Origin of the sequence: Enterococcus massiliensis (genome assembly GCF_001050095.1) — a bacterium.
In the GTDB taxonomy this organism is placed as follows: Bacteria; Bacillota; Bacilli; order Lactobacillales; family Enterococcaceae; genus Enterococcus_C; species Enterococcus_C songbeiensis.
The window spans coordinates 230,686-461,371 of sequence record NZ_CVRN01000006.1 but is presented as its reverse complement, the minus strand read 5'-3'; the positions used below and the strand labels follow the sequence as shown (position 1 = coordinate 461,371).

Annotated in this window: 239 protein-coding genes, 1 tRNA gene, 4 pseudogenes and 2 other annotated features (2 of these 246 running past the window's edge); of the genes and pseudogenes, 61 read left to right on the top strand and 183 right to left on the bottom strand. The window is 39.7% G+C overall.

All coding sequences use genetic code 11. The features are described 5' to 3' along the window. From BN1875_RS13830 to BN1875_RS06890, 33 genes and pseudogenes are all read right to left on the bottom strand, one after another. A protein-coding gene (locus BN1875_RS13830) for a peptidoglycan recognition protein family protein (protein WP_231586075.1) crosses the window boundary here: on the bottom strand, positions 1-874 show its 5' portion. Its footprint begins 41 nt before the window's first position; only the first 874 of its 915 coding nucleotides appear in the window; its start codon is at positions 872-874; its stop codon lies beyond the left edge, outside the window. A gap of 2 nt (positions 875-876) precedes the next feature. Beyond that, positions 877-1,182, bottom strand: coding sequence for a phage holin (locus BN1875_RS07045; protein WP_048604138.1), 306 nt, complete (start codon positions 1,180-1,182; stop codon positions 877-879). Positions 1,183-1,193: 11 nt separating this feature from the next. Next, positions 1,194-1,439, bottom strand: a complete 246-nt coding sequence (locus BN1875_RS07040) for a hypothetical protein (protein WP_048604137.1) — start codon at positions 1,437-1,439, stop codon at positions 1,194-1,196. A 181-nt stretch (positions 1,440-1,620) separates the two neighbouring features. Next, the gene (locus tag BN1875_RS07035; protein ID WP_048604136.1) at positions 1,621-1,869 is read right to left on the bottom strand and encodes a hypothetical protein; all 249 of its coding nucleotides are present in this window, start codon (positions 1,867-1,869) and stop codon (positions 1,621-1,623) included. A gap of 11 nt (positions 1,870-1,880) precedes the next feature. Next, positions 1,881-4,100, bottom strand: coding sequence for a BppU family phage baseplate upper protein (locus tag BN1875_RS07030; RefSeq protein WP_048604135.1), 2,220 nt, complete (start codon positions 4,098-4,100; stop codon positions 1,881-1,883). Positions 4,101-4,116: 16 nt separating this feature from the next. Further along, positions 4,117-6,843, bottom strand: a complete 2,727-nt coding sequence (locus BN1875_RS07025; protein ID WP_048604134.1) for a phage tail spike protein — start codon at positions 6,841-6,843, stop codon at positions 4,117-4,119. Then, positions 6,840-7,580: a tail protein gene (locus BN1875_RS07020; RefSeq protein WP_048604133.1), complete on the bottom strand. Its 741-nt coding sequence runs from the start codon at positions 7,578-7,580 to the stop codon at positions 6,840-6,842. Before BN1875_RS07020 ends, BN1875_RS07025 begins: the two co-directional genes overlap by 4 nt. Beyond that, the gene (locus BN1875_RS07015; protein ID WP_048604132.1) at positions 7,580-10,219 is read right to left on the bottom strand and encodes a phage tail protein; all 2,640 of its coding nucleotides are present in this window, start codon (positions 10,217-10,219) and stop codon (positions 7,580-7,582) included. The genes BN1875_RS07020 and BN1875_RS07015 overlap by 1 nt, the downstream gene beginning before the upstream one ends. A gap of 218 nt (positions 10,220-10,437) precedes the next feature. After that, a complete protein-coding gene (gene gpG, locus BN1875_RS07010; RefSeq protein WP_048604131.1) occupies positions 10,438-10,782 on the bottom strand; it encodes a phage tail assembly chaperone G in 345 nt (114 codons plus the stop codon). Next, positions 10,782-11,393, bottom strand: coding sequence for a major tail protein (locus BN1875_RS07005; RefSeq protein ID WP_048604130.1), 612 nt, complete (start codon positions 11,391-11,393; stop codon positions 10,782-10,784). The genes gpG and BN1875_RS07005 overlap by 1 nt, the downstream gene beginning before the upstream one ends. Beyond that, the gene (locus tag BN1875_RS07000) at positions 11,393-11,770 is read right to left on the bottom strand and encodes a phage tail terminator family protein (RefSeq protein ID WP_048604129.1); all 378 of its coding nucleotides are present in this window, start codon (positions 11,768-11,770) and stop codon (positions 11,393-11,395) included. The genes BN1875_RS07005 and BN1875_RS07000 overlap by 1 nt, the downstream gene beginning before the upstream one ends. Then, complete coding sequence (locus tag BN1875_RS06995) at positions 11,767-12,165, bottom strand: HK97 gp10 family phage protein (RefSeq protein WP_048604128.1); 399 nt, start codon at positions 12,163-12,165, stop codon at positions 11,767-11,769. Before BN1875_RS06995 ends, BN1875_RS07000 begins: the two co-directional genes overlap by 4 nt. Further along, entirely contained in the window at positions 12,158-12,529 is a 372-nt protein-coding gene (locus BN1875_RS06990; protein ID WP_048604127.1) for a hypothetical protein, read from the bottom strand. The genes BN1875_RS06995 and BN1875_RS06990 overlap by 8 nt, the downstream gene beginning before the upstream one ends. After that, the gene (locus BN1875_RS06985; protein WP_048604126.1) at positions 12,529-12,873 is read right to left on the bottom strand and encodes a hypothetical protein; all 345 of its coding nucleotides are present in this window, start codon (positions 12,871-12,873) and stop codon (positions 12,529-12,531) included. Before BN1875_RS06985 ends, BN1875_RS06990 begins: the two co-directional genes overlap by 1 nt. An 8-nt stretch (positions 12,874-12,881) precedes the next feature. Beyond that, positions 12,882-13,082, bottom strand: a complete 201-nt coding sequence (locus tag BN1875_RS06980) for a hypothetical protein (RefSeq protein WP_048604125.1) — start codon at positions 13,080-13,082, stop codon at positions 12,882-12,884. A gap of 1 nt (position 13,083) precedes the next feature. Next, a complete protein-coding gene (locus BN1875_RS06975) occupies positions 13,084-13,977 on the bottom strand; it encodes an SU10 major capsid protein (RefSeq protein WP_048604124.1) in 894 nt (297 codons plus the stop codon). 17 nt (positions 13,978-13,994) lie between these two features. Beyond that, the gene (locus tag BN1875_RS06970; RefSeq protein WP_048604123.1) at positions 13,995-14,621 is read right to left on the bottom strand and encodes a capsid assembly scaffolding protein Gp46 family protein; all 627 of its coding nucleotides are present in this window, start codon (positions 14,619-14,621) and stop codon (positions 13,995-13,997) included. Between the two features lie 140 nt (positions 14,622-14,761). Then, positions 14,762-15,025, bottom strand: coding sequence for a hypothetical protein (locus BN1875_RS06965; RefSeq protein WP_231586074.1), 264 nt, complete (start codon positions 15,023-15,025; stop codon positions 14,762-14,764). A 119-nt stretch (positions 15,026-15,144) separates the two neighbouring features. Continuing rightward, complete coding sequence (locus BN1875_RS06960; protein ID WP_048604121.1) at positions 15,145-15,510, bottom strand: hypothetical protein; 366 nt, start codon at positions 15,508-15,510, stop codon at positions 15,145-15,147. 3 nt (positions 15,511-15,513) lie between these two features. Further along, positions 15,514-15,708, bottom strand: a complete 195-nt coding sequence (locus BN1875_RS06955; protein ID WP_048604120.1) for a hypothetical protein — start codon at positions 15,706-15,708, stop codon at positions 15,514-15,516. A gap of 124 nt (positions 15,709-15,832) precedes the next feature. Continuing rightward, positions 15,833-16,873: pseudogene (locus BN1875_RS06950) on the bottom strand (minor capsid protein); the annotation flags it as partial. After that, positions 16,869-18,323: pseudogene (locus BN1875_RS06945) on the bottom strand (phage portal protein); the annotation flags it as partial. The pseudogenes BN1875_RS06950 and BN1875_RS06945, both read right to left, overlap by 5 nt. Positions 18,324-18,334: 11 nt before the next feature. Beyond that, a complete protein-coding gene (locus BN1875_RS06940; protein ID WP_048604117.1) occupies positions 18,335-19,657 on the bottom strand; it encodes a PBSX family phage terminase large subunit in 1,323 nt (440 codons plus the stop codon). Further along, positions 19,629-20,135, bottom strand: coding sequence for a terminase small subunit (locus tag BN1875_RS06935; RefSeq protein ID WP_048604116.1), 507 nt, complete (start codon positions 20,133-20,135; stop codon positions 19,629-19,631). Before BN1875_RS06935 ends, BN1875_RS06940 begins: the two co-directional genes overlap by 29 nt. Before the next feature lie 271 nt (positions 20,136-20,406). Continuing rightward, on the bottom strand, positions 20,407-20,916 hold the full coding sequence (locus BN1875_RS06930; protein ID WP_048604115.1) for a helix-turn-helix domain-containing protein: 510 nt from the start codon (positions 20,914-20,916) through the stop codon (positions 20,407-20,409). A gap of 5 nt (positions 20,917-20,921) precedes the next feature. Continuing rightward, on the bottom strand, positions 20,922-21,143 hold the full coding sequence (locus BN1875_RS06925) for a hypothetical protein (protein WP_048604114.1): 222 nt from the start codon (positions 21,141-21,143) through the stop codon (positions 20,922-20,924). Further along, positions 21,144-21,536 carry a RusA family crossover junction endodeoxyribonuclease gene (locus tag BN1875_RS06920; protein WP_048604113.1) on the bottom strand — a complete coding sequence of 131 codons (393 nt, stop codon included), beginning with the start codon at positions 21,534-21,536 and terminating at the stop codon, positions 21,144-21,146. Further along, a complete protein-coding gene (locus tag BN1875_RS06915) occupies positions 21,529-21,720 on the bottom strand; it encodes a hypothetical protein (RefSeq protein WP_048604112.1) in 192 nt (63 codons plus the stop codon). Before BN1875_RS06915 ends, BN1875_RS06920 begins: the two co-directional genes overlap by 8 nt. After that, a complete protein-coding gene (locus tag BN1875_RS06910; RefSeq protein WP_048604111.1) occupies positions 21,713-21,955 on the bottom strand; it encodes a hypothetical protein in 243 nt (80 codons plus the stop codon). Before BN1875_RS06910 ends, BN1875_RS06915 begins: the two co-directional genes overlap by 8 nt. 382 nt (positions 21,956-22,337) lie before the next feature. Continuing rightward, complete coding sequence (locus BN1875_RS06905; RefSeq protein WP_048604110.1) at positions 22,338-24,566, bottom strand: AAA family ATPase; 2,229 nt, start codon at positions 24,564-24,566, stop codon at positions 22,338-22,340. Positions 24,567-24,721: 155 nt separating this feature from the next. Continuing rightward, complete coding sequence (locus BN1875_RS06900; protein ID WP_048604109.1) at positions 24,722-24,943, bottom strand: hypothetical protein; 222 nt, start codon at positions 24,941-24,943, stop codon at positions 24,722-24,724. 46 nt (positions 24,944-24,989) lie between these two features. Continuing rightward, positions 24,990-25,442, bottom strand: coding sequence for a class I SAM-dependent methyltransferase (locus tag BN1875_RS06895; protein WP_048604108.1), 453 nt, complete (start codon positions 25,440-25,442; stop codon positions 24,990-24,992). A gap of 24 nt (positions 25,443-25,466) precedes the next feature. Next, positions 25,467-27,053, bottom strand: coding sequence for a DEAD/DEAH box helicase (locus tag BN1875_RS06890; protein WP_048604107.1), 1,587 nt, complete (start codon positions 27,051-27,053; stop codon positions 25,467-25,469). 54 nt (positions 27,054-27,107) lie between these two features. Between BN1875_RS06890 and BN1875_RS06885 the strand changes: the two genes are divergently transcribed. Next, positions 27,108-27,866, top strand: a complete 759-nt coding sequence (locus BN1875_RS06885; RefSeq protein ID WP_048604106.1) for a DUF4145 domain-containing protein — start codon at positions 27,108-27,110, stop codon at positions 27,864-27,866. Here BN1875_RS06885 and BN1875_RS06880 read toward each other — a convergent pair. Genes BN1875_RS06880 through BN1875_RS06830 form a run of 11 tightly spaced genes read right to left on the bottom strand, consistent with a single transcriptional unit; the run spans position 27,844 to position 34,077 of the window. Then, the gene (locus tag BN1875_RS06880; protein WP_048604105.1) at positions 27,844-28,074 is read right to left on the bottom strand and encodes a hypothetical protein; all 231 of its coding nucleotides are present in this window, start codon (positions 28,072-28,074) and stop codon (positions 27,844-27,846) included. The two genes, BN1875_RS06885 and BN1875_RS06880, sit on opposite strands and share 23 nt — an antisense overlap. 11 nt (positions 28,075-28,085) lie before the next feature. Beyond that, on the bottom strand, positions 28,086-28,850 hold the full coding sequence (locus BN1875_RS06875) for a hypothetical protein (protein ID WP_048604104.1): 765 nt from the start codon (positions 28,848-28,850) through the stop codon (positions 28,086-28,088). Between the two features lie 4 nt (positions 28,851-28,854). Further along, the gene (locus BN1875_RS06870; protein WP_048604103.1) at positions 28,855-29,283 is read right to left on the bottom strand and encodes a hypothetical protein; all 429 of its coding nucleotides are present in this window, start codon (positions 29,281-29,283) and stop codon (positions 28,855-28,857) included. Positions 29,284-29,295: 12 nt separating this feature from the next. Beyond that, positions 29,296-29,910: a hypothetical protein gene (locus BN1875_RS06865; RefSeq protein ID WP_048604102.1), complete on the bottom strand. Its 615-nt coding sequence runs from the start codon at positions 29,908-29,910 to the stop codon at positions 29,296-29,298. A 12-nt stretch (positions 29,911-29,922) separates the two neighbouring features. Next, positions 29,923-30,990, bottom strand: a complete 1,068-nt coding sequence (locus tag BN1875_RS06860) for an ATP-binding protein (RefSeq protein WP_048604101.1) — start codon at positions 30,988-30,990, stop codon at positions 29,923-29,925. Further along, positions 30,990-32,324 carry an AAA family ATPase gene (locus BN1875_RS06855; protein WP_048604100.1) on the bottom strand — a complete coding sequence of 445 codons (1,335 nt, stop codon included), beginning with the start codon at positions 32,322-32,324 and terminating at the stop codon, positions 30,990-30,992. Before BN1875_RS06855 ends, BN1875_RS06860 begins: the two co-directional genes overlap by 1 nt. Positions 32,325-32,327: 3 nt before the next feature. Next, entirely contained in the window at positions 32,328-32,546 is a 219-nt protein-coding gene (locus tag BN1875_RS06850; protein WP_048604099.1) for a hypothetical protein, read from the bottom strand. Between the two features lie 31 nt (positions 32,547-32,577). Continuing rightward, positions 32,578-33,402, bottom strand: a complete 825-nt coding sequence (locus tag BN1875_RS06845; RefSeq protein WP_048604098.1) for a helix-turn-helix domain-containing protein — start codon at positions 33,400-33,402, stop codon at positions 32,578-32,580. Positions 33,403-33,408: 6 nt separating this feature from the next. Continuing rightward, positions 33,409-33,591, bottom strand: coding sequence for a hypothetical protein (locus BN1875_RS06840; RefSeq protein WP_048604097.1), 183 nt, complete (start codon positions 33,589-33,591; stop codon positions 33,409-33,411). Between the two features lie 15 nt (positions 33,592-33,606). Further along, positions 33,607-33,855, bottom strand: a complete 249-nt coding sequence (locus BN1875_RS06835; RefSeq protein WP_048604096.1) for a helix-turn-helix transcriptional regulator — start codon at positions 33,853-33,855, stop codon at positions 33,607-33,609. 18 nt (positions 33,856-33,873) lie between these two features. Continuing rightward, the gene (locus BN1875_RS06830) at positions 33,874-34,077 is read right to left on the bottom strand and encodes a helix-turn-helix protein (RefSeq protein WP_048604095.1); all 204 of its coding nucleotides are present in this window, start codon (positions 34,075-34,077) and stop codon (positions 33,874-33,876) included. 295 nt (positions 34,078-34,372) lie between these two features. Between BN1875_RS06830 and BN1875_RS13900 the strand changes: the two genes are divergently transcribed. The 8 genes from BN1875_RS13900 to BN1875_RS06795 all read left to right on the top strand — a co-directional run bounded on the left by BN1875_RS13900 (position 34,373) and on the right by BN1875_RS06795 (position 39,749). Then, positions 34,373-34,741: a helix-turn-helix domain-containing protein gene (locus BN1875_RS13900; RefSeq protein ID WP_082147255.1), complete on the top strand. Its 369-nt coding sequence runs from the start codon at positions 34,373-34,375 to the stop codon at positions 34,739-34,741. A gap of 40 nt (positions 34,742-34,781) precedes the next feature. Then, complete coding sequence (locus tag BN1875_RS06820) at positions 34,782-35,432, top strand: ImmA/IrrE family metallo-endopeptidase (RefSeq protein WP_187115918.1); 651 nt, start codon at positions 34,782-34,784, stop codon at positions 35,430-35,432. 91 nt (positions 35,433-35,523) lie between these two features. Continuing rightward, positions 35,524-36,243 carry an ion transporter gene (locus tag BN1875_RS06815; RefSeq protein WP_048604093.1) on the top strand — a complete coding sequence of 240 codons (720 nt, stop codon included), beginning with the start codon at positions 35,524-35,526 and terminating at the stop codon, positions 36,241-36,243. 81 nt (positions 36,244-36,324) lie between these two features. Then, a complete protein-coding gene (locus tag BN1875_RS13535; RefSeq protein ID WP_048604092.1) occupies positions 36,325-37,548 on the top strand; it encodes a DNA/RNA non-specific endonuclease in 1,224 nt (407 codons plus the stop codon). A gap of 83 nt (positions 37,549-37,631) precedes the next feature. Next, complete coding sequence (locus BN1875_RS06805; protein WP_048604091.1) at positions 37,632-37,838, top strand: hypothetical protein; 207 nt, start codon at positions 37,632-37,634, stop codon at positions 37,836-37,838. Positions 37,839-37,940: 102 nt separating this feature from the next. Further along, a complete protein-coding gene (locus BN1875_RS06800; protein WP_048604090.1) occupies positions 37,941-39,071 on the top strand; it encodes a site-specific integrase in 1,131 nt (376 codons plus the stop codon). A 317-nt stretch (positions 39,072-39,388) separates the two neighbouring features. Next, positions 39,389-39,553, top strand: coding sequence for a hypothetical protein (locus BN1875_RS13640; RefSeq protein ID WP_156171205.1), 165 nt, complete (start codon positions 39,389-39,391; stop codon positions 39,551-39,553). Then, positions 39,543-39,749 carry a hypothetical protein gene (locus tag BN1875_RS06795; RefSeq protein WP_048604089.1) on the top strand — a complete coding sequence of 69 codons (207 nt, stop codon included), beginning with the start codon at positions 39,543-39,545 and terminating at the stop codon, positions 39,747-39,749. Before BN1875_RS13640 ends, BN1875_RS06795 begins: the two co-directional genes overlap by 11 nt. A gap of 325 nt (positions 39,750-40,074) precedes the next feature. Here the strand turns inward: BN1875_RS06795 and BN1875_RS06790 are convergent, their stop codons facing one another. Beyond that, on the bottom strand, positions 40,075-42,417 hold the full coding sequence (locus BN1875_RS06790) for an ABC transporter ATP-binding protein/permease (RefSeq protein WP_048604088.1): 2,343 nt from the start codon (positions 42,415-42,417) through the stop codon (positions 40,075-40,077). A gap of 130 nt (positions 42,418-42,547) precedes the next feature. Here BN1875_RS06790 and BN1875_RS06785 point away from each other — a divergent pair, with 130 nt between their 5' ends. From BN1875_RS06785 to BN1875_RS06775, 3 genes are all read left to right on the top strand, one after another. Then, entirely contained in the window at positions 42,548-43,219 is a 672-nt protein-coding gene (locus BN1875_RS06785; RefSeq protein WP_048604087.1) for a response regulator transcription factor, read from the top strand. Beyond that, positions 43,216-44,268, top strand: coding sequence for a sensor histidine kinase (locus BN1875_RS06780; protein ID WP_048604086.1), 1,053 nt, complete (start codon positions 43,216-43,218; stop codon positions 44,266-44,268). Before BN1875_RS06785 ends, BN1875_RS06780 begins: the two co-directional genes overlap by 4 nt. 108 nt (positions 44,269-44,376) lie before the next feature. Then, positions 44,377-45,816 carry a global transcriptional activator MafR gene (locus BN1875_RS06775; protein ID WP_187115921.1) on the top strand — a complete coding sequence of 480 codons (1,440 nt, stop codon included), beginning with the start codon at positions 44,377-44,379 and terminating at the stop codon, positions 45,814-45,816. Here the strand turns inward: BN1875_RS06775 and BN1875_RS06770 are convergent, their stop codons facing one another. Then, on the bottom strand, positions 45,817-48,369 hold the full coding sequence (locus BN1875_RS06770; protein ID WP_048604084.1) for an HAD-IC family P-type ATPase: 2,553 nt from the start codon (positions 48,367-48,369) through the stop codon (positions 45,817-45,819). Between the two features lie 187 nt (positions 48,370-48,556). On the opposite strand from BN1875_RS06770, the gene BN1875_RS06765 reads away from it, so the two are divergent. Continuing rightward, positions 48,557-49,135: an HD domain-containing protein gene (locus BN1875_RS06765; protein ID WP_048604083.1), complete on the top strand. Its 579-nt coding sequence runs from the start codon at positions 48,557-48,559 to the stop codon at positions 49,133-49,135. Between the two features lie 29 nt (positions 49,136-49,164). Further along, positions 49,165-49,977: a Cof-type HAD-IIB family hydrolase gene (locus tag BN1875_RS06760; protein ID WP_048604082.1), complete on the top strand. Its 813-nt coding sequence runs from the start codon at positions 49,165-49,167 to the stop codon at positions 49,975-49,977. A gap of 102 nt (positions 49,978-50,079) precedes the next feature. On the opposite strand, the gene BN1875_RS06755 is transcribed toward BN1875_RS06760, so the two are convergent. From BN1875_RS06755 to BN1875_RS06715, 9 genes are all read right to left on the bottom strand, one after another. After that, positions 50,080-50,307 (bottom strand): Hcp family type VI secretion system effector, encoded by a 228-nt coding sequence (locus BN1875_RS06755; protein WP_048604081.1) that lies wholly within the window; start codon positions 50,305-50,307, stop codon positions 50,080-50,082. 356 nt (positions 50,308-50,663) lie between these two features. After that, on the bottom strand, positions 50,664-51,533 hold the full coding sequence (locus BN1875_RS06750) for a helix-turn-helix domain-containing protein (protein ID WP_048604080.1): 870 nt from the start codon (positions 51,531-51,533) through the stop codon (positions 50,664-50,666). A gap of 44 nt (positions 51,534-51,577) precedes the next feature. Further along, positions 51,578-52,546 (bottom strand): electron transfer flavoprotein subunit alpha/FixB family protein, encoded by a 969-nt coding sequence (locus tag BN1875_RS06745; RefSeq protein ID WP_048604079.1) that lies wholly within the window; start codon positions 52,544-52,546, stop codon positions 51,578-51,580. Positions 52,547-52,560: 14 nt separating this feature from the next. Next, positions 52,561-53,349 (bottom strand): electron transfer flavoprotein subunit beta/FixA family protein, encoded by a 789-nt coding sequence (locus BN1875_RS06740; RefSeq protein ID WP_048604078.1) that lies wholly within the window; start codon positions 53,347-53,349, stop codon positions 52,561-52,563. A gap of 61 nt (positions 53,350-53,410) precedes the next feature. Beyond that, a complete protein-coding gene (locus tag BN1875_RS06735) occupies positions 53,411-54,535 on the bottom strand; it encodes an acyl-CoA dehydrogenase family protein (RefSeq protein WP_048604077.1) in 1,125 nt (374 codons plus the stop codon). 424 nt (positions 54,536-54,959) lie between these two features. After that, on the bottom strand, positions 54,960-55,427 hold the full coding sequence (locus BN1875_RS06730; RefSeq protein ID WP_390622586.1) for a GAF domain-containing protein: 468 nt from the start codon (positions 55,425-55,427) through the stop codon (positions 54,960-54,962). Between the two features lie 63 nt (positions 55,428-55,490). Further along, a complete protein-coding gene (locus tag BN1875_RS06725) occupies positions 55,491-56,237 on the bottom strand; it encodes an alpha/beta fold hydrolase (protein WP_048604076.1) in 747 nt (248 codons plus the stop codon). A 219-nt stretch (positions 56,238-56,456) separates the two neighbouring features. Further along, the gene (locus tag BN1875_RS06720; protein ID WP_048604075.1) at positions 56,457-57,635 is read right to left on the bottom strand and encodes a site-specific integrase; all 1,179 of its coding nucleotides are present in this window, start codon (positions 57,633-57,635) and stop codon (positions 56,457-56,459) included. 103 nt (positions 57,636-57,738) lie between these two features. Continuing rightward, the gene (locus BN1875_RS06715; protein WP_048604074.1) at positions 57,739-58,053 is read right to left on the bottom strand and encodes a helix-turn-helix domain-containing protein; all 315 of its coding nucleotides are present in this window, start codon (positions 58,051-58,053) and stop codon (positions 57,739-57,741) included. A 107-nt stretch (positions 58,054-58,160) separates the two neighbouring features. Here BN1875_RS06715 and BN1875_RS06710 point away from each other — a divergent pair, with 107 nt between their 5' ends. After that, positions 58,161-58,376, top strand: coding sequence for a hypothetical protein (locus BN1875_RS06710; RefSeq protein WP_048604073.1), 216 nt, complete (start codon positions 58,161-58,163; stop codon positions 58,374-58,376). 299 nt (positions 58,377-58,675) lie between these two features. Here BN1875_RS06710 and BN1875_RS06705 read toward each other — a convergent pair whose 3' ends face one another. The 9 genes and pseudogenes from BN1875_RS06705 to BN1875_RS06665 all read right to left on the bottom strand — a co-directional run bounded on the left by BN1875_RS06705 (position 58,676) and on the right by BN1875_RS06665 (position 65,758). Next, entirely contained in the window at positions 58,676-58,897 is a 222-nt protein-coding gene (locus BN1875_RS06705) for a helix-turn-helix domain-containing protein (RefSeq protein WP_048604072.1), read from the bottom strand. A 7-nt stretch (positions 58,898-58,904) separates the two neighbouring features. Continuing rightward, a complete protein-coding gene (locus BN1875_RS06700; protein WP_048604071.1) occupies positions 58,905-59,333 on the bottom strand; it encodes an RNA polymerase sigma factor in 429 nt (142 codons plus the stop codon). Positions 59,334-59,545: 212 nt separating this feature from the next. Next, positions 59,546-60,124, bottom strand: coding sequence for a hypothetical protein (locus BN1875_RS06695; RefSeq protein ID WP_048604070.1), 579 nt, complete (start codon positions 60,122-60,124; stop codon positions 59,546-59,548). Positions 60,125-60,138: 14 nt separating this feature from the next. Next, entirely contained in the window at positions 60,139-60,693 is a 555-nt protein-coding gene (locus tag BN1875_RS13820) for a hypothetical protein (RefSeq protein WP_048604069.1), read from the bottom strand. Positions 60,694-60,767: 74 nt separating this feature from the next. After that, the gene (locus BN1875_RS06685) at positions 60,768-61,532 is read right to left on the bottom strand and encodes an ABC transporter permease (RefSeq protein ID WP_002311027.1); all 765 of its coding nucleotides are present in this window, start codon (positions 61,530-61,532) and stop codon (positions 60,768-60,770) included. Then, on the bottom strand, positions 61,529-62,182 hold the full coding sequence (locus tag BN1875_RS06680) for an ABC transporter ATP-binding protein (RefSeq protein WP_002307505.1): 654 nt from the start codon (positions 62,180-62,182) through the stop codon (positions 61,529-61,531). Before BN1875_RS06680 ends, BN1875_RS06685 begins: the two co-directional genes overlap by 4 nt. An 83-nt stretch (positions 62,183-62,265) precedes the next feature. Further along, positions 62,266-62,688: pseudogene (locus tag BN1875_RS06675) on the bottom strand (cupin domain-containing protein). 723 nt (positions 62,689-63,411) lie between these two features. Beyond that, a complete protein-coding gene (locus BN1875_RS06670) occupies positions 63,412-63,600 on the bottom strand; it encodes a hypothetical protein (protein WP_002311028.1) in 189 nt (62 codons plus the stop codon). Positions 63,601-64,156: 556 nt separating this feature from the next. Next, positions 64,157-65,758: a type IA DNA topoisomerase gene (locus BN1875_RS06665; RefSeq protein WP_082147254.1), complete on the bottom strand. Its 1,602-nt coding sequence runs from the start codon at positions 65,756-65,758 to the stop codon at positions 64,157-64,159. Between the two features lie 169 nt (positions 65,759-65,927). Between BN1875_RS06665 and BN1875_RS06660 the strand changes: the two genes are divergently transcribed. After that, a complete protein-coding gene (locus BN1875_RS06660; RefSeq protein ID WP_048604068.1) occupies positions 65,928-66,758 on the top strand; it encodes an AraC family transcriptional regulator in 831 nt (276 codons plus the stop codon). A gap of 44 nt (positions 66,759-66,802) precedes the next feature. On the opposite strand, the gene BN1875_RS06655 is transcribed toward BN1875_RS06660, so the two are convergent. The 19 genes from BN1875_RS06655 to BN1875_RS06565 all read right to left on the bottom strand — a co-directional run bounded on the left by BN1875_RS06655 (position 66,803) and on the right by BN1875_RS06565 (position 85,512). Next, positions 66,803-68,563: a glycoside hydrolase family 43 protein gene (locus BN1875_RS06655; RefSeq protein ID WP_048604067.1), complete on the bottom strand. Its 1,761-nt coding sequence runs from the start codon at positions 68,561-68,563 to the stop codon at positions 66,803-66,805. 327 nt (positions 68,564-68,890) lie between these two features. Then, positions 68,891-70,615 (bottom strand): ABC transporter permease/substrate binding protein, encoded by a 1,725-nt coding sequence (locus BN1875_RS06650; protein WP_005228611.1) that lies wholly within the window; start codon positions 70,613-70,615, stop codon positions 68,891-68,893. Next, positions 70,608-71,822 carry a quaternary amine ABC transporter ATP-binding protein gene (locus BN1875_RS06645; RefSeq protein WP_005228609.1) on the bottom strand — a complete coding sequence of 405 codons (1,215 nt, stop codon included), beginning with the start codon at positions 71,820-71,822 and terminating at the stop codon, positions 70,608-70,610. The genes BN1875_RS06650 and BN1875_RS06645 overlap by 8 nt, the downstream gene beginning before the upstream one ends. Before the next feature lie 134 nt (positions 71,823-71,956). Next, entirely contained in the window at positions 71,957-72,610 is a 654-nt protein-coding gene (locus tag BN1875_RS06640; protein WP_048604066.1) for a GntR family transcriptional regulator, read from the bottom strand. Between the two features lie 54 nt (positions 72,611-72,664). Then, positions 72,665-73,297 carry an NAD(P)-dependent oxidoreductase gene (locus tag BN1875_RS06635; protein ID WP_261795776.1) on the bottom strand — a complete coding sequence of 211 codons (633 nt, stop codon included), beginning with the start codon at positions 73,295-73,297 and terminating at the stop codon, positions 72,665-72,667. A gap of 70 nt (positions 73,298-73,367) precedes the next feature. Beyond that, entirely contained in the window at positions 73,368-74,048 is a 681-nt protein-coding gene (locus tag BN1875_RS06630; RefSeq protein WP_048604065.1) for an IS6-like element IS1216 family transposase, read from the bottom strand. 398 nt (positions 74,049-74,446) lie between these two features. After that, on the bottom strand, positions 74,447-74,794 hold the full coding sequence (gene rplS / locus BN1875_RS06625) for a 50S ribosomal protein L19 (RefSeq protein ID WP_048604064.1): 348 nt from the start codon (positions 74,792-74,794) through the stop codon (positions 74,447-74,449). Between the two features lie 133 nt (positions 74,795-74,927). Further along, the gene (trmD, locus tag BN1875_RS06620; protein WP_048604063.1) at positions 74,928-75,674 is read right to left on the bottom strand and encodes a tRNA (guanosine(37)-N1)-methyltransferase TrmD; all 747 of its coding nucleotides are present in this window, start codon (positions 75,672-75,674) and stop codon (positions 74,928-74,930) included. Next, positions 75,664-76,188, bottom strand: a complete 525-nt coding sequence (gene rimM, locus BN1875_RS06615; protein ID WP_048604062.1) for a ribosome maturation factor RimM — start codon at positions 76,186-76,188, stop codon at positions 75,664-75,666. The genes trmD and rimM overlap by 11 nt, the downstream gene beginning before the upstream one ends. 152 nt (positions 76,189-76,340) lie before the next feature. Then, on the bottom strand, positions 76,341-77,150 hold the full coding sequence (locus BN1875_RS06610) for a hypothetical protein (RefSeq protein ID WP_048604061.1): 810 nt from the start codon (positions 77,148-77,150) through the stop codon (positions 76,341-76,343). A gap of 223 nt (positions 77,151-77,373) precedes the next feature. Further along, complete coding sequence (locus tag BN1875_RS06605) at positions 77,374-77,889, bottom strand: GNAT family N-acetyltransferase (protein ID WP_048604060.1); 516 nt, start codon at positions 77,887-77,889, stop codon at positions 77,374-77,376. A gap of 245 nt (positions 77,890-78,134) precedes the next feature. Then, positions 78,135-78,452 carry a DUF1292 domain-containing protein gene (locus tag BN1875_RS06600; RefSeq protein WP_048604059.1) on the bottom strand — a complete coding sequence of 106 codons (318 nt, stop codon included), beginning with the start codon at positions 78,450-78,452 and terminating at the stop codon, positions 78,135-78,137. Positions 78,453-78,477: 25 nt separating this feature from the next. Beyond that, on the bottom strand, positions 78,478-78,909 hold the full coding sequence (ruvX, locus tag BN1875_RS06595; protein ID WP_048604058.1) for a Holliday junction resolvase RuvX: 432 nt from the start codon (positions 78,907-78,909) through the stop codon (positions 78,478-78,480). After that, positions 78,909-79,175, bottom strand: a complete 267-nt coding sequence (locus tag BN1875_RS06590; protein WP_048604057.1) for an IreB family regulatory phosphoprotein — start codon at positions 79,173-79,175, stop codon at positions 78,909-78,911. The genes ruvX and BN1875_RS06590 overlap by 1 nt, the downstream gene beginning before the upstream one ends. 136 nt (positions 79,176-79,311) lie before the next feature. Further along, positions 79,312-80,445 (bottom strand): acetylornithine transaminase, encoded by a 1,134-nt coding sequence (locus tag BN1875_RS06585; protein WP_048604056.1) that lies wholly within the window; start codon positions 80,443-80,445, stop codon positions 79,312-79,314. Between the two features lie 15 nt (positions 80,446-80,460). Then, complete coding sequence (argJ, locus tag BN1875_RS06580; RefSeq protein WP_048604055.1) at positions 80,461-81,636, bottom strand: bifunctional glutamate N-acetyltransferase/amino-acid acetyltransferase ArgJ; 1,176 nt, start codon at positions 81,634-81,636, stop codon at positions 80,461-80,463. An 88-nt stretch (positions 81,637-81,724) separates the two neighbouring features. Then, positions 81,725-83,608: an asparagine synthase (glutamine-hydrolyzing) gene (gene asnB, locus BN1875_RS06575; protein WP_048604054.1), complete on the bottom strand. Its 1,884-nt coding sequence runs from the start codon at positions 83,606-83,608 to the stop codon at positions 81,725-81,727. A 96-nt stretch (positions 83,609-83,704) separates the two neighbouring features. After that, entirely contained in the window at positions 83,705-84,550 is an 846-nt protein-coding gene (locus tag BN1875_RS06570; protein ID WP_048604053.1) for a TIGR03943 family putative permease subunit, read from the bottom strand. 65 nt (positions 84,551-84,615) lie between these two features. Beyond that, positions 84,616-85,512 (bottom strand): permease, encoded by an 897-nt coding sequence (locus BN1875_RS06565; RefSeq protein WP_048604052.1) that lies wholly within the window; start codon positions 85,510-85,512, stop codon positions 84,616-84,618. 308 nt (positions 85,513-85,820) lie between these two features. On the opposite strand from BN1875_RS06565, the gene BN1875_RS06555 reads away from it, so the two are divergent. After that, positions 85,821-86,165, top strand: coding sequence for a thioredoxin family protein (locus BN1875_RS06555; RefSeq protein ID WP_048604050.1), 345 nt, complete (start codon positions 85,821-85,823; stop codon positions 86,163-86,165). A 47-nt stretch (positions 86,166-86,212) separates the two neighbouring features. Here the strand turns inward: BN1875_RS06555 and BN1875_RS06550 are convergent, their stop codons facing one another. Continuing rightward, complete coding sequence (locus BN1875_RS06550) at positions 86,213-86,860, bottom strand: redox-sensing transcriptional repressor Rex (protein WP_048604049.1); 648 nt, start codon at positions 86,858-86,860, stop codon at positions 86,213-86,215. A gap of 264 nt (positions 86,861-87,124) precedes the next feature. On the opposite strand from BN1875_RS06550, the gene BN1875_RS06545 reads away from it, so the two are divergent. From BN1875_RS06545 to ald, 3 genes are all read left to right on the top strand, one after another. Continuing rightward, positions 87,125-89,059: an ABC-F family ATP-binding cassette domain-containing protein gene (locus tag BN1875_RS06545; protein WP_048604048.1), complete on the top strand. Its 1,935-nt coding sequence runs from the start codon at positions 87,125-87,127 to the stop codon at positions 89,057-89,059. A gap of 158 nt (positions 89,060-89,217) precedes the next feature. Then, complete coding sequence (locus BN1875_RS06540) at positions 89,218-89,889, top strand: C39 family peptidase (protein WP_048604047.1); 672 nt, start codon at positions 89,218-89,220, stop codon at positions 89,887-89,889. Between the two features lie 130 nt (positions 89,890-90,019). After that, positions 90,020-91,129 (top strand): alanine dehydrogenase, encoded by a 1,110-nt coding sequence (gene ald, locus BN1875_RS06535; protein ID WP_048604046.1) that lies wholly within the window; start codon positions 90,020-90,022, stop codon positions 91,127-91,129. Between the two features lie 72 nt (positions 91,130-91,201). Here the strand turns inward: ald and BN1875_RS06530 are convergent. Next, a pseudogene (locus BN1875_RS06530) lies at positions 91,202-91,669 on the bottom strand (YbaK/EbsC family protein). A gap of 145 nt (positions 91,670-91,814) precedes the next feature. Then, entirely contained in the window at positions 91,815-92,633 is an 819-nt protein-coding gene (locus BN1875_RS06525; RefSeq protein ID WP_048604045.1) for an HAD-IIB family hydrolase, read from the bottom strand. A 180-nt stretch (positions 92,634-92,813) separates the two neighbouring features. Between BN1875_RS06525 and BN1875_RS06520 the strand changes: the two genes are divergently transcribed. Beyond that, a complete protein-coding gene (locus BN1875_RS06520; RefSeq protein WP_048604044.1) occupies positions 92,814-93,815 on the top strand; it encodes an ROK family protein in 1,002 nt (333 codons plus the stop codon). Between the two features lie 120 nt (positions 93,816-93,935). On the opposite strand, the gene BN1875_RS06515 is transcribed toward BN1875_RS06520, so the two are convergent. From BN1875_RS06515 to BN1875_RS06495, 5 genes are read right to left on the bottom strand one after another with little or no spacing between them, the layout of a single operon-like run. Continuing rightward, positions 93,936-95,009 (bottom strand): ABC transporter substrate-binding protein, encoded by a 1,074-nt coding sequence (locus tag BN1875_RS06515; protein WP_048604043.1) that lies wholly within the window; start codon positions 95,007-95,009, stop codon positions 93,936-93,938. Next, positions 95,006-95,842 carry an ABC transporter permease gene (locus BN1875_RS06510; protein WP_048604042.1) on the bottom strand — a complete coding sequence of 279 codons (837 nt, stop codon included), beginning with the start codon at positions 95,840-95,842 and terminating at the stop codon, positions 95,006-95,008. The genes BN1875_RS06515 and BN1875_RS06510 overlap by 4 nt, the downstream gene beginning before the upstream one ends. Further along, entirely contained in the window at positions 95,839-96,654 is an 816-nt protein-coding gene (locus BN1875_RS06505) for an ABC transporter permease (protein WP_048604041.1), read from the bottom strand. The genes BN1875_RS06510 and BN1875_RS06505 overlap by 4 nt, the downstream gene beginning before the upstream one ends. 12 nt (positions 96,655-96,666) lie before the next feature. Beyond that, a complete protein-coding gene (locus BN1875_RS06500; RefSeq protein WP_048604040.1) occupies positions 96,667-97,749 on the bottom strand; it encodes an ABC transporter ATP-binding protein in 1,083 nt (360 codons plus the stop codon). A gap of 16 nt (positions 97,750-97,765) precedes the next feature. Then, a complete protein-coding gene (locus BN1875_RS06495) occupies positions 97,766-98,308 on the bottom strand; it encodes a helix-turn-helix domain-containing protein (RefSeq protein ID WP_048604039.1) in 543 nt (180 codons plus the stop codon). A 262-nt stretch (positions 98,309-98,570) separates the two neighbouring features. Here BN1875_RS06495 and BN1875_RS06490 point away from each other — a divergent pair, with 262 nt between their 5' ends. From BN1875_RS06490 to BN1875_RS06475, 4 genes are read left to right on the top strand one after another with little or no spacing between them, the layout of a single operon-like run. Beyond that, positions 98,571-99,551 (top strand): acrylyl-CoA reductase family protein, encoded by a 981-nt coding sequence (locus tag BN1875_RS06490; RefSeq protein WP_048604038.1) that lies wholly within the window; start codon positions 98,571-98,573, stop codon positions 99,549-99,551. Positions 99,552-99,559: 8 nt separating this feature from the next. Beyond that, a complete protein-coding gene (coaB, locus tag BN1875_RS06485) occupies positions 99,560-100,318 on the top strand; it encodes a phosphopantothenate--cysteine ligase (protein ID WP_048604037.1) in 759 nt (252 codons plus the stop codon). Next, entirely contained in the window at positions 100,315-100,869 is a 555-nt protein-coding gene (coaC, locus tag BN1875_RS06480) for a phosphopantothenoylcysteine decarboxylase (protein WP_048604036.1), read from the top strand. The genes coaB and coaC overlap by 4 nt, the downstream gene beginning before the upstream one ends. Before the next feature lie 4 nt (positions 100,870-100,873). Then, positions 100,874-101,518 carry an ECF transporter S component gene (locus BN1875_RS06475; protein ID WP_048604035.1) on the top strand — a complete coding sequence of 215 codons (645 nt, stop codon included), beginning with the start codon at positions 100,874-100,876 and terminating at the stop codon, positions 101,516-101,518. A 66-nt stretch (positions 101,519-101,584) separates the two neighbouring features. Here BN1875_RS06475 and murB read toward each other — a convergent pair whose 3' ends face one another. Together murB and BN1875_RS06465 are read right to left on the bottom strand one after the other, a co-directional pair. Then, complete coding sequence (gene murB, locus BN1875_RS06470) at positions 101,585-102,484, bottom strand: UDP-N-acetylmuramate dehydrogenase (RefSeq protein WP_048604034.1); 900 nt, start codon at positions 102,482-102,484, stop codon at positions 101,585-101,587. A gap of 65 nt (positions 102,485-102,549) precedes the next feature. Further along, on the bottom strand, positions 102,550-103,461 hold the full coding sequence (locus tag BN1875_RS06465; protein ID WP_048604033.1) for a Gfo/Idh/MocA family protein: 912 nt from the start codon (positions 103,459-103,461) through the stop codon (positions 102,550-102,552). A gap of 84 nt (positions 103,462-103,545) precedes the next feature. Between BN1875_RS06465 and BN1875_RS06460 the strand changes: the two genes are divergently transcribed. Both BN1875_RS06460 and BN1875_RS06455 read left to right on the top strand, forming a co-directional pair. Further along, complete coding sequence (locus BN1875_RS06460; protein WP_048604188.1) at positions 103,546-104,304, top strand: exodeoxyribonuclease III; 759 nt, start codon at positions 103,546-103,548, stop codon at positions 104,302-104,304. Between the two features lie 72 nt (positions 104,305-104,376). After that, a complete protein-coding gene (locus tag BN1875_RS06455; RefSeq protein ID WP_048604032.1) occupies positions 104,377-104,910 on the top strand; it encodes a 3'-5' exonuclease in 534 nt (177 codons plus the stop codon). A 58-nt stretch (positions 104,911-104,968) separates the two neighbouring features. Here BN1875_RS06455 and BN1875_RS06450 read toward each other — a convergent pair whose 3' ends face one another. The 4 genes from BN1875_RS06450 to BN1875_RS06435 form a co-directional block, all read right to left on the bottom strand. Next, positions 104,969-105,493 (bottom strand): GNAT family N-acetyltransferase, encoded by a 525-nt coding sequence (locus BN1875_RS06450; protein WP_048604031.1) that lies wholly within the window; start codon positions 105,491-105,493, stop codon positions 104,969-104,971. Beyond that, positions 105,486-105,959: a tRNA (adenosine(37)-N6)-threonylcarbamoyltransferase complex ATPase subunit type 1 TsaE gene (gene tsaE / locus BN1875_RS06445; RefSeq protein ID WP_048604030.1), complete on the bottom strand. Its 474-nt coding sequence runs from the start codon at positions 105,957-105,959 to the stop codon at positions 105,486-105,488. Before tsaE ends, BN1875_RS06450 begins: the two co-directional genes overlap by 8 nt. 111 nt (positions 105,960-106,070) lie before the next feature. Continuing rightward, a complete protein-coding gene (pta, locus tag BN1875_RS06440; protein WP_048604029.1) occupies positions 106,071-107,054 on the bottom strand; it encodes a phosphate acetyltransferase in 984 nt (327 codons plus the stop codon). 155 nt (positions 107,055-107,209) lie between these two features. Then, the gene (locus tag BN1875_RS06435; protein WP_048604028.1) at positions 107,210-107,890 is read right to left on the bottom strand and encodes a uracil-DNA glycosylase; all 681 of its coding nucleotides are present in this window, start codon (positions 107,888-107,890) and stop codon (positions 107,210-107,212) included. A gap of 133 nt (positions 107,891-108,023) precedes the next feature. Between BN1875_RS06435 and BN1875_RS06430 the strand changes: the two genes are divergently transcribed. Further along, positions 108,024-108,893 (top strand): Cof-type HAD-IIB family hydrolase, encoded by an 870-nt coding sequence (locus BN1875_RS06430; protein ID WP_048604027.1) that lies wholly within the window; start codon positions 108,024-108,026, stop codon positions 108,891-108,893. Positions 108,894-108,917: 24 nt separating this feature from the next. Then, the gene (locus BN1875_RS06425; RefSeq protein WP_048604026.1) at positions 108,918-109,436 is read left to right on the top strand and encodes an LURP-one-related/scramblase family protein; all 519 of its coding nucleotides are present in this window, start codon (positions 108,918-108,920) and stop codon (positions 109,434-109,436) included. Positions 109,437-109,472: 36 nt separating this feature from the next. Here BN1875_RS06425 and BN1875_RS06420 read toward each other — a convergent pair whose 3' ends face one another. Together BN1875_RS06420 and BN1875_RS06415 are read right to left on the bottom strand one after the other, a co-directional pair. After that, a complete protein-coding gene (locus BN1875_RS06420) occupies positions 109,473-110,045 on the bottom strand; it encodes a GNAT family N-acetyltransferase (protein ID WP_048604025.1) in 573 nt (190 codons plus the stop codon). A 98-nt stretch (positions 110,046-110,143) separates the two neighbouring features. Next, positions 110,144-111,577: a basic amino acid/polyamine antiporter gene (locus BN1875_RS06415; RefSeq protein WP_048604024.1), complete on the bottom strand. Its 1,434-nt coding sequence runs from the start codon at positions 111,575-111,577 to the stop codon at positions 110,144-110,146. 172 nt (positions 111,578-111,749) lie between these two features. Here BN1875_RS06415 and nrdI point away from each other — a divergent pair, with 172 nt between their 5' ends. From nrdI to BN1875_RS06400, 3 genes are read left to right on the top strand one after another with little or no spacing between them, the layout of a single operon-like run. Further along, positions 111,750-112,220, top strand: a complete 471-nt coding sequence (gene nrdI, locus BN1875_RS06410; protein ID WP_048604023.1) for a class Ib ribonucleoside-diphosphate reductase assembly flavoprotein NrdI — start codon at positions 111,750-111,752, stop codon at positions 112,218-112,220. Positions 112,221-112,271: 51 nt separating this feature from the next. Continuing rightward, positions 112,272-113,108: a LysR family transcriptional regulator gene (locus BN1875_RS06405; protein WP_048604022.1), complete on the top strand. Its 837-nt coding sequence runs from the start codon at positions 112,272-112,274 to the stop codon at positions 113,106-113,108. Position 113,109: 1 nt separating this feature from the next. After that, positions 113,110-114,756, top strand: coding sequence for a MutS-related protein (locus BN1875_RS06400; protein ID WP_048604021.1), 1,647 nt, complete (start codon positions 113,110-113,112; stop codon positions 114,754-114,756). A 49-nt stretch (positions 114,757-114,805) separates the two neighbouring features. Here the strand turns inward: BN1875_RS06400 and BN1875_RS06395 are convergent, their stop codons facing one another. The 4 genes from BN1875_RS06395 to BN1875_RS06380 form a co-directional block, all read right to left on the bottom strand. After that, a complete protein-coding gene (locus tag BN1875_RS06395; protein WP_048604020.1) occupies positions 114,806-116,617 on the bottom strand; it encodes an LTA synthase family protein in 1,812 nt (603 codons plus the stop codon). Positions 116,618-116,841: 224 nt separating this feature from the next. Beyond that, positions 116,842-117,669, bottom strand: a complete 828-nt coding sequence (gene nadE, locus BN1875_RS06390) for an ammonia-dependent NAD(+) synthetase (RefSeq protein WP_048604019.1) — start codon at positions 117,667-117,669, stop codon at positions 116,842-116,844. After that, on the bottom strand, positions 117,666-119,150 hold the full coding sequence (locus BN1875_RS06385; RefSeq protein ID WP_048604018.1) for a nicotinate phosphoribosyltransferase: 1,485 nt from the start codon (positions 119,148-119,150) through the stop codon (positions 117,666-117,668). Before BN1875_RS06385 ends, nadE begins: the two co-directional genes overlap by 4 nt. Positions 119,151-119,323: 173 nt before the next feature. Further along, positions 119,324-119,689, bottom strand: a complete 366-nt coding sequence (locus tag BN1875_RS06380; RefSeq protein WP_048604017.1) for a DUF1827 family protein — start codon at positions 119,687-119,689, stop codon at positions 119,324-119,326. Positions 119,690-119,842: 153 nt separating this feature from the next. Here BN1875_RS06380 and BN1875_RS06375 point away from each other — a divergent pair, with 153 nt between their 5' ends. After that, positions 119,843-120,610 carry a MerR family transcriptional regulator gene (locus tag BN1875_RS06375; protein ID WP_048604016.1) on the top strand — a complete coding sequence of 256 codons (768 nt, stop codon included), beginning with the start codon at positions 119,843-119,845 and terminating at the stop codon, positions 120,608-120,610. A gap of 85 nt (positions 120,611-120,695) precedes the next feature. On the opposite strand, the gene BN1875_RS06370 is transcribed toward BN1875_RS06375, so the two are convergent. From BN1875_RS06370 to groES, 5 genes are all read right to left on the bottom strand, one after another. After that, positions 120,696-121,616, bottom strand: a complete 921-nt coding sequence (locus BN1875_RS06370) for a LacI family DNA-binding transcriptional regulator (RefSeq protein ID WP_048604015.1) — start codon at positions 121,614-121,616, stop codon at positions 120,696-120,698. Positions 121,617-121,626: 10 nt separating this feature from the next. Then, a complete protein-coding gene (locus tag BN1875_RS06365) occupies positions 121,627-121,899 on the bottom strand; it encodes a hypothetical protein (protein ID WP_048604014.1) in 273 nt (90 codons plus the stop codon). A 140-nt stretch (positions 121,900-122,039) separates the two neighbouring features. After that, positions 122,040-122,387 carry a DUF6176 family protein gene (locus BN1875_RS06360; RefSeq protein ID WP_048604013.1) on the bottom strand — a complete coding sequence of 116 codons (348 nt, stop codon included), beginning with the start codon at positions 122,385-122,387 and terminating at the stop codon, positions 122,040-122,042. Positions 122,388-122,506: 119 nt separating this feature from the next. Further along, entirely contained in the window at positions 122,507-124,132 is a 1,626-nt protein-coding gene (gene groL, locus BN1875_RS06355) for a chaperonin GroEL (RefSeq protein WP_048604012.1), read from the bottom strand. A 22-nt stretch (positions 124,133-124,154) separates the two neighbouring features. Continuing rightward, positions 124,155-124,439 (bottom strand): co-chaperone GroES, encoded by a 285-nt coding sequence (groES, locus tag BN1875_RS06350; protein WP_048604011.1) that lies wholly within the window; start codon positions 124,437-124,439, stop codon positions 124,155-124,157. Positions 124,440-124,671: 232 nt separating this feature from the next. Between groES and BN1875_RS06345 the strand changes: the two genes are divergently transcribed. After that, the gene (locus tag BN1875_RS06345; RefSeq protein ID WP_048604010.1) at positions 124,672-125,304 is read left to right on the top strand and encodes a CPBP family intramembrane glutamic endopeptidase; all 633 of its coding nucleotides are present in this window, start codon (positions 124,672-124,674) and stop codon (positions 125,302-125,304) included. A gap of 93 nt (positions 125,305-125,397) precedes the next feature. Here the strand turns inward: BN1875_RS06345 and BN1875_RS06340 are convergent, their stop codons facing one another. From BN1875_RS06340 to BN1875_RS06330, 3 genes are all read right to left on the bottom strand, one after another. Beyond that, a complete protein-coding gene (locus BN1875_RS06340; RefSeq protein ID WP_048604009.1) occupies positions 125,398-126,828 on the bottom strand; it encodes a 6-phospho-beta-glucosidase in 1,431 nt (476 codons plus the stop codon). A 21-nt stretch (positions 126,829-126,849) separates the two neighbouring features. Beyond that, a complete protein-coding gene (locus tag BN1875_RS06335) occupies positions 126,850-128,196 on the bottom strand; it encodes a PTS sugar transporter subunit IIC (protein WP_048604008.1) in 1,347 nt (448 codons plus the stop codon). A 157-nt stretch (positions 128,197-128,353) separates the two neighbouring features. Then, on the bottom strand, positions 128,354-129,109 hold the full coding sequence (locus BN1875_RS06330) for a MurR/RpiR family transcriptional regulator (protein ID WP_048604007.1): 756 nt from the start codon (positions 129,107-129,109) through the stop codon (positions 128,354-128,356). A gap of 99 nt (positions 129,110-129,208) precedes the next feature. Here BN1875_RS06330 and BN1875_RS06325 point away from each other — a divergent pair, with 99 nt between their 5' ends. Then, positions 129,209-129,838, top strand: coding sequence for an NAD(P)-dependent oxidoreductase (locus BN1875_RS06325; RefSeq protein WP_048604006.1), 630 nt, complete (start codon positions 129,209-129,211; stop codon positions 129,836-129,838). Between the two features lie 45 nt (positions 129,839-129,883). On the opposite strand, the gene BN1875_RS06320 is transcribed toward BN1875_RS06325, so the two are convergent. From BN1875_RS06320 to yycF, 5 genes are read right to left on the bottom strand one after another with little or no spacing between them, the layout of a single operon-like run. Continuing rightward, the gene (locus tag BN1875_RS06320) at positions 129,884-130,690 is read right to left on the bottom strand and encodes an MBL fold metallo-hydrolase (protein WP_048604005.1); all 807 of its coding nucleotides are present in this window, start codon (positions 130,688-130,690) and stop codon (positions 129,884-129,886) included. Positions 130,691-130,738: 48 nt separating this feature from the next. Further along, on the bottom strand, positions 130,739-131,590 hold the full coding sequence (locus BN1875_RS06315; protein ID WP_048604004.1) for a two-component system regulatory protein YycI: 852 nt from the start codon (positions 131,588-131,590) through the stop codon (positions 130,739-130,741). Continuing rightward, positions 131,591-132,889: a YycH family regulatory protein gene (locus tag BN1875_RS06310; RefSeq protein ID WP_048604003.1), complete on the bottom strand. Its 1,299-nt coding sequence runs from the start codon at positions 132,887-132,889 to the stop codon at positions 131,591-131,593. Further along, positions 132,886-134,712 carry a cell wall metabolism sensor histidine kinase WalK gene (walK, locus tag BN1875_RS06305; protein ID WP_048604002.1) on the bottom strand — a complete coding sequence of 609 codons (1,827 nt, stop codon included), beginning with the start codon at positions 134,710-134,712 and terminating at the stop codon, positions 132,886-132,888. Before walK ends, BN1875_RS06310 begins: the two co-directional genes overlap by 4 nt. A gap of 7 nt (positions 134,713-134,719) precedes the next feature. Beyond that, the gene (gene yycF / locus BN1875_RS06300; RefSeq protein WP_048604001.1) at positions 134,720-135,424 is read right to left on the bottom strand and encodes a response regulator YycF; all 705 of its coding nucleotides are present in this window, start codon (positions 135,422-135,424) and stop codon (positions 134,720-134,722) included. A 362-nt stretch (positions 135,425-135,786) separates the two neighbouring features. Between yycF and BN1875_RS06295 the strand changes: the two genes are divergently transcribed. Next, a tRNA-Lys gene (locus BN1875_RS06295) sits at positions 135,787-135,859 on the top strand. A gap of 139 nt (positions 135,860-135,998) precedes the next feature. Here BN1875_RS06295 and BN1875_RS06290 read toward each other — a convergent pair. Beyond that, on the bottom strand, positions 135,999-136,592 hold the full coding sequence (locus BN1875_RS06290; protein WP_048604000.1) for a hypothetical protein: 594 nt from the start codon (positions 136,590-136,592) through the stop codon (positions 135,999-136,001). Between the two features lie 317 nt (positions 136,593-136,909). Here BN1875_RS06290 and BN1875_RS06285 point away from each other — a divergent pair, with 317 nt between their 5' ends. From BN1875_RS06285 to BN1875_RS06270, 4 genes are all read left to right on the top strand, one after another. After that, positions 136,910-137,212, top strand: coding sequence for a MazG-like protein (locus BN1875_RS06285; protein ID WP_048603999.1), 303 nt, complete (start codon positions 136,910-136,912; stop codon positions 137,210-137,212). A 75-nt stretch (positions 137,213-137,287) separates the two neighbouring features. After that, entirely contained in the window at positions 137,288-137,620 is a 333-nt protein-coding gene (locus BN1875_RS06280) for an inorganic diphosphatase (RefSeq protein WP_048603998.1), read from the top strand. A 361-nt stretch (positions 137,621-137,981) separates the two neighbouring features. Continuing rightward, on the top strand, positions 137,982-138,536 hold the full coding sequence (locus BN1875_RS06275; protein ID WP_048603997.1) for a DUF1836 domain-containing protein: 555 nt from the start codon (positions 137,982-137,984) through the stop codon (positions 138,534-138,536). After that, complete coding sequence (locus BN1875_RS06270) at positions 138,529-139,386, top strand: DegV family protein (RefSeq protein WP_048603996.1); 858 nt, start codon at positions 138,529-138,531, stop codon at positions 139,384-139,386. The genes BN1875_RS06275 and BN1875_RS06270 overlap by 8 nt, the downstream gene beginning before the upstream one ends. Positions 139,387-139,438: 52 nt before the next feature. Here the strand turns inward: BN1875_RS06270 and BN1875_RS13630 are convergent, their stop codons facing one another. Genes BN1875_RS13630 through BN1875_RS06260 form a run of 3 tightly spaced genes read right to left on the bottom strand, consistent with a single transcriptional unit; the run spans position 139,439 to position 142,190 of the window. Next, positions 139,439-139,570 carry a FeoB-associated Cys-rich membrane protein gene (locus BN1875_RS13630; protein ID WP_137605692.1) on the bottom strand — a complete coding sequence of 44 codons (132 nt, stop codon included), beginning with the start codon at positions 139,568-139,570 and terminating at the stop codon, positions 139,439-139,441. Continuing rightward, positions 139,570-141,723 (bottom strand): ferrous iron transport protein B, encoded by a 2,154-nt coding sequence (gene feoB, locus BN1875_RS06265; RefSeq protein ID WP_048603995.1) that lies wholly within the window; start codon positions 141,721-141,723, stop codon positions 139,570-139,572. The genes BN1875_RS13630 and feoB overlap by 1 nt, the downstream gene beginning before the upstream one ends. A gap of 2 nt (positions 141,724-141,725) precedes the next feature. After that, the gene (locus tag BN1875_RS06260) at positions 141,726-142,190 is read right to left on the bottom strand and encodes a FeoA family protein (protein ID WP_048603994.1); all 465 of its coding nucleotides are present in this window, start codon (positions 142,188-142,190) and stop codon (positions 141,726-141,728) included. 361 nt (positions 142,191-142,551) lie between these two features. Here BN1875_RS06260 and nrdH point away from each other — a divergent pair, with 361 nt between their 5' ends. The 4 genes from nrdH (at position 142,552) to BN1875_RS06240 (ending at position 147,204) form a co-directional block, all read left to right on the top strand. Continuing rightward, a complete protein-coding gene (gene nrdH, locus BN1875_RS06255) occupies positions 142,552-142,776 on the top strand; it encodes a glutaredoxin-like protein NrdH (protein WP_048603993.1) in 225 nt (74 codons plus the stop codon). Positions 142,777-142,878: 102 nt separating this feature from the next. Beyond that, positions 142,879-145,038 carry a class 1b ribonucleoside-diphosphate reductase subunit alpha gene (nrdE, locus tag BN1875_RS06250; RefSeq protein WP_048603992.1) on the top strand — a complete coding sequence of 720 codons (2,160 nt, stop codon included), beginning with the start codon at positions 142,879-142,881 and terminating at the stop codon, positions 145,036-145,038. A 278-nt stretch (positions 145,039-145,316) separates the two neighbouring features. Beyond that, entirely contained in the window at positions 145,317-146,285 is a 969-nt protein-coding gene (gene nrdF, locus BN1875_RS06245; protein WP_048603991.1) for a class 1b ribonucleoside-diphosphate reductase subunit beta, read from the top strand. Positions 146,286-146,394: 109 nt separating this feature from the next. Next, entirely contained in the window at positions 146,395-147,204 is an 810-nt protein-coding gene (locus tag BN1875_RS06240; RefSeq protein WP_048603990.1) for a DUF92 domain-containing protein, read from the top strand. A 5-nt stretch (positions 147,205-147,209) separates the two neighbouring features. Here BN1875_RS06240 and BN1875_RS06235 read toward each other — a convergent pair whose 3' ends face one another. From BN1875_RS06235 to rplK, 10 genes are all read right to left on the bottom strand, one after another. Continuing rightward, positions 147,210-147,926 carry an MgtC/SapB family protein gene (locus BN1875_RS06235; RefSeq protein WP_048603989.1) on the bottom strand — a complete coding sequence of 239 codons (717 nt, stop codon included), beginning with the start codon at positions 147,924-147,926 and terminating at the stop codon, positions 147,210-147,212. A 174-nt stretch (positions 147,927-148,100) separates the two neighbouring features. Beyond that, positions 148,101-148,802 (bottom strand): glucosamine-6-phosphate deaminase, encoded by a 702-nt coding sequence (gene nagB, locus BN1875_RS06230; protein WP_048603988.1) that lies wholly within the window; start codon positions 148,800-148,802, stop codon positions 148,101-148,103. A gap of 155 nt (positions 148,803-148,957) precedes the next feature. Next, positions 148,958-149,146 carry a CsbD family protein gene (locus BN1875_RS06225; RefSeq protein ID WP_048603987.1) on the bottom strand — a complete coding sequence of 63 codons (189 nt, stop codon included), beginning with the start codon at positions 149,144-149,146 and terminating at the stop codon, positions 148,958-148,960. A gap of 94 nt (positions 149,147-149,240) precedes the next feature. After that, entirely contained in the window at positions 149,241-150,335 is a 1,095-nt protein-coding gene (locus tag BN1875_RS06220) for a PLP-dependent transferase (RefSeq protein ID WP_048603986.1), read from the bottom strand. Next, the gene (locus BN1875_RS06215; RefSeq protein ID WP_048603985.1) at positions 150,336-151,529 is read right to left on the bottom strand and encodes a MalY/PatB family protein; all 1,194 of its coding nucleotides are present in this window, start codon (positions 151,527-151,529) and stop codon (positions 150,336-150,338) included. A 9-nt stretch (positions 151,530-151,538) separates the two neighbouring features. After that, on the bottom strand, positions 151,539-152,462 hold the full coding sequence (locus tag BN1875_RS06210) for a homoserine O-succinyltransferase (protein ID WP_048603984.1): 924 nt from the start codon (positions 152,460-152,462) through the stop codon (positions 151,539-151,541). A gap of 54 nt (positions 152,463-152,516) precedes the next feature. Further along, positions 152,517-152,762 (bottom strand) — a binding site (T-box leader). A 132-nt stretch (positions 152,763-152,894) separates the two neighbouring features. Further along, on the bottom strand, positions 152,895-153,260 hold the full coding sequence (gene rplL / locus BN1875_RS06205) for a 50S ribosomal protein L7/L12 (RefSeq protein ID WP_048603983.1): 366 nt from the start codon (positions 153,258-153,260) through the stop codon (positions 152,895-152,897). Between the two features lie 60 nt (positions 153,261-153,320). Beyond that, complete coding sequence (gene rplJ / locus BN1875_RS06200) at positions 153,321-153,824, bottom strand: 50S ribosomal protein L10 (protein WP_048603982.1); 504 nt, start codon at positions 153,822-153,824, stop codon at positions 153,321-153,323. Between the two features lie 66 nt (positions 153,825-153,890). Beyond that, positions 153,891-154,017 (bottom strand) — a sequence feature (ribosomal protein L10 leader region). Between the two features lie 63 nt (positions 154,018-154,080). Then, positions 154,081-154,770 (bottom strand): 50S ribosomal protein L1, encoded by a 690-nt coding sequence (gene rplA / locus BN1875_RS06195; protein ID WP_048603981.1) that lies wholly within the window; start codon positions 154,768-154,770, stop codon positions 154,081-154,083. Between the two features lie 103 nt (positions 154,771-154,873). Further along, positions 154,874-155,296 carry a 50S ribosomal protein L11 gene (gene rplK, locus BN1875_RS06190; protein WP_048603980.1) on the bottom strand — a complete coding sequence of 141 codons (423 nt, stop codon included), beginning with the start codon at positions 155,294-155,296 and terminating at the stop codon, positions 154,874-154,876. Between the two features lie 283 nt (positions 155,297-155,579). Here rplK and sdaAB point away from each other — a divergent pair, with 283 nt between their 5' ends. Then, on the top strand, positions 155,580-156,245 hold the full coding sequence (gene sdaAB, locus BN1875_RS06185; protein WP_048603979.1) for an L-serine ammonia-lyase, iron-sulfur-dependent subunit beta: 666 nt from the start codon (positions 155,580-155,582) through the stop codon (positions 156,243-156,245). Positions 156,246-156,255: 10 nt separating this feature from the next. After that, on the top strand, positions 156,256-157,131 hold the full coding sequence (gene sdaAA, locus BN1875_RS06180; RefSeq protein WP_048603978.1) for an L-serine ammonia-lyase, iron-sulfur-dependent, subunit alpha: 876 nt from the start codon (positions 156,256-156,258) through the stop codon (positions 157,129-157,131). Between the two features lie 97 nt (positions 157,132-157,228). Here the strand turns inward: sdaAA and BN1875_RS06175 are convergent, their stop codons facing one another. The 5 genes from BN1875_RS06175 to rpmG all read right to left on the bottom strand — a co-directional run bounded on the left by BN1875_RS06175 (position 157,229) and on the right by rpmG (position 160,337). After that, the gene (locus tag BN1875_RS06175) at positions 157,229-158,332 is read right to left on the bottom strand and encodes a lactate oxidase (protein WP_048603977.1); all 1,104 of its coding nucleotides are present in this window, start codon (positions 158,330-158,332) and stop codon (positions 157,229-157,231) included. Between the two features lie 67 nt (positions 158,333-158,399). After that, positions 158,400-159,275, bottom strand: a complete 876-nt coding sequence (locus BN1875_RS06170; protein WP_048603976.1) for an alpha/beta fold hydrolase — start codon at positions 159,273-159,275, stop codon at positions 158,400-158,402. Between the two features lie 83 nt (positions 159,276-159,358). Further along, on the bottom strand, positions 159,359-159,901 hold the full coding sequence (gene nusG / locus BN1875_RS06165; RefSeq protein WP_048603975.1) for a transcription termination/antitermination protein NusG: 543 nt from the start codon (positions 159,899-159,901) through the stop codon (positions 159,359-159,361). Between the two features lie 101 nt (positions 159,902-160,002). Next, a complete protein-coding gene (secE, locus tag BN1875_RS06160; protein WP_048603974.1) occupies positions 160,003-160,173 on the bottom strand; it encodes a preprotein translocase subunit SecE in 171 nt (56 codons plus the stop codon). Positions 160,174-160,184: 11 nt separating this feature from the next. Next, the gene (rpmG, locus tag BN1875_RS06155) at positions 160,185-160,337 is read right to left on the bottom strand and encodes a 50S ribosomal protein L33 (protein WP_048603973.1); all 153 of its coding nucleotides are present in this window, start codon (positions 160,335-160,337) and stop codon (positions 160,185-160,187) included. Between the two features lie 143 nt (positions 160,338-160,480). Here rpmG and cbpA point away from each other — a divergent pair, with 143 nt between their 5' ends. Continuing rightward, positions 160,481-161,122, top strand: coding sequence for a cyclic di-AMP binding protein CbpA (cbpA, locus tag BN1875_RS06150; RefSeq protein ID WP_048603972.1), 642 nt, complete (start codon positions 160,481-160,483; stop codon positions 161,120-161,122). Positions 161,123-161,171: 49 nt separating this feature from the next. Here the strand turns inward: cbpA and BN1875_RS06145 are convergent, their stop codons facing one another. Then, complete coding sequence (locus BN1875_RS06145) at positions 161,172-161,681, bottom strand: QueT transporter family protein (protein WP_048603971.1); 510 nt, start codon at positions 161,679-161,681, stop codon at positions 161,172-161,174. 74 nt (positions 161,682-161,755) lie between these two features. Further along, complete coding sequence (locus tag BN1875_RS06140; RefSeq protein WP_048603970.1) at positions 161,756-162,016, bottom strand: hypothetical protein; 261 nt, start codon at positions 162,014-162,016, stop codon at positions 161,756-161,758. 492 nt (positions 162,017-162,508) lie between these two features. On the opposite strand from BN1875_RS06140, the gene BN1875_RS06135 reads away from it, so the two are divergent. Then, positions 162,509-163,477, top strand: coding sequence for a diacylglycerol/lipid kinase family protein (locus BN1875_RS06135; protein WP_048603969.1), 969 nt, complete (start codon positions 162,509-162,511; stop codon positions 163,475-163,477). Between the two features lie 95 nt (positions 163,478-163,572). Here the strand turns inward: BN1875_RS06135 and recD2 are convergent, their stop codons facing one another. From recD2 to BN1875_RS06115, 4 genes are all read right to left on the bottom strand, one after another. Further along, the gene (recD2, locus tag BN1875_RS06130; RefSeq protein WP_048603968.1) at positions 163,573-166,104 is read right to left on the bottom strand and encodes an SF1B family DNA helicase RecD2; all 2,532 of its coding nucleotides are present in this window, start codon (positions 166,102-166,104) and stop codon (positions 163,573-163,575) included. 14 nt (positions 166,105-166,118) lie between these two features. Next, on the bottom strand, positions 166,119-166,775 hold the full coding sequence (locus BN1875_RS06125) for a histidine phosphatase family protein (protein WP_048603967.1): 657 nt from the start codon (positions 166,773-166,775) through the stop codon (positions 166,119-166,121). A 13-nt stretch (positions 166,776-166,788) separates the two neighbouring features. Next, positions 166,789-167,292 (bottom strand): tRNA (uridine(34)/cytosine(34)/5-carboxymethylaminomethyluridine(34)-2'-O)-methyltransferase TrmL, encoded by a 504-nt coding sequence (trmL, locus tag BN1875_RS06120; protein ID WP_048603966.1) that lies wholly within the window; start codon positions 167,290-167,292, stop codon positions 166,789-166,791. Positions 167,293-167,539: 247 nt separating this feature from the next. After that, positions 167,540-168,379: a methyltransferase domain-containing protein gene (locus BN1875_RS06115; protein WP_048603965.1), complete on the bottom strand. Its 840-nt coding sequence runs from the start codon at positions 168,377-168,379 to the stop codon at positions 167,540-167,542. A gap of 74 nt (positions 168,380-168,453) precedes the next feature. Between BN1875_RS06115 and BN1875_RS06110 the strand changes: the two genes are divergently transcribed. Continuing rightward, complete coding sequence (locus BN1875_RS06110; RefSeq protein WP_048603964.1) at positions 168,454-169,095, top strand: copper homeostasis protein CutC; 642 nt, start codon at positions 168,454-168,456, stop codon at positions 169,093-169,095. Between the two features lie 56 nt (positions 169,096-169,151). Here BN1875_RS06110 and BN1875_RS06105 read toward each other — a convergent pair whose 3' ends face one another. Both BN1875_RS06105 and BN1875_RS06100 read right to left on the bottom strand, forming a co-directional pair. Then, positions 169,152-170,933, bottom strand: a complete 1,782-nt coding sequence (locus BN1875_RS06105) for an ABC transporter ATP-binding protein (protein ID WP_048603963.1) — start codon at positions 170,931-170,933, stop codon at positions 169,152-169,154. Next, on the bottom strand, positions 170,920-172,671 hold the full coding sequence (locus tag BN1875_RS06100) for an ABC transporter ATP-binding protein (RefSeq protein ID WP_048603962.1): 1,752 nt from the start codon (positions 172,669-172,671) through the stop codon (positions 170,920-170,922). The genes BN1875_RS06105 and BN1875_RS06100 overlap by 14 nt, the downstream gene beginning before the upstream one ends. 112 nt (positions 172,672-172,783) lie before the next feature. Here BN1875_RS06100 and BN1875_RS06095 point away from each other — a divergent pair, with 112 nt between their 5' ends. After that, positions 172,784-173,632, top strand: a complete 849-nt coding sequence (locus tag BN1875_RS06095) for an AraC family transcriptional regulator (protein WP_048603961.1) — start codon at positions 172,784-172,786, stop codon at positions 173,630-173,632. Between the two features lie 33 nt (positions 173,633-173,665). Here the strand turns inward: BN1875_RS06095 and mgtE are convergent, their stop codons facing one another. The 4 genes from mgtE to BN1875_RS06075 are packed head-to-tail and all read right to left on the bottom strand — an operon-like array spanning position 173,666 to position 177,419. Next, positions 173,666-175,033 (bottom strand): magnesium transporter, encoded by a 1,368-nt coding sequence (gene mgtE, locus BN1875_RS06090; RefSeq protein WP_048603960.1) that lies wholly within the window; start codon positions 175,031-175,033, stop codon positions 173,666-173,668. 15 nt (positions 175,034-175,048) lie between these two features. Beyond that, complete coding sequence (locus tag BN1875_RS06085) at positions 175,049-175,948, bottom strand: RluA family pseudouridine synthase (protein WP_048603959.1); 900 nt, start codon at positions 175,946-175,948, stop codon at positions 175,049-175,051. Beyond that, entirely contained in the window at positions 175,945-176,745 is an 801-nt protein-coding gene (locus BN1875_RS06080; protein WP_147570587.1) for an NAD kinase, read from the bottom strand. Before BN1875_RS06080 ends, BN1875_RS06085 begins: the two co-directional genes overlap by 4 nt. A 5-nt stretch (positions 176,746-176,750) precedes the next feature. Continuing rightward, positions 176,751-177,419 (bottom strand): GTP diphosphokinase, encoded by a 669-nt coding sequence (locus tag BN1875_RS06075; protein WP_048603957.1) that lies wholly within the window; start codon positions 177,417-177,419, stop codon positions 176,751-176,753. 225 nt (positions 177,420-177,644) lie between these two features. On the opposite strand from BN1875_RS06075, the gene BN1875_RS06070 reads away from it, so the two are divergent. Both BN1875_RS06070 and BN1875_RS06065 read left to right on the top strand, forming a co-directional pair. Continuing rightward, positions 177,645-178,214: a CYTH domain-containing protein gene (locus BN1875_RS06070; protein WP_048603956.1), complete on the top strand. Its 570-nt coding sequence runs from the start codon at positions 177,645-177,647 to the stop codon at positions 178,212-178,214. Between the two features lie 89 nt (positions 178,215-178,303). Next, positions 178,304-178,948: a DsbA family protein gene (locus BN1875_RS06065; protein ID WP_048603955.1), complete on the top strand. Its 645-nt coding sequence runs from the start codon at positions 178,304-178,306 to the stop codon at positions 178,946-178,948. Positions 178,949-178,998: 50 nt separating this feature from the next. On the opposite strand, the gene pepF is transcribed toward BN1875_RS06065, so the two are convergent. From pepF to BN1875_RS06040, 5 genes are all read right to left on the bottom strand, one after another. Next, positions 178,999-180,813, bottom strand: coding sequence for an oligoendopeptidase F (gene pepF / locus BN1875_RS06060; protein WP_048603954.1), 1,815 nt, complete (start codon positions 180,811-180,813; stop codon positions 178,999-179,001). Between the two features lie 499 nt (positions 180,814-181,312). Further along, positions 181,313-182,257: a competence protein CoiA gene (locus BN1875_RS06055; RefSeq protein WP_048603953.1), complete on the bottom strand. Its 945-nt coding sequence runs from the start codon at positions 182,255-182,257 to the stop codon at positions 181,313-181,315. 83 nt (positions 182,258-182,340) lie between these two features. Next, positions 182,341-182,985 carry an adaptor protein MecA gene (locus tag BN1875_RS06050; RefSeq protein WP_048603952.1) on the bottom strand — a complete coding sequence of 215 codons (645 nt, stop codon included), beginning with the start codon at positions 182,983-182,985 and terminating at the stop codon, positions 182,341-182,343. A 214-nt stretch (positions 182,986-183,199) separates the two neighbouring features. Further along, the gene (spxA, locus tag BN1875_RS06045; RefSeq protein ID WP_048603951.1) at positions 183,200-183,598 is read right to left on the bottom strand and encodes a transcriptional regulator SpxA; all 399 of its coding nucleotides are present in this window, start codon (positions 183,596-183,598) and stop codon (positions 183,200-183,202) included. A 652-nt stretch (positions 183,599-184,250) separates the two neighbouring features. After that, the gene (locus BN1875_RS06040; RefSeq protein ID WP_048603950.1) at positions 184,251-185,966 is read right to left on the bottom strand and encodes an ABC transporter ATP-binding protein; all 1,716 of its coding nucleotides are present in this window, start codon (positions 185,964-185,966) and stop codon (positions 184,251-184,253) included. 319 nt (positions 185,967-186,285) lie between these two features. On the opposite strand from BN1875_RS06040, the gene BN1875_RS06035 reads away from it, so the two are divergent. Continuing rightward, positions 186,286-186,999: an HAD family hydrolase gene (locus tag BN1875_RS06035; RefSeq protein ID WP_048604187.1), complete on the top strand. Its 714-nt coding sequence runs from the start codon at positions 186,286-186,288 to the stop codon at positions 186,997-186,999. 227 nt (positions 187,000-187,226) lie between these two features. Here the strand turns inward: BN1875_RS06035 and BN1875_RS06030 are convergent, their stop codons facing one another. The 5 genes from BN1875_RS06030 to BN1875_RS06010 all read right to left on the bottom strand — a co-directional run bounded on the left by BN1875_RS06030 (position 187,227) and on the right by BN1875_RS06010 (position 196,042). Next, complete coding sequence (locus BN1875_RS06030) at positions 187,227-187,709, bottom strand: DUF7000 family protein (RefSeq protein WP_048603949.1); 483 nt, start codon at positions 187,707-187,709, stop codon at positions 187,227-187,229. A gap of 134 nt (positions 187,710-187,843) precedes the next feature. Continuing rightward, entirely contained in the window at positions 187,844-191,023 is a 3,180-nt protein-coding gene (locus BN1875_RS06025; RefSeq protein ID WP_048603948.1) for a DEAD/DEAH box helicase, read from the bottom strand. 55 nt (positions 191,024-191,078) lie between these two features. After that, positions 191,079-194,189 carry an AAA family ATPase gene (locus BN1875_RS06020; RefSeq protein WP_048603947.1) on the bottom strand — a complete coding sequence of 1,037 codons (3,111 nt, stop codon included), beginning with the start codon at positions 194,187-194,189 and terminating at the stop codon, positions 191,079-191,081. After that, positions 194,171-195,313, bottom strand: coding sequence for an exonuclease SbcCD subunit D (locus BN1875_RS06015; protein WP_048603946.1), 1,143 nt, complete (start codon positions 195,311-195,313; stop codon positions 194,171-194,173). The genes BN1875_RS06020 and BN1875_RS06015 overlap by 19 nt, the downstream gene beginning before the upstream one ends. A gap of 102 nt (positions 195,314-195,415) precedes the next feature. Then, complete coding sequence (locus BN1875_RS06010; protein WP_048603945.1) at positions 195,416-196,042, bottom strand: lysophospholipid acyltransferase family protein; 627 nt, start codon at positions 196,040-196,042, stop codon at positions 195,416-195,418. Positions 196,043-196,175: 133 nt separating this feature from the next. On the opposite strand from BN1875_RS06010, the gene BN1875_RS06005 reads away from it, so the two are divergent. Together BN1875_RS06005 and BN1875_RS06000 are read left to right on the top strand one after the other, a co-directional pair. Then, complete coding sequence (locus tag BN1875_RS06005) at positions 196,176-196,910, top strand: tRNA1(Val) (adenine(37)-N6)-methyltransferase (RefSeq protein ID WP_048603944.1); 735 nt, start codon at positions 196,176-196,178, stop codon at positions 196,908-196,910. Beyond that, positions 196,900-197,214 carry a GIY-YIG nuclease family protein gene (locus BN1875_RS06000; protein ID WP_048603943.1) on the top strand — a complete coding sequence of 105 codons (315 nt, stop codon included), beginning with the start codon at positions 196,900-196,902 and terminating at the stop codon, positions 197,212-197,214. Before BN1875_RS06005 ends, BN1875_RS06000 begins: the two co-directional genes overlap by 11 nt. Before the next feature lie 14 nt (positions 197,215-197,228). Here BN1875_RS06000 and efp read toward each other — a convergent pair whose 3' ends face one another. Together efp and BN1875_RS05990 are read right to left on the bottom strand one after the other, a co-directional pair. Then, positions 197,229-197,792 (bottom strand): elongation factor P, encoded by a 564-nt coding sequence (efp, locus tag BN1875_RS05995; protein WP_048603942.1) that lies wholly within the window; start codon positions 197,790-197,792, stop codon positions 197,229-197,231. A gap of 74 nt (positions 197,793-197,866) precedes the next feature. After that, positions 197,867-198,820, bottom strand: coding sequence for a helix-turn-helix transcriptional regulator (locus BN1875_RS05990; protein WP_048603941.1), 954 nt, complete (start codon positions 198,818-198,820; stop codon positions 197,867-197,869). Between the two features lie 85 nt (positions 198,821-198,905). On the opposite strand from BN1875_RS05990, the gene BN1875_RS05985 reads away from it, so the two are divergent. Then, positions 198,906-199,562, top strand: coding sequence for an FMN-dependent NADH-azoreductase (locus tag BN1875_RS05985; RefSeq protein ID WP_048603940.1), 657 nt, complete (start codon positions 198,906-198,908; stop codon positions 199,560-199,562). Between the two features lie 54 nt (positions 199,563-199,616). Here the strand turns inward: BN1875_RS05985 and BN1875_RS05980 are convergent, their stop codons facing one another. Both BN1875_RS05980 and BN1875_RS05975 read right to left on the bottom strand, forming a co-directional pair. Beyond that, on the bottom strand, positions 199,617-200,504 hold the full coding sequence (locus BN1875_RS05980; protein ID WP_048603939.1) for a hypothetical protein: 888 nt from the start codon (positions 200,502-200,504) through the stop codon (positions 199,617-199,619). 84 nt (positions 200,505-200,588) lie between these two features. Next, positions 200,589-201,476, bottom strand: a complete 888-nt coding sequence (locus tag BN1875_RS05975; protein WP_048603938.1) for an LPXTG cell wall anchor domain-containing protein — start codon at positions 201,474-201,476, stop codon at positions 200,589-200,591. Between the two features lie 181 nt (positions 201,477-201,657). Between BN1875_RS05975 and BN1875_RS05970 the strand changes: the two genes are divergently transcribed. Beyond that, entirely contained in the window at positions 201,658-202,779 is a 1,122-nt protein-coding gene (locus tag BN1875_RS05970; RefSeq protein ID WP_048603023.1) for an IS4 family transposase, read from the top strand. Between the two features lie 357 nt (positions 202,780-203,136). Here the strand turns inward: BN1875_RS05970 and BN1875_RS05965 are convergent, their stop codons facing one another. The 7 genes from BN1875_RS05965 to BN1875_RS05935 all read right to left on the bottom strand — a co-directional run bounded on the left by BN1875_RS05965 (position 203,137) and on the right by BN1875_RS05935 (position 212,242). Then, positions 203,137-204,768 (bottom strand): glycoside hydrolase family 13 protein, encoded by a 1,632-nt coding sequence (locus BN1875_RS05965; RefSeq protein ID WP_048603937.1) that lies wholly within the window; start codon positions 204,766-204,768, stop codon positions 203,137-203,139. Beyond that, positions 204,768-206,387 carry a glycoside hydrolase family 13 protein gene (locus BN1875_RS05960; protein ID WP_048603936.1) on the bottom strand — a complete coding sequence of 540 codons (1,620 nt, stop codon included), beginning with the start codon at positions 206,385-206,387 and terminating at the stop codon, positions 204,768-204,770. The genes BN1875_RS05965 and BN1875_RS05960 overlap by 1 nt, the downstream gene beginning before the upstream one ends. Before the next feature lie 30 nt (positions 206,388-206,417). Beyond that, entirely contained in the window at positions 206,418-208,172 is a 1,755-nt protein-coding gene (locus tag BN1875_RS05955; RefSeq protein WP_048603935.1) for a glycoside hydrolase family 13 protein, read from the bottom strand. Further along, positions 208,169-209,137: a LacI family DNA-binding transcriptional regulator gene (locus BN1875_RS05950; RefSeq protein WP_048603934.1), complete on the bottom strand. Its 969-nt coding sequence runs from the start codon at positions 209,135-209,137 to the stop codon at positions 208,169-208,171. Before BN1875_RS05950 ends, BN1875_RS05955 begins: the two co-directional genes overlap by 4 nt. Before the next feature lie 41 nt (positions 209,138-209,178). Continuing rightward, positions 209,179-210,003 carry a carbohydrate ABC transporter permease gene (locus BN1875_RS05945; RefSeq protein ID WP_048603933.1) on the bottom strand — a complete coding sequence of 275 codons (825 nt, stop codon included), beginning with the start codon at positions 210,001-210,003 and terminating at the stop codon, positions 209,179-209,181. Beyond that, positions 210,003-210,866, bottom strand: a complete 864-nt coding sequence (locus tag BN1875_RS05940) for a carbohydrate ABC transporter permease (RefSeq protein WP_048603932.1) — start codon at positions 210,864-210,866, stop codon at positions 210,003-210,005. The genes BN1875_RS05945 and BN1875_RS05940 overlap by 1 nt, the downstream gene beginning before the upstream one ends. A gap of 65 nt (positions 210,867-210,931) precedes the next feature. Next, complete coding sequence (locus tag BN1875_RS05935) at positions 210,932-212,242, bottom strand: ABC transporter substrate-binding protein (protein ID WP_231586072.1); 1,311 nt, start codon at positions 212,240-212,242, stop codon at positions 210,932-210,934. A 659-nt stretch (positions 212,243-212,901) separates the two neighbouring features. On the opposite strand from BN1875_RS05935, the gene brnQ reads away from it, so the two are divergent. Further along, positions 212,902-214,284: a branched-chain amino acid transport system II carrier protein gene (brnQ, locus tag BN1875_RS05930; protein WP_048603931.1), complete on the top strand. Its 1,383-nt coding sequence runs from the start codon at positions 212,902-212,904 to the stop codon at positions 214,282-214,284. 77 nt (positions 214,285-214,361) lie between these two features. Here brnQ and BN1875_RS05925 read toward each other — a convergent pair whose 3' ends face one another. The 7 genes from BN1875_RS05925 to BN1875_RS05895 form a co-directional block, all read right to left on the bottom strand. Then, positions 214,362-215,285, bottom strand: coding sequence for an alpha/beta fold hydrolase (locus BN1875_RS05925; protein ID WP_048603930.1), 924 nt, complete (start codon positions 215,283-215,285; stop codon positions 214,362-214,364). 27 nt (positions 215,286-215,312) lie between these two features. Continuing rightward, on the bottom strand, positions 215,313-216,251 hold the full coding sequence (locus tag BN1875_RS05920) for a 2-dehydropantoate 2-reductase (RefSeq protein ID WP_048603929.1): 939 nt from the start codon (positions 216,249-216,251) through the stop codon (positions 215,313-215,315). 149 nt (positions 216,252-216,400) lie between these two features. Further along, positions 216,401-216,697 carry a hypothetical protein gene (locus BN1875_RS05915; RefSeq protein ID WP_048603928.1) on the bottom strand — a complete coding sequence of 99 codons (297 nt, stop codon included), beginning with the start codon at positions 216,695-216,697 and terminating at the stop codon, positions 216,401-216,403. Between the two features lie 188 nt (positions 216,698-216,885). Then, positions 216,886-217,164: a hypothetical protein gene (locus BN1875_RS05910; protein WP_048603927.1), complete on the bottom strand. Its 279-nt coding sequence runs from the start codon at positions 217,162-217,164 to the stop codon at positions 216,886-216,888. Between the two features lie 333 nt (positions 217,165-217,497). Next, entirely contained in the window at positions 217,498-217,779 is a 282-nt protein-coding gene (locus tag BN1875_RS13815) for a hypothetical protein (RefSeq protein WP_048603926.1), read from the bottom strand. Next, positions 217,772-218,071 (bottom strand): helix-turn-helix domain-containing protein, encoded by a 300-nt coding sequence (locus BN1875_RS13810; RefSeq protein ID WP_082147252.1) that lies wholly within the window; start codon positions 218,069-218,071, stop codon positions 217,772-217,774. The genes BN1875_RS13815 and BN1875_RS13810 overlap by 8 nt, the downstream gene beginning before the upstream one ends. Before the next feature lie 217 nt (positions 218,072-218,288). After that, positions 218,289-219,695, bottom strand: coding sequence for a C69 family dipeptidase (locus BN1875_RS05895; RefSeq protein WP_048603925.1), 1,407 nt, complete (start codon positions 219,693-219,695; stop codon positions 218,289-218,291). A gap of 179 nt (positions 219,696-219,874) precedes the next feature. Here BN1875_RS05895 and BN1875_RS05890 point away from each other — a divergent pair, with 179 nt between their 5' ends. After that, positions 219,875-220,612, top strand: a complete 738-nt coding sequence (locus BN1875_RS05890) for an NADPH-dependent oxidoreductase (protein ID WP_048603924.1) — start codon at positions 219,875-219,877, stop codon at positions 220,610-220,612. Positions 220,613-220,647: 35 nt separating this feature from the next. Here the strand turns inward: BN1875_RS05890 and BN1875_RS05885 are convergent, their stop codons facing one another. Then, positions 220,648-221,973 carry an FAD-dependent oxidoreductase gene (locus BN1875_RS05885; RefSeq protein WP_048603923.1) on the bottom strand — a complete coding sequence of 442 codons (1,326 nt, stop codon included), beginning with the start codon at positions 221,971-221,973 and terminating at the stop codon, positions 220,648-220,650. 162 nt (positions 221,974-222,135) lie between these two features. On the opposite strand from BN1875_RS05885, the gene BN1875_RS05880 reads away from it, so the two are divergent. Continuing rightward, complete coding sequence (locus tag BN1875_RS05880; RefSeq protein ID WP_048603922.1) at positions 222,136-222,486, top strand: hypothetical protein; 351 nt, start codon at positions 222,136-222,138, stop codon at positions 222,484-222,486. A 57-nt stretch (positions 222,487-222,543) separates the two neighbouring features. Here BN1875_RS05880 and BN1875_RS05875 read toward each other — a convergent pair whose 3' ends face one another. The 7 genes from BN1875_RS05875 to BN1875_RS05845 form a co-directional block, all read right to left on the bottom strand. Then, complete coding sequence (locus BN1875_RS05875; RefSeq protein ID WP_048603921.1) at positions 222,544-223,440, bottom strand: sensor histidine kinase; 897 nt, start codon at positions 223,438-223,440, stop codon at positions 222,544-222,546. A 12-nt stretch (positions 223,441-223,452) separates the two neighbouring features. Further along, positions 223,453-224,112, bottom strand: a complete 660-nt coding sequence (locus tag BN1875_RS05870) for a response regulator transcription factor (protein WP_048603920.1) — start codon at positions 224,110-224,112, stop codon at positions 223,453-223,455. Between the two features lie 8 nt (positions 224,113-224,120). Next, positions 224,121-224,900 carry an ABC transporter permease gene (locus BN1875_RS05865; protein WP_048603919.1) on the bottom strand — a complete coding sequence of 260 codons (780 nt, stop codon included), beginning with the start codon at positions 224,898-224,900 and terminating at the stop codon, positions 224,121-224,123. After that, positions 224,875-225,810, bottom strand: a complete 936-nt coding sequence (locus BN1875_RS05860; protein WP_048603918.1) for an ATP-binding cassette domain-containing protein — start codon at positions 225,808-225,810, stop codon at positions 224,875-224,877. Before BN1875_RS05860 ends, BN1875_RS05865 begins: the two co-directional genes overlap by 26 nt. Before the next feature lie 126 nt (positions 225,811-225,936). Continuing rightward, positions 225,937-226,785 carry an aldo/keto reductase gene (locus BN1875_RS05855; protein ID WP_048603917.1) on the bottom strand — a complete coding sequence of 283 codons (849 nt, stop codon included), beginning with the start codon at positions 226,783-226,785 and terminating at the stop codon, positions 225,937-225,939. A gap of 111 nt (positions 226,786-226,896) precedes the next feature. Further along, positions 226,897-228,330: a 6-phospho-beta-glucosidase gene (locus BN1875_RS05850; protein WP_048603916.1), complete on the bottom strand. Its 1,434-nt coding sequence runs from the start codon at positions 228,328-228,330 to the stop codon at positions 226,897-226,899. Between the two features lie 21 nt (positions 228,331-228,351). Then, a complete protein-coding gene (locus BN1875_RS05845; protein ID WP_048603915.1) occupies positions 228,352-229,758 on the bottom strand; it encodes a 6-phospho-beta-glucosidase in 1,407 nt (468 codons plus the stop codon). 223 nt (positions 229,759-229,981) lie between these two features. On the opposite strand from BN1875_RS05845, the gene BN1875_RS05840 reads away from it, so the two are divergent. Further along, positions 229,982-230,686 carry the 5' portion of a MurR/RpiR family transcriptional regulator gene (locus tag BN1875_RS05840; RefSeq protein ID WP_048603914.1) on the top strand. 210 nt of this gene lie beyond the right edge of the window, so the window shows 705 of its 915 coding nt (coding positions 1-705); its start codon is at positions 229,982-229,984; its stop codon lies beyond the right edge, outside the window.

Here is a 230,686-nt window from a genome sequence, read left to right as displayed (position 1 = left end):
TGCAATCTGATACGGGACTAATGACACCATCCGCAGTTGTTCCCAAGCGTTTTTGTAAAGCAATAACTGTCGCCTTTCCAAACAAACCATCAACTTCCACTTTGAGCCATTTTTGTAAAGCTACAATCACATTCGAACCAATCAGTGTCTTGTCAAACTGTGCCGCATAGATATTTTGATTGTATTTTTGCTTGTATTGATGGCTAATGATGCCGTCCGCTGTCGTCTTAAGATACTGTTGCAGGCGTTTAGCGGTCGCATTGCCAAATTGTCCGTCAACCTTCAACTGGGCTACTGTTGGTTTGACGGGAGCAGGTTTAGGCTTAGTTACTGGTTTACTGACAACAGTCCCACCAACCTTGCCACTCTCTACGTCCTTTTTAAACTGTGCTTTGCTGATTCCCCATTTTGCAAGATATGGGTATGGGTCAACGTGATCACTACCATTATTCGGCTGATGAGCTGTGCAGTAAGCGTGACTTAAAATACCAACATTACCACTATCCACTTTGATCGGTATTTTTGCGGCTTTTGCCAAATCACGCAACAGCTCGACGTAAATTTTGTAGTCTTTCAAAAATTCCGCTTTCGTTTTGTGGCTTTCAATCAGCTCTACTTGTGCATAGCCCCAAGCGTTCCATCCGCCACCAACATCATAAGCGCCACGATTAACGGGAGCGGTTTGAATCACTCGACCATTTCCGACCACATGACTAAAAAAGCCGCTGTTGATTGGTCTGCGCATGTGGTAGTCTGCTTCATTTTGGGCAGTCGAGGACGGATTTCCAGTGCTATGTGCGTGGACTTGTCCGTAAGGTAGCACACCAACTTGTGGCAAGCCTTGGCGGATTTGTTTCTCAACTTTGTAAGTCATATTTACACCCCTAAATTATTTTCTTGGTCGTCTTTGTCCACCACAGGATCTTTTCGCGGCTCTGTATACGTTAAAGCCTGCTGACTGTCTGATACACCGCTAGTTGTTGGATCATTAACAATCCCGATGATGACTAAAACTGCAAATACTGTATTTACCACAACAATCAGCTTATTCACCAAAATGCCAAAATCATATTCAAACCCAAATACCGACATAATTGCCTGTACTGCTAGAGCAACCGCTGGAATCACTGCCAGCCAAAACGTCTTGCTTTTAATACGTACTTCCCAATTAATATTTTTCATCGCATTTTCTCCTATTTCAAAATATAATTCATAACCACATAGCCAATCACTGTTGCCAGTAGGCCCATCAACCAGTTCTTATTAGCTTTCTGCGCTTCCTTCAGCTCCTTGATATCCTCCTTGTTGGTAACGGACATCGCATGAGCTTCATTTGCTTTTTTAGAAAGCTCGTCTAATCCTTTAGTGTTACTCTCAATCTTAGTAAGTCGTTGAAGTACCTCCCGCCACAATTTTTCCTCTCCACTTCCGTTTGCCATAACTCACCAACTTTCCAAAAAGAAAGAACCCGCATTATACGGATTCTTTCTCGCTTAAAATCAATCCTGCAATCGTCGCAAACCAACCCGCCCACGTTGCTAACTCCCCAACGTTTAACATATGCCACCTACTTTCCAAAATAAAAAGACAATCGATTTGTTTATCGACTGCCTTTACTAGCTATTCTTTTTGATCGCTTAATGCACTGTCAATCAAATCCCAGATAGATTTCTCTATTTTGTTAAAGTAATCTTCGAACGGTATGACTAACATTTCCTGCTTTTCACCCTCACTTGAAATGTTTATATACCGAATAGTTACGTTATCATTTTCTGTAATAACAATATCTCGTAACTCTCGACGATTGAATATAACACTTTTCTTTACTTGAGTTGAGATTTCTCCTGCTTGATTAATATCTTGACCCATGTTTTCCCTCCTTATACCGTTGCTCCAGAAGCATCAACCCAAATTTTTGATGCAGGATATCTGCACCAAATAGGCTTTCCTATCGTGGTATCAAAATATTGTTGGCCTGCATATAAATTCGACGTTGGTCTATTCGCAGTAGAACCAGCTGAAACGATTGGTATTGTAGCAAACTCATTATTTCCCACGTAAGTGCCAGTCTTTTCTGTAACAACATAGCCTAACGCATTTTTTCCTTTAGGATCATTCTCCAACAATAAATCACCAACATTATAGGCTAATTCATTCTGTGTAGAAGTGCCATCACCTAATGTTCTTGGTCCGGCTGAATCAAAATAGATTGCTTTATCAGGTGCTGCAATCCCCAAATCGCTAAGAGCGGTTCTTGTCCCAATAAACGGCATAAATTGGTTTCTTCTCATTGAAACACTTTGCCCATTTTGATCTATGCGTGAACTTGGAATAGGTGAAGTTGTCTTAGATTTAGAGTATTTCATATTAGCGTTTGAGAACCCTTGCCGTGTATACTTTACAATACCCAGTTTTACTGAATTCTCAGTTGAACTCCCTGTATTATCAATAAGATATCCAGTTTTTCCACTTGGCAATGTAGCCGTTTCTAAAATGTGTAACTGCTCAATGATTGTAGGACCGTTTACCCGAATCACATACGTGTCATCAATATCTAGACCAGTATCACCTTGCTGTCTATGCATCGATAAAGAAGTAATATTCACACCAAATAGATCTGTTTGAACAATATGCTTCGCCTTTGGTGATTCTGTACCAATATTAGCAACCATACCCCGACCGCCAATATTGAAAATTGTTCCGGTCCCTTTATCGCAACAAACTGTGTCTAGCGTACTATACGCGCAATGGATATTGTACGGGTCCTGACAAGATGGTGCATAGATAAATCCAAAGGTATTTGATGTCCCGCTGTTAACGTTCAAAGCGTTTTTCTTACATCTGATAACAAGATTTATAAAAGAACTTGAATAGCAAACGTCAAAGATTAATCCTCGACCAACGAGGTTTATCCCATTGATATGTTCGATATTCATTCGCTCGCATGCTTCGCCGGTAACCAACATCGATTCTGGATTGGTCGATTGATTCTCAATCCATAAATTACTCAGCTGAATTCCCGTCGATTCAGTTCCTGGGCTGAGTGCATTTTCTCGTTCTTGTGTATGCAAAATCAGAACGCTATCGATACCGTTTATATTGGGACTATCAGAAACTATTGTGCTATTACCTATTTTAATTAACCTTGATTCGTGCATGTGAGTTCCACGAATATTTATTCCTTGACCAAACCACCAATGATCATTATTCTCAACCCTCGTTTTCAAAATCAGAGGTTTCGAAAAGACAAATCGCCCTTTAGGAAGTACAACATTATGCAATCTATTTTCAAAAGCAAAATCCAACCAATCTTGTAACGCTTGATAATCGTCTGTGGTTCCATCTCCTTTTGCCCCAAACCAATAAGGATTAGCGCCACGTTCCAAAAATTCGTTGTGCGTCCTAAGAACAAATGATTTATCGTTTTCAAACGGACGGAACTCAGAGCTTAAGCCGATTTGTTGGTCGAGCCTAGTGGGCAAGTCGGGATAAGGGGCTTCAGCATCCGCAGGTTTTCTCGAACGAATCAATTCACTTAACACAACTCCACCTGGATCAACTGATTCGATTATTTCTTTATTTTGCTCTACAAATTCTTCCCAATCCGTTTTTCCACTAGCGATATATTCCTGATAAAGCCGCTTTAAATCTTCAATGGTCCATACATAGGTAGAGCCATCTTTTTTAACTTCTGTCACACCATCAGAAAAAACATTTCGTGTAACATTAAAGTAAAAATCTTTCGTAGAAAACTGCTCTATGAATTCATAATCATCTTTCATTTTTCGAAAGCTGAAATACCCGACTTGCTGACCTAATGTTTGCCAGTCCTCTTTTCGTATGGTGTATTCTAGCTGACCCGTTTTTGGATTGGTTAATTCACTAGCATTCAGCTTTTGCTCAATGATTCCTAGTCCGGCAGATTGACCAAGCTTTGCACAGAAGAACGGCTGCAAGCCTTCGTATGATCTCGGCACACCATTTTCCGTGATTTGAACGATTAGCGTTTGTGTTTGTTCATCTGCTTGTCGAATTTTGATCAAGCCGACATCGTTATTCGGTTCAGTCGTCGATAGCGTGATTGGATATTTAATTGCCAATTTTCATCACCTCATTTTAAAATTTCATTTTCGTGCGTGGATTAATAAAATCAGTCGTTGTTGGCCATGGACCATTCGTGAAAAATTGAAAATGTAAATGTTCCCCCGTTGACGGTCCAGTGGTTCCCATGTTTCCGATTTGCTGACCTTTCGTAACAGTTTGACCGACTGAAACTTTCAGGCTGCTTTGGTGAGCATATCCGGTATAAAGTCCACCAGCATGTTTGATTACCACATAATTCCCATACCATGCCTCGTACATACCCGCAATCACAACTTCCCCAGCATCAGCAGCATATATCGGCGTATTTGGATTGCCATTCACGAGATCAATACCGTTGTGCAGCTCTTGCTCACCAGTGATAGGTGACGTGCGCCAGCCAAATTCAGACGTTACTGTAATCGGTTTGGCGATTGGCATAAAGTAATCACCCGAACCACCTTCTGTCACTTTGACATATTGGCGAATCATAGCTGCATAGTGGAAATTACCACCATTGAGATACAAGTATGTGCGCCCATCCGCTTGTGATACAGCATTGACATACGAATAGGTAGCGCCTGTTGTATTTCCGAGTGATGGAGCGACTACATCACGTGAGTATTGCTCTGCAAGATCAGTTGTGTTTTTCCCACCCTTGCCTGCTAACCAACCAACGTATGCCGTACCGAAATTATAAGACTGCATAGCACCCCAGACATCTACACCTTTTGCAAATGATGATTTTAGAACATCCGCAAGGTGTTTACATCCCTGCTTAACAGAAGCCTCACCAGTCAAGTAGCCTGGTCCCGGATAACCAGCCGATTCCGACGATTGCATGATGTCGTCGGTGCCGTCCGTGCTGCCGTTTTCGACCATAATCAAGGCGTAAGCTAGACCGATGTATTCGCTAATACCGTACTCAGCTGTGTATTTTTTGAGCCATGCGACGATATTTGCGTTGCCGGTGATATTTGATGATATGTTGATTGGCGAATAAGTGCTGCCATCGCCACCAGTACCACCGCCAGATCCGCCACCGTTTGTATCAATTTTTACGCCAGCAACATAAAGCTCATCTACTGACAAGGTATTTCTGATTTGTGTCTTAGCCATAATATTCAAAATTGGTTTACCATCTTGACCTGACGGAACAATAAACACAACACGTTCATTGCTACCGTTGTCTCTCTGAACTATGAAATTAAGCGGATATGGTTCATTTTGAATGATATTCAATCCAGCCTCTGTACCATCCTCATTTGCAATGCGTAGGGCATTTGCTTGGACTGAACCAATCTTTTTATTTTTCACTTCATCAATGAAATCCATTACTCCATTATGTTGATAAATATCATAATTTTCATTCTTAGAATGGATATCAATTCCTTCTAAGACACCAGTTTTTATAAAGTTTGCGTTAAACACACTATCAATTGTCCATGCACTGTTAAAAGGTCCATTCCATCCAGATTTAGAAAAGGCAATTCCATTCTTGTTCAGACGAATGACATGCTGCGCCGTATTCACATCATCCGTATCCATAATCAAAATATTGGAAGGCTGCACTTTTGGCCAAAGCACCACATGACCGCCTGCCTGACCATTGCCCGTAATCATGGATGATACATAATCAGTAAAGCCGCTCATGTAAGTATTTGTAGCATACTCTTTCAATTTTTCTTGAAAACTATTGGCTTGTTGCTGATAAAAAGCAACTTGCGTATCACCGGCTTCTAAGGACTCTGTTTTTTCAGCTAAAGAATCATAAACAACACTGCTGACTTTTGACTCTAAATAAATATCGTATTTACGATGGTAGACTTGAAAAGTATCAAAAAGTCCATAGTTCCTAATTTTTGCGAACTCTTTTGCCTCTTCGCTGTCGGTTAGTTTATCAAACTCAATTGTGATTGATATTTTAGGCTTGTCGCATCCGGGATTGAAAAGCTTGAAATAATTTTTTGCAACATTATTCAAGCTTTTCAAATCCTTTGCCCCCTGGTCTTCTGTAAATTGAATGTGTTCAGTATAAACGTCAGGATAGTTATTGATAAATTCACTGTCAACTGAAGTACCATAAATACGATTCGTCGTTCCATCTGCCGACTGCGCATCCACATAAGGAATAATTCGAGTTTTCATCCCTGACCAATCTAATTTCATTTTCAGCCCTGCTAAATCTTTACCATACCGAATAGTTCCAACATGATCGCGACCACGGCGTTTTAGAAGAGATAGCTTAAATGGTTCACGCTTAATCTCGCCACCCCAATATTGAAGCAAAGAGCCCTGTTCGCCAGCGACACAATTCAAAACATTCCGAGCTTCGAAGGTGGTACTAGAAACTGTGGTAATATCAGAATACAATTCGATATCAGATTTTTTATCTATGCCATTTTCAATCAAGCGCATCGCTTCTTGAGCCGTTTTTGAATCGACACCTACAGTAGTAACAACACGTCTCCCAAGTCGATAGGTTCGTGATTTGGCATAAATTGTCACAGAATCCATAAAGGTATCTACTGCCTTATCGTCAATATAGAAAATATGATATTCTTCTTGATCGTTCGATTTAATTTTAATTTGGTAATCATTCTCAAAATATTCATCAAATCTAGTACCTAATGGATAATCTAACTCCAATTCATATTTACCATTTGAAACTTCCGATACTTTACAACGAGCACAATCAACGAGTACGCCCAATCCGTTACTGGAGAAATCTGTTTCATCGGGTTTGTAAATTCGAGGCTTCATACTTTTCTCCACCACCTAGGCGTTATTTCGAAACTTTTAATATTAGTTGACCAGCGAAAATCGTTTTGACCTGGTAATAATTCAGGAAAATCTAAGAACAGCGTTACCTGGTCTTGATGCTCTAATACCCCATCAAGAGATCGATAGGATTCTTCCAATTTAGAATCGATAACCAATTCTCGATCGAGTCCTTTCAGTTTGAATTCTTTATCGTTGATATAAAAAGAAGCATCCCCAGATCCCGATAATTTTATTAGGGGCTTCGAAGGATACTTCTCAGTGTTTATTAAAGAAAATGAACCGCTGCGATTGACTGCTATTTTACCAGTACGCCTTTCTTTGAACGGTCTCAAACTCACTGTGAATTCAAAGGGGACAATCGTTCCTGTTTTTCGCGTCCCTTTGAATTCTGGAGCTTCTGTAACAATCACTTGATAGATATACTGCAGATCATAATACGCGATAAAATCACTATATGATCCCATATCAAGCCAAGCCGTTATTCTGTCCTCGTATTCTTGCACGTCGTCAATTGTTGGCGCTTTGTAATAGCACTCAATTTTCCGTGTAGTATTTTTGTAATACGCCTTATCAATAACTATAGAATCATTGCCTTCACGTTCTCTCAGTTCAACTACGCGAGGGGCAGAAGTTGAAATGGGACGACTTCGCATAAAAACATTAAACTCCTCAGAATGTTGTCCGTTGATCACAAATTGTCCTCGCTTAAATTGCATTACATCGCTCCTCCCACTGCATCAGCATCACCCTGCATCTGTTTTGTTAATTCAACTTTCAATTTTTTAGCCATTTGACGAATAACAGAATCTGGCATTTCACCATAAACAGTTAAATGGACATGAACCTCAGAATTACCGGTGCCAATCGGTGCCGTTTTGTTCTTTAAATTGTCGGCTTTTTCATTAATTTCTGTCGTGCGTTTTAGATTTATTGATGGCAACTCAGGACTATCAAAAGGAAGGTTCTGCATTGATTTTTCAAGCTTAGGGCTTGTTTGTTCAATCCCATCTACAATTCCAAGAACAACATTCTTACCAATCAGATCACGCATAATTCTTGATGGGGAATTGATGTCAAGTAAGCCTTTTAAACCATTGGTAATCGTTCCAGCAATATCGGTGATTTTCCCCTTTAAATCGTTCCATTTTTCCTGAATACCGTTTAACAAACCATCAATGATATTTTTCCCAATTTCAAACAAATTGATATCTTTCAATTTATCAAAAGTATCTCTGACTTTTTGTATCGCATCAGAAACGCCCTTTTTCAAATTGCCCCAAGCGTTCTGAGCACCACTTACAATATTATCTACTGTATTTTTAAAAGTTTGCTTGATACTGTTCCAAACATTTGCTGTAGTCGTTTTAATGTTATTCCACGCATTTGAAAAACCATTTTTAATTGCCGTCCATGTGTTTGAAGCGACTGTCTTGATATTATTCCACGTATTCGAGAAAAAGATTTTGATACTGTTCCAGATATTCGAAGCAGTATTTTTGATACCATTCCAGGTATTCGTAAAAAACATTTTAAGATTACTCCAAATATTTTCTGCTGTACCTTTAATCCCGTTCCAAATTGCAAGGAAGTTATCTTTAATCATCGTTAAATAATTAAAGAAGATATCTTTAATAGCACCCCAGATTGTAGAAGCAGCTTCGGTTATGTTGTTCCATACCGCGATCATGTTGTTTTTCGCCTCTTCCCAACCGCCAGAGATTAAGGACGTAACAAACAATATTGGTGCCAAAATGACATTCTTAATTATTTCCCATGCTGCCCCCGCAATTTCTTGGATAGATGTCCAAGTTTCGCTAAAAAATGTTTTTAGGTTGGTAAAAACTTCTTTTATTGCTTCAATAAATGGGGAATACGTTTCTGTGATTCGATTAAATACCGCACTTACTTTTTCTGTAACGGTATCCCAAACGCTTTTTACTTTTTCGACTGCACCAGTTACGCCTTCAACGATACCATCCCAAGCGCCTGCGGAAGTTTCTTTGACACCTGACCAAAGATTTAAAAACCATTCTTTAATGCCATTCCATGCGTTTCTAACACCTTCTACTGCATTTGAAGCGGTTTCCTTGATGGATTCCCAAAGATCGCCAAACCATTCCTTTGCCCCGCTCCAAGCATCTTGAATTGCCTTCCACGCATTAACAAATGTCTTTTTAATTGACTCCCAAATACCAATCACGGCATCTCGAAAATCTTCATTTGTAGCCCATAAATAAGCAATTACACCAATCAACGCTCCAATTGCTGCAACGATGATCGTCACTGGACCACCTGCTGCCGCAACAGCAAATTTTAGCACTCCAAAAGCGGTTTTTAATCCTTTTACTACAGTGATGGCTTTTTTGACACTTGTAACAATCACAGTAATTGTTTTCAACGCTTTCAATGCGAGAAGTGCCCCCGCAATTCCAGAAATGGCTGGTGCAAATTCTTTTACTGTTTTAATTACTGATTCGACTTTTCCAATGATCGCGTCCATATCCATTTTGCCAACTGCATCAACAAGCTTATTAATACCATCAATAGCTTTCTGGGTTACTTTGTCATAAGCAGGCTGTAATTTACCTACCAATGTTTCTTTAAGCCCGTCCATAGCTTGATCGACTGTTTTGTATTCAGTCGCCATTTTGGTAAAAGTGTCATTCGTGCCAGTTTCAGTGATTGCATCAAAAAAGTCTTGTGTTTTGATGGTGCCATCTTGCACGTTTTTTACCATATCAGCCGTGGACATGCCCATAGTCTTCGCTACTGCGGCAACACCAGCCGGAGTTTGTTCAAGCATCAACTTAAAATCTTGCCATTGAACCATTGGCTTAGCTGCCATTTGAGTCGCTTGTTGGCTGAGTGTGGTCATAGCTTGTGCTGGATCAGAAGCCGCAGCGGCTAGTCCACCAAACCCCTTCACTAATTGATTTGAGCTCTTTATACCAACGGCTTCTAATTGGCTATAAGTGGTGGCCATGTCGGATGCTGAGTAAATTGTCTGTGTGGCAAAGTCTTGCAGTTCTTTCTTAACTGAAGCAATTTCCCCACTGCCTTTACCGAGATTTTCCATATTGCCATTGAAAGTTTTCCACGTAGCAGATCCCGCTGACAGCTCCCTGCCTAAATCGGCAATTCCACCAGTAACTGCACTGACCACTTTCATGGCACCACTTGCCGCAAAGTTACCGACAAAAGATGTCCATATACTGCCCATTTTGCTGCTACCTTTGCTGCTTGAGTTGGTAATATTACCATCAAAATCGCCAAGTTTTCGTGTTGCTTTATTCAAACCCGCTGAAAATCCGGACTCGTCGAGGATCATTTTTAACAGATATGCATCTTCGTTCAAAAATACCCCCTCCTCTTAAAACATCGTATAATCATCGTAGTATTTCAAATCTTCTCGCTCTTTGACCGCATCACGGAACGCAAAAAGCTTCATCAACTCATCAAGATCAGTCCGCTCTATTTCATAAAGGGACCACCCATTTTCGAGCAGTTGAAGCTTTAAACTCATTTCACGATATTTAGGCGTTCGTTCAAAGTTTGAATTTCCGAGGAGTTCTGTTACTTTTTTTTCGTATCTACATAAGTGTTGTCATACCCTTGTGTTACCGATCGCAAGAACTTACCTGTCAGCGGTGCAATTTCGCGAGCATCGATACCATCACGATACTGTTCAGCAGTAAACTGACCTTCAAAAATCACATTTGCGACAAAAGTGTAGCACTCTTGTAGAGCTGCTTTAACTTCTTTTCTGTCTTCAGCATCCTCAAGCGTTGACATGATATCAAGAGCATCATCCATGGCGTCTGCTTCTAACCATTCCGCTGATTTAAAACGCTGTGGTTTACGTTTTCCTTCGTCGTCTTTTAGCATTAGGGTAATTTGTACTTGTAATTTAGACGCCATTATTCATTTCCTCCAGTTTCTGGTTCTGTCTCTGCAAGTGGGTTTGCTGGTGTTGTAAACCAATTTTCAATCATGGTTGTATCTACACCCTCATCATCTTCATCTACGGAATACATATATCCCACGCCTGGAACATCAACGAAAGTCCCTTTCCATGTTGGGTGCGTAAAAGTAACTTTGTTTCCTTCTAATGTAGATGTTTCATCAGAATCCAAGATAAATTGACCTTTATAAAAAATGGTGTAGCGATATTTACCATTTGATTTTTTTCGACGATAAGCAAATGCGCCATCTTGAGCAATATCTTCACCAGAACGCAAAGCGCCACCTTTTAAAATCTTACCGCCTGTAATTGTCGTCAAAACTTTATGTGTATAGCCGTTAGCTTCCAACTCAACTTCTGCTCCGCCAAAAGCAGTAAACTGATCCTGAACGACTGAATCACCAAAATCTTGAGCCGTTTCATAGTTTGCAGAAGGTTTAACGCTTACTGCCGTTCCCATAACCACCGCTTTATCGTAGGTTGGAAAATCCGTTGATTCATCCATTAATGGGAACCATGTTGGTTTTTCTACGGAGATAATTCCTGTTTTACTTTTCTTTTCCGCCATTAAATTTCACTCCATTCTATATATTGTGGAAATGCAACTGTAAATTGAATGTGTTGCACGCCGTCTACCTTATCCGGTAAATAATCTTCCGGAAAAATCTGATTGCCATCAATTTCGAGAACATTAAAAAAAGCCTCACATTGAGAGACTAGATTTTGAACTAAATTTTTATCGCTTTTATTGTCAACTAAAGCTATATCGACATAAAAGGCTTTATTTTGAATATTGATACCTACGTTTTCAGCACCAGCGTGCACCACTGAAAGGACAAAATAAAAATCTTTTTTTGATTGCATAACTGAATCTCCATAGACAGTCGCTCCGGGATAAACCTGTTTTAAGATTTTAGTTATTGTGCTGACAATCTTAGATCTCATTTTTTCGCTCCCTTCAGCACTTTAATGGCCATGGATTTCCAACGTCGAGGAATGTAGGTCATATTAGCTAAATTAGTAGCACGTTGCAGCATGAAACGACCTTTGACGAAGCCGCCGTTTCTAGTTCTATGACCATCATTCACATACTTAAAGTATTTTTCGTTATTAATTAATACACCGACAATTCGACCGGTTGAAAGTTTTCGGGCGTTCATAACCCGATACCCGCGCCTTAAATCACCAGATTTTATTGGCGTAATCGGCACGATTGTTTCCCAAACTTTATTGAGAGAATCGTTAACAAATGCTACCCCTTCACGTTCAGTCAGCTTAGTCATTTGTTTGAATTGGTTCATTACTTCTTTCGCATTGCTTTCAAATCGTGTGTCACCCATTCGGTTCACGCCCTGTCAATCCAACTTCACAATGGCTTGGATAATAAAAAGGTTTGTTCGCATATAAATCTAACTCGATGTGGCTAATCGCTTGTGTCACTCGAATTAAGTCACCTTTCAGTATTTCGACAGTAGGACGAACAAAAAGTTTGTATTCATCTTTAGTGACGTTTAGCATATCCCCATTTTCGATCACAGCAAGTCCATCCATATTGCCTTGGGACAAAGCACAAGATATCGGTTTTTCCGTAGTTGGAGCATAATCCTGTTTGGTTAATCCTGTTTCTAGATCCTCAACGTCCTGCATTCGCATAATTTGGCAAGTATCTAGATAGGTTGCAGCTAAAATATTTGCTTCATCCATCAGAAAAACTCCAATCCGTCAGAACATCCAAGAATACGATTGATTAAGTCATGGTAACCAGCGATTAACGATTGAGAGCTAGCTGTGGTAGATTGATAAGAAATGCTGGTGTCACCACGTTTGACAGCAGTAATACCAGCATCCATTTCACCATTAACCTTTTGATATAAAATCTCAGATACTATATCGCCTAGCTTTTCCCAATCAATTTCAGCAGCACACGAATTTGATGCATCAATTTCAATCAAAATCAGATTAAGTAAAACTTCAATCCTGCTTTCCTCGGATTCTGGTAATTGATATTTTATCGTTTCGATGATTTTTTCCTTTTGATCGTCGGTCATATTATCACCTATTTCAAAGCGCTAGTGATATCTGTTACATCAGCAGCAGAGTTCAGAATTGCAATTGCTTTAGTATCATTTACATCTATTTTGATTACACCATTTTTTTGAGTAATGAATTTTCGAGTTTCAGGATGTAAAAAGCCATTGAAGTTTTTCCCCTCAATGACCTTAAATGTTTTATATTCTTTTGCAGCTTCTTTGACCATATTATTCACCAGCCTTCAAAGTTAAAATAGCCCCTGAGTTAGAAGCGTTGTACTCGATAGAATATTCACCGGCTAAACCAATGCGGCGAGAATCAGTAGTTTTCGCTAACTCCTCAGCTCTCCATTCGCGCAGTGGACGTAACCGAACATAATTAGTATCTAAAGCAGCAACAGTTCCGGCTGGCAAAGCAGGTTCAATTAACGCGATACCAGTTCCGTAATTTGAAACGATTTTACCAAGTTGTAATCCAAACGCCACCGTTTCACCAAATTGAGCAATTTTAGTAGATTTGTTATCCACTTCATCAGTCATCAAATCTTGCATGTCAGGAGAGATCAGGCAAAGCTTTTCGCCCATAAATCCTTTGTCATACATCAAGCGGAACATTGCATCAATATCTTTACGAACGACTGCGCCGGCTGTAGTAGTCTCTACCTTATTAGCCGCATTGATCAGATTCAAAATACCGTTCATTTTACGACCGATTTCTCCGACTTCATCTGCTTTGACACCAGTGATCAATTTGCGGTTCAAATCGATTTTCATTTCCATACCACGCAACGCGACTTGATTAGTTAATTCGTTCCCCACTCCGTCCACATTAATGGCATCCAAAGTTCCAGAAACAGAAGTAGACTTACGGAAAATTTCTTCATAGTTATTGAACCACGTACGACCAGATTCAGCTTCTTTATATTCGCCACCTTCTAATTGTTCAGAAGAGTCGTCGCCATTAATATCATACTCACGCCATTTGATCTCTGTCGAATTGGCTGGTGCAGTTTTACCAGCACCTAACAAGTAACTCAAGAAAGGTGTATTTGGCACTTGCATCGCATTAATTGCTGGTGAAATATCTAAATACTCAAGATTATTTAATGTTGTTTTTTTCATAATAATTATTCCTCCGTTTAGTTAAAATTTTGCATCATTTGGGCTAATAAAGCATTCGGATCTTTCGGCTGTTCGTTTTGTTGACCGTTGTCTTTTGATCGTTGCTGATTGCCATAAGCTTTGTCCATTTGAAGATTTTTAATTGTCTCCTGATGATTTTCATTGACCTTCGCCAAAACACCTGTGAAGGCTTCTACTGCTTGTTTGGTGAAATCAGTATTATCGGTTACTAGATTGTTCAACATGAACTGAGAAACGGTGTCCTTTACCTCACCTTCAAGATTCAATCCGGTGATTTGTTCAGCAACAAACGCTTTATTGTCACTGGTAACCCGCAAAGCTTTTTCCGCTTCAAACTCAGCTTGCAGTTTTTCAAGTTGCTGTTGCTCCGGTGATTTATTTTTCTTTGAATCCTCGTATTGCTTGATGGTATCCTGTTTAATCTTGTCTAAATTATTTTGTTTCCAAGACTCTAGCTGCTTGTCAGCAGCAGACTGTGATTGCGATTGAAGAAACTTCTGTGCATCCTCATTTGATTCAGCAAAAGATTTAAAGTCGTCCATCGTGAATTGAGGCGTCTGTTCTCCACCGCCCTCGCCAGGATCAGCAAAAAATTGTAACTTCATCGGCATAAATGGTTTCATTGTTTTCTCCTTCCGCCCCACGATTCGTTTTTAAACGCCCCGTATTGCTTTGAGTAGTATTTTTTTGCGCCCCACCATTCAATTAAGCCCAGCATTGCGCTAGTTTAGTGTCGTTGCGGACAAAATAAAAAGCCCTATTGCTAGGACTGTACTTCCAGTTTTTCAAAAATATTAATTAGCTTAGGTGTTTGAATCGCAATCCAATCAACTATTTCTTCGTTCCTTGCCCATTTTGTGTTGTGATCTAATCCAGACTCAAAAAGAATTGCATGAACGATTTCGTGACGAATAGTTCTATCCTCGTAGACACGCATGTTTTGCATGTTCATAGGGTCGCCATCATCTAAAACAGCGATGAAAATCTCTTTGGTTGTAAAGTCTGTCACCCCATCGTTGTCTTTCATAAACGGCTTTTCATGCTCGCTGACATTGGTAAAGATTGTGTATTCTGTACCTAGAATATTGATTTTTGCTTTCTCTTCCGTAATAATCCCTCCTATCTTTTAAACAGCCTTCACCCCGGCTAGGACTTATTTTCTTTATAATCTGTTCTAACCACAGTACAGCCAACTCGCTCATACCAATCGACAACCTGTTTTAAGCTCTTGGCGGTGTGGGATAAAAGCTGGATAGTAAGTTCCACATCTTCAACTTCAACAACAGCATCGCCATAGCTGTAAACAGTCGTTCCCGGACTGATAGTCACGCTTGCATACACGCCGTTCCAAACAGGTTCCAATCCATTTGATACGATATTGCCCTTGCTATCTGTGACAGTATTTCTGCGCCAACTGGTGTCCGAATTTTCAGCTTCAATCGCTTTTTTATAAACATCGGCCACGTTGGACTTTACTTTGAGTGTTAAAACAGCTTCGCAAAAGTCTTTCATTGTCTACTTCCCTACCTTTCGTTTTCCCATCCGACTTTCCAAGGCCACAGTGATGATGATTTTTTCATTGGCTAGTTCCGGTAAGTCGATTTCTTCCAAGGCCTTCTGAATGGCTTCGCGTTTGTTTCTGCACGTGACGAAGGTAAAGTCATGCCATCTATCCCACGCATGGCTGAAACTCACTTTAAATACGTTCATGGGTTTTCTCCTTTCTGTCTGGAGGTTTCTTTAAGGGTAACGCAAAAAGACCGACAACTTCGCATAGAGTCATCGGCTGCCAACGGCTACTCTGTTTTTTCATTAAGATTCCTCCTTACCTTTTCCGTGGATGGGAAAGCTTAACTCCCCAATCGCTTTTTGCAAATTCATCCAATAGATTTCCAAACAATGCTTCGTATTCGGCGTCAATAGCTTCATCCAATTCAGGCATCTTCGGCATTAATGTACAACGACAACGCCCATGATAAGGCGGTCCTGATTCGTTTTCCTTGACTACCTTGCCATGCATGCCACCGCCTGTTCCGCAAATAGAACAGACCCGCTCATCTTCTGCAGACCAACTAACTAACTGGGGAACACCGGCAGCGGCTGCAGATTTTCTAATTCCTTCTGTGGCAAAATGGGAATACTCGGTGCGCACTAAGTTTTCAATTGCATTATTAAATTTGCTAGCTTCAAGCTTAAACATATCTGATATTTCAGAATTACCACGCATAGAATTTAAAGCTTCTAAGATACCTTCGCCACTTGCAATTGATGTTGAAATGGCACTAGAGAGGCGTTGCTCTAATTTCGATACATTACCCCACAGACGACTAGAAAAAGTTTTTCCGGACCAGGGATAATTCATGATTGAATTTATTTCAGATTTGGGCAGCGGTGAAACTTCTCCACCGAGTAAAAAACCTAGAGCATTAACATTTGAATTGTATGTCCGATTCAAAATATCATCCAAGCGATCATTAAATTTTTGATTGGCATCTTTCTTGATCATTGTTGAAGCTAACTCGCTAAAAATATCCGCACGAATCTGTAGCAGACGATTAACTTTTGCATAATCGTAAGACGGAAAATATTCATCAACAAACTCTTGATACTTTTCATCAGAATTCATTAACTCATTGTAATTCTTGTCGATATATTTCCGATACTTCTGCTGATCCTGCTTACTAAAATCAGCCAAAAGTTCGGCTTGGGTCATTTTGTGCAAATCTGATTGGGATAAAAGTTTCTTTTGGATCTTTTTTAGTGCCTCCGGAAAAATATCTTGTAGCATTTTAGTTGTATCATTTTCCATTTTGAGACGGGCTAAATCTTCCAACTGTCGACGTTTTTCCCAATACCTCACAGACCATTTACTCATCCTCACCACCTACTTTTTTAGTAAGATACTCACTATCGGAATAAGTTTGGTTTGATTCAACGTCCATCATCTCGTTTTCGTAGTCAACATCTGACACAAATGGGATTTGACTTTGAATCGTTCGTTTGGATACATACGGAGCCAATTTAGGTAATGCCTCGGCCAGATACCCTAAATCAGTTGGTAGTGAACGGGAGAATGTAAAAATAATTTTCTCAGGATCAATATCTGTTTTATCCGCAAACTTCATGAATGCCGCTATCGTGTCCGCACATTCTTTCAACCCCTCCCGGAAATATTGCTCCTTTGTGTTGGTTTTGGCTTCTAAACTAATAATTTGCCATTTACGCGCTTCACCGGAACTATTTGACTTAAACACTTCATCGTTAAAATCAATTGCCTTACAAATTGTATAGAATTGTTTTTTCAGAAGGTTCAAATGATACTCATTGAAATCCTTCAGCAATTCTTTGGTGACATATCCCGCTTTCGCGCTAGGGTCCCGCAGATTAATGATACCCAACTGTTCCATCATATGTTTAGCTTTGTCCTCGTTCAAATCAGTACCAGTAATAAGCATATAGGCAAGTTTGAACTGCTCAATTTCATTTTGCTGATCGGATAATACACGATCAATGGCATCACTAATTTCTTCGGCTACTTCAAAATCACAATAACGATTCGTATTATTTTTGAATTCAGTAAGATTGATCGTTCCAAGCGGGTTAGAAACCTCACCTAAATATTTAAATCTACCAAAATTTTGAGTCACACCATCAATATATCTTGCATAGGTGTAAATGTTTTTTTGGGTGATGACTTTCATTTCTTCATAGTATTTTTTCTGGTAACTATCATATTTCTCACGGATATAGATTGCGCCATTTTCATATTTTTCGGCTTTCCACGGCTCGATATTCGATGCCCAAAGTTCCCAGCCATTTGCTGTCTGTTTGGGTTCCAACAAACGAAAGGCGACGCCACAAGCTCCTTGGAACGTAGCTGTATCCGGATCAAGCATCGAGAAACGCATCTGACTGATTTGGCTAACCAACTTATCAAACTCCTTGGGAACTGCAGGAGCAGATACTTGGTTACCTGTGAATTTATCACGCATCTTTTGTATCAGGGTTCTTTTTTGCTCCGACACGTCATAATCCCATTTAATTGGAATGCCAACAAAATGGTTAACCGCTTGATCTACTACGATGTTATACATCCCACCATGAATTTTATTATTAACTTTAATAATTTTCGTATCAGGCTTTTGACGATCATCAATTTCATTTTTTTCGCTGGTGTAAGCCAAATATTTTCGTTCGCGATCATCAAAAAATGGTCTCATATCTTCCATAAAAGAATTCGAATCAAACATATCGTCTGCAATCTGTGTCGCATATTTAGTTCTTAATCGTTTATATTTTTTTAACGATATTTCTGTATTAATCAAAAACTCACCTCCTAGTATTGAATGAATTCAAAGCTGCTACTTTCCATATCCTCCGCAAATGCGTACCGTGAAGCATCGATTGTATGATTATCTTTATCCTCCAAACGGGCTTTAGGATTTCCATCTTTGTCAGTTTGATAATCAATACTCTCAAACTCTCGTGCTATATTCGGTGTACGTTCTGGATTAATACAAATAAAATCAAGGTCATCCAGCCATTTTTCACCATATTCCACAGAATCAGGACCTTTCTTCACTCCGTAAATGCCCTGCATATATTGTTCATCACGTAATTCTGCGATAGATTTAGGTTCTGCGGAATCCGCAGCAATTCTTTCTGACTGGTAACCTTTCGCTTTTGTAGCTTTAGCAAACTCACGGTTACTGATTTTCACGCCGTATATTTCATCTATGGCGTAAATGCCATTTTTCTTTTTGTCGTAGTGCCAACGAACAAATGCCAGCGGATCAGTAGCATAACCGAAGTCCAAACCGTTTCGAATATTGTCAAAATTTGCTACCATTTCATCCGTGATTGAGCCGGGTTCAATTTGTAAATTATTGAACGGAACGACACCAGAACCGATTGCTTCACCGAGATATTCCCAGCGATATTTCAAGGGCTTATTTTTTTTGACGTTTTCAGCTTCTTCAACAAATTTCTTTGATAGATATGGATTACCAAGATATGTTGAGTGATGAACAAAAGTATTTGAATCGACAAAACTAGATTCATATTTTTTATTCACCCAAGACTGGCGCCGTTTGGGCGGGTTGTATGAATAATAAAAGCTATAATCAAACGGATATACTTTTTTACGTTGACTATCAGAAGTAAATTTACCTTCCAACTCCTCACGAAGAATAGAGTTTTCAATCGTGGTGACCTCTTCTTCCGTTTTGAATTCTGCCAATTCTTCCCACCAGCCAATAGCTAGAGGAAAGTCTGCATCTTTGATTGATTTTATTTTTTCAGGATCATCTGCACCAGCAAAGTAAATCTTGTTTCCCCTTGGTTTGTAGGTGATTTCCAGTTTTGAATCAACAAAACGAAAAAGATGCCGAACGCCCAAAACGTTCGCAGCACCTTTAAAGTTTGCATATGATGATTTAAGAATTGTATTTTGCACTTTACGAATACCGATAGCGGAAACAGGATATTCCATGATATCCATCAAAATACGCATTGGGATATGAAACGACTTGCCAGAGCCGCGCCCACCTTTTAGAACATACCGCAGATGGCATTTTTTCTTTGATGCAATCCAAAAAGGTACAAACTGTTCTAAGACGATTTCAGAAAGTTTAACTGTCGTCTGTGTCGTCGATATCATCAACAATCACCACTTTCTGTGCTGCATTAATATCTAACTTATCGTTAAACATACCTAGATGTCGGCCTAACATTTCTAAAGCCCGTGTTTTATCTGCGAGTTTTATTTCTCTTTCAACACTTGCTCCTTTATCAGACCACGACTCTTTTACCTTGATTGATTGAATTACAGCTAAATCATCATCAGTAGCGCCTTCCAAAACGGAGGCATCCTTTGGGTCAATAAGATCAGAAGCTATGATAAAACCAATTTTTGCTAATTCTTGTAGCACACGATCCTGACTAATTCCTGTTCGCCGGGACCGTTCTGCCATTTTTTTATCTATATACGCGCGAACCTTGACATTTTTCAACATTCTAGACCCTTGCTGATCAGCCGTCTTATTGCTATAACCAGCACGAATTGCAGCTTGTGTGGCATTCAAGTCAATGAGATATTCATCAGCAAATAGTTGTTGCTTAGGACTAAGTTTGGCCATGAAATGCCACACTCCTTTCAAAAAATAAAAAGACCTCACACTAGAGGTCAGGTCAAATAGTCATTTATAGGCGGCTTGAACAATCGTTTTAAAAGAGTGATCTCACACTCCTGTTCTAGATTACCGCCTAATAAAATCGATAAGCAGCTAGCAAATAAGAAGGAAGAATGAAAAGGTGTTTTGTTGGTTGCTGCTTATCGGTCTCATTTCACGCTATCATAATACCACATAAAGTATGGCATATTTGTGCAGATTTTTCGCACGGACTACATCATTGAAAATCTATCGCATCTATTCCAAAAAGTAGAATGGACATATCTTTTACCGCCTGCTTTGTATCACGATAAACAGTACTTTGATCAATATTGTGAAGTTCGACAATTTCTTTTACCGTCAAATGATCCTCAGACAGATACCGTATTTTCAAAACTTTATAGCGTCTCTGCTCCTCAATTGATCCTTTGCGACAATTCCACTCATATGCAACAAGCATTTTATCAACGTGATTCATCATTAAGAATGTCTTTTTCCGATAAATACTAAGACTTTCCAGGGTCAATGACTCCAAACTAAACTCTGGATAATCAGCCGGAATTGATTCCTGAATAGTTTCATCACATAATTCTTTTAGCTTGATATAATTTTTCAGCAGCAGTTCAGTATTTCGTAAATTTCTAGATTTTTCCTCTTTTTTCTTTTTCCCGTCCTGTTTACGATATTCTTTTAGAACAGTTTCCGTAATAATTTCTAGCTGATGCTTCGTTAATTCCGCTTTTCCCAAATGTGTTACCTCCCCGCAATACGCTTGTAATTCTCATCTTGATACTCAATCACCGCACATAAGATTCCGACTGCTAATGGATGATTGTCATATTTATTACCTAACTCACCAATTGAACGGATTAACCATGTCCAATATTCATCTGAAAGAATCGAATGACTTCTTAAAAGCACATTTGCTTGCCCCATCCATTCCTGCAAATCGGCAAAAAATAAATCCCATCTCAATCAAATCGCCTCGATTCTGATATAGATACCTGGTATCTTTGCCCAAAATTTTTCGGTAATTAAACTGACCACGTAAGAATCATCTTTCCAAAATCCTAATTTTGTCATGCAATCTTGCAGTAGCTTATTGCTATTATCCAAATCCGGCTTCGTATACTTATACTCTCCATCAGTATGATCTGCTGTGATCGGAAAACACCATTTCACCAACAAACGGACATTGCCGGAAAACTTTTCTTCCGGAGCATGTTTTGCTAAGTGAGCCATCAATTTTTCTCGTGCCGCTTTCAAATCATCCGGCTCGTAAAAATGCGGTTTTCCCTTTACGACATGGACCTGTTTCTGTTGATGGGTAGTTTCAGGCGGGATGATGTTCATGAAAAATTCAACCATCTAGTGGCACCTCTATTTCATACTTAACAGTTCTTTTGCCGTTGATTGTTTGACTTTTGCTCTTAGTAACTTCAACACCTGTTTTATTTTTGGATTCGAAAGCAATAAAGATGTAAATCAATATTTCGGCGAAGATTTTATTCTTGGATCCTAATTTTCGATACTTTTCTAAAATTTCATCCATCGAAATCCTCCTCGTAATCTACACCTTGCCAAGTCCTAGATACGGAATCATAGATAATCATTCCACGTTGGGCGGCATTTTGTCTGATCCAGTTTAATATTTCTGGTTGTCTTGAAATGAATTGTAATACTTCGCTACTATCATCAGTGTATTCTTTATCTGGCAATTTATGATAAAGTGGAGGCATAAATCTTAAAGAGTCCCACGTTTTACTTCTTAGCTGTTTTCTCTTCATCGTAATTTCTCCTGTGTGTTTTTTATTTTTATTTTTCGCGCTAAGTCTTGGTAGTAGGTGACAGGGTTACAGGGGGCAGAGCTCAAGCCCCCCTGTTCCTGTTCCTACAGACCAACCCAGGGACACCGCTTATTTATCCCTTAAAAAGGGTAATAGATGTCCGTCCCTAGAGACACAACATTTTTTCACAAGCAAGGTTCAACCCTTGCTACCATTGAATCAGGACAGGGACGTTTAATGTTTTTGTCCCTTGTCTTGTGAATTATTTTGAGGGACAGACAAAAACATATAAATGTCTTTTTGTCCCTGAGAGACAGACAGACAAAAACATGTTATTGTCCCTAGAGACATTTATTTTTGTCCCTGTTTTTGTCTCTGTCCCTCATTCTTCTTTTTTATCTATATAACCATCATTTATTGAGTAGCCGCCATGTTCTTTTATTCGACGTCTTACCGTTTTTTCAGTAATCCCCATATACTCAGCTAAATCTGTCAAAGTAACTTTTGAGCCCTCATCGAAAGAACTAAAAGCTGTATCTACAGCATCGACTCTCTCTTTCTTCTTTTCTTCAGGAGTTTTTCTTCCTTTGATTGCCTTTTTCCAAGGTGCCTGCTGATCCTCAGGTTGAATATCTTTGAGAATGCCGGTCTTATCGATATCGTGTGTGGGATAATTGAACCACATATTAACTGGCGAAAACTTAGGAAACTCCCGTAATGTCCCCTCTACACGCCAAGCAGTCTTGTTTCGAACAGCTAGACCAGCTTCTTTACACTGACGAAAGACTTCATCATTGACACGCTTTGGCATGCCGTATTTTGCATGGCTTTCCATTTGAAAACGACTCAACAAGTCATCATCAGAAATATTTTCATCTAGATAATTAGGATTATATTTTCTAAATGCTTCCAGTAATACTTTGCAAATCGCTTCGTTCTCTTGCTGCATATAAACATCTTCAGTTAATTCAAGCTCAACTAAATCGAGTAATGCATCGGGATCTCGGGCAAATACTCCGGAACCACTAGCACGGTCCATTGACTTCTTGCCACCTTGCGACCCTTTCGAATGGTGGTGACAATAAACGACGGCACAACCTAATTCGGTAGCCACCTTATCAAACTGATTGGTAAAATGCGCCATTTGGTCTGCACTGTTTTCGTCACCAGTCAAGACTTTATAAATCGGGTCAATGATGACTGCAATGTATTCTTTCTTCTGTGCTCTGCGGATTAGCTTCGGTGCCAATTTATCCATAGGAACAGATTTTCCACGCAAATTCCAGATATCAATATTAATGAGATTTTCTGGTTGCCATCCTAAAGCGGTATAAACGTCCTTGAATCGATGAAGCGCACTTGATCGGTCGAGTTCCAAGTTGACGTACAAAACTTTACCTTTTGTACAATTCCAGCCTAGCCACGTTTTGCCTTCAGCAATCCCGATAGATAGCTCAATTAGTGCAAAGGATTTACCAGCTTTTGAGGGACCCGCCATCAACATTTTATGTCCCTGACGTAAAACGCCATCGATTAAAGTTGGAGCCAATGGAGGCAAATTATCCCAGTAATCAGCTAACCCTTCTGGATCTGGTAAATCATCATTGACTCCCTCAATCCATTCGTGCCATTCTTCCCAGCTGGCTTTTCCGATGTTGGTATCGATAATAAACTGCTTTTTGTCACCACGAACGACGCCAGGCATTCGACTTAAACGGGAAGGATTTCTGTTTTGGTTATCATTAGTCAATCCATTTTTCTTACAGACATCGTAAAGGTAATCTACCCGCTTCCGATATTCCGCGTAGTTATCGGCATCGACTCGTACGATAGCATGAATAGATTTCTTACCACTATAAAGCAATGCGGCAATCGGCAATTCTAATTCCCGCATAATCGCATTTTGTTTTTCAAGACTCATGTTGTCCGATTCAACTAATGCATAGCGAAACTCTGTGACATTATCATTTTTTACACCTTTGCCATCCATGGGATTGAAACGAATCCATGCACCAGCTTCTGGATTATAATCGCCCAAAACGGCACCGATATCGTCTCCACAATTTGTTAATTCTTGAATCAATTGCCCAGCGGTTCGGTCAAAAGATCCTTTGTTTGATGGTTTCCATTTCCCATCCTCGTCCTGCCAAGCGCTCACATTGTAGGCAACTGTTTCTGATGGCTCAAATAATGTTTCCAAATAACGGACAATCTGTTTTGCCGGGTCCCACTTTACCGGTTCATCGATTTCTTTCCCCTCAATCCAGTTGCGGTCAATAATCACTAAATCATCACGTTGCAAAGTATCGTTCCAATCCAACTCATGTCCACCCTCCCCATCCTTAAATGGAGAAGTCCAACCGTTATCTTTTGCCAGTTGGGTAATAGTTGCACCAGTCACCGGCTGATTATTTCCTTCGAAGCTATCCCATTTTTTAAAGCATTCACCAGAATGGTATCGATTAGAATCAACTTGACTCCAACGATCCCAATCAACGGCAGTATAACCTTCATGCTTTAGAGCCATGCCTACGTTAATCCATTCTTGATAGGAAAGCATCGCTGGATCAACGTAAGCAAGTAGCTCTACTAAATCTAATTTATTTTCCACATGCCTTTGTTCCTTTCATTATTTATGTCTATTTCTTATAGCCTCAATTTTACTTGCAGACAATAATGCACAAATAGAAAATCCGAGGATAACACCAACTACGATACTAATAAATTCACTCATTCAATCACTCCTTTATTTTTGTGGTTAGTGGACTAGCATTGCGACATTACAATCTCCTTAAAATTCCAAATTGCGAAATTGAGAGTATCGACCTTTATACGCCAAACATTCGCCAAACTGTAATACAGCTCTTGATTTTCATCATCTTCATAAGACATAGCTTCTTGTTCTAGCTCTTTTATTTTTGTTATGCATTCTGACTTTCTGTTTTTTAACACTTCTAAATACTCCTGATAGTATTTTTCAATTTCCAATGTCAAAACCTCCTAAGTTAATAATTTCTGTCGTTACCTGACTAATTTACTTCATAAAAACAGTCCGACGTGTTTTAGCCCTTTTATCTCCAAATAGTGGCTTGTAATCAATGCTATTTAACACTTTTCGGAAGCTGATCTGTTCTTCATTCCATTTAAATACGAGAGTGCCGTTAGGTTTTAGAACTCTCATACATTCCTCAAAACCATCATGAATCAACGTTGGCCAATATTGATTTAATTTCCCGTACTTTTTGACCAGCCATGAGTTGTCACCAGCATGGATTAAATGCGGAGGATCAAAAACCACTAAATCAAATTCGCCGTCAGGAAATGGCATGTCAGTGAAATCAGCTACAACATCAGGATTCACATTTATTATGTGCCCAGTTTTCAATTCTTCATAATGCTGCCTAATATCCATGAAAGTTACATCAGGATTTGATTTGTCATACCAAAACATTCTGCTGCCACAGCAGGCGTCTAAAATTTTAGGCATTAGCTTCCTCCTTTATTTCTTCCGTTAGTGGACTACAACATTGTAATTTTGAACATCGATAGCAGTTGGAACCCGCCAGCCATTTGCTGCAATTCGATTGATTAACCCTTTGGCAGTATCAAACTCCCATGTCCCGACTTTTTGAAATCCATACCGTTCAAGCAAACGAATTTGTTTCGGTGTAGTGAGTCCCTCCTCACGGCGTTTTCCTAACCGATCAAGGAGTTTAGCTGCTTTACCTGCGTTATCGATTTCATCGGGCATAATACCCAATTTCTCTAAAGCGGACACTTGATTTTCAGATGGCGGACTCATTTCCCAACCAAAAGCAGGAACATAACTTGATAGGTCCTCTGCTTGGATAGACATTTCAAATTGTAATGGATCAACAAGTTTCCTTTTTCGTCGACGCATTTCTGCTAATTTTTTCGCAAGAGCCTCTTCACGTTCTGCAACGACATCTTCGGAAGCTTTTTGTTCGGCTGTCTCAAGATCAATAGCTACTCCGGCTTGTTCAATATTTTCGGTCATCTTTTTGGCCACTGCTTCATTTTCGGCAATCAAGTGGGCTGGATGACAAAGCTCATGACGTTCCGTATGCCAAAGAAAATCTAACAACAGCAACTCCTCTTTCCCTGGATATAAACGGGTGCCTCGCCCGACCATTTGGCTATAAAGACTTCGTACCTTAGTTGGGCGAAGAACCACGATGCAATCCACGGCCGGACTGTCCCAACCCTCTGTTAACAGCATCGAATTACATAGCACATTGTATTTATTATTTTCAAAGTCTTCCAAAATTTCCGTACGATCTTTTGATTCGCCGTTTACTTCGGCAGCATGGAAGCCTTTTTCGTTCAAAATATCTCTGAATTTTTTTGATGTTTTGACTAATGGTAGAAATACCACTGTTTTTCTATTTGCACAGTGCTTGACCATTTCATCAGCGATTTGATAAAGATAGGGATCCAGTGCGGTGCCTAAATCTCTTGAAGAAAAATCACCGGCTTGTTGTTTCACTGCAGTCAAATCTAATTTCAAGGGAATAGTTAATGCTTTGATTGGTGACAAAAACCCTTCTTTGATTGCTGCTGGTAATGTGTATTCATAAGCCAAAGATTCGAAATATGTACCGAGGTTTCGCATATCGCCACGATCCGGCGTAGCTGTAACCCCTAGTACATTTGAATCCTCGAAATGGCTCAGTACTCTTTGATAACCATCACTAATACAATGATGGGCTTCATCGATGATAATCGTATCAAAGTAATTAGGCGGAAACTGACTTAGTCGCTTCTCACGTTGCATACTCTGAATGGATCCCACCACGACCCGGAAAAAACTTCCGAGGCTTGTTTTTTCTGCTTTTTCAACTGCTGTTTTTAGTCCAGTGGACTTTTCTAATTTATCAGAAGCTTGATCCAGTAATTCTCCCCGATGGGCAAGGACGAGCACACGCTCGCCCATTCTTACCCTATCTTCGATGACCTTACTGAATACAATTGTTTTTCCGCAGCCAGTAGGCAGAACTAGCAACGTACGTTTCTTACCTTCCTGCCATTCTTTTTGGATAGAACTGCGTGCTTCTTGCTGGTAAGGTCTTAATTTCATAGTACTTTCCTTTCTTTGTTGGTATAATTTAAAATAAAAAGGAGGTAAATATATATGAACAAAAAGATTTCTATTTCTTTTCCTGCTAGTCAAAACAATACTGTTGACGGTGTTTTCGACCTAAACGAATATTGTCCCCATTGTGCTTATCCTATAGAACCTATTATCCGTGGATGTTACGCTCAAGAATTATTCAATAAACTTCAAAACACTGCAGCGGTTGTATTACAGTGTCCTCGAAACGAGTGCAGAAGATTTCATATCCAAGCTTTCAATTTCACAAAAACAGGATCAGAGCACCATTCAATTGATAAGGTTGGAGGTTTAATTGCTTATTCTTACAAACCTCTTTTAAAAAATGATCTTCCAACAGAAATTAGGGAGACATTTCCAGATTTTGATACAATATATAACCAAGCTCTCGAAGCTGAATCTGTCGGATTAGATCAAATAGCTGGATTGGGATTTCGGAAATCATTAGAATTTCTTATAAAGTCATTCGCAATAAAAAGAGATGCTGAATCTGAAGAAAAAATCAAAACGGAAACACTGAACAACACCATCCGAAATCGATATAATGATTTACCTCGAATTCAAAATTTACTTGAACTTTCAGCATGGATTGGAAATGATGAAGCTCATTTTGTCAGGAAACATAGTTCTCTTGATATTCAGACAATGAAACGTTTTATTCGATCAGCCTCAATGTTCATATCTGGTGAACTTGATTACGAATTTTCTGATGCGTACGTGGCCGCAGAAAAAGAACGAGTCAAGCAAGAAAAGTTAGCTAAACAAAATCAAGATCAATAATTTTATAAAACTCATTCTCTTTATTGCCGTTGGTAGTAAATCCTTTTTGAATTAGGATTTTCTTTCCTTCGGCTTTTGTTGTTTCATCAGAAGCAATAATTTTTCCTATGACACGAATTTTCCATTTCCCAAACTCGTATGCGGGGGGCTGTGGAACAAAAAGTTCCACATAGCCACCGTTAAAATTAATTTTTTTCGATTTATCCATAATTAGTTCTCCTATGCTAAAATCGTGATCCGCTGAGATTCGACTTCTTCTGAAAGCTGTTCTTTCAAGTATTCACGGATATTTACAATTGCTTGGTTACGCCAAGCGCCTCCATCTGCTTCGAAAATTGCTGCACGTGGACCATCTTTCATCCGGAATACGAACTGACTAACTGGCTGTTCTACTTCAAGGAATGTCCGATAAGGTGCCAGGTTGACCGGATTCGGTACTTTCACATCCGCTTTACTAGCAAGCCCTTGTTTGATCGCGACTGCTTGGCTTACACCATCGTCGCCAGTCGTTTTTACGTTGTCTTCGGTCACATTGCCAACTACTTGCAATAAAATCGCACGATCATCAAGATCCGTTTTCGTTTTTAGATCCACAAATTTAGACTGAAGCGCAATGTTGAAAGATTCCATATCATAGAATTGTCCAAAGTCGAATCGAGGAACAATTGCTCCCACAGTAGCCAATACTTCCCGTCGGCCATCAACTTCTAGCGTCCCCATCAATTGAATGCTTGATTCATCTTCAATGTGCAAAATTAATTTTTCTCCTTCACGCTCGATGTTCGATTTCACATAATTCACTAATCCACTAAGTGTATTGATATGGATGTGATTTTTAGCCAATACTGCACGAGGAAAAATTTCTTCCACAGTACCTGCAGTATTTACAGAAAATAAACGTCCATCATCCATTTCAACAATTCTTTCATGCGGTTTTGTTTCTAATTCACTAATAAATTTGATCGCATCTTTTGTTAAGTCCATCTATTTATCCTCTTTTCTTTTGTAGGTCGATTACTTGCTGGCGTTTGGCCTCTTCTTTTTCAATGACATCAATCGGCTCACCAATATCGGTTTTGGGTTGGCCGTCTTCTGGATCCAAATACGTTTGACCAGGAACTGCCGATCGCAACTCATGTGCTTCTACTTTTCCAGTCGAGAGATCCTTTCCTGTGAGAACTGTTGTCGATACACCTTCCACTGGTGCCAATCTCGTTGTGAAGTCACTGCTCACTGCAATTACTTGCCGTGTGCCGTCTGGTTTAAATTCAAGCTTGATCGTGACAACTCGTTTGGCTTCTGCTGGTGTATTCGGATCATGGATATTTTGAAAAACTTTTTGAAGTTCACCATCCAATTTTTCTTGGATGGCGCCTTCCGCTAATTCTGACAGCTGCAAATCAATTTCTTTTGACATAGGTGATTCCTCCTAAAATGCCCCTGGTTGGTAGCTTTGTTGTGGTTGTTGATTAAATCCTTGTTGCGGTTGGTTCTTTACGGGTGATTGAGTATAGTTTTGTGCTGGTTGTTGATAGTTGTTCGCTGCTAGTTGACCTTGATAATTTGATTGTGGCTGTTGTAACTGCTGAACGATTGCAGGCATTTCTTTGGTCGTGTAGTAACTTGCGTCACTTGGATAGAACCGATCGACATCATTGTAGGTGTTATCTTTGTAAGTCCGATTCTTGATTTTTACCGTACCTTTAGCCCCAGATACGAGGTTCCAATTCATTTGCAATGGGGCATCTTTTTTCTTTTGACCGATTGCTGCAAAAAATGCTGAAAGCAATCCTTCAGTAGAGCTATGCAAATACAAATTATTGAAAACAATCGCTGTACCTTGATCGGATACAATTTTCAACTCTAATTTTGCCATGTTGCATGCGGGAATTTTAGATGTTGGCCCCGGTGTATAACGTGCCCGTTCGAACTTCTGAACTTCAAAAAGGTAGTCACCTGGTGTAAGAATGATTCCACCTTCACTATCTTTCGTGATTGTGTCATCCCATCCTAATTCGTGATCTTGTTGATAATTTTGTGCCATTATTTTTTCCTCCTAAAATTTTTGTTGTGTTCGTAATTCTTGAATCATGACAAAGACTTGTTCCCAAGCACCAACTAAAACGCCATTAATGTAGCCAGGATCATAATTTGCGATTGGTGTACCTTCTGGATAGTATCCCTTGCTTGATGTAGCCATCATGATTTCTTGTGGCAAAACATTATTTGCCTTCATCAAATCAACTAGATTTTGAGGAATTCCAGAATAATCCACCGTATCACGCTCAAAAGTCGGCTCGGCTGGTGACTGGGTCGGTTGATTTAGTTCTACCGGTATAGTTGGTTGAGTCGGTTCGTTGACTGGCAATGATTGTGATGTGGCTTTTTGAATAACTGGTGACGATACGAAAATGTGTGCAATGCTAGCGAAATTCATATCCAATTCATCTGGTAAGCCAAAACGATTCTTGGCATCCCAAGCTGGATGATGGGTGGTGTACATCACACGTTTTCCACCCTGCCCCTTGAATTTTTTCCCTTTGTCATCGGTAGCCACTGACAAAGTTTTATAGTTGCAGAAAAGTACCATGTCTGCCCATTCTTTTGTGAGTGGAGCTGTTTTTGCTGTAGTCTTATTTCCAAGCTTCAACTCCCAGCGATCATAAGCACCCATTTCATCAGGTTGCTCAAATTTGGTGATTTTGGCATGAGCGGTTAATACAACATTGATGCCAATCTCTACCAAATCAGACAGCTTATTTAGGAATCGTCCGTATTCTTCCTCTAATTTGATAAAGCCTTCACCGTAGCCGAATTCCGTAATACTTTTTTTATTCGCATTACTGGTGATGAATTCTATGCATAAACGTTCTGCCCAATCCACCGTGTCAATAATGAGTGTTTTGCATGGCATAGTTTGTTTTACATATTCAATTTGGCTCAAAAGCATTGTCCAACTTGACGGTTTGTCCATTCGTATTACATCCATGTTGCTGGTACTACCTTCTGTATCGATAAATAATGGTTCCGGAAATTGCGAAGCCAATGAAGTTTTACCAATACCTTCTGGACCATAAACGACCGCTTTTTGAGCTTTGGCGATAACGCCTTTGGTAATATTCATTAAAATGTCCCTTCCTTCCATTTAGGTTGCTGAGGTTGTGGTCCGCCCTCAGTTGCTGCTTGCGGCAATCTATTTTCGACGACATAACCATCCTCGATAATTATTTCGCATTCGTCACCAGTACTTACTCGTGTTGCAATAGCTTGTAGTCCTTCTTGTTCAAGCCATTCCCCGAATTCTTCCAATGATTTCATATCCATTTGTTCCAATTTATCTAACAAAATGAAACCGCAATCTGGTTTCAGCTTTCGAACGATTGCCGTAGAAACTTTGAGTTGATCTGATCCAGACATGTTGTCCCATTTTTGTCCGTTGTAAATTAAATCACCTTCCTCAACAGATAATCCTGGTAACGGCAAAGGAGCATTGTTTAGCAGAGAAGCTTTCGATTCACGAACGTTATCTAATTCTTTTGTCAAATTGTCATATTGATTCTTGTACTCTTTCGCATCATCTTCAGCTTTATCTTTATCAAGATTAGTGCGTACCTTGCGATTGATTTCATCAACTTCGGCAATATTTCGTTGCAATTCTTCTGTTGATTCATCCTGTAATATCGCTGCAGTTTTTTGCGCTGTTGCTAAATCTTGCGATAACTGGTTAAATGAAACTTGCTCTTTTTGAAGTTGTGCTTGCAGTTCTTCCATCCGAAGTGTGAGAGTTTTAATAGATTCTTCGGATTGCGATAGCTGAAAACTAATCTGCTTGACTTGGTCACGCTTCCGTTGATTTTCACCGTTTCTAGCTAAGATTACTTGTTGCTGATTCACTAAATCAGAAACAGAAATCAATTCTTTTGGAGCATCTGGAAAATAGATTTGTTCATCAGCAAATTTCTTCTTTTGATCAGCAATTTGACCAATCGTGCGCCGACGATTATAAATCTCCTGTTCTGCACGTTCTAATTCAAATAGCTGATCGCCTACGCCGATAATTTGCAAAAGAATATCTGCTTTTTCTTTAGATGAGGATTCGATAAATTTCGGTAAATTAATGGCCAACTCTTCCACAAAACTATTTAACAGCGTTTGCCCACCCTTTTCGCCATTTGGATCAATAACTTTTAGATCAGAATTTTTCCCGTCACGTTTTACGACGAGACCATTGTTCATGGTGATATTCAGATTAGGTGGTGTCATAGAGCCTTCTCGGTATGCCTGACTAGGCTTAAATTTATTACCACCTAACCCCCAAGCAATAGCATCCAATACGCTAGTCTTACCTTGATTATTATTGCCGCCTACAATCGTTAAGCCATTTTGTGTAGGTTCGATTTTTACCGCTTTGACCCGTTTTACATTTTCAATTTCAAGCTTATTGATTTTTACTGACATTTCTTAACCTCCTACTTTTTGATAAAACTGAATCAAATCGTTTCTTAGTGGCATGCCGATTTTGATATAGCAGCTAGTGCAACAAAATAAATCGTGTGTTGGACTGTAAGTCCCTTCCTCATAACGGACGGCTTCCACTGCTGATCCATATTCATTCGCAACAGCTACCTCGTTATATTCTTGAATTTCTTCTGGTTTACGACTACAAATTGCACATTTCATGTGTTACACTCTCCTTATACAAATCATTTTTTTATCGGCTTACTTCGTTGGCAGACGAGGTAGGCTCTTTTTTTACTGCAATTAATTGACCATTTGGCAGAAAATATTGATCTGTCCGTTTTCCATCGATGATGATAGAAGTCAAAATTACAGTCACTTGCTTCGATTGGATATCTACGCTCTTTTCCCTTTCTAACGTGGTCCCCGTTATAACTGGTGTCACATTCATAATCGGTTCCTCCTTCCTTGGATATGCTGCAAATCTAGCATCGTTAAAACGGTTCATAGACTTTTTAGCATTTATACTTGTTGTTCCAGTTTTAGGCGAAGTGCTAATCGTTCTATCTCTTCTTAACCGATTAATTTTTCCAGCTACCTGTTTATAAGTTCTATTGCACAACCGCCCCAACTCTGTGTGGTTGCAACAATATCCATTTTCATCAAATTGAATATTCGATAGTAAAATATCAACTTCATTTTGAGTCCAATTTTTCTGAACAGCAGTTTGTTTCAACTTTCCTATTTTTTTGAGGCGTGTAATTCGACCGGCTATTGATTGCCTCGACCTATCAAGACTGTTACCAATGTCTTCGTAGCTTTCACCTTTTTTGTACATAGAAATGATTCTCTTATCTTCACTATCAGTAAATTTTCTTCCTTTAGGATCAAAGGCCTTACTAAAATCAGTCTGTGGAAATTGATTATCTCTTCGTAGTTTGTAGATTTTTGCATCTATTGACTTTGGGGACCGGCCTAGCTTCTTTGCTAACTCTTCAGCATTAAGAACAACGTTTGTCTCTGCAAGCAACGCATTTTTCTTCAGATATTGAATTTCTTTAGTTGTCCAGTTTTTCATCTATTCTCACCTTCTTCTCACGTCATTTTTGTGTGCAAAAAAGCCAATCGTGTATGCTATGCAGATAGCTGCCATGAAACCTATGATTAGCAATGCCAGCCCCAGATTGTAGTTGCCAATAAAAGCGAATGTGACTGCCAGAACTACAACCGTCATAATTAGTGCTACCGTGGAAAATGAATCGCTCATTTTTTAACCTCCCATCTAAATTTTATGTTTTTCCATCCATTCGTCTAAATCTTTAACGTCATATTTCCATCTGCCTTCATCCGTTAATTGAACGACTTTAAGGCCTTCTTTCACCCAGCTATTGATCGTCGTTGGTGATGTTCCGGTATATCGGACGGCTTGCTTCTGAGTCAGATAGCGCCGCGGAACGAAAGTAGCCAAAATGGAAGTCAATTTTTGATCGAGATATTCGTTGACAATATTTCTTACTGCAGCAATGTTCATTTCGCTTCCCTCCTTCAATTACAAGCCGTACATGGTAATAATCGAATCAATAATTTTGTTAGCATCTGCTGTCGTCTTTTTCCCATTAATGATTAAAGACAACTCACTTTTGCTGATGCCAAATCTGTCTGCGAGCATTTTGTAAGTCAAAAACTTCGAGCTTTCAACATAATTTTTGATTTTTTCTCTATCTCGTAGTGTGATTTCAGCGACTTCTGTCATCTTGTCTCCCCCTTCCCATTTAATGCAAACAAATTTAACAACTATTTTCTAGACTTATTGACAAAATTAGATTAATAATCTATACTGAATCCATAGTTAAATAAGACGTTAAAACTGTGATTTAAAAGCTTTCTTGGCGGTTGGCATTTAATAATCAGTCGTGTTTTTTGTTGTCTTTTTAGTTGTTAAATTTGTTTACAAAACATAGTATAGATTATTAATGTATATATGTCAAACGTTTTTACATTATTTATCTAAACTTTTTTTGTAAGTAATCAGAAAGGTTGCTATATCAATGAATACTTATGAAATAATAAAAGACCTAGCAAAGGAAAAGGGACTATCAATTAGGCAATTAGAAATGAATTTTGGTTATTCCAATGGTTATATAGGAAGTTGGAAGAGACAGACTCCTAATTCAAAAGAACTTGCACGGTTAGCCGATTATTTTGGAGTAACTGTTGATTATCTTTTAGGAAGAACCGAGAATTCCGCTTCTCAACCTAATAATTTAACTGACATGGAAAAAGAATTACTTATGCGGTTTCGCAAAGGAGAAAAAGAGGTACCAGAGGATAAAAAGGCCTTATATCAAAAGCAAACAATGGATTTAATGGATTTTATTACAAAAACTATGAATGAGTTAGACGAAAAGAACAAATAAGTGGGTGATGTTGGTGGATCAGTTGGTACGGGATCGTATTATGTTGACAAATTTAATCGTTAATCAATTTATGTTAAAAAAAGGTATTGATCCAGAAGAATATACGCATGAAATATTTTTTGAGGATTATGTAACGAGAAATAGTATTGCGGTGGTGGATCGCATTCCTATGATAGAAGCTGAATTTTTTTTAGGGGTTACGGTTCGCAGTCAACGAAGCACCGCTATATTTTTAAATCAAAATGCAACAATTAACCGAATACGTTTCAGCAAATGCCATGAATTGAGTCATTGCCTATTTGACATGAATTACAGATTACCTACACAGCAATTTTTTAATGCAGGGCGAAAAGACAATTTCTATACTGAGGACGAAAAAGTTACAGAATCATTAGCTAATGCAGCAGCTGGTATCATAATGACTCCTGATATCAAGATAGTGAAATTTTTACATACAGAAATTTCCTTTTATCGATTCGCCGAAATGTGCAGAATGAGTCAAGCTGCTCTATACTATCGACTTATTGAGTTTTGTGTTTACAGTGCAGATATGGATGAAATTTCAGCAGTACGATGTGTTAAAAAATTACAAGACACGAAGGACCGTTACCACATTAGGTCTTACCTATCTGGTTGGGGATCAACTAAAGAAAAAGAAATCGTATCTGATTTTGAAAATGCTTTAGGCTAGTGACATATCAAAAAAAGCCGATGCTGTGAACATCGACTATCTACCTATATTTCTCAGGCAAATATATTATATCAGAAGTAGGTAGAATTTGATGAAAAATAAATCATTAATCTATGAAACCAGCATCATCGTATTAGCAGTTATTTCCATCACTTTGGTTGTTTTAGATTTCGCATCAATTATAAGAATTTCTGAGGCACCCTATTTTTATATTGATAATGTGATTTTAATCATATTTGCTGCGGATTATTTCTATCGTTTTTATAAAGCTGATAAGAAATCCAGTTTTTTCTTCAGAAATATTTTTGATTTAATAGCCATCATTCCGTTTGATTCAGTATTCTCTTTTTTCAGAATAGCTCGGATATTTCGTATTGCTCGTATTAGTCGATTAGCAAGATTGAGCCGTTTAGTAGGAATTACAGGAAAATTAACCAAATATTTGAAGAAATTTCTTTCTACAAATGGATTTATAAATGTTCTTTATGCAAGTGTGGTATTAATTTTGTTGTCATCAGCAATTTATTCTTACTCGGAAAATGTGCCATTCACGGATGCTCTGTGGTGGGCATTGGTCACAACGACAACCGTTGGATACGGAGATATTTCACCGTCCACACCATTTGGGAGAATATCAGCAGTTATTTTGATGTTCGTGGGAATCGGATTCATTGGATTTCTAACTTCGACATTGACAGAATTCTTTAATAAGAAAAATGAAGCAGAAGAAACAACCATCGAGAATAAGATTGACTTACTACTTAGAAAAATTGATGATTTAGAAAATGAAATAAAAGAGTTGAAAAAATAAAAAAAGCCCATGCGGTAACATGGACTCCCTACCTCATAATTCTAGGCAAAAAAATTATAACATAGAATTGGGGTTATAAAAATGGATATTTTTTTGTTGTTGGTTGGTATGTTTGGTTTTGTTGGTTTCTTCATTAATTTAATCATCAGATTATTTAAGAGACGACCAAAGAAAATTGCTTTATACGGAATGCTTGCTACTTTTATCTTGTTTGTTGCCGGTGGCATGATGTTGCCTCCTTCTGAGAATTCTACGACTGCTGAAAGTAGTAGCGCGGTTACTGAAAATTCAGACAGTGCTGACAAAGAAAAAGCCGAGAAAGAAAAAGCTAAGAAAAAAAAGTTGGCTAAGGAAAAGGCAGATAAAGAGAAAAAAGAAGCTGAACAAAAAGCAGCTGCTGAAAAGGAAGCTAAGGAAGCTGAAGCTAAAAAGAAAGCTGAAGCGGAGAAAGCCAAAGTTGTTGCTGCTGAAAAAGAGAGAGCTCAAGAAAAAGCACAAACAAATAAAGAACTTGCTTCTACAGAATTCTCCGGTACCCAGACGATAGATGTTAACGATGGCAATCCGACTTTTACCGAAAGTGATTTATCTACCAAAGAGGGTGCTTGGGAAGAATACAGTAATCTCGATAATCTAAATAGAGCTACGGATGCTGAGGCATTATTAAATCTTGATATGCAACCAACTGAAAAAAGAGAATCATTAACATTCGATCCTACCGGCTGGCATAATAAAAAATTAAAAAGCGGCTATTTGTATAACCGGTCTCATCTCATTGGCTTCCAGCTAAGTGGTGAAAATAATAATCCGAAGAACTTAATTACCGGGACCCGACAATTAAACTCTCCCGAGATGTTGCGTTTTGAATCTGATATCAATTACTACCTAGAACAAAATCCTAGTGCCTTTGTACGCTACTCGGTAGTTCCCGTTTTCAATGGTAATGAATTAGTTGCGAGAGGTGTACATCTACAAGCACAATCCATCGGGAGCGATGCGATAAAATTTAATGTATATATCCATAATATTCAAGATGGGGTAACTATCAATTATGCTGACGGAACCAGTCAAGTAAGTGCAGCAGCTCAACCTGTCGAGGAAAAAGAGCAAGCTCAAGCTGAAGAAAAATCTACACCCGAATCTGAATCACAACAAGCGGCGGCTCCTGAAACTGGAGAAATGGTTTATATTACGCCTACAGGTAAGAGATACCATAGCCATCCCCACGGTAACGGAAACTTTACTGAATCTACTCTTGATGCAGCAAAGGCACAAGGTCTTACTCCGTGTGAAGTTTGTTATTAAATTTATGACCAAAAAAGTTCATCCTACCAGCTAAAGTCTGGTGTTGGCTGAAAAATATATTAAAAGGGAAAGAGGAATATACCATGCCAAAATATGTCGTGTTACAAGTTGTTTTGAAGGAAAAATTCATTGGAAAAGACTCGAAAAATCTTTCAGAGCTTGAAGATACAATCAACAAGCAATGTGCTAAAGGTTTCAGATTACACACCATTTCCACAACAAATGGCGGAAGTAAAGGCTTCGGTGGTGGAGACAGAATACAGGCAACTTTGGTGTTTGAAAGCCTATAAACAAAAATAGCACATCCCCCACCTTCGAAAGTTAAGGATGTGCTAATAAATCAACCTGCAATAGGTCTTGCCTATTGTATCAAAAACATGGAGATGATTCAAATGGCTACTTTCAAAGAATACACACTAAAAGATGGCACAAAGAAATGGATGTTTAAAACATATTTAGGTATTGATCCCCTAACGGGAAAACAGATACAAACGACTGGACGCGGTTTTAAAACACAACGTCTAGCCAGATTAGCAGCAGCACGTGTACAAACAGAATTCGAAACAGATATCAAGAAAAAAGAAGTACCAAAAACGTATCGTGATGTTTATCATTCTTGGATGAAAGAATATGAAAAAACAGTTGTCGGCTCTACTCTGCTAAAGACTGAACGGATTTTCAAAAATCACATTCTTGATGAATTTGGTGATATTTATATCAGCGAGATTACACCGATTAAAATACAAGAGGTTATGGATGCCTGGTCAAAGAAATATTCAACCGCTTCAAAAATGATTAACTATACCGGTCTAGTTTTTAAATACGCGATTCGGTTTGGCTATATCGATCGTAATCCAGTTGATGCTATCATTAAGCCTAAAGCAAAAAAACATAAGCGAGACACAGAATTATTTTATGATAAAAAAGAATTAAAGCTATTTTTTTCCGAATTAGAAAAATCACCTAATCTGAGAGCTAAAACATTTTTCCGGTTATTAGCTATGACTGGAATGCGTAAACAAGAAGCTGCTGCTCTCCAGTGGAATGATATCAATTTCAGAGCTAAGACGATCAACATTGACAAAGCCATCACACGAACGGCAGCCGGCCTGGAAGTTGGAAAAACTAAAACAGTTGGGTCTAATCGAATTATTTCAATCGATAATAAAACACTTGTTGCCTTAATTTTATGGATTGTCGAACAAAATCCTACTAATGACAGTGATCTAATTTTTGGTACCGAATCAAACTCCATCATGGGATTAGATACCCCTCGCAAATGGCTGTTAGCTATTCAAAACAGAATGGATGAAACTGCTGGTAAAAAGTTACCACGGATCACCACGCATGGTTTTCGTCACACACATGTTAGTTTGCTAGTTGAAATGGGTGCAACCTTGAAACAGGTCCAAGATAGATTGGGGCATGATGATGCTCAAACGACCATGAACATCTATGCTCACGTCTCCAAATCGTCACGAGAACAGCTTGCTGATACGTTCAACAAATTCATTGATTTTTGACACGTTCAAGGTCACTCTCAAGGTCAAATTAAAAACTGTATTTGTATATCAGCGTTCTTGCAACTCCCGCCAGCTCCATTTGTACCTTCCAGTACTTTTCACTAAGAGTAGAAATCCTTTGATTTAAAAGGATTTCTACTCTTTTTGTTTTCAGTAGATTTCGGGAAATAGATAAAGATGGCATTCAAAAGGGCATTCATTTTCGTTGGAAATTTAGCTTACTTTTTCGGTGGGTTATTTTTTTGCAAAAACAAAAAAAGCAATCGATTTTATACAATTTGGAATATATAATAAAAACATTGAGGAGCATGAATATTATGAAAATGAAATATATTTACATTGTCGCTTTAGTATTAGTTATCGCTACCATGGTTTTAACATTGATGGATATTCATATGCCGCTGCTTTCTTCCATTGTCAACTTATTTATTGTCGCTTTACTTATTAATGACATATCAAAGGAGAATAAAAATGACGAGTAATAAGACACCTGAATCACAATTAAGAGCAAACAGAGAATATCGTAAACGAGTAGGTTCTGATGAAGAAAAGCGAGAACATCGTAACTATATGACCGGACGACGGAGTGCTCGGTCTTTTATCAACAATAGAGCTACAATCGATGATTTAGAAGAATTGGAGCAACTAATCGCAGAACGTAAAAAAGCCCTCCGCTAAAAATCAGGGCATTCTACCATAGGACTCTTTCACATTTTTAATTATATAAAATAAACGTTGAAGAGGTAAAAAATGAAAAAAAGAAATTGAGTTGTTGGGCGTCCTGCACAAATAAAAAATTGATATGGCAGATGCGATATTTGTCGTAAACATTAATGGTTACATCGGTCCGAGCACACAACGTGAAATAGAATATGCCAAGCAAAATCAGAAACAAATACTCTATTTAGAATCATAAAAAATCTGTTCCCCATTTGCTTCCCCACAAAAAAACAGAACTGAAAATCGGTTTACTCACCGATCTCAGTTCTGTTTTTTCATAATTCTATTCTGCTCGTAATGCGATGGCTGCATCTTTTTTTGCTGCCATTCTAGCTGGGAGATGTCCGCCAAGCATGGTTAAAACGGTTGATACAATAATTAGAATGAGCCCATGGACGGGATTTAATTGTGCCACATTTTTTAAATCTGTCATATTGTACAAGAGTGCATTAATTGGGAACGTCGTCAACCAAGCAATCACCACACCCAATGTACCAGAACCGATTCCCAAGATAAAGGTCTCTGCATCAAATACCCGTGTGATATCCTTCTTGCGGGCACCTAACGCTTTTAGCACGCCGATTTCTTTCGTCCGTTCGATAACGGAGGTATAGGTGATGATTCCGATCATAATCATACTTGTCACCAACGAAATACCAGCAAAAGCAACCAATACATAGGTGATGGCATCCATCAATCCACCGGTCAAATCCGTCATAGTGCCAGCTAAATCAGAATAAATAATCTTATCTTCTTTGCTTTTTCCTTTGTTGTAATCATCCAGATATTCCAAAACCTGATCTTTGTCTTTATAGTTATTAGGATAGATCATAATACTATTTGGAATACTGCTGCCGCCAAGATACGCAATCGTGCTTTCTTTGGTGCTGTTATCTAGTTTTTCATTGGACATAACATTGACATCACTTTGTTTTTGCGCTTCAACGATTGCTGAGCTTTCGTTTTCTTCAACGATTTGAGAAGTCAATTCATTGCTATAGGCGATTCCCGGTGCCAATAGATTCATCGTCGAGGAAGATTTCACCCGCAGGATGCCGGAAATTTTTAAAGTGTCATTGTTTTCACTGTCATACATTGTTTCGTAGTCTGTATTAGGAATGAAATTTCCTGTTGGCAACTCTTGGTAGTAATCATTGTTGTCGACTAATTTAAATTCGGTTCCCACAATCGCATCAAAATCTAATTTTTCACCGTCTTTAACATCAAAGCCCAGATTTTTCAAGGAATTGATATTGGTGTTATTGTTGCCATCCACAATCAATACTACATCAGTTGCTGATTTAGGGTAAGCTCCTGAAAGTAATTTATAGTTTTCTTCTAAAAAGCTGCCGGAATTTTCATCGAGCTGTGTTGGAAAAGAAGATACTCCGACACCGGTCATGCTAGCCATTGCGTTTGTCATGCTAAGTCCAGTTCCTTCAGAAGCATCATTGGATAGTTTCACCGGTTGGATTTTTCCATCAACTTCCCGCAATAAATTCATTCCTACCAATCGCGTGTAGCCAATATTATTACTCAGTTCTGGATTAATTGCTTCGATATAATCCACGTAGTCCTGATCAATTTTGTTGGTGTGCTGTGCCCGATCTTCGTCACTGATTTTTACCGTAATCGTATCAGAATCAGGAAAACTTCCTTTATCTGTTCCTAGTGCTTCGTCACGATTTGTTGTTTGATCTGTTGTCACCTTTGAAATCGTAATTGGAAATTTTGACAGCGTTTCTGACTGGGTTTTATCAATTTGATTTTGGAAACCGCTGGATAATGCCAAAACAATCCCAATACTGATAATCCCGATACTAGAAGCAAAAGCAGTCAAAAAGGTTCGACCCTTTTTGGTTCGCAAGTTGTTAAAGGATAATTTCAATGCTGTAACAAAACGCATTTTGGTCCGTTTTAGTTGAAATTCTTCTCCCTTCTTGCCTTCTTTATGGGGGTGAGAATCAGCCAAAATTTTCCCGTCAGAAAATTCAATGATTCGATCTGCGTACTGATGTGCCAATTCAGGATTGTGGGTCACCATAATAACTAATTTTTCTTTTGAAAGTTCTTGGATCAAATTCATGATTTGCAAACTTGTCTCGGTGTCCAAAGCCCCAGTTGGTTCGTCACACAGTAAAATATCCGGATCATTTGCCAATGCCCGCGCAATGGCTACCCGCTGCATTTGTCCCCCGGAAAGTTGATTGGGTTTTTTATGCATGTGGTCTTCCAAACCGACTCTGCGCAACGCATTTTCTGCTCGTTTCGTTTTTTCTTCTTTAGATACACCGCTCAACGTCATGCCCAACTCAACATTGGCAATGATTCCTAAATGACTGATCAAATTATAGCTTTGAAAAACAAAGCCGATGGAATTGTTCCGATAGGCATCCCAATCTGCATCTTTAAAGGTTTTCGTCGATTTTCCATCAATCACCATATCTCCGGAATCGTAATTGTCCAGTCCACCGATTACGTTTAGCATGGTTGTTTTCCCAGAGCCGCTTGCTCCTAAAATCGCCACGAATTCTTGCCGACGAAAAGCAACGGAAACACCGTCCAACGCTTTTGTTGTCGTGTCACCAACGTGGTAATATTTTTTTATCTCTTTTAATTCTAGCATCGTTTCATCCCTTTTTTCGCTTATTTACTTTGTGAGGATAGCATGGCATTATTAACTCAAAATGAACAAAATTCATACTTGGTTCACAAGAATCTGGTACTATTATCATGCAAAAAGGAGGGTAAAGCAAATGAGTCGGATTTTAATCGTGGAAGACGATGAAAACTTAGCATTACTTTATCAAGTGGCGTTAAAAAACGCACAATTTGAGGTCTTCAGTGCCAATAACGGACTGACAGCACTAGATATTATGGACAAACAATACATCGATTTGATCATCAGCGATATTATGATGCCGGATATGGACGGCTATGAATTGGCAAAAAGTTTGCGGGAAGCCGGTTATGAATTGCCGATTCTACTGATTACCGCTAAAGACACTTTTGAAGACAAGAAAAAAGGCTTTAAGCTCGGTGCAGATGATTATATGGTTAAGCCAATCGATGTCAACGAAATGCTTTTACGAGTCGATGCTTTGCTGCGACGGGCACAGATTGTTCATACAAAAGAATTGACCGTCGGAACGACAACTTTAAGCCAAGAAACCTATCAAATAAAAACGCCGGAACAGACAGAAACGCTCCCGCAAAAAGAATTTCTATTATTGTATAAATTACTAGCTTACCCTAATAAAATTTTTACCCGTCAGCAATTGATGGATGAAATCTGGGGCTTAGATTCAGATACCGATGAACGAACCATTGATGTACACATTAAGCGTCTGCGGACCAGATTGATTGATAACCAGGACTTTTCAATTGAAACGATTCGCGGGCTTGGCTACAAGGCGGTGATTTTGTGAGAAAGAAACTCCATTCCCAACTGTGGATCTATTTTGCCACCATCATTTTTTTGATGATGATTCTGGTATTGGCAATTTTTGTTTCTCTGCTGTTTTTAATCAATCATTTCGAACTGCTAGCGCCGGAAAAAGAAAATCATATTCTTCCATTTGCCTTTATTATTTTTTTAAGCTCCGTGATTGGTCTAGTGATTTCCTTTTTTGTGGGAAAACGTATTTTACAGCCGATTGGGGATTTGCGCCAAGCAATGAGTGAAGTAGCTAAGGGAGATTTTTCGATTCAACTAAAAGATACTGAGCCTAAACTAGAGGACGTGGCCCAGCTCTATCATGATTTTAACGTGATGGTTGAGGAGCTTAACAGCATTGAGACCTTGCGAAATGATTTTGTTTCTACTGTTTCTCATGAATTCAAAACACCGATTGCAACCATCAAAGGCTATGTACAGCTTTTACAAAACGAGGGGATTTCCTCCACCGATCGACAAATATATCTCGAACGAATGTCAGAAGGCACGCAACAACTCACTCAATTGACAGACAATATTTTAAAACTGACAAAATTGGAAAATCAAGGCTTGGGCTTGGATCTGCAACTTTTCCGGTTAGACGAGCAGATTCGCGAGGTCATTTTATTTTTACAACCAAAATGGGAACAACTGAACTTGGCTCTTGATCTAGATTTGCCCCGCACCAATTATTTTGGCAACGAAGAATTCCTCTACCAAGTGTGGTTGAATCTTATGGACAATGCCATCAAATATAGTCAACAAGGTGGAAAAATCAAAATTTCACTGAAAAAGGAAGCTCGAGGTCAACGAATTACCATTACCGATGAGGGAATCGGTATCCCAGTAGATGCCGCTCCACGAATTTTTGACAAATTTTATCAGACAGACTCCAGCCGCAAAGCAAAAGGTAATGGACTTGGGTTGGCACTAGTCAAACAAATCATCGCCTTGCATCATGGCAGTATTGAAGTCGACAGCAAGCCAAATCACGGCAGCAGCTTTCGTATTTTTTTGCCAAATAAAGCAGTCCCCCGTTGAAAGAAAGATTTCAGCGGGATTTTTTTTCAACAGAGTAGTGCTTTTGTTTCTTGACCTCCCTCTTTTTTCTTCGTATTCTTAAAAGTGAGGTGACCGCTTATGTATTCCATGCTGAAAAAAATCATCACGGAAAAAGATATCTATCGTCAAGTCCTGCTTCTGGAAAATTTAGTGAATCATCCACAACTGACAGCAAAAGAATTAGCTGCAGAAATCAAAACTACTGAACGAACGGTTTTTTCTGATCTTCAGTTGATTCGTGAACAACTGCCTCAAGATTGGCAGATTGAAACCGATAGTTCAGGCATTCGCTTGATTAATAAGCAAAATTTATTAGCCAATGAATTATGGGAATTATTTTTGCCCCAATCAATCAGCGTTCGCTTAATCAAAGAACTCTTTTTTGCAAAAGAGCTCCCTACGCCCGATTTTTTGCAAACGACAGGAATCTCCTATGAAACGTTGAGACGACACACCAGCAAAATCAATCAGCAGTTAACCGCCTATCACATCCGGATCAAACTGAGCCCCACCACGATTCATCTGTCGGGCACAGAAAGTGGCATTCGGATTTTTTATCATCGTCTGTTGGTGCCCTTCACCCATAATAATTATTTTTTTGATGACTATGCCATTCATGAAAGTCATTATTTTCACTTTCTAAAAAAACTCAATCAATCCAATTTAGCGGTTGAAACCGAGCAGATTTTTGGTGCTTGCTGGTTTTTCATCAATACGATTCGCATCAAAGCCAACTGTCGAATCGACTCGTTTCCTTTTGACGAAAAAAATCCCTTGTTTCAATTGTATCGTCCTGCCTTAAAAAAACTTTACCGTCAGGAAGGTATTTATTTAAAAGGAGAAGAAGTTTTCTTTGCCTTCTTTTGCTTCTTAGAGAGCTGGAACTACAACAACCCTTATGGAACAAAACTAATGGAAATTTTGCAGCAAGACTACTCCTCTTTACTACAGGAAATACAAAAATTCATCGTAACATTTGCCGATGAAATCAAGCGTCCGGCATTAACTGAGACATCTTTAGCAATCAATTTGCTGGTACTTTTACTGAAATATGTGGAATCACCGGTTCTTTCAGAACAATTTCAATTGGAGTATCAGGAATTACTCAGCGAACGGTATGATCGTTATATGAATTTGCAGGAGAAAAATATGCTGCTGCTGAAAAATTTACACCCATTGATTGAGATCACTCCTTCTACCTACCTGCTAAATATGGTTGCACTGCTGATGCAGCAAGCCATTTTTTCGATTGCGCCGCAAGTGATGACCGTTTACTTTGTCTTCCAAGGAGAACCGGCTTGGAAAGCTTTTTTACAGCAGGAACTTGCTGATCTTTTAGGAAAACGGGTACTTTTGAAGCCGGTGGAAGTAACCGAACTGGAGGAGCTGACTTTTTCTCCAACCGATATCCTCGTCTCCAATTTTCCATTAGAAAAATTACCGATCCCGATTATTTATATTTCCACCAATCCCACAAAAAATGAGCTTGATCAATTGACCAAGCTCACCTTAAAACCTTATCTTTGACTAGCGGGTAAAATCGCTGGTCGTTTTTTCTCTTCTGCGAAATACTTGTTTACTGATTCCTTTTTCGACCTCAACCGCTAAGAATAGTAGCAAGGCATTGCCAAGAATTACTAGCTGTTGGGATAAGGACAAGCTCGTAGTTCCAATCAGTTGCTGACCGAGGGGAAGGAAAATCACAGCTGCCTGTAGGAAAAATAAAATTCCCAAAGAGCCAAACAAGACTTTATTTTGAAATAATCCGCGATTTAAGGATGGATTCATTAATTCCCGACAGTTGATCATGTAAACGGCTTGCGCGACAACAATATTTTGTAATAAAATCGTCTGTTGCAATGCTTGTCCATCAAATTGTGAAGCTAGGAAATAGGCAGGAACCATAATCAATAAAGAGACATAGCCGATTCGAAACACACTGTATCCTGATAAAATGCCCTCGTTTGGTTTCCTCGGTGGTCGCTTCATGGTGTCTTCGCTGGCTTTTTCAAATCCCAATGCATAAGACAACGTAATTGTCGTCACCATATTGACCCACAAAATTTGAATCGGTGTCAACGGCAGCGGTCGATTGATTAATAGTGCCCAAATGACAATCAGACCTTGCGCTAAGGCTGTTGGTAAAAAGAAGTTGATGGTTTTTTTCAAGTTATCAAAAATCCGACGTCCTTCTTTGACTGCTTTAGCAATTGTATGGAAATTATCGTCTGCCAAAACCATATCAGCTGCTTGTTTGCTGACCTCGCTGCCTTTGATGCCCATTGCAATGCCAATATCCGCTTTTTTTAATGCTGGAGCATCATTGACGCCATCTCCGGTCATTCCGACGATTTCCCCGTTTGTCTGCAAAGCAGTGACGATCCGTAATTTATGCTCAGGCGTCGTTCGTGCATAAACATCTACTTTACTGACTTGCGATGCCAGTTCTTGATCAGAGAGCTGATCAATTTCCTTTCCTTCCAAAACCTTGGCTGTATGCCTCAAACCGATTTCGATACCGATGGCTTTTGCAGTTTCTTTGTGGTCGCCTGTAATCATTTTCACCGCAATTCCAGCTTGTTGCGCCTCTGCTACTGCTTGAATGGCACTTTCTTTTGGCGGATCAATAATCCCTGCCAACCCGGCAAAGGTTAAATCCGTTAACATTTCATGGGTAACGGTTTGAGCATTTGTTCCTTTTTTATAGGCAAAGCCCAATACGCGCTGCCCTTTTTTTGCCAATCGTGAGGCTTCCTCTTGCCATTTTTTCCGTTCGTCCATGGTCAGTGCAGTTTTTGTCATCACTACTTCCGGTGCACCTTTGACAAAAATCACTTGCCCGCCATTTTCTTCATGCATGGTCGCCATATATTTATAGCTGGAGCTGAAAGGAATTTTATCGATTACTTTTTTTAGCGGCAAATCCGCTGATTCAGTATATTGAAGCAACGCCAACTCAGTCGGATTGCCTCGCAAATCAGCAACAGACTGATTTTCCTGCAATTTCAACTCCTGACAGTTGTTCATGATTTCCATGATTCGATCAGATTCTTTTGTCACAACATCCATTACAGTCATTTCATTTTTAGTCAAGGTACCGGTTTTATCTGAACAAATCACCGTCATTGCCCCCAAAGTTTCGACGGAAGGCATTCCTTTGATGATTGCATTTTCTTGCGCCATTTCCTTTACGCCCATCGAAAGAATCATGGTTAACACTGCCGGTAACCCTTCTGGAATCATGGCAACGATCAGGGCGATCATCGCCGAAAACAGAATATTCATCTCTAGACCATAACGAAATGTTGTAAAGAAAAGTAGAAACAAAATCAGTAACAAAATTCCACGAAAGATTTGCTTGTTTAATTGATGCATTTTCCGAACCAAGGGTGTTGTTTGTTTTTGAACGGATTGTAGTGCTTGATTGATTTTACCTATTTCTGTGGTGTCACCCGTTTCAACTACGATTCCAACAGCAGTTCCCGCTTGAACCAACGTCCCGGAAAAACCCATGTTGCTTTGATCTCCCGGTGAAGCATCTGTTTTGATTCTTTCCGTATTTTTTTCTACCGCTTCGGACTCACCGGTCAAAATTGATTCTTCGATTACCAGATCATGGACCTCCACTAAACGAAGATCTGCCGGAACAACATCCCCCGCCTGTAAAACAACCAGATCTCCCGCGACTACTTCTTCAACCTCAATACTTTTTTTCATTCCGTCTGACAAAATAACGGCTTCTTGTCCCATCATTTGTTTCAATCCGTCTAATGATTCCTCTGCCTTACGTTCCTGCCAATAGCTGACAAAGCCGTTGACGATCACTACTAGAAAAATAATGCCGCCTTCTACAAATTCCCCTGTCGCAAATTTCAGTAGCGCAGCAAACAACAAAACAATCATCAGCAAATCAGTAAAATGCTTTAAGAATTTTTGCCACGGTTTTAATTGCTGCTTTTCTTCTATTTTATTCTCGCCATTTTCTCTCACCCTTCTTGTCCGCTCACTTTGCGGCAAGCCGTCGAATGATGTGCGTAGTTTTTTCATCACTTGTTTTTCTGAAAGCTGGTACCATTTCATTCGCAATTCCTCCTGTTTCTTTGATACTTTAAGTATACGTAGAAAAATTGGGAACAACGGTCGATAATTTCAGGGAAAGCTGAAAAAAATGTGGCTTCTCTGTTCTTTAGTGCATATAATCCATTCATTGGTTTTCCGATAGTCTTCTTATATAATAGAACCAGCAAGTACTAGATGGAGGAATATTATGGAAAATGAATTGACAGCGATTCTGACCTTTTTAGAAAAAAGCGAGAAATTGAAGGGAACCTTGCGAACAGCGTGGGATAGTGAGGGAAAACAGGAATCCACTGCCGAGCACTCTTGGCGCTTAGCATTGATGACCGCTTGTCTCTTGCCCTATTTTTCAGAAATAAATGCTGCGGAAGCACTGGAGATGGCGCTACTGCATGATCTTGCAGAAAGTGTGACCGGTGATATTTCTGCTTTTTTAACTCCTGATGCAACTGCAAAATCTCAGCAAGAAACAGCGGTCTTTTTCCAGTTGACCGAAGATTTACCGTTGAACCAAAAAAATCACTTTCAAGAATTATTTATCGCGTATGAACAAAATACGACAACTACTGCTCATTTTATTAAAGCATTGGATAAGGCAGAGACAATCTTGCAGCATAACCAAGGAAAAAATCCCGCAGATTTCCATTACGAATTTAATTTGGATTATGGAAAAAAATACTTCACAGGTGAGGTATTAACAACTTTGAGAGCATTGCTAGATGCTGAAACAAAGAAAAATCTCCAAAAAAATACCGGTGAGAAACACTAACTGTGCATTCTCCTAGAAGGAGTAACGATATGTCGAATGAAATCAAACTAATTATTAGTGATATTGACGGAACTTTACTGACCTCGCAACATCTTCTTACAAAAAATTTAGTGCAAACTCTGCAAGAAATCCAAGCCCTTTCGATTCCGTTTATCGCCGCTTCTGCCCGTTCACCTCGTGGTATTCTGCCGATTGCACAGAAACTGGGTATTCAAAATAATCCCCTTGCTGCTTACAACGGTGCTTTGATAACGACTGATGGAAATCTGCCACTTTTTAGTCATCCTTTGCCTGCTGCTGGCAAAAAACTGCTGAAGCTTATCAAAAAATTTTTTCCGACCATTTCATTGAATGTTTATTCCAATGCAGACTGGTATACCGATTCTCATAACAAATGGATCGAAATCGAAGCAACTATCACAAAAATGCAACCGATTTTTCTTTCATTTGCGGATCTTTTGCGGCAAGACCCCATCCATAAATTATTATTGATTGGCGATGCAGTAGAAATTACAACATTAATGAATTTTTTAAACACCCAGGAACTGACAGACTGTGCCTTTTATCTTTCTAAAGAAAATTACCTTGAAATCACCCACAAACAGGTTTCCAAAGAAACTGTCCTTCACGAAATAGCAAATTTTTATGCTGTTCCATTACAAAACGTCTTAACAATAGGAGACAACTATAATGATCTTCCAATGTTAAAAGCCGCCGGTCTGGGAATTGCCATGGGAAATGCCCCCGCACCGGTAAAAGAAAGTGCCGATAAAGTTACTGCCACAAACGACCAAGACGGTGTCGCCAAAGCCTTGAAGAAATATGTTCTTGATTCCCCGTGAAGAAATCAAACAAAAAAAATCCGCACTCTCCAATCGAAAGCAGCTGCCTTCAAGAGAGTGCGGATTTTTTTACCAAAGTTCCTGTTTTTCTCTGGTAATTTATTATCGGAAAAAGCTATCGGCCATTGTTTTACCATATACTTCGGAGTATTTCACGACTACTTTACCAAATCGATCCTCAACTTCTTCATGATCGACCATGTCATAGTGTTCCACGCTTAGTACAAGGCAATTTTCTAATTTTTTTACTGCTTCACCAATCACCCGACGCTGTAATCCTACTGGCTGGCACTCATAGGTGTGTCCCAGCAAAATATTCTCTTTGTCCATACTAACTCCTTTGTAATCGTATTTTAACTTTTCGATCTAAAAGTAATATAGCATTAATTCTCCACAAAGAAAAGAGAAAAGTTCTAATAAATATAAAAAAATAAAAACAAAAATTGTTTATAACACCTATTAAATGGATATAAAGAGATGATAAAATTATGTGAATATTATGGATTTACCAATAAAAAAATAAGAATGCCTTTTGGAATAAATGGGTGAAGGTGTTTCCAATCCTATTTAAAATCAACACTCACACATTATATATCATTGTTTTTTCATCTTATTTCATTTAAAAAAACATTTTTTTTATCAGAATAAAGACAAAAAAGGAACGGTTATCAACCGTTCCTTCCTATCTATTCTTTTCTTTTGTCTAATCGAGCTTGTAGTACCTTTAATTCCCGAAGCTCCACCAAATTTCGATTGATCTTAGCAAAAGCTCGCGCATCTGCAATATGCTCCTGGACGACTTCTATTTCTTTATTCTGAGCCAATGCATTTTTTGCCAGTTGAAACATTAGTCGCGCAAGATAATAGGTTACGTGATTGTCGGAACAAATCGTTACCCCATGTTCCAATAAGGCATCACTGACACTATAATCTTTGATGCTCGCATAAAAGGTTCCGCAATAGAATAAGATATTCAAGACTCGCCAAATATCTGAAGAAGTCTCAATTGGGTAGTGATAAACATCACTGACCGCCTTATCAAAAAAGTATTCTGCTTTTTCTTTGTCGGCTTCATTCGCATAAGCCAAACCCAAACCCGTATACGCTAGTAAAACAAAAATATACGATTTTTCTTTGGGATTTTCTGATAAAATCTGGTTCAAATAAAAGAAACTCTCAGTGATTGGGCCATTTTGCAAGGCGCTCAAATATCCCTTTAAATATAAATAGTGCCATTTTTGTGCGGGATTCTGCAATTCTTCTTGGGGAATTTGATCCAAAATTTTTGATGCGTCGCTATATTCGCTGGTGACTAGATAAAATTCCGATTGTTCCAATTGCTTGTTGACTTTCGAATCCTGAATCCCAACATTTGGAAACAAGTCTCCCAGATTCAGTTGCAGACGATTGCACAATTGAATCAAAATCTTGATGGTTGGGATTTGTCCATTGTTTTCAAAGCGACTCAAAGTTGCTTGAGTACAAATTCCTTCACTTAATTCTTTTTGAGAAAAGCCCAATGCTTTGCGGGTAGTGATAAATCGTTGTATGTCCATTGTCTGATGGCTCCTAGCATGTAATCTGCTATTATTGTATCACATCATTTTACTGCATGGCTAAGTTCTGTTAAAAAGGTTTTTGCATCGCCGACAAAACAATAATCCGATACCTTAAAAATCGGTGCCTGCTTGTCAGTATTGACTGAAACGATGACTTCTGTATTTTCGATTCCCGTAACATACTGAACAGCACCGGAAATTCCTAAATTGATCAAAAAGCTTGGTGCAATCGTATTGCCGCTTTGCCCGATTTGATCGTCTACATTAAATTGCGGCTTATCCGTCAAAGGACGAGAAACCCCCACTTTTGCTCCTAGTTTCCCAGCAAGCGTCTCTGCTAATTGAATACTTTGATCGTCAGCAGCACCACGACCTAAAGCAATCACCCGTTTGGCATTGGCAATATTGTCGCTGTTTGATAAGATTACATGCTCTGCTTCAATTGTAATTCCCGTCGAAGCATGAAATTCCAAATCTTCTACTACTTCAACTTCAACATTTCCTGTGACTTTTTTTGCAGTAAAAGTATTAGGACGAACCGTTGCCATTTGTGGACGACGATCCGGACAAAGAATTTCACACATGATGTTATCTCCATAAGATGGCTTTACTTGTACCAGTTGTTCTTCCTCAAAATATAAATCCAAACAATCTGCGGTCAATCCCGTTTGAAGTTTTGCCTGCAAACGAGGGGCAATGGAACGACCTGTGATCGTTGCGCCAAATAAGAAACTGTTTGGTTGCTCCCGTCGTGCAAGTTGCGCCAATAAATCTGCCTGTTCAGAATCTGCTGGCTGATTTAAACGAGCATCCTTAATAACCAGAATCTTATCCGGACCATATTCCTTTAAGCTTTCTTCTAAGTTTTCTTCCGGTGTCTCCAACAAAACTGCGACAGTTTTAAAATTCGGCGCAATTTCTTTCGCTTTGGTAATCAATTGAAACGTCGTTGGTTCGATTGCAGCTAAACGTTTTTCTGCAAAAATCCAGATTTCAGGTGTTTTTTCCATTTTTTTCGTCCCCACTAGATTAAATTTTTGGCTTTCAAAGCGGTCAGTAATTCATTGACAGCTTCTTTAGGCTGCTCTGACAAATAAACGGTTTCTTTGGCTTTCCGTTCAGGCGTGGTAATACTTTTAACAATCGTTGGTGAGCCACTGATACCAATACGGGCCTCCTCCAATTCAAGATCCGCTTCCGTCCAAACATCGATTTCCTTTTTGAAACTTTGTTGGATATTTCTTGGTGTTTCATACCGTGGTTGATTCAGTTCACTACGCGCAGTCACGATGGCCGGTAATTGAACACGAACGACTTGCTCAGTATTTTCTAATTGGCGGGTACCAACGATGCTGCCGTCACCAGCAAGTTCCAATTCACTGGCAAAAGTAATTTGTGGCCAATTCAAAAATTCTGCCACGATTGGTCCCACTTGCCCTGTGTCCGCATCGACTGCCTGACGACCAAAGAATACCAAATCAACATCTCCCAGCTTCTTGATTGCCTGACTTAAAACATAACCCGTTGCTAAAGTGTCCGAGCCGGCAAATTTGCGAGAACTCAATAAAATGCCACGGTCTGCGCCCATTGCCATTCCTTCACGTAAGGAAACCTCATTGTCTTGTGGTCCCATCGACATCAAAATGACTTCTGCATTGATTTGATCTTTTAGATGCAAGGCGGCTTCGATAGCATTTTTATCATAAGGATTGATGATTCCTGCAATTCCTGATCGTACTAAATTATGAGTGATTGGATCAATTTGTACGTTATTGCTTTCAGGTACTTGTTTCACACATACTAAAATTTTCATTTTCTGCTCCTCTTTAGATTGAAATTTTTCCGTTCTATTTTTAAAACATAAAATAGAATTTTTATCGTGCGGCGGCTTCAGCCAATGCGATTTCTGTTCTCATTTTCTCAACGGTACCTTCAGCGATTTCCAATGCTCGGGCATCACGGATCAAATGCTCGATTGGGTATTCCAAACTATACCCGTATCCGCCCAGAACTTGCAACGCATCATCTCCAGCAGCAACGGCACTACGACTGCCATAAGCTTTTGCCATTGCAGCAACTTTTCCATAAGGTTTGCACTCAAATTTCAATCGTGCCGCTTCTTGGTAAAGCAGAGTCGTATTTTCTTTGGCGATTGCAATATCAGCGATTTTTCGTTGAATAGCTTGTAGTTGAATGATTGGCTTGTCAATTGCAAGGCGTTGTTTCGCATAAGTTGTTGCAATTTCCAGCTCATGTTCCAAAATTCCAGCAAGAACTGCTCCCATTAAAATTCGGGCATCATCATGGGCACGTTCTCCAATCAAATGACCCTCCCCTAGTTTCCCCAACAAATGATCCTCAGAAACGACAATATTTTCCATAAAAATTTCTGCCACTGGTGTTCCTCTCAAGCCAAGAAAACTTTCTTGTTTGCCAAATTTAAAGCCGGGCATATCTTTATCAACAACGAATACAGATAGTTCCTCTGGTGCTGTTTTTACCAACACTGCGTAAACTTCGGCTAATCCTCCGTTTGTAATCATGATTTTATTTCCGTTCAAAATCCAATGATCGTCGTGTTTAACAGCCGTAGCACCAATTCCCATTGGATTTGACCCGCCAGTAGATTCCGTCATTCCAAAAGCAAAAATGCGTTTGCTTCCGCTAGGTAAATATTTTTCTTTTAAAGCAGGTGTTCCGAAATTCACAAATTGATCAATCGTTTTGTAGTGCCCTTCTAAAGTGACTGCGACACTAGCATTGGCTGTTGCCAAATCATAGATGACTTGAGCGGTACTGATAGGATCAAACCCGGCTCCACCGTATTCTTCTGGCAAAGTCAAACCGAGAAAACCAGTTTCCACTAGCTTTTCAAATAGTCCTTCTGTGAAGTCTCCTTTTTTATCGATTGCCATATCAAAAGGTTTGATTTCTTTTTCAGCAAATTCTACTGCCATATGATGCAGCATTAATTGTGGTTGCGTTAAATTGACACTCATTGTGGGCCTCCATTGTTTTTATTTTCACAAGTTAGAAGTCTTGCTTCTGACAAAAATAATACCTACGTTAAAAATGAATGTCAACCAAAATATATAAAAAATTATATAGAATAACGTTGTGACTAATTTTATGAAGAACCTTCTTTTTTTGAAAAAATAGCCCTATTTTCACTAAAATTGAAAAAAACCTAGAATAAAACAAAATAACCGTGTAAAAACTTCTTTTTTTGAAAACACATAATATATAAAATATTATATAACCGAATAAAAATAACTATAAAATTTTATTTACTTGCACAAAAAAATTCTATCTGCGAAGAAACAGATAGAATCTTTTTGTTTATTCAGTTGAATAACTTTCGTCCCAGACAATAACTGTTTATATGGAAAAGTCCATACAAACGTGGTCGCAGAATCCTTTGTTCTACGAAATATCACTGGAGGCAAGCAGCAGTTCTACATACTTTTCAAGAAATTCCTGATCGATCGTATCATAAGTATCTACTGTTCCGCTATCGATGTCTAAAACTCCCAGTAATTTTCCCTCTTTGACCATCGGAACAACAATTTCCGACATTGCAGCTGAGTCACAGGAAATATAATTTTTATGGGTCTTAACGTTGCCAACAATCATCGTTTCTTGTTTCTCGGCACTTTCTCCGCAGACCCCTTTTCCCATTTTAATACGGGTGCAGGAAACCTTCCCTTGAAACGGACCTAAAACCAGTTCTTCACCATTAAACAAATAGTAGCCGGCAAAAACAGTATCTTTCAAGGTTGTAGTTAATAATGCAGAAGAATTTGCCAAAGTAGCGATCCAATTCTTTTCTGCATCTAGTAATCCTGCTTGTTGCAATAACAACAATTCATAGGCTTCTTTCTTTTGATTCACATTCTTCACCTCTTGGTTGGCATTATAACGCACTTTTTTCTTCAAAACTAGCAAAAATCTTTCTTATTTCGCTAGATTCCGAGCATTAACAAAAAAGGTTGTTACCTGTTCCATCGTTGCAACTTTTACCAAATGTCCTTCTTCCTCTTGTATGAAGGTAATCAGCTTTTCAGGATGGTGGTCCACGAAATTTGTTACCTGCTCAATGGGAATTTTTTGATCTGTTGTCCCATGCCAAAAGAATAAAGGACGCTCCCCCAACGTTTCAGGATGGAGGGAAAGATCATAGGCTTCAATCCAAGAAAGCAATGTTTGATAATCCTTTGGCAAATAAAAACCGGCAGCTGTCGCATGCATGGTGATTCTTTGCCGATAAGTTACCGGCGCAGGAGAGCCCATTACACAGGCAGCCGCCTTGATGGTTGGATGTTGCGTCAACAATGCACAGGTGGTCATCCCACCCATTGAAACGCCCCCAACATACAGTTCGCCATTTGACAGTCCAAGATTTTCAAAATAATCTACCAAATACCCAAATTCAAATAAATTTGTTTGGATACTATTCCAAAAGGTCAAAGAAGGAATCTCTGATACTTGCGCTTTGCGCTCCCCATGATTGGCGGCATCTGGCAAAATCACCCGAAAACCAGCCCGCGCCAGCTTTCGTCCCTGTGTAAGAACCAATTCTTTCGCCGTTTGCCATCCATGGTAATAAACCAATAGCGGTAAAGGTTCGTAAATCGCATTTTCTTCCACGACTTCCAACAAAGGAATATTTCCTACTCGCCGTTTACGAATGGTTAGCTTCATTCTTTTCACTCCTTATTCTATAGAAAAAAATCCCTTGATTTCTCAAGGACTTCGCGTTATCCAATAACGGACAATTAACGACGGATTTCTTTGATACTTGTGAAAAGTCGTTAAAGTATTGATATAAAAGGATTTTTATTACTTCTGACTACATATTGACTACTTTGTTAAAAAATCGTTTTTCAAGAATCCTGTAATACCAGTGCTTTCACCGTTTTTTTAACTCTCTAAAGAACTAAAAGCAATCAGAGGTTTTACCTTTTCATTTGACGTTAAGTGGCGATAAATTTTCGAAGTTGTTTGGTCAGTATGGCCTAAGCGATCTTTCAAGACTTCCCAGCTACAGTGTTCTGCTACTAAGCTTGCCATTGTATGACGAGCTAAATGAGTATGAAATGGCTTATTAATTCCTGAACGATTCACGCACCGTTTAACGTGATCATTTACATACTCTCGACGATAGGGAACACCACGCTTACTAGAATCAAGATACACAAACAAATATGTTTCTTCTATAGTAAACCTGTAATGTTGCCTCATCTCATCCAAAGCCTTAATCAACTGTTGTAGCTTTTCCATAACTAGAGGAGTTACTAGAACTCGTCTAGCAGAACTAACTGTCTTAGTAGTTTCAATTCGAAAGTCCTTGCTTTTACCTTTGACTGCTGTTTGCTTATAGAATAGAATTTCATTTCTTTTGAAATCCATATCTTCAGGTTGTAGGGCAAGAGCCTCGCTGACACGGCAACCAGTGTAAAATAGAACATGGAATAGTACAGACATTGGTAACTCCTCATGAACAATGCCATAATTCAAAAAAGTTCTCAATTCATCGACAGTAAGAAACTTGTCCTCAATATTATTCACGGCTTCTTTTAAATCAGTTACCGTTAACTGATATTTTGGCATTCTCACAGACTTCATTGGGTTTTCACTTATCAAATTCTTTCTTTGGCAGTATTTGAAAACCATATTCAGAACTTGAATAAGTGATTGTAAACTATTTTTGGCATAGCCAACATTTGTTCCATTAACGCCACATTCCTTTAAGGTAAAAAGTAGTTCTTGAAGGCAGTCAGGTGATAAATCAGATAACTTTTTATCACCAATCCATCGAACAATAATTCTTAATTGTTCTTCTCGCTTATCATAGGTTGTTTCCTTTTGCTCATTTAACGAACGGTAATATTGGAACCATTGCTCACCTACAGCACTAAACTTGTCATTGCTTGCAACAATTTTTTTCTTAAGCCTTTGTTGTTTCTCCATTTCAAGATAAGCGAGTTGTGCCTCACGTTTTGACTTAAAGCCACGTCTTGTTGTCCGGTACGCTTGGAAATACCATGTGATTCTACCTGTGGAACTGATTTGCTTCTTGAAACGATCTTTTTTTTCCATTTACAGATTCCTCCCTTGAGAGAAGAACCCCTTAAGCGGAAAAATATAAAATCTCTTATTCTCTATATACTTATTGTACCGCAAGTATAGAAGAAATGAAATATTATAAGGAACGCAATATACGAAGCTGTTCACAATAGTCATCTGAATCACTCTTTCTCATCCATTCTAAAACATCATCACGAAAATAGTGTCCCCGAATCCCATACCAACAGGGAGGAAACTCACCAAGTTTTACTAAACGGTTCAGTGTACTATCACTTATCTGAAACAGTCGCTTTAAATCAGCGTTTGTTAAAACCAGAGGTAAATGACTAACTGCAAGCAATTTTTCCGTGTAATCTTCCAGTTTTTTTTGTAAAATTGAATAGAACTCTATTTCCAAAGAATTAACATTTGTTTTAACTTCCAACTCCATCACCCTTCTCTATCAAATTCAAAACGACCACCACGGTACCCCCTTGAAATTGTAAAAAACCACTCCAGTACCCCATTAAAACGGACTAGAAAAGAGGAATTTTTAATATGAAACAAGGAATCGCAGACATAAGAATAATTAAAGAAATTCTTGAAAAATCTACGGCTAATGCGATAGCATCCGGAACAGGAATCAATTTGAGTACAGTAAAAAAACTTAAAAGTGGAGAAAGAGCTGTAGAAAAATTAAATCTTGCCGATGCTATTAAAATCACAGAATTTGGCATGAAAAATATGCCGACCAAAATCGAAATATGGAAGTAGTAGTTTTTCTGATCTATCAGCTGCTTTACCAAAGCACATAGGAATTTCACCTCCCCCCAGTAATGGCGGGCCAATTTGGTTACGGAAGTATCATTATCGTAGCCGCGATTCTCATATTTAAATTTGTCGCTCAAAGAATAACTTTGTCATGGCGTAACTAGAAAATCGTAATCTATTTGTACTGATAGATTTACTATTCACTTGTCAAAGAGCGTTAGGCTATTTTCAGCCTATGGAAATCCTTTATTTTAAACTTATAAAAAACTTCCATAGAATGAAAAGGAAAGGGAAAAAATACTTTAACGAGTTGTGTCAAATTCAAGTATCTTCTCAATCAATTTCGTTTCCAGTTGTCTACGCATATATTCATCTACGTACATAACCACTCCTTTTTCTTCTTCATAGATAGGTTTCATGGCTAATCGTGAAATATAATTTTGATATTTTGACAGAATGATGGACATGGCGATTGAATCACCAGAGACTGCGGCTTCAATAGTAGTTACTGGTATAAACGGTATATATCGCTTATTTTACTTCATAGTTGCCACCCAAATACTTTCCTAACTCTTCCAAGGCCACTTGTCGTTGGTACCAAACACTGCCAAGACTTTTCCCAATAATATCGCCAATTTCGCGATCATTGAGTCCAATGAAGAAGGACATCAAAATGATTTCTTGTCTTAGACTAGGTAATGCAGTAATTGCATTTGCCAACTCCCCATTAGAAATAAAGATTTTCATACCTAGGACAGTAAAACTTCCACTACTATTCAAATTTGGTTCTGAATAATAGAACTCTGTACCCAATCCTCTTTGTTCCAATATTTCCATTGAGATCTGACGTTGACGAAATCTAGCGTATTTCTTTTGAATGTTTAATGCCTCATTGCGGACTACTTTCTTACAAAAACTGTCAAACACATGTCGAATGTGGGTTTCTTCTGAGTCGCCCATAAAATTCTCCTCCTAAAAATTCATTCAACTCGTTTTACTTCTATCCCTTTCCATTATTACTACAATCTGGGAGCGAGCATTTTTCGAAAAAACTAAAATTTTTTCCAAAAAAAAAGCGCACAGACAAATTTGTCTATACGCCTCACAAAAACGCTCATGATAAATCATTAAATTTAATTGGCAACAATAAGTAGATTGAGAAGATTATCTAGCTAATTTTTCTGTAATATGTGTTCAAGTATTGCCGCTGCTTTTCCTTCAAATACACATTCTTGGTAACTACCCGTTAGGTGATTTTGATTTAATAGAATGGTAACAATCGAATCATCCTCGCGGATTCCCTCGTCTTCTTTATTGAAAGCTGTGATCTGTCTTTCCGAAAGTCCCAAGTCTTCAAGCTTCGTCCCCGACCACTTACCATCATCACTTTTCCCATAGTTATCTTCTAACATCGCCAAAGTCTTCACAGCTTCCTCCTCCGTCGGGAGATAATGCAGCGTCACTCCAACCAAGCCAAAGCCCGGTTCAAAGATAAAATCTGGAGATGCCATGCCGGCTTCTGTATCCATAGCAGTAGCAAAAGACAACACCGTCTGTTTGTCATTATTTTGCTTACGCTGGGCATCCACCTCATACAAATCCAATTTTTCCAGGACCTCATCTCCCCCCATACTCCAATGAACCTCTTCAAAAGGTGGCGTCCAGTCATAGGTCACCTCCTTGGGCTCTTCCTTGGTGGAACAGCCACCTAAAAAGCATAACGCCAACAGACCTAATAAAACCTTTTTCATGTTCACCTCTCCGTTTAAAATAGTGTCAAAATAAATTGAAAAAATACACAGTAAACGATTATCAATAAGCAATTAATCAGAATAATTTTTTTATTATGAAATAGATGTCCCTTTTCATGTGTGATTTTCCATCTAGAATCTCCCCACGAAAGTTTCGTGGGGAAATCAATACCATAAAAATAAATATTCCCCAGTTTCATTGAAAAAACATTGGCAGCTCGTTCATTCACAAGTGTGATTTTTGAAAGAGTGAATTTCCCGGCTTTGCCTTTTAACTGATAAACAACGAAACCATCTTGAATTTGAAATGTAGGAAATGGTTCACTAAAAGCTGGTGACCCGAGTAATGCATCACGTCTCCTCTTATTCGACAGTGAAAGGAACCAACTGTATCCACCATTAATTACCAAAAGTAATAAGATAAATACTTTTTGACCAGCTGGTAATAAGACTGGCAAAAACAAAGCAACTAAAGCAATCCAATAGATAGTTTCGTTTCGCCCTAGTCGTTCCAAAGATTCGATGACAAAAATATCCTTCTTCCTTAAAAAATGATGTTCTTTTTGCAATTATTCTCGTGAGGTCTTCTTTTAACTACATAAAATTGTAACCACTGGTTTTAAGAGTAGTGTATCATCCCAAATCATATAATTAATTGACTGCGATTGTTATAAAACTCACGGTAAGCCATATAACTAGCAATAAATGAAGAAATCGCAGTAACTGAAATCAACATAAACATCACAACAATTTGGTAACGAATCGCTTGAACAGGATCAATTCCCGCAAAAATCAACCCTGACATCATACCTGGTAGGCTGACAAGTCCAACCGTTTTTGTTCGGTCAATAGAAGGAGCCATGCCCGTTTTGACGCTTTCTCTTACAATACTCATGGACGCTTGTTTTTTATTGGCTCCCAATGCCAATTTTTCCAATACCTGTTGGCGTTGGTCCGTAAATTTTGAATTCAAAGACCGATAGGTCACTCCAATCGCAGTCATGGCGTTGCTGGCAATCATGCCTGTAATTGGAACGATTTGGGAAGGGGTCCAGTCAATGACTCCTGAAAAAACAAGAATGAGTAAGGACAAGGCTGTTCCTACTCCAATAGCCGTCGTTGAAATTTTAAAAGAGCGGTTGATCCCCTCACTGCGTGTATGGGCGTTATAAGAAGCGTTGAACACAATGAACAAAACCATCGCTAAAGTGAGAAAGTTGTTATCCACTCGTAATACGTAGCTCAATACATATCCAATAAGGAATAATTGAACGACAGCGCGAATTCCCGCAATAAAAATGTCGTTTCCTAATCCCAATTTCTCTTTGTAATCAATCAACAAGGCAACTATCAAGAGGACAGAGGATAAAAGCAAAGAAAGATTACTGATTTCCAAATTGTTTGTCATTTCGATTCCTCCATTTTTCCACCTTTGATAGTAATCAGACGAGAAGCTTGGTCGATTTCTTCCTGGTTGTGAGTGACGGCCAACACCGTAGTTTGTTGGTCTTTCATCATGTCTCGGACTAAATCAAGGACAATCGCTCTGTTTTCTTGGTCCAATGAACTGGTAACTTCATCCAGGAGCAACACTTTCGGTTGATACATCAAATTTCGGACCAATGCAACCCGTTGTTTTTCCCCTCCTGATAGTTCCTTGACCTCTTTCGATAAGTAAGTTTCAGGTATTTGAACTCGTTCTAACAATTTTTTTGCACGTTCCCGATCAAATCCTTCTTCTCTTATGCGGGCAGGAAAAGACAAGTTCTCTTGAACTGTCTCATCGAATAGAGAAGCGTTTTGAAAGAAATAAGAGACTTCTTTTCTATACTCCACAGGATCGATTTTTTGCAGATCCGTACCTCGATAATAAATTTTTCCGGAAGTTGGGGAAAGCAGCGTACCAATTAATTTCAAAAGGGTACTTTTTCCACTTCCAGAAGGACCAGAAAAAACAATCACTTCCCCTTTGTTTACTGTAAAAGAGATATCTTGAAGGATTTGGTTTCCGTTTGCCTGAAAACCAACCTTCTCTAATTGAAACAATGAATCACTCATACCACTTCTCTCCTTTATAAAAAAGCCCTGCACCAGTGGACCATCCATACGGGTGCAGGGCTTTTGTTTCATCCTAGTGTACCTCAGTGTTCGTTTGGATCGTTTTTGGCGTCTTCATGAGTAGGGTGAACCGTTCCTTCAAGGTGATCTGGACCAGCATAAATGGTATACAGTCTGAGCGGCTTATCACCGGTGTTTTCGATGTTGTGCCACATGTCCGCCGGAACAAATACGGCGTCATCATCCATCACTTTTTGTTGAACATGTAAGTTATCTTTAGAAGGCCCCATTTTACACACGCCTTCTCCTTCTTCAATACGGATAAATTGGTCAATGCCTTCGTGCACTTCCAAACCGATGTCATCGCCCGGTTAAATGGACATTACGGTGACTTGCAGTTTACTGCCTGTCCAAATGGTCGTCCGGTAATTATCATTTCCTGTGGTGGCGTCTTCAATATTAATGATATACGGCTTCTTCCCATGATCCTTGTAGTCTATTTCCATCTTCCATTCCTCCTAGTCTTTGTACTGAAACAATGATACCTACTTTTTATTTATAATAATTCTAATTAATGGTACCACATCTAAAATTCTATGCAAAAAAATTAGCTTTTTGGAGAGCGATTCTAAACAAAGACCATATAACGCGCAATTACAATTGGTACCCCTTAATCCTCAGCACATAAAGGAAAAAATATGGAATCAAAAAATAACCGATATGTACTCTGGTTATGACTTGAATCAGGGAGAATTTCAGAGACGACACATCATACTTTTTTAGTTTGCACTTATAAAATAACTAGCGTACATTAAGTTTATGCTCACTATCAAGCGTTGTCAATCCTTTAGACTCTTATCAATTTCGAAAGAAAGTAGCAAGGTTATTGATTGTGACTGTAAAAGTGGGGTGTTCCTATAAGCACATTAAACTATCTTCTCTAATTTATCATGCTATTTAAATTCTGTTTTTTCATGAGAATTTTTGTCCAAAACTTGTTAAAATGATTTTAAAAAATACTTACATACACAATCCCCAAAAGACACTAATGTCATTTCAGTCAAAAAAGATACCGCAGAAAATTTCCACCTGAGATTCAATACGATATTACTTTCTTGACAGCCAGCTTAATTCCTTAGTTGAATAGATTATTAAAGTGCACAAAAAAACAATGCGGCGTTTGTTATATTTTCTGGTATAAGCGACGGTGCTATAAACTTTTTTGCAGATTAAAAATCATATGAATTTAACTCCAGTAATAAGAGTTTAAGTGCCAATGCATGCATGATTCTTTCAATTTCCGTTTTATGAGTAGACAGAGCGATTCCTTCATTGCATTGGAAAATGAGTTTGTTTCTCGTAATATGTATGCTCTCATTTTTGGTTGCATAGTATTCTCTCCATTCGTCTTCATACATAAGAACGCCTCCTTTGATCATCCTATATTTAAGTCCTTCGTTATTAATATACGTAAAAAGTTGGTATTTTATTTTTATTTTCTCTCTCTTTAAAAAAACTGAAAAAAGAGCGGTTTACAGGCATTTTCATGGATAGTTACCCATAGATCAATCTGAAATGAGCGTAGAACTTCCCTCTCAAACACTGGTTTTTTAGAGAAATACGAAATATTAGGGTTATTTGCAGAATAGCTACTTATTCTTACAAAGCAACAAGCGAGCAAAAGAAAAATTCCTTTCAAGCGTTTTTTGGCGGTACACTATTTTAGCGACAGGCAAGATAGCAAATATTTTTTACAACTGGTTTGACTGTCGGCGATGACAGCCCACAGCCAAAAATAAAGAAGTCAAGGACTGTGAGGGTGGAGATTTTTGGGTGGTCTGCCAAAAAATACTTACCCGTTCCTTGACTTATTTAAGTGTTATTCAGTTTTAGGCTATTACAACTGGGTGACTGAGACGATTTTGGGGGCTTGCCTCTTTTTTCCAAAAGGGGCAAGGTCTAGATCTTGTGTTTTTATTTTTTTGGAAATTCAAAAGCTAATTTCATTTCGTCATTCAGTGTTAACTTTGCCGAGAAATTGCTTCCTTTTTTACTTTTGAACACTTTGATTAAACTCGTTTCTCTTTTGCTTAATAAATCTTGGACATTTTTCTTTGTGAGTGCTTTTTGGCTCCATCTTTTAGGAAGCGTAAATTTGCAACCGTCTTTGTAGCCCGAACAGCCATAAAATTTTCCTTTGTCTACTACGCTGTTTTGACATTTCGGACACGTACCCATCACATTTTCTTGTTCCATATGACCGGCTACATCTGCAATGTTTTCTTTTTTGTCTTGGAAGTTTTGTGGCACTTTTTCAATGAGGTGCTGCACAAACCGCTCGATACTGCCTAAAAAAGCTTCTTGTGTGCCTTGTTGGCTTCGGATCTTTTTCAAATAGCGTTCCCATTGGGCAGTCATGCCGGCATTGGCGATTTCGTCCTCTGCAATTATGCGGCACAACAATTCGCCTTTTTCTGTCACATAGATTTTACTCTTACTGATCGTGATGTAGTCCTGTTTCTTCAAGGTTTCAATGATACTGGCTCTAGTGGCCTCGGTTCCAATCCCTTCGGTTTCTTTAAGAATGTCTTTGCTGTCTTTATCGTTCATTGCCCGTCCGACATGTTTCATGGCGGTTAGCAGTGTGCCCTCTGTATAGTAATTGGGTGGTTGGGTTTTCCCTTCCTTTGTTTCAAGGGCGAAAGCCACTGAATCATTGACGGTTACTTCTGGTAAAAGTGGGTCGTCCTTGTCTTTTTCTTCCTGTTTATATAGTCGTTTCCATCCACGCTCTTTTTCTGTCTTCCCTTTTGATTGGAACAGAACCTGATTGATCGCTGTATCAATGGTGGTTTCGTCATAGATATACGGCTTTTCAAAAATTGCGAGGGTACGATACAAGACCAGAAGATAAATGTTTTTTTCGTCTTTCGTTACATCACTGAGCTTCGGCAATGTCTTCGTTGGAATAATCGCATAGTGTTCTTGTACTTTGCTTCCATCTACATACCGTTTATTTTCGTTTAGCTGCGGTTCGGAAATGCCCACTCCTGCTAGTTCGAGATACCGACTGAGGTTGCTTTTCAGGTAGTCAAATTCGGGGCTACCAATATAATTGGTATCGCTTCTTGGATAAGAAAGCACCTTTTTTTCATAGAGTTTTTGAGCGATCGAAAGCGTTTTGTCGGCACTGTACTTAAGCAAGCTATCATCCGAATTGTAAGTTAAAATCTCTGTCAAATCATAATAAAATGAAGCATATCCTGAAGGTCTCATCCCCATATGATAGCCATTGATCCAAACCCGAGCGTTTTTATAAACACCTTCAAAATGAATTTTTACGACTTTATTCGTAAGGTCACCCAACTCTTGCAGCGACTGTTTGGTTCGATACCAACCTATCCCTCCGGGTAGATACCCTGTTCCGCTTGAAAAGTGTTTTTCAAAGGGATAAGAGACACCCCAATCATGAGGAATCGTTACCTTTTCCCAAGTAGAATCATCAAAATCTTTTTTCCATGCTTCTTTTTCTTCTTGTTTTGAGAATCGCCATTCATTCAAAAAACGTTTTTCCATTTAATCCCTAACCTCCCTTTTACCAATACTCAAGTAAAGAAATCGCTTTCTTTCACTTAATTTTACTAAAACATTTAATGAAGAACATACTCTATCCGATTCATTTTCATGTATTATATGATATGAAGAAAAAAAGCGCCTACCTTTTCGTAGGTAATAGGAGGGAACTATGTACCACATCCATTCGAATATATTTAATCCTGAAATTATTTATGTCGTTGACTTTTGGAATAAAAAGAAAAATCTTCGAGACTACCACCATCATGATTTCATTGAGATCAGCATCGTATTAGAAGGAACCGTTGATTACGAATTTAATGAGACCCGCACAAGGTTATTTACTGGAGATGCCCTCCTTTTTAACCCTGGTCTTCCTCATACCGAAATCCATCCGGCTGAGATGGAATCCCATGAACTTCATAACGGCCTTTCCAATATTTTGATCGAAGGACTTCCTTTTAATACCTTTCCAAATGAAAATCCCCTACTAGACTTGGGAATTTATCAAGAAGCGTTTTTCAAAAAAGCTTGGCAGCTGACCCAGGAGTTCAATAGCCATAACCTTCATCACGATTTGATGGGCAAAGGAATCATTCTCGAAATGCTAGCTTTGATTTTAAGAAGTTTGACGCCCTCCGATCCAAACAATTGCCTGGCAGTGATCTCTGAAAAAGATAAACAAAAACAAACGCTAGTGAACCATACGATTTATTATTTGGAGAATCATCACCAAGAAGACATCACATTGGAAATGCTAGCAGACATGCTTTATATTAGTCCTGCCCAACTTTCAAAAGTCTTTCGGAAAATCACTGGTCGTAGTCCGATTAAATATTTGATCGAGATTCGGCTCAAACACGCCTATGAGCTGTTGCTTCATACCAATTTGACCATCAAAGAAATCGCAGAAAAAGTAGGTTATCATGATCCTTTTTATTTTAGTAAACTATTTAAAAAGCATTATCATCTTGCTCCTTCTAACGTTCGTAAAAGAAACTAACTGAATTTGCAGACAAAAAAGGATGCATCGCTGCACCCTTTTTCTTATACGATTACTTGCTTCATATAGCCTGCTTCGTCAAAATCTAATGGGGAAATGCGAACCTGTCGATGAAATCCGCGGGCTTCTTCTGGATACTTACTAAGTGGAACAGCAAAGCTGTGATAAGCAATATAATACCTATCAGAATGCTCTAAAATACTGTGATGACCGGTTCCTAAAATGCCTTTTTCAACATTTTTTTGTAAGACAGGATAATGATAGTGAATCGGTCCATACAATGAAGAGGAGGTACCATAATTCACATGATAGTCTTCGCTGCGGGTATCTTCTCCTGACCAAGTAAAATGATACAAATCATCTTTTTTCAAAACGGTAATGGCTTCTCGAAAATCTTCCAGCCCTTGATATTCTGCTAGCGTATCAAGTTTGACTGTTCGCATGTCATCTCCCAACGCTACGATCGCAGCCGTTCCTCCCGCAGAATTGCCAAACAACAGATAGTACTTTCTAGCTTCTACGTAAACAGATGGATCAATGACTTGACTCATGTTTAACCCATAGTCATCGATAAGGTCAGGACTCAAAAGCGGCTTCTCATCTGCAATAAAGGGACCTGTTGGATGATCCGCATAAGCGACACCGATTCCTGAGCGTCCATCCGCCATTTTTCCAGTAAAGTAAAAATAAAACGTTCCTTCTTTTTCTGCTGTACAAGGTGCCCACGCACCACCGATCGTCCATTTCACTTGCGAGGATGCTAGATCAAGGATCGTTCCTTTATTTGTCCACTGAGTAAGATCTTCCGATTCAAATACCGAAAAGCTTGTCCCAGACCAATCGGTAAAACCATCTGATGTTGGATATAAGTAAAATTTCCCGTTAAATGACACCAAATCAGGGTCTGCATAAAGACCATCTAAAACCGGGTTTTTCTGTTGATAATAGGTCAGTAATCGTTGATACTCATCATCTGTGATCGTGATCACTCCACCATGGCGCTTGATAGATTGACCGAAGTCAAAGGCAGAAACAGGTTCGAAAACGCCTGTTGCGAGATCATCACTTACTGCGATCCCATATCCGGTGCCTTTTTTAAAGTGATCTACGATCAGCGCCCATTTGCCATCAGGTAATTGGTACAATTGCGGTCCTTCAACCCCTTCTAATTGAGCGAGATATTCAGAAGCTACTTCCTGATAGTCTCCTGTCAGCTGTTGACTGCGATCTAAAAAAATGCGACTATTTTCTTCGTTTTTTGTAAAACGATAATAATACCCCTGACTAAAAACAATCGTTGTATCGATCACATCCATCGTTTTTTCAATAAATAGCACTGGCTCAGTAAACGTCTGAAAATCCTTGGTAGAAACAGAATAAATCTTATGTTTTCCACTGACATTTGCAGCAAAATAGACAAAAAATGTCTCTTTTTCTGCGTCATAAATTGCCTCTGGCGCCCACAAATTCCCGGCATCTTCTGGAGCGATCGTTGCGGTCCATGGTTTTGTCCAATACACAAGATCCGTTGATGACCAGATAACCATCTGGCGGCTACCATTGGTTTGAGCCTGTGCCCAGCCAAGTCCCTTTTCAATACGCAAATCTGTCGCAATGAGATAATACGTGTCCTTCCCCTTAACCAGAAAAGGATCCCTAACTCCTTTTTCCCCAAGATCACTTTTCAAAACGGGATGTCCTTGATTTAAATCCGTAAAAGTCAACCCATCCTTGCTCACACTAAAGTATACTTGTTCACCATTTTTTTGCTCGCCAGTGAAATGACAAAATAAATAAGCCGTCATCCAATCCCTCCTAATTCCTTCTCTATGCACTCGACTTCCTTCTCTCTCATTTTATAGAAGTCCCCGTGAATTTGTATAAGTTGATGAACGAACTTTTATAAGATTTTGAAACACTTGCTTTTCTATTTTCTTACACGAGCGACTCCATTGACTAGCCATTCTTTGCTATTTCTTGTCAAAAATCATCGGTCATTGTTCACTCATTTTCTTCATACCTGAAGTTTGAGCAGCAAATAAACGATCAAAAAAAGCACACATCCGAAGGTGGATGCGTGCTTTCTCAACATTAAAATCGATTGAAGATTTTATACATTTATTTGAAAGAAGTTAGTTCGTCCAAGCAGCAACTTCTTCTGGGTGATTGGCTACCCAATCTTTGGCTGCATCTTCGGCTGACGTTCCGTCATTGATTGCTAACATGACTTCTTCCATGTCTTCTTGTGTCCAGTTGAAACGATCAAGTACTTCGTAGACTTCTGGCATGTCATCTGCTAATCCTTGGCGTACAACAGTGTTGATGCTTTCTGCTTCACCCATTGTTCCTTCTGGATCATCCAGATATTTCAGATCATATTTCGCAAACATCCAATGTGGAGACCAGCCAGTAATAACGATCTCATCTTGGTTCTTGATGGCTTGGCCTAATGCCACTGTCATCGCTCCTGAAGAAGAGGTAGCGACATTCCAATCGGAAAGGTTGTCATAAGTTGCAACCGTATTTTCCGCTGCATTTACGACACCAGCGCCTGGTTCGATACCAGTGATGGTTTTTCCAGCTTCGTCAGAAAGGTCTGCGATGGAATCTACATCCATATAACTTGGTACAACGATCCCCAGTTTTGCCCCCTCTAAGTTAGGACCTAAGTTTTCAACTTGGTCTTGGTACTGTTCATACTGGGATTGATGCGTAGATGGCAGCCAAGCAGCAACCATCCCGTCAACTTCCCCTTTTGCCACCGATTCCCACATGATGGCATTATCCAAAGGCGTCGTATTGACTTCGTAGCCCATTTGCGACAAAACTTCTGCCACCACATGGGTAGATGCAACTTCCGTATCCCATTCGACATACGCCAAGTTCACCGTGCCTTTGCTGTCAGAAACATTTCCAAAGGCAAACGATGCTCCAATCAAAGCAACGACTGCCGCTGCAGCAATCCCGCCAAAAAGACGTTTTTGTTTGCGACTTGTCTTGCTGGCTGCTTTTTGATGTGCCGAACGATTCAAATTCTGGGTAAAGCGATCCATGATGATCGCCAAAATAACTAAGGATACCCCACTGACAAATCCGTTACCGACTTGTGCTCGTTGCAAGGCGGACAAGACGCCGCGCCCTAACCCAGGAGCACCGATCATTGACGCGATCACGACCATTGATAATGCCAGCATCGTGGTTTGGTTGACCCCAGCCAAAATAGTGCTTTTGGCTAGTGGCAATTCTAATTTGATCAGTTTTTGCCAGCCAGTCCCACCGAAAGAATCAGAGGCTTCCACCAATTCACGAGAAATTTGGCGAATCCCTAAGTTCGTCATCCGAACGGTTGGTGGTAGAGCAAAGATCACTGAGGCGAAGACCCCAGGAACCATCCCGATCCCAAAGAAAGCAACCGCAGGAATCAAATAAACGAAACCAGGCATCGTTTGCATAAAGTCTAAGATCGGCGTCACGATACTTTGCGCTTTTTCGCTTTTCGCCATTAAGATCCCTAGTGGAATCCCAATGATGATCGAAACCAAACTCGACAACAAGACCAACGTCACGGTGTTCATCAAGTCTGTCCATAACCCTTGGTTATAGATGAACAGCAACCCGACAAAAGTAAAAGCTGGCAAGCCGAATTTTTTGCGTGAAACGAAAAAGGCAGCAGCCGTCAATAAGACGATCATTAATAACGGTGGTACAAACAGTAATACATTTGTAATAGCGTCCATAATAAATTGTCCGAAAGACTGTAAGGCTGAAAACAATCCACTGAAAGTTCCTGTTAGCCAATCAGTAAAGTTTTCGACCCAATCAGCCACCGGAATCGTATGTTGTAAGAAATTATCCATTTGTCACTACCCCTTCCTCTGCTTGAGCGGCTGAATCAGTCTCAGCCAATGCTTCAATCACACTTCCGCGGATCACGACTCCGATCAAACGATCGTTTTCTACCACGGCTAAAGGTGTAGGCGAATCATAGATCAAATTGAAGATATCCGTTACCAGCATATCTTTATCGATCTTTTTAACATTTTTATCAATAACTTCCTTCAAGGTCAGATTGTTTTTCCGTGCCTCACGAGCAGACTCGGCTGTCAGGCTTCCTTTTAGGTGACGACGTTTGTCGACGGCTAACAGCATGCTGACTTCTTCTTTCCGCATCCGGTTCAATGCTACGCTTGGTCCATCAATCTCGATGTTCGTCGTCAATGCTGGGACCATGATGTTTTGCGCAGTCAAGACTTTGGAACGATCGACATCTTCCACGAAATCACGCACGTATTGATTGGCAGGATTCGTCAAAATATCTTCCCCTGTACCGATCTGCATGATCTGACCATCTTTCATTAAAGCGATCCGGTCACCGATCCGCAAGGCCTCGTTCAAATCATGGGTGATAAAGATAATCGTTTTTTGAACATTGGCTTGCAATTCTAAAAGTTCATCTTGCATTTCACGGCGAATCAGCGGATCTAATGCTGAAAAGGCCTCATCCATCAAGAGGATCTCTGGATCATTGGCTAACGCACGGGCAAGTCCCACACGCTGTTGCATCCCTCCAGACAGCTGGTCAGGGTATTGGTCTTTAAAAGAAAGCAATCCTGAGTTTTCTAACGCTTTTTCCGCTTTCGCTGTTCGTTCTTCTTTCGAGACCCCACGGACTTCTAGTCCGTATTCTGTGTTCTCTAAAATTGTCCGATGAGGGAAAAGGCCAAAGCTTTGGAAAACCATGTTGATTTTGTGACGGCGAACTTCTCGTAGTTCCTCTTTACTCATTTTGGCAACATCCACGCCATCTATGTAAATATCTCCGCCAGACGGCTCGATCAATCGATTCAATAGTCGAATCAATGTTGACTTCCCGCTTCCTGAAAGGCCCATGATGACGAAAATCTCGCCTTCGTTGACTTCAAAGTTCACATCATAGACCCCAACGGTGGCACCCGTTTTTTCTAAAATCTCGTTTTTGCTGCGTTGTTCTTTGACCATGGCAAGAGCTTGCTGCTTTTTCTTACCGAAGATTTTGGTTAAGTGTTCCACTTTAACTTTACTCAAATGATTAATACTCCTTTTTCTGAAAAATTTCACCAAAGTGACCATACTATCTTAACAAGATGTGGTCACTTTGTCAAAAAAATTTCCCAATGCTTTTTCTTTTGCAAAAAAAGCATGGGAATCAGGAAAAAGAATTACGCTGAATGGTCCGTTGGATAGAAGAAATTGGTCATGCGCTGCAACGCCAATTCATTCCCGACAAAATAAATCGTATTGCCTGCACTGAATTTCGCATAAGGTCCCGGTGACAACAACAATCCTTCGGTTGTTTGGATCGCGATGATCGTCGCCCCTGTTGCCTGCCAAACATTCAATTCGTTGATACTTTTTTCCAAATGCTGCGCCTGTTCCGTCAGCTGAAGCTCAAAGGGCACAAACGGACTCATGTGGTGTACCTTTTTGGTTTGCTGCACTAGCGTGTTCAACAAGTCAGAAAAATTATCCAGCTCTTGCTGCTGCCGCTCCACACTGTCTAAAATATCTTGTCTAATTTCTTGGATCGACTGCACATCTTGGTATTGTTCCACAAAGGCCTGTGCTTTTTCCTTTGAAGCAATATAGGCGCCGCTGCCATGACGGACGTCCATGATTTCTAAATCAACTAATACATTGATCGCTTTGCGGGCTGTTTCAGGAGAGACATTGAAATTGCTGGCTAACGTTGAGCGTGCATGGATCTTTTGCCCAACTTGGTAGCGATTTTCAACGATTCGTTCCGCGATCGCTACGGCAATCTGCTGATAACGAGGCAAAGCGACCTTCTTTTTATCTTGAAACTTATTCGTCATGATGAACTTCCTTTACTTTTTTTTCATCATAACAAGAAACATTGTTGGTGGCAACTATTCACTGGTTCGCGAATTTTTGATCAAGCGGGCACGAATGATCGCTGTTTCTTGCTGTATCTGCTGCTGTAGATCTTGCAGCAGTGTTTCATTTGTCTCATCAAGATCAATCAAAGTATAGGCAACTCCGGCTTTTCTCTCACTCGCCAAATTATCGATATCCACGCCTGCTTCAGAAATGATCCGCAATAATGGGGCAAAAGCACCAGGCTTGTCGTGATAAAACAGCGCCAAGCGATACGGTGCCAAAAAAGGCAACTCTGCATGGGGGAAATTGACCGATTCTTGAATCGTCCCAGCGCGTAAATAGGCATGCATGCGATCAAAAACTACGTGGTCCCCCTTTTCCAAGGCATTGGTAGTACTGCCGCCGATATGCGGATAACACAACACTTTCGGTTGTCCGATCAAGCCCGCACTAGGAAAATCAGTGATGTATTGTTTGAGCTGATTTTTGGCTAATGCTTCTAAGACGGCTGCTTCTTCCACGATTTCCCCGCGACCAAAATTCATCAGCACTGCATTTTTTTTCATCTGCTGAATCGTTTGTCGATTCAGCATGCCTTTGGTCTCTTGACTTAAAGGGAGCAAGACCACCACAAAATCTGATTCGGTCAACAGCATTTGCAGGTCACTGACTTGCTCGGGTTCTGTTGCAAAGTTTTAAATAAAGAATAAAATCCCTTACGGTATCTATGATTTAAGCTGGGATTCCCAATAATACCTTGATTTCAGTACAGACCGAAAACTCGAAGAGAGTGCCTTCTTTTCGGGTTTTCTTATATAATCCTCGAATGGCTTCCATGCCTTTAATCGTGGTAGAGGCAGTGCGTAAACTTCGATAGAATTTATTGCGTCTCTTTACTGGACGATGGTCTTGTTCAATCAAATTATTCAGGTATTTAATGGTACGATGTTCTGTCCCTTGATAAAAGCCGTATTCTTTTAGTTTCTTAAAGGCACTTGTAATAGAGGGGGCTTTATCTGTGACTACAACCTTCGGTTCATCAAACTGCTTCACTAACCGCTTAAGAAAAGCATAGGCTGCTTGTGTGTCCCGTTTTTTACGTAACCAAATATCCAAGGTTAAACCATCTGCATCGATGGCTCGATACAAATAATGCCATTTTCCTTTAATTTTGATGTACGTTTCATCCATTTTCCATGAATAAAAGGATTTTTTATTTTTCTTTTTCCAAATTTGATAGAGTAGTTTGCCATATTCTTGCACCCAATGATAAATCGTCGTATGAGAAACGTTAATGCCACGATCATATAAGATTTCTTGAACTTCACGATAGCTAAGGTTATAACGAAGATAGTAGCCCACGGCTACAATAATCACATCCTGCTGAAATTGCTTTCCTTTAAAATGATTCATCGTCATTCCTCCTGCTATCTTTTTCTATTATTCTACCTTATTTGATAGTAGATTTAAAACTTTGCAACAGAACCCTTTTTATCACCAAAGTATATGTTTTGCCTTTTTTTGAAAACTGGTACCTTTTTATCTTAAGGGGTTAAAAATATGATAAATTCTGTAAATGTTTTGGTATTTTTCGTATTAAATTTGTCGTCAGACTGACTACTAAATTTTGCCCTATTTTGACGACACTGTTAGTCAATATCGGACAATCTAGGACATTCTAGGGGAATATGAGTAAAAAAAGGTCCAAAACAGCCAATTCAGGCTTAAAACTGTGATAGAGAAAAAAGAAAAAGCCCTTGATATACAAGGACTTTTCACAGATTTTAGAGATTTTAGGATTTTTTCCGTTATTATCTTCTAATTTCTTTGATACGAGCTGCTTTTCCGTGTAATGCACGTAAGTAATAAAGTTTCGCACGACGAACTTTACCATAACGAACAACTTCGATTTGAGCAACACGTGGTGTGTGTACAGGGAAAGTACGTTCTACACCGACACCGTTAGAAACTTTACGGACAGTGTAAGTTTCGCTGATACCTGCACCGCGGCGTTTGATAACAACACCTTCAAATAACTGGATACGTTCCCGCGTACCTTCGACAACTTTTGCGTGAACACGAACGGTGTCCCCTGGGCGAAAAGCTGGAATGTCTGTACGCAATTGTTCTTGTGTTAGTTCTTGAATCAATGGATTCATCTTTATCATTCTCCTTATTCCCAAATATTCTTAAGACCCAGTCCCAGCGGAATATTGTAATAGATGAGCAGTACACTCACCAAAATATACTAACACATCCAAACCATAACTGTAAAGTTAAATTTCTTGTCAATCAGATTTCCTTTTCAGTTTCTTCTTTTTGGATTGCCGCCAACATTTTTTTCATCTCATCCGTCAGGGGATAATTTTCTAAAAGATCTGGACGTCGTAGGTAGGTACGCCGCAGAGATTCTTTCAATTGCCATTCCTCGATCAGTCGATGATTGCCGTTTGTTAATACTTCTGGAACGGTCATTCCAGCAAATTCTGCTGGTCGAGTATATTGGGGATGCTCCAATAGTCCTGTTGAATAAGAATCCGTTTGTGCAGATGTCTGATTGCCCAGTACCTCAGGCAGCAAACGAACAGTCGCATCAATCATCACCATTGCGCCTAATTCACCACCAGTCAAAACATAATCCCCAAGAGAAACTTCATCCGTCACCAGACTGCGAATCCGTTCATCATACCCTTCATAATGCCCACAAATAAAAATCAAATGCTCTTCTTGCGAAAATTCTTCTGCCATTTTTTGATCAAAAGGTTTTCCTGCCGGGTCAAGCAAAATAATTCTTTTTTGTGTGTCCGTCGCGGCTTCGATGGCTTTTAGATTATCATAAATTGGTTGAACCTTCAGCAGCATTCCTGCGCCACCACCATAAGGATAGTCATCAACCGTTTGATGTTTGTTATCGGAATACTCACGGAAATTTTCAATATTGATCTCTAATAAATTTTTGTCTCGGGCCTTTCCGATGATAGATTCTCCCATCGGCCCTTCAAACATTCGTGGAAATAAAGTCAGTACATCAATTCTCATCGTCCAACAGCCCTTCTGGTAGATCAACGGTGACAATACCTTTTTCTAAATCAATAGTTTTGACCACCGATTCGATATAAGGAATCAGCGCATCTTTTTTCCCTTTGCGTTGAACGACCCAAACATCATTGGCGCCAGGAGAAAGAATTTCTTTGATTTTACCAAGAGACTTTCCGTCTTCATCGACAACATTCAATCCAATGATTTCGTAGTAATAATAGGCATCTTCTTCTAAATCAGAAAGCTGATCCATTGCAACCTTTAATATCCCATCACGAAATTTCTCCACTTCATTGATCGTTGGATAGCCTTCAAAGGATAATAAATCAAAATTTTTATGCTTTCGATGACTCGCTATCGTTAAAATCAGTGGTTGTTGATTTTCCCGAAAAAGCGTCAGTTTAGCACCTTTTTGATACCGTTCTTCTGGAAAATCCGTTTGAGAAATCACTCGAACTTCTCCACGAATTCCCTGAGTATTGACGATTTTTCCTACATTTAAATATTCAGTCACACTATGTCCTCACTTTTGTTTAGTTTCTTGCTTATTTTAGCATGCTTACTTAGCGAATTCTACCGGATTCCAGAAATGCGTTGTTTTTGTCTCTACCAAAAAAGCTTTCTGCCCCTTATCCATAAAATAGGAAAGCTGCAAAAAGCTTTTGCTTATTTTTCCATCGAAACGGCCATGGCTAATGCAGACAAAGCATCCTCATGGGTTACTGTATAAACGATCGTGTCTTCCTGCCAGATAACTTGATTTGCTTGATAACCTTGTGCGCTTTGATCGACCGAGATTTGACCGGTTTCTTTAGGTGCTGGTAAAAAAGCTTTTTCCAGATAGGTCACAATTTTTTTTGCTGTAGCATCGGGAGATTGTCCTTCTACATTGCTTGCTCGCACAACAAGCGCCCAATTTCCCTCCCGCCAATTTAGATAGGTAGAACCTGCCGCGCCTTGTTTATAACCGGTGATACCATATCCCAAGTCTATCTTTTGTCCCCCAGTATCATAAATCGCATTGACGGCTTCTTTTGCCATTTGCGAAGTTTTAAAAATTTCTTTGCGATAGCTGGCAAAAGGTGTTTCTTGATTTAATTGACGATGATTTAAAATCAATGGCTGATCCATACTATAATAAAGGACAGAAATTTTTTGATTGTTGCCATCACTAGCAATATTTAGCGCTTGACCGTCGTAAGAAATGTCAGAAGGAAAATTTGTTTGGGGAAATTGTGCCATCAATTCCTTACTGGCATCTGCTTGTGCCTCACTGTTGGTGGTGGAAGACACCGGTTCAGATTCTTTCGTTGTCTCTGTCGATGATTCTGTACTTGTACTACGAATTGAAGACGTGCTTGCATTCGCTGAATTTGTTGTAGATACTGCTGTTTCTGAACTTGATTCCTCTGTTTTTTGACCACTGCAACCTGCTAAGACAATAAGTAATGCTAAACCAATCCAACTCTTTTTCATCGTGATCCCTCCTCACTTCAAGGGTACCGTTTCCGTAAAAAAAAGACAATCAATCTGACTGGTTTTTTGTAAGAGTATTTCAATCCACATGTCTAGACATGACAGCTAACGAATTAGAACCATTCGTAGAATCTTATTCTATTGTAAAAAATATTGAAATGCAAATTCTCAAAAAAATTTATACAAAAAATGAACCCAGTCTTATCTAGGGTTCGTTTCCAACTTATCCTATCGCTCGTTTCACGTAAACTACTTCGTCATTTTCATCCAGTACAGTCGCTTCAAATCCATTTTGTTGCCAAAAACGACGATTATTTTTATTGCTGGCATTTAACGCAACATACTTGCCGCCTTCCAAATGTAACAGTTCTTCCAGTTTTTTAAAAACTAATTTTCCAATGCCTTTATTTCGAAATGATGGGGCAATACAGTAATCAAGAATAAACGCTTTTCCATCTTCCTGTATGTAAATTTTGTACATCGTAAATCCTAAATAGTTTTGTTTTTCATCATAGAAAAAAACAAATTGCAATGGATCGCCACCACCTTTTGCTTCATTAGATAACTCCATGATGATGTCATAATATTTTTGTGAGTTAAACCAGTTGATAATTTTCTGAAGTTCTTCTCCAGATTCTTCTAAATTTGAAAAAACATCTTTCCGCTCATACTCCCGTTTCTTCTTCCAGAACTGTTTAATTTCTTCAGCTGTTGACAGCTTTTTAATACGAACTTCCATCTTCGTCTCCTTTAAATCACCTATTTGTCGGTTGATTCGGTTAGAGACACAAAGACCTATCCGATAATTAAGTCCTCATTGTCTTTTGTCATCATTTTTTTCATGATACATCACATCCTCATGATTTATTACTTTTAGTTTAACAAGCATTGCTCTAGGAAGCAATCGTAGTCAATTTCCTATTCAAATCAAAACACAAAAAAGCTGAACCCTTATCCATCAAGGGTTCAGCTAGCGTTTAAATCTTATTCTTCTTCTTCAGTCATGAACGTGTTAAAGACTTCTTCAATCATGTCCCATTCTGCTTCTGTTTCGATTTGTTCCAATTCGCCTTCTGTGCCGTCGCCGTTTTCGATATATGCGTAGGCTTGCAGTTCAACGTCTTCTTCTTCCGGTACGCCGGCTGGGTAAAGCAGCACGTAATTACGGCCGAATTCTTCTTGTCCGTCAACGGTTAAAAGAATTTCATATAGGGTTTCATTTCCTTGGTCATCCACAAGTGTGATATGTTCATGTCCTTCATGATCATGGTCGTGGTTATGATCGTGTGTGTGTTCAGTCATTATAAATTCCTCTTTCCTTTCACATTTACAACAGTTTGTTGGCTGCGCCATCCAGATAATTTTGCAAAATCATGACTGCTGCTAATTTATCGATTACTTTTTTTCGTTTGGCTCTTGACGTGTTGGCTTGTTCCACCAACATTCGCTCCGCCTGAACCGTTGTTAAACGCTCATCTTGGTACGTGACGGGAAGATTGAACAACTCGGCAATCTGATTACCATAAGCCATAGAAGCTTCGGCTCTTGGACCAATCGAATTATTCATATTTTTCGGCAGACCAACGACAAACTTAGTCACTTCATATTCCGTCACTAATTCCCGCAAACGGTCGAAACCAAATTCACCCTTCACTTCATCGATTCGGATAATCTCAATTCCTTGTGCAGTCCAACCCATTGGATCGCTGACCGCAATGCCTACCGTTTTGGAACCAACATCCAATCCCATGACTCTCATTATAACTTGATCCCGTGATCGCCTAAATAATAACGAATCAAAACTTCCAATATTTCATCGCGTTCGTGACGGCGGATCAAATTACGGGCATCCCGATAACGAGGAATGTAGGCCGGGTCTCCAGAAAGCAAGTAGCCAACAATTTGATTGATTGGATTGTAACCTTTTTCTTCCAAAGCGCGATAAACGATCGCCAATGTTTCGCTGACTTCTTTTTTCCGACTGTCATCAAAGTCAAAACGGACTGTTTCGTCTGTATAACCCAATTTTCTACACCTCTTTCTATGTGCATTTATCCAAAAGCTATTTTACTAAATCTGGATAAAAACTACAAACAAATGATTTTCTTCACTATCATGGTAACATAAATGAGTAACTTTTTTGTGAAAAAATCTTGAAAAATCAATTTGATAACACTTTTTTTAGTTTTTCGATACCTTCATCGATTTCCTCCAATGAAATCGTTAACGGTGGCAATAAGCGTAACACATTTTGTCCCGCTTTTAAAGTCAGCAAGCCTTCTTTTTCCAAATCTTTCATAATCTTTTGGAGGGAATGATTCTCTTGCAGTTCAATTCCAATCATCAAGCCCCGTCCGCGAACCTCTTTGATATTTTTTGATGAAATTTCCTGTAATCGATCAAACAAATAGGCCCCTTTTTTTCGAACTTCCGCTAAAAATTCCGGTTGATCAATTTGACGAACGACTTCTGCTGCTACGGCCATTGCCATTTTATTCCCACCAAAAGTAGAACCATGACTTCCGGGACCAAAGGCAGAGGCCAATTCCCGTTTTCCCAACATTGCTCCTACCGGAAAGCCATTCCCCAATCCTTTTGCCAATGTAAAAATATCCGGTGCAATTCCTAGTTGTTCAAAGCCGTACAAACTGCCGGTACGCCCCATCCCTGTTTGGATCTCATCAATAATCAACAGACTGTTATTTTTTTGACAAAGACGGGCGACTTCCTGCAACCACTCCTTTGATCCAAGAATAACCCCTCCTTCTCCTTGAATCACTTCCAGAATAACTGCTGCGGTATTTTCGTCAAGCTGTTCCTCCAGACCTTCCAGAGCGTTGTATTCCACATAAACGAAATCCGGTACTAAAGGCGCAAATCCTTGTTGGACGATTGCTTGTCCGGTGGCGCTCATGGCTCCGTAGGTCCTTCCATGAAAGGATTGAATAAAACTGATGATTTTTGTACGCTGCGTTGCTTTACGAGCTAATTTGATTGCAGCTTCCACGGCTTCTGCCCCGCTATTACAAAAATACGCCAAATAATCTGTTTTTCCTAAACTAGCGGCAACTTGTTCTTGCAGATGATTTTCATAAAGGTTAGGTGTGTGCATAAGCAGTTGCATTTGCCGAATCAGGGCTTCTTCGCTTGCTACATTGCTGTAACCAAGATTGGCCACTCCAATACCACTGGTAAAATCCAAATAACGATTTCCTTGATGATCTGTCAGGTAACAACCAGTTCCTGAAACAAGTTCAAAAGGTTTACGGGCATAGTTGGGAAATAGATGGCTCATGATTTTTCTCCTTTCTTAGGTACGATACGCCGCATTAATCTCCACATACTTTTCACTTAGGTCACAGCCCCACGCTGTCGCTTGCTCTCTTCCTCCATGGAGATTAACTTCAATCAGAATTTCTTCCTGTTTCAATTTTTCCAACAATTCTGCTTCATTAAAAGCCGCTGGGATCCCTTGCTGTAAAACAGTTTCCCAGCAGACGGCAACATCAATCGTTGTGATATCCAACCTATCATTACTGTCACCAATTGCCGACAAGATGCGTCCCCAATTGGGATCTTCTCCAAACATGGCGGTTTTTACTAACATTGATTGAGCAATTCGTTTAGAAATTTTACGAGCAGCTCTGACCGTTTCAGCCCCCACCACACGGACCTCAAGCAATTTGGTTGCTCCTTCGCCATCCCGCGCAATTTTTTTCGTTAAATCGATCAAGAGCTGTTCCAATCCCTCAGCAAAATCCGCTTCTGCTTTTGAATCTAGCTGTACTTTTTTTCGAGAAGCTCCGTTTGCCAATAAAAAACAACTATCGTTGGTTGATGACTCTCCATCAATCGTTAATTGATTCAAACTGTTATCAGCAGCTTTTTTTAAAAGACGTTGCAATTGTTCTGACGTTAAATCTGCATCGGTCAAGAGAAAAACTAAAACAGTTGCTAACTTGGGATGAACCATGCCAGCACCTTTGGCGATGCCTGTAAGACGAATTGTGGTTTTATCCAACAGGAATTCCCGGCTGATGATTTTTTCTTGTGTATCAGTGGTGGCGATGGCTTCTTGAAAGGCAATCAAATTTTGTTCTTTCAAATCAATTTTACTGACAGCTCTTTTAATCTTTTCCATGGGCAAAAATTCACCAATTTTTCCGGTGGAGGCGATGGCGACCAAATCTTGAGAAAGATCGGCTTTTTGTGCAAATAACTGCTGCATCTTTTTTGCATCCTGAACGCCTCGTTCACCAGTAATGGCATTGGCTCCGCCAGAATTCACTAAAATCCCTTGAAGTTTTCCTGCTTGCAATACTTTGCGGGAAAGTGCCACTGGTGCCGCTGGAAATTGATTGTTGGTAAATAATCCGGCAGCTTGACAAACATTTTGAGAATAAATAAATCCGATGTCGCATTTGTTTTCTTTCAGCCCGCCAGAAACTCCGCCGGCAAAAAAACCTTTTGGTAGTCGTTGTTCCATCTTTTTGCCCCCTCTCACCTTCATTAAACCATAATTGCCTCAAAAAGAGGAAAATAAAAAGCCTGCCGAAGCAGACCTTTTCGTTTTCTTATGCAGTTAATTCAACGACCGCTGGTTTGCTGCCGTCATTGATGAAGTAAACAGTATACCAAGTTAAGAAAGTAAAAATCGTCCAAATTTTCCGACGGGCATCATTTTTTCCTGCGTAATTGTCGTCCAACATTTGGATAATGGCCTCTTGTTGGAAAAATTCAGCGACAAATTCTTGTTGGAAAAGTTCCCGTACCAATCGGTAATATTTTTCTTCCCGCAACCAATCCTTGATCGGTACTGGGAAACCAAGTTTTTCCCGGTTGTACCATTCTTCCGGTAAATGACGAGCCGCCGCTTGACGAAAAGCATATTTGGTATTTTTCGAATTGATCAAATATTTTGTTGGGACTTGTTCTGAAACCTTCATCAATTCTTTATCCAATAAAGGTACCCGCAATTCCAAGGAGCTTGCCATCGACAATTTATCAGCTTTCAACAAAATATCTTTTGGCATCCATTGGTGCATATCTAAATATTGCATCTTTTTGATTTCAGACATATCTTGGACTTTATCGTAATGAACATCAACGATTTCTCTGATGGAATGGCTCTTTTGATAAGTCGGTTGTAAAAAGTGATCCGCTTCACTTTCTTCAAAAACTTTTGCCTGTCCGATAAAGAATTCTTCGGCTGGTGCTAAAGACGTGTACAAATGCAGTGCACCATGGAAAGATTTTCCTTTAAAGCCTTTTGCCAGTTTATAGCGCAGACCTTTTGGTAATTTCTTCAATCCTTCTGCTACTACCTTGACTGCTTTAGAACGGGTGTTCATTCCGTAGGCTTGATAACCGGCAAATAGTTCATCCGCACCTTCGCCACTCAGCACCACCCGCACATCTCGACTGGCTAATTCTGCCAAGAAATATAGCGGCACACAAGAAGGATTTGAATCTGGTTCATCCAGATGGTATTGGATGATTGGAAAATATTCAAAAGCTTCTTCTCCGGTAACCACCCGGGATGTATTGTTCAAATCAATCAAATCTGTCAGTTTTTTTGCTTCCACGGATTCATTGTAGGATTTATCGCCAAACCCGATGGAGTACGAATGTTCTGGACGTAAAACCGCAGTAACATAGCTGGAATCCACTCCAGAAGAAAGAAATGAGCCAACTTCAACATCTGCAATGCGATGGGCTGCGATGGAATCAACAACGGTCTTGTCGATCAAATCAACCGTTTCCGTCAGAGACAAATTTGTTTCCTTTTCCTGCACATCCCAATACTGATTAACGGTTAGTTCTCCTTCTTTATAAAGGAAATAATGGCCTTCTTTGATGCGGTACACATTTTTGAAGAATGTTTCGTCTAACGCAGAATATTGGAAGGTCATGTAAGGTTTCAATGCTTCCTTATTCAATTCTTTGACAAAATCAGGATGTTTCAAAAAGCTTTTGATTTCAGAGCCGTACATAAACGTTCCGTTCATTTGTGTGTAATATAGTGGTTTGATCCCAAAATGGTCCCGTGCGCCAAACAATTCTTGCTTGTTGCTATCCCAGATTACAAAAGCAAACATGCCGCGAATTTTTTGCAGCAGATCGATACCATATTCTTCGTACCCGTGAAGCAAAACTTCCGTGTCGGCATGGGTCGTAAAAATATGTCCTTTTGCGATCAAATCCTCACGAATGCTTTGGTAATTGTAAATTTCTCCATTAAATGTGATGACTAAACTGCCATCTTCGTTATAAATCGGCTGTGTGCCGCCTTCTAAATCAATAATACTTAATCGACGAAAACCAAGAGCAGCGCCTTCGTCCACATGTTGTCCTGAGCTATTTGGACCTCGATGAACGATTGTATCCATCATTTTTTTGATTGTTTCTGTTTTTTGTTTCTTCTCTGCATGATTGATAAACCCTACGATTCCGCACATAGTTCTCCCTCACTTAACTAAACATTTCATTTATTTTCACAACTTTTTTCAGTATAGCATACTTCTTTTTGAGTTTCAGCCCTCCCCGTTTTTCTACTAAAAAGAACGATAAACATATTGATTTTCCGGAGTAGCAATCGTCACCGTGTTTTCTGCCTGAACCAACGGAAGTTCCCGTTTTAATGGCTGATAAAATTCTGTTGTCAGTGTTCCTTCAATATGGACCCACTCATCATTTTTATACGCGGTTTCCTCCGGCATCCGTACCCGCAAGCCAAAAACGCCTGAATCGGCGACACAATGGATAATTCCAAAACGAAAAACAAAGTCATCCTGCGAAGCGTCTTGCTTTGCGTGATAAATAAAACCTTCAAAAATAATTTTCCGACCGATAAACTCGCTGGGATAGTTATAAATCAGTTCCATGACTTCCAAATAATTGGCATCAGTGATTTTTAATACCCCGTTTTCGCCATATTTTTTCATCAATTTGTTCATTTGTTTTTGGTAGTCGGATTTATTGAAATAGATGCTGGTGTTCGGCTGCAAATATTGTGTCTGCATCTCCGGATCACCTACGGATTCTTTACTGACAGGAAATTGAAATCCTTTTGCTTCAACGATCGTTGTATCCAAACTTACTGTTGGGAAAAAAGTTCCTACAAGAATTGGCAATGCCAACAATAGGTACGCAATTACCCGTTGATATCTTTTTTGCAATCCATGGTCATGGTCGTGAAATGCGTGTTCCTGCGTTCTATCGGTTTTCGGATCACTTTTCACCCATTGAATCAATTGAACCATTGCCAATAAGAAAGATAAAATCATAGATAAAATAGCTAAATAGCGGTAATGAATATTGATAAATTGATCGAGTTTTCCAGAAACCTGCAGATACATCATTAATTCAAAATAGCCTGCTAAAATTAAAAATCGAACCATTTTTTTCTCCTCAATGTTTGAAATAGAAATTTTCTCTCTTTATTATTTCTAAAGAAATTGTTTGCCTAAACAATCAAAGCATAGCCGGTCACACAAAGTAAAATGAGCCCCACCATCGAAGCAATGAATTTCTTATTGAAATACCGGTTCATCATTAACAAATTTTTGATATCCACCATTGGGCCAAATACCAAAAAGCCAACTACCGGACCGGTTCCAAATAAACTGAGCAACGAAGAACCGATAAATGCGTCTGCTTCGGAGCATAACGACATCACTACTGCCAAAAACAGCATCACTAAAACGGCTAATAATTTATTTGAACCTAACGTCAGCATAACGCCTGTTGGCAAGTAGGTTTGCATTGCCGCTGCTAACAGTCCGCCGATCATCAAGTAACGTCCTGTATCAAAAAATTCATCGATGCTATGGTGCAATACCCGCTGAATTTGTTGCCAGAAAGTTGGTTTTTCCTGTGTGTCAGAAGAATGTTGGGCTTCTCTTACGACAACCTGTTTTAAAATCGGTTTTTTATTGACATAAGCTAACCAAGTGCCAATTACGATTGCTACAAATAAACTACCCAGCACCCGCAAAATCGCATACTGCGCTGAATTTCCGAAAGCAATAAAGGTGGAAAAAATCACAATTGGATTTACGATCGGAGCTGTCAGCATAAATGCAAAAGCTGTGTGTTCTGGAACATCCTTTTTGACGAACTGATTCACGATAGGCACAATCCCGCACTCACAGGAGGAGAAGAATACACCCAATAGGCAACCCACCAAAATTGACGCAAATTTATTTTTCGGTAAAAAAGCATTGACACGTTCCGGAGTCAAAAATACATACAACGCTCCGGAGATAATACATCCCAACAAGACGAAGGGAAAGGCTTCGATGACGATTGAAAGAAAAATCATACTCATCTGCAGCACAGAATTAGGAAGCTGATTGAACATTGGTTTCTCCTATTCACATATTTGATGAAATTTTGAAAAAATTTCTACAGATTTTCATTACGTATACCATTCCACTAGGCTTCTTAGTTAAAGTGGAACTGCATCCTTGCTATTTTAAAATAACTTCTCTTTTGAAAAGTTCATTTATTTTCGCGCTTTACTATACTGCCGAATGGAACTGGAAACAAGGGGCCACAAAAAATTTTAGAATCTCCTTAACAAAAAACAGAACGCCATTTAATTAAAAACAGAAAAATTGACATTTGTTTAAATAGCTCTTATCGTTACTTTTAGTAGGAGGTGAACGCATGTTTCATGCCACCACGATCAAAGAAATCAACGAACAACTAGCTGCGGCTCCATTAGCATTGGTCTATCTCTCCATGCCAAATTGTAGCGTTTGTGTGTCCGTCAAACCACAGCTTCTTCAACATTTTGAAGGAAAAGTACCCATTATACATGGCGATGCCGCTGAAATTCCAGAAATAGCCGGTGAATTTCAAGTGCTGACTGCTCCTGCCGTATTGCTTTTTGCCCATCAAAAGGAAGTTGCCCGTCAGGCTCGCTTCATTGATTTTCATAAACTGGAAATGTTGATTGAAAATTATTTAGCCGCACCGGAATCTGTTGATTATGAGCAATTATTCCATTAAAAATACCGCGACTTCACCAGACGCGGTATTTTTTTCTATTCAAAAAATTATTCTTCGTTGCCAATAACATTTCCAGAATGCAGGAAATAAATCAAGGTTTGCAACTCATTTGTCAAGTCAACATTTTGAATCAAGACTTCTTTGGGTGCGTTCAAACGAACTGGCGTGAAGTTCAAGATTCCCTTGATTCCAAATTCCACCAATTTATTCACGATATCTTGAGAGTGTTGAGAAGGCACGGTTAGAATCGCCACTTCGATTTGTTGGATCTTAATTTGTTCCTTCATATCCTCCATTGGATAAACAGGAATGCCATCAACGATTCGCCCAACAATATCTTTATTGACATCAAAAGCTGCACTGACACGAATGCTATTGCTTTGATGAAATTTGTATTTCAATAATGCACTACCGAGATTCCCCACCCCGACCAGCGCCACATTTGTCATGTGATCATCATTTAATGTACGGGCAAAAAAGTTCATTAAGTCTTGGACATCATAGCCATAGCCGCGCTTGCCTAATTCACCAAAATAGGAAAAATCTCTGCGAATCGTTGCGCTATCTACTTGAACGGCCTCACTCAACTCTGTGGATGAGACTTTTTTCTTGCCAGCATTATGTAAGATTCGTAAGTAGCGATAATATAAGGGTAAACGTTTGGCTGTAGCTTTAGGAATAACATGTTCTTTCACGATATAACCTCCATTTGTGAAGTTTTCACTTTTAACGAATATCATCATAACAGGAATACCACTATAAATGCAATCTACATGCTTACAATTTGTGAACTTTTATCTGACGAATGGGATAGGAATCCCTCGCACCGCTCTTTAAAATGTGATAGACTAACACATGATGAAAAAATAGATGACGAAAAAAACTTTCACAAGGTTTTGCTGGAGAATTTTCAGCAACGAACTTTTTAACAATAAAGAAACGTCAGGAAAGAGGAAATGATGATTTTACTGCAAGCAAATCAAATTGCCCGTCTGTTTGGTGCAGAGGTTTTATTTGAAAATATTCATCTGGAAATCAGTTCTCACGCTCGAATTGCACTAGTAGGTAGAAATGGTGCTGGCAAATCAACGCTATTAAAAATTCTGGCAGGAATCGAAGCGCCCGATCAAGGAACGATTGCCAAAAATAAAACGGCAACCTTGGGCTATCTTGCACAGGATACCGGTTTAGTCTCAGAAGAAACTGTTTGGAATGAAATGCTGAAGGCCTTCACGACACTAAGACAAATGGAAAACCGAATGCGGGATTTGGAGCTTGCTATCAGTGAAGCTGCCCCTGATTCTGCCAATTATCAAGCAATTTTAAAAGAATACGACACCTTACAGCATGATTTTTCTGATCAAAATGGTTATGGTTATGAAAACGAAATTCGTTCAGTGCTCCATGGGTTTCAATTTGATGAAAGTTTTTATGAGCAGTCGATTGCAACCCTTTCTGGCGGACAAAAAACTCGGTTGGCATTAGCGCGAATGTTGCTGCAAAAGCCTGATATCCTCATTCTGGATGAACCGACGAATCATTTGGATATTGATACCCTTTCATGGCTCGAAACCTATTTGCAGGGTTATTCCGGCGCTTTATTGATTGTTTCCCATGACCGCTACTTTTTAGATAAAGTAGCAAATGAGGTCTACGAACTTTCAAGACAAAAAATGCGCCATTACAAAGGAAATTACAGTCGCTATTTGGATTTAAAAGCTGGTCAACTAGCCAGCGATTGGAAAGCCTACGAAAAGCAGCAACAGGAAATCAATAAGTTAGAAGATTTTGTGGCAAAAAATCTGGTGCGGGCTTCTACCACCAAACGCGCACAAAGCCGCCGTAAACAGTTAGAAAAAATGGAACGGTTGGATCGACCTCAAGGCAAAGAAAAGTCAGCTCATTTTTTATTTGCCATTGACAAGCCCTCGGGAAATGTCGTTTTGCAGGTGGAAGATGCCGCAATCGGCTACCAAGACAGCGAGGTATTGTCGCAACCGATTGACTTGGATATTCGCCGCAAAGATGCCATTGCACTGGTAGGTCCTAACGGTATCGGCAAATCAACTTTGCTAAAATCTTTGATTGGTACCCTGCCTTTTCTAAAAGGAGAAACCCATCTTGGCGCAAACGTAACGATTGGGTATTACGATCAAGGGCAAGCCGAATTGAATACCAACAAAACTATTTTGAAAGAACTTTGGGATGAACACCCCACCACACCTGAAGTGGAAATTCGTAGTGTGCTTGGCGGCTTTTTATTTTCTGGTGAAGACGTTGAAAAGCCGATTGGTCTGCTTAGCGGTGGCGAAAAAGCCCGCGTGGCATTGGCGAAGCTTGCCATGAATCGGGAAAACTTTTTGATTTTAGATGAACCGACGAACCATTTGGACATCGACAACAAAGAAGTGTTGGAAAATGCGCTGATTGATTATGAAGGCACCCTGCTTTTTGTTTCCCATGACCGCTATTTCATTAATCGAATCGCCACCAAAGTCGTTGAATTATCTCATGATGGCAGCCGATTATTTTTAGGAGATTATGATTATTATCTAGAAAAGAAAAAAGAAGAAGCCGAAATTGCTGCATTATTGGCAGAGGAAGCTCCAGAAAAAACTATATCGACTGGAAAAAAATCATTCCAGCAAACGAAAGAAAGCCAAAAACTTCTTCGAACTCTTCAACGAAAGGTCACTGAAGTGGAAGAAAAACTGGCCACTCTCGATGAAACCATCGCAGAACTAGAAACTGCCATGACTGCACCGGAAGTTTTGGAGGACCACCTGCACCTCAATGAGTTGAACACCCAACTTGAAGAAAACCACGCAGCTCAAGAAGAACTATTGGCTCAATGGGAAGAATTAAGTTTGGAGTTAGAAGAAATGGAAGAATAGCGAACACCTCTTTTTCAGTTAATTTGCTGAGAAGGAGGTTTTTTATTTCTTATTGTCCTTCATACTATTTTATAAAATTTTTCTAATTCAACCTTTAGACGGATGTTCTTCCTCTGGTTTTTCGTTACAGTAGGACAAAAGCACATGAGGTGAAAAAAATGGCGAAAAAAAACCGTCGCAAGCAGCGGCATCCTCTTCTTCTATTTATTGGACTCTTTCTGGTTCTCAGCGGTGTCTATTTTGTTTCTCGAACGGAACCCACTTTTTCCTCCCAACCTTCTCAAGAAAAATTCAGCAAAAATGCCAATCAGCAATTAACCGCTGAGTCACTGGGCACACCTTTACTTTTGCAGACGGATGAACGTTGGGCACAGCGAATCTATGGTACCGGAGAGAACAATGATATTGCCAATAACGGTTGTGCCTTGCTTTCTTTAAGCATGGTTTTGTCTCATTGGCGGGAAACAACCGTCGATCCTAATGAAGTCTTTGACTGGGCACAGAATACTTATTTTGTGGCGGATGCCGGCACTGCTTGGAGTATTTTTCCAGATTTTGCTCAGCATTATCAACTGAACTTTCATGATCTGGGCAACGACTTTACACAGGCAGAAGCCTATTTACAGCAAAATATTCCGGTTATTATTTCAGTCACTGCCGGTGATTTTACCGATGGCGGACATATTCTCGTATTAGCTGGCACCAATGACGACCAATCCGTTCGGGTTTTAGATCCCAATGATGATTCGCAAAAATTACATTATCAACGCAATTTCAAGGAAGATGAAATTAAAAGTCAAACGATCCACTACTGGACCTTTACGGCTTGATAAAAAACGTTTTTTCAAAAGAAACCAACTACTGGTCCTTTTGAAGTAGACTTTTTTTATTTTCGGAGAAAATTATCCCTTTCTTCTTTTCTTCGGTATAATAAAAGAAAAGCTTATTGGAGTGAAGAAAATGAAGATTGGTATCCCTAAAGAACGTAAGAACAATGAAAATCGAGTGGCGTTACCCCCAACAGGAGTAGATGAATTGATTCGTGAAGGGCATCAGGTCTTCGTAGAATACGGAGCAGGTTTGGGTTCAGGCATTCCAGATGAGAGGTATCAGGTAGTCGGTGGTGTGCTTGCGGACCAGCAAACAGTTTGGCAGGCGGATTTGATTCTCAAAGTAAAAGAACCGCTGCCGGAAGAATATTCTTTCTTTCGTTCCGGACAACTACTCTTCACTTATTTACATTTGGCTGCCAATAAAGAGTTGGCACAAGTTCTCATGGAAAAAAATGTCTCTGCACTTGCCTATGAGAATGTTCAATTGGCGGATGGCAGTTTGCCCCTTTTAGCACCAATGAGTGAAATTGCCGGACGGATGGCGGCACAAATTGGCGGACAATTTTTGGAACGTCCGAATGGTGGCAAAGGGATTTTATTAGGCAGTGTGCCGGGTGTTAAACAAGGAAATGTCGTTATTATCGGCGGTGGTGTTGCCGGAACGAATGCCGCAACGATTGCACTAGGACTGGGAGCACGTGTCACAATTCTAGACGTTGACCTTGCCCGCTTAAAAAAATTAGATGCCCAATTTCAAGGGCAAGTTCAAACGCTTTTTTCAAACACAATGAATCTGGAAGAAGTTTTAAAAACAGCTGATTTAGTGATTGGTGCGGTTTTACTGCCCGGCCACAAAGCACCTACTTTGGTTACAAAGGAAATGGTCAAAAACATGCCGAAAGATTCAGTGATCGTAGATATTGCTATTGATCAAGGCGGGATTTTTGAAACCGAGGATCGTGTAACGACCCATGATAATCCTACGTATCGAAAAGAAGAAGTAATCCACTACGCTGTCGCAAATATGCCCGGTGCCGTACCGCAAACCGCCACTTACGCACTGAGTAACGCAACGATCAGCTACATCCGATTATTGGCAAATCACCCATTCTCCGAGATACTCAAAACCAACTCGGTGCTTGCTAACGCGGTCAACACCCATCAAGGAAAATTGACGCTACAAGCAGTTGCCGAAGATCTCAGCCTACCTTTTACTCCACTATCCTCTGGTAAATAAAAAATTGGCGAATCATCCCCTATTGATGACTCGCCAATTTTTTGGTTCTACACTATCCGTTAACGCTGCTGTTTACTTCGGCAACAAATACGTATCGATTTTTAACAGTGCAATGATTTTTTGCAAATCTTTTACTTGAACAACCATCGTTTGATCTGGACGACCAGGAGCGAAAACCCATTTTTCAGATGAAAGCAGTTCTTCGTCAATGATGACCGGCACCGGTTCTTCATACCCAAAAGGGGCAACAGCGCCCGGTTTTTGTCCTGTTTGTGTTTCCATTGCTTCTGGTGAAACCACCGAAAGACGTTTGCCCACAAGTTTGCTCAAGGCTTTAAAATCACTTCATTTGGTGGTGAAGGTCAAAAAAATATAATTAATTCCTTTTTTATCCTTTAGATACAGGCTTTTGGTCTCCGTTCCGCTAAAGCCCTGCTCCTTTTTGATGACTAACGCATCCTCGTTGGTATAAATCGCCCGATGATGGTACAGTTCAAAAGGAATTCCAGCGCCAGAAAATAGTTTGTCTAATTGAATCACAAGCAGCCCTCTTTTCAAAATTAGTAACGATTCATAATCGGTTCTACCTTTTATCTTAGCAGTTGACTATTGGAAAACCAATCCTATTTTTTACTTTAACTAATTCTTTAGCGAGGAGCCTCACATTTGTTCTTTTAAAAAGGACTTATCCATTCTTTTGCTTTCCCTGAATCTCAAGAATTGATTCAATTGTTTTCAATACGCCGTTCTCATCATTTGATTTTGTAACAAATGCTGCGACCTCTTTTATTTGGTCAAATGCATTACTCATTGCAAAACTATATTTTGCTGACTCCATCAATTCAATATCATTTAACCCATCACCAAACGCCATTGTTTCTTCCTTTGTTACCCCCAGTATTTTTTGCAATTCTTGAACAGTGGTCCCTTTATGAACACCGTGATTGGAGATATCGATCCATGCGGCTTCTGATGCAACCATGTAAGCACGATCAGTAAATTGATCTAGTTTCTTAACATTTTCCAAACATCTTAATTTTGGATCATACACCGTAATTTTTACAAAATCTTCTTTAATCTCTTGAAATGTTTCTACGGTTTTTACAACAGCATAGGACCTACGAATTTTTTTCGCTTCTTCTTCGGGAACCGTGGATTGAATCATTGCGGCTGTTGGGGTACAGGCGATAATCACATGATCAGAGGCAATTTTTTCTAACTCTTTAATGATCAATGCCCCCACATCATTAGGCAACAAAGATTCATAGATATAGTCGCCATCATGCTTGATTCGTGTTGCACTGTCACCTAAAATCCAAATATTTCTAAAGCCATCGTTTTCAAATAATTCTTCTACTCTTTCGCATTGTTTTACTGTACAAGGTGCAAAAAATACATTTTCTTTTTTCATTAGATCTCGAACTTTCCGATAATATTCATGATCAAAATCTCCTTTGCTGTTTAAAAACGTACCATCTAAATCAGTAAGAACTAACTTTATCATTTTCTTTAGCCTCTTTCTTTTTTAATTAGTTTCATTAATTAAGTATATTAATTATATCCGGAATGTCAATTTGTTTTTAATGATTACGAAGAAATCGCTTATCTAATTTTACTTTTCTTTTTTTGTGTATTATAGTTATCCTAGATTTTATTAACTTATTTAATTAAAGATGAGGATATAATGAATACAAATAAAAACATGATCAGAGATAGAAATTTACAGGTACTAAAAAATTTTTTGTTTATCCAAGGAACAGCCTTAAAAGCGGAGATGGCAAGGGAGACAGGAATCAGTGTCGTAACAATCAACTCTTTAGTAAAACAACTAGTTGATGAAAAAGTTTTTATTGACGATGGACTTAAACAGCTCCCTTTAGGACGACCTGCTACCGCCTACCGATTCAATTACGACCAGAATCACTTCTTGCTGCTGAGTATTCAAGAAAAGAAGGTGTCCAATCATAGAAAGCTTATTATCATCGGAAAGATCGTTAACTTATCAGGTGAAATAAAACACGAAAATACGATTGATTTTAGCGAGATCAATTTGGATTTTTTAATTTCCTTTATCACTTCTTTTCTAGACTTATCTTATATGATAGATAAAATTGGACTATCTCTTCCGGGTAAGGTCTACAACGGGGTCGTTCTTTCAAGTTGGGGAAATTTATTTAATCAATGGAACATCGAACAGGCATTGGCTACACGAACATCTATTCCTTTGATTATCCAAAATGATGCTCATTTATTGACGATTGGCTATACTATTTCGCAAAAATTAAATAAATCAAAAACGATTGTAGGTATTTTCTATCCTGAAAATAGTATGCCTGGTATCACCATCTACTCAAACGGAGTCATTTTAGAAGGGAAGAACCATCTAGCTGGTGAAGCAAAATATCTTCCACACTTGATTGATTCCTTCGGTCCTTCAAATGAAATGGAACTTATCACTAATCTTATCGAAATATTAGCCATATACAACACCGTAATAGCACCGAATTCTTTTATTATTTCTGCCGAATCGATAGATAGAAATGTTCTGTTTAAAGAAATTGAACAATCTTCTATTCTTCCAAAGCAAGTCAATCAACCAGATATCCTATTTGTGGAAAATTTTCAAGATTCCTTGATGGTCGGTCTAAGATGGCTAGTCACCCAAGATAGCCCCTATCACCTATAATTCTTTGGGTCACTGGAATCAAAGAACCGGATAATAGCAAAAAAAGCGGCTTCTTTAGCCGCTTTTCCTTCTTTAAAAATAATTCAAAAAAATTATGATTCTTTTTTTACATCTTTGCCATTATTTCCTGTACATCTTCCATTCCAAGAAAATATCATTGTAGTACTCCAAATAGTCTGATCCTAGATTTTCATATACTTCCAGATGGGACAATAATTCGTCGGAAGGATAGAATTGCGGATCTTCGCTGATTTCTTTTGGCAATAACGCCTTCGCTTCTTTATTCGGGGTAGAATAACCGATGTATTCCGCATTCTGTGCTGCATTTTCAGGAACTAACATGAAATTGATAAAATCGTATGCTCCTTGAACATTTTGAGCTGTTTTAGGAATAACGATATTATCAAACCAAAGATTCGATCCTTCTGACGGAATCACGTAATGAAGATGTTCATTTTCCCACATCATATCCGCCGCTTCTCCAGAAAAGGTCACAGCAACTGCACTTTCTTCATTTGCCATATACATTTTAATTTCATCCGCCACGATTGCTTTGATATTTGGTGTCATTTTTTTCAATTTTTCAAAAGCTTCCTGCAATTCATCGTCTTTCTTGCTGTTCAATGAATAGCCTAACGAATTCAGACCCAAACCGATAACTTCCCGAGCGCCATCAATGACCATCAACTTATCCTTTAATTCAGGACGCCACAAATCATCCCAAGAAGTGATTTGATCGGCGTTGACGAACTTGTCGTTATAAACAATCCCCAAAGTACCCCAGAAATACGGAATTGAATACTGATTACCGGGATCAAAACTCAAATCTAAGAAACGGGGATCGATTGCAGATAGACCAGTTATTTTTTGATGATCGATTGGCAGCAGCAATTTTTCTACCATCATTTTTTCAATCATGTATTCACTGGGTACTGCAATATCATAAGCCGTCCCACCCTGTTGGATTTTTGTGAACATGGCCTCATTGGAATCGAAGGTGTCATAATTGACCTTGTAGCCGGATTCTTTTTCAAATTTTTTAATCAAAGCGGGATCGATATAATCCCCCCAGTTGTAAATGTTCAGCACTTTTGCGCCGGCCATTCCTGTCGATTTTTCTAATTGATGAACAGAAAAAAGCAACACTAGAATAATCGCAAGAATACCGATAATTAGTGATTGAAGTTTTTTCATCGAATATCCGGCACCTCCAACTTGCGGTTTCTCCGCCCTTTTCGTGGTTGGTTTTCTTTACTGATAAAATAATAACCTACAACTAAAATCAGAGAGAAAAGAAAAACCAACGTACTTAATGCATTGATTTCTAAACTGATGCCTTGTCTTGCACGAGAATAAATTTCTACGGATAAGGTACTAAAGCCATTGCCGGTCACGAAAAAGGTCACTGCAAAATCGTCCAGTGAATAGGTAAACGCCATGAAATACCCGGCGATGATTCCCGGAGAAAGAAAAGGCAGAATAATGCTTTTGATAACTTGCAGATTATTGGCACCCAAATCTCGTGCCGCATCAATGGTAGAATCATTCATTTCCTGCAACTTAGGCAAAACCATCAGTACAACAATAGGAATACTAAAGGCGATATGACTCAATAAAACACTGCCAAATCCTAAATTAATGCCTCTAAAAACATTGCCAATCATAGTAAAGAAAATCAGAAAACTCGCACCGATAATAACATCTGGTGAAACCAATAAAATATTATTCGCACTTAACAACGCTGTTCGCAGATAGCGTTTTTTTGTGTAATAAATTCCCATCGCACCAAACGTTCCGATGAGTGTGGCGAACAATGCCGATAAAAATGCCAGCATAAAAGTATTCAAAACAATGATGATCAAACGAGTATCTTCAAAAACCGCCTGATAATGTTCCCAAGTAAAACCGGTGAAGGCATTCATCGTTCCGCCCTTATTGAAGGAATAAGCAATTAGATAAAAAATGGGAATGTACAAAAGCAAAAATACAACCGCTAAATAAAGGTGGGACCATTTAAATTTTTTCATTTTTTATGTCCTCCTTTACCTTTACGTTTTTCATCCGTTAAAATCATAACTAAGAACATCGCCAAAATCAGGACCACACCAATCGTTGAACCCATTCCCCAGTTTTGTGTCACTAAGAAATGCTGTTCAATCGCCGTCCCTAAGGTAATCACCCGATTGCCCCCGATTAATCGAGTCAACATGAACAATGAAAGAGAGGGAATAAATACTGCTTGCACACCACTTTTGACCCCATTCAAGGACAAAGGAAAAATCACCCGCCGAAAAGTTTCAAAACTATTTGCTCCCAGATCCCGACTAGCGCTGATTAAGGAAGGATTCAATTCTTCCAATGCATTGAAAATCGGCATAATCATAAAGGGCAGTTCAATATACATAGCAACAATCAAAAAACTGACATCTGTAAATAAAATCTGATGGGGTGCCAGACCGAACAATCCGATAAACTGATTGATACCGCCATGAATCCCAAAGATTCCGATAAAAGCATAGGCTTTTAGCAATAAATTGACCCACGTGGGCAAAATAATCAACAGCAACCAAAGATCTTTATGCTTTAATTTTGTTAAAAAATACGCTGTTGGATAACTGATCAACAGTGTCAATGCTGTAATCAAAAAAGCATACCAAATTGAATTCAAGGTCATGGTCAGATACTTTCCTGAACCAAGATAATTTTGATAATTTGCCAGCGTAAAGGCACCACTAGTATCAAAAAAGGATTGATACACGATCAGCAAGACCGGTGCAATCACAAACAACAACAACCAGATAAAATAAGGGATTGAATAAAAGCGTCGCATTTTTGTCATTTTCGCTTCCCCCTATTCTTCGTAGCTTTCCAGCCGCGCATCAAAATCTTCTTCTGATTCATTGAAACGCATGACGTGGATATCTTCCGGTTCGAATGCCAAACCGATTTGACTGCCCTCCACTGCTTTACGAGTCGAATGGACCATCCATTCGTTTCCCTGTTCATCGTAACAAATGATTTCATAATGCACGCCCCGAAACAGTTGCGTGTCTACTCGCACGACCAGTTTTCCTTTTTCAGCAGTGGTCAAAGACAAATCTTCCGGACGCAAGACGACTTCCACGGGTTCATTGGGTCGCATCCCCCCATCCACACACTCAAAACGTTTACCGACAAATTCCACCAAATTATCTTCGATCATCGTACCGTTGACGATGTTGCTTTCTCCCACAAAATCGGCAACAAAATGATTGATTGGCTCATCGTAAATATCAACTGGCGTCCCACTTTGAATGATTTTTCCTTTATTCATGACAAAAATCTCATCACTCATCGCCAAGGCTTCCTCTTGGTCATGGGTCACAAAAATAAACGTAATTCCTAAACGCTGCTGCAATTCCCGTAACTCATATTGCATATCTGTGCGCAATTTCAAATCCAACGCAGACAAAGGTTCGTCCAGCAGTAAAACTTTTGGTTCATTGACGATTGCTCGAGCAATCGCTACCCGTTGTCGTTGCCCGCCTGACATTTCACCGATTTCTCGTTTTTCATAGCCTTTTAATTGCACCATTCGCAAAGCTTGAAGCACTTTTTCTTCAATTTGTTTTTTCGGCATTTTTTTAATTCGTAAACCAAACGCTACATTTTCAAACACATTCATATGCGGAAACAGTGCGTAATCTTGAAAAACTGTATTTACTTGACGCTTGTTTGCCGGAACATCATTGATCCGTTCCCCATCAAAAAAAACATCCCCGTCTGTCGCTTCGGTGAAGCCGGCAATAATTCTTAAAATTGTCGTTTTGCCGCAGCCGGAAGGACCTAACAATGTATAAAACTTTCCTTCTTCGATCTCGAAACTGACTTTTTTCAAAACAGTATCTTCATCGTACTGTTTCACAACTTCATTAAATGAAATGATTGGTTTCACTTTTCACACTCCTAAACTATAAATACGAATCCGTCGCAATAATCAGCAGGCGACTTTTTCCGTTGGCTTGATTTTTTAATTGGTGGGGTTCAGTGGCTTGGTAATAAATCGACTGTCCTTTTTTGGCGGGATACATCGTTTCTCCCAAGGTCAACGTGACCCGGCCCTCCAGCACATAAATAAACGTTTCTGACAGAGAAGGCTCGAAGGTTTTGTACTCACCGGCCTTATCAAAGGTCAACAGCACCGGTTCCATTTCTTTTTCATTAGAACCAGGAATCAGCCATTTCAACTCATAACCGTTTTCCTCATCATAATAAATCGTGCTGTCTTCCTTGGTGTACACGATTTGTTGATCCACAAGGTCCTGACGGAAAAATTCTTCCGGCGTAACCCCCAATGCTTCTAAAATCGAAAAAAAGGTTTCCATTGACGGTGAACTTAAGTCTCGTTCCAATTGTGAAAGATACCCTTTTGATAAATCTGTTCGTTCCCCTAATTCTTCCTGCGTCAAATTTTTCTGTACCCGCAAATTGCGCAGTTTCTCGCCGATTTCCACAGCGTCACCTCCGATAAGCTTCAAAAGTTTGCTAATAGTAAACTCGATGTTTACTATTACCCTTTTCAAGTATACGAACTTTGGCAAAAAAGACAAGTATTTTTTGAAAACTTTTTTCTTCAAAAGAAATATTCTTTGCATTTTATGATTGATAAAACCAAAGCTCTTCTTCAAAAAACAGGCGGATAAAAAAGTAAGAATCTCCCAAGAAATCACGGAGTTGTGGTATGATTAAAGAAAATTTTGAAAGGAGTTTTTACTCTTGAAAAAATATACGGCACTGGTCGTTACTGATCAGCCAAACTTTCAAACTAGTATCCAGTCTCAGACTTTTTCTGAGCTTTTAGAAAATCAGGTTTTAGTCAAGATTGCCTATTCTGATATCAATTTTAAAGATGCATTGGCGACCCAACAAAAAGGCGGTGTGATTCGAAGCTATCCTATGATTCCCGGTATCGATCTTGCTGGCGAAGTCGTTGAAAGCAAACACCAAAATTTTGCTTCCGGAGATAAAGTCGTCGTGACCGGTTATGGTCTAGGAGTATCTCATCCCGGCGGTTTTAGCGACTATCAACAAGTTCCTGGGGATTGGCTCGTTTCTTTACCTAAAGAACTTTCCGAAAAACAGGCGATGCAATTTGGCACGGCCGGTTTTACAGCTGGCTTGGCAGTAGCCGCGCTTGAAGCAGGCGGTGTCAAAAAAGAAGAACCGATTTTTGTGACGGGAGCAAGTGGTGGCGTCGGTAGTTGTGCCATTGCTATGTTAAAAAAATTAGGTTACCAGCAAATCATTGCCGTTTCCCGCAAAGAAGAAGCTCAAGACTGGTTAAAAGAACTTGGAGCTTCTGACATTGTTCCACCAGAATCTTTGATACCAGAAAAAATCCGTTCCTTAGCCAAACAGCAATTAAGCGGGCTGATTGATACGGTCGGTGGCGAATTATTAACGGCACTTTTGCCTCAGCTGAGTTATGGTGGCACGGCAGCATTATGCGGAAATGCTGCCGGCATCGGCTTAGAAACCACCGTCCTCCCCTTTATCTTACGAGGAATTCGCGTCATCGGTATTGATTCCGTCAACGTTCCGATGCCTGCCAGAAAAAAACTTTGGCAGCGTTTAGCAACGGATTTAAACGTGGCGGATCAGTTAAAAACCAATGAAATCACTTTGGTAGAAGCACCGGCAACCATTCAATCCTTACTTGCCGGAACCCACCAAGGACGAACAATAATTAAAATGTAGGTGAAAAAATGAGAATCTTACTTACGGCAGGCGGAACGTCTGAGCCGATTGATCAAGTGCGGGCCATTACAAATCATTCCAGCGGCCGCTTGGGCATTGAACTTGCTATGCGGTTGCTTGCTGACGGCGCTATCGTTGATTATGTAACGACTGCAACCGCCTTGCAACCACTGGAAACAGATAATCTGACTCGACATATTATTTCTTCGACAAACGACTTATCCCAAACGCTTGGCAAGTTGCTGCAAAAGAATGTTTATGATGCTGTGATTCACAGCATGGCAGTCAGTGATTTCACTCCAGAACTTAGCCTTTCCCAAGAAGAATTTCTTGCAGCGATTAATGCAGAGGTTGCTAAAAATCCTCATCAACCACTGGACGAACAGCGGCTGCAAAAGCTGGTGGAGAAGTTGCAACAACCAACGGAGAAAAAAATCTCCTCCCAAACCAGTCATTTATTCTTAGTATTGAAACAAACGCCTAAAGTTATTCAACAAATCAAACAACTGCAACCAGACACTCTCCTTGTAGGCTTCAAACTACTCGTAGGTGTTTCCAAAGAAGAATTGATTCACATGGCTCAAGAAAATCTGAAAAAAAATCAGGCGGATTTTATTTTGGCAAATGATTTGGAAAGCATTAGCGGGGAACAGCACCTGGGCTATCTAGTAGATTCAGCGGGCATTCTTGCCCAAGCACAGACCAAACCAGCTATTGCCGATATGATCGTCACGGCTTTGACAAAGCGATTGGAGGAGAAAAAATGAGACAAAAGCATATTTTGCTTGGCATTTCCGGCAGTATATCTGCCTACAAAGCGGCGGATATTACGAATGAATTAACAAAACGCGGATATGCGGTGGATGTTTTGATGACCCAAAGCAGTACAAAATTTATTACCCCATTGACATTGCAATCGTTATCCAAACGGATGGTGCATACAGATGTCATGCAGGAACGAATTCCTGATTCCATCAATCATATCGATTTAGCCAAAGGTGCCGACCTCTTTTTAGTCGCTCCGGCAACAGCTAATATTATCGGTAAACTGACAAATGGCATCGCCGATGACATGCTTTCTACAGTTGCCATGGCATTGAAACCAGAAGTACCGAAGTTGATTGCTCCAGCAATGAATACCAATATGTACCAACAACCAATTCTTCAACGCAATCTTGCCACGCTAAAAGAATTTGGCTACCAAGAAATCGAACCTCGGGAAGCTTTGTTGGCCTGCGGTGATTTTGGTCGCGGCGCACTCGCAACCTTAGATGAAATCATTAAACAGGCAGAAGCTGCATTGGCATCAAAGGAGTAAGCAAATGAAAAAGAAAACCAGTACCTTTGATTTAGTTCTTACTGCCATTTTTTTGGGGATTATGATCTTAATGGCATTAGTTCCTTTTTTGGGATTTATTCCCATTGGTCCAATCAAAGCAACCACCATGCATATTCCGGTAATCATTGCGTCGATTCTTTTGGGACCTAGACTAGGTGGGTTTTTAGGAGGTTCCTTTGGGGTCATCAGCATCATTAATTCGACCTTCAATCCTACTCCGTTATCCTTTGTATTCTCCCCTTTTATTCCAATTATCGGAACGAATCAGGGGAGTTGGAAAGCCCTGATTGTAGCGTTGATTCCCCGCATCTTGATTGGTGTGGTGCCTTACTTTGTTTTTAAAGGATTCCAAAAATTAACCAGAAATAAAACACCGATTTCGTTATTTATCGCCGGTGTCGCCGGTTCGTTAACAAATACGATTTTAGTCATGAATCTGATTTATTTCTTATTTCAATCAGATTATGCACAAGTTATCAAGCAAGCTGGTTCTGCTATCTACGGGGCAATTTTAGGTGTGATTTTTACCAGTGGCATTCCTGAAGCAATTGTTGCCGGAATTGCAACTGCGGCAGTTTCTGCCGTATTACTTCGCTTAATGAAAAAAAATCAAATCGACAGCTATTAAAAAAACTTCTTCTATGTAAAGAGAAACTGCAAAAAGCAGGTCTCTTACACAGAAGAAGTTTTTTAATTACACTTCCTCACCAATAATCCGGACTTCCGTTTCTAAGGTGACATTAAATTTTTCTTTGATTACTTGTTGGATATGGGCAATCAATTCTAAATAATCCGTAGCAGTGGCGTGATCGATATTCACGATAAAGCCTGCATGCTTTTCAGAGATTTGCGCACCGCCCCATTTCAAGCCTTGCAAACCGGCTTCTTGAATCAATTGACCCGTGAAATGACCCTCAGGACGTTTGAAGACACTGCCGCAAGAAGGATATTCCAACGGTTGTTTTGATTGGCGCATTTCCGTTAATTCAGCCATTCGCTCGCTGATTTTTTTCGGGTTGCCCACTGCTAATCGAAAACGAGCCCGCAAGATAATAGCATGTAATTCCTGTACTTGGCTGTGACGATAAGAAAAATCCATTTCTTCGTTGGTAAAGGTTTTGACTTGACCATCCTCCAGTAACACATCACAGGATTCAAAAACATCTTTGATTTCTCCCCCGTATGCTCCGGCATTCATGAAAACTGCACCGCCCACACTCCCAGGAATACCACAGGCAAATTCAAAACCTGTTAATGATTCCTGCAAAGCGGCATAAGTGGTATCAATCAGTTTTGCGCCGGCTTCCACTTCCACCAAGACTTCTTTCACGGTAATTTTGTTCATTCCTGACAACATGATTACTAGTCCGCGAATGCCACCATCACGCACGATCAAATTGCTGGCATTTCCCAAAACCATCCAAGGGATTGCTTCTTCCCGACAATAATTGACCAACTGCTCTACTTCTTCCGCAGATTCAGGAAAAGCCAAAATATCTGCCGGTCCACCGGTTTTAGTAAACGTATAATTCATCAATGGTTCATCAATTAAAAGTGTGCTTTCTGGAAACACACGAACGATTTTTTCTTTCACTAAATTTTTCCCTTCTTTACAGATATCTCACTCATTTTAGCATGAGAAGGGAAAACTGACCACCCCTACAGCAGATGACGCTCATGCTCCTGCAGCATTTGTTGACACAATTCATGACTGAGAAAAACATTTTCTTGTCGCATGATTGCAAAATTAGTGGTTTTTATTCCTTCGATAAAGCTTTCCACTAATTGTTCAAAGCCTCGCTTATACAGCGTCGTCTCCCAATCGCCAAAAGTTGTGAGGGTTTGTTGAGTGCTAAATGTTTGCAGATTAGTCAGATCCGTCAATAGATGGGTGGCTTGCGGACTGGTCACTTGATACAGTTCTGTATTGGCGCCGCTTCGTAAATCCATTATCAACAAAGCCGTCGAATCTGCCGTTTCCAGTTGCAGCGTTGCTGTTTCTAAAAAACCGTCCGTTTCCCGAATGCGGCTGCTTACTTGATGGATAGGACCATCCAACAAATACACCGCAGTATCGACGACGTGTAGGAATAAATCATAAATAACAAAAGCAGTTGATTCCTTTGCTGAAACCCGATTTTTCTGTAATAAAATCAAGCGCTTATCAGGAATTTCTTTTAATTTTTGAACCATCGGCGCAAATCGCCGATTAAAACCAATCATCAAGAAACATTTTTTATCTGCTGCGATTTGTTGCAATTCAGCGACCTCGGTTACCCGTTCACTAGCAGGTTTATCCATAAAAACATGGATGCCTTTTTCCAAACATTTTTTTGCAATAGCATAATGGCTGCTTGTGGCAGTGTGGATAAAAATCGCTTCGATTCCGACTGCCAACAGCTCTTCCAATGTTCCAACCATATTTGCTAAATGATATTTTTCTTTGATTTCCTTTTGTACCTGAGGGTTACGGGTAGCAAAATAAAACTCCCCTTGATTTTGTACTTTAACATAGGTGGGCAAATAGGCTTTCTGTGCAATATTCCCTAGCCCAATGACACCAATTTTCATAAAACTCACTTCCTTCGATTCTGATACTTTCATCTTACCCCATTTTTGGTTAAAATAGGGGACAGAATGACTGGAGGGTTTATGGTGAAATTTATTTCTTGGAACGTCAATGGTTTACGAGCAATCGTCAAAAAGAATTTTATGGAGGCATTTGACGAGTTAGAGGCGGATTTTTTTTGCCTGCAGGAAACGAAATTACAAGCAGGACAAATTGAGCTGGATTTACCCGGTTATCATCAATATTGGAATTACGCCGAGAAAAAAGGTTATTCCGGCACTGCAATTTTTGCAAAGGAGCCTGCCTTGAGCGCAACTTACGGCATTGGAATTCCTGAGCATGATACAGAAGGTCGGGTCATTACCTTGGAGTATCCTGAATTTTATTTAGTTACCTGCTACACGCCAAATTCTCAAAATGAATTGCGGCGCTTGCCTTATCGCATGACTTGGGAAGATGCATTTCGCAACTATTTGAACCAGCTAAAAGAAAAAAAATCAGTGATTCTCTGCGGTGATTTGAACGTTGCCCACGAACCAATCGACTTGAAAAATTGGAAGACCAATCAAAAAAATGCTGGGTTTACACCAGAAGAACGAGAAAAATTCTCTACTTTGCTGGACAACGGCTATATTGACAGCTTCCGTTATTTTTATCCAGAACTGGAAGGCGTCTATTCTTGGTGGAGCTACCGTTTCAACGCTCGCAAAAACAATGCCGGATGGCGAATTGATTATTTTGTTACCTCTGCTGACCTAAAAGAAAAGCTGACCGACGCAAAAATCCACACAGAGATCTTTGGCAGTGATCATTGTCCAGTGGAGTTGGATGTTCGCTTTCAATAATTCCTTAAGTTTTATAAAAAAATCTTTTGCCGACAAGGAAATTATGCTAGATTACAGTCGGAGGTGACCGTGATGAATTTTATCGCAATGGACTTTGAGACAGCCAATCATCAGCCTTACAGTGCCTGTTCGTTGGCGCTGGTCATGGTCCGCAACAGTCAAATCGTCGGAGAATACTATTCCCTGATCCAGCCGGAAACCCCTTTTTTCTGGCGCAATATTCAAATTCATGGGATTCATCCCGAAGACGTGGCGACTGCCCCAAAATTTCCAGAAGTTTGGCAGCAAATCCAACAATACTATAATTTAAACAGCTTAATCGTTGCCCATAACGCCGGGTTTGATACTGGTGTGTTGGCGGGCTGTCTTGATTATTATCATTTGGAACAACCGAGTTATCTTTCCTTATGCACTGTCCGGACAAGCCGAAAATTGTATCCGGAATTTCCAAATCACCGCTTGAATACAATGTGCCAACAATTACACATTCCATTGGAACATCATCATGATGCGTTGGAAGACAGCCGTGCATGCGCAAAAATTCTTTTGCATCAGGAAGAACAATTTGGAACAGCTCCGCTAAAAAAATTGGTATTAGTAAAATAAGCCAAAAAGCACAAAAATTACCAAAATTGGTAACTTTTGTGCTTTTTTTACTTTTCTGTTAGTCGATCAATCGACTCATTAAATAAACATCGAGGAATTCTCCCTCACGGCTGCGGGCACCTCTTGGCAGCGTGCCTTCAATAGTAAACTCAAACCGTTGATAAAGGCGCACTGCTCGCTGATTACGCACCTGCACGGTTAATTCCAGCCGACGAATAATCTGAGTCTCCTGTGCCCACGCCAAAAGTTCTTCCATCATGACACTTCCCAAACCCATTCCCCAGAATTCTTTTGAAATGGAGATTCCTAATTCACCAATATGTCCCACTCGCTCATTGCTTTCTGCAAGAACCGAAGCCAAGCCAACAATCTTTCCGTCCACCAAAGCAACCAGTGACACATTATTGGGACTTTCTTGAAAAGCGGTCAATTGCAGTGCCAGTTGTTCTGTCGTTAGCTGCATACCTGTTTCATCCATAATCAAAAAATCTGTTTCTCCACCGATGCGTCTAGTAACTGCTAATAATTCTGCCGCATCTTCCGGCTGGCTTTCGCGAATAACCACGTCAACTTCTTCACGCATCTTCTTTGGTCCATTCTGCTAAAATCCGAGTTTTAAAAGCTTCTGCCTGTGGGCCGAAAGTTTTTAACTGGAAGGTACGCTTTTCGAGATCCTGCTGATCCTTAAGTAAAATCAACTCCAGATAATCTTGCGGCAATGCCTCCTTCAGCATATTGCCCCATTCAATGACGGAAAGTCCATCTCCTTCAAAATATTCATCCAATCCTAAATCCTCTGCGCCATATTCTACCCGATAAACATCCATATGGTACAGTGGCAGTCGCCCATCTGGATATTCTCTGATAATCGTATAGGTAGGACTTTTAATCATTTGGGTGATTCCAAGACCTTTGGCAATCCCTTTTGTCAGTGTCGTTTTTCCAGCGCCTAAATCACCAGTCAAAACCAAATTATCTCCGGCTTGAGCGACTCTACCGATTACTTCTGCCAATGTTTCCGTTTCTATCGGATTTTTTAATGTCATCATGAGCAAGATTCCTTTCTGCATTTCTGTTTTAGAGTATAGCTTGCTAGGAAAAAGAAAGCAAAAAAAACGCCAAAACCGCGACGAGCGATTCTGGCGCTTCAATGATTTGTTTTAGTTTTCCATCAAGGTTTGTGCAGCTGTAATGATCGAAAGTTTGTAAACATCTTCTTCATTGGCACCACGAGACAAGTCAGAAACAGGTTTGTTCAAGCCTTGTAAGATTGGTCCAATCGCTTCAAAATTACCGAAACGTTGAGCAATTTTATAGCCAATGTTTCCTGATTGCAATTCCGGGAAGACAAAGACTGTTGCTTCACCAGCAACTTCTGATTCAGGTGCTTTTAATTGTGCAACTGCCGAAATGTAAGCTGCATCAAATTGCAATTCGCCATCGATTTGATAATCAGGAGCTAATTTACGAGCGATCTGAGTCGCTTCAGCTACTTTATCCACTTCAGGTGCTTTGGCTGAACCTTTTGTTGAGAAACTTAATAAGGCAACTTTTGGTTCAATGCCGAATAATTCAGCTGTTTTTGCAGAGTCAACAGCGATTTCAGCTAATTCTTGTGCAGTTGGATTCACGTTGATCGCACAATCTGAGAAAAGATATTTTTCTTGGTCACGACCACGAACCATCAAGAAAGCGCCACTTGTACGACTTACGCCAGGTTTTGTTTTGATGATTTGCAATGCTGGGCGAACTGTGTCACCAGTTGAGTGAACGGCACCGGAAACCATACCATCTGTAATGCCCATATAAGTCAACATCGTACCGAAATAGTTTACGTCTTGCAGGATTTTTTCGGCTTGTTCTTTGGTTGCTTTGCCTTTACGACGTTCAACAAAAGATTCCACCATTTCATCCCAACGATCAAAGTTTGCTGGATCGATAATTTCAAAATTATCAGTAGTAATTCCACGAGCAGAAGCTGCTTTCGCAATTTCTTCTTTTGAACCGATCAATACTGGTTCCACAAGTTCTTCTGCTTTTAGACGTGCAGCTGCACCTAGGATACGGGGATCTGTTGCTTCTGGGAAAACGATTTTAATAGTACGACGAACGATCTTAAATTTTAAACTGTCAAATAATTCCACGAGTATATACCCTCCTGATTTTTTTCTTCCAATCCATCATACACCATCTTGAAAAGAAAGGACAGTTATTTTAGCTGTACTACTAAAAAACCTTGAAATTCGTTACTTTTTTCACGTTCCGATGGTTTTATTATATAACAGAAAACGCTATCCTATTACACTGTATCAGGCAATTGCCAATCGATTGGTGTTTCGCCAAATTTTTTCAGTCCTTCATTGGTTTGAGAAAAAGGGCGGGAACCAAAGAAGCCGCGATGAGCAGATAACGGACTTGGATGTGGTGATTTAATGATCAAATGTTTTGATGTATCAATCATTTTTTCTTTTTCCTGTGCCGGTCTTCCCCACAAAATAAAAACGATGGGTTGTTCCCGCTCGTTTAGTTTTTGAATGATGGCATCTGTCAATCGTTCCCACCCCTGTCCACGATGAGAATAAGCTTGTCCCTCTCGAACCGTCAAAACAGTGTTCAACAATAAGACCCCTTGTTTCGCCCAACTGGTCAGGTAACCGTGATTAACAGGTTTAACACCGACATCCGTTTGCAATTCTTTGTAAATATTTTGTAACGAAGGAGGAACTTTGACCCCCGGCTGAACGGAAAAAGAAAGTCCGTGGGCTTGATTAACACCGTGATAAGGGTCCTGCCCTAAAATGACCACCTTCACTTTTTCATAGGGAGTCAATTCCAGTGCTTCAAAAATGTGAAACATATCTGGATAGATCTTTTGTGTTTGGTATTCTTGTTTTAAAAATTGATGCAGTGCCCGATAATAAGGCTGGTCAAATTCACTTTGTAAAATATCTTGCCAACTATTGTGAAGAATCGTTTTCATGGAGCGCTCCTCCTTATTTGTTTTCTTAACTCTAGCGCAACTTTTTTCGAGAAACAAGTCCTGATTCGCCACTCATTTTAAAATATTTTGTGGTAAACTAGAATTGATAACAAAAGAGGACGGTGCAACAAGAATGATCAAATTAATCGCTTCTGATATGGATGGCACATTATTGGATTCGCAAATGCAAATTTCAAAAGAAAATGCGGCGGCTATTCAATATGCCGCCTCAAAAGGAATTGAATTTATGGTAGCTACGGGACGAAACCGACCGGAGGCATTGCCTGCACTGGAAGCTGCCGGCATCAAGTGTGCCATGATCAATTTGAACGGCGCACAGGTTTTTGATAACGAAGGAACTTCCCTTTTCACAGTTCCGATTGCAAAAAATAAAGTCCAAACGATTTTGGAATTACTGAAGGAACACCATATTTACTTTGAAGTAGCCACAACTAAAGGCTTATTTTCGGAAAATCAGGCACAACGAATCGAAAATTTTGCTTTCCATATTGCAGAATTAATGCCTCATTTGACCCATAAAATGGCGATTGCCATGACTTCTGCTCGCTTGGAATTTTTACCAATCACTTACGTTGAAAGTATTACTTCCTTATTGGATCAGGAAGATCTTGATGTACTGAAAATTATCTGCATCCATTCTGAAGGCCCCGCCGTGTTAGGTCCAGTGGCTGCTTTAATCGATGGCTTCGGTGAAGTGGTGGTCACTTCTTCCGGCCAAAATAATATTGAAATCAACCATCGGGATGCGCAAAAAGGAATCGCTGTTGCTCATGTCGCAAAAGAACGGGGCATTGATTTGTCAGAAGTTATGACTATTGGTGACAATTTGAACGATGTCAGCATGATTCAAATGGCTGGTGTCAGCTTTGCGATGGGAAATGCCGCTCTTGAATTGAAGGAATACGCCCGCTACCTGACGGACACAAATCTAGAATCTGGTGTCGGCAGCGCGATTCGCCGAGCGATTGATGAAAACCTGTAGACCCTTTTTGAAGGAGGAACAGCTATGTCTGAATTTTTTATTCAGGACAAACAACTAAGCCAAGTGACCCGAACGATCGTCAAGGACGAAAAAGGGAAATCTCTTTTCTTGATGGTCGGCCGCTGGGGAACAAAAGGCGATGCCTTGTCTTTGTATGCTATGAATGGAGAATTAGTTGCCAGCATCAAACAGATCAGCTTTACCTTTGGCACCCGCTTTGAATTGTATAGTGATTTTCAAAAAGTTGGGACGCTGCAAAAAATATTTAATTGGCCGGGAGATTTTTATTACATCCAACAGTTACATTGGACGGTCCAAGGAGATATTTACAATCATCAATATGCGATCCACCATTTTAATCATCAAATTATGACCATGGATAAAGCCAGCTTTCTAACGGGAGATTATTATGTCTTGAATGTCACAGAAGATGCCGATGCACCGGTTTGCATTTGTATCGCTGCGGTCATGGATTATTGGCTTTACAATCGTAAAAAAAACAAAAAGCGCTCTTCTTTTTTGAATTACTCACCAACCAATTAAAAAATGGCTGCTCCTCACGGGAAGCAAGCCATTTTTTTAGATTTCTGAAATTTTCTTTTGCATGTGATCGTATAGATGACCACTGATCATTTTTTGACCAACGACTTGGAATCCTTTACGTTCATACAAGCGTTTGGCATTTGGATTGCCGCGATCAACACTCAGCCCAATCGTTTTCTTCTGGTCGCGAAGTGCCAATTTGGGTAACGCATCGAGTAATTGTGAGCCGATTCCCTTGCCGCGAAATTCTTCTGCTACACTGATTGAATCCAAGTACCATTCATCAGGAAAGGTTTCCGGATCAACGAATAATTTTATTTCTTCTTTGATGCCATACTTTTTCAATAATGGTCGCAAGGGTTCATCAATCAACGGCTCTTCCTTGTCGGGATAGCCGAACGCCACACCGGCAATTTTCCCATCAATTTCATTGACTAATCCATGGGTAAAACCGTAACGATAATCCGGCAACGTCACCGCCTCTGCCAACGCCTTTGTCGTCAGTTCTTCTCCGTATTCCTTCACAAAAGGCAATTCCATATCCTTTAAAATCACGAGAATCAGCGGTGCAATCGCTGCACCATCTTCTTTTCTAGCAAAACGAATCATAAATAACAAGCTCCTAACAAATTATTAGTTGTTTAATAATAAAATAGTAACATATTATAACGCTTTTTTCAAAGTGTCCGAGGGCGTGGGTTTTTCATTTACCCGATTGCCAAGATCCCTGTCGCAAACAAGGCGAAAGAAATAAACCCGATCGCAGAAACAAAAATAATCGCCAGATGCTCCAGCTTTTGTTCAGCTAACTTTAATTCTTGCTGCTTTCCGGCGTAGAGGAAAAATAAAACACCGGGAATATACAAAACAGAGACAATCAGCACTTCTTTGAATGCAACGAAAAAGATCGCCCACAGCAAGAAAAGGCTGACTGCTGCCCCAATCATGAATTGGCGTTTTTCTTTTCGCTGATAGGACAGTTTCATTTGATACAATCCAAGAAACAGCCATGTGAAAAATATGGACGCCGTACCAAGGGTATAGGCAAAATTATACGCTTCATCTGTCACTAAAAGAGATAAGAGAAACAGGTTCGTGCAGATTGTCGTCACTACGATGGCAAATGTCGGCGCCCCTTTTTGATTGACCTTCTGCCAGCTTTTTGGCAACAATCCATCTCTTGACATGTTGCGCATTGTTTCCACCGGCAAAATCGTCCAAGAGAGCCAAACACCAATCAAAGAAACAATTAAGCCACCATTGATCAAAATCGCTCCCCATCTACCAACCATTAATTCAAATAAATACCCCATCGCTGGTTGAGTTTGAATCGACGCCAATTCTTCCGTAGTTAAAATTCCATAGGGCAAAAGAGAAATCAGCATATAAACAACCAGTAAACCGATTAGACCTAAGACCGTCGCTTTTCCGACATCTGTTTTTTTTCGTGCTCGTGAACCAACAGCAGATGCTCCTTCAATTCCAACAAAGACCCATAGCATAACCATCACACAGCCCATCACCTGATGCTCAAAAGGAAGCGATAATCCCGCAGGCCCAAGAATATTGCGGCTTGAAAAATTTTCCAAAAAAAGGGTGAGATCAAAACGAAATAGGGCAATAAAGGCAAAGATTGCTAAAGGAATCAACTTACATAGTGTTACGATGGCGTTGACGATACTGGCATTTTCCACACCACGATTGACCAACCACGCATACAGCCATAACAACACCGTACTTAAAATAACTGACGCTTTGTTTTGTCCTCCTTGAAATATCGGAAAGAAATAACCTAACGCACTCATCAGCAATGTGGCAAACGCTACATTGCCCAGCCAACAGGTCAACCAATATCCCCAGCCACTGATCAAGCCGGCAAAACGACCAAAACCTGCTTCAGCATAGCTGTAAATTCCGCCATTTAAATCCGGACGCTTTTTATTCAAATTATTGATAGCTAAGGAAAGCAATAACATCGACCCACCTACCAACAGCCAGCCCATCAGTGCCGGTCCACCAGCAGCCCCCGACAAATCAGTCATGATTCCAAAAATTCCACCGCCGATTGCTGAACCGATCACTAATCCGATTAAAGGAATCAAGCTGATTCCCGTCACTTTCTTGTTGCTTATTTCTTTCATATAAAAAACATCCTCTCGTCACTCTTTTTTGTAACGCTTACATTTATTATAACAAACCCAGATTTTTTTGTGTTATAAAAATGAAATTAATTTAAAAAAATTCACGAAATAGTTTATCCAAAGTTTTTTTCGATTCCGACATGCTATAATGGCTCAGAGGGAGGATGTTTTTATGACACTTACGATTTTATATATCTCTATTTCAGGAAATACCCGTTCATTTGCACAACGATTGCAAAAATATGCCCAAGAACACACAGCAGACGAAGCGCCTGTAATCCAATTAAAAGAAATTCACGAAAATTCTGTTTTGGCCGCTGAAACGGCTCCTTTTTTTGTTTTCGTTCCTACTTATTTAGAAGGTGGCAATGGCGTAGACAACGGCGACCACGAAATTTTGACAGAAAGCATGCGGGACTACCTTGCATTTCAAGAAAATTACCGCTACTGTCTCGGCGTCGTCGGCAGCGGCAATAAAAATTTCAATCGACAATATTGTCTGACTGCTAAACAATATGCCCAGCAGTTTCAGATTCCTTTTTTAGCAGATTATGAACTTCGAGGAACAAACGAAGACCTTAAAACCATCTATAAGGTTTTGACAGAAGCTGCAGCAAACAAAAATACGCTAGAAAATTCTTAAATTTAATGGTATAAATACATATCGTTAACTGATTTGTAGGAGGTCGTTGGTATGTTTCAGCTATTGCAAACCTTTGTGTCTGTGTATGAAACAAAAAATTTTACTCAAAGTGCAGAACGTCTTTTTCTTTCACAGCCGACGGTTTCAGCACAGATAAAAAAATTGGAAGATCAACTTGGTGTGATCCTTTTTTTACGCAATGGCAAACAGGAAATTGTGCCGACAGTGGAAGCCGCCTTTTTGTATCCCCGCGTCTTACAGATTTTGGAAGAATGGCAGGATACGGAAAAACGTTTGATTGATCATGAAAATTTCCGTGAACGCTGTGTAATCGCCTGTTCTCATACCTGTGCCATCTATTTTCTGCCAAAATTTTTGCCGGAATTAGTCGAACGCTTTCCATTGATTGATTTTAGTCTGCTGATGATGAATTCAGATGATGTCGTCCATCAAATGGAACAGAATAAAGTAGATATTGGTTTTATTGAAAAAGCAGAACGCAGTGAGGTTTTAGTCCAAGCTCCGATTTATAAAGATGAATTGGTCTTGGCCGGTAAAGCCGACTCCAAGTATTGGCTGTTGCGAGAAAATGATTCTGCCCTGCGCTTTTACAATGAGGTCTATCTGAAACAGCACAATTTGACGCCAAACATGATCTATGTAAACAATTCCGAAGCCATCCTAGCTCTTTTACGGGAAGGAATCGGGAAAGCAATCATTTCAAAATTATCTGTTGATTCCGGGATTACTTGGGAACCTTTGAAAGAAAACAATATACGTGATTTTTTCCTATTAACTCATAAAGTGATTTTCCGCAAAATACTGATTGAAGTTGCAGAAGCAATTGAAGAAATTGTTGCAAAAATGAATAAAGAAAGCTTGGAATGACATGTCACAACTAACTTTTATCCTTAGTGCTCTTTTACTGGTGATTGCAGTAATCATCGGACTAACCATTCACAACCGTTTGAAATTAAGACAGCAGGTACAACGAAATTGGGGCAAGCAGCCTCACCAGACCCGCTTAGATAAAGAAGAAAGTTTGAAAAAAGCCTGGCAGATTGAAAAAAATTTCCATCAATGGGAAAGTGAAATCGATGATATTACTTGGTATGATCTTGATTTATACATGATTTTTGATTTAATCAATGCCACTTATTCCAGCGTTGGCTCCGAGGCCCTTTATCAACGCCTGCGAAATTTTGATTTTCAACAGGACGATTTGGAGAGCATCATTACTTTTTACAAAGAACAGCCAAAAGTCAGAGAAGAAATCCAATATCTGTTTGCCCAATTGGGAAAGCAAGACAATAATTTTACCAAACAGTATTTAGCAGATGGCAATCACAAAAAAATGGGGCAGCCTTGGCTTTATTTGTCGCTTGGATTCCTGCCTATCGCCAGCCTACTTCTTGCTCTTTTTCAGCCTTTTTTAGGTATTATGCTGCTGATTGGTTCTGTACTTTTTAATACTTGTTTTTATTTGGTGAAAAAAAATCAATTGGATACCGAACTGAATAGTATGCGGTATCTGGTTCAAACAATTGCAACGGCTGAAAAACTCAGCAAACTAAAAGGACCTTGGCAAAGCGAACTACAAACATTGGTGCGCCCCTTGAAAGCCATTGCTCATTGGGGATTTTCATTTCGTTCAAAAGAAGCCAGCGAAGCCGATTTATTGTTTGATTATCTTAATATGATATTTATGATTCCGTTCATTGCTTACAATGTGGTAATCAGCCGCATCAGCAGTCATTCCGATAAAGCAATCAAGCTATGGAATCTCCTTGGAAAATTAGAAGTTGCCGCTGCAATTTTAAATTTCCGAACCTTTATGCCATTAACCTGTCAACCTCAGTTTAAAGAAGGCGGCGTGTCAGCCGAGAATAGTTACCATCCGTTAATCAATGGTGCGGTCGCTAATCCTGTCAATTGGCAAAAAAATACGCTGGTCACCGGTTCCAACGCTTCTGGAAAATCTACCTACGTGAAAAGTATCGCCCTTAACTGCATTCTTGCACAAACCATCAATACAGCGATTGCCGAGAGCTTTATGTTGCAACGGGGACATGTTTTGACCTCAATGGCCGTAGAAGACAATTTATTCGAAGGTGACAGCTATTTTGTGGCGGAAATCAAATCTATCAAGCGCCTCTTGTCTCAGGTCGAAAAAGGCACCCGTTGCTACTGCTTCGTAGACGAAATTCTAAAAGGAACCAACACCGTTGAACGAATCGCCGCCTCTTCTAGCGTTGTCAGTTGGCTGGATAAATACCCAAGTCTTGCATTTGTGGCCACACACGATATCGAATTAACAGAAATTTTGAAAAACAAATGTGAAAATCTACATTTTGAAGAACAGGTTACAGAAGAAAGTGGCATCGCTTTTGATTATCTTCTCAAATATGGTCCAGCCACCAGCCGCAATGCCATCAATTTATTGAAAGTTCTCCATTATCCAACATCTCTTGTCAGCCAAGCTATGGAGGAAGCCCATTATTTTGATGACCATCGAACATGGCAGATTATCGAATAAAAAGCACCAGACCAACGATCCACTTATGATCGAGGTCTGGTGCCTTTTTCTATTCAAAAAATGTTTGCTGCAGGCTGTATTGTTTTCCTGCTAAAATATCGTATTGAATCATTTGATAAGCCTGATAAATTTCTTCCTGCTGCTTGTTTAGCTGCATTTCTTTTTTCCACGTACCTTTTTGCTGATACATTCCCTTTTCAAAAGCGGGCAATTCTTTTTCCAATGCTAACAGCAATTCATAAAAACCAGTTGTTGGCTGTTGGGTCTGTTCCATCAATGTAGGAGCAAAATAAAAAGGACTGGTGATACTATCTTGGTCTTTTGTTAATTCATCTTTTGAATCATACATCAAAAATTGGGTTTCATGAAGGGTTGCACCAGCATTTTTCTCTTGAATCGCCTCCGAGTAGATGCCCGGCAGATGATCTCCCCAAAAAACTACCACCGTTCGTCGAGAAAGACTATCCAATTGTTGCAAGAATCCCTTTAATGCCTCACTACTGTAAGCAACATCTTGCAAATAGTTTTCCAATGATGCCGTGTTGTCATTGCCGGTTGCAGTGTATGGGATATTCTCATATTTGCCGTTATAAGGCATATGGGTTTGCATCGTGACTAAATGGACAAACTGCGGATCATCACTGTCTAATAGCGAAAGCACTTCTTTATAGGCGGATTCATCCGAAATGTAAGGATTTTTTTGAATTTTATCTGTATAAGTCATCGTGTCTTGATCCAAGAAAGAATCAAATCCTAATACATTGTACACATCTTTTCGTTTATACATTGAGGTATCGTAGGGATGGATCGCCGTTGCCTGATAATCCTTTTGTTTTAAAAAGGAAACCAGTGAAGGCAATTTTTCCAGCTTGGGAACCAATAATGTATAGGGCGTCGTCATTTGCGGATTGAACAATTCCATCGAAAAACTGGTCAATGCTTCAAATTCAATGTTAGCTGTTCCCCCACCATAATTTTGAGACAACATTTTTCCACTATAGGTTTTGTCAGCAACTTCGTAATAATCCTTCAACGGATCACCAGTAATCGTTAATCCCTTTAAATGACTAGGATCAGAAAAACTTTCACTCATCACGTAAACGATATTCGGCTTTTCCTCTGTACGATTTGTATTTTTGGTTTCTGCTTGTGCTTGGTACGTCTTCGTGATTTCTTTAATCGTTGCTTTTGAATAATTTTCCGGCTGATCCATAGGTACTACCCGCAAATTATAAAGAAAGCCACCAATAAAACCAGTATTGTAATAATTCATTTTCTGTGAATAGGGAATCCATAGTGCGGTTCGATTGTATGCCTTACGCAGTAGATTACTGGAACTGTTGAAATGACTGATATAAAACAAAGACAGCATTGACACTAACAGCACTGATCCTCGCCAAAACTGTGCTTTTTTTGACAAATGGCGGCTGCGGTAAATGCTCCAAATCAACGCGGCAATCGCCAAGGCTGCTAGAAGCAATACAAATACAAAAGCGCCAGTTCCGACCATTTCTCGTAATAAGCCCAATTGAGTCACCATTTTTAAGTCATCGGGATAAATTGGTTCTTGACGATAAATCATTTTTAAATGATCCGCATAGCCCAGCACACCAATCAATACCGTATAAAATAAAGCTGCAAAGCCTAACGACCCCGCCACACTTGCCAAAAAGCCATAAAAAATCAGCAGCACCAAACTGCCTAAGAAAAATTTTTCTGTATGCCAAGAAAAAGCAAATTTCAGCGCCAGCGTAAGAGAATGATTGTTTTGACTCCATTGCAAATAAAGATTGCTGAGGATTACCAATGCCAGAATTGCTACTGCCAATAGAATTTTTTTTGTTAAATGATATTTTTTCATGCCTCATGTCCTAACTTTTTTTTCATTACTTTATGTATTTTAGTCGTTCCTATTTTGAAAGTAAAGGCAGAGAGCTGAACCCCCAATAAATTTTAAAAAAGGACGAGATAAAATCCACCGATTTTATCTCGTCCTTTTGTCGCTGTTGACGGAGTCTTCCCCAAAACTCCTATCTTTATTATAAAATAGGAGTTGTTATTAAGCAAAGTTTTTACTCAGAGACCTTATTTCTTCCAAAAATCATCCAGCAAACTGATAGGTAAATGACGTTTATGTTGCGTTTTTTGCCACCAATTTTCGATGATGCGCTGCGCATCCGGTGCTATTGTTTTTCCTTCAAGATAATCGTCAATCTCTTCATAGGTCACACCCAATGCCGCTTCATCTGCCAACAATGGCTTGTCCTCTTCCAAATCAGCAGTAGGGATTTTTAAATACAACGCTTCTGGTGCTCCCAATGTTTGCAAAAGCTTCCTTCCTTGACGTTTATTCAACCGAAACAGAGGCAAAATATCTGCACCGCCATCACCAAATTTTGTGAAAAAGCCAGTGATATTTTCTGCCGCATGGTCGGTACCAATCACGGCGCCATTTCTGGCACCGGCAATTCCATACTGAGTAATCATACGTTGCCGAGCTTTGATATTGCCTTTGTTAAAATCTGAGATTGAAATATTTTCCGCTTCTAAAGCAGCAACTTGTGCATCCACGGCTTCTTTGATATTTACTCGCAATTCATTATCCGCATGAATAAAAGCCAACGCTGCCATAGCATCCGCTTCATCCACCTGTTCACCATAAGGCAGACGGACTGCGATAAATTGATAGCTGTCATCCCCGGTCTCCGCTCGCATCTCCTCCATTGCAAGCTGCGCTAAACGACCGGCTAAAGTTGAATCCTGTCCACCGCTGATTCCTAAGACAAAGGTTTTCAAGAACGGATACGCACGTAAATATTCTTTCAAAAATTCCACACTCTTGCGAATTTCTTCTTCTGGATTGATTTGTGGTTGAACGCCTAATTGCTGGATGATTTCTTGTTGCAAAGTCATTCAAATACCCCTTTCTCCTGAGAAATTTTTGCCACTTGCTTGCGGACTTTATCCATCGTTGCCATTTTATGATTCCAACAATCTGTTGAAAGATCCACTGGATATTTTTGCGGATTCAAATCACGCTTATATTCTTCCCATAAGGAATCCAAGCAATCTTGCGCATAATTTTTGATATGTTCCAAATCAGGTAACGAATAGATTAATTTTCCATCAACAAAAATGTCCTGTAAAACAGGTCGTGCCACAAAATCCCGCACCGTTTTATTGATATAAGTATGCACAGGATGGAACATAAAAATCTCGCTTTCTTCCCGTGGATCTTCATCCCAAAGAGTGATGTAATCCCCTTCTGACTTGCCGTCTTTTTTGCGGGTGATTCGCCAGATTTGTTTCTTACCCGGAGTCGTTACTTTTTCCGTGTTGCTGGATAGCTTGATGGTATCGATCATTTGTCCATGCTCATCTTCAATTGAAACCAGTTTATACACGGCGCCTAAAGCTGGCTGGTCGTATGCAGTAATCAGTTTGGTTCCTACTCCCCAGACATCAATTTTAGCTTTTTGCATTTTTAAGCTTAAAATCGTCGTTTCATCCAAATCATTTGATGCATAAATTTTAGCTTCTGTGAAACCTGCGTCATCCAACTGCTCCCGCACTTTTTTTGAAATATACGCCATGTCGCCACTATCGATTCGAACACCTAGAAAATTGATTTTATCTCCCATTTCCTTTGCAACCTTGATGGCCATCGGTACGCCCATCTTCAAGGTGTCGTAGGTATCCACAAGAAAAACACAATCTTTGTGGGTTTTGGCATAAGCCATGAAGGCATCGTAATCATTGCCATAGGATTGAACTAGCGAATGGGCATGGGTTCCACTGGCTGGGATACCGAAAATTTTTCCTGCCCGCACATTGCTGGTTGCATCGGCTCCGCCAATATACGCTGCCCGGGTTCCCCAAATTGCTGCATCAACCTCTTGCGCCCGTCGTGAACCAAATTCCAATAAAGGCTGCTCACCAATCACAGATTTGATTCGTGCAGCTTTCGTCGCAATCAACGTCTGGAAATTCACCATGTTCAAAATCGCGGTTTCCACCAATTGCGCTTGTGCCAAAGGTCCTTCTACTTGCAGAATAGGTTCGTTGCTGAAAACCAAATCTCCTTCTAAAGCAGAACGAACCGTACAAGTAAATTTAAATTCCTTTAAATAAGTCAGAAAGCCTTCCGGATAACCACCGACTTCCCGTAAATAATCAATATCTGATGAAGAAAAACGCAAATTTTCCAAATAATGGACCAGTCGTTCCAAACCGGCAAAAATCGCATAGCCGTGATTAAAAGGCATGTCACGGAAATAGCATTCAAAAACAGCATGACGCTCTGCTCTTCCCAACTCCCAATAAGTTTGCATCATGTTGATTTGGTATAGATCTGTGTGCAGTGTTAAACTATCGTCTTGATAAAGTTTTTGCATTGTTCTACTCCCTTGTTTATATTCTTGTGTCCTATTATAACAAAAAAAATTTATTTTCCTTCTTTTTATGTCTAAATGGTGGAAATTCCTTGAGAAGCGCTGAAATTTTTCTGAAAAAATGCGCAAATAAAAAATCGACCACCCAAATCGGGGCCGATTTCTATGTAAGTTTTTTACTCGTTGTTAGGTTCCTTCTGATCCATTTCAATCAAAATAATGTCCTTACGAGGTTTGGAAAAGGAAAAGCCTGCTGCTTCCATTTCCTGTTTCACGTTGACCTTGATTTTTACATCCTTGCGATCTGCTTTTAGCAGCCGATGAATCACAGTATCGACCTCTTCTCGTTTGATCTTTTTCTTGCTATCGATCAAAACGATACGAATCTTATCAAAAGTATCTGCGTAAATAACATGGATACGATCTAATGTATATAGTTTATAATACTTGAAAGCTAAATCGTTGAAAATAAATTTCGTGATATTCGGATATAGATTCTCAAGATTCAGGTTTTTGTTGATTGGTGTTTCAATTAATTTCATAAATCATTTCCTTTCTTTGATTCTTGTACAACTGACAGCAGTTTTCACTTCCGTTTGTTCTGTCCTTAGTATAACATAAAAAAAAAAGAAAATTTTTTTCTTGACCTTCTCGTTACGTCAAGGTTTATGCTATGTATGTCAGGAGGAATTCACATGGAATACACCATCAATCATTTAGCAAAACTTTCCGGGGTCAGCAGTCGTACCCTGCGATATTATGATGAGATCGATTTGCTGAAACCGAAACGAATCAACTCATCAAATTATCGAATCTACGGAAAAGAAGAAGTCGATCGTCTGCAACAGATTTTATTTCTAAGAAAATTCGGTATCCGTCTGGAGGTCATCAAAGACCTGCTGCAGCAGCCAGATTACGATGTCACCGTTTTATTAGACGACCAGTACCAACGCCTGCTTGCACAAAAAAATGAATTGGAAAACCTTCTGAACACCTTAGAAAAAACCATTGATTATTACAAAGGAGAACACACCATGACAGACAAAGAAAAATTTGACGCTTTTAAACAAGAAAAACTACAAGAAAACGAAACGACCTATGGTGAGGAAATTCGTGAAAAATACGGTGAAGAAGTCGTTGCCCAATCCAACAAAAAATGGGCAGCTATGACCGAAGACCAATATGCTGCATTGCAAGAAGCAGAACAAACGATGATCGCTGCTTTAAATGAATTGCTGTCACAAGATGCAGTTGATTTAGATAGCCAAGAAGCAAAAACTGTTTTTGAAGCCCACAAAAAATGGCTGACGATTGCTGCTCCATATTATAATGCAGAATACCATCGAAATTTAGCAGACATGTATGTTGCCGATGAACGCTTCGCCAAATACTATAACGACCAAACCAGTCAAAAATCAGTCGATTTGATTCGCGACATCATTTATCACTACACCGCAAAATAGGAATTAGATGCCACTACTTTACATTAAACTAGCAAAAAATACTCCGAAGCCTGTACCGCCTCGGGGTATTTTTTTTGCGATATCATCATGTTCGTGGAATAAAAGTATAAGGAATGCGAATCTGCTCCTGTCGATTTTCATAAAACAATCGAAAAGCGGCAGCACCACAAGCTGGTAAATGATGATCAATCGTAGAAAAATTCATAACCTGACTGATTAGAAGATTCTCTCTCCCGACTACCAGAGGCGAGGCTTCCTTCTCGTAACTCTTTTTTATGACCGCCGCAATTTCATCTCCATTAGTAAAAATTCCGTCCACTTTTCCACGGAAAAATTCTGCTGCTTGTAACCCATCTTCGGCAATCACACAATCCCAAAAAACTAACGAATCATCGAAAGCAAAAATCTCCTTACACAATTCTATGGTTATTTGGGAGTTGAAACTCATTTTGCCACTGCGTCCCAGCGTGACACCTAAACGTTGAACTCCTTGTGCTTTCATAAAAAGCAACGCTTTTTTAATAGAAGGTTTGCGATCAATAAACGCACTGGAAACGTTCGATCCAGGCAATTCTTCACAAAAAATAATTTTTCCATACTGTTGATAATGCAACACTTTTTCGAGCAAATTAGCACGAGAGGTAATGATCAGTCCGTCAAAGCCTTTCGCCGCGAACTCATCCAGATACCCCAACTCAACATCAGGATCATAATTTGTGGGCAACAAAGTCACCTTGTACCCTTCTTTAAAAGCCGCTTGAATAATCCCGCTAACCAATTGATCAAAGTACGGATGGTCGGTAAATGGCACGATGACCCCGATATTTTTCGTTTTGCCGTAGCTCAAATTTCGAGCCGTTCGGTTAGGAGTATACTGAAGCTCCTTCATGACCGCCAAAACTTTTTGTCGTTTCTCTTCATTGACGTAGGGATAATCATTGATTACTCGAGAAATCGTTGAAACAGAATAGCCGGTTAGTTTTGCGATGTCGCGAATATTTGCCATAGCTTTTCACCTATCCATAAATACTTGTTTGTAAATAGTCTATCACACCTTTGCCACATTCAAAAAAGCGATACTCTTCGTTTTCATACGTGAAACACAACCGCTCAGAGCCAAAAAATTGTTCCATCCGCAATTCTTTGATTTCAGACAACTTGATTCGTTTGTGAATTGGCTTGATCAACCCTTGCGGACTCGTTAATTGTAAAACCTCATCCTTGATTGTCAGATAAACAAAATAGTAATCCACACCTAGCTGATCGTTGACTTCAATATACGTGTTCATTCCTCTCATCCTCCTTTTTCTTGAGTATAGAGTATGAAACGCGTATCAGAACAAGCAGTTTCTTTTAGAATCCACAAAAAAAGCAACTCGCTGGAATATGTTGTGTTCCTAGATTTATGCTATATCTGCTAAATAAACAATTAAACCATATGTTTCTTTATATTTTTAGGTATCATTACAACTTCAGTAGTTAAGTCTACTGGTATAAATGTGGTATCAATACACTCTTTCCAGTACGCTAAATGTTTTTTATCTATCCAATCCTCAGATTCTTCAACTTCTTGACCGCCTTTTCCCTGTACAGAATACCAGTACAGATATTCTTCTCCATCTACTACCTCTCTAAATATCGTTTCTATAAACATTTTTTCTTTTTCAAGAGTAATCAGCGTCTCTTCCATGTTCTCATTTAAAAATAGTAACCATTCGTCTACTATTTTTGATTTTCCAGTTTTCACTTTAAAACGTGTCAGTTCAATATTTGGCATACTAAAACTCCCAAGATAAATAAATTTTTGATATTGCCACTATATCATGTTACATCTTTCAGAATCCACAAAAAAAGCCGCAAATTTTTCATTTGCGACTTTCCTGATTTCTTAGAAAATTACATCATACCGCCCATGCCAGTTGGGTCCATAGCTGGAGCAGCAGGTGCTGCTGGTTCTGGTTTGTCGGCAACGACTGCTTCAGTAGTTAATAATAAAGCAGCAACAGATGCAGCATTTTGTAGCGCTGAACGGGCAACTTTCGTTGGGTCAACGATTCCTGCTTCGACCATGTTTACCCATTCACCGGTTGCAGCATTGAAGCCCATGCCCAATTCTGCATGTTTTAATTTGTCGATGATTACGGAACCTTCGTAACCAGCATTTTCAGCGATTTGACGAACGGGTTCTTCTAAAGCACGAACCACGATTTTCACGCCAGTTTCAACGTCACCTGAAGCTTCAATTTGTGAAACTTTATTGATGACATTTACTAAAGCTGTTCCCCCACCGGAAACCATGCCTTCTTCTACTGCAGCACGAGTTGCATTTAATGCATCTTCAATTCGCAATTTCATTTCTTTTAATTCTGTTTCAGTTGGCGCACCAACTTTAATAACTGCTACACCGCCAGCTAATTTAGCCAAGCGTTCTTGTAATTTTTCACGATCAAAATCTGATGTCGTGTCAGCAATTTGATTTTTGATTAATTGTACTCGAGAAGCTACGGCATCTTTTCCACCGGCACCTTCAACGATTGTTGTATTGTCTTTGTCTACAACAACTTTGCTTGCTTGACCAAGATTTTCGATTGTTGCATCTTTCAATTCAAGACCAAGATCTTCCGTAATTACTGTTCCACCAGTTAAAACAGCGATATCTTCTAACATTGCTTTACGGCGGTCCCCAAAACCTGGTGCTTTTACAGCAACTACATTAAAGGTTCCACGAATTTTGTTCAAGACCAAGGTTGGTAAAGCTTCACCGTCTACATCATCGGCAATAATCAACAATGGTTTTGATTGTTGTAGGATTTGTTCTAACAATGGTAATACATCTTGAATGTTTGAGATTTTTTTATCTGTAATCAAAATGTAAGGATTATCCAAAACAGCTTCCATTTTATCGTTGTCCGTTACCATGTATTGAGAAAGGTAGCCGCGATCAAACTGCATTCCTTCAACAACATCTAATTCTGTTTCGATTCCTTTTGATTCTTCAATAGTAATGACACCGTCGTTGCCAACTTTTTCCATCGCATCTGCAATGTAGTTACCAACTAATTCACTGCCAGAAGAAACAGCACCTACTTGTGCGATGGCTTCTTTTGAATCAACGATGGCAGAAATACTGTGCAATTCTTCAACTGCTGCTTTTGTTGCCAATTCAATCCCACGTCGAATGCCTAAAGGATTAGCACCGGCAGTAACGTTTTTCAATCCTTCACGAACGATTGCTTGCGTCAACACAGTAGCAGTAGTTGTTCCGTCACCAGCGATGTCGTTGGTTTTTGAAGCAACTTCAGAAACTAATTTTGCACCCATATTTTCGAAATGATCTTCCAATTCGATTTCTTTGGCGATCGTCACGCCATCATTTGTAATCAATGGTGAACCGTAAGATTTTTCTAAAACAACATTCCGTCCTTTTGGTCCTAAGGTCACTTTTACTGTATTTGCTAATTTATCTACCCCGCGAAGCATTGCTGCACGAGCGTCTTCTGAGAATTTGATATCTTTTGCCATTTTTATTTCACCTCAAGTTTTTTTATTCTACGATTGCGATAATATCTTTTCCTGCCACAATCAAATATTCTTTGCCTTCAAATTTTACTTCAGTACCAGCATATTTTTCAAACATGACTTGGTCGCCGACTTTTACGGACACAGGATCTTTTTCGCCGTTATCTAACGTACGTCCTTCACCAACCGCAACAACAGCACCGGTTTGTGGTTTTTCTTTAGCAGCGGATGCTAATACGATCCCGCCAACTGTTTTTTCTTCCTCTTTTGCGACTTCAATGATAACACGATCGCCTAATGGTTTTAACACGATAAATCCCTCCATTAAATCTATACTTAATCTTTGATTAGCACTCTCGATTATCGAGTGCTAACCTACAAGATTTATATTACTCATTTTGTTTGAACATTGCAAGTTTTTTTGTCTACTTTTTAGCGCTTTCTCCTTTAAAGGGAGTTTCATTGTTTCCTCTATCTCCTTACGTTATAATAATGAATAATTATCTGACACAACTTATTACTTTACTAAGAGGGAGAATTCTATGTCATTAAATAAATACACTTTTTTTACGATTTTCTGTTATGGTCTGGCTTTCTTTATTCCCGCTTTTTTTCCTACACCGGATCAGGCGATTCTAGCGACTACGGTGACCTATCTTACCGGCGCTTTGCTGATGATTTTTCTTTACCAAAAACAAACAGAACCCCTTCTTCATGAAAAAAAAGTCTCTTCAAAACTTGCCATTTTACTTTGGGGACTCGGCGGAATTTTTATTGCTCTGTTATTGCAAGCTGTCGCTACATCCATTGAAGGAATGTTTGGACAAACCACTCCTTCAGAAAATACGCAAAACATTATTAGTATCATCATCCAACGACCTATTTTTGCTATTGCCGTGACGATTGGCGGACCAATCATGGAAGAATTCGTTTTTCGCCGGGCAATCTTAGGCTTTGTCTCTAAGCACTTTTCTTTTTGGATCGGTGTGGTGGTCAGTTCCTTAGCGTTTGCCTTTGCTCATAACGATGGCCATTTGCTGGTTTATTTCCTGCTAGGTAGTTTTTTTGCTTGGCTGTACGCACATACCGGAAAAATTTGGACTTCGATCATTACTCATGTTGGAATGAATGCTTTGGTGGTACTTGTTCAGCTCGCCGTAACGATTCAAAAATAAAGTTTGGTTTAAAAAAATAGAAAGCAAAATATCCCTTTTCTTCGTTCTTACAGAGCGGGAAAAGGGATATTTTTATGTCATTCTAAAATTAATCTAGAGACTTTCACCATTTGTTGCAATTACTTTTTTGTACCAATCAAAGGAGCTTTTTTTACTTCGCGATAATGTTCCGCTGCCGTCATTGTTTTTATCCACATAGATAAAGCCATAACGTTTTTTCATTTCTCCTGTTCCGGCAGATACTAAATCGATGAAGCCCCATGGTGTGTACCCAATCAAATCAATCCCGTCATATTCCACAGCCTCTTTCATTGATTGAATATGCGCCTTCAAATAACTGATTCTATAAGGATCATTAATCGTGCCGTCTTCTTTTACTTCATCCACCGCACCAAAACCATTTTCAACGATGAAAAGTGGCAAATCATAACGCTCATTGAACCAGTTCATAGAGTACCGCAACCCAACCGGATCAATCTGCCATCCCCACTCAGATGCAGGCACATATGGATTCTTTACAAGATCATTTTTCTCGTCATAATCATATTGAGGTGATTTTTCATTGTCTTTTACGGTGAAAGACATATAGTAACTAAAACCAATATAATCGACACACCCACGTTTTAGTAATTCTAAATCTTCTTCAGTAATGTCTAGATTAAATTGTTTTCGTTCAAAATAAGTTTTAATATAACTTGGATATCTTCCTCTACAATGCACATCGGTAAACCAATAACGTCGTTGCATTGCAACAGTTGCGGCCATCATATCTTCTGGTTTGCAGGAGTAGGGATAGATTGGACACATCGCAATCATGCAACCAATTTGAAAATTGCTATTGATCTTGTGTCCAATTTCAACAGCTCGGGCACTGGCGACTAATTCATAATGAGCTGCTTGATACATCAATGCTTCACGATCATCTGCTGAAGAAAATTTTAAGCCCGAATTTGTAAATGGTGCAAAATCTTCTTGGTAATTCGTTTGGTTATTTATTTCATTAAAGGTCATCCAATAGGTTACTTTATTCTTATATCGCTTAAAACAGGTTTCCGCAAAATGGACAAAGAAGTCTATTACTTTACGATTTCGCCAACCACCATATTCTGTGACTAAATGATAAGGCATTTCAAAATGAGACAAGGTAATCACAGGTTCAATGCCATATTTCAAACACTCGTCGAATAAATCATCATAAAACTGCAAACCCGCTTCGTTTGGCTCCGTTTCATCTCCATTAGGAAAAATCCGAGTCCAAGCAATAGAAGTACGAAAGCAATTTAATCCTAATTCCGCAAAAAGCTTTACATCTTCTTTGTATCGATGATAAAAATCAATCGCTTCATGGTTTGGATAATTTTCTGAGGCTAAAACGCCGTCGGTAATCTTTCTTGGCACATTGTTTGCTCCGGCAGTCATCACATCAGCCACGCTGACACCTTTACCACCTTCTTGCCAGCCCCCCTCAAGTTGATGAGCAGCAACTGCACCGCCCCACAAAAAATTTTCTTTTAATATACTCATTGTCATCCTCACATTCTATTTCTAAGCAGGCGCTTTTTCGTCTACTTCTGTTTCAAGTTGTTTTTCGATTTCTGCTAAGGTTTCCCCTTGTTCCTGCGCATAGTTCAAACTATCTACTTTCTTAACAAATGGTAAATAAATGAAAAATCCGATTGTTAGAACGACTGTTTGTAAAATTGCTGCTTGCCAACCACCCACTAGAAAACCTGAAATAATTGGTGGGGTTGTCCAAGGTACTTGAACAGCCGTAAATAGCGGTACGATTCCCGTATAAAGCGCAAAGTAAGTAATCAATCCTGAAACAACCGGCGTTAAAATAAATGGAATTGCCATGATGGGGTTCATTACAACTGGTGTAGCAAAAATAATTGGTTCATTAATATTAAAGACTGCGGGAATCAAAGAAAGTTTCCCTAATTGCTTAAATTGTGCCGATCGTGAGAAAACAAGCATAAACATAACAATCCCAATCGTCATTCCGGCACCAGTTACCGTCATAAACTGATCCAAAAATTGTTGCGTTACGATATGACCACCATTTGCAATCGTCAATTCTTTTCCAGAATCAAGAATATCCGTGTTCGCTAAAGAATTGGCTTGTAAAATCGGTCCCATGATTCCTCCGACAATCGTTGAACCGTGAACACCAAAGAACCAAAGAAACGGCACTAAGAAACCTAACATCAATGCTCCACCCAATGAATCCGTTACACCTTGCATTGGACTTTGAATCACTTTATAAATCCATTCTACCAATGTCGTTTTGAAAACTTTATCAAAGAAGACGTAAACAAGCAGTGCAACAGTGGTCAATACAGCAGCCGGGATCAGCGCTGTAAAAGAATTGGCAACATTTGTAGGAACCTGTTCAGGCAATTTGATCCGGATATCCCGTTTCAAAAACCAAGTATAGCCCCAACCGACAAATAAACCAACCAAAATGGCACTGATCATTCCTTGACCGCCAGTCCATGTTTTATCAATGACATTTCCAATCGTGATACCAGATTCAGCATCTGTTGCAGAAGCATTCATCGTCAGCAAGAAAATGACAAGAGCAATCATTCCAGCAGGAAGTCCTTCAAAATCTTCTCCTTTTACATATGAATAAGCAATACCCATCACAGCAAAAAAGGACATGATTGCAAATGAAGCCCCATAAGCTTGATTAAAATAAACAGCTAACCCACTGTCATTAACAAAATCAGAAACAGCTTTAATCGGGAAATTTGCTAATAATAGAAAAATAGAGCCAACAATTGAAAAAGGCATGGTATAAAGCATCCCATTACGAAGTGCAGTAATCGCTTTTGTATTCACAAATTTTAAAACGGGGGGTAAAAGTTTTTCATTAATCCATTGATTCATCTTTATCTCTCCTTTTTATCATTCACGTACTCTTACGGTGGCCACCTTCGGGTTGAATACGCTTGCATAATCATCATACTGGCTTTTTCTGAACAAATAAACCGTTTTCCTACTAGAAAAAACAAGTTCCAAAGAAAAAAACAAATAGGAGCTTTTCCTATTTGTTTTCACCCAAATATCTTCTAAAAACTTGCTGTGCTAAAATTTCAATCAATGCGACGACTGGAACCTGGGTCGTTAAGTTCAAATATTTTTCGTTGGGACTCCCTACATCCGGCATATAATAAGAAATATTATGATCAGACAGTTTGGCGATTGTCGATTTTTCATTATTCGTAATACTCAAAACCTTGGCACCATAACGCTTAAAATCTGTTGTTTGTTCAATCATTTCAGTCGTTTCACCAGATACTGATAAAATGATTGCCAGCGTGTTCTCTAAGCCCCTAGGTGGCACAGGTGCAAAAGGATCAGCAATACTGTAAGCATTGATTCCGACATTTGAAAAATAACGACTGCCATAAGCGCCTAACAAACCGCTTGTCCCGATTCCTGAAAAAGCGACATGACGGGCATCGACGATAAGCTGAATCGCCGGTTCTAAAACTCGACGGTAGCTGTCATTATTTACTTTTTTCAAAAAAGTATCTACCTGCACATTTGCATCATAAAACGAATCAAAGGACTGATTCGCTTGTGCAATGATCTGCTTTTTTTGAACGTATTTAAATTCTGCATATCCATCGTAGCCCAACTTGTTCAAGGTTCGCAAAATTGTCGAGGTAGAAACGTGACAACTGTCTGCAAGTTCTCTAATCGTTAAATCCTTAATTTTAGAAAGATTCGCGTTAATGTAATTGTAGACAACTATTTCCAGATCGTTTAAAAACTGAACTTTTTCTGAATCAAACATTGGCTTTTCCCCTCAATATCTTTTCTACGAAACGTAACTTTTGACGTGTGAATTTTCTACATCTAGAATAAGGTTACCATATTTTTAGGAGGAATAACCATGAAAATCGCAATTATCGGCGCAACCGGTCATGCCGGTTCATTTATTTTACAAGAAGCAGTAAACCGTGGAATAGAAGTTACAGCAATCGTACGTCATCCAGAAAAACTCGCTACTAGGATTCCTTATCTACAAAAAAATTTATTTGATTTAACCACGGAAGATTTACAAAAATTTGATGTCGTTGTGGATGCCTTCAATGCACCTCAAGGCAAAGAAGAACTGCATCAAACCAGTATCAATCACCTGTTAAGTATTTTGGCACCTACTACCACGCGTCTACTAGTCGTTGGTGGGGCTTCTTCTTTGTTTATCGATGAAGAAAAAACACAACGCATGATTGATGGTGTACCAACGGATGCGCCTTTTTATCCAACTGCCCACAACATGTACCTTGCATTATTGGAATTGAAGAAGGATACAAAAGTTAACTGGACGTATCTCAGCCCAGCCGCCTTTTTTAACCCAGATGGTCAACGTACCGGCACCTACCAATTGAATGATGATCGCCTGATTAAAAATGCAGCCGGAAAAAGTGAAATCAGCATGGCGGATTACGCGATCGCTTTGTTAGATGAAATAGAAAATCAACAACACGTGAAAGAGCATATCAGCGTTGTTAGCCGATAAGCGCAAAAAAAAAAGCACTGAAATTTTTAAATTTCAGTGCTTTTTTTATACGGCAAATAAATCCGTTGCTTTATCTGGATCTGTATCATAGACTTCAAAGATTTCTCCGACACCTAAATCATGTTCCTTGAGTGTGGTTTCCATCGTCATATGTGCCAATTCTTTGATATTGTTTTCTTTACTTAAATGACCTAGATAGATTCGCTTTGTGTGATCACCAATAATATCGGTCATCACCAACGCCCCATCTTCATTGGACAAATGTCCACGATCACCAAGTATTCGCTGCTTCAAACTCCAAGGATAAGGCCCCATCCGTAGCATTTCTAAATCATGGTTGCTTTCAACCAGATAAGCATCTGCATCACGGATGATTCCACGAACATGATCGCTGCAATAGCCGGTATCCGTTAGCATCACAAAGGACCGACCATCTTTATAAAAACGGTAAAATTGGGGTGCTGCGGCATCGTGAGAAACCCCAAAACTTTCAATATCCATATCCCCAAAGGTCAACACTTTGCCCATTTCAAAGATATGCTTTTGTTCTGTTGCAATATTCCCAATCATCCCGTCCATTGCTTGCCAAGTTTGTTCATTGGCATAAACATCTAACTTATATTTTCGAGCCATGACTCCAACTCCGTGAATATGGTCACGGTGCTCATGAGTCACTAGCAACGCGTCTAAATCTTCCGGTTTTTTTCCCACTTCAGCGAGTAACGAAGTGATTTTTTTCCCGCTCAGACCAGCATCGACTAATATTTTTTTTTGATTGCTTTCAATATACAGTGAATTACCAGAACTGCCGCTGGCTAAAATACTGATTTGAAAAGCACTACTTTCTGACATGCGGCTGACTCCCTCTCTTTAACAACTTGCTCCATTATACATAGCTTTTTAAGAATTTTCTACCTTCTGCAATGTATTATTTGTGATGATGCGGTTACTAAAGGCATTCACCATTTCTACTTGAACCAAATCATCACCGGTTTTTATCGCAACAAACCAAGCTGGCACGTACACATTTTTTTCCCGTACCTTCAAAATTCGCGTATAGGCCAGTTGCCGCCAAACAATTCGTGATTTGCTGGGAATTTTATTATTGATATACAGCGTATTTATTGCATCTTTTTCTGTATACAAGGTCATCTTTTCCCGTAACTTTTCAATTTGTGAAAGGTGTGTCTGAGTGTATCGGGCAATTTTTAACAAATCATCCACTTTCTCCAGCGAAATCGTTACACGACTTGTAGGATCGTTGAAGGGAATCGTTTCAAAAGTTTGTGCTGCCACGACTTCTGGGTATTCCTCATCTGTCAGGGAATAATTTGGCAGATACTCGTACTCGGTTCCAAATAGAATCTGACTTTCTTTACTTAAAAAGTTTTTCAGTGCGGATTCGGTTTTCTTGTCATCGCTGATATAATAGTTCTCACTAGTAACATGTGTCAACTCATCGTCCTCGACCGTCGTTCCATTTTGCAACGACTGATTCCCCGCATCCTCTTCCAATATTTGTGCCAAATCCGTTTGCTCACCACTCAAATAATAGCCTTCAAGCTTTTCATTTGATAATTCGCCGCTATATTTTATTTTATCCGAAGCTAATCGCTGTTCAATATCGATTTTTTGGTTAGACATAGAGACATTGTTTTCATCACTTTGAGCATCATGATAGAGACTGAAAAGGAAAATATTTAAACCCAGAAACGCGAGAAAAAAGATCCATTCGATTTTCTTAAAATCCAATTACTCCGCCTCCGTTTCACTTAATTGGGTCACTAATTTTTTATAAGGATACCAAGTTTCATCGTATTTGATGTACCAGGTTGGTACCAGATCTACCACGCCATTTGTATCCTTGATATCCTGCCATTGATAACCAATGATCATAGAGCGGATTTGTTCCCGATTGCCCCCAGCAGCAAGAATCTGATCAATGATCGTTTCATTATTTGCCAATTCGATTTCTTCTTCTGAAGGAATCGGCACTTGAATCGTATTCAAACTAGTCTGAATATGCACCGGCAATCCATCGCCGCTCTTATCTTCAGAGATCGTCAAATTGATCTCTCCGCGAATATCTTCACTAAACACCGGAAAGCCTTCCACAAAAATTCGATAATTTGCCGTATCCTTACTGCGGTCAAAAAAGCGGACATTACCTAAATTAGTTCCTAATCGGCTGATAAAATGAAAGCTTTGGGAATAAATATCCGTGCTGTCTTCATCCGGCAACAATTCTCCACGAAAATCCACTAATTGTTGTTCCTGCTGAATCGTCATATTTTCCGAACCGTCATACAATACGACATCTTGACTGTCCTCATTACTTTTTACATCTGCAGCGTCCTTAAAAAAGGCATCGCGAAAAACAGTATAGGCCTGTGAAGAAGAGATATAGCTGTACATCTTCATTTTCACCGGTTCTTTTAAATTAAACTGCAGATTTTGCAGACGATTTTCCTTTGTCATCGCTGTCCAAGTTGTTTTCGCTTGTTCAAGTACCTCTTGAAAATCGGTTTGATCAAACGCCATCGCCGCTTTCGTGATTTGATACCGTTTCACATTGATGAAGCGAATTTCCTTTTGTTCAAAATCAAGCTGCACTTTCGTAAAATACCCATCTGCACTTTTTTCACTGCTGTTTAAATCAAACATCGTGAGATATTCCTGCAGAGAAAACGGACCGACATAATCCAGCTCAATTCCCCGTTGAATATCCGCCTGTTCTTGAAATTCATCAAAACTATCATAGGTAGTAGTCGCTAATTTTTCAATCTTTGCAGAAGTAATCAGCGGTTGTAGTTCAGAAATCAAGGTTTCTGATGTCGTTTGCTGAATGTCTTCTCCATCGATCCAAGAAACACTCAAGGGCATAAATACATCCGAAGCCTTGCGATAGTTTTGTGTGGCGATAACTTGATTCATGGTTTGTTCGTGAACCGTTCGATTGGAAGGACTCAGCCAAATCACATAAGAAAAGTACAAACTCAACGCAATCAGCAAAATCAGACCGAGACGAATAAATTTTTCAGATAATTTCATTCCCACCAGTCCCCCTCATACGGTTCATACGGTAACGTAATGTAAAATGTCGAGCCTTTTCCTTCCTTACTATCCGCCCAAATAGCGCCACCATGCGCTTTCATCACTTCACGCGAAATAGCTAATCCCAGACCAGTCCCCCCTTGTCGGCGGGCCCGTGCTTTATCCACACGGTAAAAACGGTCAAAGACACGAAACAGATCTTTTTTCGGAATTCCCAATCCTTGGTCACTGATACTTAACATGATGTTGTTGTGGGTTTCTACTAGACGAACTTTAATGATTCCACCATCTGGAGAATATTTGATGGCATTATTCATGATATTGTCGATCACTTGGATCATTTTATCCGGATCAATTTCCACCCATAATTCTCGTTGTGTAAATTCCCGTTGAATCACGTATTTTTTCTCTTGATTCGTTACCATCATGTCAAAACGATCCAACACAAAACTCAGCAATTCATTGAAATTCACATATTCCAATTGTAGCTGGGCATTGCCACTATCCATGCGAGACAAACTCAGCAAATCATTGATCATCCGGATCATCCGATCGGTTTCATCCAAGGTTACTTTAAGAAAATTAGGAGCGATTTCTTCATCTTTCCACGCGCCTTCACTCAAAGCTTCAATGTAACTGCGCATGCTGGTCAGCGGTGTCCGCAATTCGTGGGAAACATTAGAAACAAATTCTCGACGTTCCTGCTCCGTTTTTTCTTGCTCCGTTACATCATGCATTACAGCAACTAAACCACTAATAAACCCTGATTCTCGACGAATCATCGAAAAATCGGTGCGCAAAATAATCGTACCCCGATCAGCGGTTTCTCGTTCAATCAAAATTTCGTCAGGATTTTCAAGGATTTTTCGCAAAGTATATTCTTCTTCAATATCCAATAATTCCAGCATTGATTGACCAATCACATCTTCGCTTTGAACATTTAAAAGCATCAATGCCATCTCGTTGATCGTAATAATTTTTCCCCGACGATCTGCGGCAATTACACCATCCGTCATGTGAGACAACACACTGTCTAATCGGTTACGTTCCGACTCCATTGCATCCTGTGTTTCTTCAATCCGCTCAGCCAGCTGATTGAAGGTTTCAGCCAATTGTCCTAATTCATCTTTTCCATGAACAGCAACTTTTCGACTATAATCTCCCCGGGCAATCCGCAACGCTTGCTCTCGCATTTCACCGATTGGCTGCGTAATCGAGCGAGAGACCAATACCGCAACAATCATTGAAATTGCCGCAGCAATCAACGAAGCCGTGACAAAAATCAATGCTGTATCATAAATTTCCTGATATTTTTTTTCTATATCACTTTTCACGTACAAAACGCCGATTGCAGCATCCCCCGTGGGTGACTGAATCGGTTGTACAATAATGTACACTCTTTTTCCTGTGGCTTCATCAATCGCCCGTTTGGCAGTAAAATCGGTGGTATCTTGGTAATCATTTTTTTTGCCAATCGTACTTTTGTCGGCAGCATTAGTCGTCGCACGGACAATTCCTTTTTCATCCACCACCCGCATTTCGATCATGTCAGAAGACATTGTATTGTCCAAAATACGTTGGATTGTAGCGTCTGCCACTGTGGTATCAGAAGCATCTTTTTTACTCAACTCCGAACCAACCGTTCCGGCAAGGCTGGAAACCTGCTGATTCATATTCTTCGTAAAATTATCGATCGTTGAGTTTTCCAATCCGCGAATAAAATACGCCCCGATAATCTCGATTGAAATTAACAAAATCAAGATAAATGCGAGGGCGATTTTAAAGTTCACTGATTGAAAAAAGCGAACTTTTTTCTTCATAAATTGTCTACTCCTGTTCCGGGCTTCTTAAATAATAACCAACTCCGCGGCGAGTAACTAGGTAATTAGGATAGCTGGGTCTGTCTTCGATTTTTTCCCGTAATCGGCGAACCGTTACGTCTACTGTCCGTACATCCCCAAAATAATCATAGCCCCAAACCGTTTGCAGCAAATGTTCTCGTGTCATCACTTGACCGATATGTTTGGCAAGATAATGCAGCAATTCGAATTCTCGGTGTGTCAATTCAATGGCTTCTCCATTTTTTGTCACCATATAAGCATCTGGATGAATCGTTAAATCTCCGATAGTCAAATCAGAATTTGGTGCTTCCTCGGCTTCTTTTGCCGCAGAGGAGCCTCGACGCAGATTTGCTTTTACTCGGGCAACCAATTCACGATTTGAAAATGGTTTGGTTACATAATCGTCTGCCCCTAATTCAAGTCCCAAAACTTTATCGATTTCTGAATCTTTTGCCGTCACCATGATGATCGGCATATCATAATTTTTTCGAACTTCACGAGCAACTTCCAAGCCATCGATTTTTGGCAACATCAAATCCAGCAAAATTAAATCTGGTTCTACTTCTTTTACTTGTTCTAAAGCCTCTTCGCCGTCATAGGCAGTATAGACCTCGTATCCTTCTTTTGTGAGATTGAACTTGACGATATCTGAAATTGGCTTTTCATCGTCAACAACTAATATTTTTTTCACAAAAAGTCACCTCTCGATCTTTTTTGTCTTACTCATTATACCTTATTTTCAATGGGTTTTCATTAATACATCCGTTATTTACCATTTTCCTAAGAAACGGACCTATTCTGATTCTCTTCTTTTTTCTTGCTATAAAGTTCCTTCTCTATCTATTATAACTTAAAAGTTGGGGAAAAAGAAAAACCAGCCACAGATGAGTGACTGGTCAAGGGAAGAAAATGAAAAGAAAAGTTTGGGTTATTGGGTATGAATAGAATATACCCTCGTTGACTTAACTGAAGCTTAAAGACAAAAAATTTTTTATTTAAAATGCCTTGCTTTTACGAATTGGCAATGCTAAAATATCTAAGTGTTAAACAGATGGGCTGTTAGCTCAGTTGGTAGAGCAGCTGACTCTTAATCAGCGGGTCGTGGGTTCGAGCCCCCCACAGCCCATTGGGTGCCAAACCCATGGATAGACAAACGCCGGTGCGAAAGCATTTTGAAGACGTTTGTGCTATCCTCTTTTTTTATTGATTATTTCTGTTGACCTAAAAACCACTCTGAAAAATCAGAGTGGTTTTTTTCTTCTATTTTAAACCTTGCTAATCTTTGTCATTGCAGGAATATCTTCAATTACTTGATAAACCTCCGCATTAATTGAATCCATGTGTTCTTTAGACAAGAAGGGAATTAACGCATCATTCACATTTATCTTCGTTTTCTTTAGATAGTTACTGGTATAAAGTAATATCGCCGCATTTAATCCTAGTATGAAGAATCTGTAAATTTTACCATCCGCCATACAAATATTGAGATAAAACCCAATTCCCGGTTCTTCGATATAATCACTCGATTTGCCAATAAGAAAATCCAGACTCATGATTCTTTTCATATTTAATCTGTAAAGAACTTTATTCGTCCTTTTTAAAAATACACCGACAATTCTCCCGTTCTGTACAATGTCAATATATCCGTCTTTAATCATAATGGTGCAGTTGGTAGTCATTGCAAAATGTTTAAAAGAACTGATTGGATAGGAGCATCCATCAATATTGATCAATGCCGAAACTCTCTGATCATTTTCAAAAAAAGACTTCAAGTCATTGGTCAAAAGACTCAATGTCCAAGAATTATCCCTAAATTGCTGACTATAAACGACACTACCCTTTTTCCCAGAACTATTCATATGAAATCAGCCTTTCTTTTTTACCATGGTTATATTTTTTAACTATCTTAAAATAATCATGCCCAAGAAGAAATTCCATCGTTCACTACATATCAGGATTAATCAGCTAGATTATACCATTTAAGGTGGGAAAAACATAGGAAATGTCTCGCTTTTTTCCTGCTTATTTCAACACTACTCTTTCATTATTATCTTGTAAAAAATCTAATTTAAAGCTCTCTACATACAAAAAAAGAATTTACTGATAGGATAAAAGAAACTAGTTTAAATAGCATGAGCAATCTAAAATCAGCTAAATGAACAAAGGAGAATTTAAAATGGATGTAAAAGAACTAATTGAACGAAGCAATAAAATAAGAGAACGTTACCACGAATTAGAAGTAAAAAACCATGATCGTCCATGGACTGTCGAAGAAGATTTACTAGCACTTTCAAACGATATCGGAAACTTAAACCGGTTGGTTATGACAAAATTTGGCAGATACTATGATGAAACACCCTATAATTTGGAACATAAATTAGCTGAAACTATCTGGTGGTTAATTGAACTATCAAACCGATTAGATGTCGATATCGAATCAGAGCTAGAAAAATTTTTATCCGAAAAAGAAAAGCTGTAAAACCATTTAAAAGAATAGCTATCGCTTGTAGTGAGTATCCTTTTTTCTAAATTATATTACTAGGGAGGTAGTCGTATGTCGTCGTATTTGGGAAAGAAAGTGACAGTAAAAATGGATCGACCTCTAGGATCTAAACATCCAGAGCATAATTTTATCTATCCTTTAAATTACGGTTTTATTCCTGATACGCTTTCGGGTGACGGAGAAGAAATCGATGCCTATATTATCGGAGAATTCGAACCATTGGAGGTATACGAGGGATATGTTGTAGCAATAATAGAACGACTCAATGACACCGAAGATAAGTTGGTCGTTTGTAAAGAGTTAAACAAATACAGCAAGGAACAAATCCAAGCACTCGTAGAATTTCAAGAGCGCTTTTTTGACACTACAATACTTACTTATTGATGTAAGTAAAATACAGATTGTGGCATTCACACCTAAGAAAATATTTTCATAACCAAAATTTTCAACCAACTAGTGCGGCAGAATTCGGCTGCACTATTTTTATACAAAAAAAACCAGTCGCAGGAAACGACTGGTTAGGGAGAAAATGAAAAGAAAAGTTTGGGTTATTGGGTATGGATAAAGAATACCCTGCTTTGCTTAACCGAACCTTAACCTACGTGAATTAATTAAAATTTCCCCCAATAAGTTGTCCAAGTCTTTTCAATCCTTCCTGCGTATGTTATCATTTATCTAGTTTCGAAAACTAGATAAACTTATAAATAACTTCCATTAGATAATTTTAACAAACGGAGCTGATACAATGAACACGATTAAAACCGATTTGGCTAGTTGGGGATCGGAATTGGAAAAATTTCACTTGCCTCGTTGGGAAGCATTGCCTGATTTTAATTTGTATATGGATCAAGTGATTCAGTTGATTGATCAATACCTTTCCCAAGTCATTCAACCAGAAAAACACACCTTGTTGACCCCTTCGATGGTTAACAATTATGTAAAACTCGGTCTGATCCCAGCACCACAAAAAAAACGCTATACCCGAAAGCATGTCGCTTTTTTAATAGCAATCACCATGCTTAAACAAATCCTGACGATTCCTGAAATCAAAGATGGGATCATTTTCCAAGGAAAAACTAGCGGCATTCAAGAAGCCTACAATATTTTTTGCCAAGAACAAGAACAAGCGATCTATCGTATCGGCGCCCATGCCCAAAGCCAAAATTACAATGAATCTACAGAAACAGCTGTTGAATTCATTGCCGTTCGGGCGGCTACTTCCGCCTTTGCCATGAAAATGCTCGCAGAAAAAACAATTGCATTAGAAACAACCTATTTGAAGGAGGCACCTCATGAATAAAGAAAAAATTGCTCTTTTAGTGGATTCAGGTACCGATGTTCCCGCAGAAATCATGTTGGAAAATCATATGTACATGATTCCTTTAAAAATCATTTATAGCGATCGTGAATACATCGATAAAGTTGAAATCAGCGCAGAAGAAATTTACCAACGGCTTCCGCAAGAAATCCCCAGCACCTCATTACCATCCGGAGATGCCATCAATCAAATTTTTGATCAAATCAAAGCGGATGGCTACGAAAAAGTTTTGGGCGTGACAATCTCTGCAGGTTTAAGCGGCACCCATAACATCGTGCGGCTTTTAGGTGAACAGTATGATGGATTAGAAGTCTACGTCTTAGATACTAAAAATATTGGGATTGCTGCCGGTCTTCAGGCGATTCGTGCCAATGAACTGCTGGAAGCCGAGTTATCCTTCAAGGAAATAATCTCTAAACTAGAAGCAGAGGTCAGCAAAAATACTGTTTATTTTAATGTGGCGACACTTGAATATCTACAAAAAGGTGGACGAATCGGTTTGGTCGCTTCCCTTTTAGGAACTGCTTTAAAATTAAATCCCATCATCTCTTGCAATGACGAAGGTGTCTACTACACCGTTGCCAAAGCACGTGGACGCAAAAAAAGTTTAGAAAAAACGATTGCCTTGATTCATAAATTTGTCGGTGAACATAAAAATGTCCGACTTGCTGTTGCTCATGGCGGTGCTTATGAAGAAGCATTAGCTGTCAAAAAACAATTGCAACAGGATTTTCCTTGGGTAAAAGAATTTTACTTTGGTGAAATCTCTCCTGCGCTCGTTGTGCATACTGGTCCAGGCTTATTGGGTGTAGGTGCCCAGTTACTGGACTAAAGAATTTATTATGAAAAAAAACGAAGTCTCCTTTTGGGAAACTTCGCTTTTTTTATTTCACTTGTTCTTGTTTAACCGGACAACTTGACGTGCAGTCTTTGCAGCTGCCACCACTTTTTTTCTGACGATAAACGATCCAGCCGGCACTACCAAAAATCAGAACACTCAACAAAAAAGTCGCCATCATCTTTCACTTCCTTTTACAATCTGCACAAATGGCAGTTTTTGTTCTTTTGGTTTACGAAGAATGGCAAACAGCATTCCTCCGGCGATGACAACTGCCAAAAACGTCCCCATCGTCCATGCACCGCCTTCAAAAAATACGTGACCAAATTGATACAATAGAAAACTGACGCCATAAGCTAACCCACATTGATAACCGATTGCCAACCATGTCCATTTCAAGCTTGCCATTTCCCGATGAATAGCACCGATTGCCGCAAAACACGGTGCACACAGTAAATTAAATGCTAAAAATGAATACGCAGCAGCAGGTGTAAAGTTCATTTGCATTTGTCCCCAAATTTCCGTGCCGTTTTCAGAGATTTCCGATAAATGGCCGTATAGTACGCCAAAGGTGCCAATAACATTTTCTTTTGCGACCAATCCTGTCAGTGTTGCAACGGTCCCTTGCCATTGCCCCCATCCCAATGGTGCGAATAGTGGCGCAATCAGACGCCCCAATTGTGCAAGAATACTTTGATTTTCTGCCACTGGTTGCAGCAAAAAATTATAATTTGAAGCAAACCAAATGACGATACTGGAAACAAAGATAATCGTACCGGCTTTTTTAACAAATGCCCATGCACGGTCAGTCGTTTGATGAAAAACATTGTGCATCTGCGGCAAATGATACGCCGGCAGTTCCATAATAAAGGGTGCCGGATCACTAGAAAACAACCGTGTTTTTTTCAAAGCAATCCCAGACAAAACGATGGCGGTAATTCCTAAGAAATATGCAGAAGGTGCTACCCAACTACTGTGAGGAAAGAAAGCTCCTGCGATCAGGGCAATGATTGGTAGCTTTGCCGAGCAAGGCATGAAGGTCGTCACCATAACCGTCAACCGCCGATCTTTTTCATTTTCAATAGTACGGCTGGCCATTACTCCCGGCACACCGCATCCAGTCGCAATCAGCATAGGAATAAATGACTTTCCCGATAAACCAAATTTTCGAAACAGGCGATCCATGACGAAGGCAATGCGCGCCATGTAGCCGCAGTCCTCTAACAATGACAAACAGAAAAACAAGACGATGATTTGCGGTAGAAACCCTAAAACTGCGCCAACACCTGCTAAAATTCCATTTAAAATCAACTGTTGCATCCAATCAGCAACTTGCCAACTCACCAACGTTTTTTCCACCCATTGAGGAAGCACCGAACCAAATAACACATCGTTAATCCAGTCTGTACCGATCGTGCCGATGGTTTGAATTGACAGATAGTAGATTCCCCACATCATCAAAGCAAAAATAGGCAAAGCCAAAAAGCGGTTCGTTACCACTTGATCGATTTTATCACTAACGGTCTCCACAAAATTACTTTCTTGGTTTGCACACAACGCCACTAATCGGGCGATAAATTCATAGCGCTCATTGATTAGGATTGCTTCGCTGGTATCGTTAAAGATTTTCTCCGTAATTTTTATGATTTCATTGATTTCTTTTTGTTGAATTTTTGACAAATTTACTTGTTGACAAACGACCAGATCTTGTTCGAATAATTTGACAGCATACCAACGCGCCTGTTTTTCCGGTACCGTATTGCCTAACACATCATTGATTTCACTCAAAGCGGCTTCCAATTTTGGATCATACGTCGGATAATGGATTTCTGGCGGAAAAATTTCTGCCGCCTGCAAGCTTTTATGAATTAATTCATCCAGACCTTGTTTTTTCAACGCACTCATTCCGACAACGGGGGTTTGCAGTCCGTAGGCAAGTTTTTCCAGATTGATTTTTTTGCCGCTTTTTTTCACGACATCCATCATATTAACTCCTACAACCACCGGTATGCCGGTTTCTAAAAGCTGTGTTGTTAAATAAAGGTTACGTTCTAAATTGCTGCCGTCAATGATGTTAACGATGACGTCTGGACGATCCTGCAACAAATAATCCCGAGCCACAATTTCTTCTGGTGTATATGGAGAAAGGGAATAGATTCCCGGAAGGTCTTGAATGATAACTTCTTTATTTTTTCGTAAGTTTCCGGCTTTGCGTTCTACTGTTACACCGGGCCAATTCCCAACAGACTGGGTTGCACCTGTCAATTGATTGAAGGTACTGGTTTTTCCGCTGTTCGGATTTCCTGCTAATGCTAGATAGGTTTCTCGCATTTTTACTGCTCCTTTTCTACTAAGATATAGGCAGCTTCATTTTTTCGAAGAGTCAATTCATAGCCGCGAACGGTAATTTCAATCGGATCACCTAAAGGAGCCCGTTTCCGAACTTGTACTCGAACATTTTTAGTCAGGCCCATATCCATCAACCGCCGTTTGACAGCTCCTTCACCATGAACACCCACAACAGTTGCTGTATCTCCGATCGCCAATTGATCTAATGACACCCACTCACCGGTTTCTTTGGCTTCCTCGATCATGATTTTTTCTAAAATTTGCTGATCCAATGCCAAGCGGCTATTGTGCAGCAGAACAATACCGTTTTCTCCTACCGTTTGCAGCAAGACAACTTTACTACCGGGAATCAAACCAAGATGATTCAAATGAAGCTGAATTTCTGCCGTCGTCTGAATCTCTTTTACCTGATAGACTTTATGGGTTTTCGCTTCACTTAATTTTCTCATCCCGCCGGCTCCATTCTTGTGTAGTTATTTACAATCGCAAATGATAATTATTCTCAGTTAAAGAGTACGTTCTTTACCCCAAAAAGTCAATCCAATTTCGAAAATTGCTATCTCTTTCACATAGAAAAATTTATTTGCTTTTTTTTACTCGTTTTATTTATACAACCTCCTGTTTATTTTCTTCTTAATCAAGAAACGGTGAGATTTCCAGCACATTCATTTTTGTATAAAAACACAAAATTTAGTACCCTTCGATTTCACAAACACAAGATGTAGTGTTTCTTTGTTGACTTTTTTCTGTCCTGACTTATACTTAGTTTATAATAATTTTTCCCAAAACAGGAACAAGGAGGGGCGCGTAATGACTATTACCGTATTTTCAAAAAATAATTGTATGCAATGTAAAATGACAAAACGCTTTTTAACGGAAAACAATATTGCCTTTCAAGAAGTGAATATCGACGAACAACCAGAAATGATCGATCAATTAAAGGAACAAGGCTTCCAGAGCGTTCCCGTCGTAACTTCCGACGCACAACCAATCATCGGATTTCGACCAGATCAACTACGTCAACTAGCGTCTTGATTTTTTCTTCGCTAACTTTGTAAACCTCGGATTTGTCAGCCTTGTAAGCCAGCAAATCCTTTTTTATCGCTTAAAAAACTTGAACGAAAGAAGGGTCTTCCCATGAGTTTAAAAAATATTTCCGACGTTAGTTATTTCAAGTTGAATAATGAAATCAACCGACCTGTCGATGGACAAATCCCTTTGAACAAGGATAAAGAAGCACTAGCTGCTTTTTTTGCTGAAAATGTCGAACCAAATACTAAGACATTTGCTTCTATTAAAGAAAAAATTGATTACTTGGTAGTCAATGATTATTTGGAAAAAGAATTTCTAGCCAATTATTCCGATGCCTTCATTGAAAAATTGTATCAATTTCTTGATGAGCAAAATTTTCAATTCAAATCCTTTATGGCAGCCTACAAATTTTATTCTCAATATGCGCTAAAAACCAATGATGGTACTGCTTATCTTGAATCCTATGAAGATCGTGTGGCGTTCAATGCGTTGTATTTTGCCAATGGCGACGAAGCTTTGGCTTTAGCATTAGCTGATGATATGATTCATCAGCGTTACCAACCAGCGACTCCTTCTTTCTTGAATGCTGGACGGAAACGTCGTGGAGAATTGGTTTCTTGTTTCTTAATCCAAATCACCGATGATATGAATGCTATTGGGCGTGGAATCAATTCTGCCTTGCAGCTGTCACGAATCGGCGGCGGCGTTGGAATCACCTTGTCTAATTTACGAGAAGCCGGCGCACCCATCAAAGGGTATGAAGGAGCTGCCAGCGGTGTGATGCCTGTCATGAAATTATTCGAAGACAGCTTCAGCTATTCCAACCAATTGGGACAACGACAAGGTGCCGGTGTCGTTTATCTGAATGTTTTTCATCCAGATATCATCAGCTTTTTATCCGCAAAAAAAGAAAATGCCGATGAAAAAATCCGCGTAAAAACCTTGTCTCTTGGAGTCATCGTACCGGATAAATTTTATGAACTGACTCGAAAAAATGAAGACATGTATTTGTTCAGCCCTTATAGCGTTGAAAAAGAATACGGCGTGCCTTTTTCTTATGTCGACATCACCAAAGAATACGATAAATTGGTAGCAAATCCCAAGATTCGTAAAACAAAAATCAAAGCCCGTGATTTAGAAAACGAAATTTCTAAATTACAACAAGAATCTGGTTATCCTTATGTGATAAATATCGATACAGCCAACCGAACCAACCCGATTGACGGTAAGATCATTATGAGTAATCTTTGTTCTGAGATCCTGCAAGTACAACAACCTTCACTAATCAATGGCAAGCAAGAATACGAAGTGATGGGAACGGATATTTCTTGTAATCTTGGCTCAACCAATATTGTAAACTTGATGGAAAGCCCTGATTTTGGTAAATCTGTCCGAACCATGACACGAGCATTGACTTTTGTTACAGATGCCTCAGATATTGACGTGGTTCCATCGATCCAACATGGCAATAACTTAGCGCATACGATTGGTCTTGGCGGGATGGGCTTGCATACGTTCTTTGCAAAGCATCATATGGAATACGGCTCACCAGAATCCCTTGAATTCACAGATCTTTATTTCATGCTGTTGAACTATTGGACCTTAGTTGAAAGCAACGCCATCGCTCGTGAACGGCAAATCGTTTTCCATAATTTTGAAAAATCCGCTTATGCAGACGGCAGCTACTTTGATAAATACACGACGGGGAACTTCCAACCAAAATCAGAAAAAATCAAAGAAATCTTTGCAGATATCTTTTTACCAGGTGGAGAAGATTGGCAAAAATTACAAGCAGCCGTTAAAAAAGATGGTTTGTATCATCAAAACCGGCTTGCAGTCGCACCAAACGGCTCGATTTCTTACATCAACGATACTAGTGCTAGCCTGCACCCAATTACTCGAATGATTGAAGAACGGCAAGAAAAGAAAATCGGTAAAATTTACTATCCAGCGGCTTACTTGTCCAACGACACGATTCCTTTTTACAAATCCGCTTACGATATGGATATGCGTAAAGTAATTGACGTGTATGCCACTGCCCAACAGCATATCGACCAAGGAATGAGCCTGACACTTTTCATGCGTTCAGAAATTCCTGAAGGTTTGTATGAATGGAAAACAACCAATAAACAAACCACGCGGGATTTGAATATCTTGCGTCACTATGCCTTTAATAAAGGCATCAAGTCTATTTATTATGTACGAACATTTACCGATGATGCAGAAGAAATCGGCAGCAACCAATGCGAAAGCTGTGTCATTTGATGCAACTAAACGACAACACAAATTTTCTTGTAGAAAATTTATTACCAAAATAGGAACTAGGATGTCACTTCCACTTTTTTAAGTATTTCTAGTGGAATGATATTCGTTGTGAATATCAGACTAAATTTTCTTGCAGAAAATTTATTACCAAAATAGGAACTAGGATGTCACTTCCACTTTTTTAAGTATTTCTAGTGGAATGATATTCGTTGTGAACATCAGACTAAATTTTCTTGCAGAAAATTTATTACCAAAATAGGAACTAGGAGCGAAATCAGATGGCAACCTATTATGAAGCAATCAACTGGAATGAAATTGAAGACATCATCGATAAGTCCACATGGGAAAAATTGACAGAACAATTTTGGCTGGATACTCGGATTCCCCTATCCAACGATTTGGACGACTGGCGAACACTTTCTGATCTTGAAAAAACCACCGTTGGGTACGTCTTTGGCGGCTTGACTTTATTAGACACGGTTCAATCAGAAAGTGGAATGGATCAGCTACGCAAAGATGTTCGGACACCCCATGAGGAAGCTGTTTTAAATAATATTCAATTCATGGAATCAGTGCATGCTAAAAGCTATTCTTCCATTTTCAGCACTTTGAATACTAAAGCCGAGATTGATGATATTTTTGAGTGGACCAATACAAATCCCTACCTGCAAAAAAAAGCAGAGCGAATTAATGAAATCTATAAAACCGGCACACCTTTGGAAAAGAAAATCGCTAGTGTTTTTCTAGAAACTTTCCTTTTCTACTCAGGATTTTATACGCCCTTGTACTACCTTGGAAATAATAAATTAGCCAATGTTGCTGAAATCATTAAATTGATTATCCGTGATGAATCAGTGCATGGAACCTATATCGGCTACAAATTCCAACTTGGTTTTAATGAATTACCTGAAGCGGAACAAGACAAACTGAAGGAATGGATGTATGACCTCCTGTATGAATTGTATGAAAACGAAGAACGATACACAGAAGAATTGTACGACGAAATTGGTTGGACGGAAGAAGTAAAAACTTTCCTCCGTTACAACGCCAACAAAGCCTTGATGAACTTAGGACAAGACCCACTCTTTCCGGATACCGCTAATGACGTCAATCCAATCGTCATGAACGGCATTTCCACTGGAACGAGCAATCATGACTTTTTCTCCCAAGTTGGTAACGGCTATTTATTAGGAACCGTCGAAGCAATGAACGATGATGACTACCTGATTGGCTTGGATAATGAATAAATTTGAACCGCGACTTTTCTAGTTGCGGTTTTTTTCTATTTTACAGCCCACTCCTTTTGGTGCCTTCTCAATTGTATGCTACAATTTTAGTAACAACGGAGGTGGGCAAATGATTGTTTTTTATTCCTTTTGTATCGGCTTATTAGGCAGTGGCTTTGTGGCTTTTCTTGCTTATATTTCTAATGCACTCACATTATCCGGCAGCCTAGCTTTGCTGCTGGTAGGGGCGACAGCATTTGCTTTTGCACCCAGCGGAACTTGGTTGCTGCTTCTCTTCTTTTTCGGCAGCTCATTGCTGATTCATTTTTTCCGCCGAATTGTTCAAAAACAATCAAAAATTCCAATTGAAACCCTTCGTCAGGCCACTCAGGTTTTTGCAAATAGCCTGCCCTTTCTGATTGCCTCCCTTGCGTATTTTGTGACAGGGGAATTTTACTGGCTGATTGCTTGTGGGAGTACGATTACTGGCGCCACCGCAGATACTTGGTCGTCGGAAATTGGAGTACTTTCCCGTAAAGCACCCAGAAATATTTTGGACTTCCGGCAAGAAACAACTGGTTCATCCGGTGCAATTTCTATCTTAGGACTACTTGCAGCAATTATCGCAAGTTTTTTAACAGCCAGTGTTTTCTATCTCTTATTGACCCTCTTTCATGATCCGATCACACCGGGTTATTTTCTCGTTCCTTTTTTTAGCGGAATCGTTGCCACACTGTTCGATAGTTTTTTAGGCGCCGCACTTCAGGGAAAATTTTTATGCCAAATCTGTGGAAAAAAAATAGAAAAACGAAGCCATCACGATCAGCCGACTATACTGATTCATGGACTCCGTTTTCTCGATAATGATGGTGTAAACTTTTTAAGTGGTTTATTGACTTTGCTTTTGTCTATCAGCTTGTCACTCTGGTTTATCCGTTGATAAATTTAATTGGTTTGAATCGTCACCAAGCGCAGCTTGGTGATGTTTTTATACGTTGAAAGTTCTTCAATCACATCGGTGTAAGTTAAATGTTTCGGAAGATTGATCGTGTAGATATTGGTGTACAAGCGATGTTCCTCCGCAAATTTCATATCAAAATTCACATCTTCAATTTCAATCCGATTTTTTTCAAAGTATTCACTTAAAAATTCTTTGGATTCTTCTCTGTGAATAAACTGAATTTCTAATTTTTTCGTGGTTGGTACATGAATCACTTGTTTGACCATCGTCAAAGCAATAAAAATTCCTACGAAACTGGTGATTGCAATCGCATAATAGCCCATACCGATGGCAATACCTAATCCAGCAATCGCCCAAAGAGAAGCGGCTGTCGTCAAACCAGTGACAGAGCGTTTTGTTACGATGATCGTTCCGGCTCCCAAAAATCCAACACCACTCACGACTTGGGCAATCAAACGGCCCTGATCCGAGCGTATGACTCCCATGATCTCTGGATGAGCGAGGGCTTCCCGAAGCGCTTCGCTAGCAATCTCAACTTGAATCAAAGCGATCACGCAAGCACCCATACAAACTAAAATGTGGGTTCGTAAACCGGCCGGACGATTTTTATACTGTCGCTCAAAACCGATTACTCCACCAAACAGCATCGCTAACCCTAAACGTAAAAGTATTTCTGGTATTGTCAAAACAATATCCGCCATCCGAACACCCCCCTTTTCACTATACCATGTTTTCCAAATCCGATAGAAATCTAAAGCCTAAAATTGGGGTTATAAGCTTAAATGAAAAAATCATCTTCAAGAGTGGACGGCAATGGTCCTTTATCTTGAAGATGATTTTTCTTGTGTTCAACTGTTTTGATAATCTGCTATTGATTACAGTTTGCTGCCAGCCGCTTCGTCAATAATCACAACTACATCTGAATGATTTTGCAGTGCGGATGCTGGCAAGTGGGTTGTAACCGCACCATCGATCATTCCTTTGATTGCATCGGCTTTTGCTTCACCATACGCCATTAAAATCATTTTTTTACCTTTTAGTATTGATCCGATACCCATGGAAATAGCTTTTGTAGGAACGTCTTCAACTTTATCAAAGAAACGTTTGTTTGCGTTGATTGTTGATTCTGTCAAATCAACAACTGAAGTCAAGCCGTCAAGTGGTGCACCTGGTTCGTTAAAACCAATATGTCCATTTTGACCAATTCCTAAAATTTGGATATCAACAGGGTGCTTCTCAATGATTTCATCGTAATGTTTGCATTCTGCTGCTAAATCTTCTGCTTTGCCGTTTGGAACGAAGGTTTCTTTGAATGGTTTTTTGTCAAATAATTGAGTATTCATAAAATGACGGTAGCTTTGCGCGTCGTTACCGCCCAAGCCCACATATTCATCCAAGTTTACAGAGGTCAATTCTGAAAAGTCCAAGTCACTTTCTGTCATTTCTTTGTATAAAGTAACCGGTGTGCTTCCCGTTGCAAGTCCTAAGGTTTTGATTCCGTTTTCCATTGCTTCTTTAATTATTTCAAAGGCTTTTTTTCCGCCTTCTTCAGCATTTTTCACGCGAATAATTTCCATCTTCGAGTCCCTCAGCTTTCTTTTTTGGTATAGCCCAATTATAGCACTTCTTTTTTCGAGATGCAATAATCGTCTAGACCAGATGGAAAAATTAGGATTTCCTTATCATTAACCAAAAAACTGCCTCTCAAGCAAATGAGGGGCAGTTTTTGATTTTAAACGTTTTTATCTCTATCTAAATGATCATTTATTTTTTTAGCGGCATCATCGGTTTTTTTGTCGGCTTCTTCTTTTGCGTCCCCAACTTTTTGTTGGATTTTCCCTTTTAGTTCTTCCGACTCATCATCCGTGATTTTACCTTTGATTTCGTTAAATTTCCCTTTGATTTTGTCTTCATTTACCATAGAATATCCACTCCTTTATTTTTTATTACATAAATAGCGTAACATTCATACAGAAAAATAACCAATAATATGATTTTATTTGAAGATAAATGAATTATAGAATCGATAAAGCTTGAGCTAGATCTGCAATCAGATCATCTGCGGATTCAATTCCGATGGACAGTCGTAGCAAATCTTCTGTCAACCCGTAGGAATCGCGCAGCTCTTTTGGGATATCTGCATGCGTCTGGGTTACTGGATAAGTGATTAGACTTTCAACCCCACCCAAGCTTTCTGCAAAGGTGAAAACAGATAACCGGCTGAGAAATTCTGGAATTTTAGCTTCGTTTTTTACACGAATACTGATCATTCCACCAATTTCCGGATAAAGGACTTCTTTGACTGCACCATTATTTCGCAGAGCTTCAGCAATTTTTTGTGCATTTTCTTCTTGGCGATCCAGACGAATTGCCAATGTTTTTAAGCTGCGGATAAATAACCAAGAGTCAAAAGAATCCAGAGTAGGACCCGTTGTATTTGCCAACCAAACCAACTGTTCTCCTATTTTTTCCTCCTTTGCCACCACGACGCCTGCCAATAAATCATTGTGTCCTGCTAAATATTTCGTTCCTGAGTGAATCACGATATCCGCACCCAAATCCAAAGGCTTTTGTCGCAATGGGGTTAAAAAGGTGTTGTCGACAATGAGCGTTGCTTGATTTGCCTGCGCTTTTTTTGCCACTGCCGCAATATCAAAGACGTGCATCAATGGATTGGTGGGTGTTTCCAAAAAGACCGCATCTACCTGCTCATCAAGTTGCGCCAGTAATTCGTCAAAATCATTAAAATAGCGAAAAGTAGCAATTTTTTGTTTTTCCAAATAATCAAAATAACGGTAGCTGCCGCCGTAAATATCCCGTCCTACTAAAAATGTGGCTCCCTGCGGAAAGAGACCAAAAACCAACTGAATCGCGCTCATACCTGAACTTGTCACAACTGCCCGTTTCCCATTTTCCAGCTTTGCCAATGCCTCTTCTACAATTGTACGGGTAGGATTTTTCGTTCGGGTATAATCATAGCCAGTACTTTGCCCAAGTTTTGGGTGTGCATAGGTGGTTGAAAGATGGATTGGCGCGCTGATTGCACCGGTTTGTTGATCGCTGTGATTTCCAATTTGTGCTAAAAATGTTTCATTTGCTTGTTCTGTCATTTAAAAGTCTCCTTTATTTTTGATTCCCGCTAAAATTTGTTGAACAGCCTGCTGAATATTTTCCGGTGTCGTCGCTAAATTTAAACGAATAAATTGTTTCGTTTCTTCAGAGAACCAGCCGCCAAAATCTACTGCTAGTCCACAGGTATCTTTAATGAATGGTTCAATTTCTTCTGGTAAAAGCACTTGACTAAAGTCCAGCCAGAGTAGATAGGTTCCCTGCAAATCCGCTACTTTTACGGCTGGAAGCTCTTGTTCAAAGGACTTGCGAACAAACTCATAGTTGCTTAAAATGACTTCTCGAAGACCGGCAAACCAGTCATCTCCGGTTTCGTAAGCAGTTGCTCCTGCCAGTTGTCCCAACAAACTATTTTCCGATTGACTGTATCGTTTGATTTTTTGATCAAATATTTGTCGCAACTTTTCATCCGGAATCAAAATGTGTCCATTTAGCAAGCTGGCTAAATTAAAGGTCTTTGAGGGCGCATTGACGACGATCAGCTGATTCTGAAAAGCACCTTTTGAGACTTGCAACGCTGAAATAAATTGATGGGGGGGATAAATAAAATCCTGATGAATCTCATCAGCAAGTATTAAGACATTGTATCGTTCACAAATCTCAAACATTCTAGCAAGCTCTTCTTCCTGCCAAACCCGTCCTACAGGATTATGTGGGGAACAAAGGATAAAGAGTTTAACATCATTCTCCCGAATTTTTTCTTCAAAATCCGTAAAATCAACCGTGTATTTTCCCTCTTTTTGAACCAGATGATTTAAGATTTCGTGGCGATTGGTGTCACGAATAGCATTGAAAAACGGATAGTAAACCGGTGGCTGAATCAATACATTATCGCCTTCTTCGGTGAAAATTTGAATCAGATGATAGAGTGATTCCACCACTCCCTTTGAAAAACGCAACCATTCTTTCTGTAAGTGAATACCATGGTGCCGTTCCTGCCATTCTGCAAAGGCTGTAAAATAGTTTTCCGGTACTTGAGAATAACCAAAAATTCCGTGGGTGATTCGGTCAGACAACACATCCTTTACTGATTCCGGCACGCTAAATTCCATATCCGCAACCCATAAAGGCAACAATTGTTCATTTCCAAAACGTTCCTTCAACGCATCCCATTTTAGAGAAGTCGTTTGTTTGCGTTCTTGGGCATATTTTTTTATAAAAATTTCTTTTTCCATTTTCTGCTCCTAACTTGCACTTTTTCGACGAATATCTGCCAAACGATATGGGGTGATTTGATACACATCATTCAACCAATTGTGATAAAACAAATGGGCATGACTTCGCCAGCGATTGATAATTTCATCCTCTAAATGATTGTAGTGAAAATAATTTTCTGGAATATCCGTATCTAGCCCACGCTCATGATCCCGTAGATATTCTTTTTTTAAGGTTTCCGTATCGTATTCAAAATGTCCTAAAACAAAAACGTTTCGCTCATCAGCAGAGACCAGAATCGTTGCACCAATCTCTGAATTACGGGCAACAATCCGCAATTTTTCAGGATCAATCTGTCCTTCTGCCAACCCAGTATATCTAGATTGGGGGGTATAAAAAAGATCGTCAAAGCCGCGGGTCAAACGATGCTCATCTACAAGTTTATTTGCATAAATACCAAAAAGTTTGCGGGGATAGAGAGTTTTACCCACTCCGTAATGATGATAAAGTGCTGCTTGTGCTCCCCAACAAATGTGCAGTGTTGAGGTCACATTTGTTTGGCTCCAATTCAAAATCTCCTTTAACTCCTCCCAATAATTTACTTCCTCAAAAGGCAGCTTTTCAATCGGCGCTCCAGTAATAATCAACCCATCGTAGGTGTTTTCTCGAATTTCACCAAAGGTTTGATAAAACTTATTCAAATGAGTGATACTGGTATTTTTATATTCATGACTGGAGATACGAATAAAATCGATATCGATTTGCAGCGGACTTTGGGAAATCAAACGCAACAACTGGATCTCGCTGTCGATTTTATTTGGCATTAAGTTTAAAATCGCAATTTTTAGCGGACGAATGTCTTGATGAATCGCCCGATCATGATCAATCGCAAAAATATCCTCTTTTTCTAAAACAAATTTTGCCGGAAAATCTTCAGCAACATTAATTGGCATATAACATTCTTCCTCTCATTCATTTTGGGTATAAAAAAAACGCCCCTTCAAAAATGAAAGGACGAAATCATCGTGTTACCACCTAACTTTGTTGTTTTCTCACAAAAACAACCTCCCCAGGTACTGCGCAAAACGCAAGACCGTGGTGCTGTAACGGGCACACCCGAAAAGCGCTAATCCTGCGACTCACACTTTCCCACTCAAAGACCATCTTCCCGATACTTCCTCTTACCTCTTTTCACCAACCGAGGCTCTCTTTGAAAAATCCGTTATCGGTACTCTTCTTTTCGACGTATTTATGACTATTGTTATTGTTGATTATCATAGTAGAAAATTCTGAAAATGTCAAAGAGTTTTTAGTGATGGGAGAGAAAAAAAGCCCTAGAAACCTTGAATAATCAAGATTTCTAGGACTAAAATAATTAATTAAAATTATTTAACTGTTACAGTTGCGCCTACTTCTTCCAAAGCAGCTTTCAATGCTTCTGCTTCATCTTTAGCGATTCCTTCTTTAACTGCTGAAGGTGCGCTGTCAACTACTGCTTTAGCTTCTTTCAAGCCTAAGCCAGTTGCTTCACGAACTGCTTTGATAACTTTAACTTTTTGGTCTCCAGCTGCAGTTAATTCTACAGTGAATTCTGTTTGTTCTTCTTCAGCGGCAGCAGGACCAGCAGCAGCAGCTACAGGAGCAGCAGCGGATACGCCAAATTCTTCTTCGATAGCTTTAACTAAGTCGTTTAATTCTAAGATTGTCGCGCCTTTTAGCTCTTCGACAATGTTTTCAATGTTCAATGCCATTTTTGGTTTCCTCCATTTAAATAAAAATTATAAGATTTTTTTGATTCGGTTATGCGGCAATTAAGCTGCATCTCCTTCTTTGCTTTCTACTACTGCGTTGACAGCGTAAGCCACGTTGCGGACTGGCGCTTGAAGAACAGATAGTAGCATAGAAAGAAGACCTTCGCGGTTTGGCAATTTTGCCAATGCAGTAATTTCTTCCAATGAAGAAACTTTGCCTTCAATGATACCGCCTTTGATTTCTAATGCTTTAGCGTCTTTAGAGAATTCATCGATAATTTTTGCAGGGGCAACCACGTCTTCGTTGCTGAAAGCAACAGCGGTAGGACCAGCAAATACTTCGTCTAAACCATCTAAACCAGCTTTTTTGGCAGCACGAGAAAGGATCGAGTTTTTGATTACTCGCATTTCTACGCCTGCATCACGTAATTGTTTACGCAAGTTGGTTACTTGATCAACAGTCAGTCCACGGTAATCAACGATTACAACAGATGCTGCTTGTTGAAATTTTTCCGTTACTTCATCAACAATTGCGGATTTTTTTGCGATAGCTGCTTCACTCACTTGAATTTCACCTCCTGATTTTGATGGTAGAGTTTTCCTTAAGAATCTCTGTTCAAAGAACAAGAAAATTCACAATAAAAAACTCTATGCCACCGTAGACATAGAGGGACTATTGAAGTATCTCAATAAACGTCCTCGGTAGGAGTTTAAGACTTGCGTCACCTACTGTCTTCGGTACAGTTACTATTAACCTCGACTACCTTATCATAAATAAGATAGCCGAGTCAATACTTACACTGATTTTTCTAATTAAAAATTAGAAAGAAGCTTGGTCTACATGGATACCAGGTCCGAAAGTTGTTGTTACGGTGATATTTTTCATGTATTGACCTTTTGCTGCAGATGGTTTAGCTTTCACTAACACATCATTGATAGTTTTGAAGTTTTCAATCAATTTGTCAGCACTGAATGATACTTTACCGATTGGAACATGAACGTTTCCGGCTTTATCAACGCGGTAAGTTACTTTACCAGCTTTTACTTCGTTGACTGCTTTTGTTACGTCCATCGTTACTGTACCGGTTTTAGGGTTTGGCATTAAGCCTTTAGGCCCTAAAACACGACCCAATTTACCAACTGTAGCCATCATATCAGGAGTAGCTACAACGACATCAAAATCAAACCAGCCGCCTTGGATTTTTTGAACCATGTCATCGTCACCGACAAAGTCTGCACCAGCTGCTTCAGCTTCTTTTGCTTTTTCGCCTTTTGCGAAAACTAAAACAGTTTGTGTTTTACCAGTTCCGTTTGGCAGTACAACTGCGCCACGGATTTGTTGGTCAGCCTTTTTAGGGTCAACGTTCAATTTGTAAGCAACTTCGACTGTTGCGTCGAATTTTGCAATATTTGTTTCTTGTGCTAATGCTACAGCTTCTTCAACTGAATAAGCTTTTGTCGTATCAACTTTTTTCAATGCATCTTGCATTTTTTTGCTTTTTTTAGCCATTTTGTTTCCTCCTTGATGTGGTTATAACGGTAGAACCTCCCACGTGTTCCGTGTCTTTCAACACAGAGCCAACTGAGAAGCTACTTCCTTAGGGTCTGCGCTCTTATTCGACAGTAATCCCCATGCTTCGTGCAGTTCCTTCAACCATGCGCATTGCTGCTTCAACATCAGCTGCGTTTAGGTCTGGCAATTTCAATTCAGCGATTTCTTTTACTTGATCGCGTGAAACTTTAGCAACTTTCGTTTTGTTTGGTTCGCCTGAACCTTTTTCCACTTTAGCCGCTTTTTTCAACAATACTGCAGCTGGTGGTGTTTTTGTGATAAATGTAAATGAACGGTCTTCATATACTGAGATCACAACTGGAATAATCAAACCTGCTTGATCAGCAGTACGAGCATTGAATTCTTTTGTGAATCCCATGATGTTGATACCCGCTTGACCTAGCGCAGGACCTACTGGCGGAGCTGGTGTTGCTTTACCTGCAGGAATTTGCAATTTAACGATTTTTTCTACTTTCTTTGCCACGAGACATACCTCCTTGAGTCCGTGATGTGGTTAATTGGAGATCAATATTTCTCCTCCCACTTTTACCCGTGGTGTCCACACCAAAATAACCATGCGCTGACACACACTGTGATATTTTAGCATATCCAAAGAAAATTGCAAGCAATTTCCTCTTTCTCTTTCGTCTTTCATCACTGAAAAAGCCTTAAAATTTCTTTTACCTGCTATGATTTTCTGCCGTTTCATTGTTTTCTTGTGGTACACTACAATCAGAAGTTAGTAGAAAATTTCAGAGGTGCAAAAAATGGAACAAGTACGGTTTCGCAGTGTTTTTGACATTATTGGCCCAATCATGGTTGGGCCCAGCAGTTCTCATACTGCCGGTGCTGCGCGGATTGGCAAAGTCGTCCGCAATATTTTTGGCGAACAGCCGGATAGTGTCGATATTTATTTATATGAATCCTTTGCTAAAACTTATCGAGGACATGGAACGGATGTCGCCCTGGTCGGTGGTTTACTAGGGATGGACCCAGATGATCCCCGCCTAGCAGACTCTTTAAAGATCGCCCATGAGTCGGGAATGGAAGTCCTGTTCGTTCCCAAAAACGAAAAAGCCGAGCATCCAAATTCCGTAAAAATGGTCGTGACAAAAGGCAAACGAAAATTATCTGTGACCGGAATTTCCATCGGTGGCGGAAACATTCAGATTTCCGAATTAAACGGGTTCAAGATTTCTCTAACAATGGGAACACCAACCTTTATCACTGTCCACCAGGACGTACCAGGCATGATTGCTAAAGTCACCAATATTTTGTCAGAGGCGAATGCCAATATCGGTACCATGACTGTTACGAGAGAATCAAAAGGTGAAAAAGCGATTATGATCATTGAAGTAGATGAACCACAACCAGGAATTTGTGAAAAATTAAAAGCGTTGGATTATATGGACAACGTAACTTATTTTGATTAGGGTGAAAAAAATGTTTTATTCAATTGAAGATTTAGTCAGTCAAGCACAAAATTATTCTTCTGTTGCCGAGTTGATGATTCAAACAGAAATCGAAATGACTGGACGTGACCGGGAACAAATTTTTCATTTGATGGAAAAAAATCTTGCGGTCATGGAACGTTCAATCGATGAAGGAATTCAAGGAGTCACCTCCGTTACAGGAATAACCGGTGGCGATGCCAAAAAATTAAATACCTATTTACAAACAGATCGGTTTTTAAGCGGAGAAACAATTTTGACCGCCGTCAGAAATGCGATTGCCGTGAATGAAGTAAATGCAAAAATGGGACTAATCTGTGCTACCCCAACTGCCGGCAGTGCTGGTGTCGTTGCAGGGGTATTAACTGCAGTGAAGGATCGTTTGCAGCTTTCCCATGAAGAACAGGTCCATTTCTTATTTACTGCCGGAGCATTCGGATTGGTTATCGCCAACAACGCATCAATTTCTGGTGCTGAAGGCGGCTGTCAGGCAGAAATCGGCTCCGCCAGCGCAATGGCAGCGGCGGCTCTGGTCTGTGCAAATGGGGGAACTCCTCATCAAGCGGCACAAGCTGTAGCAATCACTCTTAAAAATATGATGGGCTTGATTTGTGATCCGGTAGCTGGTCTGGTGGAAGTTCCTTGTGTTAAGCGAAATGCGCTGGGTTCCTCACAGGCATTCATTTCTGCCGACATGGCATTAGCAGGAATCGAAAGTGTGATTCCTCCTGATGAAGTGGTCGCTGCAATGTATCAAGTTGGCCGACAAATGCCGGCGATTTTCAAAGAAACAGCAGAAGGCGGCTTGGCAGTCACGCCAACTGCCCAACGTCTCCAAAAAGAGCTTCTCGAGAAACAGCACAATTAAAAAAGCTTAGAAAATTGAAGTGGCCGGCAAGAATTCATTTTTTGCGGTCACTTCAATTTTTTCCAAGCTTTTTGGGAACAATTCATTTTTAGTTAAATCAATAGGAAAATAGTTTTGTATTTTTTACTTCTTCGATTGTTTTTGTTCCTGCCAACTGCATCGTGATGGACAATTCTTTATTCAAATGATCAAAGACTGATTTTACTCCCTCTGCTCCACCAAGGTTAAGGCCATAGATAACTGGACGGCCAATTGCCACCAAATCTGCCCCGCTTGCCAAAGCCTTAAAGACGTGTTCGCCACGACGGACACCAGAATCAAATACGATTGGTACGCGTTTATTTACGACTGCAGCAATTTCCGGTAATACATCAAAGGAAGCTGGTCCACCATCTAATTGACGCCCCCCATGGTTAGAAACCCAGATACCGTCTGCACCAGCAGCAATCGCTACTTCTGCATCTTCTGGTGATTGGATTCCTTTGACCACGACAGGTAAATTGGTCAAGGTTTTGATTTTTTGGATATCCTCCGGCTCAATTGCTTGTTTAGCCGCAGCATAAATTTCTGCAATTCCTTTTCCTGCACCGTCGCCGCTTTCGCTTTGTTCACTATAAGCAGCCAAATTCGGCATAGGTAGTGGGAATTGAAAATGATTGATGACATCTTCTTCTCGATAGCCCCCAAGTGTTGAATCAACGGTCAAAACGATTGCTTTTGCGCCGGCTTTTACTGCTTTGTCTAAAATAAATTTGTTAAAACCATCGTCTTTGCTCATATATAATTGGAAAAATTGCGGTGCATTTGGTGCTGCTGCAGCGGCATCTTCAATGGTTGTGTTGGCATAGGTGCTGATTGAAAAAATTGATCCAGCAGCGGCAACTCCTTTTGCGGTGTCGGCTTCGCCATTTGTATGTGCTAACCCTTGAGCGGCTGATGGCGCTTGAATGATTGGTGTTTCCAATTGAATATCCCATAATTTCGTGTGTAAATCAGCTGAATCGATACCTCGTAGTACCCGAGGCATAATCGTTTTTTTATTAAAGGAACTGGTGTTTTCTGCCATCGTCCATTCATCTTCTGAACCACCACGGATATACCCGAATGCACCGGCTTCCATCGTTTCTTGTGCTCGTTTTTCTAATGAAGCGATATTGACGATTTCGATTGGATGTTCTTCTTTGCTTGCTTGATAAGTCATGAGAGATTCCTTCTTTCAAAAAATGAGTTCTATACACTTATTATATTCACTTATTAAAAGTAAGCAATTATTTTGACTCTGCCCATAAAAATTTTTCAATCAGTTGATCAACTTGTTTATTTTCATGCAGTTGGCTGTGTTGGACATTGTTTCCTGTCACTATTTCTGTCTGGACATTATTTCCATGAGCCGTCACTAGCCCACTGATTGCTAACGCACTGGTCAGCGGTACCGTTCCATCTGTCAGCTCTTCTTCACTGAGTTGTCCACCCATCACTAAAAAGTCAATCGTTGTCGGAAGTTGTTGGATCATTCCTTGGTAATCTTGGTAACGTACCGAAATTTCAGATGGGCCGTTTTCCATTAGATCCTCAATGGATTGACTTGTGCTTGTATCCAAAAAATCATTGAACGGGGCGCCGATTGCAACAAATTTTTGAACTTCCGGCAAATCCGCGGTTTCCCCTAATTCCAGATAGCGCAAACTACTGACACCACCCATGGAATGCCCCACTAAATTCACTTTAGCAATTCCATAAGTGGTGGAGAGATACGTTAAGCAGCTTTTGATCCACTCCGTCTGCTGCCATTCATTATTTTTATTGTCTTCAAAGAGAACTTGAATCAAAGGATTCTCTTTTTCTCCTGTCCATGTACCTTTTTCTGTAATTTTTCCTGATGGCGAAACCCGCAATTGCAGCACTTGTTCTGCGATGTCGGCTTTTTCAAAGCGAGCAATCATTCCGCCAAAGGAGCTGGGACCACCGGAATAACCATGAAAGAAAATCGTTGGAATGGCGGTTTTCGTTTGTGTGGGAACCTTTTCTTTTACGGCTTGTACGTTGGTTATTTCTGGCTCAGTTGTATTTTTGCTGAGGGCTTTATAGCCAAACCAGCCGCCAATCAAAAGCACCAAAAATAAACCGACACCAATTTTTTTCATCCTAATTCCTCCATAGTTTGTCTTCTTCATTTATAAAAAAAATAGACTCTCCCTTCTTGTAGGAAGAGAGAGCTTTCTGGTCATTAAATTTTGTCTACTTGTTCAAAATCTAGTTCCGTACTGGTTTCCCGACCGAACATATCGATATTGACTTTCAATTTTTGTTTTTCTTCATCAACTTCAGTCACTTGACCTTCCAGTCCAGCAAATGCTCCTTCGATGATCTTCACAGTTTCTCCCACTTCAACCTCAAGATCAGATTGACGCGTACTCATACCTAATGAACGAAGAATGTGATTGATTTCTTCTGCCAATAATGGTGCTGGCTTACTGCCGGCGCCATGGGAACCTACAAAACCGGTCACGCCCGGTGTATTCCGCACAACGTACCAAGATTCGTCGGTCATCGTCATTTCGACTAAAACATATCCAGGAAAAGTTTTATGCACGATTTCTTTCGATTTGCCGTTTTTGACTTCCGTTTCTGTTTCTTCAGGAACAACAACACGGAAAATAAAATCTCCCATTCCCATGCTTTGCGCGCGAGATTCGATGTTTGCCTTTACCTTGTTTTCATAGCCGGAATAAGTGTGCAGTACGTACCAGTTTCTTTCAAAAGTTTCCATTCTGATGGCTCCTTATCTGATTGTAAAATAAAAAAACCTCAGTTCCCCGAAGTTTTTCTTCTCAAACAGTATAGCACCGTTTTGATGATCACGCTAGCGAATTATTTTAAAATCCAACTAAACACGGACCGGATAACCGTATCCATCACAAAGAACATTACAGCAAAAATAACCGATGTCTCGATAACCACTAAGGTATCTTTACGCAATTGTTTTTTGTTTGGCCAGGTGACCTGTTTCATTTCAGCAATGACACTGCGGATGAATTTCATTTTTCTGCCCCCTACTTCGTTTCTCTGTGAAGCGTGTATTTATTGCAATATTTACAAAACTTATTGATTTCTAAACGTTCGCCCCGTTTACCTTCACTAACTGATTTTGAGTAGTTGCGTGAACCGCAAACAGAACAGGCTAAGGCTGCTTTTTTCGTTGCCATTTTCGTGCCTCCTCGTCATACACAATCGTACAATTTAACTTATCACGTTTCTTTTTTTCTGTCAATCGCAGGAATAATTTAGTCATTATTTTTAATTTATGCTATTATTAAGTTGTTAAAATGGAACAATTGGAGGGGTCTTTATGCTTTTAAAAACAATGGTATATAAGAAAAAAGATTTAACCACAGTCAAAGAAACTGCCACACTGGAAGAAGCGCTGAAGATTCTTGAAGATTCCGGCTACCGCTGTGTACCGATTCTTGATGAAACCGGCAAAATCTTCCGCGGAAATATTTATAAAATGCACATCTATCGTCACAAATCAAATGGCGGCGATATGACATTGCCAGTAACGCATCTTTTAAAAAATGCGACGAAATTTATTTATGTGAATTCTTCTTTCTTCAAAGTTTTCTTCACTATCAAAGAATTGCCTTACATCGCTGTTTTAGATGAAGACAATCACTTCTATGGAATTTTGACCCACAGTTCCCTGCTGACGATGCTTTCTCAATCTTGGAACATCGAACAAGGAAGCTATGTATTGACGATTGCTTCCACCGGAAAACAAGGCGATTTAGCGATGATTTCAAAAATCATTTCCAAATACAGCAGCATCGCCAGCTGTATCACCTTAGATATCGGTAAAGATGAATTTATTCGTCGTACCTTGATTACGCTGCCGGCAAAAACCAGCAAAGAGACTTGCGACACGATTATCAACCAACTGGAACACAAAAATTTCAAAGTTGTTGAATTGGAAGATTTAACTGCAGGTGAATAAAAAAATGGCATCCTCTCTTTGGTGTATGTACCGAGAAAGGATGCTTTTTTTATAGTCTTTTTTCAAAATGAAGTGATTTATCCAAAAGATACATCACAGGTGCCGAAACGGCCATAACAATCAATTCGCTCAAGGCTAACGTGCCATAGGTTGTCCAAAATGCTTTGCCGCCTTCTGGTACTAGCATGATTGCGATCAAAAACATGCTTGCCGTAAAGAACAGCGTGTTCAATGCCAAACGCCAATAGACGTTGGGAACTTTTTTCTGCAATAACGCGGTTAAGCCCAGTGCTAAAAAGGTTTGTCCTCCGCCAAAAATCACATCTGCGATTCCAAAGCCGAAAAACCAATTATAAACAATGACGCCTCCTAAAACACCCCACATTAATTTACGATTGAATACCACCAGATGATTTAAACTTTCTGAGATACGAAACTGAATGGGACCAGATGAGACTGGTGCCACAAGAACCGTCAACGCAATGTAAAGCGCCATAATGATTCCATTAGTCACCACGACCATTAAACGAGACCGGGTTTGATTGGTTGATAATTGCATGTTTCTTTCCTTCTTTCTCCTAGTTTTGTTGACGCGGGATGGTTGATGAACCGCGAATGATCAGCGCCGCTTACTCAGCTGGCTTTACGCAGGGACTGCTTTTGCTCTTTTTTTAATGGAACAACTTTTTTTGAAGCAGACTTTTTAGGCGATACTTTTCGCAAAATAAAACTATAGAAAAGCGTCAACCCACCATACGTCACCAATAATATTCCTTGTGCAATCAAAAAAATCCATTTCACCGTTAGGGAAAGTGGCAAATGCAGTAAATTTTGTAAAAGAAACTGCAGGGCAAACAAGCCACCTGAGATTCCGATCAAATGATAGTATTTCATACTCTCTCCTTAAAATCAATAAAAAATCAACAGAGATAAGTATACCAAACTTTCTCATCAAATAAAAACAATAGTTATTCAGCGAAATCGTTTTTATTCTTTTGGGATAAAAAGCTCCTTTTTCATAACTCTTAAGAAAGTACTAAGACGGTAATGTAAACGCTTGCTAAAATGTAGGGAGTATGGTATAAAATAAGTGTAAGGGGTCATAAGGGTTCCCAGTAAAGCAGATGCAATAGGATCTGCAGGAACAGAATTGTTATGAAACTTAACAAAGAGACAAAGGACGTGGGAATTTGAGTTACTCCTTACTTACTGAACAGGGTCTAGTGAGTATTTTCTAGTATTTCTTGAGTGGACATCAGAACCTTGAGAAAATACGAAATGGAAGATAACTTACTAGATCTTTTTTTGTGTTTTGCTTTCCATTCCTGCATTCCTCTGTTAAAATGTTCCCACTGAGTTTTTACTAAACAGATGGAGTTAAAAAAAATGAAAATTCATTATCATTTATTAATAAATCAAGCTTCTGGAAGTGGTCACGGCAAAAAAACCGGAGATCGAATCACAAAACTTCTTACCGATAAACAGTTCCATTATTCAACCTATTTAACTGAATACGCCGGACATGAGCATAAAATCGTCGAAGAATTAGTAACGACGACCTTGCAACCTTGGCCGAAAGATCCTCAGACATTGGAGGATAGCGAATTTCCACTGCTGATTGTCATCGGTGGGGACGGCACACTGCATCAAGTATTAAATCAATTTTTTCAAATGAAAGTCGATCTGCCGATTGGTTATATTCCTGCCGGTTCAGGGAATGATTTTGCTCGAGGAATCGGGTTGCCCCGAGAACCAGAAAAAGCCTTTTGGCAAATTGTTAAAGCACAACAGCCGCAAGAGGTAAACATCCTAGCTTATGACGAGAAAATCCAACAAGAAACGGGTATCTTCGTAAATAATGTCGGAATCGGTCTGGATGCAGCCATCGTTCATGCCACCAATGATTCAGCAACAAAAGAGCAGTTGAACAAATACAACCTTGGCTCACTTGCTTATATCACCTCCATTTTGAAAGTTCTTTTCACACAACCGGGATTTCCTATTTTAGTGGAGATTAACGGGCAGGAATTTTCTTTTGACAAAGCCTTTTTATGCACAACGACCAATCATCCCTATTTTGGTGGTGGCGTAGCGATTGCTCCTTCTGCTGATGTGAAAAAAAACAATCTTGATCTAGTGGTGGTTGAACGGATTCCAATGATTAAAATTTTTGGGCTCATTCTAAAATTGATTCGAAAAAAACAAGGAACCTCGAAACATTTCCATCAATTTACTGGTACCCGCCTGCGAATCGTCTCCACCATGCCCCAATATGGTCAAGCGGATGGTGAAGTGTTAGGAAAACGCTCCTTCGATATCACCTTCACAACTAAGAAACAACAAATTTGGTATTGATATTATCCTTCCCTTGATCCAACTTAAAAAAATCCGAAGAACCGCACGTGTTTCTGTCTTGTTTCTACAGATGAACTTGCTGTTCTTCGGATTTTTTATTTATTAAACAATTGCGGTGTGATGCCTTCCATTCCGATCAAAGGATCAATCTCATCGGCAAGGATCAGCTCAATCGTCAATCGAGGTTCCTGCACGTCCTGTGTTTTTATTTCCGATAATTCCTCATTAAACGGCTCATTTGTTTCAGAAACAGTGAAAAGATCCGTTTCCTTTTTTGCGGCTTTTGTTGCTGATCCGGTTTCTGTTGGAGGCGAAGGAAATTCGCTATACGCATCCCCGGTGGTTTGTTCTTCATAAGCAACAATTTTTTGTTGTAGGCCAGGAGAAACGGTATCCGCGGCTATGATTCGCTCCTTTAAGGTCGTTAGGCGAACCGCTGACTCTTGCGTTACGCAAGCTTGGTAGGCTTGCGTTTCCCCTAATAAAATCAACAGTTCTTTGCTGCGGGTAACCGCGGTGTACAATAAGTTTCGCTGCAGCATCCGTTGGTATTGATGAACCATCGGCAAAATCACCATTTTAAATTCACTGCCCTGTGCTTTATGGATTGAGCAACAATAAGACAACGTAATTTTATTCCATTCATTTCGCCGATAAGTGACTTCGGTAGCATCAAATTGAATCACCAATTCATCCACTTTATCTTCCGAATCTTTTGCCAATGTAATGCCGACGATTTGTCCCATATCCCCATTAAACACATTTTCCTCTGGTGAATTGACTAACTGCAATACTTTGTCGCCGATTCGATAGACTGTGTCATTCCAATGGACTTCTTTTTTCGAGCCGGTATTGGGATTGAAGATTTCTTGCATCATTTTATTCAATGCATCAATTCCTGCCGCGCCGCGATACATGGGTGCTAATACTTGGATATCTTGTGGTGTGAACCCTTTTGCTTTGGCTTTGGTCACGATATTTGCGATCAACGGTTCAATTTGATAGGCATCACAACGAAAATACGAACGGTCTTTTTGATTCACGGTAAAATCTGCCGGCAGTTGTCCATTTTTTATTTCATGGGCCAAAGGAATGATACTGGAATCATCTCCTTGCCGGTAAATTTCCGTCAGTTCCCGCTTAGGTAACGCATCAATTTGTAAGAGATCATGAAGAACCTGTCCCGGTCCCACCGATGGTAACTGATCTTTATCCCCAACAAAAATCACCTGCATATTGGTTGGAATCGATTTGAACAATGTGTTTGCCAACCATGTATCCACCATCGACATTTCATCAACAATCAACAAACCACCCTCCAACTCTTTTGCAGAGACAGAAGGGGATTTTTCCCGACCAGTCAGCCCTAATAGGCGGTGAATCGTTCCACTAGGCAGCCCGGTGGTTTCATTCATCCGCTTGGCTGCTCGTCCAGTTGGTGCCGCCAAAAGAATCGGAAACATTTCCTGGGTATACTTTCCGGGATCAAGCTCCAGATCATTTAATTCTGCAAATAATTGCACGATTCCATTGATAACGGTAGTTTTTCCGGTGCCCGGCCCACCAGTTAAAATGAATAATGGTGAACGGATTGCTTCTTTGATTGCTTCTTCTTGAGAACTGCCATAACTGATCTGCAATCTTTTTTCAATGATCCGCAATTTTTTTGCAATTTCCTTTTCTGAATAAGGTAATTTCTTGCGTTTCATCAATCGTTGGATGGAACTGGCAATTCCCCATTCGGCAAAGTATAAACTATTTTCGTAAAGATTGGTTTCCTCTTGCTGAATCTTGCCTTCTTCTACTAACTGAATAATGCTGTTGGCTACTTGCTCCGGATGAATTTCTATAGGTCGGGCGTTTTCCAAAACGCGAATCGTTTGCTCCAACAATTGTTCCGCCGGAGAAAATGTGTTACCGGTCTGCAAGGATTGCTGATTAATTTGATGCAGCACCGCCGCCCGCAACCGTTGCGGTGAAGTCGCCTCGATACCTAGTTGTTCTGCCAAAACATCTGCCTTCTTGAAGCCGATTCCTTCGATGTCTTCCACCAAACGATAAGGATTCTCCTGAAGAACCGTCAATGCTTCATTTTTGTAGGCCTGATAAATCGCAAAGGAAAGCTGACTACCAAAGCCGTACTTTCCTAAGCCAACAATGACTTGATCCATTCCGTGATTCAAGCGAACAGTCTCTAAAATCATTTGGCGCTTCTTCTCCGGTAATCCGCTGACTTGTTCCAGCAAATCTGGCTCTTTAAGCAACCGATCAATGGCTTCTTCTCCTAAAACCGCCACGATTTTTTCTGCAGTCTTCTTACCGATTCCAGGAAATTTCTCACTGGAAAAATAATGGATCAACCCGTTTTCTGAAGTAGGCTGCTCCTGTTGGTAGCTGTTGACTTGCAGTTGTAGCCCATAACGGGGGTGATTGATCAACTCGCCAAAAAAACGGTAGCTTTCCTCTTCTTGAATATCGCCAAAGGTACCGGTAGCAACAATTTCCTTTTCCCGATAATCCGCATTCGTTTCTTGCACGTGAATCAAAAGAACTTTATAAAAATTGCTTGGATTTTGAAAAAAAATAGCGGCAACTGTGCCGACAAAGTATTGTCGTTCGTCTGTCAAGCTGTTGCTCCTTTCTATAATAAAGCATCTCTTCCTGATGCATCACCGAGAAAACTCGAATCATTCCAAACCTCTAACCGATAAGGTAACGCCTTTCGTTCAGAAGTTGTCATGAGAGTCACACTATTATTGACCAGTCCACCCATCTCACGCAGCTGCGCCAATTCTTTTCCAGCCAGCCATTGGATTGCAGCCGTTAACGAAGCCCCGTGTCCCACAAACAACAGCGGTCCTTTTTCCGCGGTAGCTACCGCTTGTGTTACTACTTTTTCGATGCGGTCCAAGGCATGCTGGATTGGTTCACCCTGAAAAATCGTTGGATCATATTTTTCCAAATGAAACCGCAGATTTTTTAATTCATGAGGGTATTTTTCATACATGTCATCAATACGTTGCCCTTCCAGCTGGCCTAACCCTAATTCTTTCAGCCCCTCTGTAGAAATGATTTCGACCGTGTGATCCAGCTGTGCAGCGATGCCTTCTGCTGTCTTTTGTGCCCGCAATGCAGAGCTGGTATATATTTTTTCAAAGGGAACTTCCTTTAAATGCTGCCCTAATAATTTAATTTCTTCGTAGCTGCTTTCAAGCAAAGGAGAATCCCCCATCATCCCTTGAAAACGCCGTTCATTGTTCCATTCTGTTTTTCCGTGACGGGTAAAATATAGCTCCATTTTGCAGCTCCCTCTAATCTAATTTGTCGTTTTCATAATGATGGCTGCGTTCCAACTGAGGGAACCCTTGCTGCCGTAATGCTTCATAAATGACCAACGCCGCGGTATTAGACAAATTCAATGAACGAACATGTTGATCGTTCATGGGAATCCGCAAACATTTTTCTGGATTTTCCCGCATAAATTCTTCTGGTAATCCGGTTGTTTCTTTCCCAAACAAAAAAAAGTGTTCTTGTTGATCAGCAAAATCAACCTCACTATAAACGTGATTGGCAAATTTAGTAATCAAATGTAACGGACGATCTCCGAGAAATGCCAGAAATGCAGGTAAACTTTCATGATAGGTGATGGCAACATCCTGCCAATAATCTAAGCCGGCTCTTTTTAAATGCTTATCATCTGTAGAAAAGCCCAACGGTTCGATCAAATGCAGCGGCGTATTGGTTGCTGCGCAAGTTCTGGCAATATTTCCCGTATTTGCGGGAATTTGCGGTTCAAATAAAACAATATGGTTCATGTCACTGACTCCCTTTCTAGCAAAAACATCTAGTTCTTACTATACCACTAATCCCTATTCTTGGGCACAAAAAAAAACGTATCGGCTCGGTGTAATCACTGCGAGTCGCTACGTTAGTGAAGCTCTTTTCACTAACTTTTATCAGAACAGGAACCTGATAAAAACCAATGAAAAAATGACTTGACGTAAATATATCATTCAAATGGAAATTATGCAACACTTAGATCATAAAAAATTCAAAAAATTTTCATGAATTTGTTCCAATTAACAGATCCACATCAATTGTAATTTTATTTAATGGATTTCTTAGCAACTGCTCCTTGACTTCCGGAGAAACGCCCCATTCCAATGGCGACATTTCCAAAATATCCGCTTGTCTTGCTTCTGGAATCTCAAAGGTATATGTTATTTGTTTTTGTTGGCTCTCAGGAAAAATTTGTTGAAATTTCGCAACAACCTTTTCATTGGAGTAATTTTGTTTCCTCACATCATCAGGATAAAAAGCTTGGCGCAGTTCCCGCAAATAATTTGCTCTGGGAACAATTTTGATCAGTCGCCCATCTGCCTTCATGATTCGTTGAAATTCCTGATAATTTGAGGGAGAAAAAATATTCAACACGGTTGAAAAGCTCTGGTCCGCAAAAGGTAAATTCGTCAGATCTGCAACACACCAAAAAGCCGAATTTGGTTGTTCCGTTGCTAAATAAATCCCCTCTTTGACGATATCAAAACCAATTGCTGTTCGCGGCTGAAGAGCCAGCAGTGCATTTAAAAAGCTTCCTTCCCCGCAACCGACATCCAACAGGGTTTCTCCTTGTAATTGGCGCTGGATTTCTTCCAACATCGGCTGATACATTCCGCTTTTGATCATTCGCTGCCGTGCTTGAAACATGGGTGCATCGTAATCCGATTTGATTTGATGGGTTAGGAAAAAGAGGGTTCCTTTTTTTGACACATCAAAACGATGCTGATTCTCGCAAATCATTCCCGTTTGATTTGGTTGGACTGCCGTTTGGCATAAAGGACAGCGAAACAGGGCGCTGTGGTTTTGGATAAATTGTTTTCCTCGGTCGATTTTCTTTAACATCTTTGCCACCTCAGCTCTACTTTAGCACAGCTCTATGGTAAAATGCTACTGAATACGAAGGAGGTTTTTGCTCAATGTTAAAAGAATTTTGTGGGGAAAATTATACCCTAATCCCGGCAGCAATCGCCGCTGGTGCCCGCCGCATCGAATTGTGTGATAATCTGGCAGTCGGCGGTACAACTCCCAGCACAGGTGTGATTGAAGAGGTTTTAAGCTATGCAGGAGAAAAACAGGTCACTGTTATGACGATGATTCGACCTCGTGGGGGAGATTTTATTTACAACGATACTGAATTAAAAATCATGCACACGGATTTGATTGAAGCCAAAAAATTAGGAACTGACGGCGTGGTTTTCGGCTGTTTGACGCCTAGTGGCTGGTTAGATGAAGAAGCGTTAGAAATGCTAATTGAAAATGCGGAAGGCTTACAGATTACTTTCCATATGGCCTTTGATGAAATTCCAACAGAGCGGCAATTTGAAGCCATTGATTGGTTGGCAGATCATGGCGTGGATCGTATTTTGACGCACGGAGGAAAAGCCGGTACTCCGATTGAAGAAAACTTTTCCCGCTTGCAGGAATTGATTGCTTATGCTGGCGATCGACTGATTATTTTACCCGGAGCAGGAATCACCCATCAAAATCTCCAACAAGTCATAGAAGCTTTAGGTGTCCAAGAAGCCCACGGCACAAAAATTGTTCCAATAGAAATTTGACACACATGCAAAAACAGCCCTTGATCGAAAATCTTCCAATCAAGGGCTGTTTGCTGTTAAATAGCCTGCAATAAATCATATTGGGATTGATACAAGTGGTAATACAAGCCTTTTTCTTCCATCAACTCGTCATGAGTTCCTGCCTCGGCAATTCTCCCGCCAGCGACATAGAAAATTCGGTCAGAATTTTTAATCGTTGATAAGCGATGGGCAATGATAAAGGAGGTTCGACCTTTCAGCAGTTCTGCCAAGCCTGCCTGCAATAGTTCTTCTGTTTTCGTGTCGATACTGGATGTCGCTTCATCCAAAATCAAGATTTTAGGATCTGCCAACAATGCTCGAGCAAAAGAAATCAATTGCCGCTGACCGGCAGAAAGAGTACTTCCTCGTTCTTCCACAACAGTTTGGTAGCCATCTTTTAATTCCTTGATAAATTCGTGTGCCCGCACGATTTTTGCCGCCGCGATGACTTCTTCTTCTGTCGCATCCAGTTTTCCGTATTGAATGTTCTCCAAAATCGTTCCAGAAAAGATAAAGGTATCCTGCAACATGACCCCCATCTGACTGCGCAACGACTGCAAGGTCACCTCCCGAACATCGTAGTCGTCGATTTTGACGCTACCTTCATTGATGTCATAAAAACGGCTAAGCAGATTAATAATCGTTGTTTTGCCCGCACCCGTTGGCCCCACCAAAGCAATGCTTTGTCCTTCAGCAATGTGAAAAGAAACATCCGATAAAATATTTTTACCTTCTTCATAGCGGAAGGTCACATGCTCAAAATCTACCACTCCATGAATTGACGGCAATTGTTTGGCAGTGGGTGCATCTTGAATATCCGGTACTTCATCCATCGTTTCAAAGATTCGTTCCAAATAAGCGGTTGCAGTAATCAAAGAATTATAGAAATTCCCAATATTAATGACTGGATTCCAAAAATTATTGATATAACTGATAAATGCAATCAACGTTCCCGTGCTGACATCGACACCTATATTGCGGATACCAACAAAATAAATCAAACACATAGTCAAAACTGAAATATTTTGAACGCCCGGCCACATCAGGAATTGAATTTTGACTGCCTTCATCCACGAACTACGATAATCATTACTGACTTCTTGAAAAATCGCCATATTTTCTTTTTCCCGCGCGAAGGACTGCGTGATTTTGATTCCGGCAATACTTTCATGGATATACGCATTCATGTTGGACTGCTTGTTGCTCAATATTTGATAGGCTTTACGCTGCCGATTTTTGATGAACATCACCATCAAGAATAAAAACGGCAACAGTACCAGACTATACAGCGTCAGCTTTGCATCGATAGCAAACATGAAAATCAATGTGATGATGACATTAAAGACATCCGAAATCAAGTTGATCAGTCCGTTACTCAACAAATCGCTTAATGTGTTGATATAATTGACCACCCGAATCAAAATTTTTCCATGAGGACGATTATCAAAGTAAGCAAACGGCAACCGTTGCAAGTGTTCAAAAATATCAAAGCGCATATCCTTCAACACATCTTGACCAATCTCCGTGATTTTAAAAATCCGATACCGCATACAAATCCCGATAATCACCAACATCACAAGAAAGGCAACGCCAAGCATAAGCAACTCGGTAACCCGTTTTTGCGGAATCGTTGTGTCGATGGCAATTTTTATAAACAAAGGTGCCAGCATTCCGGCAACATTCGCTAATAAAATCGTTACTAAAACTTTGGTAATACTGCGTTTGTAAGGGGTAATATAATGAGCCAGCCGTTTAAAATCCTGCCAACTGAATTCCTGTTCTAATTCCTCATCGACATCAAACTTATTGCGCGCCATGGGGATCACCACTTTCTAATCCAAGTTGTTTTTGGTACACTTCGTAATATTTTCCTTTTTTATTGACCAGCTCATGGTGGGTTCCCTGCTCCACGACACGGCCTTTTTCCATCATTAAGATCAAATCGGCCTCTCGGACGGAAGAAATTCGATGAGCAATGATAAAGGTGGTTTTTTCACCGGTGATTTTGGTCAATTCCTGCTGAATCTTGGATTCTGTTTCCATATCCACCGCAGAAGTTGTATCATCCAAAATCAAAATTGCCGGATCTTTTGCCAACGCCCGTGCCAAAGAAATCCGCTGCTTTTGTCCCCCAGACAAACCGACACCCCGCTCACCGACGATCGTTTCGTATCCTTGAGGCATACGGGAAATAAAAGCATCCGCATCAGCGATCACCGCCATTTGCTGTACGAATTGGCTATCAGCAAACGGGTTCCCAAAGGCAATGTTATCTGCAATCGTATTGGAAAAAAGAAACACGTCTTGCATCACCATCGAAATATTTTCCCGTAATTGGCGTACCGGATAACTTTTGGCATCCTTGCCGTCAATCAAAACGGTGCCTTCTGTGGGATCATAAAACCGGCCGACTAAATTTACTAGCGTGGTTTTTCCTGAACCCGTCTCTCCTAAAATACCAATCGTTTGTCCTGGTGCGATTTTAAAGCTAACGTCGTCCAGCACCTTGTGAGATGGATCATCCGAAAAATGAAAGGAAACATCTTTAAATTCTACGATTCCCTTAATCGGTTTTGTCAAATATTCCGAACGAACATCAATTTTTGCTTGAGTTTTCAACATTTGCCGTATTTTGATACAGGCTGCTGAAAAACGCTGAACATCATTAATCAACCAGCTGCTCATCCGCATGGGGTTGTTCAGCATCCATAGATAGCCGTTGAACGCCACCAATTCCCCTAGCGTCATTTTCCCCTGAATAACGAACCAGCCACCTAAAATCAAGGCAATGGCTCCCAGACTCCCCGCCATTCCATCCAACCAAGGCAGATAGGTTTGAGAAACTTTAGCGGAGGCTAAGTTTCTTTGCTTGAAATCATCGTTAAAGTGATTAAATTTCTCAATTTCAAAATTTTCCCGAGCAAAAGCTTTAACTACTCGATTGCCACCGATATTTTCTTCCACCATCGAATTTAACCGCGAAAAACTTTCACGAATCTCAAAAAACAACGGTTGGGCTTTTTTTGCCATCCGGTTGGTCAAAATAAAGATGACCGGGGTGATTGCCACCAAAGCCAGCATGAGCTGCCAATTGATGAAGCCCATCACAATAATCGCTGAAACAAACCATACAACACATTCCAAAATATTATAGACAACCCATGAAACAAAATGCCGAATCGCATCCGTATCCCCAGTCATCCGTGCCATGATATCCCCAACACGAGTATGGTTGAAAAAATCAAAATCCAATTCCTGTAGTTTTTTGTACATGTCTTCTCTTAATTCAAAAAGTGTATTTTGTCCGATCCGTTCGCAAATCAACTGGTAGGAATAGCGGACAATCGTTCGAATCACTGTTGTACCGATCATTAACGCTAATAATGGCAATAATAAGTTTGTTTTCTTCTGGGTGATGACATCATCAATCACCATGCCGCCTAAATAAGGATTGACGACGATCAGTAACGCGTTGATCAATAAAAAAATACTGGCTAAAATAATTTTGCGGCGATACTTTTTGGCGTACTGCCAGATCCATTGTGCATTATTCATTTTTTCCCTCCTCGTATGATAAGATTACTCATTTATTTTTATTATGAAATGGTTTTTCTTCTTCATTTTGATGTAAAATGTTCTTAGTAAGAATTATCAATCGGAGAAAACAATGGATTATTTTAATGCACGCACCTTCAACCCTGAACTTTTATATATTTTCGACCCTTGGAACGAACCAGGGGCAGCTTCTAAGATGCATCACCATGATTTTTTAGAAATCAGTTTGGTTTTGGAAGGGGAGGCCCATTATCAATTTGAGAAAATGAATCCCCTTACCTTGCATGCCGGCAATATTCTGCTCTTTAATCCCGGCTATCGTCATGCCGAACGCCAAACAGAGGGAACTTGTTCCCATCAGTTGCACATCGGTATCCGCAATATTTCCTTAGAGGGGTTATCCCGCAATCATTTTCCCAACCAGCGTCCCTTATTGGATTTAGGAAAATACCAGCATCAAGTCATGGAAAAAGCGTGGCTCCTGACGCGGGAAATTGCTGAAAAGCAAAATGAATTTCAAGTCATGCAAAAAGCGCTGGTCATGGAGATGCTGGTGCTGATTTTGCGAGGACTGGAAGAAAAACATAACAATTTAACCTCGTATCTTTCAAAAAAAGAAAAACGCCAACAGCAAATCGTCAATTACACGATTTACTTTTTGGAAAATCATTATGAAGAAGAGATTACTTTAGAAAAGCTCGCCCAAGACCAGTACATCAGCGCGACTTATTTATCAAAAATATTTAAAGAAGCCACCGGCATGAGTCCCATCAATTATTTGATTACAATCCGCCTGAGTCGGGCAAAGGAATTGCTGAAAAATGATAAGCTGTCCATCAAAGAAGTCGCAACCACCGTTGGTTATCAAGACGCCTTTCATTTCAGCAAATCCTTCAAGAAACAATTTGGTACCGCTCCATCCAATGTGGTGCAAGAAAAAAACGAGGAAATCCCCAACTGAAAGGTTGGATTTCCTCGTTTTATTTTTTTAAAATTAACTGCCAATAAAATAACTCATAAATAGACTGGCAATATTAAAATAAATCAATACGCTGGTCAAATCGCTGAGGGTCGTAATAAACGGTCCGCTGGCAACCGCCGGATCAAAACCCAGCCGGTCCATCAGCATGGGAATCAAACTACCTGCCAAATTGGCAACGGTGATGGCAAACATCATGGCGATTCCGATTACAAATCCCAAAATAAAATTTTGCCGCCAGATGCCCACGATAATGAAAATCGTCAAACCAGTGATGGCTCCGGTGACTAAGCCGGTTAAAATTTCGCTGACTACCGTCCGAAAAAAGGAACTGTCCTTTTCATCGTTAATCGCTAAGCGGCGAACCGCCACAGCCAGTGATTGTGTGCCGGCATTTCCGGCAGTACCGGTGATTAAGGAAATAAAGACTGCTAAAATACTCGCTTCACTGACCAAGTCTTCATAGCGACTGATCAGAGTCGCAGTCGCCATTCCTAAAAAGAGCAGCGTAATCAACCAAGGGAGCCGACGGGCAGCTGCCTTAACTGGATTTTCACTGACTTCTTCAACGTTGACCCCCGCCAAACCAGAGTAGTCACTGGCGGCTTCATCATCGATAACGTCGATAATATCATCAACTGTCACGATCCCTAACAAATGGTCGTCGTAATCGGTGACCGGCAACGCAAGAAAGTCATAATCCCGAAACGTTTGTGCAACATCTTCTTGGTCATCGCCCACAGATACCGAAATAACCCGTTCACTCATAATGTCCGAAATCATTGTGTCATCTTCATTGATAATCAAATCTCTCAACGAAATAACGCCCACCAGCTGATTGTCTTGATCGACAACATAGATATAGTAAATCGTTTCAGCAACATCTGCCTCGTTTTTCAACACGTACATGGCAGAACGCACGGTTTGATTGGCAACGATAGAAACAAATTCCGTTGTCATGATTGATCCGGCAGTATCATCTTCATAGTGAAGCAGTTCTTTAATTTCACTGGCATCTTCGGAAGTCATCAAACTCAAGTACTTGGCGACTTGTTTTTTATCCAGCGTATTCAGCAAATCCACGGCGTTATCTGTATACATTTCAGATAACATGTCTGCGGCATAACGAGGACGCATTTCCGATAAATAATCCTTCATGTTTTCGTCATCTTCTTCAATGACGTCAAACATGTCCGCTAATTCTTTAGGTGATAAATAAGCATAGACTAAATGACGTTGCGTTTCATCGAGAGACTGGTAGAATTGTCCCTGCTCATAGATATGCATCTCCAAAAAATTATCACGAAATCCTTGAATTTCATTTGCTTGAAGCGCTTGTCGCAATTCTTCAAAACGTTCTTCCAGTTCTTCTGTTTCGTCCAATCTCTCTCACCACACTTAGTCGTTTAATTTCGTTGCCAACTGCTGCATATCCTGCGGCAGTTCCTGATAAAATTCTAGTAATTCATTTGTGAAGGGATGATAAAAATGCAGCTCATAACAGTGCAATGCTTGCCGCATAATCCCAAGATCCAATCGCCCCTCGTACAATTCATCTCCCAATAATGGACAACCAATTGCTGCAAAATGGACACGAATTTGATGGGTCCGCCCTGTATGAAGCTGGATGTCCACCAACGCCATGGATTCATTCCTTTTTTCAAGCCAATATTCTGTTTTGGCGTACCGCCCGGTTTCGTCAACCTTTCGTTTTAAAAGAGAGGTATAATCCCGTGCAATTGGCAAAATGATTTCATCGTGGGCTTTTAAGGTCGACAGCTCGCCACTGACAAGCGCCTGGTATTTCTTAAAAAACTTTTTTTCTCTTAATTGATTATCTAATTTTGCATGGGCAAAGCCATGTTTTGCAAATACCATTAAACCAGATGTATCGCGATCCAAACGAGTAACGACATGGATCACCTGATCTGGATAGTTCTGTTTTTGATAATAGGCTTTGACACGATTTGCCATCGTTTGATTGGGATGATATTGCGCTGGAATCGAAGAGATTCCGGCTGGTTTATTGACAATCAATAAGTGTTCATCCTCAAAAACAATGTCAATCGGTGTCGGGTCTACCAACATGGTCTCATGTTCCCCTTCGTCAGGAATCACAATAGTTACCGTATCATTTGCCGTCAAAGAATACAAGACATTTTCTATTTGATCGTTGACGAAAATCTGTCCGCCACGAAATTTTATTTTTGCCAATAATCCTTTTGAAATTCCCTGTTCCTTCAAAAAAAATTTTACTTTTTGCGGTTGATCTTTTTGGAATGTATAGGTAAATTTCATTCGTCTTCTCCGATAAAGGCATCCTTGACCCGATGCCAGAAGTGCATATGGCGATAAGATGCAAACTGAATTCGTTCGTCTGCAATGCGGTAATAGATTCTATCAATCTCATCTTGTTGGATGTCCAACGAATCTACCGTAATCAAATAATCATTACTGTCTTGCAGCTTAATTTCCAGCCATTCTGAATCTGCGATCACAATCGGTGAACCCAATGTTCGGAAAACACGATTGTTTAATGAAGCAATCTCCGCCAGTTGAATTGCATTAATGCTGGGATGCAATACCGCACCGCCAACGCTTTTATTGTAGGCAGTAGAGCCAGTGGGGGTCGACACCGACAAACCATCTCCCCGGAAGCGCTCAAATAACTCATCTTTGATGTAAACATCAGCGACCATCGTTCGACTGCCCCGTTTGATTGTAGATTCATTCAATGCCAAGAAATGTTTATCCGGTTTTCCATTCGAGTAGCGAATCACAACATCCAATAGCGGATAACTGACACTTTGTCCCCGATTGCTTTTCAAACTATCCACTAATTCTTCTAACTCATAATCCCGCCAATCAGTATAAAAACCCAGATGTCCGGTATGGATGCCCAAAAAGCTAACCTCTTTCAAGCGGTGGTTGTAGCGATGAAAAGCCGACAGCAACGTTCCGTCGCCCCCAACAGAAAGAACCAACTCCGGTTCATGTTCATCAAGCGTGATGTCTGCTTTTTTTAATAAGTCGATCAGTCGTTGGACAACTTCAATCGTTTGTTTTTGCTGATTATACACCACCGCTACTCGCAACCTGCTCATTCCTCCTCCTGATCGATGGACGCACGATAATACACATCATCGGATTTTCCTCGCCCATGGGAAAATAATCGCTGGGCTTCTTGGATTTCTTCTCGAATACTGGACATTTCTTCATCCAATTGATAGGCAGCTTCTGCCGCACGTTTCAACCGTTCACTCATCTCTTCTGGAAAAGCACCTTGGTATTTATAATTTAACGAATGTTCAATCGTCGCCCAAAAATTCATTGCCAAAGTCCGAATTTGAATCTCCGCCAAAATTTTCTTCTCTCCGCTGATCAATTGGACTGGATACTCAATCACCAAATGGTACGAACGATAGCCACTGGCTTTTTTATTGGTGATGTAATCCCGTTCGATGATGACTTTCATGTCTTTACGATTTCGCAATATTTGGACAACTTGATGGATATCTTCAACAAATTGACACATAATTCGCAAGCCGGCGATGTCGGACATTTCTTCTTCCAGACGTTCCATCGGGATATGCCGAATCTGACTTTTTGTGATGATGCTGTCTACCGGTTTCACACGACCGGTTACAAATTCAATTGGTACATGTCGATTCTGTTCGCGAAATTGTTTGCGGATTCCCCGCAATTTCACTTTTAATTCTGAAACTGTTTGTTCATAAGGAGCTAAAAAGCCTTCCCAATCTCGTTCCATATTGATCCCTCGATTTTCTTATAGCATTCAATCTACATTTTACCATAAAGGAAGCAAAATCTTTAGTACCCAATCGCTGACAGAAAATGATTCTATTTTTTCGGCCGATAATGAAAAAACATCGTTTATTAAAAAAGCGCAAATTTTTGTCAAAAATACCTCTTTTCATTGACGTTTCCTGCCATTTTATGACAAAATATAAAAATACGGAAAAGAGTGAAAAGAATGAAATCAGTTGAAATCGAATTCAAAACAATGATTACTGAAAAAGATTTTCTCCGACTGCAAACGTATTTTCAATTTCAAACGTCTGATTTTCATCTACAGGAAAATCATTATTACGACACCGAAGATGCCCACTTACGGAAAATGCATTGGGGTTTACGGATTCGTCTGCTAGCGGATCACGCTGAACTGACATTGAAAACACCTCTTACAGAAGGATTATTGGAAACTACAGATCGTTTGTCTCTTGATGAAGCACACAACTATGTAAAAAAACAACAGCTTCCGACAACTGGCACAGTCGCAGATTACTTGATTGCTCACGGGCTTTCACCAGAAGATTTACGGGAAACGGCCTGCTTAAAAACCAGTAGAGCGGAAGGTAGGATCCTTGAAGGTCTTTTGGCGTTGGATGAAAGCTGGTATGGAGAACACCATGATTTTGAATTAGAGTTGGAAGTGGTGAATGCCCAAAATGGGGCAGAAGCATTTCAACAATTATTGAAAAAATTGGAGATTCCCTACATTCCGGCACAAAACAAAATTTTACGGGCACTGTCTGCCAACTAACAAGCGCTTTATTTTTCTTTTTTTATTTTTTCTGTTAAGTTAACCATAAGAATATTACTGTGTAGGATCTAAATTTGGGGGAGATTCAGTTGATCGAGATTTATCTATTTGTCAATCCGTTGGGGCCAGTTTGTCTACAGTCAGAATTAGATATGCTGAAATACATAGAAAAAAGCAAGAAAAAGATCCAATTTCGTGTCTTGCCACTCGTTAACATGACAACGATTAGCGATATCATGACACGACGAGGAATTGAAAAACATGATATCCTTGCTCGAAACACTTTATTTGAAGATACATACGCTGCGGCATTGGATTGCAAAACGATTCAGCTGCAAGGCAGAAAACGTGCCAGAGATTTTCTGATGAAGCTGCAACATGCAGTCGGCTGCCTTAAAAGAAACTATTCTTCTGAATTAGTGGAAGAATTGGTTTTAGAAAGTGGCGGCGATTTGTTGATGTTCCAAGAAGACCGTTCAACCCAACTTGTACGTGACCTGTTCCAAGCCGATCAAATGATTGCTCATGAAATGGGAATCGTCAAACATCCTTCCTGTGTCGTCTACAACTATGCTTGTGAAAGAGATTATGGGGTTTTGTTGGAAGGCGCAGAAGCGTTAAAAGATCTGCCAAAACTTTGTCAGACTACAGATGAAAATTATCAAATTTTTCATATTGAAGGCTACTTAACTCGTGAAAATGAGCGGCGAATCGCTCACTTAAAACTCGTTTAAAAAGGATAAGACAACTGATCATAACGACCAGCTGCCTTATCCTTTTTCTATTATTCGAGTTCAGCTACTACTTTTTCAAGTTCATTTAAGCGTTGTTCAAAGACTTTCATCGCATCTTCGATATATGCGGCTTGAGTCATATCTACCCCTGCTTTTTTCATTACTTCGATTGGGTAATCGCTGTTGCCAGATTTCAGATAGGTTAAATAGTTTTCCAATGCGTGAGGCTCTTGATCTAAAATCTTTTTCGCCAAAGCAGAAGCTGCAGAAAACCCAGTTGAATATTGGTATACATAATAATTGTAATAAAAATGAGGAATTCGAGACCATTCTAGTTTGATTTCCGGATCTTTTTCTACACTTGGACCGTAATATTTTGCGTTCAATTCACCATAATAATCACTTAAATATTCGCTGGTCAATGGCACCCCTTTAGCATCTTCTGTATGAATAAAATGCTCAAATTCCGCAAATTGTGTTTGACGGAAAATCGTTCCCTTGAATCCGTCTAAATAGTGATTCAATACATACGCTTTAACCCGAGGATCTGTTTCGGTTTTTAATAAATATTCGGTTAAAATATTTTCGTTAGTGGTTGAAGCAATCTCTGCCAAGAAAATGGAATAATCCCCATAAACGTAAGGTTGATTGTTTCTAGTAAAGTAGCTATGGACACTATGACCCATTTCATGAACTAGCGTAAATAATTGGTCCAAGGTATCATGCCAATTCAATAAAATATAAGGCGCTGTATCGTAAGCACCGGAAGAATAAGCGCCGCTGCGTTTGCCTTTATTTTCGACTACATCGATCCAACGGCTGGCAAAGGCTTCTTCTACCACCTTCAAATATTCTTCTCCCATTGGTTGCAAAGCTTCGAGTGCTTTTTTCTTTGCATCGTCAAAATTATAAGAAATTGGTGCTTCCCCTAGAACTGGTGTGTACATATCATACATATGCAATTCGTCGACCTTCAATAATCGTTTTCGCAAAGCAACATAGCGATGTAGCAATGGCAAATGCTTATTCACCACATTTACTAATGTATCATACACACTTTCTGGGATATGATTAGCCGCTAAAGATGCCGCCCGAGCAGAATCATAGTTGCGGACTTTTGCTTTAAAATTGTGTCCCTTAACGTGGGCGCTCAAGGTAGAAGCAAACGTATTGCGGAATTGTTCATAGACACTATACAATCCTTTGAAAGCTGCTGCACGAACTTCACGATCTGTATTTTCCATTAATTGACCGTAAACTCCATGAGAAAGTTGGATTTTTTCGCCTTTTTCATCAGTGATCGTTGGAAACACTAAATCGGCGTTGTTCAAAATAGCAAACGTATTGCTGGACGCACCAAAGACTTCACTTGCCCCTGCCAACAATGATTCTTGTTCTGCTGGCAAAACATGAGGACGGTTGTCAACGATTTGCTTCACATAATGACGATAGTCACTTAATTTTGGTTCTTCTTCAAAGTAATGCCAAATTTTTTCATCACTTAATTTTAAAACTTCTGGTTCAAACCAGGAAATCGCTTCGCTGGCTTGTGCTAATAAACTGCTGGCACGAGCATAAATTGCTTGATAGGTGGTATTAGCTGTATCTTGGTCATTTTTCAGATGTGAATACACATATAAGGTTTCCAAATTTCGGGAAACTTCAAGAACATATTCCAAAGCCGCTAGGAAAGCCGCTGCACCATCAGCTAAAGTTCCTTGATATTTTTCTGAACGCTTCAATTCTTCTGTCAAAGAAGTAAAAGCTGAATCGAAGGCCGCATCATCAGCAAAAATTTTGGTTAAATCCCATGTAACTTCTTCTGATAACGCGTCTCTTGTTGGCAATTGTTTTGTTTCTGACATCTTATCCACTCCTTGTTCTTTTTAATGTATTAAATTTTCTTAATAGAAAATTTAGTCTGATTTTCACGCCGTATATCATTCCACTAGTCATCTTGATAAAAGGGGAACTGATATCCTTGTTCTTTTTAATGTATTAAATTTTCTTAATAGAAAATTTAGTCGCATTCTCTCGCCCTATCCTCATTCCACTAGTCATCTTGGCAAAAGAGGAACTGATATCCTTGTTCTTTTTAATGTATTAAATTTTCTTAATAGAAAATTTAGTCGCATTCTCTCGCCCTATCCTCATTCCACTAGTCATCTTGGCAAAAGGGGAACTGATATCCTTGTTCTTTTTAATGTATTAAATTTTCTTAATAGAAAATTTAGTCACGTTCTCTCGCCCTATCCTCATTCCACTAGTCATCTTGATAAAAGAGGAACTAAACTCCTTGTGCAACTGATTCTATCTTATCATATTATTTTCAAAAAAATGTGTAAAAAGTCTGAATTTTCTTTTTTATCTTTGCGTAAGCACTTGGCATTCAAGGTAGCACTTTTGTAAAACGATTTCCTGAGAAATCATAGGAAAGGACCAGTCCCAGTTAAGTTGTTGAATTTTTTCTTTCCATTCCTCAAAAGGCAAGCCTGCTTCAAAAAAACTCCGTAACAGCAGCATACGATCTGCAAAAAAGAAATACCCCAAGCTCGGCTGATAACACCAATCGGGCAGTGTATTTAAGGATTGATGTCGAAAATAAAGTTGTTCTTGTAGTAACAAAGTAGGTTTATGGCAACGTTGCAATTTGCGGGTAAGATGGTCTCGATAGTGACGGGCTTGCCATGCAGTAGGAGCTACCCTTTGTTGGCGACTCATTTGCCACTTCTTTTTCAGGTTCCAGCTTTTGATGTCAAATGAAATTCCTTGTTGATAATGCCATGAGGAAAGCGAAACCTTTTGAAGGCGTTGGGCTGCAACATCCAGACACCAAAAATGAATACCTGATTGAGAAAGTCTGCAACAAGCTTTTTGAAATTGGCTCAACTGAGTCGTGGGAAAAAAACGGCTCCCCAAAATCCACCATGGATGATACCCATGGCGCTGATAATTTTCTGTCCGTTCCAAAAATCGAACAAAAGGCAAAGAAGAGCACTGAAACTCAATCGCACGCTTTTCCCACAAGACATCCGGACGCTGTTTTAAATTTGGCAGATAAGCTTCGAGTTTTGCCTGCTTCATGGGGAAAGTTTCCATAATCATGCGTTTTCCCTCTACATGTTCCCAAGTTTCTCCTTCACTAAATGATTGGCAATCCGCTTTAACATGAGCAAAGTGGGGAATTTTTCGACTACCTTGTTTAAAGCGAACCGGTTTTCCACAACTTGGGCAAACCAAACGATCTTGAATTTTTTTCTGATAATCAAAGCTTGCAATCAATTCTTCTTGATTTCGTGCAACTAACATAAAAATCACCTCAAGAAAAAATACGCAAGTTTGATTTTTTTCCACAAAAAAACACTTGCTTGAAACGAAGCAAGTGTTCGGGTTTAATGAAAATAATGACGGGTCAATGCTAATGCATCATGTTCCATCAACTGTTTCCCATGTTCTGCCAAAACTTCCGGCGTCACATGGCTTTTTCGAGCAAATTCAGATAAGTGAGATAAAATATCTTTGACCTCGCTGTCAAGAATCAACTCATCAAGAAATTGGATTTCCAAAAAGTAGAAATCGTTCATTTCATAAAGGTCAGTGATTGCACAATCTAATTGGACCTCATTAGCCAATTGGATCATCTGTTCAAAATCCACCATCTCTAAAACAAAATGACGTTTGACTTCCTCTGGTTTGGTATTTTCTTCCAGTTGATCTGCCACGTGTTTTTTCAAAAAGTCAGTGATTTCTTCTGGTGAACCGCTACCCATTTCTTCAAATTGGGACAGGTCTTCTGGTTGAAGATTTTTGCTGATAAATAATTCTAATCCGTCACCCTTCGGAAGAACTTGAAAAGTAACTGCATCGCTGCCTTTGAATTCTTCATCAATATCGACCTCTTCTAAAATGCTGTAGAAAAAGTTTTCAATTTCATTTTGGTTGCCCAGCAAGTCCAGAAAAGTGATTCCTCGAGCAGCTAAATCTTCACCCTTGATCATCACACGAATCGTATTTTCATTGATATGTTCCATTTCCATCTTAGCTACACCTCACTTTTGTACTCGCATTATAGCTACATTGTAACGGAAGAAAAGGAAAAGTAAAGCAAAAACTACAATTCCTAATAGAAAGAAAATAATTTTTTGGCTGCGCTTTTCTTCCTAGTACTTCCCTGCTTAGACGAGAAGTTGTTCTCCTTTGTCAAAAAAAGGAAGCAGATCGTTTTCAACCTGCTTCCCTTCGTTTTTTCTTCTATAATCCAGCCATGAGCTGTGCATGCCGTAATTCTAATTGTCGTACTTCTCTTGGTAAGAAGCGACGAATCTCGTCTTCGTTGAAACCAACTTGCAGACGTTTTTCATCGATCATAATCGGACGGCGCAAAAGTCCAGGATTTTTTTGGACAAGATCCAATAACTCTGGCAATGGCAACTCATCTAAATCGATATTCAATTTTTGAAAAACTTTCGAGCGGGTAGAAATAATTTCTTCTGTTCCGTCTTCAGTCATTTGCAAAATGGCCTTTAACTCAGAGATATTCAACGGTTCGGAAAAAATATTTCTTTCAACGAACGGAATTTCGTGCTCTTGCAACCACGCACGAGCTTTTCTGCATGACGTACAGCTTGGGGAAGTATAAAGTGTCAACAACGGTATCACTCCTTTTTATTATATAAAGGATTCTGTAACAGCAATCTCTTTATCTTTAATATGATTATATTATATCGAATACTCACTTAAATATCCAGTACTTTTTTAACTTTTTTTAATAAAAGTAATCGATTCAAAATAATATAACCGTTATAAACATACGCTTTCATGCTTTTTCATTTTTCTAAAATGAGTATTTTCACATTTATTTCCAATAAAACTTCTCTTATACAACAGTTCTTTCAAACTGTATTATTTATAACATAGAAAAGTGAAGAAACATTGTTATTTCTATAAAAAATGTTTTTTAATTTTTTTCTATTAAGAATTATTCTTGTCTGGAATCATCTGAAAAACTTGCCATTATGAGAAAATCGACCACAAGTCTCTTTCGAACAAATGACCGAAATAACAGTGATGCTGATTACAAAACATATTTTTAGTTATTTGTTAAGAAAAGGATGCGCAAAATCTGTATTATCTTTTTGAAAGAAAGCTTCTTTATTTTAAAAAAAACACTTCTTTTTATTCTTTCCGTTTTTTTAGTTCTTTCATAAGAACTTTCACAAAGAAGAATGTATTAAAAAACATAAAAAAAACCCTAAAAAAGCTGATTTTATTCTAAAATCAGCTTTTTTTTATGAATATTTGACTATTTTCTGAATTGCGCATCATACAATCCCCGATAATGTCCATGTTTAGTCATCAATTCTTCGTGGGTTCCTTGTTCTAAAATTCCTTGATCACTGACCACGATAATTCGGGTAGCATGCTTGATGGTTGCCAAACGATGGGCAATAATCATCGTTGTTCGTCCTTTCGCAAGGGAATTCAGTGATTCTTGGATAACTTGTTCTGTTTCTGTGTCCAAAGCCGAGGTTGCTTCATCCAAAATCAAGATAGGCGGATTCTTCAAAAACATCCGTGCAATCGCGACCCGCTGCTTTTGTCCTCCGGAAAGTTTAACGCCCCGTTCTCCAATCACGGTATCCAATCCATCCTTCATTTGCTGAATCACACCGTCTAAATGTGCCAATGACACCGCCTGCAAAATCTCTGCTTCACTAGCTTCCAATTTTCCATACGCAATATTTTCCCGAATCGTTCCTGGGAACAAAAAGACATCCTGTTGAACAATCCCGATTTGATCTCGTAAAGATTCTAACGTCATGGATCGGATATCTCGACCATCGATAGTAATCTTGCCTTCCGTCACCTCATAAAATCGGGGCAACAGATTACACAATGTCGTTTTCCCAGAACCGCTTTGACCGACGAAAGCCACCGTTTCTCCCGGGTGAATCTCTAAATTAATATGATTCAAAACTTTTTGAGAATCCATATAGGAAAAGGAAACATCCTCATAAATAATATGCCCGTTCAAATGATCCACCGCAACTGCATCTGGACGATCAACAATCAGCGATTTTTTGTCCAATTCTTCCGTCAGCCGTTTGAAACCGGCGATACCTTTTGGGTAACTTTCGATCATGGTGTTGACCTTTTCGATAGGACGAACAAAAACATTGGATAAAAGAATAAAGCCGACAAAATCTCCATACGTGATTTCTTGGCGAATCGTATAATAAGCACCGAATATCAAGGCAAACAAATTGATTAGACGGATCAAAAAGTAATTATAAGAAGAACTTAACGCCATCACTTTATAGAAAGTAATCTTTGATTGTCGATAAGCTTCGCTCAATCCATCAAAACGCTTTGCCTCAAACGATTCATTCGCAAAGGATTGGGTGACACGGATACCACTGACTGAAGCTTCTACTCCCGCATTGAATTCCCCAAGATTTTCATAAATTTTCGTGTTGACCTTGGTCATTTTTTTATTGAAAAAGACCAATGCAATTGTAATCAACGGCAACAACGCAAACGTCGCAATTGCCAACTGCACATGGGTATGCAGCATCAATAAAAAAGCACCAATCAACGTCATGATCGTGATAAAAACATCTTCCGGTCCATGATGGGCAACCTCCGAAATTTCAAAAAGATCTGTGGTCAGGCGACTAATCAGCTTCCCGGTCTTTTGATTGTCATAGTATTCAAAAGATTGCTTTTGCAAATGCCGGAACAATTCCCGACGCATATCCGTTTCAATGTTGACCCCCAGCTTATGACCGAAAAAGACAACGATATATTGTAAGACAGTGTTCAAAAGATAAAAAACCAGCAACGCCAAACAAGCCAGTAGAATAATCCGAAAATTTTTCATCGGCATGATCTTGTCAATCACTTGATTGACCGCAACTGGAAAAGCCAGCTCCAGCAGACCAGCCAAAACAGCGCAGGAAAAATCTAAAATAAATAATTTCTTATAGGGACGATAATAACTAAAAAAACGTTTTAACAATGGGTATCCTCCTTCATTTTCAGGTAGAAAATTTTTGTCAGCATTCTACCAATCTTCTTTTCGAGCTAATCCTTCCAATAAACAACAGCTTTAAGGTACTTCATCCATTATAATCAAACTTTCACTGGTTGCAAAATCATTTTTCGGTCAAAAAAACTGAAAATCGATAAACCTTGTCCTTATCGTAAAATACGAAATTAAGTAGATAAAACCTTTATTTATCGGGCTTTATCGTCTTTCTTTTCCGCTTAAATTCCGCTAGAATGAATCAGGAATCTTTTTTGAAAACTTACAGAAATTGAAAGGCGTGGCAATTTTTTTGATTGAATCAGTAGTTTTTGACGTAGATGATACGATTTATGACCAGCAACAACCCTTTAGAAATGCAGTGACCCGTTTATTCCCTTTAGTGACTCCGGAAGACATGAGTGACTTGTATTTGCGTTTTCGTGTCCATAGCGATGAAAATTTTGGCAAAGTAATCACGGAGGAATGGACGCTAAGTTACATGCGAACCTTCCGTATCAGCCAATCTTTGAAGGATCTCGATTATCCCCACATCACCGAAGCAGAAGCCTTGCAGTTCCAACAGATTTACGAAGAAGAACTGGATGCCATCACGATGCATAAAGAAATCAAAAAGACGTTGGATTTTTTGAAGAAAAAACAAATTCCGATTGGTATCATCACCAACGGCCCCACCGACCATCAGTACAAAAAGGTGTTGCAATTAGATTTATTGGACTGGGTCAACAAAGAACATGTCCTTATTTCCCAAGCGACTGGATTTCAAAAACCGGATGCAGAAATTTTTCATTTAGCTGAAAGAAATTTTGAAATGCAACGGAAAAACACTCTGTACATCGGTGACAGTTTTGAAAATGATGTCGTAGGCTCAAAAAAAGCCGGCTGGAAATCCCTGTGGTTCAATCATCGTAATCGTAAAGTGCCAACAGGTGAACAGCACATCCATGACATCGAATTGACTTCTTTTGATCAAATTTTCCCTACGATTCAAGCTATTTTTATCTAGGCTTCGTTCTATCCCTGGACTAGGTTATTCACCCGTTTGCTAAGAAATAGAAAAATCTATTCTAAAATGAACCACCCCCAAAAAGTTAGACCAAAAATCGAACTTTTGTGGGTGGTATTTTTATGACTAACTATAGGGTCAAATTCAAATGAACGATTTTTCAATGCTCTTATTACATGAAAAAAGGAGGGGATTTCTCCACTCCTTGAATGCCTAACTTTTTGAGATCACTCTAAAAAAGGATAGATTTTTTTTGCTTCGGCTAAGGATTTTTGAATAATTGCATCTGACAACAATTCTAAATCCTCAAAATTTGGGTCCTTTTCAATCACAACATCAAGCATCGTATACTTGGGCATCGCTTGCTTTTCTTGATTCCAACTGAGATTTTTCAGTTTCTCCCACTGGCGTATTTGTTCTTCTGCATTTTGTGCCATTACCCACAACTCAAATCGGAGCTGATGATGGTTTAAAACAAGTCCAAATCTAAGTTTCTTCTCCCTGAGAAATTCGTCAAAAAATGGAAAATAGGTATAATCCATGTACCCCAGCGAGATACTCCCTACTTTATACTCCGTCGTTGCTTTGGAAAAATCAGTCCGTAGTTTTTGAACAAAAAAAATCAAGTTACTATAGGCATTGCAAATCGGGCTGCCTTCATAAACCTGTTGCCTGTAAAACTCAATCTCTTCACTAAGCTTTCGCGTCATGTCGTTCCCTCCCATATGTGAACTTACCCTTTTTTTGCCGTTGAATGTCTAAAAACACGCCCGAGAAAATTTACCAGATTTCACCTTTCCAGCATCTTCCTCGCACGTGTCTCACAGACATTCTTCGAACTTTTCTATTCTACTTCTTCACCAATACTCAAAATCATTCGAATATCCTCTTCGGTCATTTGTTGCAGTTGGGTTTCGTTTCCTTGGATCACTTTTTGGAACAGCTCTCGTTTTTCATTTTGTAATGAATCCATGCGTTCCTCGATTGTTCCTTCTGCAATCAGTCGCCACACCTCAACGACTTTTTTCTGCCCAATTCGGTGTGCCCGTGCTGCTGCTTGTTCTTCCACTGCAGGATTCCACCACAAATCGTAGAGAATCACGGTGTCGGCACCGGTCAAGTTCAAGCCGGTTCCTCCAGCTTTCAAGGAAATCAAAAAGACATCTCTTTCTCCTCGATTGAAGGCTTCCACCATTTTGATTCGTTCCTTTGGTGGCGTACTGCCTCGTAAATAAAAGCACTCCAATCCCATTTCCTGCAATTCTTCTTCAATGATTGACAGCATGCTGGTAAATTGAGAGAACAATAAAATTCGCCGGTTATTATCCTTTGCCGCCACAATCAAATCTTTGGCTTGTTCTAATTTTCCAGAGGTACCTTCGTAATCATCCAAAAAGAGTTTGGGATCACAACAGATTTGCCGCAAACGGGTAAGTCCCGCAAGAATACTAATCCGGTTTTTCTTGAAGGTCGCCGCATCCATTTGAGTAATTTCCTCTTGCATTTGTCGCAGATACGCCAGATAAATTCGTTTTTGATCCTCTGTCAGTACACTATAATAATTGGTTTCGATTTTTTCCGGCAGGTCTTGAAGAACGGTTTTCTTGTCTCGTCGTAAAATAAACGGCTTAATCATTTTAGCAATTTCTTCGGCCGCCATTTCCCGAAAAGAATACTTATTTGGGAAAAAGCCCGGCATAATCATTTGGAACAAGGACCACAGCTCCGTCAAATTATTTTCAATTGGTGTTCCGCTCAAAGCAAACCGATGTAAAATTTGCAAAGAACGCAAGGCTTGCGCAGTTTTTGTGCTGCTGTTTTTTACCATCTGAGCCTCATCCAAAATCAAATAATTCAAGTGCATTTCCTGATAACGATCGATGTCTTGCCGCAAACTTGCATAAGAAGTAATAAAAATATCCGCTTCTTCCGTCAGCAAAGATTCTCGTTCTTGACGATTACCAGTCACCACTTGCGCCTTAAGATTAGGGGCAAAGCGTTTGATTTCCTGTTGCCAGTTATAGGTTAGACTGGCGGGTGCCACGATCAGAGCTTGGATTGCACCGATTTCTTGTTTTTCTGAAAGCAGGTAAGCAATCGTCTGCAAGGTTTTCCCAAGACCCATTTCATCTGCCAAAATACCACCAAATTGATAATGACTCAACATTTTCAGCCATTGGAATCCCGTGACTTGGTATTCCCGCAAATTTGCCTCTAATCCTGTTGGCAAGGTTGCCAGGTATTTTTCCGGATGAGTTAAATCAGTCGCCATTTGTTCAAAACTAGCACTAAATGTTGCCGAAGTGTCGGCTAATTGTTTTTGCAGCTGTAACCCTTGGTGCCGAGGAATCTGTACCACCCCTTTTTTGGCATGGATTACTTCCCGGAATTTTTTCAAAATCTCACTGGTTTGTTGAAACTCCTCGGATTCAAGGGACAGCACTTGCCCATTTTCCAACGTGTAAAATTGATCCTGCCGCAATAACCCTGCCAAAATTGCATCGATTTCCTGCTCATCGATTCCGGAAATGTCAAATCGCACATCCAGCCACGAGCCTTCTTCGGAAACCGCAATTTGTGGGCGATGTTGACCGGCATCAAGATACATTTCCCGCAGTTTCTTTCCAATTCGTACGGTTCCTAATCGCCGCATGAGGGGAATTTCAGTGGTAAAGAATCGGAAAAGATCTCCACCCGTCGGCAATGGTTTGATCCATCCTTCCTCTGTTTGAGAGAAATTCAGCTGTTGTAGTAAATGCCGACTCCGTTGTTCATTTTTGATATCACGCAAAATTTCCGGATGATTTTTGGGAAGAACCGTATGTTTTTTATCACTTGAAAAAATAACTTCTCCATACTGAAAATCCAACTGCAAAGCAATCTGTCCTTTTTTCTTCCGCAAGGTAAAGGCCACCGATAATGGCGCATCACTGATTTCTTCTGAAACCGCCGGATCAATAGTAACCATACCAATTTTTCTCAAAAGTGGCAGCACCTGAGTAAATAAAGCCGATAATTCTGCTTTACGGTACTCAATCGTTGGTTGTTCCAAGCGTTTCAACAATTGATCTAAAGTACCATAAACCGCCATTTGTTCCGCAGTTAGTTGGTAAATTTGGTTCTCCATAATTCCCCAATTGTAGTGAGACAAAACTTTTTGGAAATTTTTCGTAATTGTCAAATAGAACTGCTCTTGGTCTTTCGTCAGTTGAAAGGCCAGCGGATGACTTTCTTTTGCAAACTGCAATTTAGAAAGTTTCTTTTCCCCAACGATCAAGGTTGTGGGCACCGCTTGCATTTCTTGAAGCAATTCTTTTCCAAAAGCCACCGGCAACAGTAAATATTTTTTGTCCAATTTTCCCTTCACTTGAATGCCGGCTTGTCCAATCAGTTGTTGTGTCTGGGCGATACCCGCCAATTTCCGCAACAAATCATTGACTACCGGGGAAAAAGCCGTCTCTGATAATTGGAAAGGATATTGCTTATTGATCAAAATCTTTTTTTGCTCTTGACTCGCTTGCAAAAATTTATAAATATTTTTAATGACATACGTCCGCTTAGTTTCTTGATAGCCTAAGCGAGCAGAAATACCGATCACTGAAAGTTCTTCATGGTAAGGATTGGTCTCCAAAATATCCAGTTGAAATTCTACAGTCAATGGAGCCGTTTCTTTGTCTTCTTCTTTTTGCAATCGAGAAAAACCATTCGTAAACATCTCTGATGCAGAAAAAATCGTTTTTTGCGGAATATCCTCCGCTTGGATACTTCGTGATTTTCCCTGTTGCCGTAAATACAGCTCAACAGCTACCGTGTGTTTGCAATAGTGATGTTCTTCCCAGTAAGGACATTGACAAAAATCTTCCTCTTTCGCCGTTGCATCCAACTCGATACGATATAATTCACTACCTAAAACCTCTGCATGCCAAACTTTATTCGCTGGATCCGGGGTCACCGAAAGAACGCGGCCTTCTTTGACGTATGTACGCCCTCGTTCAATTACTTTTTCTGGTATACTCCACTTCACATGGGTTCCTCCTTGTCGGTTTGTTTTCCCGTAACTTTTTTAACGATTTAGAAACTCACGACCGATAAGCAATCGTGCTTTGTCCGCTGCCATTGGTTTGCACCAACAATTGTTGGGTGACACGTTCTTTCAATTCCCTCACATGGCTGATAATGCCGATCATCCGTCCTTCATTTTCAATCATTTCCAAGGCTTCCATCGCCATTTCCAACGATTCCTCGTCTAAAGAACCAAAGCCTTCATCGATGAAAAGTGCCTCGATAGCGACTCCCCCAGAACGATTCTGTATGACATCTGCCAAAGACAATGCTAATGCCAACGCTGCAATAAAGCTTTCTCCGCCAGACAAGGTGTGTGCCCGCCGTGAAGCACCGGCATTGTCATCATAAATATTAATCTCTAATCCTGTGTTCTTTTTATTGCCATTCACTTGATCTGCCAATTCAAATTGATACCTGCCCCGTGTCAAGCGCAGCAGTCGTTGATTAGCCAACGTTAAAATCTCCGCCAGATACGCCTGCAGTACATAGCGCTCCAAGCTTGTTTTATACGGATTATCCCCATTGATGGTTTGAAATAATTGTTGCAGTTGGGCTTGTGCTTCAACTTCCTGAGCATTTTTTTTATAAAGTTCCGTCAATTCTGCCGACAATTTTTGATTTTGAGCAAGCCGTTCTTTTTGTTCAAAAAAATGTTCCTGTATGTTTTGAACCAATGTTTCGGCTTCTTGCCGTTGTTGCATAAAGTATCCGACATCAGGCGGCGTGCTGCCTTTTATTTTGTCCTGCAAGGCTCGCAGCCGCTGTTCTAGAAATTCTGCTTCCTTCTCAAAATCAGCAATTTCTTTCGTCAGCGCTGGAATTTCTCCACTGTCCTCCAGCCATTCTCGTAGCTGTTGTTCCTCGACAGAAAATGGCGAATCAGCTAAAACTTTCTGAACGTTTCCTTCAATTTCTTCTTGTTCCTGCTGAAGTTGGACCACTTGGTTTGACAGCTGTTTGTCTTGTTCCCGCAAAGAAATTTCTTCTGCCTTTAGCTGTTCTTCCTGTGCAGTATCGGCTTGCAAAAATTCCTGCAATGTTTGAATTTCAATGGATAAGCGGGCAATTTCTTCCGTTAGTTGCTCCTTCGTTACTTTTCCAGTCTGTCCAGTCAACGTTTCCAGTTTTCCACTAATTTGCTGATCTTGCTGCAAAAGCTGTTGCTGGTTGTCTTTTAAGGCTTGCAATTGTGTCGCTACTTTTTCTTGGGCTAAGAAAGCAGCATCCAGCCGTTGTTGCGCTTCTTTAAAGTCTGCAGCTTGTTGGTGATGAACTGCCAACACTGCGGCAAGATAGTCCTCCGGTGTTTTTTCTGACGAAGGTTCATCAAAAAACAACCAAAAATTCTGTGTCGTTTCTTGCTGTTCTTTTTTTGCTGTTTGCAGTTTTTGCTCCAGCTCCTGCACTGCTTGCTCGTATTGGGCCTGTTGCTGTTGAATCGTCGCCAGTTTTTCCCGGCTTGTCCCCAGTTCTTCTTCTGTTGTTTCTAATTTCCGTTGGTTATCTTTGATTTCTTGTAACGAATATACTTGATGCTGTGCTACTTGTGGATGGCTCGTCGCCCCACAGACAGGACAAGGCTCTCCTTCCAGTAAATCCAGACTTAACCGAGCAATTTGCATTTTAGCGTTTTGACTTTTTAGAATCGCTACCTGTTGCTTTTTCTCTTCTAAATTTTCTGCCAGTTTTTCTTTTTCTGTATTCTTGACAGTCCATGCGGTTTGCTGCTGTAAGATTTCTTCTGTAAAGACAGAAACTGCCTGTTGACTTTTCTGACTATTTTCTGCCAACTGTTGGGCCTTTAGCAATCGTACTTCTTGCTCCTGCCAAGCTTCTTTTTGCGCCAACAACGCTTGTGCGTCATTTATTTTATGAGTAGTTTGCTGTTGCTCCCTGACTAGCTGTTGTTCTTCGGCAACAAATTTACTATTGGCTACCTGTAAAGCAGTTTGCTGTGCCAACAAAGTTTCTCTTTCTGCAACTAGCGGCAGCAGATATTTTTTTTCCTGCAAGACGGTTTGTTTTTGCTGCAATGCCTCTTGCTTTTGTTGGACTTCTTCCCGACATTCCTGCCAACTTTTTTTTGCAGCTTCCAGTGTTCGCTGTGCATTTTTTACAGCAGCCAGTCTTGCCGTTTCTTGTGCATAATTTCGTTGATTTCTAGCTTGTTGCTCCAAAAGACCCTGTTGTTCTTTGCTCCAAATCAGTCGGTCCAACAAAATTTTTTTTGCTGAAATCCGGGGCAGTTTCTTTTCCCCATTGGCTTGCTTTTGTTGCAGTTCAGCAATTTCTTCAAAGAACGCTTGCTGCTCTTTGGCTTGATAAAATTTCTGTTCGGCTTCTTTTTGTGCTTTTTGTGCCGTTTCCAGTTGTTTTTCCAGCTCCTGAAGTTGCTGTGTATCTTCTTGCAATGCAGCAGTCCACTGAGTCAAGGTTTCCGGCAAGGATAAGGAGACCGGTGCTTCTTTCCGCCAAATAAACCGGGTTTTCAAGGTCTCTGCGTGTGCCAATTGTTGTTGGATTTTTTGTTGTTGCTTTTTGCTTTGCTCCTTCAGCCATTCATTCAATTGCTGATACAGTTCCGTACCGAATAAATTTCGCAAAACCCGCTCTTTATCATTGCTGGAGGCAATCAGAAAATTACGAAATTCCCCTTGCGGCAGCATAATGATTTGGAAAAATTGCTTGGCATCTAAATGCAGCAATTCTTTGATATATTGGTCGACTTCATTTTTTTTCGAAAATTGGCGGGTGGCTTGTTCTTTTTCAAAAACCGTCAATGTCACTTTTGCCGCTTGATCCTTTGTGCCGTCTCCCCGCTTTTTCAGCAAGGTTTGCTCTGGTCGGCGTTCGATTTCATATCTTCGCCCTTGGTGTTCAAAGGAAAAAGTGACACAGGTTTCTTCTTTCGGCGAGGCAAACATCGATCGCATTTCTTTTCCAGAACGCAAACTGCCGGAGGTTTCCCCAAATAGTGCGTAAGTCATCCCGTCAAAAATCGTGGTCTTGCCGGCACCGGTTTTGCCGCTGACCAGAAATAACCCCGTTTCTTGAAAGTCGCCAAAATCTAACGTCTCATTGATAAAGGGACCAAAATTTTTCATCGTTAATTTTCTTGGCTGCATGTATCCTCACTCATTTCTCTGGTTACTGCTTGTAGACCTTTTGCCAGCCACGCTTCTTGGGTTTCCGACAATTTTGTTTCCGTCATTTCCTGAAAAAAACCATCGATTAATTGTTGTGGTGACTGAAGGCGTTTTTTGAATTTTGTCGTTGGTCGTTTTTCGGCAATTCCTTCTCTGCGTTCCACACTTAAAATCCGAGGATAAATGCTCCGCAGTTGATTCATCATGTTGGGAATGATTGCTTGATCCGTTAGTTGGATATGTAAAAACAACTCTCGATCTTGTGTTTGATAATATTCAGGTGTCACCAATTCGTTGAAAGAAGCCGTAATCTCCTGCAGATCATGTAAAGGCGTCAACGGATAAAATTCTCGAGTATTTTTTTCGGTATCAACTAAAAAGACACCCTTTTTTTGTGCAGCTTCCGAAACCGAAAATTTCAGGGGTGCACCGCTGTATTGGCAATTTTCCGAATGCAATGCATCCTTATTGTGCAAATGACCCAATGCAACATAGTCAAAATCCGCCAATAAATCTGCCGGCACACCGTCTAACCCTCCGACTTCAATTTGTGTCTCCGAGTCTGTACGGCTACTACCGGCAACAAAGAAATGACTGACCAATACTTGTTTTTTCGTTGGATCAAAGGCTTTTTTCATTTCAACCACTACCCGCTGCATGGCAGCTTTAATAGTAGGAAGGTCTTCATCAAAATACAACCGTGCCTCAAAAGGCTCGAAGTAAGGCAATAAAAAAAATTGGACATTCTGCATTTCGATTGGCTGAAAAGCTTGAGACAATCGCGTATGCAAATAAAAATTCGTCTTAGCAAACCACGGACTCCCCGCTTCCAAACGAATACTACTGTCATGGTTTCCAGAAATCGCCAAAATGGGAAACTGATTATCTAAATTCATCTCAATAATCGTCTGATTGAAAATTTCCACCGCTTCTACTGACGGTACGGATCGATCGTACAAATCTCCAGCAATCACGATGGCATCCACTGCTTCTTTTTTCGCAAGTGCCAAAAGTTGATTTAAGATGTATTTTTGATCGGCGAATAAATCGTAGCCATTCAATTTTTTGCCGATGTGCCAGTCTGCCGTATGTAAAAAGCGCACGTTTTCACAGCCCTTCGAAAAAATATCTTTCTAACCATTATAACACTTTCTGCATTTCTGAAAATGAAAAAAGAGAAAAACAGTCCGCAAACTGTCTTTCTCTTAGTCTTTCTTCTCGATTGGGTAGACAAAATTAGGATCGACTTCCTGATCCAGTTGATTAAATGCCTGTTGAATCCGGCGTTCGACCTCTGCCAAGCCTTCTTTGTCCATTTTCTTAATGTCGCTGATGTCGATGGGTTCCCCAAACCGAATCGTCACAGGTTTACGTTTCAGCAGATCGCCAAAGGTCAAGGGACCTTGATAGACACTGGGAACGATACGAACCTTTGCCATCCGGGCAATCAACGCCATACCACCTTTTAACTCCGTCGAATGTCTTGTTCCACTAGGAAACATGACTAGACTTAAATCGGTGTCCTTCAGTAATTTCACCGGCGTTTTTATCGCGCTTGGACCTGGCTTGTCTCTTTTAACGGGAAAAGCATTGGCGTGCTTTAAAATAAAACGTAGCACGGGATTTTTAAACAGCTCTTCTTTTGCCATGAAACTAAATTTCTTCGGACTGGCAGCCACAGCTAAATACAAAGGGTCCCACCACGTTCGATGTGGGGCAACTAAAATGTAATTTTCATTTTTGGGTAAGGCTTGTTTGTTTTGATAATGGGCATTACCGTTTAGAATAAATAAGACTACTCGGACAACTCCCCGCATAAATCTAAAAAACATCGTCTCTTCCTTTCTGATACATTCTTAAGTATGCAAAAAAAATTTCTGGTTGACAAGTCTTTTTGTTTGTTTGCTGAAAAATATAAACGTAGTATAATACTTCTATAACTTTTTTTAAAGTAGGTGTCTTTTTATGTTAAATTCCGGCGAACGAATTGATCAACTCTATGCCGACGACATTCAAATCATCCAAAGCCCAGAGGTCTTCTCCTTTTCCTTGGATGCAGTTTTATTGGCAAATTTCCCTCGTATTCCTAAGAGAGGAACCATCGTCGACCTGTGCGCAGGAAACGGTGCAGTCGGTCTATTCCTTAGCCGCAAAACACAAGCCCACATTTATCAGATTGAGTTGCAGGATCGCTTGGCAGATATGGCTCGCCGTAGTATCCAACTGAATCATTTAGAAGAACAAATGACCATGTATACATTGGATTTAAAGGACAGTTTCACAAAAATCAAACACGATTCGGTTGATCTCTTGGTTTGCAATCCGCCTTATTTTCGTGATCTGCCAACAAACGAAAAAAATCCTAATCCCCATCTGGCTTTAGCCCGCCACGAAATCGCGACTAGCTTGGAAGAAGTAATTGCTGTTTCCAGCAAACTTTTGAAAATGAACGGTCATTTTGCGTTGGTCCATCGCCCAGATCGGTTTTTAGATATTTTAGAACTGATGAAAAAATATCGGATCGCACCAAAACGTATCCGCTTTGTTCACCCTAAAAAAGAAAAAGATGCCAATGTTTTATTGGTAGAGGGAATCAAAGACGGCAAAACAGATGGCTTCAAGATCAACCCTTCATTGATCGTTTACGATGACGACAACCACTATACAACAGAAATCAGGCAGATGCTTTATGGCAAATGATCATTATTTTTATGTTCTCTTGTGTCAGGACGGCAGTTTTTATGGCGGCTACACTACGGATTTGCCACGACGTTTAGCAGAACACAACAGCGGAACAGGCGCAAAGTATACCCACCCTCAAAGTCGCCGTCCCGTTCAGATGATCCATGCCGAGCATTTCGCTACCCGCAGTGAAGCGACAAAAGCCGAAGCTGCTTTCAAAAAACTTACTCGGCAAAAAAAAGAAGCTTATTTACGAACCTCGGCTTCTCTTAATCAGCTGTCAAAAAATGAGCAACTGAAAGAAAAAAGCCAGATCGATTGATCTGACTTTTTTTCTTATTTTGATGCACGTTTGATGTATGTGCCTTCTGTTGTGTTGATTTCCAAATCTTCGCCTTCTTCAACGAAGTCAGGAACGTTCACTACCAAGCCGGTTTCCATCGTTGCTGGTTTGCCAGAACCTGTTACGGTTGCACCTTTGATTGATGGTTGTGTTTCTACGACCTTCAAGATGACGGAAGATGGCAATTGAACCCCAATCACTTCACTGCCGAAGAATTGAATTTTCACTTCCATGTTTTCTAAAATGTATTTCATTTCGTCAGCCACAGTTTCTACTGGAATTTCATATTGTTCATAGCTTTCTAAATCCATGAAAAATGCGGTGTCATCCATGGTATAAAGATATTGCACTGCATTTGTATCAATGTGTGCTTTTTCAAATTTTTCTTCTGGACGAAATGTTGTATCATACGTTGCGCCTGAACGTACATCTTTTAATTTCATACGCATAACGGTATTCCCTTTACCAGGTTTATGATGGCTGGCATCCAATACTTTGATCAATTTGCCATCTTGGACAAATGTCATACCTGCTCTTAAATCGCTTGCTGAAATCATGCAAATCCTTCTTTCTTCTTATATATAAATAGTCCTCGTCCATTGTAGCAAACCCAACAGCATAACGCTAGCAACTAAGAGAAATTCTTTTCCTCTTGATAATCTGCGAGGAGCAAATGAACTTCGGACAACACACTTTCCTTCAATTCCTCCGGATACACCACCAACACATTGCGACCAAAGGAAATGAAATAATGGGTCATATACGCCAATTCTTCTTGATTGTAGCCGCCGATAATATAGACCTTTCCATCTTTCTCTTCCAGTTGCATATTAGGATAATGATTCTTTAAAAATAGTTCTTTCCCAAATTCTGTCAATCGGCACCGAAAAGGAATCGTGTGATAGGTATTTTCATAGTCCACCTGAAACTGCTTTAACTCCTTCTTAGAATAGGTTTTAGTGATTTTTTCATTCACAGAAACCTCACTCAAATAATCACAGCGATAGGTTCCCCATTTTTTTCTTTCCATATCATAGCCGCTGCAAAACCAAATACCTCTACGATAAAACAGTTCCAAAATTTGTAGTTGAACCACTTGGTCATCCTGTTGCTGATTCGTTGCCGTAATCACTTTTTCATCCAAAATCGCTTGCAAAATCAGCGGAAGATGTTTTAGTTCTTTTACTGGTGGTACGCTAAGGTAATCAATGACCTCTAAAAGTTGAGAAACTTGCTGCTGTTGCGTTTCAGGAATGGTGGCTAATAGTTTTTGACGAATATGTTCATAAGATTTTTCAAACGGCGTACTGGATAATAAGGACAAAGCTTTCAATGCAAAAAAAATCGCCTGAATTTCTTCATTACTGAAATACACCGGCACCAACAATTTTTGATTGATTAAACGATACCCGCCATAGCGTCCGTTTTCTACATAAAAAGGCAATCCCAAAAGCTCCAACTCGGCGATGTCCCGTAGTGCTGTCCGCTTCGAGACATGAAATTCCGCCATTAGATCCTTCACCTGAAAAGTAGTCTTTCCACTGAGAAAAATCATCTCTTGGTTTAATCGCTCCGATTTATTCATTTTATTTCTCCATTTCAATGGTGACTTATTTTGGCACCTTTAGATAGTAAAGTGAGTATATCAAAAGGAAATGAGGAACTCAAACATGAAAACTTTACTTATTAACGCCCATCCCGATTACTTAAATCCAGCACATTTTTCACTAAAACTACAAACATTGTTTCTAAAAAAATTTGCTGAAGAATTTCCCCACGAAACAGCTACGGTTTTAAATCTCTATGAAACCCAAATTCCCCGAATCACTCCAGGAGAATTGCAGACGATTTGGACAAAACAGGCTGAAGGACTTCCTTTAGCTAGTCAAGAAAAAGTGGTTGCCCAAACGTCACAGAATTTACTGGCGCAGTTCAAGAATCATCAACGTATCGTGATCGTATCCCCACTGCATAATTTCAATATCACTTCTGCATTAAAAGATTATCTTGATAATATCCTGATTGCTCGAGAAACTTTCCGCTATCTTGATGCACCAGATGAAAACGGAAAAGTTTCCGTTGGCTTGATGAAGAACAATTACAGAATGCTGCTGCTTTTTGCCAGTGGTTCCCTCTACACAGAGAATACTATCTATCGTACGTTGGATTTTGCCCCCAACTATCTTAAAAGTATGTTTCAAGAAATTATGGGGTTTGACCAAGTCGCTATCGTGCGGGCAGAAGGTACCGCTGTCTTGCCCGAAGAAACCATTTTATCGAAGGCTTCGCTGGAGCTGACGAATGCGTTTCAATCTTTCTACCGATAAAAAACGCTCGACCACAATCATCAGCTTTTATGCTGATTTTTGAGGTCGAACGCTTTATTTTATTTCTCCGTACATCGTTGTTTCACCCATTTGTAAAATTGCCGTATGGGCATCTTTTGTCAAAAAGAATTGGAAAGGCAATGGGTCATTCCCTAACGCTTGGGGACCGTAACGTTCCGCAAAAAGATTCATATCCCAATTTAAGATATATTCATCCATTCTTTGTTGAAAAGAACGAATCGTATAAAACCGATCATTATAATAAAAATGAACTGTCGTCTCTGTGATTTCCATAATCGGTTGCCGCTGTGCATCATCAGTTGGTGCATCATACCAAATTTGTTGCAGCTCTTGGGGGATTTTCACCGTTGTCACAGCCGGTTTATCATTTACTGCTTCTGATTTTTCTGCTTGTTGTTCCACCAATTGTATCGTCAATTGCTGCACACGAGTTTGTTCATCTGCAAGATAGGCGGGAGTCAGATCAAGTTTTTGGATTTTTACAAGCTGCTCAATAGCTTCGTTTCTTTTTCCACTAGTAAGTAATTCCTGTAATTGATTGATTTGGTCATTGACCTGATCCACTTGTTTTTCAAGATCCGCAACTTCTGCAAGCAATTCGCTTCCTTTTTGTTTGATAATTCGGGAACTTTTTTCATTCCTGACCACCTGATCAGCGATTTTTTTTGCAGCAGATAATTTGCCTTTAGCAATCTCCTCGGTACTGTGTTGTAGCTGTTCCACCTGTTCTTGGTACTGAGAAAGCTCTTTATCTCCAGGGTTTAAACTTTCCGCTAAAGAAAAATAAGCCAATGCCTGCTCGTATTGCCCTTTGGCGGTTGCTGTGATTCCTTTAGAAAAACCGCGATCAAATGCTTGGTTTTCTCCGCATCCCGTCAAGAAAAGCAGACAGAAAAGAAAAATAATCGTTTTTTTCATCATTTTTAGAATCTTTCTGTTTTTTTCTATCCTACCATATTTTTTGATGAAAAACGAAAGTCACCTAATCCTTATCGTTCAGATTCTTTATTTTCTTCGTAAAACAACTCCACCAAGTCCTAACAAAATCATCCCCGCTCCCACCATCCACAAAGATGTTGCTTGATCATTTGTTTTAGGAAGCCGTTTTTTATTTTGAGCGAAAGTTGTTGTTGGTTTTTGTGAATCGCTCCTTTGATTAGACATCAACGGAACCATCGAAGTAGAAGTCGCTGGTTTCTCACCGCTAGAAGATTCTTCTGTACTTGAATTGCTACTGCTGATGCTTGGCTCCGTGCTGAAGTCGCTACTGCTCCTGCTTGGTTCTGTACTGGAATCGCTACTGCTCGTGCTCGGCTCCGTGCTGGAATCGCCACTGCTCGTGCTTGGTTCCGTGCTGGAGTCGCTACTGCTCATGCTTGGTTCCGTGCTGGAATCGCTACTGCTCATGCTTGGCTCTGTGCTGGAATCGCTACTGCTCGTGCTTGGTTCTGTGCTGGAATCGCTGGAACTTGAATCTCCGCCGGTAATTACTTCAAAGGTGATCGTTTCTGGTGCATAACTACCGATTTCCGCCCCTTTTACAGAAAAACTGATGGTAAAACGAGTGAGAGCTATCTCTTCAGGAATCACTAAATCAAAAAATGCCGTTCCCATTTTAGGATTATCCGGATCTGGCTGCAGCATTGTCTCATTGATTATCGAAACGCCCGCTGGAGCCTCATTGATGGATACTTGAATTCCAGAAGGATCAGCCAAACTGCCCCCATAAAAGTGAACCAATGCTCCTAAAGACAACACTTGACCGGGAGTGACCTTGACAATATTCGAATGGATATTTTCCCCAGTATCTGCAAAAAATATTTCCGTATCCGTTACATAAATTGGTTCTCTAGCCATCGTCGTTTGAGCAGCAAAATTTTCTGCTGCGGGCACAACAAATAACCCTCCCAACAAAATTGTCGCGACACCAATTCTCCCTATTTTGTTCAACATCACTAGTGTTGCAAAGAAATACTAACTTGTAAAATCCTTGATTTAAAGCTATTCACGCACAAAAAAATCCTTTATACTACTCTTGGATGACTTATCCAAGACCAATAAAAAGGACCTACGTATGGATAAGTATAACTTAAAAACATCATTTCAGAAATGGCTTTCTTCAATAAATCTTGATAATTTATCTGAGAATGCCAAAAATTCAATTCAAACATTCGATTATTACAGTAAGAAACTAGATTTTAGATCAGCTTTAAAGATCCTTCTTCACGCAGTTTATGAGGACTTACCCAGCTATCGAGAAATCAATCGTGCTTTTTTAGATCAACGATTATGCAAAGAAGTGGGCATTGAGTCACTATGCTACAGCTCGCTGTCTCGTAAAACTGCAAAAATTGATCAAAACGTTTTGATGGAGATTTTCACGCAATTGGTAAAAAAAATATCCCAACAAAGACCCAGTTCAAAGACAACAAGCCTACAAATCATTGATTCAACAACAATTCCACTAAACAAAGCATGGTTTCCCTGGGCTAAGTTTCGCCAGACGAAGTCTGGAATCAAACTTCATCTGAATCTCTGTTACCTCGATGAGAACAATCAATATCCAGAAAGCTTCACCATCACAAACGCTAGTGAACACGATCGTACACAGTTCGAAGTGTTAGCTGATAAGACAGAAGCAACTTATGTCGTTGACCGGGGTTACTTCGATTACAAATTACTGGATAAACTGCATGGAGATGGCTATTTCTTTGTGACAAGAATAAAGGGTAATACTAAAATCACTATTCTAGATCAAATTGATGTGACTAAACCTGAAACAACGGATGGTAAAATTATTAGTGATCAGCACGTCATTCTAGGTGGTGGTGTCAATCATGTCACTGAACGATTCAGATTAGTCACTGTACTAACAAACGGGCAAAAACTATTACGAATTGTAACCAATCGGTTTGATGTCACGCCAAATGAAGTAGCAGACATGTATCAGGCACGCTGGCATATTGAACTTTTCTTTAAGCATTTGAAACAGAATCTAACCATCAAACATCTTTATTCACGAAGTGAACAAGGTGCAATAAATCAAGTGATACTTACCCTTATTGCATCCCTTCTAACCTATATGGTGAAGATTGAACTTGAAACGACAGCGACACTCTTTCAGTTGAAAAGATCCTTTCATTATCTGATGTTCGAGCCAGCTGAAAGTTGGTTGGAACTTCATAGATCAGGTTGATTCTCATTGTTTTATCGTCGTCTCTCTTAGTTTTCATTTGAATAAACGTGTAATTTCTGGAAAAATAGTCATCCGTTGCGTAAGCACTCGACTTTTTGGCAATTTTTAACGAGAATTAATTTTCAGACTATTCTGATATTATCTATGCAACACTAGTAGTTCAACATATAAAAAAAACTCCTTTCATTTTGACCGTTTTAAAGGATAACGCAAGCATCCGCAAAAAACAATAATAAGAGTTATTTTATTAAAATTCGTTGATAATTTTTGCAAAATTAAAAACAGTCAGAGAGGGAAACATTGATATATCAAGGATTAAAAAACATCGCGGCGTTTTTTCCGTGATGTTTTATCAAGCTATTCTGTTTGTTTTGTTTCAAATACGAATGCATCATAAGGTGCTAAGGTCATTCGTTGCGCTAATTTCGTCGGATTTCCGTTAGCGAGGGTTAATTCCCATTGAAAAGCGAGCAAACGTTTAGGTAATTCAATTCTCCGCGTTTTTTCACTGGCATTCACTAAAACAACGATGGTCTTCCCTTGAAATTGTCGTTGATAGGCAAAAATATCGGGATCGTTTGCCAACAATAAATCAAAGTTCCCTTCTGTGAAAATGGGTTCTGCTTTACGATAAGCAATCAATTGTTTGTAGAAAGCCAAAACAGAGTCTGTCGTTCCCTCCGCTTCAACATTGATAGTTGCAGCATTAGGATTGACAGCCAACCACGGTGTTCCAGCGGTGAAACCAGCATTCTCGCTCTCATCCCATTGCATTGGTGTTCGAGAATTGTCCCGTGCCCAACGTGTGGTTATAGCTAACGCTTTTGATTCAGAAAGACCTTCTGCCAATAAACTTTGATAGTACCGATGCGTATCTTTGGCATCCACTTGTTCAATACTGGTAAAAGGAAAATTGGTCATCCCGATTTCTTGTCCTTGATAAATAAATGGTGTTCCTTTTAACAACAAATACATCACTGCCAAGGCCTTTGCGGATTTGGCCGTTTCATTACCAAGAATCGTATTGAATCGTGGATTGTCATGATTCTCAATATAAAGTGCATTCCAGCCATCGTTTTCCAAATGTTTTTGCCAACGGGCCAAAACTTTTTTAAAACCTAATAAATTGATTCGCTCCTTGCCGGGTTCTCCTTCTCGAACATTGTGTTCCAATTCAAAGATCATATCTAAATAACCATCGGCATTCGTCCAACCAACCGCTTTTTTACTGGTTACACCACTCGCTTCTCCTACGGTCATAATCGGGTATTCATCAAAAATCTTCTTTAAATCCTGCATATACGCATCGATACCGGCAACATTCATAAATGGTGCCCAAGGATTATCTTTGATTTTGGTCTGCCAAGCTGCTTTTTGAATATGACTGATAGCATCTAGACGGAAACCATCAATCCCCAAATCCAACCACCATTGAATCATTCGATAAATTTCTTCCCGTACCTTTGGATTTTTCCAATTCAAATCTGGTTGCTGCGGAGCAAAAACGTGAAAAAAGGCTTGGTTTGTTACTTCATCATACGTCCATGTCGAACCTCCAAAAAAGCTTTGCCAATTATTTGGCAACTTTTGTTCGCTGGCATCTTGCCAATGGTAATAATCCCGGTATGGATTGTCTTTGCTTTTTTTTGCTTCTAAAAACCATGGATGTTGGTCACTCGTATGATTAACAACTAAATCCAAAATCACCTTAAGGCCAATTTTATGTGCTTTTGACAATAACTCTTCGAAATCTGCCATTGAGCCATATTCTTCTTGAATTGCCTGATAATCTGAAATATCGTACCCGTTGTCCACATTGGGTGATTGATAGATTGGATTAAGCCAAATAAAGTCGATCCCCAAGTCTTTCAAATAGGGCAATTTTTCGATAATTCCTTGCAAATCACCAATCCCATCCCCATTCGAATCTTTAAAGCTACGCGGATAGATTTGATACCCAATTGCGTTTTTCCACCATTGTTGTTCCATTACTTCACCTTCACTATAAATGATTGCCAAGGATGCAATACTAAGTTTTCTACATCCGTAATTTTTTCCGTTTCATTGTGAATCACTGTTTCTAACACTGTCGTAGCTGGCAATTGCAATGGATTTAAGTGGCGGGAAAAATTATTGACTACCAACCATTTTTCTTCTCCCAATTGTCGATAATAAGCGATTACTTCTGGCGCTGTTTCGATCAATTCAAAAGTACCCCAAACAACAATTGGGTTTTCTTTTCGTAATTGAATCAGCTTTTGATAAGTGTAAAACAAGGAATTTTCATCTGCCAAGGCTGCTTCAACATTGATTTTCGGATAGTTTTCATTGACTGCTAACCAAGGCGTACCTGTAGTAAATCCAGCATTTTTTCCAGCATTCCATTGCATTGGCGTCCGAGCATTGTCTCGGCCCTTCCGATTGATAGCCGCCAAGATTTCTTCTTTCTTGATTCCTTGTGCCAGACGCTCATGATACATATTGATACTTTCAATATCCGCCACTTGTGAAATATCCGTCACCTGGCGATTAAGCATCCCGATTTCTTCCCCTTGGTAAATATACGGCGTTCCTTTTAATGAATGCAGCAAAATCGCCAGCAGTTTTCCGCTTTTTACCCGATCATTTTCATCTCCCCAGCGAGAAATAATTCGTGGCAAATCATGGTTATTCCAAAACAAGGAATTCCAGCCTTCATCCCCAAGCTCATTTTGCCATTTTGCAAATACTGCCTTTAATTCAGCAACTTGCAATGGACGATAATCCCATTTTTCTTTTCCGGGAATTTCATCTAGTCCAATATGTTCAAATTGGAAAACCATCGACAATTCTTTTCGTCGAGGATCAGAATATTCTTTGGCAATTTCAGGTGTCGCTCCCCACGTCTCCCCAACGGTCAATAAATTTTTTCCGCCAAAAGTTTTTTGGTTCATTTCCTGTAAAAACTCATGCAGCTGTGGACCATTGCCGGTAATTTTCTTTTCAGGAAGTTTACCAATCAAATCGATTACGTCCATTCGGAAACCACCGATGCCTTTGTCGATCCAAAAATTCATCATGTCGTAGACTTCCTGACGAACTGCTGGATTTTGCCAATTCAAATCTGGTTGTTTTTTGCTGAAAAGATGAAGGTAATACTGTCCGCTCGCTTCGTCAAAAGCCCATGCTGAACCAGAAAAAGTGGAACGCAAGTCATTCGGTTCCTTCCCATTGACTGGATCTGCCCACACATAATATTCCCGGTAAGGATTATCTTGACCTTTTTTCGCTTCAATAAACCAGTGGTGTTCATCTGATGTATGATTGACTACTAAATCCATAATTAATTGAATCCCACGTTTTTTTGCCTCAGCAATCAATTCATCCAAATCTGCCATAGTGCCAAATTCTGTCATTATTGCTTGATAATCGGAAATATCATATCCATTGTCATCATTGGGTGATTGATAAACAGGAGACAACCAAATCGCACCAATACCTAATTTTTCAAGGTAGTCCAATTTAGAAATGATTCCTCGCAAATCCCCGATACCATCTCCGTTAGCATCCATAAAACTTCGAGGATAAATTTGATAAACCACCACTTCTTGCCACCAATTTTTTTTCATGTTATTCCCTCGCTTTTTTAACGTTTCAGTCTATTTCGTGATCACAAATCCATTTGGTGAAATTACTAAGTGTGTTCCTTGAACACTCGTCAAATGAGACAGGAGAATTTCTTTTGGTAATGGAATCTCTTGCAGCTCTTTGCTGGCATTAAAGTGCCCTCTCACCGTTTGTTCGTTGATTTGCCGCTGCAATTCAATCACTCCACGCTCTTCTTCTACCTGCTGCCAAACCATTTTTCCTTCTGAGAAAATAGCTTGATTATTTTTACGAAAGGCAATCAGTTCTTTGAAGAAGGCAAACATATCCTGATTTCCTGACGTCCAGTCCATACATTTCCGACAATCTGGGTCCATTTCACCGGTCATTGCAAATTCATCACCGTAATAAATGCAAGGTACGCCCGGCTGCATGAAGGTAAATGCCAGAACCTGCTTCATTAAATCTTTATTTCCCTCGGCTTCTGTCAGTAAACGTGGTGTATCATGAGAATCCAGCACATTAAATTGAATTTCATTGGTTTGTTGACGATACATCATCAACTGACTATTGATTTCTGAGACCATTTTCGTCATAGGAATTTTATCTTTAACGAAAAATTCCATAATTGCATCGGTATACGCATAGTTCATAACCGCATGGAATTCATCGCCTTGCAACCAACTTTGTGAAGAATGCCAAATTTCGCCTAAAATATAGAAATCTTTTTTTGTTTCATCACAAACTTTTCGAAATTCCTTCCAAAATTGATGATCCACCTCATTGGCAACATCCAAACGCCACGCATCGATATCAAATTCTTCAATCCAGTACTTTGCAATTTCTAACAGATAGGCTTTGACCTCAGGATTTGCCGTATTTAATTTTGGCATGTGAGGGGTAAAGGCAAACACATCATAGGTAATGTTAGAGGCTTGCTCAAAGTCAGCACTCTCTTGGTAAGAAACCGGAAATTCATGAATATGAAACCAATCAGCATAAGGAGAATCCTTGCCATTTTTAATTACATCCTGCCATTGTGGAGAGGTATCCCCAATATGATTAAATACTGCATCCAGCATTACTTTGATTCCCCGGCGATGACATTCGTCCACTAATTTTTTGAAGGTTTCCTTATCACCAAAGGCCGGATCAATATTCAAATAGTTAATTGTATCGTATTTATGATTAGAGTAGGCTTCAAAAATCGGACAAAAATAAATACCGTTGATTCCCAGCTCCACTAAATGATCCAAGTGATCAATCACACCTTGTAAATCCCCACCAAAAAAATCCTGCCGATCCGGTGCTTTCGATCCCCATGCTAATGTTCCTTCGGGGTCATTGGTGGGATCCCCATTGGCAAACCGTTCGGGAAAAATTTGATACCATACCGTCTTTTTTACCCATTCCGGCGCTTGGAAACGATCGGCATCGTGAAAATACGGCATCCGAAAATAATTATTGGGCATCGCCAAATAATTTTCTTCAAAAGGATAAATCCCGTGGTCACCGAACAACGCTCGAATGCCATCCAGTCCAACAACTTCAAAAGCATAGGACATGCGATTATATTTTTCTTCCGTATCAACGACCCAATAATCATATAAATCTGTCGATAAATATTTGGTCATCGGTAATTTTTGTTGGTACCATTTCTCTTCATTTAGTGTGTAGGGATCGCCATGTAAAAGATTGGCTTGTTTCACATCTCCTCTGGCTGTTCGCAGTCTTACATGCATGGTTTTGTCTTTATACAAATACGCAAATTCGCTTTCTGGACGATGATAGATTGCAGATGTAATCATGTTGTTGACTCCTTTGCTTTTTTCGTTGATTCTCTCACGACGAGTCCTGGCAAAAAACGGCGATATCCTTGACTTCTTCCACCCGCTTCAATTTTTTTAATTAGCATTTCCCCGCACGCTTCGCCCATGGTGACCAACGGCTGTTTTGCCGTTGTCATTTTGGGAAAGCTTATCTGATCGAGAAAAACGCCATCAAACCCGATGATTCCAAAATCATCGGGTATTGATCCGCCACATTTTTGAATTCCCCGCTCAATACCGATTGCTAAGCGATCCGTACTGCAAATAAAACAAGTATTTTTTAGAAACTCTTGCCAATTTTTTTCAATAAATTGTTGGGAAAGGGTGGAATGATTATTAAAATGATAAACCGTTGCCGTTTTTTGATGTTGCTTCATTTCCTCCAGATAGCCCTTTTCTCGAGCGTGTTCGAAGGATTCATCAACATCCATACCAATATAAACAATCTGTTCATAGCCAGTTTCAATCGCATACTTCGTGGTGGTTCTCGTGCCGTACCAATTATCGCAATCGACAAAATCAAAATTTTGATCATTTTCGCCAAATAACACGACTGGTTTATCAATAGATTTTATCAATTCCAAATCGTTCTTACGAAATCCTGTAATAATCACGCCATCACAGTTATTCGTATCAAACTCTCCTTTTGTCACTAATTGTAAGGAATAGTGGCAGTTCCCAACCGCTCTAGCGATTCCCATCAACAGATTCATATAATATGGTTCTGTCGAATCAATTTCTTCCAAAATAAATAACTTTATGATTTGTGTTCGTTTATTTGCGAGTGCTTTTGCCATAATGTTCGGTTGGTAATCAAGTTCACCCATCGCACGATATACCAATTTTTTTAATTCATCTGTAACCTTCTCCGGATGATTGATTACACGAGAAACCGTCATCTTAGAAACATTGGCTGCTTTTGCAACATCTGCAATGGTTGTCATAAAAAAACTCCTTGATCTTCTAATTATCTTACTAATTTATCCTATTTCACTGCTCCTTCAGCAACACCTTTGATAATTTGTTTTTGCATAATAAAGTAGAAAATGATTACTGGTAATACAGCAATTACTAATCCGGCTAACGCAAGATGCCATTGTTTCGTGTACTGTCCAAAGAAAAAGAACATTTTTAATGGAATCGTTTGTGTGGATGGTGAATTAATAACGAGTGATGGTAACAAATAGTCATTCCAAATCCACATCGTATTTAAAACAGCTACTGTAACTGTTGTTGGTTTAAGCATTGGAAAAATAACTTTCCAGAATACTTGAAATCGAGTCGCCCCATCAATGATCGCCGCTTCATCCAAGGCTTTTGGAATTGCTTTTAACGCACCATGATACAAAAAGATCGACATGCTTGCCCCAAAACCTAAGTACATGAAAATAATTCCCACTTGATTCAACATTTGCGCTTTTCCAAAAATTGATACTAACGGGATCATAACTGATTGGAAAGGAACCAGCATTGCTGCAACAAATAACATAAACAAAATGCCGCTAAATTTGGTTTTTGTACGTTCCAAGGCATAGGCACACATTGCGGAGAAAATGATGATGACAACAACACTAATAATGGTAATGAACAGAGAATTAAACAATGTTTTCAAGAAATCCAATTGACGAAATGACTCCGGATAATTTTCAAAGGTAAAACTATCGGGGGTTCCCAATGGATTTGTAAAAATTTCTTGTTTTGTTTTAAAAGAATTCGTCAGCATCAAATAAAAGGGAATCAACCATACTAACCCTAAAACCAACCCAAGCAGGCTTCGACCTAATTGACTGGCTACTTTTTGTTTTTTCATTATGCTTCGACCTCTTTTCTCTTGGTTAAATAAACCTGCGTCAAGGAAATAATAGCAACAAATAGGAAGAAAATAACTGCTTTTGATTGTGCATAGCCCATTTTATTTTCTAAAAAGGCTGTATTATAAATATTCATCGCAACCATCTGTGTAGAACTGTAAGGTCCGCCGTTTGTCAAAGACAAGTTTTGATCGTACAGCTTGAAACAGTTGGATAATGTCATAAACAAGCTTACAGTAAAGCCGGGCATGATTAGTGGGAATTTTACATTCCAGAATTTTTGCCAAGCAGTTGCGCCATCCAAATCGGCAGCTTCTAGTAATGATTCGTCGACTCCTTGTAAATAAGAAATATAAATAACCATAATGTACCCTGACATTTGCCAGCACATCACGATAACCATCGCCCAAAAACCAGTTTGAGTCGTTGATAACCAGGTTTTAAGTCCGGCGTTTCCTAAGGTATCCCCAATCGCTGAAAAGGCATTGATGAAAATAAACTGCCAAATGAACCCAAGAATAAGTCCGCCAATCAAATTTGGCATAAAGAAAATCGTACGCAAAAGATTGGAACCTTTAAACTTGCTGGTAACAAGAATTGCTAAGCTTAAACCAATTACGTTGATCAGAATAATGGAAACCGCAGAGAACTTGACCGTAAACCAAATGGCGCTCCAAAATCCGCTGTCTTTGAAGACATTGACATAATTTTCAATTCCAACAAAGTTTCCTTTTGCAACTGCATCCCAATCAGTAAACGAATAATAGATTCCATAAATGAATGGCACAATAACAACTAACGTCAATGCAATAAGTACCGGTGCAGAAAAAATATAAAACCAGTGTTTCTTTTGATACTTCATGGTGTTGTCCCCCTTAATTAAAACACGAGAGGCAGCCAGAGCTTTCTCTCGTGCATAACGAATGTTTACTTTCTTTCTTCCGCCCACTTATCTTGTGCTGTTTTTACAACTTCATCCCATGAAGCTTCGCCAGCTACATATTTTTGGATTTGTGCACCGACAGTTTGTTCACCCCATGCAGCTGGGTAGCCCATGAAGACCCATCCAGTCGTCTTGCCATCCGTATAATACGTGTAAACATCTTTTGATAATGGATCGGAGATTTTATCTGTGTCGTATCCTTTATAGGCAGGCACAAATTTGAAATCTTCCAGCACGATTTGTTTTCCTTCATCAGAAGTGTAAAGATAATCTAAGAAATCTTTAGATGCTTGAACTTCTTCTTTTGAGCCTTTAGGATTTACACCCCAATACATTGGTACGCCAACTGGAATCGTTCCTTCTGTCACACCATCAATCGGAATCGGTAAAAGACCAATATTTTCATTTGCCAAATCTGGGTTGATTCCTTCGATTGTTGGATATACCCAGTTTCCTTGTTGGGTCATCGCAACTTTCCCATTTGAAAACAACTGTTCGATTTGTTGTGAATAATCTAGGCTATTAGTTGGTTGTACAGAATATTCATTGCTGATATCAATGTATTTCTTGAATTGATCGCCATATTTGAACTCAACCGTTTTTGATTCATATGCCTTCATTACGTCATTATCAAATTCTGCATTTAGAAAGGCATTGGAAGAATGCAACCCTGTAATCCATTGTTCTTTTGCTGCTAAAGCAAACGGTGCATCAATCCCTAATTCCGATTTCTTTTCATCCAATGTTTTCGCTGCTGCTTCCAAATCATCTAAAGTGGCAATTTTTGATGCATCAATTCCAGCTTTTTCAAAAATTTCTTTGTTGTACAACACGCCATAGCCTTCAATGTTATACGGTAACCCTAGAACTTTTCCATCTTTCGTTGCACCGGTTAACGTTCCATCCAATGCTTGTTTTGCTGACTCAGTATCGCTTAAGTCTGTCAAACTGTCGATCCACATGTTGACATCTTCCGGACCACCGATGTTAAAGATATCCGGTTCATTTCCTGATGAGAATTTTGATTTTAGCGCTGCACCGTAATCACTTCCGCCGCCGACTGTTTCAATATTGATTTTAACGTCAGGATTTTTTTCTTCATATTTTTTTGCCAGTTCCTCAAATTGATCCTTAAATTCTACTTTAAATTGGAAAATATCGATTTCTGTTTTGTCCCCATCTGACTCAGAACCACCGCCTGCACTATCTGACGCGTTCCCACACGCTGACAAAGCAAATCCCATAGCAGTAGCAAATGTAACCATTCCAAGTTTTTTCCACATCTTTTTATCCATTTTCTTTCCTCCTTGCATTCGATACTATTATTATGCAACCGATTACACTTATAGTCAACCCCTTAATTATTGTTAGCGGTAACAAATATGACTATTTTTATTTAAAAGAGATAGTTTAGTGGATAATAATAGGATTTTATTTTTAAGAAATTAAAAAAATTAAAAACGCAACCGGTTTCGTTATTTTGCTTAATTTTTTCATTACACGTTGACAAAATAAAAATATTTCTAAAAAAACTCTTGCTTTTTTTCAAAACGGGGATTATTATTACTTCAACAAATTCATATCATAAAGCAACGAGGAAAACAGTAGCTATTCAGGGATTTATTTTTAGTGAGTCATGACAGTGAAAAATGACAATAGATCGAGTAGACGAACATCATTTCTGAGCCAATGTCGAAAATGTAGAGCATTGTGGCTGCCACCATTATCAGGCTAGCGGATAACTTTTAAGCGTCCGTGAAATGAGCGATAGTTTTTTTAGCTATCAAAAAGGTGGTACCGTTCTAGCAATTAGAGCCCTTTTCCCAATACTGGGAAAAGGGCTTTTTAATTTTTTAAAGGTGGTGGTTTTCATGGAAACGGACATTAGTGACATTCGAATTTATCCGCAAGGCACTGATTTAACTATTATTTATATTTATCGGAGGAATTATTTATGGAAAAAACAAAGAAGCACTATTCATGGAAACAACTGCTGGTGGTCAGCTCATTAATCTTTGGGATGTTTTTTGGTTCAGGAAATTTGATCTTTCCAGTCCATCTTGGTCAAATGGCGGGTGAACATTGGTTGAGCGCAGGCGTCGGCTTTGCTATCTCTGGCGCACTCTTCCCACTTCTGGCAATCTTAGCGGTTGTTGTCACAAAAAGTGATGGTCTTTATGATTTAGCCAAGCCGGTAGGAAAATGGTATGCTGCTTTATTCTTAGTTCTCGTTCATTTAACAATCGGTCCGTTCTTTGGAACACCAAGAACGGCTGCCACAGCGTTTGAAATGGCAGCAAAACCTTTCTTACCTGAAAAATATACAACCGTCGGAATGCTTTTATTCTCCGCCGCTTTCTTCGGACTTGCTTATTTCCTAACGGTGCATCCAAGTCGCTTGGTAAAATATGTCGGAAAATATTTAAATACAATCTTCTTAGTCCTATTAGCAGTAGTTTTTGTGATTGCATTAGTCAACCCAATGGGTGCTTTGGATCAAGCCGCTGATGCAGCTTACAAAACAAATTCTTTAACAAACGGTGTTTTGGAAGGTTACAATACAGTCGATGCCGTCGCTTTATTAGCACTGAGTGTTACCTTCGTCCATGCAGTTCGAGATCTTGGTTTTAAAAACAAGCAAGTAACAGAATTAACTGCTAAAGCCGGAACACTTAGCGTCCTGCTTGAAGTTGTCATCTATTTTGGTTTGGTTCTCCTAGGGGCAATGAGTTTGAATCAACTGTCATTATCCGATAATGGTGGTACCGCACTTTCTCAAATCGTCACTCACTACCTTGGTAATTTCGGAACAGTCTTTTTAGGAGTGTTGGTTACTTTAGGTGTATTTACTACCGCAATGGGCTTGGTTGTTTCATTTGCCCAAGATTTCAATAAACTATTTCCAAAAGTCAGCTACATGTTTTGGCTGCGTTTAACCACCGTAATTTCTTTTGTTGTGGCAAATGCTGGATTAGATAATATCATCCAATGGTCATTGCCAGTCTTAATGCTTTTATATCCATTGTCATTGGCACTAATCTTACTTTCATTAACTGCAAAATTTTTCCAAACAAGTCCCGTGGTGTATCAAGTAACTATGTTGTTTGCCGCAGTACCGGCTGTTTTAGATATGTTGGCAAGTTCACCAGCATTGGTCAGCCAACAATATGTCGTTGCAAAGGTATTGGAATTCTATCATCATTACGTTCCATTTGCTTCACTTAGCTTAGGCTGGGTCGTACCAACCCTTGTCGGCTATGTTGCCAGCTTACTTTTCTATTATGTTCGCCGCACAACAGTTTACAAAGGCGTCACTAAAGAGACCGTCAGCGAATAAAAAACAGTACTCATAAACAGGAAGCACAACAGCCAAACTGCCGGAAATTATTTTCCAGTATTTGGCTGTTGTGCTTTTTATGCGCCGTATTTTGCGAACCACTCCGCTAGTTCTTGGTAAATTTCCTGACGATTGGTTTCATTCAATAGTTCATGTCTCCCATCCGGAAGCAAATGTAATTGAATCGGTTGTTGCCAACATTTTTCTAGTAGCCGTTGCAAAGCAATAATACCTTTGCCAAAATTTCCCACGGGATCTTCTTTCCCGGAAATCAGCAACACAGGAAAATCCGGTACCCCTTGCCGAATTTTTTTTGGATCACCGGCATTTTTTGTCAAACGAAACAAATCGTGATAGGCTTGCGTGGTAAAAATAAATTGAGTTTTTTTATCGGCTAAATAACGGTCCACCATTTCAGTATCTCGACTCAACCAATCCTTTGGGGTTCGTGCCGGCCGAAACCGACGATTGAAGCCGCCAAATGCAAGTCGATCCAAAAATTGAGACGGATGTTGTTTGCCTTGAAGTACCATCAGCACTTTGCTGAGCAACAACGCCGCCTGCATTTTTATTTGTGATGAATGATTGGTTCCCATAAGGATTGCACCGCTAATTTCTGCTGTCGGATATTGCTGCAAAAAATTTCGTAAAACTAAAGAACCCATACTGTGCCCCAAAATAAAATACGGTATCTCTGGAAACCGATTACGATAGGTTTGATACACTGCCGCAGTGTCAGCTACCAAATATTCTGCGCCCTTTTGATCACCAAAATGACCAAATTCTTCGGGAGTTGATGAAAAGCCATGCCCTAAATGATCGTGTCCTACAACTGCGATTCCCTGTTCAACAAGAAATAAAGCAAATTCTTCATATCGAATAATATGCTCCACCATTCCGTGAATAATTTGAACCACCGCCTTTGGTTTTTCCTGCGGCAGCCATAAAGCAACGTGTAGAAAGTGGCGGCCATCTGCAGATTGCAGTGTTTCTGTCTGCATGTTCGTCCTTCCCTTCTGTCTTTTTTCCTATTTTACCCCTAAAAGTTCTTCTTTGCTATGAATCAGTTGGGTTAAAAAATTACAGTAGGGTGTAGGAATGCCGTATTTTTTTCCTTTTTTGGCAATTGCCCCGTTGATATAATCAATTTCTGTTGCTCGTCGATTTTTGATTAAATCTTGATGCATTGAAGGATAATGCAAGCCGATAGTTTCTGGATCATAACATTTTTCCACGTAAGCAACGGTTTCTGAAATATCCAGTTGAATATTTTCAGCTGCTGCTACGTTTGAAAATTCCGTTACGATGGCTGTGACCATCTCTTTAGCACCCGTCGTCTGTCCCAATTCGTACATATTGACATCCAACAAGGTACACAAGCCGTTCATTGTGCCGTTGACACAGGCTTTTTGATAAATAGCATGGCGGATATTCTCAGAATAAGTAGCGTTTAGTTTTGCAGCAGATAAAACGTCTGCCAACTCTTTTGCAGCTGCCGCTTGTCCGACTGCTAAATTTTGCAGTGTAACCGATCCTTCGCCAAAAAGCTGAACTTCTCCCGGGCCAATCAAACCTGCCGTCCAAATCGTATTGCCGATAAAAATCTGCTCTCTCGGAAGATAATTCGCCAACGTGTCTTCGTGTCCGATTCCATTCAGAAGACAAAGTACGTTGGTTTTTTCCTGAATCATTGGTTGAATTGCCTGCATCATTTCTGCCAACTGCATTGCTTTCGTAAAAACAAGAATCAAATCAGCTGAAAAGGCCTGATCGATATTTTTCTGTTCCACGATTGGTAAGTCCACCCTGATTTCTTCACCATTATAATTTGCTTTTAATCCATGTTGCTTGATCTGCTGCACATGTTCTGCCCAGCCATCCACCAACAGTACCTCATTCCCTGCTTGTTTCAACATGACAGCAAAGCGACTGCCCATTGCACCCACACCAGCGATTACGATTTTCAAAAGAATGCCCCCTCAATAAAAGTTTCCTGGATTCATTCTACTTGGAACAACCGCCGAAAGCCATGACTGAAACTTCAACCACTGGTATTATTCGTATTTTTTAATCAATAATTCGTTATAAATTAATGATTTGTGATAAAACAGGTTTATTATCCACAATATTCAGCAATTGGGGAGTAATTTAAAATATTGATTTTTCGATAAAAATCGGCAGGCAATTGCTTCCACATCCGTAACAGCTTTTGCAACAAACTGCTTTCTGCCTTGATCAAATATTCGCTGAGAATCAATCCTTTTGATTTTTCAGGTTTTTCTTGAACCAAACGTTCATATTCATTAAAGGCATTCTCTTGATTTTCCGCTACGAATAGTTTGCGTACTTCAATGTAACTACCCTCGATTTTTTCGGTTTCTTCTATAAAGTATATGGATTTGATCTCTTTCATATTAAATCCTCCTCTTTTGTTTACAGGTATAGCATAGAGAAGTTTTATTAACTGAAAGTTAAATCTCGTCCTTTTTTTATAACTTTTGAAAAATTTAAAAAACCGCCAATCAATAGATCAGCGGATTCCTTGCTCTAAGCGAGTATAGTATTATGTTACTTTCAGTAAATAACTGCCTTCTTATCTAGCTACAGAAAAACGGTTGGAATAAATTGAAAAATCGTGAATAAGATGCAGACAATATAAGCCAACAATACCATGTTCCAAAGATTAGCAGTTTCCCATTTTCCTTTTTCGCGCTTTTGATAGGCAATCACTAGCATTGCAATCGTCACTAGCATGACTATTAATGTTCTTGATAGTGAGAAATATTTAAAGAAAGGCATATTCACCGTGACTCTTGGCAGCAAACCATAGAAAAGAATGGCAACATATATACCTAAAGGAAATTTTTTCTCTGTTTTCATACATACACCTCAATCACTTTATACGATTTAGGAACTATTACATGGTCAACAGGAGAACTTCCTATCGACTACCAAATTAATAAGATTTCGTAGTCAGATTAAGACTTAAAAACGGGATAGCTAGAGTTAATTTTCCTGATACTTTAATTATACATCTTAAATAAAGCGTTCTCAACAGGAGATAGAATATTATTTTATCAATAGAATAAAATAATGCTTTCATATTTTGTTTCAAAATTTTCTGTCTCTTATGGAGCTATAGAAAAGTCATGGTGAATAATCTAACAATAAACCATTATCGATAAAAAGTCTTGTGTACCTCTTCTAAATCTACTACCCAGCAACCTCATCCAACTTTTCAATGGAACGAGTGATTAACTCTGCGTGGATATCCTGATATTTCTTCAGATACTCAAGAATATTTTCTTTGTATTCCGTTGACCAGCTTGCTTTAGGTTCAATCAATTCTCCTTGTTTATTCGTATTAACGTAAACCTGTTTATTGAAATTGGCATCATTCTCGGGAGAAATGCTTACACCGATTTTGCCATCATGATCAATGGTAATAAAAAAATCTTCTTTATTTGTTACTATGGAAAGTTTTTGTTCATCCAATGGAAAACCAACCCAGCCCGTCGGCAAGACCAATCAACACATATTTGTAGATTCTTCCGTTTTTTATTTTTTTGGTTGTATCTTTTGCCATTTCTTTGTCCTCCCGTAATAAATGATCTAGGGAGATACCGAATAAGTCGCTAATAGCAATTATTGTCTCTAAATCGGGATAGTTTCGCCCAATTTCCCAACTGGAAATCGTAGGTCTGGAGACATTTAACAATTGTCCAAGCTGTTCTTGTGTCCATCCTTTCTTTAGTCTTTGTTCCTTGATTTTATCCCCAATGTTCACAGTATCCCCTCCAAAATAATTATTTAGGAAAACGGTGTGAAAGAAAAGCTATAATTCCTACCATCCTCATAAATTGCATGATACATATCGTATCATGTTGCTATTACAGGCTTTTTAAAAAAAATTTGAGTGTATCTATCAATGATATCTTACCCCTTTACCAAAGAATTTTTAAGTAAAAAAAGAACACCGATTCCTCGATGTTCTCACGTTAAACTTAATCTCCTAAATTAAAGCGTAATTTCATTTGATTGGCACCTTTGGCAATCATCTTGCCAATCATGGCCGTTGTTTTTTCAAGAGAAATTTGTGCCAGCTCGTCGTTGACCTTCGCCAAATAATCCGTAAGGTTCTCTTGTTTCATTGCTTCTTGATCGGCTGAAAGCTGACGATAACGAAAAGCCGCTACTGTTTCTTGTTCAAAAGAATCGGCAATGTCACTGTATAAATCATAGTTGGCATCTCCCAGCAAGGCGGCAGTACAACTCAACCAGTACATATTTGTCAAATCACAGGTGTCCGTGGTATTTCGGTAACAAGCAGGTGTCTTTTCAACATTGCTGTAAAAAGGAACGACGGAATTGAACGTATTCGGTCCAAAGGCCAGCCAGTGAATTCCGGCAAGCGCCTCCGGTACATCCTTACGAATTTGCAAAATATGCAATTCATGATTCCGGTTGATACCGATTGGACGAAATCGTTTCTTCTCTGTTTCCGTTCCCGTACCATAAGGATCATAAGGCGTATCTTGATAATGAGAACTCAAAACCCACTTTACATCTTCAATCGTGATTTTTTGTTTAGGGTAGCAAATAAATGGCAGATCCTGATCGGTTGGTTCAATTTCTGCTGCGGGATCAAAATATTTTTGTCCATACCATGCCCTTGGATTATTGTAATGGTTGTCTTTAATGGTCGCACTCCCAAAGATATGCCGTAAATTAACTCCTTCAAAATCAGGATTTAGGTGATGTTTTTCGATCAAATCTGGCAAATCTTTTGCGTAAAGAACATCGGCTGAATCAAAATCATAGTGATCGATATTCATGCGATTTGGAGCAATCACGTAAGCATCATCTGGAATTCGAATCGCTGCCCAATGATGTCCACCAATCGTTTCCAACCACCAAATTTCTTCCTTATCAGAAAAAGCAATGCCGTTTGGTTCGTACGTACCAAATTCTTCCAGCAATGCTCCCAAACGCAGCACGCCCTCCTTAGCACTGTTGATATAAGGCAAGACAATTGTCAGCAAGTCTTCTTCTCCGATTCCGTCGGTAACATAGGGATCAATCCCTAAAACTCGGGAATTTGTCGTGATGGTTTCCGTAGCAGACATTGCAACATTTTTGCTATTGATTCCTGATTCTCCCCAGATGCCGATTTTCTCTTCGTCTGCGTCTGGTGTTGAAGTATAACGCAAAGGATTATCCGGCAACTGAATCGTTACTTTGCTGATTTTTGATTGATAGGTTCTTGGTTGTTGGTCTGGCGTAATTACGACAAATTTTTTAGGACCCAGCGCAACAGAACCGTCTTCATTGCGGGCAATCATCGTGGAGCCATCAATACTTGCATTTTTACCGACTAAAATCGTCGTGCAGGCACTCTTGAATTTTTTCATGGAATCTTCCTCTCTAAATTTCATTGACAAAACAAGTGTAATCCTAAATACAAAAGAAGGAAACAAAAAATTCTTATAAAACCGGATGATTGGCATTCTGCCCATTTTCAGCTAAGATAAACAAGGAAAAAGAACTTGATTCCTACAAAATAACTAGTATAAAAACGAGGCGAATAGCAATGGATTTGTATACATCATTTATGGAACATACTTCGGTGCGTTCTTTTCAAGAAAAAAAAGTACCCGATTCTCTAAAAGAAAAACTGATTGCCGCTGCTCAAAGCGGATCAAGCTCTAATTTTGTTCAAGCCTATTCAATAATTGAAGTACGTGACCCGCAAAAACTAGCAACCATCGAAGCAATTGCCAACTGTCCCGGTTATGTAACTGGCGCAGGTGTCTTTTATGTTTTTGTTGCCGATTTGAATCGTCACGCACAATTATTGGCACACCATCAACGAGCAACGGCTATTTCTAATCTGGAAACCATGGAAGCCTTGACCGTAGCAATCGTCGATACAACCATCGCCGCACAAAACATGGCGGTATTTGCAGAAGGCAACGGGTTAGGCATCTGCTACATTGGCGGCATCCGAAACGATTTGTTTCAACTGGCAGAATTGCTGGATTTACCAAAACACACTGTGCCGCTTTTTGGTCTTTCTATTGGTTACCCCAAAATGCGAAATCAGCCAAAAAAAAGATTGCCTACCGCTGAAATTCTCAGTGTGGATCGCTACCAACCAGTAAACTTTGAACATCTGCAAGCCTATGACGAACAAACTGCCGCTTACTATGCGAAACGGACAACCAATCAGCAACAAACCTCATGGTCAAAAAAAATGCTGGCATTTTTTTCAGAGCCACGTCGTTTGGAAACCAGCGAATTTTTGAAGAAGCAAGGATTTCATTGGTAAAAGATAAAAAAAACCGCGAATCTGCGGTTTTTTTGCTAGTTTAAAACATCATTCAATGCTTCTGCCATTGTGGGATGGGTGTAGATTTGATCTCGTAAAATAGTATACGGTAATTTGGCATTCATTGCTAGAGTAATCAGATTGATGACTTCGTGAGATTCTTCGGCATAAATTGAAGCTCCTAGAATCAGATTGGTGGTTGTATCGACAAGAATTTTAAAAATTCCCCGTGGATCTTCCAACACTTGGGCTTTCGGAACACCAGCACTCAATAATTGATACACTTTATAAACGTACCCTTGTTCTTTTGCTTGAGCTTCCGTCAAACCGACCGTAGACAACGGTGGGGTTAAGAAAACCGTATAAGGAACATTTTTGCGGTCACTGACTTTGCGATCTCCGGTATGAACTATTTGATCCGCAATGATTCGGTAATCATCAAGGGAAATATAAGTGAATTGCAGTCCACCTTTAACATCACCGATTGCCCAAACATTCTCCACCGTCGTTCTCAAATAATCATCCACAACGATTCCGCTTTTTTTTACTGCAATTTGGGTATTTTCCAGTCCCAAATCAGCAGTATTGGGGTGACGTCCGGTTGCTGCAAGGATTAAGTCACCCTCTAAAGTATGCTGTCCATCTTTTTCATACCTCACCTGAACGCCTTCTGCTGTGTCGGTGACTTCTAAAAGTTTGGCACCTAATTCAAAGCGAATCCCTTTTTCTGTCAAATCATGAAAAATCATCTTCGCAATGTCCGAATCTTCTCGAGGAATAAAGGTTTCGTGGTTGTCGATGACGGTAACTGTTGCACCATAATCCGCAAACATGGCGGCAAATTCTAAACCAATATAGCCGGCACCAATGATTGTTAAGCGTTTAGGTAAAACCGGCAGCTCCATGATCTCTTTTGAAGTCACAACCCGACTGCTTTTCGTGATTCCGGGAACTTCCGGCAAAATTGGAGTCGAGCCGGTATTGATAAAAATCCGTTCTCCCGTTAACTTGCGAATTTCGCCATTTGTCATGGTCACTTCCAAATCATGATTGGCTGTAAACCGGGCTTTTCCCGTCCAAACTTCAGCTGTTTTTTCGTCAGCAATCATATGAAAGTTTTTATTTCGTAAACGTTCCGTCAAATCTCCCCGTTTGGTAACTGCTTCTTCAAACGGAACTTTGCGATTGCCATTAACGATCAACGATTTCGATGGAATGCACCCGATATTGATACAAGTCCCCCCATACATTTGCTTGGATTCTTCGATCATCAGCACTTCTTCTCCATGCTTCGCCAGTGTTTTAGCTAACGTTTTTCCTCCTTTTCCAAAACCAATAAAGACATTTTTATATGTTGTCATCCTGATCCCTCGCTTTCTATGCCTATTCTACCGAGAAACATTTTTTTCGGCAATTAGTTGCCTTCCATTCACCGGCTTTTCATTTCAGCCAATCATTTTCCTTTTCTCGTCACGGCTTTTCCCGTACACTAAAAGAAAGAGCTTTAGAAAGAAGGGATTTTAATGGTACAGAAGATTCAATTAGAAAATAGTACTTTGACAGCAGAGGAAATTTTGGCGGCAGTCGGTGGGCAATTGGATTCCGTTGTTTCACTTACAAATGACCAAGGCTTGGATGTCACGGTCTTAACTCAAGAATCATGGGAACATTTATTGTCTTTATTAGATGCAGCTCAAGCAGAAGGCTACCGAATCCAACAAGAATTTCCAGAAGAAATTCTTCGAGAAGTTGATGCCCCTGAACCGCAGCAAGCAACTGGCTGGCGAACGGATGTCCCGGAAAAACTTCATCCTGCTCCTGATTTCAAATTAGAAGCCGGCGAAATTCCTACAAGTGATGATATTTTAGACTGATCTCAAAGCAAAAAGCAGTAAAACTCGTTCTCATTGTTGAACGGATTTTACTGCTTTTTATCTGATTTTTGGAAAGGATAAATGTAAACAAAATAAATTATCCTTCATTTCAGCGGTCATTTTTCCGCCCATTTTTTCTGTCATGGTTTTGGCAATCGTTAAACCTAACCCACTGGCGGCATTGGTTCGACTAGCGTTTCCTGTATAAAAGCGATCAAACACTCGTTGAACATCCAGCGAAGAATCCTTCAAATCATTTTCAATTCGTAAAAGAACCTGCTCCTCCACCGTTACCGAAATAACAATTTGCTTTTTCGCATAGCGCAGACTGTTTTGAATGATATTTTGTACAACACGCGTGTACAGTAGCGGATCACCTAAAATCCACGTTTCCGGCACATCCTCTGGAAACTGTACCACCAACTGACCTTCCACAAATTGTTCATAATAACTAATAAATAATTCTTCCAATAGCTGATAGCTGGAAAACCGGACTTGTTGGATTGGCTGTTGGTCCAATTCGATTCTTGCTAATTCATAAAAATGTTCATTCATTTCAATCAATCGGTCGACCGATTTGCGAATATTTTGCAAATAGTGCTGCTGTTTTTGCGGATCAATTTCTTTTTCCATCAGTTGTGTGTAACCACTGATGGCTGTCAACGGGGTTCGCAAATCATGAGACAAACCCGTAATTGCTTGTTGCAAATTATTTTCCAATTGTTTGCTGTGAATACTTTGTTCTTCATAATAAGACACTAATTGATTGATAGACTCGACAAGCTGCACCAATTCTTTTTCGTGAAAATCAACTGCCACTCGACCGCCATGGGAAGCATGTTCCGGCAGCTTCTTGATTTTTTGCCGCAAACGTCGCAGTTCTCGTTTAAGACTGTAAAGATAGCTCCCACCTAGCAGTAAAAAGATTCCAATGATACTTGCTATTCCCCACATCTCACTGACTCCTTAATCAAATTTAAAGCCTACGCCCCAAACCGTTTTGATATATTCTGCGCCAGCTTGATGCAGCTTTCCTCGTAGATTGCTGATATGCACATTGATGGTTTTTTCGCCGGCAAGAAAAGGTTCCTGCCAGACAGTTTCATAAATGTTGCTGCGGCTGAATACCTTTTTGGGAAACTGTAAAAAGAGCAGTAAAATTGCATATTCTCTAGCAGTCAAATGCAAAACAACCTCTTTTACTCGGACTTCCCTCGTCTCCAAATTAATAGAAAGCTCTTGATAATGTAACATCTGCCCCTTCGTTTCCTTCGTCGCATGCCGTAACTGAATTTGGATTCGTGCCAATAGTTCGTATAAATCAAACGGTTTGACCAAATAATCATCGGCTCCAGCTTTCAGCAGGGCAACTTTTTCTGTTAAGTCATTTTTTGCGGAAATTACGATGACTGGCAAAGAGGACTGCTGACGAATCCATGCCAACACCTCTTCCCCATTTAATCCCGGCAACATCAAATCCAGTAAAACCAAATCAAAATTTTCCTGCTGAAAACGTAATTGACCCTTCGTTCCAGAATAGGCACTGGTCACTTCATAATCAGCCAGCAATTCTTTGAGTATCGTTTGAATTTCTGCATCATCTTCCACCAATAAAATCTTGGTCATCTGCTCACCTACTTGATATCTGATCGTTTAAAAAAGAAAATCCCTATTCCTGATGATACCACAATCGTGAACAAACTAACGAAAATCAACCACGGAAACCGAGCAATTTCTGCCGGTTGTGTAAAGCTGGAATAAAATAGAAAGGTTCCAGTGATCCAATCCAGTAAAAATTGAGTAGCCGGACTTCGTTGCAACAAAGAAGGCAAAAAAATGATTCCCAAAATATACAGCCAATTCCAAATCAAGGAAATGCCGATGTTCTTCGTAATAAAAGAAATCATGACAAAAACTGCGACATTTGCCAGTATCAGCAAATAAATCGTTAAAAAGACATTGATGCCATAAAGAAAATAGTTATCGATTCCTTCCATCGAACCAAAACCAAAGAAAATTGTAAAACAGATCACCTCTAAAACCGTCAATACGACACAAGCAATCAACGTCACACTAGCCAACGTCACACCCTTTGCAAAATAAAAATGACTGCGGCTGCGACCAATCGATAACGCATTACGGATTGTTCCCTGCTGAAATTCTTCATTACCAAAAAAACTAACTAACGCGGCAAGAATAAACAAAACAATCTCACTGTTTTTTGCTACGCCAAGCACACCGGATGCACCATTCGTTACTAAATCCTTTACTGGTTCCAACACGACACCATATCGGGTTTCCACCCAACTATTGATTACTTGAAATATTGGAATAAACACAAAAAGTCCAAGAACCAACCATAATTTTCGACTTTTCAATAGTTTTAATTTATCGGCTCGAAGTAAGTTTGTCATGTTCGTTTCCCTCCGTAAGTTCCAAGAAATAAGTTTCCAGATTTTGACGGGTCACCCCGATGCGCGTGACCGGTATATCAGCCAACACCAGAAGTCGATTGAGCTGTGCTACCCGATCATTTTGTTGATAAATATGGATTGTCTTTTGATCCACCACTTTATATGCAGTGATTTTTTGTGCATCCAAAACCACCAGCGCCTTTTGAACAACTGGCGTTTCCAACTCGATGTACTGCCGACTTTCTTGCTGTAATTCTTCCTTTGTCAATTCTTTGATCAGTCGTCCTTTGTGTAAAATTCCATAATCTGTGGCAATTTCTGCCAACTCATTCAACAGATGGCTGGAAAGTAGGACGGTAATACCTTTTTCAGTCACTAACTGCTGAATGATCTCTCGAATCTCAACGATTCCGGATGGGTCCAGCCCGTTTGTCGGTTCATCTAAAATCAAAAATTCTGGATTTGTAATCAATGCCATTGCAATTGCCAAACGTTGCCGCATCCCTAAAGAAAAATTTTTCACTTTCTTTTTACCAGTATTTTGAAGATGCAGTAGCGTCAGTAAGTCAGAAATCTGACTTACTCCGACCCCGCCATTTGCTGCCTGTACTTGCAAATTTTCCATAGCGGTCAATTCTGGATACAGGGCGGGCGATTCAATTGATTGTCCCATTTGACGGCGTGCCTGTTGCAACCCTTGCTTGTCGGTTCGTCCAAACAATTCGATTTCCCCTTCATCAATCGCAATCAGGTCCATGATTGCCCGCATAAAAGTGGATTTCCCGGCGCCATTTTCGCCGATCAAGCCGTAGATTGCACCGCGTTTGATTGCAATGGACACATTATCCAATGCTTTGATTCCTTGATATTTCTTAGTAATATTGGTTGTTTTCAATACCAATTCCTGCATAGATTTCTTCACTCCTTTTTTTGTAGTTTATCGAAGAAGCATAAAGAAACCGGCTAAAAAAAATAAAAAAAGTATAAAGAAAACGCCGGAATTTTTCTCCGACGTTTTCTTGAGTATCTTTCGTTTTTAAAATGTCGCTTCATCTGGATTTTTTGCCAATCCAGCGACGCCATGCAGACCATCGATTAATTTTACATCTTCTGCCGTTAATTCAAAATCAAACAATTCGGTGTTTTCTTTGATTCGTTCATCATGAACTGATTTTGGCAGTGGTAAGAAACCGTGTTGCAAACTCCAACGCAAGACAACTTGTGCAACTGTCTTATTGTATTTATCTGCAACTTCTATCAATTCAGGAACATCAAAAATTTTCCCAGTTCCCAGTGGACTGTATGCTTCACTCAAAATATCGTGGGCATCATTGTAAGCCACTACTTCCGGTTGTAAATCGCTTGGGTTCAAGAAAATTTGGTTAACGACTGGTTTGATTTTTGCGGTTTTCAACAACGCATCCAAATGGTGAGGACGGAAATTAGAAACACCGATGGCACGGATTTTACCCGCTTCCACAGCTTCTTCCATTGCCCGCCATGCCTCTGCATTGGCTTGTTCCCAATTTTCGCGAAAATCAATTGGATTAGGCCAGTGGATCAAATATAAATCTAAGTAGTCCACCCCTAATTTTGTTAGAGAATCTTCAATCGCTTGTTTTGCCAACGCATAAGAATGATGTTTGTTCCATAATTTTGTTGTAATAAATAGTTCTTCTCTAGGAACTCCGCTGGCCTTGATGCCTTTGCCCACGGATTCTTCATTACCATATGCTGCCGCTGTATCAATGTGACGATACCCAGCTTTCAAAGCGGCTAAAACGGATTCTTCTGCTACTTCACCAGAAGGTGTTTGCCATGTCCCAAAACCGACAACGGGAATTTCCACACCGTTTGCTAATTTGTACGTATCTTTTAAACTCATAAAATTGTGTCCTCCTCGTTCAATCGTTACTCTTTAACCTTACTCTATTTTACTATTTTTGTCAGAAAACTTGCACTAAAAAAGGAGCAGCCGCTAAACTGCTCCATCATTTTACTTATTTTCGAGGTTTTCACCATTTGATTCAATCACTTGCTTGTACCAATCAAAGGATTTTTTCTTGCTTCGTTTCAACGTACCATTTCCTTCATTGTCCCGATCTACATAAATAAAACCGTAACGTTTCTTCATTTCCCCGGTACCTGCAGAAACTAAATCGATACATCCCCAAGTTGTGTAACCTAAAAGATCCACGCCATCTTGTTCCACTGCATCTTTCATCGCTTGGATATGGGCAGCCAAGTACTCAATGCGGTAATCATCCTCTACATACCCGTTTTCATCCGGCGTATCGATTGCCCCCAGACCGTTTTCTACAATGAACAATGGTTTTTGGTAACGATCGTACAAATCATTCATGGTGATCCGCAAGCCTAGTGGATCGATTTGCCACCCCCATTCACTTGCTTCAAGATACGGATTTTTGACCGAAGCAAAAATATTCCCTGCTGTTTGCTCCAATAATATTGGATCGGTCGTTGCTACTCGCGAAGAATAATAAGAGAAAGAAATAAAATCAACCGTATGAGCTTTTAACAGCTCCAAATCCCCCTCTTCCATTGCAATCGTGATACCGTTTCGTTCCATTTCTTTTAAGGCATAGGCTGGATATTCTCCCCGTGATTGCACATCAATGAAGAAATAATTTTCCCGATCTGCTTTCCGAGAAGCCCAAACATCTTCCGGTTTGCTTGTATAAGGATAGTTGGCACCTGCTGCCAGCATACAGCCCACTTTATTTTCCGGGTCCACTTCATGGGCGATTTTTGTTGCGATTGCACTGGCTAATAATTCGTGATGGGCCGCTTGGTACTTCACTTGTTCTTTGTTGTCGCCTTCTTCAAAGTATAACCCTGCGCCCATAAAAGGTGCATGAAGAATCATATTGATTTCATTAAAAGTCAACCAATATTTGACTAATCCTTTGTAACGATTAAAAATTACTCGACACAAGTTTTCATAAAATCCAACCAATTCCCGTGAACGCCACGCCCCGTAGGTTTCGATCAAATGCATCGGACAATCAAAATGAGTGATGGTCACTAAAGGTTCAATTCCGTATTTTTGGCATTCCTTGAAAACATCTTCGTAAAATTTCAGCCCGGCTTCGTTAGGTTCTTTTTCATCACCTTTGGGAAAAATCCGACTCCAAGCAATCGAGAGACGATAGGTTTTAAAGCCCATTTCCGCAAACAATGCGATATCTTCTTTATACTGATGGTACATATCGATGGCTACTTTTGCAGGATAAAAATGTTCATCATCAAAGTCAAACATCTTCTTTTCGCCAGTAATTACTGGAAAACGATCTTTTCCAATTGGAACAACATCCACGTTTGCTAATCCGCGCCCATCTTCCGCGTATCCACCTTCACACTGATTGGCCGCTGTTGCGCCGCCCCATAAGAAATCTTTTCTAAAACTCATACCTCAAAATCCTCCTTGTTTTTACTTCGTTTTATTATTTGCCACCACGGGTTCTTCATCTAGCTGCCGTGCGATTTTGTCTTGAACCGTAATGCCGTCAGCTTCCAATTTTTCGATTGCTTCCGCAAATTGCGGCAAATGTGCTTTATGCGCAATAAATAGTTCATCCATCACTCGTTTTGCCGTTTCTCCCGAACGAACCAATGGATTGATTGTGAATGCTTGCAATGCCGTCCCATAGTCTCCCGTCACTGCGGCTTCAATCGTCACCAGTTCCATATTCTTCATTAACTGCAACCAACCTCGTTCTGCTGGCGGCAAAGAACCAAAGGCAACGTTTCTCGCACCTTGTCCTCCTACATAAGCCGTCACTTCAACTACACAATCTGCTGGTAAATCAGGAATTGCGCCATCATTTTTTGTTGACACGACAATTTGGGTCTCTTTGTTTCCATAAATAGATGCGATGGTTTCACAAGCTGCATCTGAATAATAGGCGCCTCCGCGTTTTTGCAGTTGCTCTGGTTTATGATCTAAATTTGGGTCTTTATAAAGTTCAAAAAGTTCTGCTTCGGTCTCTTTCACCTGTTGCGCCCGAGTACCGATCGTTTGATATTCCTCTAAAGCATGAGCCAGCATTTCTTCTTCTCGATAATAATAACGATGGTACCCACAAGGAATCATTTCCATCTGCAGCAATTGTTCTTTAAAAAATGGAATATCAAAAATATTTTTTGGCAGTCCATTGTCTTCTGCATAAAGCTGATCGATTAATTGTTTTGTTAAATCATTGCCTTTTTTATCCGCCACTTTATGCCAATGGAAATGATTCAATCCAGCAAACTTATAAATCAACTCTTCTTTTGGCTGCTTTAACATTTCCGGTTCCGTCATCATTGCCATCACCGGCACGTTACACAACCCGATCACTCGCTCCCATTTTCCGTAGCGCACAACTGCTTCTGTGACCATCCCGCTAGGATTGGCAAAATTAATCAACCAGGCATTCGGACAAAGACGTTTCATGTCTTCGACGATTTCTAAAATCACCGGAATTGTACGAAAAGCTTTGAACATTCCCCCAGCACCGTTTGTTTCTTGACCGATCATGCCGTAATAAGCCGGAATACGTTCGTCTTTTACTCGGGCATCCAACTGCCCCACCCGAAATTGTGTCGTAACAAAATCCGCATCTTTTAATGCTTCTTCTCGATTCAACGTGCAGTAAATAGTGACATCATAAGGAGAAGCATCCCACATACGTTGCGCCATTTCACCGACGATTGCTAATTTTTCTCGTCCTGCTTCAACATCCACCAGCCAAATTTCACGAATCGGTAGTTCTTCATATCGCTTAATAAAGCCTTCCATTAATTCCGGGGTATAGCTGCTACCGCCGCCAATCGTTGCAATTTTGATTCCAGTCATTCTATCGCCTCCGTTGAATTATTTACATTTTTATTATCTCGTTTGTAAATCCCTAAAACAAGATTAAACCGCTTTTATCAAAACCAATTTACATATTTTCGTTTCTTTTCGTAAAATTATGTAAATACGATTTACAAATTACAAAAAAATTTTGCTAACACTTTAAAATACGCTATGATAGATTTACATAAATTAATTATTATTTGTAAAAAGGAGTGAAGAGATGCTAGTCAGCGAAAAGATAAAGCAAACGGATTTTTCTACCGCAGAATCGGCAGTGATTACCTATATTTTGAACCATTCCGAAAATTTGGCCGATAAGACCATCAAAGAAATTGCACAAGCAACCTTCGTTCATCCTTCTACCCTAATTCGAATCGCAAAAAAATTAGGTTTTGCCGGTTGGATTGAGTTGCGGGATGTCTACTTGACGGAACAAAATTATTTGCAGCAGCATTTTACAAAAGTAGATGCAAACTTGCCTTTTTCCGCAACAGATGGGCTTTTAACGATTGCCAATAAACTAGCAGTCTTAGAAAAAACGACGATTGATGACACCCTGAGTTTATTGACTCACGATGAACTGCAGCAGGCCAAACAATTTTTATTAAAAGCTACCACCATAAAAATTTTTGCCAGCAACGCCAATACACTGATCTCACAGGATTTCGCGTTAAAAATGAAACGCATCAAAAAAGAAGTTTCGATCGTCACTACTTTTGGTGAAGCTGCCTATGAAGCCTACAATTGTTCCAGCGACACGTGCGCTATTTTGATCTCTTATACCGGTGAAAACCAAATGACCTTGCAAATCGCTGATTTACTAAAGAAAAACCACGTTCCGATCATTGCTTTAACGAGTATCGGAAATAATTCCCTGACAAAAATCAGTGATACAGCTTTGCATTTAACCACTCGGGAACGTCTT

Excerpts from the sequence above, each read along its gene's own strand:
- BN1875_RS06755 (WP_048604081.1), bottom strand. The coding sequence starts at position 50,307 with ATGGACAAAGAGAATATTTTGCTGGGACACACCTATGAGTGCCAGCCA.
- BN1875_RS06095 (WP_048603961.1), top strand. The coding sequence starts at position 172,784 with ATGGATTATTTTAATGCACGCACCTTCAACCCTGAACTTTTATATATT.
- BN1875_RS06970 (WP_048604123.1), bottom strand. The coding sequence starts at position 14,621 with ATGAAACCATTTATGCCGATGAAGTTACAATTTTTTGCTGATCCTGGC.
- BN1875_RS06285 (WP_048603999.1), top strand. The coding sequence starts at position 136,910 with ATGGATGTAAAAGAACTAATTGAACGAAGCAATAAAATAAGAGAACGT.
- BN1875_RS06960 (WP_048604121.1), bottom strand. The coding sequence starts at position 15,510 with ATGAAAGACTTTTGCGAAGCTGTTTTAACACTCAAAGTAAAGTCCAAC.
- BN1875_RS06915 (WP_048604112.1), bottom strand. The coding sequence starts at position 21,720 with ATGGATGAAATTTTAGAAAAGTATCGAAAATTAGGATCCAAGAATAAA.
- rplS (WP_048604064.1), bottom strand. The coding sequence starts at position 74,794 with ATGAATCCATTGATTCAAGAACTAACACAAGAACAATTGCGTACAGAC.
- BN1875_RS06610 (WP_048604061.1), bottom strand. The coding sequence starts at position 77,150 with ATGAAAAAGAGTTGGATTGGTTTAGCATTACTTATTGTCTTAGCAGGT.
- BN1875_RS06005 (WP_048603944.1), top strand. The coding sequence starts at position 196,176 with ATGTTAAATTCCGGCGAACGAATTGATCAACTCTATGCCGACGACATT.
- BN1875_RS06890 (WP_048604107.1), bottom strand. The coding sequence starts at position 27,053 with ATGAAATTAAGACCTTACCAGCAAGAAGCACGCAGTTCTATCCAAAAA.
- BN1875_RS06345 (WP_048604010.1), top strand. The coding sequence starts at position 124,672 with ATGTCATTAAATAAATACACTTTTTTTACGATTTTCTGTTATGGTCTG.
- BN1875_RS06710 (WP_048604073.1), top strand. The coding sequence starts at position 58,161 with ATGAAACAAGGAATCGCAGACATAAGAATAATTAAAGAAATTCTTGAA.
- BN1875_RS06450 (WP_048604031.1), bottom strand. The coding sequence starts at position 105,493 with ATGCGTGAAGAAGTTGACGTGGTTATTCGCGAAAGCCAGCCGGAAGAT.
- BN1875_RS06685 (WP_002311027.1), bottom strand. The coding sequence starts at position 61,532 with ATGACAAACAATTTGGAAATCAGTAATCTTTCTTTGCTTTTATCCTCT.
- BN1875_RS06215 (WP_048603985.1), bottom strand. The coding sequence starts at position 151,529 with ATGGAAAAAGAAATTTTTATAAAAAAATATGCCCAAGAACGCAAACAA.
- BN1875_RS05875 (WP_048603921.1), bottom strand. The coding sequence starts at position 223,440 with ATGTGGGGAATAGCAAGTATCATTGGAATCTTTTTACTGCTAGGTGGG.
- BN1875_RS05990 (WP_048603941.1), bottom strand. The coding sequence starts at position 198,820 with ATGAATAAATCGGAGCGATTAAACCAAGAGATGATTTTTCTCAGTGGA.
- BN1875_RS06100 (WP_048603962.1), bottom strand. The coding sequence starts at position 172,671 with ATGAATAATGCACAATGGATCTGGCAGTACGCCAAAAAGTATCGCCGC.
- BN1875_RS06455 (WP_048604032.1), top strand. The coding sequence starts at position 104,377 with ATGAATTTTATCGCAATGGACTTTGAGACAGCCAATCATCAGCCTTAC.
- BN1875_RS06725 (WP_048604076.1), bottom strand. The coding sequence starts at position 56,237 with ATGAAGCTAACCATTCGTAAACGGCGAGTAGGAAATATTCCTTTGTTG.
- coaC (WP_048604036.1), top strand. The coding sequence starts at position 100,315 with ATGAGACAAAAGCATATTTTGCTTGGCATTTCCGGCAGTATATCTGCC.
- BN1875_RS06235 (WP_048603989.1), bottom strand. The coding sequence starts at position 147,926 with ATGGCGGATATTGTTTTGACAATACCAGAAATACTTTTACGTTTAGGG.
- BN1875_RS06430 (WP_048604027.1), top strand. The coding sequence starts at position 108,024 with ATGATCAAATTAATCGCTTCTGATATGGATGGCACATTATTGGATTCG.
- BN1875_RS06110 (WP_048603964.1), top strand. The coding sequence starts at position 168,454 with ATGTTAAAAGAATTTTGTGGGGAAAATTATACCCTAATCCCGGCAGCA.
- BN1875_RS06400 (WP_048604021.1), top strand. The coding sequence starts at position 113,110 with ATGTCACAACTAACTTTTATCCTTAGTGCTCTTTTACTGGTGATTGCA.
- BN1875_RS06505 (WP_048604041.1), bottom strand. The coding sequence starts at position 96,654 with ATGACAAAAATGCGACGCTTTTATTCAATCCCTTATTTTATCTGGTTG.
- BN1875_RS06760 (WP_048604082.1), top strand. The coding sequence starts at position 49,165 with ATGTCGAATGAAATCAAACTAATTATTAGTGATATTGACGGAACTTTA.
- BN1875_RS06640 (WP_048604066.1), bottom strand. The coding sequence starts at position 72,610 with ATGACGAATAAGTTTCAAGATAAAAAGAAGGTCGCTTTGCCTCGTTAT.
- BN1875_RS06310 (WP_048604003.1), bottom strand. The coding sequence starts at position 132,889 with ATGAAATTATCTGAAAAATTTATTCGTCTCGGTCTGATTTTGCTGATT.
- BN1875_RS06465 (WP_048604033.1), bottom strand. The coding sequence starts at position 103,461 with ATGAAAATTGGTGTCATTGGGCTAGGGAATATTGCACAGAAAGCCTAT.
- BN1875_RS06605 (WP_048604060.1), bottom strand. The coding sequence starts at position 77,889 with ATGGAAGTTCGTATTAAAAAGCTGTCAACAGCTGAAGAAATTAAACAG.
- BN1875_RS06995 (WP_048604128.1), bottom strand. The coding sequence starts at position 12,165 with ATGGGTGACACACGATTTGAAAGCAATGCGAAAGAAGTAATGAACCAA.
- BN1875_RS07025 (WP_048604134.1), bottom strand. The coding sequence starts at position 6,843 with ATGAAGCCTCGAATTTACAAACCCGATGAAACAGATTTCTCCAGTAAC.
- BN1875_RS06880 (WP_048604105.1), bottom strand. The coding sequence starts at position 28,074 with ATGGATAAATCGAAAAAAATTAATTTTAACGGTGGCTATGTGGAACTT.
- BN1875_RS05870 (WP_048603920.1), bottom strand. The coding sequence starts at position 224,112 with ATGACCAAGATTTTATTGGTGGAAGATGATGCAGAAATTCAAACGATA.
- BN1875_RS05985 (WP_048603940.1), top strand. The coding sequence starts at position 198,906 with ATGAAAACTTTACTTATTAACGCCCATCCCGATTACTTAAATCCAGCA.
- BN1875_RS06135 (WP_048603969.1), top strand. The coding sequence starts at position 162,509 with ATGAAAATTCATTATCATTTATTAATAAATCAAGCTTCTGGAAGTGGT.
- BN1875_RS06175 (WP_048603977.1), bottom strand. The coding sequence starts at position 158,332 with ATGACTTATCAAGCAAGCAAAGAAGAACATCCAATCGAAATCGTCAAT.
- BN1875_RS07040 (WP_048604137.1), bottom strand. The coding sequence starts at position 1,439 with ATGGCAAACGGAAGTGGAGAGGAAAAATTGTGGCGGGAGGTACTTCAA.
- BN1875_RS06990 (WP_048604127.1), bottom strand. The coding sequence starts at position 12,529 with ATGGATGAAGCAAATATTTTAGCTGCAACCTATCTAGATACTTGCCAA.
- trmD (WP_048604063.1), bottom strand. The coding sequence starts at position 75,674 with ATGAGAATTGATGTACTGACTTTATTTCCACGAATGTTTGAAGGGCCG.
- BN1875_RS06085 (WP_048603959.1), bottom strand. The coding sequence starts at position 175,948 with ATGAAATTTACCTATACATTCCAAAAAGATCAACCGCAAAAAGTAAAA.
- BN1875_RS05890 (WP_048603924.1), top strand. The coding sequence starts at position 219,875 with ATGGATTTGTATACATCATTTATGGAACATACTTCGGTGCGTTCTTTT.
- BN1875_RS06785 (WP_048604087.1), top strand. The coding sequence starts at position 42,548 with ATGAGTCGGATTTTAATCGTGGAAGACGATGAAAACTTAGCATTACTT.
- BN1875_RS06665 (WP_082147254.1), bottom strand. The coding sequence starts at position 65,758 with ATGGAAAAACGTTTTTTGAATGAATGGCGATTCTCAAAACAAGAAGAA.
- BN1875_RS06260 (WP_048603994.1), bottom strand. The coding sequence starts at position 142,190 with ATGAGAAAATTAAGTGAAGCGAAAACCCATAAAGTCTATCAGGTAAAA.
- BN1875_RS06790 (WP_048604088.1), bottom strand. The coding sequence starts at position 42,417 with ATGCTAGAATTAAAAGAGATAAAAAAATATTACCACGTTGGTGACACG.
- nrdH (WP_048603993.1), top strand. The coding sequence starts at position 142,552 with ATGACTATTACCGTATTTTCAAAAAATAATTGTATGCAATGTAAAATG.
- BN1875_RS05880 (WP_048603922.1), top strand. The coding sequence starts at position 222,136 with ATGGTACAGAAGATTCAATTAGAAAATAGTACTTTGACAGCAGAGGAA.
- sdaAA (WP_048603978.1), top strand. The coding sequence starts at position 156,256 with ATGTTTTATTCAATTGAAGATTTAGTCAGTCAAGCACAAAATTATTCT.
- BN1875_RS06380 (WP_048604017.1), bottom strand. The coding sequence starts at position 119,689 with ATGAAATTAATTGAAACACCAATCAACAAAAACCTGAATCTTGAGAAT.
- nadE (WP_048604019.1), bottom strand. The coding sequence starts at position 117,669 with ATGACTTTGCAACAAGAAATCATCCAGCAATTAGGCGTTCAACCACAA.
- BN1875_RS06290 (WP_048604000.1), bottom strand. The coding sequence starts at position 136,592 with ATGAATAGTTCTGGGAAAAAGGGTAGTGTCGTTTATAGTCAGCAATTT.
- BN1875_RS06720 (WP_048604075.1), bottom strand. The coding sequence starts at position 57,635 with ATGGAAAAAAAAGATCGTTTCAAGAAGCAAATCAGTTCCACAGGTAGA.
- BN1875_RS06895 (WP_048604108.1), bottom strand. The coding sequence starts at position 25,442 with ATGCCTAAAATTTTAGACGCCTGCTGTGGCAGCAGAATGTTTTGGTAT.
- BN1875_RS07000 (WP_048604129.1), bottom strand. The coding sequence starts at position 11,770 with ATGAGATCTAAGATTGTCAGCACAATAACTAAAATCTTAAAACAGGTT.
- BN1875_RS06030 (WP_048603949.1), bottom strand. The coding sequence starts at position 187,709 with ATGACGCGAAAGCTTAGTGAAGAGATTGAGTTTTACAGGCAACAGGTT.
- BN1875_RS06370 (WP_048604015.1), bottom strand. The coding sequence starts at position 121,616 with ATGGCAAATATTCGCGACATCGCAAAACTAACCGGCTATTCTGTTTCA.
- BN1875_RS07020 (WP_048604133.1), bottom strand. The coding sequence starts at position 7,580 with ATGCAATTTAAGCGAGGACAATTTGTGATCAACGGACAACATTCTGAG.
- BN1875_RS06975 (WP_048604124.1), bottom strand. The coding sequence starts at position 13,977 with ATGAAAAAAACAACATTAAATAATCTTGAGTATTTAGATATTTCACCA.
- BN1875_RS06420 (WP_048604025.1), bottom strand. The coding sequence starts at position 110,045 with ATGATTCGTTTTGCTAGAAAAGAAGATGGTGCAGCGATTGCACCGCTG.
- BN1875_RS13630 (WP_137605692.1), bottom strand. The coding sequence starts at position 139,570 with ATGGCGACTTTTTTGTTGAGTGTTCTGATTTTTGGTAGTGCCGGCTGG.
- BN1875_RS06115 (WP_048603965.1), bottom strand. The coding sequence starts at position 168,379 with ATGTTAAAGAAAATCGACCGAGGAAAACAATTTATCCAAAACCACAGC.
- BN1875_RS06835 (WP_048604096.1), bottom strand. The coding sequence starts at position 33,855 with ATGAACATTGCTGCAGTAAGAAATATTGTCAACGAATATCTCGATCAA.
- trmL (WP_048603966.1), bottom strand. The coding sequence starts at position 167,292 with ATGAACCATATTGTTTTATTTGAACCGCAAATTCCCGCAAATACGGGA.
- walK (WP_048604002.1), bottom strand. The coding sequence starts at position 134,712 with ATGAAGAAAAAAGTTCGCTTTTTTCAATCAGTGAACTTTAAAATCGCC.
- BN1875_RS05925 (WP_048603930.1), bottom strand. The coding sequence starts at position 215,285 with ATGCAGACAGAAACACTGCAATCTGCAGATGGCCGCCACTTTCTACAC.
- BN1875_RS06020 (WP_048603947.1), bottom strand. The coding sequence starts at position 194,189 with ATGCAGCCAAGAAAATTAACGATGAAAAATTTTGGTCCCTTTATCAAT.
- tsaE (WP_048604030.1), bottom strand. The coding sequence starts at position 105,959 with ATGATGACATTAAAAAATCCGATAGAAACGGAAACATTGGCAGAAGTA.
- BN1875_RS06520 (WP_048604044.1), top strand. The coding sequence starts at position 92,814 with ATGAATACAAATAAAAACATGATCAGAGATAGAAATTTACAGGTACTA.
- BN1875_RS06885 (WP_048604106.1), top strand. The coding sequence starts at position 27,108 with ATGAACAAAAAGATTTCTATTTCTTTTCCTGCTAGTCAAAACAATACT.
- BN1875_RS06140 (WP_048603970.1), bottom strand. The coding sequence starts at position 162,016 with ATGAAATACTATCATTTGATCGGAATCTCAGGTGGCTTGTTTGCCCTG.
- BN1875_RS05950 (WP_048603934.1), bottom strand. The coding sequence starts at position 209,137 with ATGACAACCATTGCAGATGTTGCAAAAGCAGCCAATGTTTCTAAGATG.
- BN1875_RS06965 (WP_231586074.1), bottom strand. The coding sequence starts at position 15,025 with ATGAAAGACAACGATGGGGTGACAGACTTTACAACCAAAGAGATTTTC.
- BN1875_RS06540 (WP_048604047.1), top strand. The coding sequence starts at position 89,218 with ATGGCGAAAAAAAACCGTCGCAAGCAGCGGCATCCTCTTCTTCTATTT.
- BN1875_RS06270 (WP_048603996.1), top strand. The coding sequence starts at position 138,529 with ATGAATAAAGAAAAAATTGCTCTTTTAGTGGATTCAGGTACCGATGTT.
- BN1875_RS06600 (WP_048604059.1), bottom strand. The coding sequence starts at position 78,452 with ATGACTGAACACACACACGATCATAACCACGACCATGATCATGAAGGA.
- BN1875_RS06340 (WP_048604009.1), bottom strand. The coding sequence starts at position 126,828 with ATGAGTATATTAAAAGAAAATTTTTTGTGGGGCGGTGCAGTTGCTGCT.
- BN1875_RS06845 (WP_048604098.1), bottom strand. The coding sequence starts at position 33,402 with ATGAAAAACTGGACAACTAAAGAAATTCAATATCTGAAGAAAAATGCG.
- BN1875_RS06570 (WP_048604053.1), bottom strand. The coding sequence starts at position 84,550 with ATGGTTCGATTTTTAATTTTAGCAGGCTATTTTGAATTAATGATGTAT.
- BN1875_RS06210 (WP_048603984.1), bottom strand. The coding sequence starts at position 152,462 with ATGCCAATTAATGTTGCTGAAGATTTTCCGGCAAAATTTGTTTTAGAA.
- rplA (WP_048603981.1), bottom strand. The coding sequence starts at position 154,770 with ATGGCTAAAAAAAGCAAAAAAATGCAAGATGCATTGAAAAAAGTTGAT.
- BN1875_RS05955 (WP_048603935.1), bottom strand. The coding sequence starts at position 208,172 with ATGATTACATCTGCAATCTATCATCGTCCAGAAAGCGAATTTGCGTAT.
- BN1875_RS06875 (WP_048604104.1), bottom strand. The coding sequence starts at position 28,850 with ATGGACTTAACAAAAGATGCGATCAAATTTATTAGTGAATTAGAAACA.
- BN1875_RS06425 (WP_048604026.1), top strand. The coding sequence starts at position 108,918 with ATGTCTGAATTTTTTATTCAGGACAAACAACTAAGCCAAGTGACCCGA.
- BN1875_RS05980 (WP_048603939.1), bottom strand. The coding sequence starts at position 200,504 with ATGATGAAAAAAACGATTATTTTTCTTTTCTGTCTGCTTTTCTTGACG.
- BN1875_RS13900 (WP_082147255.1), top strand. The coding sequence starts at position 34,373 with ATGAATACTTATGAAATAATAAAAGACCTAGCAAAGGAAAAGGGACTA.
- BN1875_RS06565 (WP_048604052.1), bottom strand. The coding sequence starts at position 85,512 with ATGTTCAATCAGCTTCCTAATTCTGTGCTGCAGATGAGTATGATTTTT.
- BN1875_RS05895 (WP_048603925.1), bottom strand. The coding sequence starts at position 219,695 with ATGAAAAAATTCAAGAGTGCCTGCACGACGATTTTAGTCGGTAAAAAT.
- BN1875_RS06655 (WP_048604067.1), bottom strand. The coding sequence starts at position 68,563 with ATGACGGCTTATTTATTTTGTCATTTCACTGGCGAGCAAAAAAATGGT.
- BN1875_RS06585 (WP_048604056.1), bottom strand. The coding sequence starts at position 80,445 with ATGAGCCATCTATTTCCCAACTATGCCCGTAAACCTTTTGAACTTGTT.
- BN1875_RS06770 (WP_048604084.1), bottom strand. The coding sequence starts at position 48,369 with ATGAAATGGTACCAGCTTTCAGAAAAACAAGTGATGAAAAAACTACGC.
- BN1875_RS06815 (WP_048604093.1), top strand. The coding sequence starts at position 35,524 with ATGAAAAATAAATCATTAATCTATGAAACCAGCATCATCGTATTAGCA.
- BN1875_RS06365 (WP_048604014.1), bottom strand. The coding sequence starts at position 121,899 with ATGAACACGTATATTGAAGTCAACGATCAGCTAGGTGTGGATTACTAT.
- cbpA (WP_048603972.1), top strand. The coding sequence starts at position 160,481 with ATGCTTTTAAAAACAATGGTATATAAGAAAAAAGATTTAACCACAGTC.
- BN1875_RS06405 (WP_048604022.1), top strand. The coding sequence starts at position 112,272 with ATGTTTCAGCTATTGCAAACCTTTGTGTCTGTGTATGAAACAAAAAAT.
- coaB (WP_048604037.1), top strand. The coding sequence starts at position 99,560 with ATGAGAATCTTACTTACGGCAGGCGGAACGTCTGAGCCGATTGATCAA.
- BN1875_RS05970 (WP_048603023.1), top strand. The coding sequence starts at position 201,658 with ATGGATAAGTATAACTTAAAAACATCATTTCAGAAATGGCTTTCTTCA.
- secE (WP_048603974.1), bottom strand. The coding sequence starts at position 160,173 with ATGAAATTCATCCGCAGTGTCATTGCTGAAATGAAACAGGTCACCTGG.
- BN1875_RS06415 (WP_048604024.1), bottom strand. The coding sequence starts at position 111,577 with ATGAAAGAAATAAGCAACAAGAAAGTGACGGGAATCAGCTTGATTCCT.
- BN1875_RS06830 (WP_048604095.1), bottom strand. The coding sequence starts at position 34,077 with ATGACAGAAGTCGCTGAAATCACACTACGAGATAGAGAAAAAATCAAA.
- BN1875_RS06865 (WP_048604102.1), bottom strand. The coding sequence starts at position 29,910 with ATGGCACAAAATTATCAACAAGATCACGAATTAGGATGGGATGACACA.
- ald (WP_048604046.1), top strand. The coding sequence starts at position 90,020 with ATGAAGATTGGTATCCCTAAAGAACGTAAGAACAATGAAAATCGAGTG.
- BN1875_RS06055 (WP_048603953.1), bottom strand. The coding sequence starts at position 182,257 with ATGTTAGTTGCACGAAATCAAGAAGAATTGATTGCAAGCTTTGATTAT.
- BN1875_RS06510 (WP_048604042.1), bottom strand. The coding sequence starts at position 95,842 with ATGAAAAAATTTAAATGGTCCCACCTTTATTTAGCGGTTGTATTTTTG.
- BN1875_RS06680 (WP_002307505.1), bottom strand. The coding sequence starts at position 62,182 with ATGAGTGATTCATTGTTTCAATTAGAGAAGGTTGGTTTTCAGGCAAAC.
- BN1875_RS06800 (WP_048604090.1), top strand. The coding sequence starts at position 37,941 with ATGGCTACTTTCAAAGAATACACACTAAAAGATGGCACAAAGAAATGG.
- BN1875_RS13640 (WP_156171205.1), top strand. The coding sequence starts at position 39,389 with ATGAAAATGAAATATATTTACATTGTCGCTTTAGTATTAGTTATCGCT.
- BN1875_RS06935 (WP_048604116.1), bottom strand. The coding sequence starts at position 20,135 with ATGGCCAAACTTAGTCCTAAGCAACAACTATTTGCTGATGAATATCTC.
- BN1875_RS06555 (WP_048604050.1), top strand. The coding sequence starts at position 85,821 with ATGTTTCATGCCACCACGATCAAAGAAATCAACGAACAACTAGCTGCG.
- BN1875_RS05860 (WP_048603918.1), bottom strand. The coding sequence starts at position 225,810 with ATGCAGGAATTGGTATTGAAAACAACCAATATTACTAAGAAATATCAA.
- BN1875_RS06715 (WP_048604074.1), bottom strand. The coding sequence starts at position 58,053 with ATGGAGTTGGAAGTTAAAACAAATGTTAATTCTTTGGAAATAGAGTTC.
- BN1875_RS06225 (WP_048603987.1), bottom strand. The coding sequence starts at position 149,146 with ATGGTAAATGAAGACAAAATCAAAGGGAAATTTAACGAAATCAAAGGT.
- BN1875_RS05845 (WP_048603915.1), bottom strand. The coding sequence starts at position 229,758 with ATGACTGGAATCAAAATTGCAACGATTGGCGGCGGTAGCAGCTATACC.
- BN1875_RS06050 (WP_048603952.1), bottom strand. The coding sequence starts at position 182,985 with ATGGAAATGGAACATATCAATGAAAATACGATTCGTGTGATGATCAAG.
- BN1875_RS06070 (WP_048603956.1), top strand. The coding sequence starts at position 177,645 with ATGAAATCAGTTGAAATCGAATTCAAAACAATGATTACTGAAAAAGAT.
- BN1875_RS06475 (WP_048604035.1), top strand. The coding sequence starts at position 100,874 with ATGAAAAAGAAAACCAGTACCTTTGATTTAGTTCTTACTGCCATTTTT.
- BN1875_RS06650 (WP_005228611.1), bottom strand. The coding sequence starts at position 70,615 with ATGGATAATTTCTTACAACATACGATTCCGGTGGCTGATTGGGTCGAA.
- BN1875_RS06765 (WP_048604083.1), top strand. The coding sequence starts at position 48,557 with ATGGAAAATGAATTGACAGCGATTCTGACCTTTTTAGAAAAAAGCGAG.
- BN1875_RS06775 (WP_187115921.1), top strand. The coding sequence starts at position 44,377 with ATGCTGAAAAAAATCATCACGGAAAAAGATATCTATCGTCAAGTCCTG.
- BN1875_RS05940 (WP_048603932.1), bottom strand. The coding sequence starts at position 210,866 with ATGAAGTATCAAAAGAAACACTGGTTTTATATTTTTTCTGCACCGGTA.
- BN1875_RS13535 (WP_048604092.1), top strand. The coding sequence starts at position 36,325 with ATGGATATTTTTTTGTTGTTGGTTGGTATGTTTGGTTTTGTTGGTTTC.
- BN1875_RS06280 (WP_048603998.1), top strand. The coding sequence starts at position 137,288 with ATGTCGTCGTATTTGGGAAAGAAAGTGACAGTAAAAATGGATCGACCT.
- brnQ (WP_048603931.1), top strand. The coding sequence starts at position 212,902 with ATGGAAAAAACAAAGAAGCACTATTCATGGAAACAACTGCTGGTGGTC.
- BN1875_RS05915 (WP_048603928.1), bottom strand. The coding sequence starts at position 216,697 with ATGAAAGAGATCAAATCCATATACTTTATAGAAGAAACCGAAAAAATC.
- BN1875_RS06385 (WP_048604018.1), bottom strand. The coding sequence starts at position 119,150 with ATGCAAAAACTTTATCAAGACGATAGTTTAACACTGCACACAGATCTA.
- BN1875_RS06735 (WP_048604077.1), bottom strand. The coding sequence starts at position 54,535 with ATGAGTGTCAATTTAACGCAACCACAATTAATGCTGCATCATATGGCA.
- BN1875_RS06545 (WP_048604048.1), top strand. The coding sequence starts at position 87,125 with ATGATTTTACTGCAAGCAAATCAAATTGCCCGTCTGTTTGGTGCAGAG.
- BN1875_RS06240 (WP_048603990.1), top strand. The coding sequence starts at position 146,395 with ATGATTGTTTTTTATTCCTTTTGTATCGGCTTATTAGGCAGTGGCTTT.
- sdaAB (WP_048603979.1), top strand. The coding sequence starts at position 155,580 with ATGGAACAAGTACGGTTTCGCAGTGTTTTTGACATTATTGGCCCAATC.
- BN1875_RS06010 (WP_048603945.1), bottom strand. The coding sequence starts at position 196,042 with ATGTTTTTTAGATTTATGCGGGGAGTTGTCCGAGTAGTCTTATTTATT.
- pepF (WP_048603954.1), bottom strand. The coding sequence starts at position 180,813 with ATGTCAGAAACAAAACAATTGCCAACAAGAGACGCGTTATCAGAAGAA.
- BN1875_RS06940 (WP_048604117.1), bottom strand. The coding sequence starts at position 19,657 with ATGATATCGACGACACAGACGACAGTTAAACTTTCTGAAATCGTCTTA.
- BN1875_RS06955 (WP_048604120.1), bottom strand. The coding sequence starts at position 15,708 with ATGAACGTATTTAAAGTGAGTTTCAGCCATGCGTGGGATAGATGGCAT.
- argJ (WP_048604055.1), bottom strand. The coding sequence starts at position 81,636 with ATGGAACAACGACTACCAAAAGGTTTTTTTGCCGGCGGAGTTTCTGGC.
- BN1875_RS06840 (WP_048604097.1), bottom strand. The coding sequence starts at position 33,591 with ATGAGCGATTCATTTTCCACGGTAGCACTAATTATGACGGTTGTAGTT.
- BN1875_RS06220 (WP_048603986.1), bottom strand. The coding sequence starts at position 150,335 with ATGACAGAACAAGCAAATGAAACATTTTTAGCACAAATTGGAAATCAC.
- gpG (WP_048604131.1), bottom strand. The coding sequence starts at position 10,782 with ATGGCGTCTAAATTACAAGTACAAATTACCCTAATGCTAAAAGACGAC.
- BN1875_RS06630 (WP_048604065.1), bottom strand. The coding sequence starts at position 74,048 with ATGAATCATTTTAAAGGAAAGCAATTTCAGCAGGATGTGATTATTGTA.
- BN1875_RS06375 (WP_048604016.1), top strand. The coding sequence starts at position 119,843 with ATGGAATACACCATCAATCATTTAGCAAAACTTTCCGGGGTCAGCAGT.
- BN1875_RS06860 (WP_048604101.1), bottom strand. The coding sequence starts at position 30,990 with ATGAATATTACCAAAGGCGTTATCGCCAAAGCTCAAAAAGCGGTCGTT.
- BN1875_RS07035 (WP_048604136.1), bottom strand. The coding sequence starts at position 1,869 with ATGGGTCAAGATATTAATCAAGCAGGAGAAATCTCAACTCAAGTAAAG.
- BN1875_RS06910 (WP_048604111.1), bottom strand. The coding sequence starts at position 21,955 with ATGAAGAGAAAACAGCTAAGAAGTAAAACGTGGGACTCTTTAAGATTT.
- BN1875_RS05960 (WP_048603936.1), bottom strand. The coding sequence starts at position 206,387 with ATGAAAAAAAATTGGTGGCAAGAAGTGGTGGTTTATCAAATTTATCCT.
- BN1875_RS05885 (WP_048603923.1), bottom strand. The coding sequence starts at position 221,973 with ATGACAACATATAAAAATGTCTTTATTGGTTTTGGAAAAGGAGGAAAA.
- BN1875_RS06805 (WP_048604091.1), top strand. The coding sequence starts at position 37,632 with ATGCCAAAATATGTCGTGTTACAAGTTGTTTTGAAGGAAAAATTCATT.
- BN1875_RS06125 (WP_048603967.1), bottom strand. The coding sequence starts at position 166,775 with ATGGAGCTATATTTTACCCGTCACGGAAAAACAGAATGGAACAATGAA.
- BN1875_RS06985 (WP_048604126.1), bottom strand. The coding sequence starts at position 12,873 with ATGACCGACGATCAAAAGGAAAAAATCATCGAAACGATAAAATATCAA.
- BN1875_RS06670 (WP_002311028.1), bottom strand. The coding sequence starts at position 63,600 with ATGTATGAAGACGAATGGAGAGAATACTATGCAACCAAAAATGAGAGC.
- BN1875_RS06740 (WP_048604078.1), bottom strand. The coding sequence starts at position 53,349 with ATGAAAATTTTAGTATGTGTGAAACAAGTACCTGAAAGCAATAACGTA.
- nusG (WP_048603975.1), bottom strand. The coding sequence starts at position 159,901 with ATGGAAACTTTTGAAAGAAACTGGTACGTACTGCACACTTATTCCGGC.
- rplL (WP_048603983.1), bottom strand. The coding sequence starts at position 153,260 with ATGGCATTGAACATTGAAAACATTGTCGAAGAGCTAAAAGGCGCGACA.
- BN1875_RS06980 (WP_048604125.1), bottom strand. The coding sequence starts at position 13,082 with ATGGTCAAAGAAGCTGCAAAAGAATATAAAACATTTAAGGTCATTGAG.
- BN1875_RS06395 (WP_048604020.1), bottom strand. The coding sequence starts at position 116,617 with ATGAAAAAATATCATTTAACAAAAAAAATTCTATTGGCAGTAGCAATT.
- BN1875_RS06335 (WP_048604008.1), bottom strand. The coding sequence starts at position 128,196 with ATGAATCAATGGATTAATGAAAAACTTTTACCCCCCGTTTTAAAATTT.
- ruvX (WP_048604058.1), bottom strand. The coding sequence starts at position 78,909 with ATGAGAGTCATGGGATTGGATGTTGGTTCCAAAACGGTAGGCATTGCG.
- BN1875_RS05865 (WP_048603919.1), bottom strand. The coding sequence starts at position 224,900 with ATGACAAACTTACTTCGAGCCGATAAATTAAAACTATTGAAAAGTCGA.
- BN1875_RS06320 (WP_048604005.1), bottom strand. The coding sequence starts at position 130,690 with ATGTCAGAAAGTAGTGCTTTTCAAATCAGTATTTTAGCCAGCGGCAGT.
- BN1875_RS06000 (WP_048603943.1), top strand. The coding sequence starts at position 196,900 with ATGGCAAATGATCATTATTTTTATGTTCTCTTGTGTCAGGACGGCAGT.
- asnB (WP_048604054.1), bottom strand. The coding sequence starts at position 83,608 with ATGTGCGGAATCGTAGGGTTTATCAATCATGCAGAGAAGAAACAAAAA.
- BN1875_RS06660 (WP_048604068.1), top strand. The coding sequence starts at position 65,928 with ATGTACCACATCCATTCGAATATATTTAATCCTGAAATTATTTATGTC.
- BN1875_RS05850 (WP_048603916.1), bottom strand. The coding sequence starts at position 228,330 with ATGAGTTTTAGAAAAGATTTCTTATGGGGCGGCGCAACAGCGGCCAAT.
- BN1875_RS06820 (WP_187115918.1), top strand. The coding sequence starts at position 34,782 with ATGTTGACAAATTTAATCGTTAATCAATTTATGTTAAAAAAAGGTATT.
- feoB (WP_048603995.1), bottom strand. The coding sequence starts at position 141,723 with ATGCGAGAAACCTATCTAGCATTAGCAGGAAATCCGAACAGCGGAAAA.
- BN1875_RS06750 (WP_048604080.1), bottom strand. The coding sequence starts at position 51,533 with ATGGACATACAACGATTTATCACTACCCGCAAAGCATTGGGCTTTTCT.
- BN1875_RS06275 (WP_048603997.1), top strand. The coding sequence starts at position 137,982 with ATGAACACGATTAAAACCGATTTGGCTAGTTGGGGATCGGAATTGGAA.
- nagB (WP_048603988.1), bottom strand. The coding sequence starts at position 148,802 with ATGGAAATTATTCGCGTGAAAAATGCTGAAGAAGGCGGAAAAAAAGCC.
- BN1875_RS06855 (WP_048604100.1), bottom strand. The coding sequence starts at position 32,324 with ATGTCAGTAAAAATCAATAAGCTTGAAATTGAAAATGTAAAACGGGTC.
- BN1875_RS06525 (WP_048604045.1), bottom strand. The coding sequence starts at position 92,633 with ATGATAAAGTTAGTTCTTACTGATTTAGATGGTACGTTTTTAAACAGC.
- BN1875_RS06170 (WP_048603976.1), bottom strand. The coding sequence starts at position 159,275 with ATGAAAAAAATTGGTGTCGGTTTATTTTTGGTGCTTTTGATTGGCGGC.
- BN1875_RS06870 (WP_048604103.1), bottom strand. The coding sequence starts at position 29,283 with ATGTCAAAAGAAATTGATTTGCAGCTGTCAGAATTAGCGGAAGGCGCC.
- BN1875_RS06360 (WP_048604013.1), bottom strand. The coding sequence starts at position 122,387 with ATGCCAAATATTGAACTGACACGTTTTAAAGTGAAAACTGGAAAATCA.
- BN1875_RS05965 (WP_048603937.1), bottom strand. The coding sequence starts at position 204,768 with ATGGAACAACAATGGTGGAAAAACGCAATTGGGTATCAAATCTATCCG.
- efp (WP_048603942.1), bottom strand. The coding sequence starts at position 197,792 with ATGATTTCAGCAAGCGATTTAAGAGCAGGTATGACATTTGTCCAAGAT.
- nrdF (WP_048603991.1), top strand. The coding sequence starts at position 145,317 with ATGGCAACCTATTATGAAGCAATCAACTGGAATGAAATTGAAGACATC.
- BN1875_RS06700 (WP_048604071.1), bottom strand. The coding sequence starts at position 59,333 with ATGGGCGACTCAGAAGAAACCCACATTCGACATGTGTTTGACAGTTTT.
- BN1875_RS06330 (WP_048604007.1), bottom strand. The coding sequence starts at position 129,109 with ATGTTTGATTCAGAAAAAGTTCAGTTTTTAAACGATCTGGAAATAGTT.
- BN1875_RS06145 (WP_048603971.1), bottom strand. The coding sequence starts at position 161,681 with ATGCAATTATCAACCAATCAAACCCGGTCTCGTTTAATGGTCGTGGTG.
- BN1875_RS06105 (WP_048603963.1), bottom strand. The coding sequence starts at position 170,933 with ATGGCGCGCAATAAGTTTGATGTCGATGAGGAATTAGAACAGGAATTC.
- BN1875_RS05935 (WP_231586072.1), bottom strand. The coding sequence starts at position 212,242 with ATGGATAAAAAGATGTGGAAAAAACTTGGAATGGTTACATTTGCTACT.
- BN1875_RS05945 (WP_048603933.1), bottom strand. The coding sequence starts at position 210,003 with ATGAAAAAACAAAAAGTAGCCAGTCAATTAGGTCGAAGCCTGCTTGGG.
- rpmG (WP_048603973.1), bottom strand. The coding sequence starts at position 160,337 with ATGGCAACGAAAAAAGCAGCCTTAGCCTGTTCTGTTTGCGGTTCACGC.
- groL (WP_048604012.1), bottom strand. The coding sequence starts at position 124,132 with ATGGCAAAAGATATCAAATTCTCAGAAGACGCTCGTGCAGCAATGCTT.
- BN1875_RS06795 (WP_048604089.1), top strand. The coding sequence starts at position 39,543 with ATGACGAGTAATAAGACACCTGAATCACAATTAAGAGCAAACAGAGAA.
- BN1875_RS06325 (WP_048604006.1), top strand. The coding sequence starts at position 129,209 with ATGAAAATCGCAATTATCGGCGCAACCGGTCATGCCGGTTCATTTATT.
- BN1875_RS06920 (WP_048604113.1), bottom strand. The coding sequence starts at position 21,536 with ATGGTTGAATTTTTCATGAACATCATCCCGCCTGAAACTACCCATCAA.
- BN1875_RS07045 (WP_048604138.1), bottom strand. The coding sequence starts at position 1,182 with ATGAAAAATATTAATTGGGAAGTACGTATTAAAAGCAAGACGTTTTGG.
- BN1875_RS06515 (WP_048604043.1), bottom strand. The coding sequence starts at position 95,009 with ATGAAAAAACTTCAATCACTAATTATCGGTATTCTTGCGATTATTCTA.
- BN1875_RS06850 (WP_048604099.1), bottom strand. The coding sequence starts at position 32,546 with ATGAAATGTGCAATTTGTAGTCGTAAACCAGAAGAAATTCAAGAATAT.
- BN1875_RS06075 (WP_048603957.1), bottom strand. The coding sequence starts at position 177,419 with ATGGAACGAGATTGGGAAGGCTTTTTAGCTCCTTATGAACAAACAGTT.
- BN1875_RS05855 (WP_048603917.1), bottom strand. The coding sequence starts at position 226,785 with ATGAGTTTAAAAGATACGTACAAATTAGCAAACGGTGTGGAAATTCCC.
- BN1875_RS06435 (WP_048604028.1), bottom strand. The coding sequence starts at position 107,890 with ATGAAAACGATTCTTCACAATAGTTGGCAAGATATTTTACAAAGTGAA.
- BN1875_RS05910 (WP_048603927.1), bottom strand. The coding sequence starts at position 217,164 with ATGAAAACAGAGAAAAAATTTCCTTTAGGTATATATGTTGCCATTCTT.
- nrdE (WP_048603992.1), top strand. The coding sequence starts at position 142,879 with ATGAGTTTAAAAAATATTTCCGACGTTAGTTATTTCAAGTTGAATAAT.
- BN1875_RS06695 (WP_048604070.1), bottom strand. The coding sequence starts at position 60,124 with ATGAAAAAGGTTTTATTAGGTCTGTTGGCGTTATGCTTTTTAGGTGGC.
- BN1875_RS07005 (WP_048604130.1), bottom strand. The coding sequence starts at position 11,393 with ATGGCGGAAAAGAAAAGTAAAACAGGAATTATCTCCGTAGAAAAACCA.
- nrdI (WP_048604023.1), top strand. The coding sequence starts at position 111,750 with ATGACACTTACGATTTTATATATCTCTATTTCAGGAAATACCCGTTCA.
- BN1875_RS06745 (WP_048604079.1), bottom strand. The coding sequence starts at position 52,546 with ATGGAAAAAACACCTGAAATCTGGATTTTTGCAGAAAAACGTTTAGCT.